The sequence below is a fragment of the Enterobacter sp. WI-ESBL-E8 genome (assembly GCF_053364895.1).
Genome location: NZ_JBRWXJ010000001.1, coordinates 2,793,189 through 3,023,874, shown reverse-complemented (window position 1 = coordinate 3,023,874; position 230,686 = coordinate 2,793,189). Strand labels below are relative to the sequence as shown.

Below are 230,686 nucleotides of genomic sequence, written 5' to 3'. Positions count from 1 at the left end.
CCTGAAATCGACCCAATGGCAGATCCTTGCCGGACCGATTCTGATCCTGCTAATTCTGTCGATGATGGTACTGCCGCTTCCGGCGTTCATCCTCGATCTGCTTTTCACTTTCAATATTGCGCTGTCCATTATGGTGCTGCTGGTGGCGATGTTCACCCAGCGTACCCTGGAGTTCGCCGCGTTCCCGACCATTCTGCTGTTCACCACCTTGCTCAGACTGGCGCTGAACGTGGCGTCCACGCGTATCATCCTGATGGAAGGCCACACTGGTGCGGCAGCGGCGGGTAAAGTGGTGGAGGCGTTCGGTCACTTCCTGGTGGGCGGCAATTTCGCTATCGGTATCGTGGTGTTCGTTATCCTCGTTATCATCAACTTTATGGTTATCACCAAAGGTGCAGGGCGTATCGCGGAAGTGGGCGCGCGTTTTGTGCTGGACGGGATGCCGGGCAAGCAGATGGCGATCGACGCCGACCTGAACGCCGGCCTTATCGCCGAAGATGAAGCCAAAAAACGCCGTTCGGAAGTGACGCAGGAGGCGGACTTCTACGGCTCCATGGACGGTGCGAGTAAGTTTGTGCGCGGCGACGCCATCGCGGGCATTCTGATCATGGTGATTAACGTGGTCGGCGGCCTGCTGGTGGGGGTACTGCAGCACGGAATGGACATGGGCCACGCGGCGGAAAGCTATACGCTGCTGACCATTGGTGACGGTCTGGTCGCTCAGATCCCGGCGCTGGTTATCTCCACGGCGGCGGGTGTGATTGTCACCCGCGTCAGCACCGACCAGGACGTTGGCGAGCAGATGGTGGGCCAGCTGTTCAGTAACCCGCGCGTTATGCTGCTGGCCGCTGCGGTTCTCGGCTTGCTCGGCCTGGTGCCGGGGATGCCAAACCTCGTCTTCCTGCTGTTCACTGCGGCTCTGCTGGGGCTTGCCTGGTGGATGCGCGGCCGTGAAATCAAACCGGCGGCGGAGCCTGTTCCGGTCAAAATGCCGGAGAACAACCAGGCCGTAGAAGCCACCTGGAACGACGTTCAGCTGGAAGATTCCCTGGGAATGGAGGTCGGGTATCGCCTGATCCCGATGGTCGATTTCCAGCAGGACGGCGAGCTGCTTGGCCGTATCCGCAGTATTCGTAAAAAATTCGCGCAGGATATGGGCTTTCTGCCGCCGGTTGTGCACATCCGGGACAATATGGACCTGCCGCCCGCGCGCTATCGCATCCTGATGAAAGGTGTCGAAATTGGCAGCGGTGATGCCTATCCGGGCCGCTGGCTGGCGATCAACCCGGGCACCGCCGCAGGCACGCTGCCGGGCGAACAAACCATCGACCCTGCCTTTGGCCTGGCCGCCATCTGGATTGAAAGCGCGCTGAAAGAGCAGGCGCAGATCCAGGGGTACACGGTTGTCGAAGCCAGTACCGTGGTGGCGACCCACCTTAACCACCTGATTGGGCAATTCTCGGCGGAGCTGTTTGGCCGTCAGGAGGCGCAGCAGCTGCTCGACCGCGTCACGCAGGAGATGCCGAAGCTGACCGAAGATCTGGTTCCGGGCGTGCTGACCTTGACCACGCTGCACAAGGTGCTGCAAAACCTGCTCGAAGAAAAGGTGCCGATCCGCGATATGCGCACCATTCTGGAAACGCTGGCAGAGCATGCGCCAATCCAGAGCGATCCGCACGAGCTGACGGCGGTGGTGCGCGTGGCGCTGGGACGCGCGATCACCCAGCAGTGGTTCCCGGGAACCGGGGAAGTGCAGGTCATTGGCCTCGATACGCCGCTTGAGCGTCTGCTGCTTCAGGCCCTGCAGGGCGGTGGCGGGCTGGAGCCGGGTCTGGCGGACCGCCTGCTGGCGCAAACGCAGGAGGCGCTTGCGCGTCAGGAGATGCTGGGCGCACCGCCGGTGCTGCTGGTGAACCACGCGCTGCGTCCGCTGCTGTCGCGCTTCCTGCGCCGCAGCCTGAACCAGCTGGTCGTGCTGTCGAATCTGGAGCTGTCGGATAACCGCCATATCCGCATGACGGCGACGATTGGAGGAAAATAATGCGTAAATGGCTATGGATTTTGCTCTTCCCGCTGGCGGCGCAGGCTGCCGGAGAAGGCACCTGGCAGGCAAGCAGCATGGGCGTGACGCTCAGCAACCGGGGCGTGGCGATGTCCTCTAACCCGCTGGCGTCTTCTGACGCGGTATCCGGCCTGATGGGCCTTGTGGTCTGGAACTACCGGCTGATTGGCCCAACGCCTGCCGGGCTGCGGGTGCGCCTCTGTTCTCAGACGCGCTGCACGGAAATCGACGGAGAAAGCGGTACGACGCAGGCCTTCAACGGCGTGCCGGCAATCGAACCTTTGCGTTTTATCTGGGAAGTGCCGGGTGGGGGACGTTTGATCCCGGCGCTGAAGGTGCAGAGTAATTCCGTCATCGTGAACTATCGCTAAATCCCGCCTGACCTGCAGCCATCAGCATTTCTGATGGCTGCCTCGCAAAAATAGACCTCTCATTTTGAACTAAAAGAAACGCTGTTTTATAAAACGGTGACACGCGTAATGATACTCTTTGCATTTTTGCCAGCCAGACCCTATTGGTGGCAGAAATAGAAAGGTATCACCAGGACGATACTTCTACTGTAGCCGTGTAAAAACTCCCGGAACAGGTTTGCTGACAGGGAGTCTCCCAAACGTGACCAGGGGTGACGGTAATGAAAACACGCAAAATTGGATTGGCAAACTACCTTGCTTATGGGGCAGGCGATTTTCTTGGGGCGGGAACCACCGCCCTGACGGCGGCCTGGCTTTTATATTTTTATACGACGTTCTGCGGGCTCACGCCGATAGAAGCAACGTTCATCTTCGCCGCCGCCAGGGTGCTGGATGCCGTTGTCAGCCCGCTGATGGGCTTTCTGACGGATAACTTCGGTACGACGTGGCTCGGTAGGCGCTTTGGCCGCCGTAAGTTTTTCATTCTGCTCGGCATTCCCTGCGTATTCAGCTATTCCCTGATGTGGGTCGGGGACATGAGTTTTTGGTATTACCTGCTTACGTATCTGATATTCGATATCGTCTATACCATGATCCTGGTTCCCTATGAAACGCTGGTTCCGGAGATGACGGACGACTTCAAACAGAAAACCAAATTTTCGGGCGCGCGTATCTCAATGGCGCAGATGTCCGCCATTCTGGCCTCATTCCTGCCGGGGATCCTCCTCACGCAGTTCGGTAAAGACAACGCGATTTCCTTCTTTTACGCAAGTCTGGTCTTTTCTGTCCTGTGCGCGCTGATGCTGACCTTTGTCTGGTTCTTCACCTGGGAGCGGCCGCGCGAAGAGTGGTCCGAAGCGGCCCTGCGCGCGGAAGAAGAGAAGAAAACACTCACGCTCGGGCAGAGCCTGAACCGTCTGTTCGTGGAGCTAAGCTCGACGCTGCGAGTAAGGATTTTCCGTCAGCATCTGGGCATGTACCTGGGCGGCTATATCGCCCAGGACGTCTTTAATGCCGTGTTTACCTACTACGTGGTCTTTGTACTGATGCAGGAAGCGTCAATGGCTTCAAACCTGCTGGGCACAATGGCCATCTTCCAGTTCCTCGCCGTGATCGGCATGATCCCGCTGTGCATACGCTTTGGACCTGCGCCGTCTTACCGCATGGTGGTGGTGCTGTTCGGCCTGGCTTCTCTCTGTTACGCCATGCTCTATTACGCGGGACTGAGTGACGTCTACGCTCTGCTGCTGCTTGTCTCAGCGGTGGCCGGCCTTGGTCGGGGCGGTATCAACTATGTGCCGTGGAACACCTATACCTACATTGCTGATGTGGACGAAGCGATCACCGGGCAGCGTCGCGAGGGCATCTTCGCCGGCATCATGACCCTCACCCGTAAAGCGTCTCAGGCCGGTGCGGTGATGCTGGTGGGCATCGTGATGCAGATGTCCGGCTTTGTCAGCGGTCAGAAAGTGCAGCCTGCGGAAGTGAGCCACACCATTCTGATGATCCTGAGCATCGGAACCCTTCTGGTGCTGTTCTGCGGCTTCCTTGTCTCCCTGCGCTTCAGGCTCAATCTGCAAACCCACAGCACGCTGCGCGAAGAGACCGCGAAAATGCGCGAGTCCGGCTGTGCGATGCCTGAAGCGGCAACCCCGCAAGCCCGTGCCACCGTGGAAATGCTGGCCGGTATGCCGTTCGAATCCCTTTGGGGCAACAACAACATCGGTTACCTGAACCGCAATAAGCCAGCGGCCCTTTCGCTGAAGGATCGCGCAGTACTGAATTCGTCATATCACGGAGGTTAAGATCATGAAAGTTTGGCCTGTCAAACATAGCCCGCTACTGCGCCAGCCAGAGCGCTTTATTGCCAGGGATGAGCTGAAATCGCTGATTCAAAAAGTGACGCACGGTCTGGTCAATATCCACGACAAAACGGGGGAGTTTTTGCTGCGGCTGGACGACGGACGCGCGATCGATACCAAAGGCTGGGCCGGCTGGGAATGGACGCACGGCGTCGGTTTGTACGGTATTTTGCAGTATTACAGCCAGACCGGCGACGAGGGGATGCGCGATATTATCGACCGCTGGTTTGCTGACCGTTTTGCGGAAGGGGCAACCACCAAAAACGTGAATACCATGTCACCGTTCCTGACCCTCGCGTATCGCTACGAAGAAACCCGAAACCCGGCCTGGCTCCCATGGCTGGAAAGCTGGGCGGAGTGGGCGATGAACGACATGCCGCGCACTGAACACGGCGGCATGCAGCATATCACTCTGGCGGAAGAGAACCATCAGCAGATGTGGGATGACACGCTGATGATGACGGTGCTGCCGCTGGCGAAAATCGGTAAGCTGCTCAACAAACCTGACTACGTAGAAGAAGCCGTTTATCAGTTCCTGCTGCATGTGCAAAACCTGATGGATCGTGAAACCGGCTTGTGGTTCCACGGCTGGAATTATGAAGGCAACCATAATTTTGCTCGTGCCCGCTGGGCCCGCGGCAACAGCTGGCTCACCATCGTGATCCCGGACTTCCTCGAACAGGTGGATCTGCCGGAAAACAATGCCGTACGTCGCTATCTGGTGCAGGTGCTGAATGCCCAGATTGCCGCGCTGGCGAAATGTCAGGACGACAGCGGCCTGTGGCATACGCTGCTCGACGATCCTCACTCCTATCTGGAGGCCTCAGCCACGGCAGGTTTTGCCTACGGGATCCTGAAAGCGGTGCGTAAGCGTTACGTTGGTGCAGAATATGCTGACGTTGCAGATAAAGCGATTCGCGGTATCGTGAAAAATATCTCACCGGATGGAGAGCTGCTGCAAACGTCGTTCGGTACGGGGATGGGAAGCAATCTTGAGTTTTATCGCCAGATCCCGCTGACGTCGATGCCGTATGGACAGGCAATGGCGATTCTGTGCCTAACGGAATATTTACGGAAATATTTTTGATGATAAAAAACCCGGCGAGTGCCGGGTTTCTTTTTTTACATACGCTCTACGGTTTCGATACCCAGGGTATCCAGACCCAGCTTCAGGGTCTTCGCCGTGAGCTGCGCCAGCTTCAGGCGGCTGTTGCGGACCGATTCATTTTCCGCAGACAGAATAGGGCAGTGCTCGTAGAAGCCGGAGAACAGACCCGCCAGATCGTACAGATAAGCACACATCACGTGCGGAGTGCCGTCACGGGCGACAACCGTCAGCGTCTCTTCGAACTGCAGCAGGCGCGCCGCCAGCTGCGCTTCACGATCTTCCGTGATGGTCACGGCAGCATTCGCCAGCGCGCTTTCGTCGATATTGGCTTTACGGAATACCGAGAGCACGCGGGTATAGGCGTACTGCATATACGGCGCGGTGTTGCCTTCGAACGCCAGCATGTTATCCCAGTCGAAGATATAGTCGGTGGTCCGGTTCTTGGAGAGATCCGCGTATTTCACCGCACCGATACCCACGGCGTTGGCCAGTTTTTCCAGCTCATCGGCAGGCATATCCGGGTTCTTCTCTGCCACCAGGCGACGGGCGCGTTCCAGCGCTTCGTCCAGCAGGTCGGAAAGCTTCACGGTACCGCCCGCGCGGGTTTTGAACGGCTTGCCGTCTTTACCCAGCATCATGCCGAACATGTGGTGCTCCAGCGGAACGCAGTCTGGCACGTAGCCGGCTTTACGCACGATCGTCCACGCCTGCATCAGGTGCTGGTGCTGACGGGAGTCGATGTAGTAAAGCACGCGGTCGGCATGCAGCGTTTCGTAACGGTATTTCGCGCAGGCGATATCGGTGGTGGTGTAGAGGTAGCCGCCATCCTTTTTCTGGATGATCACGCCCATCGGTTCGCCTTCCTTGTTTTTGTACTCATCAAGGAACACTACCGTTGCGCCTTCGCTCTCAACCGCCAGGTTTTTCGCTTTAAGGTCGGCCACAATGCCCGGCAGCATTGGGTTGTACAGGCTTTCACCCATCACGTCGTCACGGGTCAAGGTGACGTTCAGACGGTTATAGGTGAGCTGGTTCTGAGACATGGTAATGTCGACCAGCTTGCGCCACATCTCGAGGAAGTATTGATCGCCGCCCTGCAGTTTTACCACGTAGCTGCGCGCGCGCTCGGCAAAGGCTTCGTCTTCATCGTAGTGTTTTTTGGCTTCGCGGTAGAACCCTTCCAGGTCCGCCAGCGCCATTTCACCCGCGTTTTCCTGCTGCTGTTTTTCCAGGTAGGCAATCAGCATGCCGAACTGCGTACCCCAGTCGCCCACGTGGTTCGCGCGGATCACCTTGTGACCGAGGAACTCGAGGGTGCGCACTGCGGCATCACCGATGATGGTGGAGCGCAGGTGACCAACGTGCATCTCTTTCGCCACGTTCGGGGCAGAGTAGTCGATCACGACGGTCTGCGCCTCCGGCCGGGAAACGCCCAGACGGTCAGATTTCAGCGCCGCGTCAACGTGGCTGGCCAGGAACGCCGGTTCCAGGAAGATATTGATAAAGCCCGGGCCGGCAATTTCGGTTTTGCTGGCAATGCCGGTGAGGTCCAGATGCGTCAGTACCTGCTCAGCGAGCTGTCGCGGCGGCATGCCCAGTTTTTTAGCCACTGCCATCACGCCATTAGCCTGATAGTCGCCAAACTGTACTTTTGCTGACTGACGAACCTGCGGTTCGCAATCCGCAGGTGCGCCTGCGGCAATCAGTGCCTGACTGACTTTTTCGGAGAGAAGAGCCTGAATATTCACCTGGATACCTTACGTTTTTGATGCGGGCCTACAACCGCCCGCGCCAGTTAAAGAATTTAGGGCGGGAGTATACTGCAAATGCCTTCTGACGTCAGCATCGCGGGGGCCGAAGAGTGTTCAGAATCCAGGCTAAGAAGGAGTGCATAATCATGCAGTCATAAAAAGCCGTATTCTGCGGTTGGTCAAAACAGGGCAACAGAGTAAATTAGCGCCTTTGCGACACGAAAAGAGACTGATTTATGGCGAACTGGCAATCCATTGATGAACTGCATGATATTTCCGCAGATTTACCGCGCTTCACCCAGGCGTTCACAGAACTTGCCACCCGTCTCGGTCTGGATATCGCGCCGCTTGAGGCCGATCACATCTCTTTGCGCTGTCATCAGAACGCGACCGCCGAGCGCTGGCGCCGCGGGTTCGAACAGTGTGGCGAGCTGCTGTCCGAGAACATTATTAACGGTCGCCCCATTTGCCTGTTCAAACTGCACCAGCCGGTCTGCGTAGCGCACTGGCAATTCACCGTGGTTGAGCTGCCGTGGCCGGGCGAAAAACGCTATCCGCACGAAGGCTGGGAACATATCGAAATTGTCCTGCCGGGTGAGCCGGAAACGCTGAGCGCCCGCGCGCTGGCTCTGTTATCTGATGAAGGCTTAAGCAAGCCGGGGATCGTTGTGAAGACAAGCTCACCCAAAGGCGAGCGCGAGCGTTTACCTAACCCGACGCTGGCCGTCACGGACGGACAGGTCACGGTGAAGTTTCATCCGTGGACCATTGAGCAGATCGTTGCCAGCGAAGCCTGAGAGTTGTGATTCCACGCTGAGACCGAAAGCGAGCAGCGTGTCATGATGGTGTGTTACGTGGATTTTAAGGAGGATTGGATGGCGCTGCTGGAGATTTGCTGTTACAGCGTGGAGTGTGCCGTGACTGCACAACGGCAGGGTGCTGACCGCATTGAACTGTGCGCGGCCCCGAAAGAAGGCGGGTTAACGCCCTCGTACGGCGTGTTGAAGTCTGCCCGCGAGGCTGTCACCGTTCCGGTACACCCGATTATTCGTCCTCGCGGCGGTGATTTTTGTTACACGCCGGGCGAGTTCGGTGCCATGCTTGAAGATATCGCCCTCGTGCGCGATCTGGGATTCCCCGGGCTGGTGATCGGTCTTCTTGATGAAGACGGTCAGGTCTGCCTGCCGCGTATGCGTCAGGTTATGGACGCCGCAAAAGGGATGGCCGTCACTTTTCATCGCGCGTTTGATATGTGCAAAGATCCCCTGCAAGCGTTTGATACGCTTGCCGAACTGGGTGTGGCGCGCATCCTGACATCCGGGCAGCAGGCCTCTGCTGAAAAAGGACTGCAATTAATTACGGAACTAAAAGCACATTCCGGTGTTCCAATAATAATGGCGGGTGCGGGAGTCCGTGCCAGCAATCTGGAACTGTTTTTAAACGCCGGGGTAGAAGAGCTTCACAGCTCGGCAGGCAAATGGATGCCGTCGCCCATGCGTTATCGCAATACAGGGTTGTCAATGTCGACGGATGCTGAAGCGGATGAGTATTCACGCTACGGTGTAGATGGAGAGTCGGTTGCGGAAATGAAGTCGCTGATTGAGCGCCATCACGTGTAGCAACGTACCGATTTTTACCGCGCATCATGTCGCCCAATATGATGCTTGCTTGTACCAGGCCCCTGCAATTTCAACAGGGGCCTTTTTTTCTCCTGTGCCCGGTGGCGCTGCGCTTACCGGGCCTACGAAAGCGAGGTAGGCCGGGTAAGGCGTAGCCGCCACCCGGCTAAAGGGCTACAGCTTCGTCGCAATCAACACCGCACGCATCGGGGCAGGATAGCCTTCAATGGTTTTGCTGTGGTCGGCCGGGTCGAGGAACTGCTCCAGCGATTCGGTGATCATCCAGTCGGTGCGGCGCTGTTCTTCGATAGACGTCACGCTGACGTCGGCAATCCGGACATCCACAAACCCGCACTTCTCCAGCCAGTTTTTCAGCGCCAGCGCGGAAGGGATGAAGTAAACGTTACGCATCTGCGCGTAGCGATCGCCCGGTACCAGAACGGCGTGTTCGTCACCTTCAATCACCAGCGTTTCCAGCACCAGCTCGCCGCCGCTGACCAACTGGTCTTTCAGTTGCCACAGGTGCTCAAGCGGAGAACGGCGGTGATACAGCACGCCCATGGAGAAGACGGTATCAAACGCCTTCAGGGCGGGGAGCTGCTCAATACCCAGCGGCAGCAGGTGCGCGCGCTGGTCGTTACCCAGCAGCTTACGCACCGCTTCAAACTGGCACAGGAAGAGCTGCATCGGGTCAATACCGACAGCCAGATGCGCCCCCGCGCCAATCATGCGCCACATGTGGTAACCGCTGCCGCAGCCGACGTCCAGAATGGTGCGCCCGGTCAGGTCGGAAAGATGCGGCAGAACGCGATCCCATTTCCAGTCAGAGCGCCACTCGGTATTGATGTTCACGCCGTAAAGGGAAAACGGCCCTTTGCGCCACGGCATCAGGTTACGCATCAGCGTTTCGATGCGGTTGACCTGACCTGCCGGAAGCGGCTCTTCACTCTCAGCGGTCACGCTGTGCAAGAGATCCAGACGATGCGGGGTCAGCTCGGGCAGAAACTCCACCGCGTTTGACCACTGCTTTAGCAGGCCGTGCTGCTGATCCCGCTGCCAGGCGGCAATCTGCGCAGGCAGCGTCTCCAGCCAGTGGGAGAGCTGGTTTTTGGCAATCAGCTGATAGAAGTTGCTGAACTCGATCATGCGGGTTCCCCCGCTTTCAGCGCCACCAGAGAGCCAAAGTTAAAGCACTGGAACCACAGTTCGCTATGCTCAAATCCGGCCTGACGCAGGCGCGCCTTGTGGGTTTCCACGGAGTCCGTCAGCATCACGTTTTCGAGCATGCTGCGCTTCTGGCTGATCTCCAGCTCGCTGTAGCCGTTCGCACGCTTGAAATCGTGGTGCATATTGAACAGCAGCTCGCCAACCTCGGCATCTTCAAAGCTGAATTTCTCTGAGAGCACCAGCGCGCCGCCAGGGTTCAGCCCTTTATAAATTTTGTTCAGCAGCAGCTGGCGGTCTTCAGGCACCAGGAACTGAAGGGTGAAATTCAGCACCACCATCGACGCGTTTTCGATCTCGATCTCGCGGATATCGCCTTCCACCACGTCCACCGGGGTAGGGGCTTTATAAGCATTAATATGGCGACGGCAGCGTTCAACCATGGCCGGGGAGTTATCGACGGCAATGATCCGGCAGCCTTCGTTGTGAACATTACGACGAACCGACAGCGTTGCCGCGCCGAGCGAGCAGCCCAGGTCATAGACCTGCGTGCCGGGTTGAACGAAGCGCTCAGCCAGCATGCCGATCATAGAGATAATATTGGAATAACCGGGAACAGAGCGCTGGATCATATCCGGGAAGACTTCGGCTACCCGTTCATCGAAGGTCCAGTCGCCCAGGCTGGCGATAGGCGCGGAAAAAAGCGTGTCGCGATCTGACATAACGTAAAAATCCGGGAAAAATAAAGTGGCGTATTGTGCGCTAATGGAGGGAGAAAACCAACTCCCACGGCATATACCACAGGTTTGCCAGCACCATCAGCACAAGTGAACACCAGGTTGCACTCATGCCGGAACGACGCCAGCGGAATAAGCGGTGGTGAAAGCCGTAATAATGCATCAGCCGGCCAGCAATCAGAAGCAGGCCGCAGATGTGCACCATCCAGGTTTCTGCGCCATTCATCTCCATAAAAAGCAGCAGGATTAATCCCGCGGGGATGTATTCGACCGCATTGCCGTGAATGCGAACAGCGCTCTGTAGCTCGGAAAACCCGCCGTCACCGTAAGAGACGCGGTACTGCATTCTGAGGCGCACAACATCAAATGAAAACTTAATCAGCAGTAATGCACCTAACACCGCATACAGCGCGCTGACCATACAAACTCCCTGTTTTTGGCAGATGGCACATCACTATGATAGGGGGTGATATCAGAAAAGAGAAGATTGTTGTGGGATGGAAGGGGCGCTGCCCACGGACGGCACCGCAGCCTGCAAGGCCTGCCAAAGAGCATCGACCAGTTCGGGCGCCTGGGCGATATCCGGCGTGTGCAAAAAGAGATACGGCGTGGTGGTATGTTCCCACTTCGCTAACGTTTGCAGCCAGACGGCGAACATCGCCTGGTTTTGCTGCATGTTATCGCTGCCGATAAACCGGACCATGGGGTGATGAGCGGTTACCAGGGCATGGACAGGCACTTTGGGCTTTTTGCGCTGCGCATCGATGATCGCCTCGCTGTGCGGTATTGCGCTGTGCACCGGACGGCTGTCGAGGATCACCCGGTTAACGGAACGCTCAAGCAGGCCGCGATTAAGCGCCTTTTCGGCTTCACCTTTTGCAAAAAACTCAGGATGCCTGACTTCCACGCCGTAGGTAAACGTCCGGGGCAGCGCATCAAGAAACTGCCAGAGTGCGGGCAGATCGCGTGGGCCAAAGACGGCCGGAAGCTGTAGCCAGTACTGACCGATGCGGTTCGCCAGCGGCGACATGCGCGTAAAAAATTCTTCAGTCAAATCCCCGCAGTTGCGCAGCGCGGCGTGGTGCGAAATGGTGGCCGGGAACTTGAAGCAGAAGCGGAAGTCGTCGGTGGTTTGTTCCCGCCAGCGCGCCACAATCTCTGCTTTGGGAAGCGCATACAGGGTGGTGTTACCCTCGACGCAGTTGAAGTGTCGGGCATATTCCTCAAGGCTGGTGATGCCAAGGCGCACCCATTTCGGGTGCGACCACTGGGGCAAACCGACATACATCATAGCGCGCTGATAATCTCATCCGTGCTGCGTACTCGGCCGATGCGCGGGAAGATATGGGTCATACTGCCCTGATGCTGTTCCGCGGAGGCCGCGCTGCAGGCATCTTCCGCAATCACCAGATTAAAGCCCAGCTCCCAGGCGTTACGGGCGGTAGACTCCACGCCGATATTGGTGGAAATGCCGCACAGAATGATGGTGTCGATGCCGCGACGGCGCAGCTGCAGCTCGAGATCGGTACCGTAGAATGCGCCCCACTGGCGTTTAGTCACTTCGATATCGCTGTCGCGTTTGCCGAGTGAGACCGGGTACGTCCACCAGTTTTCCGGCAGGGCATGTGCCGCAGCCTGCGCGTCGACGGGCTGTTTTAAGGCTTCGGCAAAATCAGCGGACCAGCCGACGCGCACCATGACAACAGGGGCACCGCTGGCGCGGCATTTTTCCGCCAGGCGGGCGGCGCGGCTGACGACATCGTCCGCAGCGTGCGGGCCGCCGGCAAAGGGCAGAATGCCTTCCTGTAAATCAATCACAACAAGCGCGGTTTTGCTGGCATCAAATGTTAACATCGTTACTCCCGTTAAATTAATCGCTTCCTGACACCATACGACGTGATGGCCTGTTATCGGTCGGATAATTTTGTTAATTTTTGTGAGAATACGCAATAAGAGTGCAGCAAACGAGCGTCTGGCCGTGGTTCGCTCTTATCGTCCGGCGGAATTTCCAGTATAATAGCCGCCTTTTTTCATCCAGTTGTGACATACAGAAAGCTGCGACATAGTAGCCTGCATACCAGGCGACATTTAGCCTGCGGCTAATTAAGGGATATCTCATGCGTACAGAATATTGCGGGCAGCTGCGTCAGTCCCACGTCGGACAGCAGGTCACCCTGTGTGGTTGGGTCAATCGTCGTCGTGATCTTGGTAGCCTTATCTTCATCGATATGCGCGACCGCGAAGGTATCGTTCAGGTGTTCTTCGATCCCGATCGCGCAGATGCGTTGAAGCTGGCTTCTGAGCTGCGTAATGAGTTCTGCATTCAGGTCACCGGTACCGTGCGTGCGCGTGACGAGAAAAACGTTAACGCGGACATGGCGACAGGCGCCATTGAAGTGCTGGCGTCCGATCTGACCATCATCAACCGTGCTGAAGCGCTGCCGCTGGACTCTAACCACGTCAACACTGAAGAAGCGCGTCTGAAATACCGCTACCTGGATCTGCGTCGCCCGGAAATGGCTCAGCGCCTGAAGACCCGTGCGAAAATCACCAGCCTGGTGCGTCGCTTTATGGATGACCACGGTTTCCTCGATATTGAAACCCCGATGCTGACCAAAGCCACGCCGGAAGGCGCGCGCGATTACCTGGTCCCATCCCGCGTTCATAAAGGCAAATTCTACGCGCTGCCGCAGTCTCCGCAGCTGTTCAAACAGCTGCTGATGATGTCCGGCTTCGATCGCTACTATCAAATTGTAAAATGCTTCCGCGACGAAGACCTGCGCGCTGACCGCCAGCCAGAATTTACCCAGATCGATGTGGAAACCTCCTTCATGACCGCCGAGCAGGTACGTGAAGTAATGGAAGCCCTGGTGCGTAGCCTGTGGAATGACGTGAAGGGCGTAGAGCTGGGCGATTTCCCAATCATGACCTTCGCCGAAGCCGAGCGTCGCTACGGTTCTGATAAGCCAGACCTGCGTAACCCGATGGAGCTGGTGGACGTGGCTGACCTGGTGAAATCCGTTGAATTCGCCGTGTTTGCGGGCCCGGCTAACGACGCCAAAGGCCGCGTAGCAGCGCTGCGTGTACCTGGCGGTGCGGCCCTGAGCCGTAAGCAGATCGACGACTACGGCAACTTCATCAAGATCTACGGCGCGAAAGGTCTGGCCTATATTAAAGTGACCGAGCGTGCGAAAGGGCTGGAAGGTATCACCAGCCCGGTCGCGAAATTCCTGAACGCGGAAATCGTAGAAGCAATCCTTGAGCGCACCGGCGCGCAGGACGGCGATATGATCTTCTTCGGTGCAGACAACAAGAAAGTTGTTGCGGATGCGATGGGCGCGCTGCGTCTGAAGCTCGGCAAAGACCTGAACCTGACCGACGAGAACAAATGGGCGCCGCTGTGGGTTATCGACTTCCCGATGTTTGAAGACGACGGTGAAGGCGGCCTGACCGCAATGCACCACCCGTTCACGTCGCCAAAAGACATGACGGCAGCAGAGCTGAAAGCGGCGCCGGAGGACGCGGTCGCTAACGCTTATGACATGGTTATCAACGGCTACGAAGTGGGCGGCGGTTCCGTGCGTATTCACAGCGGTGAAATGCAGCAGACCGTGTTCGGCATCCTGGGCATCAACGAGCAGGAACAGCGCGAGAAATTCGGCTTCCTGCTGGACGCGCTGAAATACGGTACGCCTCCGCACGCGGGTCTGGCCTTCGGTCTTGACCGTCTGACCATGCTGTTGACCGGCACCGACAACATCCGTGATGTTATCGCCTTCCCGAAAACCACCGCAGCGGCGTGTCTGATGACCGAAGCGCCAAGCTTTGCTAACCCGGCCTCTCTGGCCGAGCTGGGCATTGAAGTGGTGAAGAAGGAAGAGAAAAACTGATATGGCATATAAGCTTCCCGTTTCGGTCCTGGTGGTCATCTATGCAGAAGACACGAAGCGGGTGCTGATGTTGCAGCGGCGCGATGATCCTGATTTCTGGCAGTCGGTTACCGGCAGTCTGGAAGAGGGGGAAACCGCGTCGCAGGCCGCCGCGCGCGAAGTAAAGGAAGAGGTCGCCATTGATGTTGCCCGCGAGCAACTGACCCTGAAGGACTGTCAGCGCACGGTGGAGTTTGAAATTTTTAGCCATTTACGTCATCGCTACGCGCCGGGTACCGAGCGCAATACGGAATCGTGGTTCTGTCTCGCACTCCCCCACGAACGGGAGATCGTGTTTACCGAACACCTGACCTACCGCTGGGTGAATGCGGCGGATGCCGCCGCGCTGACCAAGTCGTGGAGCAACCGGCAGGCGATTGAAGAATTTGTAATTAACGCAGCCTGAAAAGGCGCGATTTTTGGAGAACTTTTTATGGCAGGTCATAGTAAGTGGGCCAACACCAAACACCGCAAAGCGGCACAGGATGCCAAGCGCGGTAAGATCTTTACCAAAATCATTCGCGAGCTGGTAACCGCAGCGCGTCTGGGCGGCGGCGACCCGGCTTCTAACCCGCGTCTGCGCGCGGCGGTAGATAAAGCGCTGTCTAACAACATGACGCGTGACACCCTGAACCGTGCTATCGCACGCGGCGTGGGCGGCGATGAAGACGCGAACATGGAAACCATCATTTATGAAGGTTACGGTCCTGGCGGTACGGCGGTAATGGTTGAGTGTCTGTCAGACAACCGTAACCGTACCGTAGCGGAAGTGCGCCATGCGTTCACCAAAACCGGCGGCAACCTGGGCACTGACGGTTCCGTTGCGTACCTGTTCAGCAAAAAAGGCGTTATCTCCTTCGAGAAAGGCGACGAAGATGTCATCATGGAAGCGGCGCTGGAAGCCGGTGCGGAAGACGTCGTGACTTTCGACGACGGTGCTATTGACGTTTACACCGCGTGGGAAGAGATGGGCGCCGTGCGCGATGCGCTGGAAGCGGCTGGTCTGAAAGCGGACAACGCTGAAGTCTCCATGATCCCGTCTACCAAAGCGGACATGGATGCGGAAACGGCACCAAAACTGCTGCGTCTGATCGACATGCTCGAAGACTGCGACGACGTGCAGGAAGTGTATCACAACGGTGAAATCTCTGATGAGGTTGCAGCGACTCTCTAATGAGAGCGTGTAAATCCGTTACAGGAGACGCGTGATGTCGATTATTCTTGGGATTGACCCCGGCTCGCGCGTCACCGGTTATGGCGTTATCCGTCAGGTGGGACGCCAGCTAACCTACCTCGGCAGCGGGTGTATTCGCACCAAAGTGGACGACCTTCCTTCGCGCCTCAAGCTCATTTATGCGGGCGTGTCGGAGATCATCACCCAGTTTCAGCCTGACTATTTCGCCATCGAGCAGGTCTTTATGGCGAAAAACGCCGATTCGGCGCTAAAGTTGGGTCAGGCGCGCGGTGTTGCCATCGTGGCTGCAGTGAACCAGGATTTGCCGGTGTTCGAATACGCGGCAAGGCAGGTTAAGCAGACGGTGGTGGGCATTGGAAGCGCGGAGAAAAGCCAGGTGCAGCACATGGTGCGAACCTTGCTCAAGCTCCCGGCGAACCCGCAGGCGGACGCCGCGGATGCGCTGGCAATCGCGATCACCCACTGTCACGTCAGCCAGAACGCGATGCAAATGAGCGAGTCGCGGCTCAATCTGGCGCGAGGCAGGTTACGATAATCAGAAATCAGGCTGGATGTTTATCCAGCCTTTTTTTATTATATCGCCAGTCCAACATTTTCCAGAACGCAGGAGCGTCACGTGATAGGCAGACTCAGAGGCATCATCATTGAAAAACAACCCCCGTTAGTGCTGCTGGAAGTGGGGGGCGTGGGCTATGAAGTCCATATGCCGATGACCTGCTTCTATGAGCTGCCGGACGCGGGCAAAGAGGCGATTGTCTTTACTCAGTTTGTGGTGCGTGAAGATGCTCAGCTGCTGTACGGCTTCAATAACAAACAGGAACGTACCCTGTTCCGCGAGCTGATTAAAACCAACGGAGTGGGGCCGAAGCTGGCGCTGGCGATTTTATCCGGCATGTCAGCCCCGCAGTTTGTGAATGCCGTTGAGCGCGAAGATCCTGCGGCGCTGATTAAGCTTCCTGGCATCGGCAAAAAAACCGCCGAGCGCCTGATTGTCGAAATGAAAGACCGCTTCAAAGGGCTGCATGGCGATCTCTTCACCCCGGCGGCCGATCTGGTGCTCACGTCACCTGGCGGCCCTGCGACGGATGACGATGCCGAGCAGGAAGCGGTTGCTGCGCTGGTGGCGCTGGGCTATAAACCTCAGGAGGCCAGCCGTATGGTGAGCAAAATTGCCAAACCGGATGCCAGCAGTGAAACCCTGATTCGTGAAGCGCTGCGCGCTGCATTGTGAGGTAAAGGATGATTGAAGCAGATCGCCTGGTGTCGGCAGGCACCCTTCAGGCAGAAGACGTGGTGGATCGCGCGATCCGCCCGAAACTGCTTGATGAGTATATCGGTCAGCCGCAGGTACGTTCCCAGATGGAGATTTTCATCCAGGCGGCAAAACTGCGCGGCGATGCGCTCGATCACCTGCTGATTTTTGGCCCTCCGGGGTTGGGGAAAACCACGCTGGCGAATATCGTCGCCAATGAGATGGGCGTTAACCTGCGCACCACCTCTGGCCCGGTGCTGGAGAAGGCGGGGGATCTGGCGGCGATGCTGACCAACCTCGAACCCCATGACGTGCTGTTTATCGATGAAATCCACCGTCTGTCGCCGGTGGTGGAGGAAGTGCTCTATCCGGCTATGGAAGACTACCAGCTGGATATCATGATCGGTGAAGGCCCGGCTGCGCGCTCCATCAAAATCGATCTCCCGCCGTTTACCCTGATTGGCGCAACGACTCGGGCGGGATCGCTGACCTCACCGCTGCGCGACCGTTTCGGCATCGTGCAGCGTCTGGAGTTTTATCAGGTGCCGGATCTTCAGCACATCGTGGGGCGCAGCGCCCGCTACATGGGGCTGGAGATGAGCGAAGAGGGGGCGTTTGAAGTGGCGAAGCGTTCCCGCGGCACGCCGCGTATTGCCAACCGCCTGCTGCGACGCGTGCGCGACTTTGCCGAAGTAAAGCATGATGGCTCGATTTCGGCCGAGATTGCCGCGCAGGCGCTGGACATGCTGAACGTCGATGCTGAAGGTTTTGACTATATGGACCGCAAGCTGCTGCTGGCGGTGCTGGACAAGTTCTTTGGTGGTCCAGTCGGGCTGGATAACCTGGCGGCGGCTATCGGTGAAGAGCGCGAAACCATTGAGGACGTGCTTGAGCCGTATCTGATCCAGCAGGGTTTCCTGCAGCGCACCCCGCGCGGACGCATGGCAACGGTGCGGGCGTGGAATCATTTCGGCATTACGCCACCGGCAATGCCGTAAATAATGCCGGGTGGCGGCTACGCCTTACCCGGCCTACAATTTGGCCTTTGTAGCCCCGGTAAGCGAAGCGCCACCGGGGACATACCCGCTACTGAGCGGTCTTCTTCATCATACTGAAGATAAACAGCGCCGCCGCACACAGCACCACTGACGGCCCCGCTGGCGTGTCATAAAACGCCGAGAAGGTTAGCCCACCCGTTACCGCAATCATCCCGATAATGACGGCCACACCGGCCATCTGCTCAGGCGTACGGGCGAAACGACGCGCGGTTGCCGCAGGGATGATCAGCAGTGATGTGATAATCAGCGCACCGACGAACTTCATCGCTACACCGATCGTTAACGCCGTCACCAGCATCAGCAGCAGCTTCACGCGCTGCAGCTTCACGCCGTCGACAAACGCCAGATCCGGGCTAACGGTCATCGCCAGCAAATTACGCCACTGCCAGAGCAAAATCCCCAGGACTACAACTACGCCGATAGCGATGGCGATCAGATCGTCCGGCGTCACGGCCAGCAGGTCACCAAACAGGTAGGCCATCAGGTCGACGCGGATATTTGACATCAGGCTGACGACCACCAGACCTAGCGAGAGGGCGCTGTGCGCCATAATGCCGAGCAAAGTATCAATGGCGAGGTGAGGGCGTTTTTCCAGCCAGACCAGACCGGCAGCCAGCAGCAGCGTGACCACAATTACCGCGTAGAAAGGATTCACATCCAGCAGCAGACCAAAGGCAACGCCCAGCAGAGACGCATGCGCCAGGGTGTCACCGAAATAGGACATTCTGCGCCACACCACAAACGAGCCCAGCGGCCCCGCGGCGCAGGCAAGCATAATCCCGGCAAGCCAGCCGGGCAGTAACAGTTCAATCATGAGTGTCCATTTCCCCGGCGCAGGACAATTCGTCCCTGTAAATCATGGCGATGATTATGATGATGGCGATAAATGCCTAATTGTTCAGCGCCGCGAGGGCCGAACATGGAGATAAATTCAGGGTGCATTGACACCACTTCAGGCGTACCGGAGCAGCAGATATGATGGTTGAGACACAGCACTTCGTCGGTTTTCGCCATCACCAGATGCAGATCGTGAGACACCATCAGCACCGCGCAGTTCAGCTCCCGGCGCAGCTGGTCGATGAGGTCGTAAAGCGCGACCTGGCCGTTGACGTCGACGCCCTGGGTTGGCTCATCCAGTACCAGCAGCTGCGGGCTGCTCAGCAGCGCGCGGGCCAGTAAAACGCGCTGCGTTTCACCGCCGGACAGTTTTTGCAGTGGCGCATCGATAAGATGGCCCGCCTGCACGCGTTTCAGCGCCGGAAGAATATCGGCTTTCCGCGTGCCGGGGCGCAGACGCAGGAAACGGCTGACCGTCAGCGGCAGCGTGGCGTCGAGGTGAAGCTTTTGCGGCACATAGCCGATACGCAATTTTTCCTCACGCTTGATCACACCTTCGTCGGGCGCGACCAGACCCAGCACCACGCGCACCAGGGTGGATTTACCTGCGCCATTGGGACCGAGCAGCGTCAGAATTTTACCGGGCTTCAGATCAAGCGACACGTCAGAGAGGACGCGGCGCTGACCGAATGAGACCGAAATATTTTCAAGAGAAACCAATGTCGTCATGTCATTTTAAGCTTGAAGAAGTCAACGAATGTTATAATATCACATTTCACGCATTCACTACGATGATTAGTCGCATTATGTTACATAAAAATACGCTTCTTTTCGCAGCATTATCCGCTGCCCTTTGGGGAACAACCGCACAAGATGTTAACGCTGCTGTTGTCGCTTCGCTTAAACCGCTCGGTTTCATCGCGTCGGCCATTGCAGATGGGGTCACAGAAACCCAGGTTCTGCTTCCCGACGGGGCATCTGAGCATGACTATTCTCTGCGTCCTTCGGATGTAAAGCGCTTACAAAACGCGGACTTAGTGGTATGGATTGGTCCTGAGATGGAAGCGTTTATGCAAAAGTCAGCAAAACAGGTTGCTGGCGAAAAACAGGTCGCGATTGCCGCGCTCCCAGGCGTGAAACCGTTGCTCATGAAAGGGGCCGACGACGACGGTGACGAACATCACCATCACCCTGCAGATGCAGAAAAAGGTGACGGAGATCACCATCACGGCGAGTACAACATGCATCTTTGGTTATCCCCAGAGATAGCGCGCCTTTCGGCGGTTGCAATCCATGACAAATTAGTGGAACTTATGCCGCAAAGTCGAGCCAAACTTGACGCCAACCTGAAGGATTTTGAGGCACAATTAGCCGCAACCGATAAGCAGGTAGGTAATGAGCTCGCACCGTTGAAAGGAAAAGGGTATTTCGTTTTTCATGACGCCTACGGCTATTACGAAAAACACTACGGCCTGACCCCGCTGGGTCACTTCACCGTCAACCCTGAAATTCAGCCTGGTGCGCAGCGTTTACATGAAATCAGAACACAGCTGGTTGAGCAAAAAGCGACATGTGTTTTTGCTGAGCCACAGTTCAGGCCAGCGGTCGTAGAAGCCGTGGCCAGGGGGACATCCGTGCGCATGGGAACCCTTGACCCGCTAGGTACGAATATCCAGTTGAGCAAAGCGAGCTATTCGCAGTTCCTCAGCCAACTGGCGAACCAGTATGCGAGCTGCCTGAAAGGAGATTAACGAGGAAGTGAATACGTGCAACAGATAGCCCGCTCTGTCGCCCTGGCATTTAACAATCTGCCTCGACCCCATCGCGTTATGCTGGGGTCGCTTACAGTACTCACCTTAGCGGTCGCCGTCTGGCGGCCCTATGTTTACCACCCGAGTTCTGCCCCAATCATCAAAACCATTGAGCTTGAAAAGAGCGAAATCCGCTCTTTGCTGCCTGAAGCCAGCGAGCCTATCGACCAGGCGGCTCAGGAAGATGAAGCTATTCCGCAGGATGAACTGGACGATAAAACCGAGAACGAAACGGGTATCCACGAATATGTTGTGTCTACCGGGGACACGCTGAGCAGCGTGCTGAACCAGTACGGCATCGACATGGGTAATATCAGCCAGCTGGCGGCTGCGGATAAAGATCTTCGCAACCTGAAAATCGGTCAACAGCTCTCCTGGACATTAACGGCCGATGGGGACCTGCAGCGTCTGACCTGGGAAATGTCCCGCCGCGAAACCCGTACCTACGATCGCACTGCAAACGGTTTCAAAATGACCAGCGAAATGCAGAAGGGCGACTGGGTGAACAGCGTTCTGAAAGGCACCGTGGGCGCGAGCTTTGTCTCCAGCGCGCGAGATGCAGGATTGACCAGCGCTGAAATCAGCTCGGTGATCAAAGCCATGCAGTGGCAGATGGATTTCCGCAAGCTCAAGAAGGGGGATGAATTTTCCGTTCTGATGTCCCGCGAAATGCTGGACGGCAAGCGCGAGCAGAGCCAGCTCCTGGGCGTTCGTCTGCGCTCCGAGGGCAAAGATTACTACGCGATCCGTGCCGAAGACGGTAAGTTCTATGACCGCAGCGGTACGGGCCTTGCGAAAGGCTTCCTGCGCTTCCCGACGGCTAAACAGTTCCGTATCTCCTCTAACTTTAACCCGCGTCGTCTGAACCCGGTGACCGGGCGCGTCGCACCGCACCGCGGCGTCGATTTTGCTATGCCGCAGGGCACGCCGGTACTGGCGGTAGGGGATGGTGAAGTGGTGGTCGCCAAACGTAGCGGTGCAGCCGGATATTATGTCGCGGTGCGTCATGGCCGTACGTATACGACCCGCTACATGCACCTGCGTAAGCTGCTGGTTAAACCGGGCCAGAAAGTGAAGCGTGGCGACCGAATCGCGATCTCCGGAAACACCGGGCGTTCTACCGGCCCGCACCTGCACTATGAAGTGTGGATCAACCAACAGGCAGTGAACCCGCTGACGGCGAAACTGCCGCGCACCGAAGGCCTGACGGGTAAAGATCGTACTGATTACCTGGCGCAGGTGAAAGAGGTGCTGCCGCAGCTGAGCTTAAACTAAGCCCTCTGTTTTTGTTAAAAAAGCCGGCGTCAGAATGCGCCGGCTTTTTCTTTTGTGCGCGGACGGCTGTCTCGCTACACTATCTGAATATTTTTTTGCGTCATCAGACCCTGGATCCAGCATGGAAACCCAAAAAAACAATATTGAATACATTCCTGAGTTTGAGAAATCCTTCCGCCATCCGCGCAACTGGGGCGCCTGGCTTGGCGTTTACGCCTTTGCAGGGATGGCGATGTTGCCTCCCTCCGTTCGCGATCCTGTGCTGGGTAAAATAGGCCGTCTGGCAGGACGCTTAGGCAAAAGTGCCCGTCGTCGCGCGCAAATTAACCTCTATTACTGCTTCCCGGAAAAGAGCGACGCGGAGCGAGAGGCCATTATTGATGCCATGTATACCACTGCGCCTCAGGCAATGGCGATGATGGCGGAGCTGGCGCTGAAAGGGCCGGAAAAAGTCATGGAACGCGTTGACTGGAAAGGGCTGGAAATCATCGACGAGATGCGTCGCAACGATGAGAAGGTCATTTTTCTCGTTCCGCACGGCTGGGGCGTGGATATTCCAGCCATGCTGATGGCATCACAGGGCCAGAAGATGGCGGCAATGTTCCATAACCAGGGCAACAAGATCTTCGATTACGTCTGGAATACCGTGCGTCGTCGTTTTGGCGGCCGTCTTCATGCGCGAAATGATGGCATCAAGCCGTTTATTCAGTCCGTGCGTCAGGGATACTGGGGATACTATTTGCCGGATCAGGACCACGGCCCGGAGCACAGCGAGTTTGTTGATTTCTTCGGGACCTACAAGGCGACTCTGCCCGCGATTGGCCGTTTGATGAAGGTATGCCGTGCCCGGGTCATCCCGCTTTTCCCGGTCTACGATGGCAACACCCATCGCCTGAGCATTGAGGTTCGCCCACCGATGGACGATCTTCTCACCGCGGACGATCGCACTATTGCGCGTCGAATGAACGAAGAGGTTGAGATCCTGGTGGGACCGCATGCCGAGCAGTACACGTGGATACTGAAGCTGCTCAAAACGCGCCAGCCGGGTGAGATTGAGCCTTATAAGCGCAAAGAGCTTTATCCGACGAAATAAAAAAAGCCCTCTCCATCCGGAGAGGGCTTTTTAACAGAGACGTTATTACTCGACGGTCATAACGCGCGTGGTGTTGGTTGAACCGATGGTGCTCATCACATCGCCCTGGGTCACAATGACGATATCCCCGGAGACCAGATAACCTTTGTCGCGCAGCAGGTTTACGGCATCGTGCGCCGCAGCCACGCCGTCATTGGTGCTGTCGAAGTGAACCGGCGTCACGCCGCGGTACAGCGCCGTCAGGTTCAGCGTACGTTCGTGGCGAGACATGGCGAAGATCGGCAGGCCGGAGCTGATACGGGAGGTCATCAGCGCGGTGCGGCCGGATTCGGTCATGGTGATGATCGCCGTTACGCCCTTAAGGTGGTTAGCGGCGTACATGGCAGACATCGCAATCGCTTCTTCCACGTTGTCGAACTGCACGTCCAGACGGTGTTTAGAGACGTTAATGCTCGGGATCTTTTCCGCGCCCAGGCAGACGCGCGCCATGGCGGCCACGGTTTCTGCCGGATACTGGCCCGCCGCGGTTTCCGCAGAGAGCATCACCGCATCGGTACCGTCCAGCACGGCGTTAGCCACGTCCATAACTTCCGCACGGGTCGGCATTGGGTTAGTAATCATGGATTCCATCATCTGAGTGGCGGTGATCACCGCGCGGTTCAGCTGACGGGCGCGACGAATCAGCGCTTTCTGGATACCCACCAGCTCAGGGTCGCCGATTTCAACGCCCAGATCACCGCGCGCAACCATCACCACGTCAGACGCGAGGATCACGTCGTCCATGGCGTCCTGATCGCAAACCGCTTCCGCACGTTCAACCTTGGCGACAATTTTGGCATCACAGCCTGCATCACGTGCCAGACGACGCGCATAGTTCAGATCTTCGCCGCAGCGCGGGAAGGAGACGGCCAGGTAGTCAACGCCAATCAGCGCCGCAGTCACGATGTCCGCTTTGTCTTTATCGGTAAGCGCCTCTGCAGAGAGGCCGCCGCCCAGCTTGTTGATGCCTTTATTGTTGGAGAGCGGGCCGCCGACGGTGACTTCGGTGAACACTTTCATGCCCTGAACTTCCAGCACTTTCAGCTGTACGCGCCCGTCGTCGAGCAGCAGGATATCGCCTGGCACCACGTCAGCCGGCAGGCCTTTATAGTCGATACCGACTTTCTCTTTATCGCCTTCGCCTTTGCCCAGGTTGGCATCAAGCAGGAATTTGTCGCCGATGTTGAGGAAAACTTTACCTTCTTTAAAGGTCGAAACACGAATTTTAGGGCCCTGTAAATCGCCAAGGATAGCAACGTGGCGGCCCAGTTTTGCTGCGATTTCACGCACTTTATCGGCACGTAATTTATGGTCTTCTGGCGTACCGTGAGAGAAGTTCATACGCACCACGTTGGCGCCAGCGGCGATAATTTTTTCAAGATTATTATCGCGGTCGGTGGCCGGGCCTAAGGTGGTTACGATCTTGGTTCTGCGAAGCCTTCTGGACATGTAATACTCCGTTGACTGAAACAACTTTGGTGTTGCGTGAACATTGAATCGGCCTTCATCTGCCGCAAGGCAGCAAAGAGGGGACCGAATGCCGTAAGTCGTACATCTTAGTTATTAGGGAACATCGCTCTTTATAAGCAATTCTTTATCAAAACGCGATTCCTTCAGCGCTTCCTTGACCCGCTTCAAGTTATCCCGGAATTTTGCGCCCCGACGCAAGGTAAAACCGGTCGCCAGCACGTCAATCACCGTAAGCTGCGACAGACGGGAGACCATCGGCATATAGATGTCGGTGTCTTCCGGCACGTCGAGAGTAATTGCCAGCGTCGCTTCACGCGCCAGCGGCGTGCCCGCCGTTGTAAGGGCGATCACCATGGCATCGTTTTCACGGGCCAGCTGCGCCAGCTCGACCTGACTCTTGGTGCGGCCGGTATGCGAAATCAGCACCACAACATCATCTTCACTGCAATTCATACAGCTCATGCGTTGCAGCACAATGTCATCGGAGTAAATCACCGGGACGTTAAAGCGGAAAAATTTGTTCATGGCGTCATGCGCCACGGCCGCCGACGACCCGAGACCAAAGAACGAAATTCGCTTGGCCTGGGTGAGCAAATCCACCGCGCGATTCACGGAGCTCATATCCAGAGACTGACGAACGTGGTCAAGGGAGGCCATGGCCGATTCAAATATTTTCGCGGTGTAGGCATCAACGCTGTCGTCTTCATCCACATTACGATTAACATAAGGGGTGCCGTTAGCCAGACTTTGTGCCAGATGCAGTTTAAAATCAGGAAAGCCGCGCGTTTCCATGCTGCGGCAAAAGCGATTGACCGTCGGTTCGCTAACACCCGCTTCCTGTGCCAGAGCGGCGATGCTTGAATGGATCGCCTGAGCGGGAGAGGCCAGAATGACCTCGGCCACTTTTCGCTCGGATTTGCTAAGGTGTTCCAGTTGAAACTGGATTTTTTCCAGCATGTTCATGTTAACAGGACGCTCATGGGTGTAAACGATTTCATAAATTGATGAAATCGTGATTCGATTTAGCCGATATTACCCTTGCGGCTTCCATAAAGGGTAACAATCGACAAGATAATGTTGTTGTTTTTTTTCATTACTTGATCGGTGTCGGGTTTTGCTGTGACCCTGTTGCGCAAAGAATCGACGCTTGTTGCGTCATTACGCCACCGTAACCCGCTGACGGGTGAAAAATCGCGGTATCGCACGCGACGTTAAGCGCTAATGGTTTCGGGAATGACGTAAAAGCAGTACAGTGCATTGTAATAAAATTACAACGATACCTGGCAGAAGTACCAGGTGATCCAACTGAGGAGAATGACATGGCGGTAACGCAAACAGCCCAGGCATGTGACCTGGTCATTTTCGGCGCGAAAGGCGATCTTGCACGCCGAAAATTGCTGCCTTCCCTGTATCAACTGGAGAAAGCGGGCCAAATTCACCCGGATACCCGTATCCTGGGTGTCGGGCGCGCCGACTGGGACAAGGACGCTTATACCAAAGTCGTCCGCGAGGCGCTCGAAACTTTCATGAAAGAAAAAATTGATGAAAGTTTGTGGGATACCCTGAGTGGACGCCTCGATTTCTGCAATCTGGACGTGAATGACGTCAGCGCGTTTACCCGCTTAGGCGCGATGCTGGATCAGAAAAACCGTGTCACCATTAACTATTTCGCCATGCCGCCAAGCACCTTCGGCGCCATCTGCAAAGGGCTGGGTGAAGCCAAACTGAACGCCAAACCGGCTCGCGTCGTGATGGAAAAACCGCTGGGTACCTCACTGGCCACCTCGCGTGAAATCAACGACCAGGTGGGCGAGTTCTTTGAAGAGTGCCAGGTTTACCGTATTGACCATTACCTCGGTAAAGAGACGGTACTGAACCTGCTGGCGCTGCGCTTTGCCAACTCCCTGTTTGTGAATAACTGGGACAACCGCACCATCGACCACGTGGAAATCACCGTGGCGGAAGAGGTTGGCATTGAAGGTCGCTGGGGTTACTTTGACCAGGCCGGCCAGATGCGTGACATGATCCAGAACCACCTGCTGCAAATTCTGTGCATGATTGCCATGTCCCCACCGTCTGACCTGACGGCTGACAGCATCCGCGATGCAAAAGTGAAAGTGCTGAAATCGCTGCGCCGCATCGACCGCTCCAACGTGCGTGAGAAGACCGTTCGCGGTCAGTACACCGCCGGGTTTGCACAGGGCAAAAAAGTGCCAGGCTACCTGGAAGAAGAGGGCGCGAACAAGGCCAGCAACACCGAGACGTTTGTTGCGATCCGCGTGGATATCGACGACTGGCGCTGGGCGGGTGTTCCATTCTACCTGCGCACCGGTAAACGTCTGCCGGCCAAGTGCTCCGAAGTGGTGGTTTACTTCAAAAACCCGGAACTGAACCTGTTCAAAGAGTCATGGCAGGAGCTGCCGCAGAACAAACTGACCATTCGTCTGCAGCCGGACGAAGGGGTGGATATCCAGATCCTGAACAAAGTGCCGGGCCTGGATCATAAGCACAACCTGCAGACCACCAAGCTGGACCTGAGCTACTCCGAAACCTTCAACCAGACGCACCTGGCCGATGCTTACGAGCGTCTGCTGCTGGAAACCATGCGCGGCATTCAGGCGCTGTTCGTGCGTCGCGATGAAGTGGAAGAGGCGTGGAAATGGGTCGACTCCATTACCGAAGCCTGGGCGGCCGATCAGGATGCGCCAAAACCGTATCAGGCGGGCACCTGGGGACCTGTGGCGTCGGTGGCGATGATCACCCGCGATGGCCGCTCCTGGAACGAGTTTGAGTAAGATAATCCTCTAGCTCGAAAGTGTTATTTTACCGGTAACATGATCTAACACAGCTAGTGGCACAATTTTCAACTTTTAAGCTCCGCGTGGATTCACCCGCGGAGCTTTTTTTATTACACTGCCGGAAGTGATTTTGCCCCTGAGCTCCGGACAGCAAGCGTTTCAGCGTTGTTAACAACTGCCAGCGACTTTGTAAACTCCCGAGCCCGGACAGATAAATGAGAGGAGCTTTTATGAATCCGACATTGTTACGCGTAACACAGCGCATTATCGAACGCTCGAAAGAGACCCGTTCGGCCTACCTCGCCCGGATTGAACAGGCAAAGAGCAACACCGTACATCGCTCGCAGCTGGCCTGCGGTAACCTGGCGCACGGTTTCGCCGCCTGCCAGCCTGATGATAAAGCCTCATTAAAGAGCATGTTGCGTAACAATATCGCCATCATTACCTCCTACAACGATATGCTTTCCGCGCACCAGCCTTATGAGGTTTATCCCGATATTATCCGTAAAGCGCTGCACAGCGTGAATGCCGTGGGCCAGGTGGCGGGCGGTGTACCCGCTATGTGCGACGGCGTGACGCAGGGTCAGGACGGTATGGAGCTGTCTCTGCTGAGCCGCGAAGTGATTGCCATGTCCGCGGCGGTGGGGCTGTCACACAACATGTTTGATGGCGCGCTGTATCTCGGCGTGTGCGACAAGATTGTCCCGGGCCTGGTGATGGCTGCGCTGTCGTTTGGCCATCTGCCTGCGATCTTTGTGCCGTCCGGCCCGATGGCAAGCGGCCTGCCGAACAAAGAAAAAGTCCGTATTCGTCAGCTGTATGCGGAAGGGAAAGCAGACCGCCAGGCGCTGCTGGAGGCGGAAGCCGCGTCCTACCATGCGCCGGGGACCTGTACGTTCTACGGTACGGCCAACACTAACCAGATGGTCGTGGAATTTATGGGGATGCAGCTTCCAGGTTCGTCCTTTATCCAGCCGGATGCACCGCTGCGCAAGGCGCTGACCGAGGCCGCGGCCCGTCAGGTCACGCGACTGACCGGCAACGGCAACGAATGGATGCCGATGGGCAAAATGGTCGACGAAAAGGTCATCGTCAACGGGATTGTTGCGCTGCTGGCAACCGGTGGTTCAACTAACCACACCATGCACCTGGTGGCCATGGCGCGTGCGGCGGGCATCCTGATTAACTGGGATGATTTCTCTGAGATCTCTTCCGTGGTGCCTCTGATGGCACGCCTCTATCCGAACGGCCCGGCGGATATTAACCACTTCCAGGCCGCAGGCGGCGTACCGCTGCTGATGCGCGAGCTGCTGAAGGGGGGTCTGCTGCATGAAGATGTAAACACCGTGGCGGGCTTTGGCCTGCAGCGCTACACCCAGGAGCCGTGGCTGAACAACGGCGAGCTGGACTGGCGTGATGGGGCGAGCGCCTCTCTTGATGCGCAGGTGATTGCCACCATCGATAAACCTTTCTCTCCTCACGGTGGCACCAAAGTCCTGAGCGGTAACCTCGGTCGTGCGGTGATGAAAACCTCAGCCGTACCGGAAGAGAACCAGATTATCGAAGCGCCGGCGGTGGTGTTTGAAAGCCAGCACGACGTATTACCCGCCTTTGATGCCGGTCTTCTCGACAAAGACTGCGTGGTGGTGGTGCGTCATCAGGGGCCAAAAGCCAACGGGATGCCAGAATTACATAAACTTATGCCACCACTTGGTGTATTATTGGACCGCCGTTTCAAAATTGCACTGGTGACCGATGGGCGCCTCTCTGGCGCATCCGGTAAAGTGCCTTCAGCCATCCACGTGACGCCGGAAGCATACGACGGCGGCCTGCTGGCGAAAGTGCGTGACGGCGACATGATTCGCGTTAATGGCCAGACGGGCGAGTTAACCCTGCTGGTTGATGACGCAGAGCTGGCGGCACGTCAGCCCCATATTCCTGACCTGAGCGCCTCGCGCGTGGGGACTGGACGCGAAATGTTTGGTGCGCTGCGTGAGAAACTCTCCGGTGCGGAGCAGGGCGCAACCTGTATTACGTTTTAAGACGACTTGATTTTAACGATCTGGCGAGAGAAGACTCTGATGAAAAACTGGAAAACAAGTGCAGAAGCAATCCTGACCACTGGCCCTGTCGTGCCGGTTATCGTGGTAAACAAGCTGGAGCACGCTGTACCGATGGCGAAAGCGCTGGTTGCGGGCGGCGTTCGCGTTCTGGAAGTGACCCTGCGTACCGCCTGCGCGATGGACGCTATTCGCGCTATCGCCAAAGAAGTGCCGGACGCCATCATCGGTGCGGGTACCGTTCTTAATGCACAGCAGCTGGCCGACGTGACCGAAGCGGGCGCACAGTTTGCCATCAGCCCGGGCCTGACCGAGCCGCTGCTGAAAGCCGCCACCGAAGGCACTATTCCGCTGATCCCGGGTATCAGCACCGTTTCTGAACTGATGCTGGGGATGGACTACGGTCTGAAAGAATTCAAATTCTTCCCGGCGGAAGCGAACGGCGGCACCAAAGCGCTGCAGGCGATTGCGGGTCCATTCTCTCAGGTGCGTTTCTGCCCGACCGGCGGTATCTCTCCTGCTAACTACCGTGACTACCTGGCGCTGAAGAGCGTGCTGTGCATCGGTGGCTCATGGCTGGTTCCGGCGGATGCACTGGAAGCAGGCGACTGGGATCGTATCACCAAACTGGCTCGTGAAGCGGTTGAAGGCGCGAAGCAGTAAGTCATTCGCCGCATGAGAAACGGGCCTTACGGCCCGTTTTTTTTATCCTGCTACCTTAACGTTTGCTGCGGCCGCTTTCGCTCTCGCCACGGCGGCGTCCACGTTATCCCCGGTGGCTAGCGCCACGCCCAGACGACGCGTACCGTCGATCTCCGGTTTACCGAACAGCCGCACCTGCAGACCTGCGCCCACCGCACCCTCCACGTTATCAAAGGTCACGTTCTGGCTGGTTAATCGCGGCAGGATGACCGCCGACGCGGCCGGGCCGTACTGACGAATGCCGCCCACAGGCAGGCCGAGGAAGGCCCGCACGTGAAGGGCAAACTCGGAGAGATCCTGCGAAATGAGCGTGACCATGCCGGTGTCATGCGGGCGAGGGGAAACTTCGCTGAAAATCACGTCATCACCGCAAACAAACAGCTCCACGCCGAACAGGCCGTATCCGCCCAGCGCCAGGACGGTCTTGCGGGCAATCTCCTGCGCACGTTCCAGCGCAAGGGCGCTCATCTGCTGCGGTTGCCAGGATTCGCGGTAATCGCCATCTTCCTGGCGGTGGCCAATCGGATCGCAGAAATGGACGCCGTCAACGGCGCTGACGGTTAGCAGGGTGATCTCGAAATCAAACTTCACCACGCCTTCGACAATCACGCGTCCAGCTCCGGCGCGGCCACCCTGCTGGGCATAATCCCACGCCTTGTCCAGCGTGCTGCTGTCGCGAATGAAGCTCTGACCTTTACCGGAGGAGCTCATCACCGGCTTAATGATGCACGGGTAGCCAATCTCCCCGACGGCCTGCAGGAACGCGGCCTTATCGCCAGCAAAACGGTAGCTTGAGGTGGGCAATCCCAGCTCTTCCGCCGCCAGGCGACGGATACCTTCGCGGTTCATGGTCAGCTTTGCGGCTTTCGCACAGGGCACCACGCGCTGGCCTTCCTGTTCAAGGGCGATCAGCGTATCGGTAGCGATGGCTTCAATTTCCGGCACAACGAAATCCGGTTTCTCGCGCGTAATCAGCTCGCGAAGGGCATCGCCATCCAGCATGTTAATCACATAAGAACGATGGGCGACGTGCATGGCGGGTGCGTCGGCGTAACGGTCTACGGCAATGACTTCCACGCCTAAGCGCTGACACTCAATGGCGACCTCTTTACCCAGCTCGCCCGACCCTAACAGCATCACTCGCGTCGCCGCAGGTCGCAGCGCGGTTCCTAAACGAATCATAACAATCCCCCTGAAAAAGTTGCGCGTAGTATAAACGAAAACGTTTGCGTCTGTCTTGTGCAGGGCTCAAGGCGCGGGCAGAAATTTGCGCTTCTTTAGTCCGTCCAGACATTTCCTGACGCCTGCTCGCTTACGCTGTGGAGCATGTTCACCGTTAAGTGAGGGAAACCATGTCTGGCTGGTTAAATCAATTGCAATCCCTGTTAGGGCAGAAAACATCCACCTCTGGCGAACAGGGGCTAAGTAAACTGCTGGTCCCCGGGGCGCTCGGCGGGCTGGCAGGCCTGCTGGTCGCGAATAAATCCTCGCGAAAATTACTGGCAAAATACGGCACAGGCGCGCTGCTGGCCGGCGGCGGCGCCATCGCCGGCACCGTACTGTGGAATAAATACAAGGACAGGGTACGGACCGCGCACGGCGATGAGCCGCATTACGGCGAGCACACCTCGCCGCTGGATCTGCGGACCGAACGGCTGATCCGTGCGCTGGTCTTTGCCGCGAAAAGCGACGGGCATATCGACGATAAGGAGCGATCGGCGATTGAGCAGCAGCTGCGCGAAGCCGGTGTTGAAGAGAAGGGAAGAGCGCTGGTGGCACAGGCGATTGAACAGCCGCTCGATCCGCAGCGTCTTGCGCAAAGTGTGAAAAATGAGGAAGAGGCGCTTGAGCTTTATTTCCTCAGCTGCGCCGCCATCGATATCGATCACTTTATGGAGCGGAGCTACCTTAACGCACTCGGCGACGCGCTTAAGATACCGCAGGATGTGCGCGAGGGGATTGAGCAGGATATCAAGGAGCAAAAACAGGCGTTGCAGGGATAGCCGTCGCTGTTCCGGCCATGTTTCGCTTGCATCATGCGCGGGTTTTGCCAACCTTATAGGGTGTAAAACTTAAAAGAATGATGCTATGCCACCGAAAGCCCGACGTACTCCTTATGCGATCGTCACGCATGGCGATACGCGCATAGACAACTATTACTGGCTGCGGGATGATTCGCGATCCCGGCCAGAGGTGCTCGACTACCTGCACGCGGAAAACGACTATGGCCGCAAGATCATGTCCAGCCAGCAGACGCTTCAGGACCAGCTGCTGAATGAAATGGTGCAGCGCATTCCCCAGCGCGACATCTCCGCACCCTGGACCAAAAACGGCTATCGCTACCGCCATATTTACGAGCCCGGCAATGAGTATCCCATATACCAGCGGCAGTCGGTGTTAAGCGCCGAATGGGACGAGTGGGATATTCTGCTGGATGCCAACCAGCGCGCCGCCCACAGCGAGTTTTATACCCTGGGCGGCATGTCCATTTCCCCGGATAACGCGGTGATGGCGCTGGCGGAGGATTACCTCTCCCGTCGCCAGTACGGCCTGCGTTTTCGCAATCTCGAAACGGGCAACTGGTATCCGGAAATGCTGGAAAACGTCTCTCCGGATTTTGTCTGGGCGAATGATTCAGAGACGGTTTACTACGTTAAAAAGCACGCCTCCACGCTGCTGCCTTACCAGGTATGGCGACACACCGTGGGAACGGACTCCGCAGACGACGAGCTGGTCTATGAAGAGAAAGACGAAACGTTCTATGTCAGCCTGCATAAAACCTCTTCACGCCACTATGTGATTATCTTCCTTGCCAGCGCGACGACGTCTGAAGTCCTGCTGCTGGACGCCGAACTGCCCGATGCCCAGCCGCTCTGTTTCCTGCCGCGTCGCAAGGATCACGAGTACAGCCTGGATCACTTCCAGCACAGCTTTTATTTGCGCTCGAATCGCGAGGGCAAAAACTTTGGTCTTTATAAAACCAAGGTGCGCGATGAGCGCAAGTGGGAGGTGCTTATTCCCGCGCGGGATCAGGTGATGCTGGAAGGGTTCACCCTGTTTACCGACTGGCTGGTGGTGGAAGAGCGCCAGCGGGGGCTGACCAGTATCCGGCAAATCAACCGCAAAACCCGGGAAGTGGTGGGGATTGCGTTCGACGACCCGGCGTATGTGACGTGGATTGGCTTCAACCCTGAGCCCGAATCGTCGCGGTTGCGCTACGGCTACTCGTCCATGACCACGCCAGATACCCTGTTTGAGCTGGATATGGCAACCGGGCAGCGTCAGGTGATTAAACAGACCGAGGTAAAAGGATTTGAGTCCGAAAACTACCGAAGCGAGCACGTGTGGGTTATCGCCCGCGATGGGGTGGAAGTGCCCGTCTCGCTCGTCTATCACAAAGCACATTTCCAGAAAGGCAAAAATCCGATCCTCGTCTACGGCTACGGCTCTTATGGTTCCAGCATGGATGCCGATTTCAGCAGCAGCAGATTAAGCCTGCTCGATCGCGGCTTTGTGTTTGCCATCGCCCATATTCGCGGCGGCGGTGAGCTGGGGCAGCACTGGTATGAAGACGGGAAATTCCTGAAAAAGAAAAACACGTTTAATGACTACCTCGACGTCTGCGATGCGCTGATTGAGCAGGGCTATGGCGATCCGCAGCTCTGCTTTGGTATGGGAGGCAGCGCGGGCGGCATGCTGATGGGAGCGGTTATCAACCAGCGTCCCGACCGCTTTAAGGGGGTTGTCGCACAGGTTCCGTTTGTTGATGTGGTTACGACCATGCTCGATGAATCCATCCCACTTACAACCGGGGAGTTTGAAGAGTGGGGGAATCCGCAGGATGAGATTTACTACCGCTATATGAAAGAGTACAGCCCGTACGATAACGTAGAGGCGAAAGCCTATCCCCATATGCTGGTAACCACCGGTTTGCATGATTCTCAGGTGCAGTACTGGGAGCCGGCAAAATGGGTGGCGAAACTGCGCGAGCTGAAAACCGATGACAATCTGCTGCTGCTGTGCACGGACATGGACTCCGGACACGGCGGGAAATCGGGACGGTTTAAATCGTACGAAGGGGTGGCCCTGGAGTATGCCTTTTTGATAGGCCTGGCGCAGGACACGCTGCCAGGCCGTGCGGAGCGTTAAGCCTCACCCAAATAATGTTTCAGGGTTAAGCGCAGCTCCGGGCTCATTTTGTCGAGGTTGTTATACAGCCAGCGCAAATAGCCCGGGTCTTTATCCGCAATATCCGACACCGCTTTGCCCCGGTATTTACCAAAGGTGAACGTGGTCAGCAGCGCAGGACGACCGGTAATCGTCGCCATATCATCCGGCGTCCAGCCAGAGATATTCATAATATCAATGAGCAACGCGGCGGTGATATAGCAGTCATACAGCGCGCGGTGATGGTGAAGCCCCTCAGGGGTACGAACGCTGAGCTTGCGGGACTTGTACAGCGCCATGTTACTGTATTTGATCCCCGGCCAGAGGCGGCGCGCCAGCTTCATGGTACAAATCCATTCGCCTGGCATTTCAGGCAACACCCGGCGGTCAAAGCTGGCGTTATGCGCGACGTACCACGGGCTACCGTAATAGTGGGGAATGATCTCTTCTATCCACGGCTTATCCGCCACCATCGATTCGGTAATGCGATGGATAGCCATAGCCTGCGGGCTGATGGGGCGATCGGGACGCACCAGATGGCTCATTGGGTTGACGATTTTACCGTCAACCACATCGACAGAGGCCACTTCCACAATTCCGCCCTGAAGATCGCAAGTTTCGGTATCGATGACGCGCAGCATTGAAAACTCCTGAGCTCAAAACGCTTAGCCTAAAGGAATGATATCGCCTTGCCAACCCCGTCTGCTGAGCGTACCGGTCAACAGCAGCTCGCCTTTATCCGCCCGGACGATCAGCTGGCCTCTTTCATCCCATAGCGCGCTGCCGCCGCAGGCATTCGCCATTAACACCGCAATGGCATATTTATGCGCGAAGCGCTGCAGGGAGCTGATGGACTGCCGCCAGCGGTGATCCCCCACAGACTGACAGCTGGTAACAAGCGTAGCCCTGGGATCGAGAAGGGGAGAATCGGCGTGTGCATCAATGATAGTAAGCTGTTTATCTCCCGGCATCAGGCTTGCACCGCTACCCTGCGGGTAGCGCAAAATGCTCTGGCGAGAGGGTGAAAACAGGGCGAGGCCTTTCTGGCGCTGGCCATTCCGCTCAAGGGGGAGCCCGGCAATAACCGTAATCCGGTAAAAATGGGCCGCGTCAAGCAGAGGTTCCAGCTGCGCGTCGCCGGGTGGGGGAGGTAACGTCAGCGTACCTGACCCCGTTAACGAGAGTTCAGGGAAGACCAGCAAATCGCACCGCTGCCGTGCTGCTTCAGCAATGAAGCGGAGGTGGTGCTTAACGTGTTCATCAACACTCTGGTGCTGCCCGCCATACTGGGCTGCCGCTATATTCCAATGTGACATCGTGACTTCCTTATACACTGAGTCGCAGAGATTTAAGAATACACCTAATTTTATCAGGGCTTTCTTATCCTGGCAGATTCCGCGTAAGGAAGTGTAACGACTCGTTAAGCTTATTTAACTTTAGGCTCGTACGGCAAACGAGAGAGGTTGACCGAGGCGAGACGGTGGGCGATTAACCTTTCGCGAAACCAGTCGCGCAGATGGGCGGGTTGTTCACGTTCTACCACTTCAGCCACGATGGGCATGTTGTAACGCTCTTTAAAAGCGACGCCAGCGGCAGCGAGATCGACATTCACTTTATCCATCTCGTCCTGAGGAAGGGCGGCCAGATTGATCTTCATTACCTTCTCCTTATTATGCGGCGGCAACGTTACCGCGATTGCACGACGATGACAAGCGGAGGTGGGATGATCCTCGACTCGTTTATTATACAGCGTTATTCTTTAGCATACAGACATAACAAAAAGGAATGATTGCGATGTGTTTCTCCGCTTCCCGCGCGGTATGCGCACTGGTTTTTCTGTCCTCTACTCTCGTTACGCCCTCCGCGCTGGCGCATGCGCACCTTAAGCAGCAGATCCCGGCAGCTGACAGCCTGGTAGCCGCACCGCAGGCGCTAACGCTGAATTTTTCTGAAGGTATCGAACCTGGGTTCAGCGGCGTGGTGGTAACGGATGCGCAAAAGCAGGTCATCAGGACGGGTACCGCTACGCGAGATGAAAAGAACAAGGCTCAGCTCACCGTGCCGCTGGAGCAAACGCTGACGTCCGGGACCTACCAGGTCGACTGGCATGTGGTCTCCGTAGACGGCCATAAAACCACAGGCAGCTATCACTTTAGCGTGAAATAGCATGCTGGCGCTGTTTTATATCGGGTTGCGCTTTATCCATTTCACGGCGCTGATGCTGGTTTTTGGCAATGCGCTTTACAGCGTCTGGTTTGCGCCTTCCTCTCTCCACCGCCTGATGTCCCGGCGTTTCCAGCGGCAGCAGAAAGTGGCGTCCTTACTCTGCCTGGCGTCTGCACTCCTGATGTTTATGCTGCAGGGCGGATTGATGGGGAGCGGATGGGGCGATGTGTTTGCCCCGGCGGTCTGGCGCAGCGTGATGCCCACACAGTTTGGCGGCGTCTGGCTGTGGCAAATTATACTTGCGGCGATTACGGTCAGCGCGGCATGGCTCGCACCGCTGAAAGGCTCACGGTTGCTATTGCTCGCAATGGGCCAGCTTATCCTGCTCGCTGGGGTAGGGCACGCGGCGATGAACGAAGGCCCGTTAGGGGCTTTGCAGCGTGTTAATCACGCTATTCATCTGCTGTGTGCCGCAATCTGGCTTGGTGGCTTACTGCCGCTGCTGTTCTGCATGCGGCTGGCGAAAGGTGACTGGCAGAATGCTGCCATCTATACCATGATGCGCTTCTCGCGCGTGGGCCATTACGCCGTCGCAGGCGTGCTGCTCACCGGCGTTGTTAATTCGCTATTGATACTGGGCGTTCATATTCCCTGGCAGGCTGGCTACGTGCAGTTTTTGTTGTTCAAATGTGCGCTGGTGGCGTTGATGGTGGTAATTGCGCTGGCAAATCGGTATTTTCTGGTGCCACGGTTTCGTCCGGAGACCGGGCGAGCACAACAGATTTTTATCAGGATGACACAGGCAGAAGTGGTTCTGGGGGCACTGGTGCTGGCAGCGGTCAGCCTGTTCGCCACCTGGGAACCCTTCTGACAAGGTTAAATATCATATGAAAAAGACAGTACTTTCTCTCGTATTGCTGGCCTGCACGGGTAGCGCTATTGCCGCACCGCAGGTTATCACCGTCAGCCGTTTTGAAGTGGGTAAGGACAAATGGGCGTTCAATCGCGAAGAGGTGATGCTGACCTGCCGTCCGGGCCATGCGCTGTACGCGATCAACCCGAGCACGCTGGTGCAATACCCGTTAAATGATATTGCTGAGCAGCAGGTAGCCAGCGGCAAGAGCAGCGGCCAGCCGATTAGCATGATTCAGATCGATGACCCGGTTCATCCGGGGCAGAAAATGAGTCTGGCGCCGTTTATCGAGCGTGCCGACAAGCTCTGCTAACATTCAGGTTTCCAATAAAAAACCGCAGATGCTTGCGAAAGCACTGCGGTTTTTTACATTTAATGATGCTCTGGCGCTTTTTTTCCGACCGCTTTAACTGTGGACTGGAAAACCTGGCGTCGTCATCTATTCTTAAAAGGCAAGGCGACTTAGCCTGCATTAATGCCAACTTTTAGCGCACGGCTCTCTCCCAAGAGCCATTTCCCTGGACCGAATACAGGAATCGTATTCGGTCTCTTTTTATCTGTATGAAAGTAAACGCGAAATCCCAACGCTATCTTTCCCATACAGCGCGCACATCCTGTACGTCTTGCTAAAACATAACACAACACAGCATGCGTAAGTCCAGCCCTTTTTGCCTGTTTTGTTAAATTTTTGTGTGCAGTTAGCAAAAGCAGGCGCCGCGCTTAAAAGCGGGATTTCACGGACGCCTCAATTTCATCAAGCAGTTCAAAGCGACGGCGGTATTCGGCACGCTTTTTACTGGCAATGTCTTCAAGGGATTTGCGTTCCATCTGCAAGGGGAGTCGCCAGCTGAAGGTTGAGTGTTTTTGACCGTCGATAGAGGCCCAAAATTCGTCGTAGCTTGCATGAAAATGACGGCCTTTACTCAGACGATAACGCAGCGCACGGAAAATGTGGCCTTCATCGCTGACCGCATAAATAGCTTTGATGCCGGAAAGCGTAGCCAACTGGAAAAGCACTTCCATCAGCACGCGCTTCGGGAAAAGGCCATGGCAGGCGCGGGTTGCCTGTTTGATCACATCACGGGATACGCTGCGGCGTGGACCCTGAAGACCGCCAATCACCAGCACATATTCTCCGTTTTCACGGGCAACGCAAAAGGTCACGCTCGCAAGCAGAGTATTTTCGTTATCACGCAACCAGAGCGTACACTCCCCCTCACGCTCTGCTTTGCTGGCGTTCATGGCATTGACGTTATAGCTCACGCCATCTTTGGCATGAAACTCAACAATGGATTGCTCTTGCGGTCCGGTTAAAGCGGCGATTAGCCCGGCATCTTTCAGGGAGTCAATCCATTGATAATGGCTGATGATGGCATCGGCCCGTGCGTTGGCGTTCATACCCCGCATCAGATACTGGCGATGTGTTTTGCTCGGCAGGGTGATTTGCGAGGCCAGCAACTGGTCGAAATCGTTACGGCGAGCCAGTGCATCGAGCATGCGATGCGTTGAAGACCAGAACAGCAGTGAGCGTAACAGAAATTTGAGACGGTATTCGCGTTTTTGCCAGATAGGGCCTGGAACGAGTTTACCTTTCACCAGTTCGGAAATGATATGGGTACGATGCGAATGTGGGGCATCGTCTTGCAGGCGCGTATTTGACACGGGAAAACCTCAAAGTTTATGCAATGCATAGTTTAGGGGGCATGCAAAAGTGGATTAATACTGGTGAAATATTTATTTATCCTTAGTTTACTGTTTGTTTAGCTTTGTGAAAAGCGCTCCTGTGGAGCGTATCTAAGCGTATGCCATCTGCAACTATACTCCCTGAGGGAGGTTCTATGTATCAGCGAATCGAATGTGGGAAGTGGCGTCACGTCTGGGTTGTCAGCGATATACATGGCTGTTATCAGTGGCTTATGGATGAGCTTAAACGCCGTCACTTTAACCCGTATGAGGACTTACTCATTTCTGTAGGCGATATGATCGATCGTGGCCCTGACAGCGTGAAATGCCTGCAGTTAATGAATGAAAAATGGTTTCGCGCCGTACGCGGTAACCACGAGCAAATGGCTCTCGACAGTCTGGATAATAACGATTTTGCGCTCTGGACGATGAATGGTGGAATGTGGTTTGCACAACTTGAACGCGACCAAAAACAGCTCGCGCTGGGGTTGCTAAATGCCTGCCGCAGTTTACCGCATATTATAGAGATAACCTGTGCTAACGGTCTGAATGTAATAGCCCATGCCGATTATCCGGCAGCCGAATATTGCTGGCAAAAACCGGTCAGCGCCCATCGCGTTTTATGGGACCGCGAAAGGTTAATGGGGTTTATGGTAGGTAAAGGGCAGGGCATCAGCGGCGCGGATCATTTCTGGTTTGGTCATACGCCCGTCGACAGACGGTATGATTTTGATAATCTCCACTACATTGATACGGGGGCTGTTTTCGACGGCTACTTTACGCTGGCGCAGCTTCAGTAATAAATAACCCGCCTTCGGGCGGGTTCTTTTTAGGTCAGGCAAGGCGCATGACCCAGGCATCGGTTTTGCTATCGTAATGCTCACGGTAAAGGACAGAATGTTCGCCATCAAGTATTGCCGGGACGCTGGTATCCGCATCCCATGCATCGAGCTGCATGCACAAATCCGGGTCGGATTTGCAGGGAATACTTAACGTTCGATCGCCTTGTGCTTCGCCGCGCAATTCTGCGTCGTCGATCTCAAAAGCGCCAATACGCACGCTGGTTTTCGTCATAGTGCTCTCCGGGTCGGTTGTCAAAATCTGGTATGACCAGTGCGATCACCCATTTTTGATCGTAGACAAGGAGAGCAAAATCGCCAGTAAAAAAATGCGCTTTTTTTCAGGCCGTGCGATCGTTACCGGTAAACAGCCGGCCATCCCGAACCAGCTCGCGCGGATAGCTGTTTTTGAGGCGGGAGCCGACTTTTTTTGCCAGTCCCAGCGGATATCCCTGATACGTCACCACCACTTCATCGCCTGACGGCGTGCTTTCAGGATAGACATCGCGACCGCGATACCACTCTTCTGCTTCCTGATGCGTCAGGACAAAGGTATTCTCGTGCCCGGCAAGCGCGATGACGGCCTCGTGCTGCCAGCGATAGCCTTTATTATGGACCTCCGCAAGGCGGATCCCGATGCGGGAGAAGCGAACTTTGCCAATAAGCGGCTCAATATTTGCCGGGAACAGCCAAATCTCCTTATCTCGCTGCCAGAGATGGAGCGTTTCATCCCAGCTAAGTCCGGCTTTACCCGCGGCAAGAGTGACCTGCCCGGCGTCACGGCCTTTTAGCGGCGCGAACGGGAAATTGCCGACCTTGAATTTAGGGGCTGGCAGGGGAGCAACCGACTGCGTTTTGCGCAGACGCGCCACAAAGAACCCTTCGCAGTCGTAAATTTGCGGGAACACATGGAGGAAACCTTCTGGTGTGACGGCTTCACGCGCTGAGGCAAACAGATCGTTAAGCGGCAGGAACTCGACTGCATCCGGATACTGCGCTTTCAGCCACAGACAGACGTCTTCGTTTTCATCGCGGTTGAGGGTGCACGTTGAATAAACCAGCGTGCCACTGGGGCGCAGGGCATGAAAGGCACTCTCGATCAGCTCTCGCTGCGTGGCGGCGATCTCAAGATTGCTTTCCACAGACCAGTTTTTCAACGCATCGGGATCTTTACGCACCACCCCTTCGCCGGAGCAGGGGGCGTCCAGCAAAATGGCATCAAAGGCTTCCGGTAAGGCAGCGCCAAACACGCGTCCATCGAAGTGCGTCAGGGCGACGTTATGAATGCCGCAGCGGCTGATGTTGGCATGCAGCACTTTCACGCGGCTGGCGGAAAACTCGTTGGCGAGGATCGCCCCGCGGTTACCCATCCGGGCGGCAATTTGCGTGGTTTTCGAGCCGGGCGCCGCCGCGACGTCCATCACCCGTTCGGGCGCATTACCCTCCGCGAACAGAGCGGCAACCGGGAGCATTGAGCTGGCTTCCTGAATATAGAACAGACCGCTCAGATGTTCAGCGGTACTGCCCAGCGGCACGGCGTCTTCATCATCGCGTTCGATCCAGAACCCCTCAGCACACCACGGGACTGGCGTCAGCTGCCAGCCGTATGGCGCGACAAGCGTCAGAAAATCTTCGACGCTGATTTTCAGCGTGTTGACGCGAATACTCCGGCGCAGCGGGCGCTGGCAGGCGGCAATAAAATCGTCTAACGACAGGTGAGAGGGAAGCGCCTCGCGCATCTGCGCCAGGAATTGTTCAGGAAGAAATACGGAGTTTTGAGCCACGGGCACACCACAGGGAAAAGTTCAGGTGCGCAGTGTAACATAAAGGCTCCGGCGCGTTGACACCGGAGCCTTTCAGATTAACGCGGCAGGGCCGTTCCCCATTCACGCCACTCTTTCGGTTCACTTTCGAGCAGCAGGAAGTGTTTACCCGACTGCGCTTTCGGCGCCAGCGGCGTTCCCGGCGGTGTGGCAAACGCGATACCGCCGCGAATGAACTGGTTGAAGGTGCCGGTTTTCACCACGCCTCCCGTCAGGCCGAAGTCCAGCGAATAGCCGGATGCCAGCCAGAATACCGAGTTATTACGGACCAGGTGCTGGTACCGTTCACTGATACGCAGTGCCACCATCACGCGGTCAGAGAGCGTACCGAGCGTCAGGCCCGTGACCGTACCCACCTCAATGCCGCGGAACAGTACCGGCGTGCCGATGTTCAGCGAGCCCGCTTCCGGCACTTCCACGACGATGCTCAGGCCGCCAAGGTAGCGCGAGTCGGTGATCGTCGCTTCCTGCAGCTCAAAATCACGGCGGGCATTGCCCTGGCCGGGCTCAACGTTGATGTACGGCTGCAGGATGGTGTCGAGATGCTCAACGCCCGCGGCCGAAATCTGCGGCGTGACCACCGAGAAGCGCGAACCCGAACGGGCGAAGGTCTGCACATATTCCGGGTAAAGCACCGCGGTGGCCTGGACCTCGTTACGCGCCGTGATCAGCGTCAGCTTCTGGATCTGGCCGATATCAATGCCCAGATAACGGATTGGCATGCCCTCCGCCAGCTTGCCGGCATCAAACGCGTGCAGGGTAATTTGCCCGCCAACCGCACGCGCGGCGGTTTCGGAAGGGAAGAGAATGCGTTTATCGCCTTTGCGCAGATTCGCCCCCGCACCGCTGAGGTTATCGAAGCTAATCGCCCCGCGCAGCGCGCGTGAGAGCGGGGAGGCCTGCACGGTCAGCCCGTTGCCGTTAAGCTGAACTTTCGCGCCGCCCTCGGCCCAGAAGACGCTGTTTGGCGTCAGCAGCTTGCGGTACTCCGGCTTGATATGCAGTTCAATATCAAACGCGTCCGCACGGGGGCGCACGGTGATGACTTCCCCGACTTCAAACTTGCGATACAGCACCACGGAGCCTGCCTGCACGTCCGGCAGCGTCTCGGCGCTTAACGTCAGCGTGGTAGTAGGGAGATCGCTCAGGCTGTTTTCAATCGCTTTCTCCAGGTTGGCATACAGCGGGTAGCTTTCGCGCACGGGGCCTTTATTGCCCGGCAAAATACGGATACCGCCGTTAACCCATTCGCTGGCGCTGGCCCCGAGGAACTCCACGCCGTCCAGACCTACCTTCACGTCGACGCGGCTGTTCACCACGAATTTACTGTCTCCGTGCACCAGGTCGCTGTATTGCGGATCGATGGCGACAGAGAAGCTCACTCCGTTCGCGGAGAGCGTACGCTCCAGCACCTGTCCGACCTGCACGCCGTGTAAAATCACCGGCTGGCCGGCTTCGATACCGTAGCTTTCTGGTGCATTCAGCGTGACGGTTACCACACCCGGCTTTTGCAGCAGGGCTTTATCCGCCGGGGCAATCACGAAGCTATTGCTGGGTTGACCATCGCCGGGGATCAGCTCAAACGTATTGCCGGTCAGCAGGGTGCTGAGGCTGGCATCGTTCAGGGAGAGCTTTGGACTGCGCATTTCGATGCGCGTCTTTTCGCGCAGGAGATCGACCACGCTTGGATCGACCGTCATCTCGCCGGTGACCGAGCCGCCCGGGTTGAGCGTCATTTTGGTGAGCTGGCCAACCTGCAACCCCTGGTACATCAGCGGCGTTGAACCTGCTTTTAGTCCCTTAGCATCGGGCAGGGCGAGTTTGACGATCACGCCGCGCTGGCTGTGCGCCAGGTCAGCGTACAGTCCGAACGTGTCATCGGCCGTGGCAGGGCTTGAGTTTTCCGGGGAATCAAAGGCAATGGCGCCATTCACCAGTGCGGCAAGGCTCTCCAGCTTCACCTTCGCTCCGCTCAGGCTGAGGTCTGCGTCCACGCCGGACACGTTCCAGAAGCGGCTGCCTTTTTTCACCAGGTTAGTGAAGCGACGCTCGATCAGAACATCAATGGTGACGCCCTGTTTATTCGGGTTGATCGCGTAGTCGTACACGCGGCCAACCGGGATTTTACGGAAATAGACCAGAGAGCCACTGTTCAGAGAACCGAGATCCGGCGCCTGGAGATGGATCATCAAATCGCCGTTATTGAGACGGTATTTGGGCTGTGTATCCAGCGCCACAAAGTGATCCTGAGGCTCACCTTTACCCGGCATCATGCCGATATAGTTACCGCCCACGAGCGCATCCAGCCCGGACACGCCGGCCAGAGAAGCCTTCGGCGTCACCAGCCAGAACTGCGTTTCGCTGCGCAGGGCATCCTGCATGTCAGATTTAATACTGACCCGCACCTGTATCTTGTTCAGCCCTTTTCCAAGGGAGATGTCCTGAACCGTACCGACCTCAACCCCCTGGAAGCGAACGGGGGTTCGCCCGGCAACAATGCCGTCAGCGGTCTGAAAATCAATCGTGACCGTACTTCCGCGATCTTCATAGCTCGTCCAGATAAGCCAGCCTGCAATCATCAGCGCGATGACGGGCAGCAACCAGAATGGCGAAATGCGGCGTTTTGTTTTAATTCTCGCTTCAGTCGGCGAAGCGGGGGTTTCCTGACTCATGTGCATCCCAAAGTAAGCGGCTATCCAGCCATTCCACAGCAAGAATAGTCAATATCACCGCAGAGCCGAAATAAAAAGCCGCGGGTCCCATTGTAAAAGCAAGTAACTGGTCGCGATTGATTAGCGACATCATCAGCGAAATCACAAACAGATCTAACATTGACCAGCGGCCAATCCAGGTGACGAATCGCAGAAGCAGAATACGGGTACGTAAGCCTTGTTCACACTTAAAGTGAATGCTGATAAGCAGGGTAATCATCACCACGACTTTGGTAAAGGGAACCAGGATACTGGCAATAAAGACTATCGCAGCCACCCCAACATTGCTGTGCGCAAGGGAGATAATGCCCGAAAGGATAGTATCCTCCTGACGCCCGCCATTCACGTAAATAATGGAAATAGGCAGCATGTTGGCCGGGATCAGAAACACCAGGGAGGCGATCAGCGCGGCCCAGCATTTTTGCAGGCTGTTGTTGCGCCGCAGCCTTAATGGAATGTGGCACCGCGGGCAGCGTCCACGCGCGTCGGGCAACCCGGTATAATGGCATCCCAGACAAACGCGGAGATTTTCATCAGGACGCGTGGCGGGGCGCTGAGGATAAAATCGCTCCCAGAGCTGCTCAACGTTCAGATGTATCAGCGTCAGGATGCTCAGCAATACCAGACAGATGAAGGCAAAGAGCCCGATGCCGGGCTGCAAGAATGCATAGTCCTGCACCTTTATCGACGCAACGCCCACGCCCACCAGATAAATATCCAGCATCACCCACTCTTTGAGTTTATCCAGCATCAGCAGCACCGGGCGAAGATTCATGCCAAGAATATTGCCAAACCAAAGATAGGCAATGGCGGCGACCAGTACCAGCGGCGCGCCGACGGTGCAGAACAGCACCATGGCAGCGGTGATGGGATCGCCCTGACGGGTCATCTGCCAGATACCCTGCAGCACGTTGGCGTCAATACGTACGCCAAGCAGGTAGAGCTTCAGCAGCGGCTCGCTCCAGGCGAAGGGCATCAGCAGCAGCATGGTGACGGCCATCGCGGCAAGGCGAGTTAACGACCAGTCGCGGCCGTCACGAATTTTGGCGTCGCAGCGGGGACAAAAGGCACTTTGGTGCGATTTCATCTTCGGCAACATAAAAAGCGTATCGCACTGGGGGCAACGCTGATAATGTGCACGGGGCAAAGCTTCGCTTACCGTATGGACAGTTATCTTTCTTGTCGGCGTAATTTTGGTTGTTTTTAAGGCCATCAGCTGCGCACAAATAAGTATTGTTGAAAGTTATAATAACTCATGAATGGATTCATCTTGAGCATGAGCGCATTTAATGCTTATTTTAATAGGCTATGCGGTAATTTTGTAAGACAACTAAGTGATTGAATAATGAACAAAACAGAATTCTACGCGGATTTGAACCGCGATTTTAAGGCATTGATGGCGGGCGAGACCAGCTTCTTAGCCACTCTGGCAAATACTAGCGCATTGCTGTTTGAACGTCTCTCTGACGTGAACTGGGCCGGCTTTTACCTCCTCGAAGGTGAAACGCTGGTACTGGGGCCGTTCCAGGGCAAGCTGGCCTGCGTGCGCATTCCGGTAGGACGTGGCGTCTGCGGCACGGCTGTGGCCGAAAATCAGGTACAGCGTGTGGAAGACGTTCATGCGTTTGACGGGCACATTGCCTGTGATGCCGCCAGTAATTCTGAAATCGTTCTGCCGCTGGTGGTAAAAAATCAGATTATTGGCGTTCTGGATATCGACAGTACGGTCTTCAGTCGCTTTACAACCGAGGACGAACAGGGGCTGCGCGAGCTGGTAGCGAATCTCGAAAACGTACTCTCTGCAACCGATTATCAAAAATTCTTTGCGAGCGTCGCAGGATAATCAACGGATAACGTAGCATTTACTGATAGCGTCATTATAATGACGCCTGTTCATGCCTGCGCTTGTTGGCAACGTCCGTTGTAATCAGGAAATTTCATGGAAAATCAACCTAAGTTGAATAGCAGTAAAGAAGTTATCGCATTTCTGGCCGAGCGTTTCCCGCAGTGCTTCAGCGCGGAAGGTGAAGCTCGTCCCCTGAAAGTCGGTATTTTTCAGGATCTGGTGGCGCGCGTTGAGGGGGAAATGAACCTCAGCAAAACTCAGCTGCGTTCCGCCTTACGTCTTTATACTTCGAGCTGGCGTTACCTGTACGGTATCAAAGCGGGCGCGACGCGTGTGGATCTCGACGGCAACCCTTGTGGTGAGCTGGACGAGCAGCACGTTGAGCACGCGCGTAAACAGCTGGAAGAAGCCAAAGCACGCGTTCAGGCACAACGTGCAGAGCAGCAAGCGAAAAAACGCGAAGCCGCAGCGGCAAACGGCCAGGAAGAAGCGCCTCGTCGCGAGCGTAAGCCACGTCCTGCGCCGCGTCGTCACGAGAATAACGATCGCAAACCGCGTGCTGACAAACCAGCAGCTAAAGCCCCGCGCGCCCCTCGTGAAGAGCCGCGCCATACTCCGGTTTCAGACATTAACGCCCTGAGCGTTGGTCAGGCGCTGAAGGTAAAAGCGGGTAACAATGCTATGGACGCCACCGTACTGGAAATCACCAAAGATGGCGTTCGTGTACAGCTGACTTCTGGTATGTCAATGATTGTACGCGCAGAACACTTGTTGTTCTGAAACGGAGGCCAAGCCTGGCATGAACACTTTTTTTAAGCTCACCGCGCTGGCGGGCCTGTTTGCCATAACAGGTCATGCTTTTGCAGTGGACGATATCACCCGTGTTGATCAAATTCCTGTACTCAAGGAAGAGACGCAACACGCGACGGTGAGCGAGCGCGTGACCTCACGTTTCACCCGTTCGCACTATCGTCAGTTCGATCTCGATCAGGCCTTTTCGGCCAAAATCTTTGACCGCTATCTGAACTTGCTGGATTACAGCCATAACGTTTTGCTCGCCAGCGATGTCGAGCAGTTCGCTAAGCGCAAATCCGAGGTGGGTGACGAGTTGCGTTCAGGCAAGCTGGATCTGTTTTACGATCTCTACAACCTTTCGCAAAAGCGCCGCTTTGAACGCTATCAGTATGCGCTGAAAGTGCTGGAACGTCCGATGGACTTTACCGGTACCGACACCTTTAATCTGGACCGCAGTAAAGCACCCTGGCCGAAAGATGAAGCCGAGTTGAATGCGCTGTGGGACAGCAAAGTTAAATACGACGAACTGAGCCTTAAGCTGACCGGCAAAGATGAAAAAGAGATCCGTGACACGCTGACGCGTCGTTACAAATTTGCCATTCGTCGTCTGGCGCAGACAAACAGTGAGGATGTCTTCTCGCTGGCCATGACTGCCTTTGCTCACGAAATCGATCCGCATACCAACTATCTCTCTCCGCGCAACACCGAACAGTTTAATACCGAAATGAGCCTGTCTCTGGAAGGTATCGGCGCGGTGCTGCAGATGGACGATGATTACACGGTGATCAATTCAATGGTCGCGGGTGGCCCGGCATCCAAAAGCAAAGCGATTAGCGTAGGCGATCGTATTGTGGGTGTAGGACAAACCGGCCAGAACATGGTCGACGTGATTGGCTGGCGTCTTGATGACGTGGTTGCGCTGATCAAAGGCCCGAAAGGCAGCAAGGTTCGCCTCGAAGTTCTGCCTGCTGGCAAAGGTACCAAAACTCGTATCGTTACCCTGACCCGCGAGCGTATCCGTCTGGAAGACCGCGCGGTGAAAATGTCGGTGAAAACCGTGGGTAAAGAGAAGGTGGGCGTCCTGGACATTCCTGGCTTCTACGTCGGCCTGACAGACGATGTGAAAGTACAGTTGCAGAAGCTTGAAAAGCAGAACGTCAGCAGCGTTATCATCGACCTGCGCAGTAACGGTGGCGGTGCGCTGACGGAAGCGGTTTCACTCTCTGGCCTGTTTATTCCATCTGGACCGGTGGTTCAGGTGCGCGATAACAACGGTAAAGTACGTGAAGATGCCGACAACGACGGTGTGGTCTACTATAAAGGCCCGCTGGTGGTCCTGGTTGACCGCTTCAGCGCCTCCGCGTCTGAAATCTTTGCCGCTGCCATGCAGGACTATGGTCGTGCGCTGATCGTCGGTGAGCCAACCTTCGGCAAAGGTACTGTTCAGCAGTATCGCTCTCTGAACCGTATTTACGACCAGATGCTGCGTCCGGAATGGCCTGCACTGGGCTCGGTTCAGTACACCATACAGAAATTCTACCGCGTGAACGGCGGCAGTACGCAGCGTAAGGGCGTCACGCCGGATATCATGATGCCGACAGGCACGGAAGAGACTGAAACCGGCGAGAAGTTTGAAGATAACGCGTTACCGTGGGACAGCATCAATGCCGCGACGTACGTGAAGGCGGGCGACATGACGCAGTTTGGTCCTGAACTGCTGAAGTCACATAACGACCGCATCGCGAAAGATCCGGAATTCCAGTACATCATGAAGGACATTGCTCGCTTCAATGCCCTGAAAGATAAGCGGAATATTGTTTCTCTGAACTACGCTCAGCGAGAGAAAGAGAACAACGAAGACGATGCAACGCGTCTGGCGCGTATCAACGATCGCTTTAAGCGTGAAGGGAAGCCTCTGCTCAAGAAACTGGACGATCTGCCTAAAGATTACCAGGAGCCCGATCCGTATCTGGACGAGACGGTGCATATCGCCCTCGACCTGGCGAATCTGGAAAAAGATAAGCCTGCCGTACAGCCCGCTCCGGCAAAATAACCTCCCAACAGGCACAAGAAATTGTGCCTGTTTCTTTTTGTTCTGCATCCTTCCGTCAGCCTGATTTCCAATTGTGTAAAGTTGTGTCTTTCTGGTGACTTACGCCCGCCGGATGCTTGAAAATAGTCGCAATACCCATACGATGTGGGTAATCGCATAGTGCGTTTTGTTAAACTGAGGTAAAAAGAAAATTATGATGCGAATCGCGCTCTTCCTGCTCACCAACCTGGCGGTAATGGTGGTTTTCGGGCTCGTGCTAAGCCTGACAGGAATTCAGTCGAGCAGCGTTCAGGGTCTGTTGATTATGGCGCTGCTGTTTGGTTTTGGTGGCTCTTTCATTTCCCTGCTGATGTCGAAGTGGATGGCTCTGAAATCGGTAGGCGGTGAGGTTATCGAACAACCGCGTAACGATATGGAACAGTGGCTGATGAATACGGTGGCCCAGCAATCCCGTCAGGCTGGGATCGCCATGCCGCAGGTAGCCATTTACCACGCTCCGGATATCAACGCCTTCGCCACCGGTGCCCGTCGTGATGCGTCACTGGTTGCCGTCAGCACCGGGCTGCTGCAGAACATGAGCCGTGACGAAGCCGAAGCGGTTATTGCCCACGAAATCAGCCATATCGCTAACGGTGACATGGTAACCATGACCCTGATTCAGGGCGTCGTGAACACCTTCGTTATCTTTATCTCCCGTATTCTGGCGCAGATTGCGGCAGGCTTTATGGGTGGTAACCGCGACGAAGGCGAAGAGAGCAACGGTAACCCGCTGATCTATTTCGCTGTCTCCATGGTTCTGGAACTGGTATTCGGTATCTTGGCCAGCATCATCACCATGTGGTTCTCCCGTCATCGTGAATTCCACGCGGATGCCGGCTCTGCGAAGCTGGTTGGTCGTGAGAAGATGATTGCGGCGCTGCAGCGTCTGAAAACCAGCTACGAGCCGCAGGAAGCGAACAGCATGATGGCTTTTTGCATCAACGGTAAATCGAAATCGCTGAGCGAGCTGTTTATGTCTCATCCGCCGCTGGATAAGCGTATTGAAGCGCTGCGCAGTGGGGAATACCTGAAGTAACGCGAAGAACCGCAATAAGCCGGGCAGGAGAACACTCCGCCCGGCTTTTTTTATGCCTGTACTGTGGGCTGGGTCACCCGCAGTCCGCTGACGACAGCCGCGAGGGTGGCAAGGACACCTGCGGTGAGTAGCGCAACGTGGTTACCGTTTTGTCCGGCGAGGTTAAACATCAGGGCTACCAGTGCCGCACCGGTGCTTTGCCCCAGCAGGCGCGCGGTACCCAACATGCCGCTGGCTCCTCCGCTGCGATGGCGCGGTGCGGAGGTGATAATGGTGTGGTTGTTCGGCGACTGGAACAGGCCAAAACCGGCACCACAGAGGATCATGCGCCAGATAATATCCAGATCCGTAGGTTGCGAGGGAAGCAGCGCCAGCGCAAACAGACCCGTCGCCATGACTGCCAGCCCCAGCGCGCCCAGTAATCCGGCATGCACGCGCTCTATTAAATAACCTGCCAGCGGTGCCATCACCATCGTGGCCAGCGGCCACGGGGTTAACAGCAGGCCGGTCTCCACTTCTGAACGTCCAACCACGCTCTGCAAAAAGAAGGGCAGAGAAACCAGAGCCAGCATCTGGGCGCAGAATGAGCAGACAGAGGTGCAAATGGAGAGCGAAAAGAGGGGGATGCGCAGCAGGTCAACAGGCAGTAAAGGCACCGGGAGAGTGAGCTGGCGGCGAACAAAGAAGAAACCTGTGACCAGCAGCGCGAGCAGTTCCACTCCGGTAAGCACCAGCGATTGCCCCTGCGCAAAGCCGCTCAGGGCTGTAATCAGCAGGCCAAAGGTAAGGGCATTCATCACCGCGCTCGCGACGTCGAACCGCGGCATGGTGCTTTTGGGGCCGTTAGCGGGCAGGAAGCGCAGGGCAAAGAAGATGGCCACGATACCCAGCGGCACGTTAATGGCGAAGAGCCATTGCCAGGATGCAACGGAAAGAATAGCCGCCGCAATGGTTGGCCCGGCGGCGGAAGAGACGGCGACAATAAACGAGTTTATTCCCATGCCGCGCCCCAAATGACGCTGCGGATAAATTAAGCGAATCAACGCCGTGTTTACGCTCATGAGCGCCGCGCCACCAAAACCTTGCGCAATGCGTGCAAGCGTCAGGGTATGCAGTGAATCAGAAAGGGCACACAACAGCGAGGTAATGGTGAAAACCACCAGACCACACTGATACACCCGACGGTAGCCGAACATATCGCCCAGGAAGGAGAACGAGAGCAGGGAAACCACAATCGCAATCTGGTAGGCGTTAACAATCCAGATTGAACTGGCGGGAGAAGCATGCAGGTCGCTGGCGATGGTTGGCAGGGCAACGTTGGCAATTGCGCCGTCAAGGACGGCCATTGAGATACCGATAATGATGGTCGCTATCGCGCCATACCGCTGGGGTAACGGCAAGCCATCGGAAAGATTCTTTTCCATTAGGGTTAAAAAAGCTCAGCGTGAAATTATTCTCAGGGTAACTATTTTAGCATTGTTACAGCCGCGATATGTCGCAGATTTGTAACGAAGTAAACGCGGATTGATTGCAGGTGACATGACGGGAACTTATAATAAAAACCGGTTCTGATTTTTATAAAACACTCTCTATGAGGTGGTAAATGGCTATTGCGGATTTGGATAAACAGCCAGATTCTGTTTCTTCCGTGCTGAAGGTGTTTGGCATCTTACAGGCGCTCGGGGAAGAGCGTGAAATTGGTATTACGGAGTTGTCGCAGCGCGTGATGATGTCGAAAAGCACCGTTTATCGCTTTTTGCAAACCATGAAGTCACTGGGCTATGTTGCACAGGAAGGCGAGTCAGAAAAATACTCTCTGACCCTGAAACTGTTCGAACTCGGTGCCCGCGCGCTGCAAAATGTTGATCTGATCCGCAGCGCTGATATTCAGATGCGTGAAATCTCGCGCCTGACCAAAGAGACCATCCATCTCGGTGCGCTGGATGAAGACAGCATTGTTTACATCCATAAAATCGACTCCATGTACAATCTGCGCATGTATTCGCGCATTGGTCGTCGCAACCCGCTCTACAGTACCGCCATTGGTAAGGTTCTGCTGGCATGGCGCGATCGCGAGGAAGTGAAGCAGATCCTCGATGGCGTGGAATACAAGCGCAGTACGGCGCGAACCATTACCAGCACGGACGAACTGTTAACGGTGCTCGATCGCGTGCGTGAGCAGGGGTATGGCGAAGATAATGAAGAACAGGAAGAAGGGCTGCGCTGCATCGGCGTTCCGGTGTTTGACCGCTTTGGCGTGGTGATCGCGGGCTTAAGTATCTCTTTCCCAACCCTTCGCTTCTCTGAAGAGCGTCTGCACGAATATGTCGCTATCCTGCACACTGCCGCACGTAAGATTTCTGAACAGATGGGCTATCACGACTATCCGTTTTAATCTCTGTTCGCATAAAAAACGCCGCAGAAGTTGCGGCGTTTTTGTCAGTGATTAAACCAGTTGATTAGCCCTTATCGATGACGACGGACGTTTTACGCAGTACAGGACAGTTCGTTAAGCCAATGATCCCGCTGTCAGAATGCAGATACTGTGCAGTGCTCAGTCCTTGTGCCGTTAAATACTTACACTGAATGCCTAAGCCGGCTGCGTTTTCGGTGCTTCCCACGAGCACACCATAACCCGTTAACAGAAGGCCAATCCAGACGATGGCCAGTGCAATAATTGTTCGAATGATTAAGCGCATCATTACCTCTTTTATCGTTGTTATCATACAGCTAGCGTAAACGGTTTACGCTATGAAACAAGTGCACGATTCTGAAAAAAGCGCGATGGCGGTACAGTTAGTCCTTGTTTAAGATAACCGTGATAACCTGGTTACATCAGGTCTTTAGACGGAGTGTGGAGTGAAAAAAATACGCTGGGTGATTCTGATTATCGTGCTGATAGCGTGCGTGGTGTTATGGACGCAGACTATCAATGTCATGTGCGATCAGGATGTACAGTTTTTTAGCGGCGTCTGCGCAATCAATAAGTTTATTCCGTGGTAACACGCATTTTTTCTCAAGGTGATTTCCTTCCTTCGCGCCAGTGGTAAAATAGACGTTTTTATTGAGGTGGTGAAATGGGTGAGTTACTGAATTCAGGGCTGCTGAATATGGCATCCCTGATGATTTCTTTGGTTGTTCTGCTTGTGGGGCTGGTCATCTGGTTTTTCGTAAACCGGGCCAGTTCGCGTACGAACGAGCAGATCGAACTGCTGGAAGCGCTGCTCGATCAGCAAAAACGTCAGAATGCGCTGCTGCGCCGTCTGTGTGAAGCTAACGAGCCGGAAGAGAAAGACGCGCCGAAAGACGCGGTCGCTGAAGATAACAAAGACGAAGACGACTTTATCCGCCTGGTGGCTGAGCGTTAATCTTTTCGTGCTGGGAGGTGGCTGTGGTCTGGAAAAATCCCTGGTATGACCCCTCCCTGAAACATCACACCCCAAACGGCTTTCGTAATACCCACCCTGCAGAGCATCAAACCGGCGACCTGGACCGCTGGCGTAAGGCGCGTAAAGAAGCCGGTTTGCCGAAACCACCCGCGCTGGGTTATGAAGATTTTATCCGTCAGTGGTGGCAACCCGCCGAGCTAACGCAGCCTCAGGAAGATGGGGTGTGGTGGCTGGGACATGCGAGTGTGTTACTCCAGCTAGACGGCAATTTCATCCTTACCGACCCAGTTTTTTCACAGCGCGCCTCTCCGCTCCCTTTCCTGGGACCACAGCGTAAGACGCCTCCTGCACTGTCTGTCGAAAAACTGCATCAGCTTGATGCGGTCGTCATTTCCCATAATCATTACGATCATCTTGATGATGCGACCATTCGCCGTATTCTCAAACGCTTTCCCGACGTGAGTTTCTTTGTCCCGTTAGGACTGGCCGCCTGGTTTCGACGCCGGGGAGCAAGGCGCGTGGTGGAGCTCGACTGGTGGCAGAGTTTCACCTGGCAGGGGATGACGCTGACCGCCGTACCTGCGCAGCACTGGAGTATGCGCACGCCGTGGAACCGCAATCGCTCCTTATGGTGCGGCTGGGTCATGGAAGGGCGGCATCATCGTTTCTGGTTTAGCGGTGATACAGGGTACTCGCCTGAACTACTGTTGATACCTGAACGTCTGGGGCCTGTTGATGCTGCCGCGTTACCGGTGGGGGCCTATGCCCCGCGATGGTTCATGGCTGTACACCATATGGATCCGCAATCTGCGGTGGCATTGTGGCAGCAGCTGGGTTGCCCTCTGGCGTTTCCCATTCACTGGGGGGTGTTTGAACTGGCAGATGAAGCGTTGGATGAGCCGGTGCAGGAGTTAACTGACGCGCTAGATAATTTAGCACCAGTTAACCATTCTTTCAGGATACTGAAAATTGGCGAATATTTATCCTTATAAACGACGCGATAAATTGTTGCATATATTCTGTAAGTAAACGCGCTTAAGAATGTTTTATTTTTATCGAAACGTTTTGCTTGCCTTGTTTTGATGCAGAGTCATAAAAATTTCATTATTTTGGTGCATAACACTGTTTATTACCTGATGCATTTTAATACAGTCGGGCGCGCGTTATTAACGCTGTTTTTTCTCTGAAACAATTTGGCCGCGTTACAATGATTTAAGCATAAGTTTTCACAAATTGTTCTAACTCAATCAATGCGTAAAATTTCTTTTCCCGGTTGCTGGACGCTTTGTAATGATTGAGCTATGTTAAAAATGTCTTAGATTACAGCGGCCGTGCAAACAGCGTTGGATCTTTGTTGCGAAGCAGGGCTGTCTGTATGTGATGCGCATAATTGTGCAAAACCTGACGGGCACTGTTCGAATTTGTGCGGCGGATCGAGACATGTTTAAAAATGGCTTGCCATATTAAACATTGTGTGTGATAACACGTTTTGGGTCAAACGAGGTACAGTTCTGTTTATGTGTGGCATTTTCAGTAAAGAAGTCCTGAGTAAACACGTTGTCGTTGAATACCGCTTCTCTGCCGAACCTTATATTAGTGCCTCATGCAGTAATGTCTCAGTTTTATCTCAGTTAATGCCTGCGGGCTAAGAAAACACTCTAAGGAATTTTGCAAATGGCAAAGATTAAAGGTCAAGTTAAGTGGTTCAACGAGTCTAAAGGTTTTGGTTTCATTACTCCTGCTGACGGCAGCAAAGACGTGTTCGTACACTTCTCTGCAATCCAGGGTAACGGCTTCAAAACTCTGGCTGAAGGCCAGAACGTTGAGTTCGAAATTCAGGATGGCCAGAAAGGCCCTGCTGCAGTTAACGTAACTGCTATCTGATCGAACCACTGCTGACTGAAACGCGCCGCGTTTCAATCTCAGACATAAAGCCTCGCATAACGCGGGGCTTTTTTATGCCCCTTATCTTTCAAAATATTACGATCCGCGGCCTTGTTAGTACCTTGTTGCAAAGCTGCGAGGTTAGTAGCACTGTTTCGCCACCTTCCTCCCGGCTTTTCCCGTTAAATCAGGGCGTTGTTTAACAGCCCTGGGGTTCAGGTGAAGAAGAAATTGATAACGGCCACTGGCAATTTCACGCCAGCGCGTTTTGCTCTGCTCTGTTTAGCTATTTTTTGTAGTCTGGCTTTTTTGCTGGGCCGCGTTGCCTGGCTGCAAATTATCAAGCCTGACAATCTGGTGAAGCAGGAAGATATGCGATCCCTCCGCCAGCTGGCGATTGACGCGCCGCGCGGCATGATAATGGATCGTGAAGGCCGACCGCTGGCGGTGAGCGTGCCTGTCCGGGCCGTATGGGCCGATCCCAAAACGGTGCTGGCAAAAGGGGGCGTCGGCGCTGATGAACGCTGGCAGGCGTTGGCAAATGCGCTGCATCTCTCCCTGGATACGCTTTCGGCTCGCATCAACGCCAGTCCACAGGGGCGTTTCATTTACCTTGCCCGTCAGGTCGATCCTACGCAGGCAAAGTGGATCGATAAACTGAATCTGCCCGGCATCAATTTACGCGATGAGTCCCGCCGTTTTTATCCTGCCGGTCATGTGGCCGCGAACCTGATTGGTTTCACCAATATCGACGGACAGGGCATTGAAGGCGTGGAAAAAAGCTTCAATACGCAATTGACGGGCAAGGCCGGGGTGCGGCAGGTAAGGGAAGACCGCTATGGACGCGTGGTTGAAAACCTGACCGAAGTTGCGCCCGCGCCCGCGCACAACATTCAGTTGAGTATTGACGAGCGGCTGCAAACCATTACCGAAGATGCGCTCGATAACGCCGTGGCCTGGAACAAGGCTGAGTCAGGCGCATCGGTGTTAATTAATATCCCAACCGGGGAAATACTCGCCATGGCGAGCTATCCGGACTTCAACCCCAACAATCGGGAAGGCGCGACGATAAACGATTTCCGCAATCGCGCCATCAGCGATACGTTCGAACCCGGTTCGACCGTCAAGCCGCTGGTGCTGATGACGGCCCTGCAGCAGGGGCTGGTCCAGCCGGACAGCGTGATTGACACTCACCCGTATATCCTTGACGGGCATCGTATCCGCGATGTGGGTTACTATCCTGAACTGACGATGACTGGGATCCTGCAAAAATCGAGCGACACCGGCGTATCCCGGCTCTCGCTGGCGATGCCCGTTCAGCATCTTATTGATACCTACCGAAACTTTGGCTTTGGCACCAATACGGGGCTTGGCCTAACGGGTGAGAGTGCGGGACTGTTGCCACATCGTAAATACTGGAGCCAGCTCGACAGAGCGACCTTTGCCTTCGGCTACGGGCTGATGGTAACCCCGCTCCAGCTGGCGCACGTCTACGCCACCATTGGCGGCTTCGGGCTTGAGCGTCCCCTCTCCATTACCCGTATCGATCCCCCCGTCATTGGCCACCGCGTCATGCCGGAAGAGATTGCGCATGAAGTGGAACACATGATGGAGAGCGTGGCGCTTCCCGGCGGCGGCGGGGTTAAGGCCGCCGTTCGTGATTACAGGGTGGCGGTTAAAACCGGTACGGCGAAGAAAATTGACGATAGCGGAAAATATGTTGATAAATACGTGGCTTACACCGCGGGCGTTGCGCCTGCCAGCGATCCGCGCTTTGCCCTGGTGGTGGTAATTAACGATCCCCAAAACGGGGCCTACTACGGTGGTGCCGTTTCCGCCCCTGTCTTTAGTGAGATTATGGGTAACGTGCTGCGTCTGGAGAACGTGAAGCCTGACGGGCTACCGGCGGGTTCCGATCACCTCATCGTTATGCGTTAACCGGGCGTTTATAACCAGGGCGAATAGCGGTACACTTCGCCCTTTGATTATGTTCCGGAGTTACCATGTCCTTCAGTTGTCCCCTTTGCCACGCGGTCCTGACGCGCTCAGTTAAAAGTTATAGCTGTCCGCAGGGGCATCAGTTTGATATGGCGAAAGAAGGCTACGTGAATCTTCTGCCGGTACAGCATAAGCGCTCCCGCGACCCCGGTGACAGCGCAGAGATGATGCAGGCACGCCGCGCGTTTCTGGACGCCGGACACTATCTGCCGCTGCGGGAGACTGTCGCGCAAATACTGAACGATATTTTGCCTGGTTCATCAACCGCCATGCTCGATATCGGGTGCGGGGAAGGGTACTACACCGCGCGGTTTGCGGAGGTTGCACGCGAGAAGGGCGCGCTGACGTTTGGTCTGGACGTGTCGAAAGTGGCGATTCGCGCGGCGGCAAAACGTTACGCTGACGTGACGTTCTGCGTGGCGTCCAGCCACCGGCTGCCGTTTGACGATGCCAGCATGGACGCTGTGATCCGCATTTACGCGCCCTGTAAGGCCGAAGAGCTGGCACGCGTGGTGAAACCGGGCGGATGGGTGGTCACCGTTACGCCGGGCCCGCGTCATCTGATGGAGCTGAAAGGGCTTATCTACGACGAGGTGCGTCTGCATGCCCCTCATTCTGAACAGCTGGCCGGTTTTACCCTGAAGCAAACGCAAAGCGTGGCGTATGACATGACGCTCAAAGGGGAAGAGGCTACCGCGCTGCTGCAGATGACGCCGTTCGCGTGGCGGGCAAAACCGGAAGTGTGGGCAGCGTTAGCTGCACTCTCAGCATTTTGCTGCCAGACGGATTTCAGTATTCACGTCTGGCAGCGCGAAGATTAACCCGCGAAGTGTGCCCAGAGGATCTGGGCACCAATCCCAATTAATACAATCCCGCCCAGGATCTCGGCGCGTTTACCCAGCAGTGGGCCGATAAACCGTCCGACCATCATTCCCAGCGTGGACATAATCAGCGTTGCGCAGCCAATGGCCAGCGCGGTGGCGATAATATTAACCTGCAGGAAAGCCAGACCGACGCCGACGGCCATCGCATCCAGACTGGTGGCGATGGCCGTGGTGACCAGCAGCCAGAATCCGTGACGGTGCAGTGGCTCCTCAGCTTCATCATCAGTACCGCGAAAACCTTCGATCACCATTCGACCGCCGAGAAACACCAGCAGGACGAACGCAATCCAGTGGTTCCACTCCAGTACAAACTGGCTGGCAAGCATGCCAAGGCCCCAGCCGATAAGGGGGGTCAGCGTTTCGATAGCGCCAAAAATCAGGCCTGTGCGCAGGGCTTCTGAGAATTTAGGTTTGTGGAGCGTGGCACCTTTCCCGATGGAAGCAGCAAAGGCGTCCATGGACATGCCAAAAGCGAGGAGGATCGTAGCGGAGATATTCATAACAGCGTCCAGACCGGGGATATCCATATGACACATCACTGCCCCCAGTAAACAGCAGTTGATGTATCTATGGTCTCGCCTGATCGCTTTGCACATAAAATGTGCTGAAAACGATCCGTACGCGCCACGTTTTTCAACGAGTATGTTGACACGTACATTTCCTGTGAACAGGAAATCGGCTACTCCCCAACGACGGGCGCAACCTTAACATATTTTGAGAATATAAAACAACAATGAAAATGCATTATTTAAAACGCTTATTGATAACGATTTTCATTTGTCTTTAAGCGTGAAAATAGCGTTAAAAAATAGAGATAAAATTAACGTTCTGGATATAGCTTCGGCTATATTTCGTGCGCAAAATAGACACAGAATATAGCCATTGCTATATATCTAACTTATTGAGTTTTAAGGATTAGGTTGTATATTCTTTCCAGATCGTCAATATTCTTCACCCGGATAAGCAGGCGACGCTGTTCTAATTGCATAACCAGCACACCGTCTTCGGATAAATTCATCTCTTTAATACGGTTATATTCTATCCATACGTTGGCGAAGAAAAATCCACGGGATTTAAAAATGATTTTCGGCGTGCGGATCCAGAACAGATAAATCGCCATTAATGCCAGCGCACATAATAACCATGTGGTTAATATTGCACCATGGCTGGTGACGTTATTGTAAATAAGGATGACGATGAGACCGGCGAAGATAAACGCATCCACGCGCCCGCGTCGCAGAAGGGGAAGGGAGAGCAGCGTCTCGCCGTGACGGCGGGGCATGATGAACTCGTCATAGATCGCGTAAGCCAGAAGGGCTGCAATAAATAAAACCAGTACGATGTCCGTGACAGTCATTCATCCTCCAGAAAACAGATAAAAAAACCGGGGGCAAGCCCCCGGCGTCTAACGTTATTGCTTTACAGGCCCAGCAGACCTACAGCGTAGCCCGCGATACCGATGACGAAGAAGCCAACGATAATCCACAGCGGGTTCACTTTCTTACGCAGCAGCCACATACAGGCGAAGGTCAACAGCAGAGGGACCAGACCAGGCATAAGCTGGTCCAGGATAGTCTGCACGGTGGTGACGCGGGTCTGGCCATCCTGCCCGGTGATGGTTGAAACCACCAGCGGGATGTTGACGTGCGTCCACTTGTTAACCAGCGCCCCCATGACAAACAGGCCGAGGATTGATGCCCCCTCAGTCAGTTTCTGCAGGAAGCCGCCGCCCATGTCCTTAACGATGTCCACCCCTTTACGGTAGCCGTAGGCCACGCCGTAGTAACGGGTCAGCAGGCGCACGGCGTTGAACAGGATGAAGAACAGCAGTGGGCCCAGCAGGCTGCCGCTCATCGCGATACCGGCACCCAGTGCCGCAAAGACCGGACGCACGGTACCCCAGAAGATTGGGTCGCCAACGCCGGCCAGCGGGCCCATCAGACCGACTTTGATACCGTTGATGGCACCATCGTCAATCTCTGCGCCGTTCGCTCGCTGCTCTTCCATCGCCAGCGTAACGCCCAGAACCGGAGCTGCTACATAAGGATGGGTGTTAAAGAATTCCAGGTGACGCTTGATCGCCTGACGGCGCGCTTCGTTGTTTTCCGGGTACAGGCGTTTGATCGCCGGTACCATGGAGAAGCAGAAACCCAGCGCCTGCATACGTTCGAAGTTCCATGAACCCTGAAACAGGTTAGAACGGATGAACACGCCACGAATATCACCCGGAGTGAGTTTTTTCTCGGTGGTAGTTTTTGTCATATCAACCATTTCGCTCACCTGTTAGTCCAGTTCGTTATCGAGATCGTTGTTACCAGCAGCCTGCGCTGGGGCACCCGCGACGCGGTTATATTTCGGGCTGAGCTGGATGTAGAGAATCGCCATCACCGCACCAATCACACCCAGCGCAACCAGGTTGAAGTTGGTGAATGCAGCGGTCACGAAGCCGAGGTAGAAGAACGGCATCAGGTAGCCTGCGCGCATCATGTTGATGACCATCGCATAACCGACGACCACGATCATACCGCCCGCGATGTTCAGACCGCCGGTGACCACTTCAGGAATGGCGTTCAGCATGCTCTGGACTTCACTGGTACCGACAGAGATCGCAACGATGACGGCTGGGATCGCAATACGCATCGCCTGCAGGAACAGGGACGAAACGTGGATCCACGACAGTGCCGTGAGGTTACCGTTGTCAGCCGCCTTATCCGCCGCGTGCTGGAAGGCCACGGTGATAGTACGAACGATGATGGTCAGAACCTGGCCTGCGGCTGCCAGCGGGATCGCCAGGGCGATACCTGCACCAATACTCTGGTGACCGGCAATAACCAGAACGGTAGAAATGATAGAGGCCAGCGCGGCATCGGGCGCAACCGCCGCACCGATGTTCATCCAGCCCAGGGCGATCATTTCCAGGGTACCACCGATGATGATACCGGTTTTCATGTCACCCAGAACGGCCCCAATCAGCGTACAGGCCACCAGAGGGCGGTGGAACTGAAATTCATCAAGTACGGATTCCATACCCGCAATACATGCGACGACGAACACCAGCACAATCTGAAGAGTGGTAATCTCCATTGCACTTCTCCTATTACATAAACTTTATGTGAGAACCGGCGCGGGCTTATTTCCCAACTTTGCCGATCAAATCCATCATTTTCAGTTTTTGATCCGTGGAAACCTTACGGGCTTCCAGCTCAATACCGCGCGCATTCAGCTTGTTGAATGCTTCGATATCTTTCGCATCGACTGAAATGGCGTTGTTGACCTGCGTTTTGCCCTGACGGAATGCCATACCACCAATGTTCACGGAGGTGATTTTCACGCCGCCTTCAACAATGCGCTCAACGTCTGTCGGGTTAGTGAACAGGAGCATGACGCGTTCACCCGCATATTTCGGGTTGTTGTACACGCGGATCATCTTGGCGACATCCACGACGTGCGCGGTAACGCCAGGAGGAGCAACCTGAGTCAGAAGGGTTTTACGAACGGTGTCGGCGGCTACTTCGTCGCTGACCACGATAATGCGTCGAACGTTGGTCTCTTTGGTCCAGCGCGTGGCAACCTGGCCGTGGATTAAGCGGTCATCAATACGGGCAAGACCGATAACCATGTAATCATTCGGGCCCATCGGTTTTGCCGGCGCTGCCGCTTTCGGTGCCGCTGCAGGCGCAGGGGCTGGTTTTTCTACCGGCTGCGCTTTCAGGGCTTTTACCCCTTCGCGACCGGTTTCAACGGCCAGGGCCACCAGTTCGTCGAAAGACGGATTGTCGTCGCGCGCCATGAAGGTTTCCACCAGCATGGGGATATTTACCCCGGCGACAACTTCATAGTGCTCTTTATCGACGACAATGCGGCTGGCAGCATTGAACGGGCTGCCGCCCCATGTATCAACGAGAAACAGCACGCCCTTGCTGGTATCCAGCTTCGCGAGTTGAGCGTTGTACTTCTCAATCAGCGTCTCGGCGTTTTCACCGGGAACGAAATCGATCCAGCCGACGTTTTCCTGCTCGCCCAACAGCATCTCTGCCGTTTTGAGTAGCTGCTCAGCAGCCCAACCATGTGTGCCTATGACAATAGCAATGGTCACTTGCTACCTCCTTTTATTATCATTAATACGCCTGCCGGGCAGTCGTACTGAGAATCGTATTGGCGAACCGAATCGATTCAGATAAGGGTTAGAGTTCAAAAAACTAAGACTTCCGCGAATTATTTTAGATAGTGAAAAAATAATTTATGTGATGAAGATCCGTAATTTAGCCACACGTGACAGATTTATCTTAAGGTTACAGCCCCAGTGTTACAGATCTTTGCAAAGGAACGTAAATCTTTGCTAAAAATGCATTGTGTCTGATATGTTTAGCCTCCGTTTAATTGTTCAGGAGTATAGGGCTACAGCCCACTATATGGACCGTCACCGACGTCAGTCATCTTCCAGGCCATTTCGCGCCTTTTTCACCGGCGATCCTCGCCACGTATCGACTCTGTCTTCCTCTGTTTTGCCCACGTTGAGTGGGGCACCGTTTCGTCATTCCTTTAGCAGGAGCTTGTCATGGAATTCTTAATGGACCCATCAATCTGGGTAGGATTGCTCACGCTGGTGGTGCTGGAGATTGTTCTCGGCATCGATAACCTGGTGTTTATTGCCATCCTCGCGGACAAACTGCCGCCAAAACAGCGTGATAAAGCGCGTCTGATTGGTCTTTCGCTGGCGCTGGTCATGCGACTGGGCCTGCTGTCCGTCATCTCCTGGATGGTCACGCTGACCAAACCGCTGTTCTCCGTCATGGATTACACCTTCTCCGGCCGTGATTTGATCATGCTGATCGGGGGGATATTCTTGCTCTTCAAAGCGACGACTGAGCTCCATGAGCGGCTGGAAAACCGGCAGCATGACGATGGGCACGGCAAAGGCTATGCCAGCTTCTGGGTGGTGGTGCTGCAGATCGTGGTGCTTGATGCGGTCTTCTCGCTGGATGCGGTGATCACGGCGGTCGGCATGGTGAACCATCTGCCGGTAATGATGGCTGCGGTCGTTATTGCAATGGCGGTCATGCTTCTGGCCTCGAAACCGCTGACGCGTTTCGTGAACCAGCATCCCACGGTGGTGGTCCTGTGTCTGAGCTTCCTGCTGATGATCGGTTTGAGCTTGGTGGCCGAAGGCTTTGGCTTCCATATTCCGAAAGGCTACCTGTACGCCGCGATTGGCTTCTCGATCCTGATCGAGCTGTTCAACCAGATTGCGCGCCGTAACTTCATTAAGCAGCAGTCTAATCAGCCGCTGCGCGCCCGTACCGCAGATGCCATTCTGCGCCTGATGGGCGGTCGTCGTCAGGTGAACGTTCAGTCTGATTCCGAAAACCACAACCCGGTTCCGGTTCCGGAAGGGGCGTTTGTGGAACAGGAGCGCTACATGATTAACGGCGTGCTCTCTCTGGCCTCTCGTTCACTGCGCGGGATCATGACCCCGCGCGGGGAAATCAGCTGGGTTGATGCGAACCTGAGCGTGGATGAAATTCGTCAGCAGCTGCTCTCTTCACCGCACAGCCTGTTCCCGGTTTGTCGCGGTGAGCTCGATGAGATCATCGGCGTCGTGCGGGCAAAAGAGATGCTGGTCGCCCTGGAAGAGGGCGTCAATGTCGAAGCCGTTGCTGCCGCATCGCCTGCGATTGTCGTGCCGGAAACGCTGGATCCGATCAACCTGCTGGGGGTGCTTCGCCGCGCGCGCGGTAGCTTTGTTATCGTTACCAACGAGTTTGGTGTGGTGCAGGGGCTGGTAACGCCGCTGGACGTGCTTGAAGCGATTGCCGGTGAATTCCCGGATGCCGACGAAACGCCGGAGATCGTCGCCGACGGCGAAGGCTGGCTGGTTAAAGGAACGACCGACCTGCACGCGCTCTCGCACACGCTGGGGCTGGAAAACGTCGTTAACGATGAAGAAGATATCGCGACCGTTGCCGGTCTGGTTATCGCCGTTAACGGGCAAATCCCGCGCGTAGGCGATGTGATTGAGCTGCCGCCGCTGCACATTACGATCGTCGAAGCCAACGACTATCGCGTTGATATGGTCCGCATTGTTAAAGAACAATCTGCCCACGACGAAGATGAGTAAGTCTGCTTAACGCAGCGGCATTAAGGGCACGATGTGCCCGTTATGACGCGCTGGCGGGGGAGTACGTCCCGCCAGCCAGTCTGGAAAGTCCCGTAGCGGCATCGGCCGCGCATAGAAAAACCCCTGCAGGACAGGTACGCCATGGCGGCGTAAATATCGCGCCTGCTCCTCCGTCTCGACCCCTTCAGCCACCAGTTCGATATTCAGCCGCTGACCCAGAGCAATAATGATATCCGTCACCGTTGAATTCACGGCATCTGTGCCAATGGCCGTGGTAAACGACTGGTCGATTTTCAGCACGTCCGGGTGCAGCTTTTCAAGCCAGGAGAAGGAGCTGTTTCCGGTGCCAAAATCGTCGATGGCGAGCTTCACCCCTTTACGATGCAGTTCGCGCACGATGCGATAGTCCGCATCCAGCAGCGCATCCCGCTCCGTTAATTCAATCACCAGCTGCTGGCGCGGATGGGCGCTGAACCAGAGGCGGTTCAGGTCCTGCAACAGCACCGCGCGACGGAAATGGCTGGCGGCGACGTTAATACCGATGTGAAAACCGGCGCTGGAGGGGAAGTAGCCTATCTGGCGCACCGTTTCGGCGATCACATAACGGGTGAGGGGGACAATTTGGTTGTGTTCTTCGGCCAGAGGAATAAACACCTCCGGTGAGATCCACCCCTGACGGGGGTTATTCCAGCGCAGCAGGATCTCAACGCCGGTGCATTTCTGGGTACGGGCATTCACCAGCGGCTGGCAGAAAAGTTCAAATTCCCGCGATGCGATCCCCATGTCGATCTCCCACGTGAAGCTCATCCGGTTTGCCGTGGCCAGCCAGGCGAGATAGCCCAGCAGCAGGCTGAGCATGAGCCCCAGCGGCAGCTGGGCTGGCAGGCTTTTTAAGGCAAGCTGTCCAGGGCCTGGCCCGCTGACCGTAATGGTGAAAGGATTTCGGGATGATGACTGCTGGAAAATGGAGCCATCCTCATCAAACGTCAGGCTGTCGGTGACGCGTTGACCATAGCGCAAAAAGCGATCGCCCACGCTTAGCGCCACGTCATTGATGAGCGGACGCTGCGGCTCCAGAATCATTTTGGTGATCAGATCGATATTGATGATTTCGATGATGCCATCTTCACCGCTCCCGGAGACGGGATACCACTGGATCACTATCGGGCTGCCCTTCAGCAGCCACTGGTCAGTCGATAAAATCAGTTTTGCGGTGCTGGCGGGTAATTCCGTCAAAAAGTCGCGAACGGGCACATCGCGGCTTCCGAAAATACTCGAGCAATACAGGATACCGTCTTTAATCAGGGCGATGGAGCGCACCGTCTGCAAAATGGCGGCCTGCTTTCTCAGGGCCAGGTGCGCCTGCGGGCACGGCTGACCGACCAGCGGCTGTAGCACGCTGCGGCGGTTTTCTAAAGAAAGTAGTACGTTATCGAGGGCGCGAACGGAATGGCTAGTAAAATCGAGGATCCGCTGCTGGTTAACGTTGCGCTGTGAAATAAAGCGAATGCCTAACGTCAGGATGAGCGTAAGGAGCGCAACCGCCACACAGACGATAACGCGTTTTCGGCGATAGTTTTTAATGATCGTTTGTGCAGTTTGCATGAACGGTCGCCTGATAAGCCACCAGCCACAAAAGCCGGACGCAACAGTGAAAGTGTAGTGGGGAAAGCAGAAGGAGACGAGGAAGAAGAGGGAAATTCGCCCATCCGTTGCAGATGGGCGAAAGGCAGTATTAGTCGCACTGCACCTTAATGGCCAGGCCACCACGGGACGTTTCGCGATACTTCGCGTTCATGTCTTTGCCCGTTTCGTACATGGTTTCAATCACCTTATCCAGCGATACGCGAGGTTCGCTGGTACGGCGCATCGCCATACGTGAGGCGTTGATGGCCTTCACCGATGCAATCGCGTTACGCTCGATGCACGGCACCTGCACCTGGCCTGCGACCGGGTCACAGGTCAGACCGAGGTTATGCTCCATACCGATTTCTGCCGCTACACAGACCTGCTCAGGGCTTGCGCCCAGCAGCTCTGCAAGGCCGGCCGCCGCCATAGAACAGGCCACGCCCACTTCACCCTGGCAGCCGACTTCAGCGCCGGAGATGGAGGCATTCATCTTGTACAGCGCACCGATGGCACCTGCCGCCAGGAAATAGCGGATGTAGATATCCGGTGTAACGGGCTCAATAAAGTGGTCGTAATAGGCCAGCACCGCGGGAACAATACCGCACGCGCCGTTGGTTGGCGCAGTCACGACGCGGCCACCGGCGGCGTTCTCTTCATTAACCGCCAGGGCAAACATGTTCACCCAGTCGACCACGTTCATCGGGTCATTGGAGAATTTGTCTGTGGTCACCAGCATGCGGCGCAGGGCAGAGGCACGACGCGGCACGCGCAGCGGACCCGGCAGGACACCTTCGGTGTTCATCCCGCGATCGATACAGGCGCGCATGGTTTGCCAGACGTTCGCAAAATAGTCTTCAATCTCTTTTTTGCTGTGCAGCGCCAGTTCGTTCTGCATCACCATGCCGGACAGTGAAAGACCGGTCTGTTTGCAGTAACCCAGCATCTCGGTAGCCGACTTAAACGGATACGGAACGCTGACGTCGCCAACGCTGTCTTTGCCAAAATGCTCTTCATCCACGATGAAGCCACCGCCGATGGAGTAGTACGTCTTGCTGTAAATCTCTTTTTCACCGCTAAAAGCGTGGATGGTCATGCCGTTCTCATGCAGCGGCAGGTTGTCGCTGCGAAAACGCATGCCGTCATCCTGCGGGAAATCGACTTCCTGCTGACCGTTTGCCAGCAGCAGGCGGCCGCGTGTTTCCACGTCGCGGATGAATGCCGGAATGGCATCAATATCTACGGTATCCGGCATATTGCCCGCCAGACCCATAATAATGGCGATATCGGTGTGGTGGCCTTTACCCGTCAATGACAGCGAGCCGTAAACATCCACGGCGACACGGGTAACGCTTTCCAGTAATCCTTTTTCGACCAGATCATCGACGAACTGTTTACCGGCCTTCATCGGGCCAACAGTATGGGAAGACGAAGGGCCAATTCCCACTTTGAACATGTCGAATATACTAATCACTTTCACACTCCTGACAGGGTTACCGGGGTTCCAGTAACGATGTTATAACTGCGCATAGTGTAAGAGGGAACACCGACCTCGGCTTAACTATTCACATGAATTAAACTAATGGTTGGCGATGGGTTTTGCTAATAGCGCGACGCGGATCGCAAACCTGGCAGAAGGGGGTGGAATGTAAAGTATAGTCAAGGCTTCAGGCCGATTTGCAACGCCAGCTCACGAATAATGCCCGCCGTCATGCCCCAGACAAAATAATGCTGATACCAGGATAACCACACCCGATGGTCATGCCCCCGGCGTTGGATATCCAGCGGGTGATAACGACTCAGTCTAAGGGCCTCTTCCAGCGGCATTTCAAACACCGCTGAGACTTCATCGACGCTGGCGTGATACTGCAGGTCCGGCGGGATAATACCGACCACCGGCGTAACCTGAAAGCCGGTGACGCTGTTGACGGGCGGCAGCACGCCGATGACCTCAACCGCTTCCGGCGGAATGGCGACCTCTTCCTGCGCCTCGCGCAGCGCGGCGGCAATCAGCGAGGCGTCGGTGCTATCGACTGCGCCACCCGGAAAGGCGACCTGACCGGCGTGCTTGCGTAAATGGGGGGAACGCTGGGTGAGCAGCAGGCCCGGCTGCGCGCGACGCACGACCGGGATCAGCACGGCCGCCTGGCGTTGATTCAGCGCTTCGCGGTTGACCTGCGGTCGTAATAGCTGAAAGCGAGATAAAAAGTCATCCAGCGTCAGGTTCTCTTTTTCCACCCGTGATTACTCCAGTTGTTTCAGGATACGGTTAACTTTATCAAAGGTTTCCTGATATTCCGCATCGACCTGGCTGTCGGCGACAATGCCGCCCCCGGCCGAACAGTATACATTTCCGCCGCAGGCGGTCAGCGTGCGTATGGTAATGCTGGTATCCAGCGTGCCGCACAGGCTGATGTAGCCGATACTGCCGCACCAGGCGTTGCGGCGCTGCGGCTCCAGCTCATCAATGATTTCCATCGCCCGCACCTTTGGTGCACCGGTGATAGAGCCGCCCGGAAACGCGGCGCGCAGCAGATCGCAGGCCGTGCGTGAATCCGGCAGCCGTGCGGTAATCGTACTGACCAGATGATGCACGGCCGGAAACGGCTCGACGACAAACAGTTCCGGCACGCGCACGCTGCCCGGAACGGCCACGCGTCCGATATCGTTGCGCATCAGATCGACAATCATCAGGTTTTCGGCGCGGTCTTTCGGCGAGGCGGCCAGTTTTTCCGCCTGCTGGCGATCGGCATCAGGATCCGCAAGGCGCGGCAGGGTGCCTTTGATCGGGCGGGTCTGAATAGTGCCCTCCGCCAGATGGATAAAACGCTCGGGCGACAGGCTCAGGATAGCTCCCTGTTCCAGACGTACGAACGCGCTGAACGGCGCCCTGTTGCTGGCATTCAGACGGGTAAACGCCTGCCACTCATCTCCCTGATAGGTCGCCTGGAAACGCTGCGCAAGGTTGACCTGATAACAGTCGCCGCTTTGCAGATACGCCTGAACGCGCGAGAATTTTTCTGCATATTCCGCTGCGCTCATATTCGAGCGCCATTTTGAGGTCAGCGTGAACGGCTGTGCCGGAGCAGCCTGCTGCGCCTCAAGCCAGGCCAGACGCGCCTGCACGTCACGATGGCTTAGCAGTGAAACCGTTTTTTTCTGGTGATCAACAATTAACGCCCAGTCATACAGCCCGACGGCCATGTCTGGCAGGGAAATATCCGCCTGCGCGTGCTCGGGTAGCGTTTCGAAACGACGGCCTAAATCGTAGCCAAACAGGCCCAGCGCGCCTCCCTGAAAGGGAAGGTCCGGGTTCGGGGTGGCAGCCAGGCCCAGCGCGTTAATTTCCTGCTGAAGCAGCATCAGCGGATCGACCGTTAACGACATGTCATGGGTCGTCAGCGTCTTTAGCGGATCGGCTACCAGGATATCAAAGCGGCTGTAAGGGTGGTCCGCGTGGCCGGAATGCAGCAGCATCGCAAAAGGAAGGTGGCTCAGGCGGTCAAACCAGAATTCCGCAGCGTCTGTGCGCCAGGGCAAGGTAATAACAGTGGGGAAGCGCATGTTCATGTGTGGCATACTACCGGGCAGCGTGAAATAATTAGCGCGAATAATTTAGCAGGAGTTGACGATGTTTGCAGGTTTACCTTCTCTCAGTCATGACCAACAGCAGAAAGCGGTTGAACGCATTCAGGAACTGATGACCCAGGGTATGAGCAGCGGAGAGGCGATTACCGTTGTCGCTCAGGAGATTCGCGCCAGTCATACCGGCGAGCGGATTGTGGCGCGATTCGAAGATGAAGATGAAGAAGAGTAACCGGGCTTAAACCGCCGCGATAATCTTGATCTCAACCTTATACTCCGGTTTCATCAGCGTGGCCTGTACGGTGCAACGTACAGGCGCGTGACCCGCCACGACCCATGCATCCCAGGCTTTGTTCATTGCCGCAAAATCGTCTTTGTTTGCCAGGAAGATCGTCGCATCCAGAATGCGGGATTTGTCGCTACCTTGCTTAGCAAGTACCGCATCAATTTGCGCCAGGGTGTTAGCCGTTTGCTCGAAGGCATCCGCGTCCAGGTTAGCCGGTACGCCGGTGTAGTACAGCGTCTGGTTATGGATCACCACATCAGACCAGCGGGCTTCGGCATCAATGCGCACAATCGTCATAAACGTTTCCTCGTTATTTTTCGTCATCAGGCGGCAAGACTGCCATATTGTTCCGTCGTCGTCACTATTTGGGGTGGCACTGGAGAGGATGGGCTGACATAATCCCTGTGCAAAAATACAGTGAGAGAGCACCCGTGGCAGACGATTTTTCCCCTGAAGGTCAATTAGCACAGGCCATTCCCGGCTTCAAACCGCGTGAACCTCAGCGGCAGATGGCGCACGCCGTTGCGCATGCCATTGATAAGGCGCAGCCGCTGGTGGTAGAGGCCGGAACCGGCACGGGGAAAACCTACGCCTATCTCGCTCCGGCGCTGCGGGCCAAAAAAAAGGTCATTATCTCGACGGGGTCGAAAGCGCTGCAGGATCAGCTTTACAGCCGGGATTTGCCCACCGTCGCAAAGGCGCTGAAATACAAAGGCCGACTGGCGCTGCTGAAAGGGCGATCCAACTATCTCTGCCTGGAACGTCTTGAGCAGCAGGCGCTGGCCGGCGGCGATCTGCCGGTCCAAACCCTGAGCGACGTTATTATCCTTCGCGCCTGGGCGAACCAGACGGAAGAGGGGGATATCAGCACCTGCGCGAGCGTGCCGGAAGACTCGCCTGCCTGGCCGCTGGTGACCAGCACCAACGACAACTGCCTCGGCAGCGACTGTCCGCTGTATAAAGACTGCTTTGTGGTAAAAGCGCGCAAAACGGCGATGGATGCCGATGTGGTCGTGGTCAACCACCATCTGTTCCTCGCGGATATGGTGGTCAAGGACAGCGGCTTTGGTGAGTTGATCCCCGAGGCGGACGTCATGATCTTCGATGAAGCCCACCAGCTCCCGGATATCGCCAGCCAGTATTTCGGCCAGTCGCTCTCCAGTCGCCAGCTGCAGGACCTGGCGAAAGATTTCACCATTGCTTACCGCACCGAACTGAAAGATACCCAGCAGCTGCAGAAATGTGCCGACCGCCTGGCGCAAAGCGCGCAGGATTTCCGGTTACAGCTCGGCGAGCCGGGCTATCGCGGTAACCTGCGGGAACTGCTGGCGGATAAAAATATCCAGCGTGCGCTGCTGCTGCTCGATGATGCCCTGGAACTCTGCTACGACGTGGCGAAACTGTCGCTCGGCCGTTCCGCGCTGCTGGATGCCGCCTTCGAGCGTGCCACCCTCTACCGCGGGCGGCTCAAGCGGCTGAAAGAGATTAACCAGCCGGGGTTCAGCTACTGGTACGAGTGCACCTCACGCCATTTCACGCTGGCGCTCACGCCGCTGACGGTGGCGGATAAATTTAAAGAAGTGATGGCGCAAAAGCCGGGAAGCTGGATCTTCACGTCGGCAACCCTGTCGGTGAATGACGATCTGCACCACTTTACCGGGCGTCTGGGCATTGAGCAGGCGGAGTCGCTGCTGCTGCCTAGCCCGTTCGATTACGAAAAGCAGGCGCTGCTCTGCGTCCCGCGCAATCTTCCGCTGCCTAACCAGCCGGGCGCGGCGCGCCACCTGGCGGCGATGCTAAAACCGATGATCGAGGCCAACAACGGCCGCTGTTTTATGCTCTGCACCTCTCACGCCATGATGCGCGACCTCGCGGAGCAGTTCCGCGCCACCATGACCCTGCCGGTGCTGCTGCAGGGTGAAACCAGTAAAGGGCAGCTGCTGCAGCAGTTCGTCAGCGCCGGTAATGCCCTGCTGGTGGCCACCAGCAGCTTCTGGGAAGGGGTCGACGTGCGGGGAGACACCCTTTCGCTGGTGATCATCGATAAGCTGCCGTTTACCTCCCCGGACGATCCGCTGCTGAAGGCGCGGATGGAAGACTGCCGCCTGCGCGGTGGCGATCCGTTCGACGAGGTACAGCTGCCGGACGCGGTGATCACCCTCAAGCAGGGGGTAGGGCGTCTGATCCGCGACGTCACCGATCGCGGCGTGCTGGTCATTTGCGATAACCGGCTGGTCATGCGCCCTTACGGCGCCACCTTCCTTGCAAGCCTGCCGCCCGCGCCGCGGACGCGGGACATAAAACGCGCGGTGCGTTTCCTGGCAAACCCAACGGCGGAGTAATTTACCCCGGAGTGTGCTAAGATGCGCGCCATTTTGTGACTGACCCTTGCGAGAGCGCGACGACCCATGCGAATTCTGGCTATTGATACCGCAACAGAGGCTTGCTCTGTTGCTCTTTTGAACAACGACGCTGTTTCTGCTCATTTCGAAGAGTGCCCGCGGGAACACACCCAGCGCATTCTGCCCCTGGTAAAAGAGATCTTAACCCGGAGCAATACCTCCTTAACCGACCTCGACGCGCTGGCCTTTGGCCGCGGCCCCGGCAGCTTTACGGGCGTACGCATCGGGATTGGCATTGCGCAGGGGCTGGCGCTGGGCGCCGAACTGCCGATGATTGGCGTCTCTACTCTCGCCACTATGGCGCAGGGCGCATGGCGCATGACCGGAGCAACCCGCGTTCTGGCCGCGATTGACGCCCGCATGGGCGAAGTCTACTGGGCCGAATACACTCGCGACGAGCAGGGCGTGTGGCACGGTGAAGAGACGGAAGCCGTTCTTAAGCCGGAAGCGGTCACTGAAAGGCTGAAACAATTGTCCGGTGAGTGGGCGACCGTCGGCACGGGCTGGCCGGCGTGGCCTGAGATGGCGAACGACACCGGGGTGACGCTGGTGGACGGCAACATGCTTCTGCCGGCCGCTGAGGATATGCTTCCCATTGCCTGTCAGCTGCTTGCAGCAGGAAAAACCGTTGCCGTTGAACACGCGGAGCCGGTTTATTTGCGAAACACCGTCGCGTGGAAGAAACTTCCGGGCCGCGAGTGAATCTCAGTAACAGGAACTGAGAAAAAGGAGTCGCATCATGGCGGTTCAGACTAAAGCAGTACGCCTTATTATGGCAGGCGCGGTAGCCATAGCACTGAGCGGATGCGTTTCCGTTCCTGATGCGATCAAGGGCAGCAGCCCGACGCCCCAGCAGGATCTGGTTCGGGTGATGAATGCGCCTGAGCTGTACGTCGGCCAGGAAGCGCGCTTCGGCGGTAAGGTGATCGACGTGCAAAACCAGCAGGGGAAAACCCGCCTGGAGATCGCGACCGTTCCGCTGGACAGCGGCGCGCGTCCCGTACTGGGCGAAGCCTCCCGGGGACGCATCTATGCGGACGTCGGTGGTTTCCTCGACCCGGTTGATTTTCGCGGACAGCTGGTGACCGTCGTCGGGCCGATTACCGGCGCCGTGCAGGGCAAAATCGGCAGCACGCCGTATAAATTTATGACCATGCAGGTCAACGGTTATAAACGCTGGCGGCTGGCGCAGCAGGTGATCATGCCGCCTCAGCCGATCGATCCGTGGATGTGGGGACCACACCCTTATCGTTACGGCTACCCGGGCTGGGGCTGGTATAACCCGGGACCTGCACAGGTACAAACGATCGTTACTGAGTAACTTACTGTTATTATTAATAAAGAGACAGCGGCTCAGCCGCTGTCTCTGTTTTTTTACGGCTACAACGAAAAAAAAGAGTGACGCGCTTCGCAACCTTAAATCTGGGCAATTAATAAACTGGTACGCTGAGTTAATATAATGTTAACAAACTGTTTATTATCGGGGTTGTGATGACGACGAACACTCAGTTCAGAGGTGATGCATTGAAAAAGGTTTGGCTTAACCGTTATCCCGCAGATGTGCCTGCGGAGATCAATCCTGACCGTTATCAATCCCTGGTGGAATTATTTGAGCACTCGGTAAGGCGCTACGCGGACCAGCCCGCATTTGTGAATATGGGCGAGGTGATGACGTTCCGTAAGCTTGAGGAGCGTAGCCGCGCGTTTGCGGCCTATCTTCAGGAAGGGCTGGGGCTGCAAAAGGGGGACCGCGTCGCGCTGATGATGCCAAACCTGCTGCAATACCCGGTGGCGCTGTTTGGTATCCTGCGTGCCGGGATGATCGTCGTCAACGTTAACCCGCTGTATACCCCGCGCGAGCTGGAGCATCAGCTGAACGACAGCGGCGCGGCCGCGATTGTCATTGTATCCAACTTCGCCCATACGCTGGAAAAAGTGGTCGACAAAACCCAGGTGAAACACGTCATCCTGACGCGCATGGGGGATCAACTCTCCACAGCCAAAGGCACGCTGGTTAACTTTGTCGTCAAGTACGTCAAGCGTCTGGTGCCAAAATACCACCTGCCGGATGCTATCTCCTTCCGCCGTGCGCTGCACGCGGGCTATCGTATGCAGTACGTTAAGCCGGAAGTGGTTTGCGAAGACCTGGCCTTCCTGCAATACACCGGCGGCACCACCGGCGTGGCGAAAGGCGCGATGCTGACCCACCGCAACATGCTGGCGAACCTTGAGCAGGTCAATGCGACCTACGGGCCGCTGCTGCATCCGGGTAAAGAGCTGGTGATCACCGCGCTGCCGCTGTATCACATTTTCGCGCTGACCATGAACTGCCTGCTGTTTATTGAGCTGGGCGGTCAGAACGTCCTGATTACGAACCCGCGCGATATCCCTGGGCTGGTGAAAGAACTGGCGAAATATCCGTTTACCGCCATGACCGGGGTGAACACCCTGTTTAACGCGCTGCTTAATAACAAAGAGTTCCAGCAGCTGGATTTCTCCACGCTGCATCTCTCTGCGGGCGGCGGCATGCCGGTTCAGCAGGCGGTGGCCGAGCGCTGGGTGAAGCTCACCGGCCAGTATTTGCTGGAGGGCTATGGCCTGACGGAATGCGCGCCGCTGGTCAGCGTTAACCCGCATGATATCGACTATCACAGTGGAAGCATTGGTCTGCCTGTCCCTTCCACCGAAGCCAAACTGGTCGACGATAACGATAACGAAGTCGCGCCGGGCGAGCCGGGCGAACTGTGCGTCAAAGGCCCTCAGGTAATGCTGGGCTACTGGCAGCGCCCCGATGCGACCGACGAAATCATCAAAGACGGCTGGCTGCACACCGGCGATATCGCGGTGATGGACGATGAAGGTTTCTTGCGCATTGTCGATCGCAAGAAAGACATGATCCTCGTCTCCGGCTTCAACGTTTATCCGAATGAGATCGAAGACGTGGTTATGCAGCACAGCGGCGTGCTCGAAGTGGCGGCTGTAGGCGTCCCTTCCGGCAGCAGCGGCGAGGCGGTCAAGATATTTGTGGTCAAGAAAGACGCTTCACTGACGGAAGAGGAGCTGATAACGTTCTGTCGTCGTCAGCTGACGGGCTATAAGGTGCCGAAACTGGTTGAATTCCGCGATGAGCTGCCGAAATCCAACGTCGGAAAGATATTACGACGAGAATTACGTGACGAAGCCCGTGGCAAAGTAGACAATAAGGCCTGAGCTTCACGCTAATCGCCCAGACGCCGGTTAAGCCGGCGTTTTTTATGGGCGCAAACAAAAGAGAACCCGTTTTGAATTACCAGATGATCACGACCAATGACGAGCTGGCTTCACTGTGCGAAGTGACGCGCGACTTTCCTGCCATTGCCCTGGATACCGAATTTGTCCGTACCCGGACGTACTATCCGCAGCTGGGTTTGATTCAGATGTTCGACGGTAAGCACGTGTCGCTGATTGACCCTCTCGGGATTACCGACTGGTCGCCGATGCGCGATCTGCTGCTCGATACCGCCGTGACGAAATACCTGCACGCAGGCAGTGAAGATCTGGAAGTCTTTCTGAATACCTTTGGCATCATGCCTCAGCCGCTGATTGATACGCAGATCCTCGCAGCATTCAGCAATCGTCCTCTCTCATGGGGCTTTGCAGCCATGGTAGAGGAGTACACGGGCCTGGCGCTGGATAAAAGCGAATCCCGCACCGACTGGCTGGCGCGTCCGCTTACCGAGCGTCAGCTGGAGTATGCGGCAGCTGACGTGTTTTACCTGCTGCCAATTGCCGGACAGCTGATGAAAGAGGCAGAAGCCTCTGGGTGGCTCTCCGCGGCGCTGGACGAGTGTCGTATGACCCAGCAGCGTCGCCAGGAAGTGGTTGACCCGAAAGAGGCCTGGCGCGATATCAGCAACGCCTGGCAGCTGCGTACGCGCCAGCTGGCGTGCCTGCAGCTGTTAGTGGACTGGCGTCTGCGGAAAGCGCGCGAGCGCGATCTGGCCGTTAACTTTGTGGTTCGCGAAGAGCATCTCTGGGCGGTCGCGCGCTATATGCCGGGCAGCCTCGGCGAGCTGGACAGCATTGGGCTTTCGGGCAGTGAGATCCGTTTCCACGGCAAAACCCTGCTGGCGCTGGTCGCAAAGGCGCAGGAATTACCCGAGGACGTGCTGCCTGAACCGCTGCTGAATCTGATGGATATGCCGGGCTATCGCAAGGCTTTCAAGGACATTAAAGCGCTGGTGCAGGAAGTCGCAACGGAAAGCAAACTGAGCGCTGAACTGCTCGCATCACGCCGTCAGATTAATCAGCTGCTGAACTGGCACTGGAAGCTGAAGCCGCAGAATGGTATGCCGGAGATGATGGCGGGATGGCGCGGCGAATTGATGGCCGATCGCCTGAATACGCTGCTGGAAGGTTATCCGAGATAAAAAATATGCCGGGCATAGGCCCGGCATATCCCCCGGTGGCGCTGCGCTTACCGGGGCTACAAAATCACAAATCTACGGACGCGACTCTTCTGCTTCCGGGAGCGTAACGTTCAGCTCCAGAATCGAAATATCCCCGTCTTTTTGTTCCAGCTGTACCGTGACCATCTCCGGGTCAATCTGCACGTACTTACAGATCACTTCCAGGATGTCCTTGCGCAGCTGCGGCAGGTAGTGAGGCTCGGCGTCGCTACGACGACGCTCCGCAACGATAATTTGCAGACGTTCTTTTGCGATGTTGGCGGTGTTCTTTTTCCGCGAGAGAAAAAAGTCCAGTAATGCCATAACTTATCCTCCGAACAGGCGTTTGAGGAAACCTTTCTTCTCTTCTTCAATGAAGCGGAAAGGACGTTCTTCTCCCAGCAGACGGTCAACGGTATCGGCGTAAGCTTTACCTGCATCTGCCATTGTATCAAGGATCACTGGCTCGCCCTGGTTAGAGGCGCGTAACACGGACTGATCTTCCGGGATGACGCCCACCAGTTTAATGCGCAGGATCTCAAGCACGTCTTCCATGCTCAGCATGTCACCTTTGTTCACGCGGCCCGGATTGTAGCGGGTCAGCAGCAGGTGCTCTTTAATCGGGTCTTCGCCATTTTCCGCACGACGGGATTTAGAGGCGAGGATCCCCAGAATACGGTCTGAGTCACGCACGGATGAAACTTCAGGGTTAGTGGTGATGATCGCTTCATCTGCGAAGTAGAGCGCCATCAGGGCACCGGTTTCGATGCCGGCAGGGGAGTCGCAAACAATGAAGTCGAACTCCATCTTTTTCAGCTCGTCGAGCACCTTTTCCACCCCTTCACGGGTCAGGGCGTCTTTGTCACGCGTCTGAGAAGCCGGAAGAATGTAGAGGTTGTCGGTGCGCTTGTCTTTAATCATCGCCTGGTTCAGCGTGGCATCGCCCTGAATGACGTTCACGAAGTCATACACGACGCGACGCTCACATCCCATGATGAGGTCGAGGTTACGCAGACCGATATCGAAGTCGATAACGATGGTTTTCTTTCCCTTCTGGGCCAAACCAGTAGCGATGGCCGCGCTGGAGGTGGTCTTGCCAACGCCTCCTTTACCCGAAGTAACAACAATAATGCGTGCCATAGAAATTCCTTGTTAAAAAGGGATCAATTCAACGGTTGAACGGTCAACGCGTCGTCTGCCAGAAGCAGGCGAGCCGCTTTGCCATAAAATTCGGCTGGGATCTTGTCGCTCAGCCAATATTCACCTGCGATGGACACCAGTTCCGCCGTCAGGTGAGTACAAAATATTTGCGCATCACGATCGCCACTTGCACCCGCGAGCGCACGTCCACGCATCATACCGTATACGTGAATATTGCCATCTGCAATCAGCTCAGCGCCAGCACTGACGTGGCTTGTAACAATTAGATCACAGTTTGGTGCATAAATGCGCTGACCGGAACGAACCGGTACATCAATCATTCGCGTTTTTGTGACGGTAGTAACGTTTTGTACCGATGGAGGGGGCGTTTGCACGGCAACGGGTGCCGCACGTGGGGCTTTTTCTTTGCCCTCGTTCAGAAGGGGCAGCCCCGCACGGTCAATTTCCGCTTTCAGCTCAGTATCTTTACAGCCGCTGATGCCCACAATACGTAGCCCGGTAGAGGAGACGGCCTGCTGGAGAAGTTTCCAGTTAACCGGAGCCTCAAGACCGCTGACGTTAATAACTACAGGGGCGTGTTTCAGAAAGGCGGGAGCCTGGGCGATTTTGTCTTCTAACGCCTGACGAATAACCTCGGGTTTTGCATCATGCAAATGTACCACTGATAAGGTGAAGCTACTGCCTTTAAGCTCGATGGGCGTGTTTGACATCCTGGCCTTACTCAATTTGCTATTAACCGCAACCACTCGCTGCGATATTCCGAAGAGTATCAGGCATGTTATAGTCAGGAGTATATTGAGGCAAGCAACCACCCATTAATTCAGAGTAAAAACATGTTTTGTGTGATCTACAGAAGTACAAGCCGTGACCAGACCTATCTTTATGTCGAAAAGAAAGACGATTTTTCACGCGTGCCTGAAGAATTAATGAAGAGCTTTGGCCGACCACAGCTGGCGATGCTGCTGCCGCTCGATGGTCGCAAGAAGCTGATAAATGCCGATCTGGATAAAGTGAAAACGGCATTAGCCGAACAAGGCTATTATTTACAGCTTCCACCGCCACCCGAGAATTTATTAAAACAGCATCTTGAGGCGAACGGTAAAAAATAGTCTCAACTGTTTTCGGTCACAACACATCAACCGTTTAGGGGTCGAGCATGTATCAACATCATAACTGGCAAGGTGCATTACTGGATTATCCCGTCAGCAAAGTGGTTTGCGTGGGCAGCAACTATGCGAAACACATTCAGGAGATGGGCAGTGCGACGCCAGAAGAGCCGGTCCTGTTCATTAAGCCAGAAACGGCGCTTTGCGATATCCGCCAGCCGTTGGCGCTGCCGCAGGGGCTGGGTTCGGTGCATCACGAGGTTGAACTCGCGGTGCTGATCGGCGCGACGCTGCGTCAGGCCTCGGAAGAGCATGTTCAGAAAGCGATTGCCGGATACGGCGTGGCGCTTGATCTGACCCTGCGCGATGTGCAGGGCAAAATGAAGAAAGCAGGGCAGCCGTGGGAAAAGTCCAAAGGCTTTGATAACTCCTGTCCCATCTCGGCGTTTGTTCCGGTGAGCGAATTCAGCAACGACCCGCAGGACACGCCGCTCAGCCTGAAGGTTAACGGCGAGATCCGCCAGCAGGGCACCACGGCAGATATGATCCATAAGATTGTGCCGCTGATTGCCTACATGAGCCGCTTCTTTACCCTGAAACCGGGTGATGTGATCCTGACCGGTACGCCTGAAGGCGTTGGCCCGCTGCACAGCGGCGATGAACTTGAAGTCGGCTTTAACGGCCTGTCGCTGAAAACCCGCGTGCTGTAACCCCATCTTGCCGCCTGAAGAGGGCGGCAAAACTTGCAACAACGTGCCAGACTCGTTATAAGGTGCGCTTTCTTTTGACGTGTGGACATCCTGATGAACGACATCCCTTTCTGGCAAAGCAAAACTCTCGACGACATGACTGACGCAGAATGGGAATCATTGTGCGACGGCTGCGGCCAGTGCTGCCTGCACAAGCTGATGGATGAAGATACGGACGAGATCTACTTCACCAACGTTGCCTGCAAGCAGTTAAACATCAAAACATGCCAGTGCCGCAACTATGAGCGTCGGTTTGAATTCGAGCCGGACTGCATCAAGTTAACCCGGGATAATTTGCCCACCTTTGAATGGCTACCGCATACCTGCGCGTATCGCCTGCTGGCGGAGGGGAAAGGCCTGCCTGACTGGCACCCGCTGCTGACCGGCTCAAAAGCGGCGATGCACGGCGAGCGTATCTCCGTGCGCCACATTGCGGTGAAAGAGTCCGAGGTGCGTGACTGGGAAGACCACATCATGAACCACCCGACCCGTTGAGAATAAAAAACCCGCCGAAGCGGGTTTTTTATTGTGTTTGTGCGGCCTGATGCCCTCACCCCAACCCTCTCCCACGGGAGAGGGCGCAAACACTAAAAACGGCAACCGAGGTTGCCGTTTTGCTTTTACCTTCCGAACAGATCGCGTTTCTTCGGCTTAAACGGCTGAGCAATCAGCACCAGCAGCGCCACGACGAGGTAGGCAGCAAAAATACCCACCAGCCACTGCGGCATCTCCAGGGTCAGGAATTCCCACTGACGAACGGAGCAGTCACCGGATGCAACAAACACCTGCGGCAGCCATTTATCCAGCGGCAGCCAGCTCGGGAAGCGGGCGGCAAAATCACAGGTCATAAACGGTGACGGATGCAGCTGCATCATGGTGTGCTGCCAGGAGAGTTCAAGCCCTTTCCAGGCGCTGTAGATCCAGATAGCGATACCGGCATAGCGAAGCGGTGATTTTGGCGCAATGGCGCCGACCAGGCCTGCACCCATAATGCCGAACAGCGCGCAGCGTTCGTAAATGCACAGCACGCAAGGCTTAAGTCCCATTACGTGCTGGAACCACAGCGCGACCATTTCCAGCGCAAAGGCGGTCAGGGCCATTAGCAACCACGCTCCGCGACCGCGGGAGCACTGGTTTAAAAATCTCAACATAATCATTTCCCTGGAACATGCTTAGAAAGCGCAGTGTAAACGAATTCGTTTTTTGCGCCACCTGTACCTGGCGAAATAAAACGTAATTGGATGTTTATCGTGCGAAAAGGCAAACGGGCAGCGAACTGCCCAAGATGCATTGTTTACTGCGCCGCAAGTATACCCGCTTGTATCAGCCATTGCGTACAGGGAATGAGGGTAATTTTGACGCAAAGCAATCCCACGATCGTGAGCACTATCGTATACGGCAGCGCCATCCATACCATCCTGCCATAGGAAAGACGTATGAGCGGCGCAAGGGCGGAAGTCAGCAGGAACAGGAAGGCGGCCTGTCCGTTGGGCGTCGCCACCGACGGCAGGTTGGTGCCGGTATTGATTGCCACGGCCAGTAGCTCGAACTGTCCGGCGCTGATGACGCCTTGCTCCATTGCAGCCTTAGCCTCGTTTATATAGACCGTCCCGACAAAGACGTTATCGGAGATTGACGAGAGCAGACCGTTGAACAGATAAAACAGCGTCAGCTGAGCGTCCGGCGCGGCCTGTAAGACAAAGGCAATAATCGGCGCGAACAGGTGCTGGTCGATAATCACGGCAACGACCGCAAAGAACACCGCCAGCAGGGCGGTAAACGGCAGGGCTTCGGTAAAGGCTTTGCCGATGGCGTGTTCATCCGTCACGCCGGTAAAGGTGGTGGCGAGAATAATGACCGACAGGCCAATCAGCCCCACTTCGGCAAGATGGAGCGCCAGCGCCGCGATAAGCCAGACGCCGATAATCCCCTGGGCAATCAGGCGCAGCGTCTCCTGGCGCGTGCGCTGGCTTCGGCTCTGCAGATCGAATTTATGCAGCTCCTGACGCACCGGGTCCGGGAGCTGCGCGCCGTAGCCAAAGAGACGAAACTTCTCCACCAGCAAACAGGTCGCCAGACCGCAGATAAGCACCGGTACGCTCACCGGCGCCATTCTCAGGAAGAAATCACCGAAGTGCCAGCCAGCCGCTTTGGCAATGATCAGGTTTTGCGGCTCGCCCACCATCGTCATCACGCCGCCCAGCGCGGTACCGACGCCGGCATGCATCATCAGGCTGCGCAGGAAGGCGCGAAACTGCTCCAGTACGTCACGGTTATGCGCCTCGACGTGGCTGTCATCCTGCAGATCTTCGCCCGGGCGAGAGGAGGCGACACGGTGGTAAATACCGTAGAACCCAACCGCTACGCTTATCACCACCGCGACAACCGTCAGCGCATCCAGGAAGGCCGACAGAAATGCCGCCGCCAGGCAAAACGCCAGCGAGAGGAACATTTTCGACGGAATGCTGAGCAGCAGACGGGTGAAGATAAACAGCAGCAGCTGCTTCATAAAGTAGATGCCCGCCACCATAAACATCAGCAGCAGAAGCACTTCAAGATTAGACGCCAGTTCGGCTTTGACGTGTTCAGCGCTGGTCATACCGATGACCACAGCTTCAAACGCCAGCAACCCGCCCGGCAACAGGGGATAACATTTCAGCGCCATGGCGAGGGTGAAGATAAACTCCGCCACCAGCAGCCACCCGGCTATGAACGGGCTCACGCTAAAGATAAGAGGGTTAACGACCAGGAATACCAGAAGTATCAGTTTGTACCAGTCAGGAGACTGGCCTAAAAAGTTGCGCCACAGCGCGCGCCCAAAAGAAATTTCCACGACAGACGTCCTTCCCCGTCAAGTAAGACAAAACACCAGTATACGCAAAAATCGCGGCCTGGAGGCGGATAAGGCCGGATTGTAAATTTCATAAAAATGAAACGGCGATCCCTCTTTTCTCTCTTTGCCGCGCTACCTGCCACTGCACGCCTCTGGTATGATGAGTCCAATTTGCTAAAGCTGTGTAATGGAAATCTCACTATGGTCATTAAGGCGCAGAGCCCGGCGGGTTTCGCGGAAGAGTACATCATTGAAAGCATCTGGAATAATCGTTTCCCCGCAGGGTCCATTCTTCCAGCTGAACGCGAACTCTCTGAACTGATTGGCGTCACTCGCACCACGCTGCGCGAAGTGCTCCAGCGGCTGGCGCGTGATGGATGGTTGACGATCCAGCACGGCAAGCCGACGAAAGTAAACAACTTCTGGGAAACCTCGGGGCTGAACATTCTTGAAACGCTGGCGCGTCTCGATCATGAAAGCGTGCCGCAGTTGATTGATAACCTTCTCTCCGTTCGCACCAACATCGCGACGATCTTTATTCGTACCGCGTTCCGTCAGCATCCGGAAGACGCCCTTGCGGTGCTGGCCACCGCAAACGAGGTGGAAGATCACGCCGACGCGTTTGCTACCCTCGATTACAACGTGTTTCGCGGCCTGGCGTTTGCCTCCGGCAACCCGGTATACGGACTTATCCTCAACGGCATGAAAGGGCTCTATACCCGCATCGGCCGCCACTACTTTGCTAATCCGGAAGCGCGTAGCCTGGCGCTGGGCTTCTACCACAGGCTGAGCAAGCTCTGTACCGAAGGCCTGCACGATCAGGTTTATGAAACGGTGCGCCGCTACGGTCACGATTCCGGTGAAATCTGGCACCGTATGCAGAAAACGCTGCCGGGTGATTTGGCGATTCAGAGTCGATGAAATAAAAAACCTCTCGTATGAGAGGTTTTTTTTCGCCCGGTGGCGCTTCGCTTACCGGGCCTACAAAACCCGTAGGCCGGGTAAGGCGTAGCCGCCACCCGGCAAAAAACTACAGCGTATTCAACCGCGCCGGGCAGCGTTCCAGCAGCTCGACGCTCCCGTCTTCGTTCTGCTGCTCCAGCTGCACGTCAAAGCCCCACAGCCGATGCACATGCTTCAGCACCTCTTTACGCCCTTTATCCAGCGGCGCGCGGTTATGCGGGATATAGCGCAGCGTCAGGGAGCGGTCACCGCGCAAATCCACGTTCCACACCTGAATATTAGGCTCAAGGTTGCTCAGGTTGTACTGGGAAGAGAGGCGAGAGCGGATCTCACGGTATCCCTCCTCGTTGTGGATCGCAGAAATCTCCAGGTAGTTGTTTCGGTCATCGTCCAGCACGGTGAAGAAGCGGAAATCACGCATGATTTTCGGCGACATAAACTGGCTGATAAAGCTCTCATCCTTGAAGTCACGCATCGCAAAATGCAGCGTTTCCAGCCAGTCAGAGCCAGCGATATCCGGGAACCAGTACCTGTCTTCTTCCGTCGGCGACTGGCAGATACGTTTGATGTCCTGGAACATGGCAAAGCCAAGCGCGTACGGGTTAATCCCGCTGTACCACGGGCTGTTGTAGGGCGGCTGGAACACCACGTTGGTATGGCTGTGGAGGAATTCCATCATGAACCGCTCGGTGACTTTCCCTTCGTCATACAGATGGTTGAGGATGGTGTAGTGCCAGAACGTCGCCCAGCCTTCGTTCATCACCTGCGTCTGCTTTTGCGGGTAGAAATACTGGCTCACCTTGCGCACGATGCGCAGGATCTCACGCTGCCACGGCTCCAGCAGCGGGGCGTTCTTCTCCATAAAATAGAGCAGGTTTTCCTGCGGCTCGGACGGATAACGACGCGCTTCGGCGATCGTTTTTTCCTCCTCACGCTTAGGCAGGGTACGCCACAGCATGTTCACCTGGCTTTGCAGATACTCTTCGCGGCTTTTCTGCCGGGCCTTCTCCTCCTGCAGGGAGATCTTCTGCGGGCGTTTGTAACGGTCAACGCCGTAGTTCATCAGCGCGTGGCAGGAGTCGAGCAGCTTTTCCACTTCGTCCACGCCGTAGCGCTCTTCGCAGTCGGTAATGTACTTACGGGCGAAGATGAGGTAATCGACGATGGAGCTGGCGTCGGTCCAGCTGCGGAACAGGTAGTTATTCTTGAAAAAGGAGTTGTGCCCGTAGCAGGCGTGCGCCATCACCAGCGCCTGCATGGTAATGGTGTTCTCTTCCATTAAATAGGCGATGCACGGGTTGGAGTTAATGACAATCTCGTACGCCAGCCCCTGCTGGCCGTGCTTGTACAGCCGCTCGGTTTCAATAAATTTTTTACCAAACGACCAGTGCGGATAGTTAATCGGCATCCCGACGCTGGAGTAGGCGTCCATCATCTGTTCGGACGTGATGACTTCAATCTGATGGGGATAGGTATCCAGACGATAGAGTTTTGCGACCCGGTCGATTTCGGCGAGGTAAACATCCAGCAGCTCGAAGGTCCAGTCGGGTCCATCGCTCAGACGTGTGTTGTCCTTGTTCAGGGAATCAATAGTAGCCATTAGCGCGCCCTCGTTGTGGGTGCTCTCTCTGTCTGGAGAGCCTCCTTTCAAGCATAGATCAACGTGTTAAAAAGCGTGCTGGGGCAGAAATTTTTTCTTTGCGATTTCGCGTTTTTGATACGGCAAAAAAACGGTGTCCCTCAGCATATTATGCTGGTTAAAAATAACGCGCAGCAGGAGATCCCAAATTAGCGCTATCCCCTGATGCTGGGGGATGTGTGAGGTAAGTCACCATAAAAAAGTCGTATGTTGAATAATATTTTCAACTAGGTTATCAATCTGTAATTAGAAGATTGTTCTTTTGCACATAATGGAGTGGCTATGCGTGTTGTCATACTGGGAAGTGGTGTCGTTGGCGTAACCAGCGCCTGGTATTTAAGTCAGGCGGGACATGACGTAACCGTTATCGATCGTGAGCCGGGCCCCGCGCTGGAAACCAGCGCGGCGAACGCCGGGCAAATCTCTCCGGGCTACGCGGCACCGTGGGCTGCGCCGGGTGTTCCGCTGAAAGCGATTAAGTGGATGTTCCAGCGCCACGCGCCGCTGGCCATCAGCCTTGACGGCACGCAGTTCCAGCTGAAGTGGATGTGGCAGATGCTGCGCAACTGCGACACCCGCCACTACATGGAAAACAAAGGGCGCATGGTGCGCCTGGCGGAATACAGCCGCGACTGCCTGAAAGCGCTGCGCGCGTCGACCGGAATTGAGTACGAAGGCCGTCAGGGCGGGACGTTACAGCTGTTCCGCACCGAGCAGCAGTACGAAAATGCCACCCGCGATATCGCCGTGCTGGAAGATGCCGGCGTGCCGTACCAGCTGCTGGAAGCCAGCCAGCTTGGCCAGGTTGAACCGGCGCTGGCGGAAGTGGCGCATAAGCTGACGGGCGGCCTGCGCCTGCCGAATGATGAAACCGGCGACTGCCAGCTCTTCACTCAGCGTCTGGCGCAAATGTGCGAGCAGGCGGGGGTGAAATTCCGCTTTAACACCTCCGTCGACAAGCTGCTGTCGGAAGGGGAGAAAATTTACGGCGTGAAGTGTGGCGAAGAGGTGATCAAAGCGGATGCCTACGTCATGGCGTTTGGTTCGTACTCCACCGCGATGCTGAAAGGCATTCTCGATATTCCTGTTTACCCGCTGAAGGGCTACTCGCTGACCATTCCGGTGAAAGAGGAGAGCGGCGCGCCCGTGTCGACCATTCTGGATGAGACCTACAAAATCGCCATTACCCGCTTCGATAACCGCATCCGCGTAGGCGGCATGGCGGAGATTGTCGGCTTCAACACCGAGCTGCTGCAGCCGCGTCGTGAAACGCTGGAGATGGTGGTGGGGGATCTCTTCCCGCGCGGCGGTTTTGTTGATCAGGCGACCTTCTGGACCGGTCTGCGCCCAATGACGCCAGACGGCACGCCAATTGTCGGACGCACGCCGTACAAAAATCTGTGGACCAATACCGGACACGGCACGCTTGGCTGGACGATGGCCTGCGGGTCCGGCCAGCTGCTGAGCGATCTGATTTCCGGGCGCACCCCGGCAATTCCGTTTGACGATCTCAGTGCCGCGCGCTATCAATCGGGGTTTACGCCTTCGCGTCCACAGCACCTGCACGGCGCGCATAACTGAGGAGTTGTCATGTCCCGTCCTGTTCTGGCCCAGCTGAACCTGCAGGCCCTGAAGGATAACCTGCAAATTGTTCGCCGGGCAGCACCTGGTGCTCGCGTGTGGTCGGTGGTGAAAGCGAACGCCTACGGCCACGGTATTGACCGGATCTGGAGCGCGCTGAGCGCGACCGATGGCTTTGCGTTACTGAATCTGGAAGAGGCCATTCTGCTGCGCGAGCGCGGCTGGAAAGGGCCCATACTGCTGCTGGAGGGGTTCTTCCACGCCGACGATCTGCCGCTGCTGGACAAGTACCGGCTGACCACCAGCGTTCACAGCAACTGGCAGATTAAGGCGATTCAGGATGCGAAGCTTCATGCTCCGCTGGATATCTATCTCAAGGTCAACAGCGGCATGAACCGCCTGGGCTTCCAGCCCGAGCGGGTGCATACGGTCTGGCAACAGCTGCGCGCCCTGAAAAACGTCGGTGAAATGACGCTGATGGCGCACTTTGCCGACGCGGAAAAACCGGACGGTATTGCCGATGCCATGGTGCGCATTGAGCAGGCGGCAGAAGGGCTGGATTGCCCGCGCTCGCTGTCAAACTCGGCGGCCACGCTGTGGCATCCTGAGGCGCACTATAACTGGGTGCGTCCGGGGATCGTCCTGTACGGCGCGTCGCCCTCAGGCCAGTGGCAGGATATCGCCAACAGCGGCCTGAAGCCGGTCATGACCCTGCGCAGCGAAATTATTGGCGTACAGACCCTGAAGGCCGGTGACGCAGTGGGCTACGGCAGCCGCTACCGGGCAACGGGCGAGCAGCGCATTGGTATCGTGGCGGGCGGCTATGCTGACGGCTACCCGCGCATCGCGCCGACCGGTACGCCGGTCCTGGTAGATGGCGTCCGCACGGGGACGGTGGGCACTGTATCAATGGATATGCTGGCCGTTGACCTGACGCCATGCCCTCAGGCGGGCATTGGTTCACCGGTCGAGCTGTGGGGTAACGAAATCAAAATTGATGATGTGGCGGCCGCGGCGGGAACGGTAGGGTATGAACTGATGTGCGCGCTGGCACCGAGAGTGCCGGTTGTGACGGTGTAACTTTTTGTGTGCCGGGTGGCGGCTTCGCCTTACCCGGCCTACAAGGTACGCAAGCGTAGGCCGGGTAAGCGTTAGCGCCACCCGGCAAAAAACCGCTACTCCACGTCCTCTTCCCTCGGCCTCAACCCCACCTTCCGTACCGCGTTATCTTCTTTTTCGGCAACCGTCCAGATCATTCCGGCAAACTCCACCTGGTCTCCCACGACCGGGGCAGCGCCGAGACGCTGCTGGATGATTTCGCCCAGCGTTTGCTGGTTATCACCGTCTTCAGCGCCCTCATCCAGACCGTAAATCAGCGCCACATCCGCAAACCTGGCGCTGGCTTCCAGAATAAAATCGCCGAAGAAACGCTGGTCCAGCGCCACCGGAGGCGACTGACTGAACAGCTTGCCCAGCGCGGGAAGGTCGCGCTCGCGGCCAATCACGCACAGAATATCCCCTTCGCGCAGGCGGGTGCTGCCGGTAGGGTGCAGCAGGACATTGTCGCGGAACAGGGCGGCAATGCGCGTTTCGGCCGGCATATGCAAATCGCGCAGCGAGGCCCCCACGCACCATTTGTCGGCGCTCAGCTGATAGACAAGCTGTTCCCACGGGTTTTCAGGGTGAATATCGAGCCCGACGCGGGATACCGGCCAGCCCACGGGAGGGACCACCACTTTGGCTTTTTTCGCCGCCCACCCGAGCGACGTTCCCTGGAAGAGCAGCGAAATCAGCACCACGAAGAACGCCACGTTAAAGAACAGCCGCGCGTTATCCAGTCCGGCCATCATCGGGAAGACCGCAAGAATAATCGGTACCGCGCCGCGCAGGCCCACCCAACTGATAAATATGCGCTCGCGCAGGTTGAAGCCGCGAAACGGCAGCAGGCCCGCAAACACCGACAGCGGACGGGCGAAGAAAATCATCCACGCAGACAACAGCAGCGCCGGAATGGCGATCGGCAACAGGTCCGATGGCGTAACCAGAAGCCCCAGCACCAGGAACATGCCGATTTGCGCCAGCCAGGCCAGGCCGTCGAAGTTTTGCAAGATGGCATGGCGGTTGCGAATAGGGCGGTTGCCCATCAGGAACCCGCAGAGATAAACGGCGAGGATACCGCTGCCGTCCAGCGCCGTGGTAACGGCAAAAATAAGAATGCCGCCGCTCAGCGCCAGCAGCGGGTAAAGCCCCAAAGGCAGCGATATGCGGTTGATTGTCTGCTGTAACAGATACCCTCCCGCCAGGCCGATGAGGATCCCCAGGCCGAACTGCTGCAGGATATGCCAGGCAAACATCCAGCTCAGCCCGGTTTCGTGCTGCTGAATCATCTCGATCAGCGTGATGGTGAGAAACACCGCCATTGGATCGTTACTGCCGGATTCAATCTCAAGTGTAGAGCCTACGCGTTCGTTAAGCCCTTTACCGCCGAGCAGGGAAAACACGGCTGCCGCATCGGTTGAGCCCACGATGGCGCCAATCAGCAAGCCTTCCATGATATTAAGATGGAAGAGCCACGCGGCCATCATCCCGGTGAGGCCAGAGGTAATCAACACGCCGACCGTGGCGAGCGACAGCGCGGGCCCCAGAGCAACGCGAAAGGAGCTCGCCTGGGTGCGCATCCCGCCATCAAGCAGGATCACGGCCAGCGCAAGGTTACTCACCATGTACGCGAAGGGGTAGTTGTCGAAGGGGATACCGCCGATGCCATCAATGCCGGCCAGCATGCCGATGGCAAGAAAAATAACAAGAATTGGTATGCCAAGACGCGATGAAAATGAACTTAATAAAATACTGCTGGTTACAAGGACCGAACCCAGAATGAAAAGGCTGATTATCGCTGCGGCATCCAATGTTCTCTTACTCCCACCTCAATGTTAACGCTGTTACTAAAACCCTAACATATTAACGACGGCAACAGCGTTTTATTAAGCGGGTATAACGGCTTTTTTATGCCTTTATGACAGGATGGCCGCTGATGGTCAGCCGGCTGCCCGAATCATTATGAATCAGGGAGGCGTGCGCGCCCACTGCGAGGGTGACGGTTTGCTGCTCATGACCGAAATCCAGGCCGGTGATGACCGGAATATCCAGCCGCGAGCGAACGAAGTCGACCATGGTTTCAAGGGTGTAACCCGCGTCATAATCATTCGGCGCAGAGCCGCTAAAGCTGCCCAGCACAATCGCGGACTGGCGCTCAAGAATACCGGCATGATAAAGCTGCAATAGCATGCGCTCGACGCGGAACGGATGTTCGTTAATATCTTCCAGCACCAGAATGCCGTCCTCGATATGCGGCATCCACGGCGTTCCGATAAGCGAGACCAGCATCGCCAGGTTGCCGCCCCAGAGCTGGCCTTCGCACTCCCAGTGAGGTCCATTCCCCTGCCACTCAACGCTGTAGGTTGAATTGCGCAGCGCGCGCCAGAAGTGTTCCACGGTAAACGTATCCAGCTCCGGCGCGCCGAAGTTGCCGGCCAGCATCGGGCCGCTGAAGGTGATGACGTCATGCAGGGCCAGCAGCCCAAGCTGGATGACGGTGAAATCGCTGTGGCCGCAAATTAGCAGCGGATCCTGCTGCTGGCGCTGCGCCAGGCCCTGCCAGTCAATGCTCTCCAGCAGACGGCTCGCGCCATATCCGCCGCGCACCGCCAGAACGATTTGGTTTTCACCCTTCAGGTTCACCAGACTATTGATATCATTCAGTCTCTGCGCTTCAGTGCCGGCAAAGCGCTGCTGGCGGCGGGGGATAATTGTCTGATTTTCTACCTGATGGCCGGATTCCAGCAAACGCTGAACGCCCCGCTGCGCCGCGTCCTGGTTAATGCAATAGCCCGACGGCGCGATGAGATGAAACTGAGACATGGCAATTCCTTGCTGAATGAGAAACTAATTGTCTATATCATGCCGCTTAAACGCTGCCTGCTTCAAGGGGCGGCGCACTGCGATGACCGGCTATAAGGATAGATGACGTGAAATTGAGATGGTTTGCTTTTTTGATTGTGTTGCTCGCTGGCTGTAGTTCAAAGCATGATTATCAAAATCCGCCCTGGAACCCTGAAGTGCCGGTAAAGCGGGCCATGCAGTGGATGCCGATCAGTGAACAGGCCGGAAAGGCCTGGGGCGTCAGTCCGCGTCTAATCACGGCGATTATTGCGGTCGAGTCCGGCGGTAATCCTACGCTTGTCAGCAAGTCCAACGCGGTGGGGCTGATGCAGCTTAAAGCGTCAACGGCGGGGAGAGAGGTTTACCGCTACATGGGCTGGAGCGGCCAGCCGTCGACCAGCGAGCTGAAGAACCCGGAGCGCAACATTTCAATGGGTACAGCCTATCTGAGTATTATGGAGCATGGCGTGCTGAAGGGGATTGAGGACCCGGAGGTGATGCAGTACGCGCTGGTGGTCTCTTACGTTAACGGTGCCGGTGCGTTGCTCAGAACCTTCTCCTCTGACCGCAAAGAGGCGATAGAAGAGATTAACGGCATGGACAAAGACGAGTTCTTTGAGCATGTCGCGAAAAATCACCCGGCACCACAGGCGCCTCGTTATATCTGGAAAGTTCAGAAAGCGATGGATGCCATGTAATGCCGCAGACGGGCGGCGGTCACGCTGCCCGATTTTCCCTACAGAACTTTATTTGCGCGTTCGCGCGCCTCTCGCTCCAGCGAATAGATAATGCGCTGAAGTTCACGCTCTGCACCGGGTCCGACATTCAGGAAACGGAAACTCAGGCGCGGCGTGGTGATGGTTTCATTTTTGCTGTCCACGACGGTGCGATCGCTGATGGCAATCAGCTGTGCATCAAAATAAAAACGCCCCCAGCCGCCCATATCCAGCTCGATTTGCGTAAACCGCATGCCTTCTACCAGTCCGTCAGGTTTCGGCGTATCCATCAGCGCGCCCATACCGCCCAGCGACAGATCGAAGAGGCGAAAGCGGATCTCCTTTTTGTCCGGCATTTTGGCCTTGCAAAAATAGGCGGGGTGAAGCGGGGCGCTGATGCGGAAGTATTCACGGCGCTGGACAAACCAGAGATTGGTGGGAAGCGGGGTAGCAAAAGCAGGGAGTCCCTGGTATTCGCTCAGTTCCAGCCGTGACAGGACAAACTCCACTTTGGCCCCCTGCGTTTCGGCCATCACCGCGACATTCTCCGCTTTCAGCGCCGCACGGTTTTCATGCTCCTGGCTGCCTAAATCAATCACCAGCCGCTCCTGCGAGGCGTCAAGGATCTTGCTGATGAACTGATTATTCGACCAGCTGATGCGCAGCGGCACTTCGCCTTTTTGCAGGTCGCGTAATACCCCTAATACAGCCAGCGGATTTTGCTTGAGGAACTGCTCACTGTAATGACTCACGCCGGATGGCTCCTTGATTGATGACAGACTGTCTTAGCGTTATCGGCAATCGGCAATGAAACTTAATACAAACCGGTGAGTTTTTTTTGCCTGTTCAGGCAAAGATAAGTCGGTGAGATGAAAATGATTTTCCGGCGATGACCTATACTTACGTTAGCTGCGCAGAAGGTTTTCTGCACATGCGTTAAACCTGCAAGAGGGCATCGCTATGGGTATCATCGCCTGGATTATCTTTGGTCTTATCGCTGGCGCTATCGCTAAATTGATCATGCCGGGAAACGATGGCGGCGGCTTTATTTTGACCTGTGTACTCGGGGTCGTTGGTGCGGTTGTGGGCGGCTGGCTGGCGACGATGTTTGGCTTTGGAGGCAACATAAGTGGTTTTGACCTGCACAGTTTCCTGGTCGCTGTCGTGGGTGCCATTGTTGTGTTGGGCATATTCAGGTTACTGCGACGAGCATAAAATGACATAAACGGCTCTCTGCGGAGGGCCGTTTTTTTTACCTGAATATTGATTTGCTAATCGAAATGATAATAATTGTCGTTCCGTATTGCATCTAACAACAAGACGACATTATGAATACCTCACGTTTCACGCTTTGCGCCCTGGCAGGCGCCGTCACGCTGGCATTGCAGGTCCAGGCGTTTGCCGAAGAATCCACCATCGTCGTCACGGGCTCAGAGCAGGGCAGCGCGCTGCCGGCCTGGACAAACAGCGCCACGAAATCCGCCGTGGCCGAAAGTAAAACGCCGCAGGTCATCACGACCCTCTCTGCGCAGGAAATTGAAAAGCGTCACGCGAATTCCGTGAACGAAATCCTGCGCTATGCCCCGGGTGTCTCTACGGAGGTGAGGGGGAATACGTCGTACATGAGCGAATATAAAATTCGCGGCTTTACCGTCGACCAGGAGTTCTACAACGGGCTGCAGCTGCCCTATAACGTCACCGGCAATACCAAAGCCCGCATCGATCCGCTGTTGATTGACAGCGTGGATATCCTGAAGGGCCCTTCATCGGTCCTTTACGGCGGCGGCTCGCCGGGCGGGCTGGTAAACATCCAGAGTAAAAAGCCGAAGCGGGAAGCCCGAACCGAGATTGGCGTTAATACCGGGACCCGAAACCTGAAAGAGGGCTATCTCGACTCAACCGGGCAGATTGCCGACAGCGACTGGAACTATCGCCTGCTGGGCAAAGCCACGGAAAATGACGATCAGCCGCACACCACCCGGTATGAAAACTACCTGGTTGCCCCGTCCGTCACCTGGCAACCCGACAGCAAAACTCGCCTCACCCTCGATGCGCTGGCGCAAAATACCCCAAGCCTGACGCCGTCGAACCCGCTGCCGCTCGCCTACCTGCGATCGAAATACGCGGGCAAGCGCGATTACGCCGGCGATGAGTGGAGCGGGTTTAAGCAGCGGCAGTGGATGCTGGGCTACAGCTTTGAACACGAGTTTGACAGCGGCTGGGGCTTTAACCAGAAGGCGCGCTATTTCGACGTCGACACGCATCAGCGCAGCGTTTATGCAACGGGCGCGGGGAGCGAGGTTTATCAACTCAACCGCTTTGCCTACACCACGGATGAAGATCTGAAGAGCTTCAACATCGACAACCAGGTGACCAAAACCGTTGCGCTGGGCGAGTGGAAACACCACCTGCTGGCCGGGTTTGACTATCAGAAGCTGAACTCCCACTTCCACTATCGTTACGCATCTGGCACGCCGGGCATTGATATGCGCAATCCGGACTATTCGCAGATCGACGATAGCGCGCTGGGGCTCTATACCGCCCAGAAAAACCGTCTGAGCTACCAGCAGAACGGCTATTACCTGCAGGATCAGGTTGAATTTGGCGGCTTAAATCTGCTGGGTAGCCTGCGCTACGACGATTACCGCTCCGTCACCACCAATTATCTGCAAAACGGCGATAAGGCCTGGGTATCGCAGGATCGCGTCACCAAACGCCTGGGCGCGCTGTACGCCTTCGATAACGGGATTTCGCCGTTTATTAGCTATTCCGAAGGGTTTGCCCCGGTGTCGCCGCAGGGCACGCTCGTAGCGAAAGACGTCAAGCCCACCACCAGCAAGCAGGTGGAAGGTGGGGTGAAATACCTGCTGGCGGATTACGCCACCACCTTTACCGCCTCAGTGTTTAACATCCGCCAGAAAAATGTCGTCACCTCCGATCCGGGCTTCCTGAACTATCGTCAGACCGGGGAAGTGGAATCCAAAGGGGCGGAACTGTCTGCCATCAGCCGTCCGACGGACAACCTGACGCTGATTGCCAACTATGCGTACACCCACGCGATCAATACGGAAGATGATAAGTACAAAGGTAAACGCCCAACGCAGGTGCCGGAGAACGCCTTCAACCTCTGGGGGGACTACACCTTTGAGAACACCGCGCTGAAAGGGCTGATGCTGGGCGCAGGTGCACGCTACACCGGGCCAATGGAAATCTCTCCGGCTAACGATGCGGGTAAGCTGGGCGGCACCACGCAGTACGATCTGTCGGCATCCTACCGAATGGGCGAAATACTGCCTTCGCTGGCAGGGCTAACGCTTAAGGCCAGCGCGCAGAACATCACCAACAAAGAGACGCTGACCTGTTACGACGCGACAAACTGCTGGATTGGGCGTGACAGAACGTATCAGCTCGGGGCGAGTTACAGCTTCTGATCAAAGCCCTGTGAGTTCAAAATGTAGGCCGGGTAAGGCGTAGCCGCCACCCGGCAATACACTTACTGCGCCGCAGCTTTCACCGGCGCAGCCTCGTCATTCGCCGCAGGCTGTTTCTCCGGCACGCTGTCGCACGGTTTCTCTTTCGGGCAGACCAGGTCCAGCATCTTCAGCGTCACGCCGTTGCTCCAGCCGAACCCATCCTGCAGCGGATACTCTCCACCGCCGCCACCGGTACCGGTTGTCGACACGTCATACTTCTCGACCAGTTTCTTTTCGCGATCGTAGGTATGCTGTACGTTCTTCAGGAAGCGCCAGGTCACATCCATCGCGACCTTATCTTGCCCGTAATTCTGCAACCCTTCGGTCGCCACCCACTGCAGGGGAGCCCAGCCGTTAGGCGCATCCCACTGCTGGCCGCTGTTGACGGTGGTGGTTGCGATCCCGCCCGGCTGCAGCAGGCGTGATGAGGTCGCCGCGGCGACTTTATCGGCACGATCCTGTGTCGCGGCCTTCACGTAAAGCGGGAACAGGGCCGCCGCTGTGAGCTGATTGCGGACCTTCTTGCTCTTCAGATCGTAATCGGCGTACCAGCCCTCTTTATCATTCCACAGGTGGCTTTCGATAGCTTTCTGGCGCGCGGTAGCCAGCGCCTCGTATTTGCTGGTGCTGGCAGCATCGCCGCTCTCCTGGCTTGCCCGCGCCAGCAGTTTTTCCATCTTGAACATCAGGGCGTTCAGATCCACGGGGACAATGCTGGTGGTCCGGATGGTGCCGAGTTTTTGCGGGTCATCCATCCAGCGTGAGCTAAAGTCCCAGCCCGAAGCTGCCGCCGAACGCAAATCACGGTAGATCTCGGTCGCCGATCGGTTAGGGTTACTTTTGGCGGTATTCACATCATCAAGCTAGGATTCCGGACGCGGGGTATCGCGATCGTCCCAGTAGCGATTGAGGACGGCGCCGTCATCCAGCTTCACCACGCGTTTGTTGGCCTGCCCCGGTTGAAGGGCGTCAACGCCGTCCATCCAGTAGGCATACTCTTTCTCCATCTGCGGACGGTATTTCTTCAGCGCATCGCTGTCGTGGGTCGCCAGCAGTTCAACCATCAGCGAGAAGAACGGCGGCTGAGATCGGCTCAGGTAATAGCTGCGATTGCCGTTAGGAATATGCCCGAAAGTGTCGATTTCATAGGCAAAGTTATCCACCATGTCGCTGATTTTGTCCCAGTGACCGCTTTCCGCCAGGCCCAGCATGGTGAAATAGCTGTCCCAGTAGTAAACCTCCCGGAAACGACCGCCGGGCACAACGTAAGGCTTCGGTAACGGCAGGAGAGAATCCCATTTATTGCTGGCTTTATCGGTGGTGCGCGTCAGCACGGGCCAGAGATCGTCAATGTGTTCACGCAGGCTTTGTCCGGCAGGCGGGACGTATTTTTCACCTTCACCCGGCAGCGTAAAGTTCACCTCGACAAAATGGCGTAAATCAAACCCGGACTGACGACGCTGCATGCGGTAGTCGGCAAGGATCGTCAGGGGATCGCTGTTAGGCACCGCATCGGCAAAGGTTTTTTGATCCGGGAAGAGTTTGGCACTCTGAACGTCGCTGAAGAGGGGCCCGAGCAAAATATCCGGTGAATTCGTCTGGCCAGCGTTCATCTCTTCCGCGGCGCCAGAAGCGGCAACCGCGAGCAGCGCACTGCCCAGAACCAGAGGTAAGAGGCGAGGGCGCAGCTTTTGAGGGGTTATCATGGGTGCTTCTCCTTATTCACTGAGCAGCAGTTACGCTGTCTTAATCACCAGAAAACCTTAGTCGAATATGCCGCGCTTCGCGTGTCGAACATCGCATTTTGCACAAATCCAGACTATTTACCGTTGCGCTTAATGCCGCACGTGATGCGGTGAAATATTGATATTGTGAATATTTAAAAGGTACGGGAAATAAATTGCGATCCGTTGCACATAATGTGCCCGGTGAATTGTTTCTTTTAATTATCACGATCACATAAAGCAAAAAACATAAGTTCCTGGTGAAAAAACATAATGGATCGCGGCGTCACTCTCAGGCGAAATTGTCGCAACAAAAGAAACCGGTTTCATAAATGAGGAGTTACGCTATGTCAGTTGCAGAAAAAATTCCGGTCAAAGAAAAAATAGGCTATAGCCTGGGAGATGCAGCGAGTCACATTGTATTTGACTCATCGGTGGCCATTCTGGCGTATTACTATACGGATATATATGGATTACCGCCTGCCGTAATGGGAACCATGTTTCTTCTGGTGCGTTTATTAGATGCCATTACCGATCCCGTTATGGGGGCAATTGCCGATGCGACGACAACGCGCTGGGGGCGTTTTCGTCCCTGGCTGCTGGCGATATGCGTACCTTTTGCGGTGAGCTGCGTACTGGTTTATTCCATTCCGGACTTTACCGAAACCGGAAAAATTTATTATGCCGTCGGGGCGTATATATTTATGACCCTGATGTATACCGCCATTAATATCCCGTATTGCTCCCTGGGGGCGGCGCTCACCTCCGATCCGCGTGAAAATCTCTCGTTGCAGTCCTGGCGATTTGCCATCACCCCCATTGGCGGCGCACTTGGCACAGCCCTCATTCTGCCGCTGGCGGACTACCTCTACCCGGGCGACAGAGCGACCGGTATTCAGGTGGCGATGGCGCTTTTTGGCGCGATCGGCTGTCTGATGTTTATCGTCTGTTTTGCGACCACAAAAGAGCGGGTGCAGCCCATCAAAGAGGAGAATCTGAATATCGCCCGCGACGTTAAAATTCTTTTCCGTAACGATCAGTGGCGCATTCTCTCCATCTATAACTTTATGATGCTGGTGGCGGTGGTGATTCGCGGCGGCGCGGTGGTCTATTACGTCAACACCGTGCTGAACAAAGGGGCGGACATCATCTCGTTCTTTATGCTGGGCGGGATGCTGGCCTCGATGTTTGGCTCCGTGCTGGCTCAGCCGTTTGGCACCCGTTTGTGCAAGGTCAAACTCTCGTTCTGGATCAATATTCTGAATGCGGCATTAGGCGTCGCCTGCTTCTGGCTGCCGCTGGAGTTCTGGGTTATTCCCCTGATCGCCCACGTGCTTATTCAGATTGTCCAGGGCGGTAACGGTGCGCTGCAGTGGTCTATGATCACCGATGCGAATAATTACGGTGAATGGAAAACCCAGCGTCGTATTACAGGCATGAACGTTGCGGCCAATATATTCGTGATTAAATTAGGCGTTGCCGTCGGCGGCGCCATTCTCGGCTGGGTGCTGGCCTGGTATAATTATGAGTCCAACAGCACTGTACAATCGGAATCCGCTGTTCAGGGCGTCATTCTGCTGTTTACGCTGATCCCATCACTCTTTTATTTACTCACCGCCTTCTCAATTAAGTTTTATAAATTAACGGAAAACGTCATGAATGGCGTGGTGAGCGATTTAAATAAAGGCGAGTTCGCTAACTCTTAATGGTTGAAGCGGTAAGCCGATAATTCATGAGAATTATCGGTGAGGTTCTCTGTGTCCGTCAGGAAATAATGATTAACTCACGAGGATGGAATCGATGAAAGTGAAAACCCTTGCACTTATTGTCAGTGCGTTTTGTACTACCGGAGCAATGGCAGCAAAAGATACTCAGCGTCTGGAGGATAAGCTGGCGCAGCTGGAGGCGCGTCTCGAAAAGGCCGAAACCCGGGCGTCAAAGGCGGAAGCACAAATTCAGGTTCTGGAAAAACAACAGCAGACCGCAGTGGCCGCCAGCCCGGTTGTCGTTGAATCCACGGAGCCTGCGACAGCGCAAACGGCACCGAAGCTGACGTTATCCGGCTACGGCGATATTAAGTTTTATGGCGACGTTGAATTTAATATGGACGCGGCCAGCAAGACCGGCAGCTTAACGTCCATGAAAACAACGGCCAATAAAGACTGGGCGCCCGGCAGCCACGAGCGCTGGGATATCAACGGTCGTCTGCTGCTGGGCTTTGACGGATATAAGCGCATGGAAAACGGCAATTTCGCCGGCTTCTCCGTGCAGCCGCTGGCTGACCTGACGGGCAAAATGAACCTTGATGATGCCGTTTTCTTCTTTGGCACGGAAAACGACTGGAAGGTGAAAGTCGGGCGCTTTGAAGCCTATGACATGTTCCCGCTGAATCAGGACACCTTCGTTGAATATTCTGGCAACACGGCCAACGATCTCTACAGCGATGGTTACGGCTACATCTACATGATGAAAGAGGGACGCGGGCGTAGCGACAGCGGCGGTAACTTCCTGCTGAGCAAAACCCTGGGAAACTGGTATTTCGAGGTTAACACCCTGCTGGAAGACGGCAGTTCGCTGTTTGTTGACCAGCAGTATCACGGCGTGGACCTGGATAATGAAAAAAACGTCGCCTACGTCCGACCGGTCATTGCCTGGCAGGAAGGCAACTTCTCGACGGCTGTCGCGATGGAGAGCAACCTCGTCAACAACGCCTATGGCTACCGCGATGCATCGGGGAAGTGGGTAGACCAGTCTGACCGCACCGGCTACGGCTTCACCATGACCTGGAACGGGCAAAAAACCGATCCGGATAACGGTATCGTGGCGAACCTGAATACCGCGTATATGGATGCCACGGACGAGAAGGATTTCACCGCAGGCGTGAACGCCTTATGGCGTAATTTTGAGCTGGGCTATATCTACGCGCATAACCAGATCGATAACTTCAACACCGCGAACTTCGACGCTGACTGCGACGGCGACTGCTGGGTGACCGATCCCGGGGATTATGATATTCACACCATTCATGCTTCATACCTGATCCCGAACGTGATGAAGATGAAGAATTTCAATATTTATCTTGGGGCGTATGCGTCCTGGGTGGAAGCCCATCCGAAAGACGGCGATGACCGAAATGACGATCGCTACGGCGGACGCGTGCGCTTTAAATACTATTTCTGATGCCTCACGCCAGTCAGACCTCTTCCGGGGTCTGGCTGGCTTCCCGCAGCGTGCCGGGCGCATGCCCGATAATCCGCTTAAACGCCCGGCTAAACGCCGCCAGCGATCCGTACCCCAGCCGCAGCGCGACCGCTTCAATGGGCTGATTTTCATGGCGAATGTACTGAATGGCCAGCCGCATCCTCAGCTCGCTGAGATATTTGGCCGGGGTGGTTCCCGTCGCGGCCAGAAACCGTTCGGCAAACACGGAGCGGGAGGTACCCGCCTCTTTTGCCAGGTCCGCCACGCTCCAGTTCAGGCCGGGCTGCTGGTGCATAGCGTAGATGGCCCGGCTCAGGCGAGGATCGCGCAAGACCTGCACCCAGCCCGTCGCTTTTCCACAACCCGCCTCGACCCAGCCGCGCACGATCAGCGCCGCCACCACGTCGGCCAGCCGGGCGAGGATCCCGGCGAACCCGACCTGTCGCGTCATTGATTCGCGCTCCATCGCCGCGAGCAGCGGATGAATTTCCGGCCAGGTGGACATCAGGCGGCTGACCATCATCACTTCCGGCATCGCCTTGATCAGCGGCTGCATCCCGCCCAGCTCGAAATCCATGCACCCGCTAAAGATGATGGTGTTCTCGCTCTCCGGGCAGGGCTCACAGGTAATGGCGCAGACCGAGCTGCAGATAGGTTCACTGGGAAAGTCGCTGACCGGGGTAATGGTGGCCTGCTCGTCGGAGAGCAGGGCATGAGAATTACCGCCCGGAATAAACAGGGCGTCCCCGCTGCTCAGTTCGAACGTCGCACCGCTCTCCATTCGCAGCAGGGCGCTGCCGTGGCTAACGAAATGAAACTGCGCTTTACCGGGCGCCTGCTGGAACGCAACGCCAAACGGCGAGCTGGCTTCAATCCGCCGGTATTTCACCCCTGACAGGCGCATGCCGCGTAAAAGTTCGCTGATCAAATCGGGTGACTGTACGGTCATGGCGCAACTCCGGACGAATAATCAATAAGTGGAGATTATATGTCATAGATCGTCCAGGGTGAACCTTCTATGCTTTTGCGACAGTTGTCACATTTCTATAACGGGAGAAAAACAGATGAATTCATGTGTCGCGGCGAGCGAGGCGGTAACGCCTGCAAAACCCGCCTGGCGGGCCGTCTATTCACTGGGGCTGGGGGTGTTTGGCTTGATTACGGCAGAATTTCTGCCCGCCAGTTTGTTAACGCCCATGGCCGCGAGCCTGGGCGTGAGCGAGGGAATGGCCGGACAGGCCGTGACCGCCACCGCACTCGTGGCGCTGGTGACCGGGCTGCTGATTACCCCGGCAACCAAAAGTATCGATCGCCGCTGGGTGCTGATGTTTTTCTCGGTGCTGCAAATCATCTCCAGCCTGCTGGTGGCCTTTGCGCCCAACCTGCACGTCCTGCTGATGGGGCGCCTGCTGCTGGGGGTTGCCATTGGGGGATTCTGGGCAATGTCGACGGCCACGACGATGCGTCTGGTGCCGGCGGATAAAGTGCCGAAAGCGCTGGCGGTGATCTTCTCCAGCGTATCGATTGCCACGGTGGTTGCGGCGCCGCTGGGGAGCTATCTTGGCAGCCTGATTGGCTGGCGTAACGTGTTTATCCTCTGCATTCTGCCAAGCATGCTGGCGCTGCTGTGGCAACTCTGGGTCCTGCCGTCCATGAAGCCGGAGAGCAGCGGGAGCCTGAGCACGCTGTTCCGCGTGCTGCGTCGTCCGGGGATGATCGGCGGCATGCTGGCAACCATTCTGATCTTCAGCGGCCATTTTGCTTTCTTCACCTACCTGCGTCCGTTCCTGGAAACGGTAGGGCAGGCGAGCGTAGAGACCATTTCACTGATCCTGCTGGGCTTTGGACTGGCCAATTTTGTGGGCACCTCCGTTGCCGGACATCTTCTGGCGCGTAATCTGCGCCTGACGCTGGCGCTGGTGCCGTTCGCCATGGGCGTTCTCGCCCTCACGATGGTGGCGTTTGGCCATCTGGCCATGCTGGACGGTTTCCTGGTTGCGCTGTGGGGCTTTGCATTTGGTCTGGTTCCGGTGGGCTGGTCAACCTGGCTTGCCACTACCGTTCCGGATGAAGCCGAAAGCGCAGGGGGGCTGCTGGTAGCCTCAATTCAGCTGGCGATAAGCGCCGGTGCGGCCGGGGGCGGGGCGGTCTTTGATCTCAACGGTGCCAGCGGCGTATTCGCCGGCAGCGGCCTTCTGCTGGTAACGGCAATGGTGATTGTGTTTATGGGCGTGAAGGTTAAGGCGGAGTGATCTTTTCCCTCTCCTGCGGGAGAGGGAATTTATAGATATCTATTATTCTAGGCAGTCGCTCTTTCATTCCAGGTGTCTTTAAACATTATATTTCCGTCACAATATTTCCATTCGATTGATTCATATCGCAGTTCGACTTCTTCCATATGAGCACTCGCGATACCTAGCGGGTGCAATAAAGGGGAGATCCTTGTTATCTTGACGTTTTCCAGGATGATGTTGAAGTATTCACGCTCGATCCCGGCGTCATTGATTTTATACATTTTGATTAATGCCGTTTTGAATGTTTTTCCTGTACAGACGGCACGAAACAGATAGGGTGTGATGCGATCGATTTCTTTTTCAAAGGTGATGGGGACATGAAGTCGTGTTCCTGTTAATTTACCCGTGTTGGAACAGGTCGGTATCCAGACCGAGTGGTTAAATGATTTTAGTTCGGTAGAGCCCAGCCTTGTGGGCATTAAACATTCACCTGTAACAGGGGCGTTATTCTCGTCTGTAAACCATATATGTGCTGGTGTAGACATTTATTCATCCTTTAGGTTCGTAGAAATAGGCTATATAAAAAACGATTACTACTATAGCCCCAACAATAAGCATTGCTGTTTGATCGTCTTCAATAAAGGTTACTGGTATCATTGATAGAATCACAATAACAAAAATCGTGGCATATGCTTTTAAATCATTCTTCAAGTCTTCCAGAATAAGTTTAAAAATACTCTTTATGAACCCCCTCATTATTGAGCCATCTTTATAAAAGCATTAGTAATATCATGATCTGATGCTGTGTAAATATTCAGATAACCGGCTTTCATTATTACTGGTTCGATGAGGAAGTACATCATTTCAATTTTCTCTATATATAATGCATGATAAAATAACGGAAGGAATTTTTTGAGATTATTGGCGCTGTCCGCCGCGCGCTGAACCATTGCGTAAGCGTTAAGCGCTAAAAATGCACTTCCCGTTCTTCCGGCAACTTTTTTCATCAATGCGCTTTGCACTGCAGCATTCATTTGATTGCTATAGCATATATACTTTGCAACAGCATAAATTAGGCCGAATTTCGAAACTTGCTTAACTGAATAATTTGTTGTGATGGGTATAACTTTTTCTAGTATACTTTTCTTCGCAACTTCATTCTTGTTTTTAAGCATTGTTTCTATAAATATTGTAACCATACGGAATATTAAATCTCTATGTTTAACGAGTTCTACAACACCAAACATAAACCTCTTATCTTCAGAAGCCAACTGTTTGCATACATCAAAGTAATTATCCGTGAAGCAAGATGTATAATAGAGCAAGCGTGTTGTAGCATCGCCAAGATTATTTAAATACTCAACAGCACCATCCCTCACACCAGCCACGGCACGATCAAGCCTGACAGCGAGATCTTTATCGGACCCTATTTTTTCGATAATCGATTTACTGTAATACATAGCCTGTCCCTGTTGTGTACAGAGTTCATCATGGGCTACGTTGTCACCTGTGGACAGCGATCGCACTCGCATTTTTAAAAGTAAAATAAAGAATATCCACTAACCTATCTTCTAAGTTAATGGGGGCTTTTTTATAATTGATGTGATGAATTAGCAGCCGTTGAATAGACTTAGGATTATCTTAATTTATTAATTCTGCGAGGGGGGAGAGATATTTTGAATAATGATATAATGTGTAGGCCGGGTAAGCGCAAGCGCCACCCGGTATTAAAGTAAGACTTACAGCCCTTTCTTATCCATAAATACCGCCAAATCCACCAGGCGGTTTGAGAATCCCCACTCGTTGTCATACCACGCCAGGATCTTCACCATGTTCCCGCCAATCACCAGCGTGGAAAGCCCGTCAATAATTGAGGAGCGCGGGTCGCCCTGGTAATCGCTGGAGACCAGCGGCTCATCGCTATACCCCAGAATGCCTTTCAGTGGCCCGCTGGCGGCAGCGTGACGGAACGCGTCGTTTACCTCTTCGGCGGTCACGTTACGGCTCAGCGTCACCGTTAAATCCACAACCGACACCACCGGAACCGGCACGCGCAGGGAGTACCCGGTCAGTTTGCCGTCCAGGGAGGGGATCACTTTCCCCAGCGCTTTCGCCGCGCCGCTGGAGTAAGGCACAATCGACAGCGCCGCCGCGCGCGCGCCGCGCAGATCTTTCTCCGGCTGGTCGTGCAGCGCCTGGCTGTTGGTGTAGGCGTGGGTCGTGTTCATCAGACCATGCTCAATCCCGAACTGCTGATGCAGCACCTGCGCAGCCGGTGCCAGACCGTTCGTGGTGCAGCTCCCGTTACTGACCACCGCGTGGCGGGCGGGATCGTACTGCTCGTGATTGACGCCCATCACAATCGTCAGGTCGTCGTTCTTCCCGGGAGCGGAAATGATGACGCGCTTAGCGCCGCCGTGGGTAATATGCATTGCCGCTTTTTCCCGTTCGGTAAAGAAGCCGGTGGCTTCAATCACTACGTCAACGCCGACATCGCGCCACGGAATATTCGCCGGATCGCGTTCGCTAAAGACGGCGATACGCTGCCCGTCTACCTGCAGCGCGCCGTCGGCCGCTTCAACGGGCGCGGGCAGTTTGCCCAGCAGGGAGTCATGCTTCAGCAGATGGGCGAGAGTTTTACTGTCCGTCAGATCGTTAATGGCCACAATCTGCAGATCCGGGTTACCCAGCGCCGCGCGCAGGAAATTACGTCCGATACGGCCGAAACCGTTAATACCGACCTTAACCATGGTGCACTCCTTATCTTTCGTTGTCTGGAGTCACTGTAGGCGTCAGGTGCCGTGGCGTAAACGACAAAAAAGGATCATATTACGCCATTTTTCGGCAGTGAAAGCGCTGGCGATATTCGCCCGGGGTGAGGTGGAGCTGTTTCTCGAACACGCGCCGCAGGTTAATACTGGTGCCAAACCCGCTTTGCCCGGCAATGCGCTCAAGGGAATCGCTGGTCTGCTCAAGCAGCTGGCGGGCAGCGGCCAGACGCGCTTCGGTCACGTAGCGGGCAGGAGAGACGCCGGTTTCACGGGTAAACACGCGGGTGAAATTACGCGGGCTCATCGCCGCCCTTTCGGCCAGATTTTCCACGCACAGGTCGGCGGTGAGGTTCTGCAGCATCCAGGACTGCAGCTCGCTTATCGGGCCCGACGTGCCGGGCTGCTGCAGGCTGTAGCGGCTAAACTGCAGTTGTCCCCCGGGGCGGCGCAGATACATCACCATATCCTGCGCCACGTCGCGGGCGAGGGTAAATCCGTAGTCGTCCTCCACCAGCGCCAGGGTCAGATCAAACCCGGAACTCACGCCGCCGGAGGTCCAGACGGGGCCGTCCTGAATATACAGCGGGCCGCCTTCGACCCTGATCGACGGATACTGAGCCTGCATTGTCTCCAGCAGCCGCCAGTGGGTGGTCGCGCGACGACCGTCAAGCAAACCGCTCTGGGCCAGCAGCATCGCGCCGCCGCATATAGAGGCGACCCGCCGGGCGTGCGGCGCAGCAAGGTGCAGCCAATCGACCACCGCCGTGCTCTCCTGCTCGTTCATGCCGCGTCCGGTGATGATAATGGTATCCAGCGGTTCGCGCGGATCCAGCTCCGGCAGGCGGTAATCCGCCAGCAGATTCAGGCCGGACTGACCGTGGATCACCTGGTGAGGCTGGGTTGTGGCGATGATAATCCGGTAGCGGGGTTGGGCAAGCCCTTCCGGGTGCAGCCGGTTGGCCTGCATCAGAATGTCGGCGATACCGGCGGCTTCAAACAGCATGCCGCCGTCAGGAACGATAATCAGGATCTTTTTCATGTCCTGAAAAGTACCTTTATTACAGAATAAGTCAAGCGGCGGGAGAGCCCTACGTTTCTGGCAAAGCAAAGCGATTTAAGTTGTTTGTTATTTCAGACGTAATCCCCGATCGTCAGGGCTCTGTCTCTGGCGAAACGGCGTCTGAAGGAATGGGTAAACGAAACTCCCTCTATTTGCATCCGCAACAACGCAATCAAATCCACCATCTTGCATCGGGATTCCTGTGGCGAAGCGAACTGCCCACCTGGCTGTTAATTATGACCATTTATGCTGGCTGGTTTGGTACGCTGGCGTTCTGGCAAACGCTCGGCCTGCTGCCCGCCACGCTGCTGCTTATCGGGTTTACCGCCTGGTATATGTCCCTGCAGCATGAGCTTATCCACGGACACCCGACGCGTTTTGCGTGGCTTAACCAGCTGTTTGGCACGCTCCCGCTGGCGGTCTGGTATCCGTATGGCCTGTACCGGGATTCCCATCTGGCCCATCATCGGTACGATAGCCTGACTCATCCGGTGGATGACCCTGAGTCGTACTATTTTACCGATGAGAGCTGGGCGCGCTTTACCCCGTGGCAGAAGCGCGCGATCCGCGCCCGGAACACCTTCGCCGGTCGTTTGATGCTGGCGCCGCTGCTCGATATTCTTCAGACGCTGGGCAGCGCCGCGGCGGCGTTTCGCCATCTTCATCTGCGGGCAATGGCGATGTGGCTGGTGCACGGTGTGCTGCTGGCGGCACTCTTCGCCTGGATGACGCGCGTCGGTTTTTCACCCGTATGGTTTGTGCTGGCGATAAGCTATCCGGCGCTGGCGCTCACTAAAGTCCGATCGTTTTTTGAACATCGCGCGGCGGACGACCCGCTCGCGCGCTCCGTCATCAACGAGGCGGGGCTCTTCTGGCGGGTGCTGTTTTTGAATCTCAACTACCATTCAGTACATCATGATTTGCCGGGCGTTCCCTGGTACGGGCTGCGGGCGATCTACCTGCAAAACCAGGAGGCGTACCGGGAGCGAAACCACGGTTTTCTCGTCAGGGGCTACGGTGAATGGCTGCGCCAGTTCTGGATCAGGCCCGTCGATGTCACCGTTCATCCCGGAGTGCAACAAGGGGAAGGGTATGAGTAACCTGCTGGCGTTTCCCATGTACGCCGTGGATCGCGCCGACACCCGCGCGCTCTGGCTGGCGGTAAAGGGTTTACTGGTTGCGCGCGGTGTGCCCGTCGATCGCGATCCCGGCTGGCCGGAGTCTGACCTGCTGACCCACTGGCAACAGCCTGAGCTTATCCTCAGCCAGGCCTGCGGCTATCCGCTGGTCACGCAGCTCCCGGACGTGCAGGTGGTCGGCTGCTTTCACTACACGGCACCGGGCTGCGAAGGGATCCATTACCGCAGCGTTCTGGCGGTGCGCGAGGAGGATAGGCATCTCACGCTGGCTGATTTTCGCGGACGCCGGGCGGTCTGTAATTCCCCGGACTCGCAGTCCGGCCACCGTGCGCTGCGAAAAAAAGTGGCTCCCCTGACCGCTGACGGTCCGTTTTTCGCACAAACGTCCTTTAGCGGCAGCCATCGGCAGTCGCTGATTGATATCAAACGCGAGGCAGGGGATATTGCGGCCATCGACTGTGTTACCTGGGCGCTGCTGCAGCGTCACGAGCCGGAGCGGCTTGCCGGGCTGGCGGTCATCGACCACACCCCCCTGACGCCAGGGCTGCCGCTCATCACCTCGCACAATACCTCGGCTGAAACGCTGAGCGCCATTCGCGATGCGCTACGCGCGCTTGTGGACGCGCCAGAACACCGGGACGTTTGCGACGCGGTGCTCATCGGCAGTTTTAGCGCGGTGACGCGTCAGGCTTATGCCTCATTGCGCGAATGAAAAACCTCCTGCGCGTCGGTAAAACAGCGCAGCGCCAGCGAGGAGACGGGCTTCTGCCTGCGCATAATCAGGCCGACGGGGGCCTCAATATTCGCGTCGGCGATGGGGACTATCCGAAAATGACCGTTCAGATCTTCCAGCCCGTTGTTCAGCGGCATCACGGCGCAGCACACGCCGCACTGAACCGCCTGAATGATCTGGAACGTGGAGTCGCTTTCAAAAACGGACGTCGGTTCGATACCGGCCGCGTTAAAGCTGGCCTCCATATGCGCCCGGTAGTGCATCCCTTTGGTCAGGAACCCCAGCGGAATTTCCATCAGATCGTGCCAGGTCAAACTCTCCTGGCGTAGCTGGAAGTGGCGGATGTCGTGCAGCAGCCCCATCTTCGTTTTGGGCAACTGGATAACGTCGAACAGACTGGTATCGATACTGTTAAGGTAGCAAATCCCCAGTTCGAGCTGGTTACGGCTGACGCCGTCGGCAATCTGCGCTGAGGACATGGAATAGAGGCTGTAGGTCAGCTCCGGGTATTTTTGCGTCAGCAGACGAATAAAGATCATCGGGTCCACGCTCGCTAGCGGCACCATCCCCAGCCGTAATTCACCCACCACCTGGCCTTTGCACAGCGCGGCTTCCGCCTGTAACCCGTCGTGCGCGGCCAGCAGGGTGCGAGCCCATGCGAGGATGCGTTCTCCCTCCGGCGTAAACCCTTCAAAGCGCTGCCCGCGCACTATCAGCACCAGCCCCAGCTCCTCTTCCAGGCTGCGGATGCGCATGGAGAGGGTCGGCTGGGTAATGTTGCACTGCGAGGCCGCTTTACCAAAGTGCCGGGTCTGGTCGAGCGCGATTAAGTATTTTAACTGTTTAATATCCATCGTTTTCTCCGCGCGAACGGCCTTACAGCATGCGGATCTCTTTTGAGCGCAGGGTGATGCGAACCGGAACGGATTTATAGGACGGCGTTCCGCTGTCATTATCCAGATAGTCGAGCGGTACCAGCACGTTGGCTTCCGGGTAGTAGGCGCCGACAGAGCCCGGGGCGATGCTGTAGGCCACCACGGTGATGTCTTCCAGCCGCTGCGCGCTGCCGGGCAGAGCGGTTTCAATATCCACGCGGTCGCCGTGCTCCAGTCCTGCCTGCGCCATGTCGTCTTCGTTCATAAACAGCACGTCGCGGCGGCCAAACACGCCACGGTAGCGGTCGTCCAGGGCGTAAATGGTGGTGTTGTACTGGTCGTGGCTGCGCAGCGTGATCAGGCGCAGAACGTGCTCGCCTTCACCGCTGGCGTTCTCGTGAACGCCATCGAATACCGAGAACATCGCTTTTCCCGTCGCCGTTGGCCAGATACGCTGCGTTGGCGGCAGCGGCATCCGGAAGCCGCCGGGAACGCGGATCCGCGCATTGTAGTTCTCAAAGCCCGGAATGGTCTGCTCGATCTGATCGCGGATGCGGTCGTAATCCTCAACCAGCGTTAACCAGTCCACGCGGGTGGCGGGCAGGGTGGCGCTCGCCATGCCGGCGACGATAGCGGGCTCTGAACGGAGCAGCGGTGAGGCCGGCTTCAGCTTGCCGGAAGAGGCATGCACCATCGACATGGAATCTTCGACGGTGATGGACTGACGACCGGTTGCCTGAACGTCCAGCTCGGTGCGGCCCAGGCACGGCAGAATAAACGTCTCTTTGCCCACCAGCAGATGCGTACGGTTCAGCTTGGTGCCAACGTGGACGCTGAGCTCGAGGGACCCCATTGCCGGGAAACCGCGTTCATGATCGGGCATCGCCACCGCAAAATTGCCGCCGAGGGCGATGAGCGCTTTTGCTCGGCCGTCGATCATCGCCTGCGTCGCCTGCACCGCGTCGTGTCCGTGGTGAGACGGCGGTTCAAAGCCGAACACCTCCTTCAGACGGTTCAGGAAGGCCGGCGTGGGTTTCTCGCTAATCCCGACGGTGCGGTTTCCCTGCACGTTTGAGTGGCCGCGCAGCGGGCAAATTCCCGCGCCGGGCTTGCCGATATTCCCGCGCAGCAGCAGCACGTCAGCGATCAGCCGCACGTTTGCCGTGCCTTTATTGTGCTGGGTAATCCCCATCCCGTAGGTAATGATGGTGGCCTTCGATTTCGCATAGGCCTCGGCGACCTTTTTGAGCGCCGCCTGGCTCAGGCCCGACTCGCGCTCGATATCGTCCCAGCGGGTTTGCGCGATATCGGCGGCAAAGTCCGCAAAGCCCTGGGTGTGCGCCGCAATAAACGCGTGGTCGAGTACGTCACCGCCTTCGGCCTCCATCTCCAGGAGATGTTTGGCAAGGCCTTTCAGCGCGGCGGCGTCGCCCCCGGCCTTCACCTGGTAGTAGGTCGAAGCGATATCCGTGGAGCCGTAGGTGGCCATTTCAATCACGCTTTGCGGATCGGCGAAGCGTTCCAGGGCGCGCTCGCGCAGCGGGTTAAAGACGATGATCGGCACATTGCGACGCGCCAGCTCGTGCAGGGTACCCATCATTCGCGGATGGTTGGTGCCGGGGTTGTGACCGATGGAGATCACAAGCTCGGTTTTGTCGAAGTCGTCCAGCGAGACGGTGCCTTTCCCGATGCCAATCGAACGCGGCAAACCGACGCTGGTGGCTTCATGACACATATTCGAGCAGTCGGGGAAGTTATTGGTGCCGTATTCGCGGGCGAACAGCTGGAACAAATACGCCGCTTCGTTAGAGGCTCGCCCGGAGGTATAGAACTCGACCTGGTCCGGTTCGAGCCCGCGCAACACCTCTCCGATGCGCTGAAACGCCTCGTCCCATTCGACGGGCCTGAAGGTATCGCTGTCGCGGTCATAGCGCAGGGGATGCGTCAGCCGACCGTAACCTTCCAGTTCAAAGTCCGATTTTGCCAGCAGCGAGGAGACGCTGTTTTCCGCCAGAAACGCGGGTGTCACGCGCTTGCTGGTGGCTTCCCACGTCACCGCTTTGGCGCCGTTTTCGCAGAACTGGAACGTGGATTTGTGTTCTTTATCTGGCCACGCGCAGCCCGGGCAGTCAAAACCGTCAGGTTGATTGGTGCGCAGCAGCGTCGCGGGGGCATCAAAGGTATCCATCTGGGTACGTACCGCAATGGCCGTGGCTTTTAACGCGCCCCAGCCGCCTGCAGGACCATCATAGTGTCTGATACCGGGCACTGAGCGTCTTTTACTGTTCATTCCAACTCCTGATTTGTTCGGTCTCACGGCGACTAAGCCAATAAATCACTGAAGAAGACGATAAGCGACAGCAATGGCGGCCGGATGTCTGTGCGCATCCGATACGGCAAAGTGCCTTATCTTAAATTCTTTTTATTACAATTAGTTATCAGTTATGTCGCATAAATATTTAAAGAAATTATAACGAAATTTTATCATTTTAATAATAAATATTATCTATCACCCGTTAGGTGGGATAGATGGTGGCGAGCGCAGGAGGATGTAGTACCCGTTAAACTTCGAATGAAGTTTTCGCACGGTGAAAAAGACAATATCCGCGCCTGGCAGGCGATCTGGCGCATCGGGTAACGCGAGGGCGGCAGGAATGTTTACTCAGGCTTAATGATTAATGGATATAATTTATGCCCTCGAGGGTAATTATCACATCGTGAAATATAAAGTTATTTTGAGGCGTGAAATTAACGTCAGTCTGCATAAGTGAAATAATCCCATTTTGATCATTAATTACGACGAATATTAAAGATACCCTGTTAGTGCAACAAATAATTCATCGTCAGTATATTGTTCTGACATCAGCAATACGCGAATTCTACTAATTATGGTAGTGGCGATAATAGCGACATTGCGTTAATGAAAGTGATTCTCTTTTGTGTTTTTTATTTATAAAACATAAAGTTATGTCGTTGTGGGGTGAGCGAATAAGAGGGCTTAGGCCACGTCGGGTTTTTTTCTCAGATTAATCCTATAATCTTCCGACTGCTTCATTTACCATCAGTTACGCAGCGGTAAATATTGAATTGATACGAAGCTCATGTAAACTTGTTTACCGTTTGTCAAAATATGTCAGGAAGACGCTGGGCCTTATTCCGGAGGGCTCGTGCGGTAGCTATGCCCTTAAAATAGTAACGCCCTGAAAATATCCTGGCTATTTTAACAATAGCACTTAAGTCAAACTTCATCCCCTTATCTCCATCATCGAAATATCGCTACGGAAAAGCATATGAAAATGCGCGTACTGTTTTCACTTCTGTTTGTAATGGCGGTGGCGGGCTGTAAAGCGCCGCAGAAACCTGTGATCAACGACGATACGATCGAGACCAGCCAGGTCAACGGCGTAACCTTAACCCACCGTCACGCCGTTACGCCGCCGGCAGAGTTCACGCCGGTCAACGAGCCGTATCGTGCCATGTATCCGGCCTCCCTGATGAGCCGTCCTGACTTTGGCGGCAAGGTTATCCGCAACCTCGAGACCGGTAAAACGTATGTGGTGCTGGGGCAGGTTGAACACTACTGGATGGCGCTTGCCGATGAAGGTAACGAGCAGCTGATTGGTTACGTCCCGATGCGCGCCGTTATCAAGGCCGATCAGTACGAAGCCACCGTGCGTAAGCAGGCCATTCGTCCTAAGGCGCGTAAAAAAGCGACCTGCGTTGATGTCGACGGCAACAGCAAAGCCTGCAAAGACAGCGCTAACGGTACCTGGATCCTGAACTAAACGGCTTTCATGAGCGCATTTTTATGAATAATAAAAATTTTCATAAGCTGTGGTTATTCTTTTACGCGGTGATTTTCGCCCTTGTCGGTGGTTGTACGTCGTCTTCACACAGCGACCCCTCCCGCTACAATCTGCAGTTTCAGGCTCATCCACAAATCAATGAATCTGCGCCGCTTAAGGTCCGGGTGCTGTTGCTGAAATCCGATGCGGATTTTATGTCCAGCGACTTCTACTCCCTGCAGAACAACGCGTCCGCCACGCTTGGCGCGAATCTGCTGAACAGCGATGTGTTCTTCCTGATGCCGGGACAGCTGTCGAAAACCCTCAGCGGGCAAAGCTCTCCGGAGGCCCGCTACATCGGCGTGATGGCGGAATATCAGATGCTGGATGGCAAAAAATGGCGCGTTTCACTCCCTCTGCCCGTGCCTGGCGAAAATCACATCTATCAGTTCTGGAAATGGTCCGCAGATGAACTTCAGGCCAACGTCTTCCTCGACGTGAACGGCATTCGGGTCATCAGCCAGTAACGCGCTCTAAAACAGGAAACACATCATCATGACCAAAGCAGAAAAGGTCGTCTGGACCGAAGGCATGTTCCTGCGTCCACACCATTTTCAGCGGACTGAAAGTTATCTGCTCAACCATGTTCGTGAATGGGGTGCGCTGCAGCGCTCTTACCTCTGGGGCTTTCTGGACGTTGAACTGGATGAAGCGATGCTTCGCCAGGGATGCATTGCCCTGAGCTACTGCAGCGGGTTGCTGCCGGACGGCACCTTTTTCCAGGTCCGTAACGGGCGCAACGGTCCTGTGCCGCTGAAAATTCCTGACAACCTCACCAATGAAAAGGTGGTGCTCGCGCTGCCGGTTCGCCGCGGCGAGAGAGAAGAGGTGATTTTCAGCGAAGAGCCGGCCTCGCTGGCGCGCTTTATCGCGTTTGAGCAAGAGGTGGAAGACGATAACGCCATGTCGGTGGGGGACGCCACCGTCCAGTTTGGCCGCCTGCGTCTGACCCTGATGCTGGAAAAAGACCTCACGGCCGAATGGACCGCCATCGGCGTGGCGTTTGTAGCTGAGAAACGCAACGACAACCACGTGCGCCTCGATAACAGCTACATCCCGCCGATGCTAAACGCCAATAACAGCCCGCAGATCTACAGCATGATCAACGATCTGCACGGCTTACTGGTGCAGCGCAGCCAGCAGATTGGCGGCCGTCTGCGCCAGCCTGGCCGCTTTAACACCTCTGAAATGATCGAGTTTACGCTGCTGTCGCTGGTTAACCGTCATCTGGGCGAGGTGTCGCATTTAAAAACCCTGCCGCTGCTGCATCCGGAAACACTCTGGCGCAGCTGGCTGCCGTTTGCCACAGAGCTTTCTACCTGGACGGCGCAACGCACCGCTGAAAGCGTGCTGCCGATTTACGATCATGACGACCTGGCAAACTGCTTTAGCAAGCTGATGCTGATGCTGCGTCAGGGACTGTCGCTGGTGATGGAAGACCACGCGATTCAGCTGCCGCTTAACGAACGCTCTCACGGTCTGAACATCGCCACGGTGCCGGAAACCAGCATGGTGCGCGAGTTTGGCTTCGTGCTGGCGGTCAAAGCCAATGTGCCGGGCGAACACCTGCAAACCCATTTCCCGGCGCAGATGAAGGTCGCGCCGGTGTCGAAAATTCGCGATCTGGTCCAGCTGCAGCTGCCGGGCATTATGCTGCGCGCCATGCCGGTCGCGCCGCCGCAGATCCCGTGGCACGCCGGCTACAGCTACTTCGAGCTCGAGAAGGGCAGCGAGCTGTGGCACGAGATGGATAAATCCGGCGCATTCGCCCTGCATCTTGCAGGGGAGTTCCCGGGGCTGGATATGGAGTTTTGGGCCATCCGTAGCCCGACAGAATAATAAAGCGAGCGCTTAATATGCAGGAACGACAGGACACCGGCAGCGATGCCGGGTTTACCGGAGCCAGTAACAACAATCAGCTAGTGGCCGCCGCCAATCCGCTGCTCAATGCGATCCCGCAGATCCGTCATTCGGTTTCGCATGACGATCAGGTGGCGCTGCGCCAGCGTCTGATCGATGAGATTCGCCGTTTCGAAGTCCGCTGCCAGCAGGCCGGGCTGCCTTATGAAGTGATCGTCGGGGCGCGTTACTGCCTGTGTACGGCGCTTGATGAAGCCGCCGCGCTCACCCCCTGGGGCAGCAGCGGCGTCTGGTCAAGCAATGGCCTGCTGGTGACGTTCCACAACGAAACCTGGGGCGGCGAGAAGTTTTTCCAGCTGCTGGCGCGCCTGTCGCAGAACCCGCGCGAACATATCCTGCTGCTGGAGATGATCAACTACTGCCTGCTGCTTGGATTCGAAGGGCGCTATCGGGTGCTGGACAATGGCCGCACCCAGCTTGAGACCATCAAACAGCGTCTGTGGCAGATGATCCGCGGCGTGCGCGGCAGCTACCCGCCGCCGCTCTCACCCCATCCGGAAGATCGTCCGGTGCTGCGCAAGCTCTGGCGGCCGATGGTTCCCCTGTGGGCCTGCGTGGCGCTCGCCGGCTTTATCGCCTGCCTGTTTTATATCGTGCTTAACTGGCGTCTTGGCGATAACACTAACCCGGTGCTGGCGAAGATTTACCAGTCCCAGTTGCCGGAAACCACTATTCAGCAGCCGGCTCGTCAGCTGCCGGCGGTGCTGAACCTGCGCGGCTTCCTGAAGCCGGAAATCGAGGCGGGCCTCGTCGCGGTGAAAGACGAAGCGGATCGCAGCGTCGTTATCCTGAAGGGTGACGGGCTGTTTGCCTCAGCTTCTACCGTGGTGCGCGACCGCTATGAGCCGGTGATCAACCGCATTGCGCAGGCGATGAATAACGTCAGCGGCAAAATTCTGGTGGTGGGCTACAGCGACAACGTGCCGATCCGCAGCGCGCGCTTTGCCTCTAACTATGAGCTCTCTCTGGAACGTGCCCGCTCCGTACAGAAAATGCTGCAGGGAAGCCTCTCTCAGCCTGGCCGCGTGAAGGCGGAAGGGCGGGGCGAGATTAACCCAGTGGCGCCGAACACGACGCCGGAAAACCGCGCCCGTAACCGCCGTGTGGAAATTACTCTGCTGGTGTCGCCTGAAAATACGCAGGCCGAGCTGAACGGATTGCCGCAAGGAAACTAAGGATGCTGACTACACTTCTTTCCATTTTGACCAACCGCATTCTGTGGAGCTTCCTCGGCGTAACGGCGCTGGCGGCGGTGATCTGGATGATTGGTCCCCTGTTGTCCATCGTGGACACCCGGCCGCTTGAGTCCGAACAGAACCGCATAATCAGCATCGCCGTGGTCTACCTGCTCTGGGCGCAGGGCCACATTCTGCCGCGGCTGTACAATGCCTGGCTGAACCGCAAGCTGATGGACAAGCTCAAAGAGAACACCGCCAGCCCGGAAGCGGCGGATCCGCAGAAGCGGCTGAACAGCGAGGAGCAGATCCTCGCCAGCCGCTTTGATGAAGCCGCGCAAATGCTTAAAAAAGCGCACTTCAGCAAAGCGGGTCAGGGCGCCCAGTGGACCCAGCGCTTCAGCACGCAATATCTCTATCAGCTGCCGTGGTACGTCATTATCGGCGCGCCGGGTTCGGGTAAAACCACGGCGCTGGTCAACTCCGGGCTGCAGTTCCCGCTGGCGGATCGTTTCGGTAAGACCGCGCTGCGGGGCATCGGCGGCACGCGCAACTGCGACTGGTGGTTTACCAACGAGGCGGTGCTGCTGGACACGGCAGGGCGCTACACCACGCAGGAGAGCGAGCAGGTGCAGGACGCCGGCGAGTGGCTGGAGTTTATCAACCTGCTGCGCAAGTATCGCCGCCGCCAGCCGATCAACGGCGTCATCATCACCATCAGCATTTCTGACCTGCTTACCCAGTCAGCCGAGGCGTCCCGCCAGCAGGCGGTGAATCTGCGTCAGCGTCTGTCCGAGCTGCATGAACAGCTGGGCATCCGCTTCCCGGTGTACGTGATGGTGACCAAGGCCGACCTGCTTAAAGGCTTCCGCGCCTGGTTTGCCGACTACGACAAAGCGCAGCGCGACCAGATCTGGGGCTTTACGCTGCCGTGGGAGCAAACCAAACACGCCGACTACGACCTGATGGGCAACTTCCAGCAGGAGTTTTCGCTTTTACAGCAGCGCCTCGATGCCGGGCTGCCGGAAACGATGCTGAAAGAGCACGACGCGAAAGCCCGTGCCGAAGCGTATCTCTTCCCACAGGAGTTCGCCGCGCTGCGTCCGCTGCTGGCAGATTACCTGAGCACGGTCTTCGCCCGCTCCAACTTCGAAACCGAATTCTCCCCGCGCGGGATCTACTTCGCCAGCGGCACGCAGGAAGGCATGCCGTTCGACCGCGTGATGGGCGAACTGAACCGTGCGCTGTCGCTGCCGGAAGGGGCGGAGGCGGATCGCTGGGACTCGGTCAGCAAAGAGGCCCCTATCCCGGGGGCGAAAGGCCAGAGCTTCTTCATTAAGAACCTGCTGCAAAACGTCATTTTCCAGGAAGCCGGGATCGCCGGAGAAAACCGCTGGTGGGAACTGCGCAACCGGGCCGTGATCTGGTCCGGCTACGCGGCGCTGCTGGCCCTGCTGGTGATTCTGGGCGGGCTGTGGCTGACCAGCTATGCCAAAAACAAGGCCTATCTGGAAGAGGTGGATGCGAAGGTGCCGCTGCTGGACCAGCAGAGCAAGGCGCTGCAGAACCAGACCCAGCGCGATCTGTTCGATCTGCTGCCGCTGCTGAACGGTCTGGTTGATCTGCCGAAAAGCGACGCGTTTGACGTAAACGACCCGCCCGTTTCCCGCCGTATGGGGCTTTATCGCGGGGATGACGTCAGCGATGCTTCCCAGTCTCTGTACCAGAAAGCGCTGGATCAGATGCTGCTGCCGGCCGTCGCCATGCACATTACCACCTGGCTTCGCAACGACAACGGCAGCGATGTGGAATACAGCTACGAAGCGCTGAAAGCCTATCAGATGCTGTATCAGCCGAAGCACTATGACGGCAAATTCCTGCACTCGTGGGTGATGCTCAACCTGCAGCGTAACCTGCCGCAGAACGTCACAAAGGCGCAGCTGCAAGAGCTTGAATGGCACCTGACCCAGCTGCTGGAGCCAAAGATTCAGGCCTCCCCGTACGCGCAGGATGAATCTCTGGTTGCGCGCGAAAGGGCGATGATCAACCAGCAGCCGCTCTCCACGCGGGTGTACGGCCGTCTCAAGCGCCTGCTGGAGCATGATGAAAACCTGAAGCCGGTCTCCCTTTCCGATCTGGGCGGACCGCAGAGCGAGCTGGTGTTTTCACGCAAAAGCGGCAAGCCGGTGAGCGAAGGCGTGCCGGGGCTCTATACGCCGGACGGCTACTGGAAAAGCTTTAACGGCCAGATTGACAGCGTCACCACCGCCCTGCACGAGGACGACGCCTGGGTGCTGGGGGCCGCCACGGCGCAAGAGGATAAACAGCAGATCGATAACGCCGTGCGCCAGCTCTACATGCGCGACTTTATCGCTAACTGGGATCGCTTTCTCGCCGACATTCAGCTGAACAACAGCGCCGACCTTTCCCAGCGCATCAACACCGCGCGCCTGCTCTCGGGCGCAAACTCGCCTCTGCGCCGTCTGGTGCAGAACCTGAGCCTGGTGCTGACGCTGTCGCGCAATGCGCCCGCGCCAGAAGATGCGGGTAAAGCGCAGGAACAGAGCAACCGCGCCACCCGTACGCTGGAAGCGCTGTTCAGCAATAATGACAATGCCCCGACGCAGGCTGCCGTGGTCACGCAGGCGCCGGAGCAGCTGGTGACCGACCACTATGCGCCGATGATCGAGCTGGCGCAGCCGCTGGAGAAGGGCGGGAAGACCATCGTATTTGACGATTTTCTCAAGCAGGTGGACGAGCTTTACCGTTATCTGACCGCCGTACAGGACGCCGCCAACAGCGGCATGCCGGCACCGGGCGGCGAGGCGATCAGCCGTCTGCAGGCCAGCGCCGGTCGTCTGCCGGGCGGGCTGCAAACCATGTTCAGTAATATGGCGGTAGGCGCCAGCAGCGATACCCAGCGCCGCGACCTGGAAAACGTGCGTAAGCGCATCAACGTTGAGGTGGGCGGGTTCTGTCGCCAGGCGATTGCCGGCCGCTACCCGCTGGTGCGCAGCGCCAGCACCGAGGTCACCCCTGACGATCTCGCGCGCATGTTTGCCCCCGGCACCGGGCTGATGGACGCCTTCTTCCGCGACAACCTGACCAATAAAGTGGATACCACGCAGGCAAACTGGCGCTTTATGCCGGGCATCGACGGTAAAACGCTGCCGGGAAGCGAAGGGCTGCTGAGACCGTTCCAGCAGGCCCAGTCCATTCGCGACGCCTTTTTTGCTAATGGCGCAACTACGCCGTCTTTCAAGGTGACGGTACGCACCGTGCGAATGGATAACACCATTCTGAACCTGACGCTGGACGTCGACGGCCAGCTGCTGCGCTACAGCCATGGCCCGCAGGCCGTGCAGATCATGAACTGGCCGGGGCCGGGCGGCACCAACCAGGTCCGCATGCAGCTGGGGCTGGCGAACGGCAGCACGGCGACGCTGGTGACGAACGGTGCCTGGGCGCTGAACCGCTTCTTCGATAAAGCGAGCACCAGCCCGGGCGCGGGGAGCCTGAGCCGTCAGGCCACCTTCAACGTTGACGGACATCAGGTCACGCTGGAGTTTGCGCCAAACAGCATTCGCAACCCGTTCCAGCTTCCTCGTTTCTCATGCCCATAACCGCAAGGACAGCCGTATGACGAATACCCCTGCGATGAACCGCTACAGCTGGTATGGCAAATTACCCAGCGCCGGAGATTTTTTGCAGCGCCGCTTTCCTGACACCTTACAGCGCCAGTGGTCCCACTGGTTCCAGGTTGGTCTGCTGGCCTGGCAGCAGGAAGAGCTGCGCAGCGGCGAGCGACAGTTCCACAAAGCGCCGGTCTGGAATTTTGTTGTACCGCCTATGCTGGGCAGCCAGATGATCCAGATGGGCTGCCTGCTGCCCGGCCGCGACAGCGTTGGCCGACAGTACCCGGTTTGCCTGCAGCTGAGCTTCGCCCCGTCAGAGTGGTCGACTAATCTGCTCAGTCAGGCCGAGAGCTGGTATCAGCAGCTTGGACGCCTGGGGCTGCACGCGGTGCGCAACAGTTTTTCCGCCTCGCAGCTGGACGAGATGTTGATGTCCATTCCGGCACCGCAGCCCGTCGAGCCGCAAAAGCGTTCCGATATCCTTGATGTGATTGGCTATGACGAGGACGGCCAAAGCACGCTGGGCTGGCCTCAGGCGGCAGAGTGTTTTGACCCGCTTCGTCAGACCAGCTACTGGTGGACCAACCGCTGCGACGGCTACCCGCTGTACACCCACGTTCACAGCGGTAACTTTACCGGACAGCTTTTCACCCTGCTGTTCGATCCGGCAGGAGGCGCCCGCCCGGGCCGTCACGGTCTTTATCCGCCTATGTTTGAATAAGCAGGGATCTTATGAATATCGAAGAATTTCTCGCGCCAATAAGCCCCGACAGGCCCTGCGGCGAAAACCTGGAGTACGACGCTGACTTCCAGCTCATGAATCAGGCAGGGCAGGGAAAAGCGGAACAGCAGTTTGGCGACACCATCATCCCGGCGGAGCCGGCTGACTGGAACACGGTTGAAAAATACGCCACCAGCCTGCTGACCCGCACCAAAGATCTTCGCGTGCTGCTGGCGTTAACCCATGCCTGGACGCGCCGCCGCGGGCTTGCGGGCTACGCAGACGGATTGCTGCTGGTGCAGGAGGCGCTCGCACGCTACTGGGAGCCGCTTTACCCGCTTCTGGAAGAGTTTGGCGAAACCGATCCGTTCTACCGCATTAACGCCCTGGCAGGGCTGAGCGATAAGTCTGACCTCACCGTCGCCGTGCGTAATGCCTCGCTTCTGCGTTCAAACGGCGATGAAATTTCGCTCCGGGATGCCCAGGCGCTGCTGGACGGCAGTAAGACGGAATGCCCGGACTATCCCGGCGGCCGTCCACGGCTGATTGACGAGCTGGCCCGCGGCGACCAGCCGGGAACCGCAGCGGTTATCGTGATTAACGAACGCCTGCTGGCGATTCGCGATCTGCTCACCGGCTATCTCGGCGAAAGCGGGGTACCGGAGATGGAGCAGCTCCTGAAAACCGTTGGACTGGTTGCCAGCGCCTGTCAGGTGACCGACATCAGCAAGCTGCTGCCGAACCGGGAGGCGCAGGCTGAACAGCACGCCGAGCCGCAGCCTGCGGCAGCGCAACCCGTTCAGCAGGTTACCGACTGGCGCAGCGTGCAGGTCACCAGCCGCGCCGACGCGCAGCTGATGCTGGAAAAAGCGAAGCAGTATTTTGCACAGTACGAACCGAGCCACCCCGCACCGCTGATGATTGAACGGGTGCAGCGGCTGTCAGAACTTAACTTTATGGACATTATTCGCGACCTGGCGCCAGACGGCGTTAACCAACTGGAAAACATCTTTGGACGCCGCGAATAACGCGTCCAGGCATTATGACGACAGGCATGGAGCCTGCCGTTTCACCTTCACCGCGCATCTTTGATGGAGAACATCATGGCAATGAGTAACAGTGGGCAGAAATTCATCGCACGTAACCGTGCCCCCCGCGTGCAGATCGAGTACGACGTAGAGATCTACGGTGCAGAACGTAAAATTCAGCTGCCGTTCGTGATGGGCGTCATGGCCGATCTGGTCGGCAAACCGGTGGAAAACCTGCCGGCCGTGGATGAGCGTAAGTTCCTCGAAATCGACATCGACAACTTTGACGAACGCATGAAGGCGCTGAAGCCGCGCGTGGCGTTCCAGGTGGATAACACCCTGACCGGCGAAGGCAAGCTCAACGTCGATCTGACCTTCGACAGCATGGACGACTTCCTGCCGGATGCGGTGGCCCGCAAGGTTGAGCCGCTGAACAAGCTGCTGGAAGCGCGTACTCAGCTCTCCAACCTGCTGACCTACATGGACGGCAAAAACGGTGCGGAAGAGCTGATCGCTAAAATTCTGCAGGATCCGACGCTGCTCAAATCCCTGAGCCAGTTGCCGAAAAATGACGAAAGCGCGAAAGGTAGCGAGGAATAATCAATGAGCAACCAGACTCAACAACACGAGCAGCAGGCGGGTCAGGCGTTCAGCCAGGATGAATTCAGCGCGCTGCTGAACAAAGAGTTCCGCCCGAAAACCGACCAGGCGCGCTCCGCCGTAGAAAGCGCGGTTAAAACCCTGGCGCAGCAGGCGCTGGAAAATACCGTCACCTTCTCAAACGATACCTACCGCACCATTCAGAACCTGATTGCAGGTATCGATGAGCAGCTGTCGCAGCAGGTCAACCAGATTATTCACCACGACGAGTTTCAAAAGCTGGAGAGCGCCTGGCGCGGTCTGAGCTACCTGGTGAACAACACTGAAACCGACGAGATGCTGAAGATCCGCTTTATGAGCATCTCCAAGCAGGAGCTGGGCCGTACCCTGAAGCGCTACAAGGGCGTGGGCTGGGATCAGAGCCCGATCTTCAAGAAAATCTACGAGCAGGAGTACGGTCAGTTCGGTGGCGAGCCGTTTGGCTGCATCGTCGGCGACTACTACTTCGACCACAGCCCGCAGGACGTTGAGCTGCTGGGTGAAATGGCGCGCATCGGTTCTGCGGCACACTGTCCGTTTATCACCGGTACCGCACCGGGCGTGATGCAGATGGAGTCCTGGCAGGAGCTGGCTAACCCGCGCGACCTGACCAAAATCTTCCAGAACACCGAATACGCCGCCTGGCGTTCACTACGTGAATCTGAAGATGCCCGCTATCTCGGTCTGGTGATGCCGCGCTTCCTGTCGCGCCTGCCGTACGGCATTCGCACCAACCCGGTCGACAGCTTTGACTTTGAAGAGCAGACCGACGGCGCGAACCACAACAGCTACTCCTGGGCGAACGCCGCCTATGCGATGGCCGCCAACATCAACCGCTCCTTTAAAGAGTACGGCTGGTGCACCTCGATTCGCGGCGTGGAGTCCGGCGGGGCGGTAGAAAACCTGCCGTGCCACACCTTCCCGAGCGACGACGGCGGCGTGGACATGAAGTGCCCGACCGAGATCGCCATCAGCGATCGTCGTGAAGCCGAGCTGGCGAAAAACGGCTTTATGCCGCTGGTTCACCGCAAAAACTCCGACTTTGCCGCCTTCATCGGCGCGCAGTCACTGCAAAAACCGGCGGAGTACCACGACCCGGATGCCACCGCTAACGCGCGCCTGGCGTCTCGTCTGCCGTACCTGTTTGCCTGCTGCCGCTTTGCCCACTACCTGAAGTGCATCGTGCGCGACAAAATCGGCTCCTTCCGCGAGCGCGAAGAGATGGAGCGCTGGCTGAACGACTGGGTGATGAACTACGTGGACGGTGACCCGGCTAACTCCTCTCAGGAGACCAAGTCCCGCAAACCGCTGGCGGCTGCGGAAGTGCAGGTGCAGGAAATTGAAGACAACCCGGGCTACTACGCCGCGAAGTTCTTCCTGCGTCCACACTACCAGCTGGAAGGTCTGACCGTTTCCCTGCGTCTGGTTTCTAAACTGCCGTCGCTGAAGACGAAAGACGCGTGATAAATGTAGCCGGCCCATTGGGCCGGCAACTTTTCGGTGAATACGAGATAGCTAATGAATTTGACTGTGAAAGCGTTAGTACGGAAATTCATCAGCTATTTAACCATTTATATGTTGCTAATAATTTCATTCATGCTGTTTGTGACGGTATCCGGCTACTATTTTTTTATCTTTAGCTGGCCGGAAGATGTTCCGCGAATTGCAATGCATGGGTTCTTATGTGCTGGACTTAATTCATTAGCGATAGGCATATACGTTGTCGCAGAGAAATGGAAAGACAAAATCTAATATTTTACGTGGGCTGAGGCGCTGCGGGTCCTGGGGCAAAGGATATAAGGTGAAACATTTCTGTTTTTTCCTCGCATTTATGACTTTTTATGTGTGTGCCGGAAATAACTATCCTGATTTTTATCATCAGCAAACATACCGGCAGGTTTTAAAAGATTTAGTTATGGCGCGCTGTCTTGCGCAGGTGGCAGATAAAGGCAGCCAGTTTTCTGCTGATGCGGCCCGCAGTGCGAGTGCATTTATTGAGTGGATACCTTTTGATGCCGAAAATGGTACTGATAAAGTGAATGCCCTCATTGGAAAATATAAAAATCAAATTAACGGTTTTCATTCAGAGAGAAAACCCGATGTCAAAGGCGTAACATTAAACTGTTTACGTCTTTATCATAGCGACGAACTGAACAAACTGGTTCCGCAGGTCATCATTGGCGATCCTGATCGTACCTGGATTCAGGATAACCCGCAGTAGTAAAAGACTTCACATTCTTTCCGTTCATTCAGGGGGAATGTAAGACTGTCAAATGACACGGGTCATTTGATGTGAGGCAGAGGTAAAATATGGACGGTTTTATTCAGCCCCATGCTTTCCTGTTTGCCATATAAGTGCTTTTTCGAAAGCAATATTGTTCATCCACGAAGAGTAGATATTATGGCTATTGATATGTTTCTGAAGGTCGAGGGTGTTACTGGCGAATCTAAAGATTCTAACCACACCGGCTGGACTGATATTACCTCCTTCTCCTGGGGCGCTTCCCAGCCAGGTAATATGAGCGTTGGCGGTGGCGGTGGTGCCGGTAAAGTTAACTTTAACGATCTGCACGTAAACGCCCTGATCGACAAATCCACTACAGCAATCCTGAAACACTGCGCCAGCGGTAAACACCTGACCAAAGTTGAGCTGTCCGTCTGTAAAGCCGGCGGCCAGCAGGTGGAATATACCCGCATCACGCTGGAAGATGTGCTGGTCACTTCTGTTCAGTACACCGGTGCAGACAACGGCGATACCGTTGGTGTGACCTATGCATTCCAGGCTGCGAAAGTGAAACAGCAGTACTGGGAGCAGACCACTGCCGGTGGTAAAGGTGCTGAAAGCAGCGCTGGCTGGAACATCAAAGAGAACAAAGAAGCGTAATTGTTCATCCTTGACCGGGGTTTTGCCCCGGTCATGATGATTGGTTCACTATCCGGTGTGTGCAATGGAAAGAACGTTAACGGTTATACCCATTGTATTATCATGTAGCACCTGCATATCCCATCCTGCACAGTTTCAGAGTTTAACTGTTAAAGTAGAAAAAATACTCCCTGTTTTGGAGTTCCGAATAACACTAGGATCAGTGAGTCTGTGTTAGTTTATGAGCCTTCAATATCCCGACGTGTAGGTAACGAATGGGAAACAATTTTCTCTCCAGGGGGCATTTCCTCCCAGCCACATTTTAAAATCTGAAGAGTCTCTGCTCTGGGATAAAGTGGACTGGCAGTCAGTAGAGTATGATGTAGTATTAAAGTCGAGAACTTATAATACGGATCTTCGATGTGCTGCTCGTTTTATTACCAGTGTAAATGCTAAAGGCGAGTTATCGCTAGCTAAAACAGAATAGGTGAGTTTTCAAACGTTGCCGATTTTTAAGAAAGTGTCAACGTTTGGATACTAGTTCAACTCCATTTTATTTGAATGTGAGTGCTTATATGTGAAAAGCAAAGGGAATGAATATGGCTAGTCAATCATTAGTTAATCCGGGATATTGTATTGTTCAGCAACCCGGAACCCTGGATTTCCAGGCAAGACTTTTATTCAACAATCCAAATAGCGATGCTGCTCGTTATTTCATGCAAGTTAATAGCGATGCGCAGTGGTCAAAACCTGGACAGATGTTGATTCTTGATGCACCGGGAAGTAATAATTCTGTGCAACTTAAGCAATTACAAATTGCAAAAAAGAAAGTTAATGGTGCTCTGGCCGATCTTAACTCTGGAGAGGCGAATTTCTTTAATCAACATTTTAGCACAATAGCCGCAGTTACTAATTTTATGGATAAGTCCCTTGGTGTCGTTGCTGATGCAGGCGAAAAATATTTCAGCGACATAGAAAGGAAACTTAAATCCATTGAGTTGGCTTACCAGAATCAGTACAGGACACAAGGAACATTAATAAGCCAGCAATTTTTTGTTGAGCGTCAGCGCCTCTTTTCTGAGTTAGATGGCTTATTAAATAAATTGTCCAGGTTGACATTGAAGATGAAACCTTATGACGAATTGAAGCATGCATTAGGGCTGTCAAGCAGATCAATTGTACATGAATGGAGCACGGCTGGAGTCGCTTCTATTCGTGGTTATTCAACTTATATCGATAATGCCTCTAAGGCCGCTCGTTTTCTTAAAGCTGGCGGCTGGCTTGCAATAGGTTTTGCAGGTGCAAATACCACTAATGAAGTTTACAATGCATGCACCGTAGGACGTGAGCAGAGTTGCGCTAAAGTCGCTGTGAAAAAATACAGCAGCTTTGGTGCAAGCTTGGCAGGGGGTATTTACGGTGGTAAATACGGAGCCATGGCAGGTGCTGGTGTATGCGTTGCGCTTGGTGTTGCGACGGGGGGCGTCGGATTGCTCGCCTGCTCCATTGTCGGTGCGGCGGCAGGTGGATACGTTGGTGGTGAGATAGCGGGCGGAGCGACTGAGTATATGATGGATAAAATATGGTGAATATTGAGAATTTACTATTAATCCTTATCGTGGCTTTATTCCTGATTGTGGTAGTTATGGATCTGTTCAGTTCTCGTTACTTTAAAAAACACGAAGCTGATTATAATCAATTACTTTCAGACTACCGGCACAAAGGATATGACCTGGATCTTGTGACAAATTACGCTTCTTTTTTTGGTTCACTGGCTAATTACCAAAAAATAATCTGGTTTGTACGCCTTTATAAAGGCGTCAAAATGAAGTTTACTCATGAAAGGCCGGTGCAGGAAGAAGCTTATAAATACGTGCAGTCATTACCGGATGAAAGAATTGGCTGGATACTAAAGTTACATCGTCGTTATAAATTACAGGCGTTAATATTCACTCTATGGCTCATTGTTGGATTATATTTTATAACCTTCATTAAATAGTTTTAATATTCACTTTCTCAAACGCCGCCGTTCTCGCCCCGAGAGCGGCAGCGTTTGAGCGCTAATCATACCAGCAGGAATACGCCATGCGATTCACGATTATTTCTACGAAACCCGGTCATCAGCCGCCGCAGAGCAGCTGTGATTTTTACGCCCCGGGCGGCACCATTGGGCGCGGTACGGATAACAATCTGGTATTGCCGGACAATGACCGCACCATCTCGCGTCTGCAGGCCATTGTTCACGTTGACGCGCAGGGCGAATGCCGCGTCACCAACCGTGGCAGCGTCACCCGCGTGGTATTAAATGACATTCCGCTGGAGCGGGGGCGTCAGGTTGAGCTGCAGGATGGCGACATTCTCGGTATTGATGAATACCGCATCGAAGTGACCGAGCTTATCCACGATACGCAGCCGGTGAGCCGCATGGCGGCCAGCATGCAGCAGCAGGCTCGTCCAGCCGCGCCAGCGCCCGCTCAGCAGCCGAAACCGGCGAGCGCCGCCCCGCGCGGGAAGACCGAGCCGACAGCCGTGCCAACGGAAATCTGGGATAGTCTGATGCAGGAATTCTCTATCTCCGACAGCATCTCCAGCAACCGCACAAAGCCGCAGCCCGCTGCATCGCACGATCCCTTCACCCAGCCCGCGGCGCCCGAGCGTAACGCCGAAGATCCGCTGGCGATGTTTAACGACAGCGATCCGAAGCTTGAGCGTAAGAATGTCGACCCGGACACGCTGTTCAGCGATGAGGCGCTGTTCAAGAAAGAGAGTATTTTTGACGACGTCACCCCGTCAACGCTGGTGCCGCCGAGCGAGACAACTCCCGTGCAGCCTGAAGAAGAGGCGACGGATGAGCTCGACCCGCTGGCCCTGTTTGGTGGTAAGGCCAGCGCACCCGCCGCGCGTAATGACGACCCGCTCGGGCTGATGGGCGGCGCGCCGTTGACCCATCCGGACGACATTGCCGACGAAAAGCCGGAGCCGAAAACGGAGCCTGCGCCAGCGCAGGAGGAGGACGTGCTTGCCGCTTCCCCGCTGTTCGCCCCTGAGCCGCAGGAGGCCCCGCGCGCTGAAGAAGAACCCGCGCGTCCGGATTACGCAGGTTTCACCATGCCTACGCCGCAGGCCGTTGCGCGCAGTAGCGCTCAGACACCTAAGGGCCGTCTGCGCATTGACCCGGTCAATAACGCCGCCTCCCCAACCGCCACGGCGAACAGCGGTGAGAAAGGCGAGGTGCTGCAGGGCGAGCTGCTTGAGGCGCTGCTGGAAGGCATGGGCCTGAGCGAAATGCAGCCGGTGCCGCAGTTTGACCGTGAAAATATGCGTCAGCTGGGCCAGATCCTGGGCATGTTCTCCCAGGGGACCGTGGCACTGCTTTCCTCGCGCTCCATCCTCAAGCGCGGCGTAAAAGCCGATATGACCATGGTGCTGGACGATGCCAACAACCCGTTCAAGCTGTTGCCTACCGGGAAAACCGTCCTGATCCAGATGTTCGGCACGCCGATGCCGGGCTTTATGCCGCCGACCAAATCCGTGCGCGACGCGCTGATCGATCTGCAGGCGCACCAGCTGGGTATGATCTCCGGTATCCGCGCCATTATTGCCGCGATGCTGCAGTCCTTTAACCCGGAACAGCTCGAAGAGCAGGCGAAGCAGAACGGGATGACCTCTCGTCTGGCGCTGCCGGGAAGCCGCAAAGCCGCCCTGTGGGACTATTTTGTTCGCAGCTACGGTGAGACGGCCGGCGAGATTGAAGATGACTTCCACACCCTGTTTGGCGAAGCCTTCCTTCATGCATATGACATGGAGGTGAATCAGTACAAAGACTCACAGAGCGGATCGGAAGACAAATGAATATCGCAACGGCTTCTCTCTCCCGACAGGGGACGCGCGCCAGCAACCAGGATCAGACGGGAGAAACCATCGGGGAACGTTCAGCCTGCTTTGTCGTCTGCGACGGCATTGCCGGCCTGCCGGGCGGTGAGGTCGCCGCTGAACTGGCCCGCAACAGCATTATCTCCCGCTTCGATGGCGACAAACATCTTAATGCGCAGCATATTCGCGACTACGTGCAGACCGCGAATCGCACCATTCTGAGTGAACAGCAGGCCGTTCAGGACTATCGCCGGATGGGCACGACGCTGGTCAGCCTGTTCATTGACCGGGATTACGGCCTGGCCTACTGGGCGCACGCGGGCGACAGCCGCCTGTACCTGTTCCGCCGGGGATGGCTGTGGCACGTCACCACCGACCACAGCCTGGTGCAGCAGATGAAGGATGCCGGGCACCAGACCGAGAACCTGAACAGCAACCTGCTGTATCTGGCGCTGGGGATTGAAAACGGTGGGCCGGAAGCCAGCTACAGCGACGTGGTGCAGGTCGAAGACGGCGATGCGTTCTTACTCTGCACCGACGGCTTCTGGCACGGCGTCAGCGAAGAGCAAATGAAGCAGTCGCTGCATATGGTCAATACGCCGCAGGAGTGGCTGACCTTAATGAACCAAATCATTCAAAAGAATGGCGAACAGGAGGGGAATGCTCAGGATAACTATACTGCCCTGGCGGTATGGATGGGCAACCCTCAGGACACCACTTTGCTGCACACCCTCTCTGATGCAGCACAATTTCTTCCCTGCGGAACTGATTAGACACACAAGGAACGATATGAAACTTTGGCTATCGGGTTTGGCAATTCTGGCGGTGACCTCCACCGCACAGGCTGAAAATTTCCGCATCGTGCAGTCTCCTGCGCAGAAGCTGGATATCTGGATCGACAACATCAAAGACAACACCCCACAAAGCTGGTGTAAGCCAGAGGTGGCGCTGCGTATTGTGGCGAACGGCAAGAAAGACGTCTCCGTGCTGGAAAACTTTGTGCCGCGTCTTGGCTCACTGCTGGAACACCAGTGCAGCAAAGTGAATAAGCTCAGTTGGACGCTCAACGACCCGGCGGGGACGACGCTGGCGCAGGGCACGGCAGGCAAAGCGCAGGAGTGGGCGCTGGTGGTGAAACAGGCGCAGGCCGAGCCCGCCGCGACCCCGACCGCAACCGCAACTGCGGCCAGCGGCGCGTTGCTGCCGCCAGACCAGAACGTGGCAGCCAATACCGTCGCCGCCGACCGCACGCCGTGGCAGGAGTTTACCCTTCAGGACGGCTGCCACCTGCGCACCTTCTGGGAAGGCGGCGCTTCCGCACCGGCGCTCTTCATTCCTGATTCTGACACCACCCGCTGCGGTAACGGCAGCTGGCTGAGCGGACACACCGTTATTTCTCAGTCCCGCAACGGTGGGCAGAAAGAGATGGCGGTGACCTACATTCATGGCTTCCCGGTGGCGGGGCTGAACCAAAGCGCTGACCCGGAAAACGCGCTGATCACCTCCGTTAACAAAGAGCGCATGGTATTCAGCACCCCGAACAGCGACCAGAGCTGGATGATCCTGCCTTACGATCCCACCCTCAACAGCTGGAAGAGCAACGGCACGGTGGCGGTAGAAATTTCGCGTGAAACCGCCAGCGACGATGCCAAACTGCAGGCGCGTATCGCCGCGGTGAAAAAAACGTGGGGCGCCTGGGTTGCACCCGGCACCCCGCTGAATATCGTTCTGATTGACACCCTGCGCCCGCAGCTGCGCGATCCGGCAATCGGCGCATGGCGCGCGGCGAATTAAGGAGTGGCTATGAATACGCTCTATCAACACCTGGCGGGTGAGACGCTCGGCGACGCGCTGGCGCGTCTTGAAGCCGAAATTAAAGCCCGTCCGGCGGATGCCGATCTCCGCGCCGCGTTCGTGCAGTTTTTAACCCTCAGCGGCAACTGGACGCGCGCGCTGACCCAGCTGAAAAGCTGGCTGGCGCTGAAGCCTCAGGCGAAGCCCACCGTCACGCTGCTGGAGCAGTCCATTCAGGGCGAGCTGCAGCGCGCGCAGGTGATGGCCGGCGCGCAGCGTCCTGCCATGCCTGAAACCCAGTGGCCGTGGCTGACCACCCTTGCCGCGGCGCTGGGCGAGGAGCGCGAGCGCGCGCAGGCGCTGCGTCTTGAAGCCCTTGACCAGGCTCAGGCAAACCCGGGCCGCATCGTCCTCGAAAACGAGGAGACGCAGGCTTTTGACTGGCTGATGGACGGCGATGCCCGTCTCGGCCCGGTGTGCGAAACAATTGTTAACGGCCGCTATTTCTGGCTGCCGTTTAGCGCGATTGCGGAGATCCGTTTCCAGGCTCCGGCCAGCGTCACCGACCTGGTCTGGCGCCATGCGCTGGTGCGTCTCACCGACGGCACGGAGCAGGTGTGCCAGATCCCGGCGCGCTATCCTTTTGCGGACGATGCTTCCGATGCGGTCAGGCTGGCGCGCACCACCGAGTGGCGTGCGCTCGACGAGGACGGCACCCTTTACGAAGGGATGGGGCAGAAAGCCTGGCTGAGCGAGCAAAGCGAAAGCCCGCTGCTGACGCTAAGCCTCGTGACGTTTGCGACGGATGGAGCCGATGAGTAATCCCGCTGGCGAAGGCGATCTGCTGCGCAGCGGCTGGCAAGCCCGCAGCAAGCAGGAGAAGGTGGGGGCGCGCGACAAAATGCAGCCCTCGCTGCTGGATCGTCTCACCGATAACGACCCGGAAAAAAAGCGCGAGTCGGCCAACAGCAATCTGATCACCCACGCCGCGCTGCGCCGCAACGTTCTGCGGGATCTGCAGTGGCTGTTTAACACCATCAACCATGATGCCTCCGGTGATTTGAGCGCCTTGCCGCACGTGAACCGCTCGGTGGTTAACTTCGGCGTCGCCCCGCTGGCCGGGAAGCGAATGTCGGATATCGAATGGCACGATATTCAGCGCAAGCTCACCGAGGCCATCATCAATTTTGAACCGCGCATTTTGCCGCAGGGGCTGCAGGTTCGCTGCGTGTCGGATACCTCCTCGCTGGATTTGCACAATGTGCTGTCCATCGAGATAAAAGGGCGCTTATGGTGCGTGCCGTACCCGCTGGAGTTCCTGTTTCGCACCGATGTCGATCTGGAAAACGGCCATTTTGAACTGAAAGATGCGGGGTAATCATGGAAAGTAAACTGCTCGAGTATTACAACCGCGAGCTGGCCTACCTGCGCGAAATGGGGGCCGAGTTTGCCGAACGCTATCCGAAAGTTGCCGGACGGCTGGGCATGCGCGGTATCGAAGTGGCGGACCCGTACACTGAACGGCTGATGGAGGGCTTCGCCTTTCTCACCTCCCGCGTGCAGATGAAAATGGATGCGGAGTTTCCGCGCTTCTCCCAGCGCCTGCTGGAGATGATTGCGCCGAACTACCTCGCGCCCACGCCCTCGATGGCGATTGCCCAAATTGAGCCCGACAGCAGCCGGGGCGACCTGAGTAAAGGCTTTATCGTGCCGCGCGGCACCATGATGGACAGCCTGGCGCTGAAGAAAACGGGCGTCACCTGCAGCTATACGACGGCGCACGACGTCAACCTGCTGCCGCTGAAAATCGACAAGGTTGAGCTGGGCGGCGTCCCCGCAGACCTGCCGCTGACGCAGCTGGGCCTGAGCCAGCGGGGGATCAACAGCGCCTTGCGGATCCGCATCGCCTGCGACGGTCCGCAAAACCTCGGGCATCTGGATTTTGACCGGCTCGAGTTTTTCCTCAGCGGCCCGGACATTGAAGCGCTGAAGCTGCTGGAGCTGGTGATGGAGCACCATGCCGGGATCGTCTGTCAGACGGTCAGCCAGCATCCGCAGCGACAGCTGCTGGCGTCGGACGCGCTGCACCAGGAGGGCTTTGGGCCTGACCAGGCGCTGCTCCCGGACGACCTGCGCAACTTTGACGGCTACCGTCTGCTGCAGGAGTATTTTGCCTTCCCGGCCCGTTTCCGCTTTATCAGCCTGAGCGGTCTGAGCAAGCTGATTCAGCGTTGCGAAAACGAAAAAGCCTTTGATATTTTCATCCTGCTGGATAAGTCGGATGAACAGCTGGAGCGCGTGGTCGACGCCAGCCATCTGGCGCTGCACTGCACGCCGGTGATCAACCTCTTCCCCAAGGTGGCCGCCCGGCAGAAGCTGAACGAAGGCCAGCACGAATACCATCTGGTGGTCGATAACATCCGGCCGCTGGACTACGAAATTTACGCCGTGAATAAAATTTTCGGCAGCGCCGACGGGCAGCGCGACGACCAGACGTTTCGTCCTTTCTGGAGCACCTGGAGCGGTGACGCGGGCAACTACGGGGCCTATTTTTCCCTGCGCCGGGAGCAGCGCGTGCTCTCTGAGCATGCCCTGCGCTACGGCACCCGTACCGGCTATATCGGCTCGGAGGTGTTTGTCTCGCTGGTGGATGAACAGCACGCGCCGTGGCAGGAAAACCTGCGCTACATCTCTGCCGAGGTACTCTGCACCAGCCGCGACCTGCCGCTGATGCTCCAGCAGGAGCTCGGGCAGTTCATCATGGCCGACTCCATGCCGGTGAAGTCCCTGACCCTGCGTAAAGGGCCGACGCCGCCGCGTCCGGCGCTGGCCGAAGGGTTCAGCACCTGGCGGCTCATCAGCCAGCTGCAGATGAACTACCTCAGCCTGATGGACAGCGAAAATGAAGACGGCGCCGCCGCGCTGCGCCAGCTGTTAGGCCTGTACGCCAACCTGGCCGAAACGCCGGTTGCGCGTCAGGTAGAGGGCGTTCGCCACTGCGTGCTGGAGCCGGTTCACCGCCGCGTGCCGGAACCCGGTCCGGTCGTTTTCGCCCGCGGAATTGGCATTACCCTGACGGTGGACGAGCGGGCGTTTTCCGGTGCCAGCCCCTGGCTTTTCGGCAGCGTGCTGGAGCGCCTGTTTGCCCGGCTGGTGTCGATTAACAGCTTCACGGAATTCACCCTGAAAAGTCAGCAGCGCGGCGAAATTGGCTACTGGGCGCCGCGGATGGGTAAAAGGGCGCTGCTATGAGTGACGTTGCTGCCACACCGCTGCGCGTTCACCGCCTCACGCCGCTGCCGGACAGTTTCTGGCGCGGGGTGCGCGAGACGCCGTGGCGCTATGACCTGTTCCAGCTGCTAAGGCGCATTGACGCCCAGGGCGGAGAGCGCTATCCGCTGGGACGCGCGCCGCTGCCGAAATTTGAGCCGTTACGCATCGGCCAGCAGCCGTCGATGAGCTTTGCGCCTTCCACGCTGGCGCAGGTACGACAGCGGGAAGATAGCGGGCTGCACGAGGTCTCTATCCTCAGCTTCGGCCTGTTTGGTCCTAACGGTCCGCTGCCGGTGCACATGACAGAATACGCCCGCGAGCGTATTCATCATCATCAGGACAGCAGCCTGAGCGCGTTTGCCGATCTGTTCCACCATCGCCTGACGCTGCTGTTTTACCGCGCCTGGGCGGACGCGCAGCCCGCCGTCTCCCTTGACCGCGCCGACAACATGCGCTTTGAGGGATACCTGGCCTCGCTGATTGGGATGGGGCAGCCGGGCCAGATGAGCAAAGGCAGCCTTAGCGCCCATGCCCGCTTTACCCATGTCGGGCACCTGACCCGTAACGGGCGGGATCCGGAGGGGCTGGAAAAGATCCTGCGCAACTATTTTAAGGCTCCGGTCAGGCTGGTAAGCAACGTGCCGCAGTGGATGCCGCTCTCCGCGCGCGAGCAGGCGCAGCTGGGAGCAGGGCGCCGCATGCCGCGCATGGGCGAATCCGCCTTTCTGGGCGTTGCGGTGCGGGACGTGCAGCATAAGTTTCGCATCGAGATTGGCCCGCTGAGCGCGGAGGAGTACAACCGCTTCCTGCCGGGCGAGGCGTGGGTCACCGAACTGCGCGACTGGGTGCGCCAGTATGCCGGGCTGGAATTTGAGTGGGAAACGCGGGTGATCCTGCGCGAAGACGCGGTGCAGGGCACCACGCTCGGCGGTGCCGGGCGATTAGGCTACAGCACCTGGCTGGGCCACCAGCCCCAGCCTGTCCCGCGTGGCGATCTGGTGTATCGCGCAGAGCGGTAATCCTTCCGTATACCGAATTATTGTTAATGGAAACTAACATGTCAGAAATTAGCCGTGCCGTGCTTTTCGGCAAACTGGATACGCTGTTATTTACCTCTCTGGAAAGCGCCACCGCGTTTTGCAAGCTGCGCGGCAACCCGTACGTGGAGCTGGTGCACTGGCTGCATCAGCTGATGCAGCAGCAGGAGGGCGATCTGCAGCAGGTCATCCGCCACTTTGCCCTCGACGAACAGCAGCTGACGCGCGATATCGTCGCTGCGCTGGACGCCCTGCCGCGCGGGGCGAGTTCCGTTTCCGATCTTTCCGAACATATCGACAGCGCCGTGGAGCGCGCCTGGGTTTATGGCTCGCTGAAGTTTGGCGTCAGCCGTATTCGCGGCGGTCACCTGCTGATCGGCCTGCTCAAAACCTGGAACCTGGCCAATGTGCTGAAAGGCATCTCGGCGCAGTTCACCCGTCTTAACGTCGAGGTGCTGATTGAGCAGTTCGATGCCATTTGCGCCAACAGCAAAGAGACGCAGCAGGCCGCAGCCGCGGTTGATGCACCGGCGGGTGCGGTACCGGCTGCGCAGGGGACGCTGGCCCAGTACGGCCAGGACCTGACCGCCCGCGCTCGCGAAGGGAAAATTGACCCGGTTGTCGGGCGTGATGAAGAGATCCGCCAGATGGTCGATATCCTGATGCGCCGCCGTCAGAACAACCCGCTGCTGACCGGGGAAGCCGGGGTCGGCAAAACGGCTGTGGTGGAAGGGCTGGCGCTGCGTATCGCCGACGGCGACGTGCCGGAGCCGCTGCAAAATATTCAGCTGTGGCTGCTGGACATCGGCATGCTGCAGGCAGGCGCCGGCATGAAAGGCGAGTTCGAGGCCCGACTGCAGGCGTTAATCAATGAAGTGCAGTCCAGCGCCACGCCGATCATTCTGTTTATCGATGAGATCCACACCCTGATTGGCGCAGGCGGCCAGCAGGGTACCGGCGATGCCGCCAACCTGCTGAAGCCAGCCCTGGCGCGCGGACAATTGCGCACCATTGGGGCAACCACCTGGGCGGAATACAAAAAATACATCGAGAAAGATCCGGCGCTGACCCGTCGTTTCCAGACGGTGCAGGTTCACGAGCCGGACGAAGCGAAAGCCGTTCTGATGCTGCGCAGCACCGTGTCGCCGCTGGAGACGCACCACCAGGTCCTGCTTCTCGACGAAGCGGTCAGCGCGGCAGTGAAGCTGTCGCATCGCTATATTCCGGCGCGTCAACTGCCGGACAAAGCCGTTGCCCTGCTCGACACCGCCTGCGCCCGCGTCGCGGTCAGCCAGAGCGCGCCGCCGGCGCAGCTGGAAGACTGCCTGCGCCATCTCGCCGCGCTGGACGTGGAAATCGATATAGCCGAACGCGAAGCGCGCGTCGGTGCCGGTGACGCCGGGCGCGTCACGGCATTACGCGCCGAGCGCGACGCGTATGAAACCAAACGTGAAGCCCTGGCCCAGCGCTGGGAAGAAGAGCGCAGCCTGGTGCAGGAGATTATCCGCCTGCGCGCGGCGCTGTTCGCGGCGGGCGATGAAGATACCGCCGAACTGCGCAGCCAGCTGGCGGAGCAGCAGCAGGCGCTGAACGCCTTACAGGGCGATGAACCGCTGCTGTTTGCCGCGGTGGATGAAAACGTGGTGGCCGCGGTGGTCTCTGACTGGACCGGGATCCCGCTGGGCCGGATGGTGAAAAACGAGATCGACGCGGTGCTGAACCTCGCCGACACGCTGAACCAGCGCGTTATTGGACAGCGTCACGGACTGGATCTGATTGCCCGCCGCGTCAAAACCTCGCGGGCGAAGCTCGACGACCCGAACAAACCGGTGGGCGTCTTTATGCTGTGCGGCCCGTCCGGCGTCGGTAAAACGGAAACCGCGCTGGCGCTCGCGGAGTCGCTGTACGGCGGCGAGCAGAACGTCATCACCATCAACATGAGTGAGTTCCAGGAAGCGCACACCGTTTCCACCTTAAAAGGTGCACCTCCGGGGTACGTAGGGTATGGTGAAGGCGGGGTATTAACCGAGGCCGTTCGCCGTCGCCCGTACAGCGTAGTGCTGCTGGACGAAATTGAAAAAGCGCACCCGGACGTCCACGAGATCTTCTTCCAGGTCTTTGATAAAGGCTGGATGGAGGACGGCGAGGGGCGCCACATTGATTTCCGCAATACCATTATTATTCTGACGTCGAACGTGGGCACCGACCTGATTAGCGCCATGTGTGCCGATCCGGAGCTGATGCCGGAGCCGGATGCCCTGAGCGGCGCGCTGCGCCAGCCGCTGCTGGAGGTGTTCCCGCCCGCGCTGCTGGGCCGTCTGCTGGTGGTGCCGTACTACCCGCTCAGCGACGATATGCTGGGGCAGATTGTTCGCCTGCAGCTCAAGCGCATCCAGCGTCGTCTGGAAGAGAATCACAACATCATTTCTGAGTTTGACGACAGCGTGGTGGAACAAATTGTTCAGCGCTGCACCGAGGTGGAGTCCGGCGGCCGCATGGTAGATGCGATCCTCACCAACACCTTGCTGCCTCAGATGAGCCAGATATTACTTACCGCCAGCCGTAGCGACGAGCAGTACCGACGTCTGCACGTCACCTGCGAGCAGGGCGAGTTTCACTGTCAGTTTGCCGCGTAATAATCATCAAGAGAACTGTAAAAGATGACGGATAATGATAACAATCGGACTGTCCCAAACGCGCTCCCGGTCGGGTACCGCTTCAACGAGTTTGAAATCAAAGAGGTGATCGGCGGCGGCGGTTTTGGCATCGTTTATCGCGCGTGGGATCACCAGCTCGAACGCACTATCGCTATCAAAGAATTTATGCCTTCCTCGCTCGCCGTGCGCGGCGACGACATGACCCTGGTGCTGCGCAGCGAGCGCTTTGGCAAAGCCTTTTCCGCCGGGCTGAACAGCTTTATTCAGGAGGCGCGCCTGCTGGCGCGCTTTAACCACCCGAACCTGCTGCACGTCCTGCGTTTCTGGGTGCAGAACGACACGGCCTACATGGGGACGCTGTTTTACAGCGGCACCACGCTTTCGCGCCTGCGCGAACAAAAGCCGGAGCTGATTAACGAAGCCTGGATCCGCCGCACGCTGCCGATGCTGTTTGGCGCGATCAAGACCATCCACGACGAAGGCTATCTGCACCGCGACATCTCTCTGGATAACATCCAGATCCAGGATAACGGCCTGCCGGTACTGCTCGATTTCGGCTCCGCGCGCCGCACGATCGGTAACCTCTCTGATGAAACGGAAACCATGCTGCGCCCGGGCTTTGCGCCGATTGAGCAGTACACCGACGATAACGAAAGCGAGCAGGGCCCGTGGACGGACATTTACGCCCTCGGCGCCGTGCTGCGTACCCTGATTGTGGGGTCGCCGCCGCCGGTCAGCGTGGTGCGCTCCATTCAGGACACCTGTAAACCGCTGGTCGAGCTGATGCCGCAGGGCTATTCCATTCCGCTGCTGCAGGCCATCGACCGCGCGCTGGCGCTGCACATGGAGGACCGTCCTCAGTCTATCGACGAGTTCGCCGCGCTGATTGAGATGCCGGTTGCCGGTATTAACGACGTGCTGACGGCGAAAAAGCCCGGCACGATGCTGGTGCCGGTGGAAGACGAAAAACCGGCTTCGGCACTCGACTGGCGTCGCTACAAGATCCCGGGCATGGTTGCCGCGGGCGTGCTGGTGGGCGTCGTTGCCGGCGCGATGCTGTTCAGCGGCGGTGGCCATGACGCGCCTGAGCAGGCTGCACAGGCACCGTCCGAGACGCGTCCGGCTGAAACCGCCGCAAACGCGCCGGACGTGAAGCCAGAAACGGCAGCGGTGAACGAGCAGGCGCCTGCGCCAGCAGCGGCGCAGCAGACGCCACCGCCTGTCGAGGCCAGCCCGGTTGCGTTGGTTTATATCCGTATTCTCGACGGCGAAACGCTGAAAGTGAACGGCGAGCCAAAAGCGCTGCGTCCGGCGAATAACGGCTACGCGTCGCTCAAGCTGCCAGCCGGCGAGGTGAAGATTGAACTGCAGGGCAACGGCAGAACGCGCAGCCAGACGCTGGATATCGCCAAGCCGGGCACCTGGCTGGTGAATCCGTAAGTCAGGCAGGGACAGGGAACAGGACGGAGCGAATGTATAACATTAAGTTTGTCTATCTTTTCAGCGAGAACGTCTCGCCAGCGCTTTTTGCGAAAATTATCCGCCCGTCCGTCGCCGGGCAGTGGATTATGTCGGTGCCCGACAATTCGCTGCGCTCGCTGTTCACGCGCTACGATTTGCTGCGAACCATCACCGGTGCGAATCCCTATCAGTCCGGGCGCGATACGCGCAAGCTGATAGCGCAGGATCTCGATATGGGCAGAATCGTTGCAATTGACGAAAGTTTTCGCAGCTGGTCATCGGTAACGGAAATCTTTTACATCAATGCCAAAGGGCGGCTGCAGGCCGCCTCGCTCACCGGGCTGGGCTGGTACCCGGTAAGCACTATCGTCGATCGTTACGAAACGATGGTGCGCACCTATGGTTCTCGCCCTGCGCCGACGGAGCTCCCGACGCAGGTGGTGAAATCCAAAGCGGCGCAGGTGCCTGACCAGCCGACGCCGGGCAAAGACGGTAAAACCTATGCGGCACAGCTGCAAAATATGACCAAAGCCGAACGCTGGCAGGCCCGTAAGGACCTGATTGCGAAAGGCAGCAACAGCCTCTACCCGGATGCGCAGATCGCGGCTAAACGGCTAGCGGCGAATAACATTGCCGTGGAGAAAGCGAAGCTTGCGGAAAATGTTTATAAGACCGTAAACCCGCTGGAAACGACGCCGGGCGTGCCGGAGGGGTGGACGGATATTAGTAATGACGCAGCGGCGCTGAAGAAGCTTGGGCTGAACAGCAAATCACTTTTCGACAATACAGCCTCTCCTGATTTTCTGGCCCGCGTATATCAACCCGACCCAGAGGTGTTTGGTCGTGATATGAACCCAACGTTGGTTTTCCGAGGGTCACGACAACCCGAATTTTTCCCCATGAAGAACATGGCTGACTGGAAAAATAACGGTGCGCAAGGGCTCGGAATGGCGTCAGATTATTATAAAAGAGCAGTGGGTCTTGGCGAACAACTCTCTAAATCCGGTCAACAAGTGGACATTGCAGGCCACTCTTTAGGGGGCGGATTAGCGTCTGCTACCGCGATGGCCAGCGGTATGCCGGGATGGACCTTCAACGCGGCCGGTCTGCATCCGGGTACCGTAGAGAAATACGGCGGAAGTTTATTGGGCAGCACGGAAAATATTCAGGCTTACCGGGTTGAAGGTGAACTGCTGACAAAAATTCAGGAAGTTAACCTTTGGGAAGATTTCAAAACGGTTAAAGGACACGTGCCGGCGCTGATAGCCAAAGAAGAGCTTTCTGCCGTGATGCCTAACGCTGCCGGAATTGCACACGACCTTCCGGGGGGAACGGGAGGTGCTCTCGATCGCCATGGCATCGATCAGGCGATTAACTGTATTGAGCAACAGAAAGATGAAGACATCGCAATTATCGGGAGTCGCGCGTGAAATCATTGATTACTGGCTGGATAGCGCTTTGTTTAATGTTTATGGTTCAGGGGTGCAAGCAAAATATGGATTTAAAACCAGACAATTACTTCAGTGATCAGCAGCTCGCAGTCGCGCGTGCAATTGAAGCCGGTGAGATGAATGAGGTTATTAAATTAGCGTCGCAAGTAGACCTTAATAAACCCGGTAAAGAGGACATGACGCTGTTATTTTGGGCGGTGATGAACGCAATTAACGATAAAAAAACACCGGAACAGCTAAAAATTATTACCGCTCTGATTAAATCGGGGGCAGATCCGCTCCAGCCAAGGCCTAAAGGAGAGAGCAGTCCGGCTGAATATGTGCTGAAAGCGGACAGTGGGGTCTGGATAAAGGCAATGCTGGAGGGCGGATTATCGCCGGATGCGAAGGATAAAACGTTTGGGGAACCGATTATCTTCGAGACCCTCGAAGCAAAAAACACCGATACGCTGCAGGCGATGCTTGACGGTGGAGCGGACATCAATATTACCAATTCACTGGGTAATACGTTGCTGATCGCCGCGCTGGACTTTCACTCTTACGACCATGTCCTGCTTTTGCTGGAGCGCGGCGCAAACGCTGAGATCAAGGCGGATAATGGCTGGACAATGGCCAACCAACTGCAGCGTTATCTGAACCGGGCGAAAGAGGGGAGTGACGAATATCAAAAGCTGACTGAAATCAAAGACACGCTTATTCAGCATGGCGGTAAATGGCCTCCTGCACCGGTGAGTCAGTGATGTTGTTAAACAGTTCGCTTCCTTGAGCAATGATGAGTGTTAAAAAGCAGGTATTCATTTTCTGGGGAACGATGGATGCGCTGGCTGTTGCGGTCTACTGCGCGCAGTCCGTGCGCCATGACAGAGTCCCCTTTGTATCCGATATATCCTCTTTCAGTGCGACAGGAAACTGGCTTTCTGGTGGTGGATCCGGCGTTCTGCTGCTTTTCTTTATTCTCGATTTCCTGTTGCTGTTGTCGCTCTTTGCCTCGGCATGGTGCTTTCTGACCGGGAAGCCTTTCGCGAGCAGACTGGCGCTCTGCCAGGAAGTTTTTCGTCTGATCTCCTTCCGGTACTCGGTGACCCTTTTCCCGCTGTTGTTGAATCTCGCGGGCGCCTCAAGCGTCTGGCTGTACAGTGTTATGTTTATATTTTCAGAGTTCCTTAAGATCTACTCTCTGTGGATACATCAATACGGAAGGACGCGTAATGCTCGATCTTCACAGTGACGATGCTGTGGTTATCCACAAGAGGCGTTGTTCAAGTTTCATCGGTTTCCTTTGTGTGCAAGGGTTATGATCGTTAACGCTGGTGAGTACAAGCATAAGGCCCGTCACCAGATTCGCTCCAGCGGTTATGTTATCGATACGCTTGAGGCCGCAATGTGGGCGGTATGGCATACGGATAATTTCCGTGATGCGATCCTTCTTGCCGCCAATCTGGCGGATGATGCCGACAGCGTTGCGGCAACGGCAGGTCAACTGGCCGGTGCGTTATATGGCTATTCAGGTATTCCGCAGAAGTGGAAAGATAAACTGGTCCAACACGAACGTCTCGTCAGCATGGCAGGGGAGCTATTTCACAGTGCACCTGAGGATAACTTTCTTTAACGTTTCTGACGCATAAGAGCACCGGCGCATATCCAAAACCACTTTGTCAAAATTAGCTTTACGTTCAAACACGTTTTCAGCATAAACCATTACGGAATACAGATTATGCTCAACCGAATTACCGTTCAGCTCCCGGTCGAGGGGCTGCTCTTCTGGAAACTCTCCGGCCGCGAGGCGATGTCCGAGTCGTTCGCCCTGACGCTGACCCTGCTCGGCACGGATGCGCGCATTGACCGCAGCAAATTGCTCGGTCAGCCGGTCACGGTGACCATCCCGACGCAGAACCTGCTCAGCTCCCGCTATATCAACGGCAAAGTCACGCGCGTGGCGGTGAGCGCCGTTGAGCTGACGGGCACCCGCTACGCGGTGTACCAGCTGACGGTGGAGCCGGACCTGTGGCCAATGAAGCGCGACCGCAACCTGCGTATCTTCCAGGGTCAGACGGTGCCGCAGATAGTGAAGACCCTGCTGGGAGAGCATCAGGTCAACGTGGAGGACAAACTCACCGGCAGCTACCGGGTGTGGGACTACTGCGTGCAGTATCAGGAGTCGAGCCTGGACTTCATCAGCCGGCTGATGGAGCTGGAAGGGATAGCATATTACTTCAGCCACGAGGCCGACAAACATACCCTGGTGCTCACCGACGCCGCCACCCAGCACCAGCCGTTCAGCGGCTACGAGGTCATCCCTTACCACCAGACGCCGTCCGGCGGCAGCACGGACGAAGAGGGCATCGGCCAGTGGGCGCTGGAAGACAGCGTGACGCCGGGCATTTACAGCCTCGACGACTACGACTTCCGCAAGCCGAACGCGTGGCTGTTCCAGGCCCAGCAGAACCCGGCGTCGCCGAAGCCGGGCAGCATCGACGTCTACGACTGGCCGGGACGCTTTGTGGAGACCGGGCATGCGGAGTTCTACGCCCGCATTCGCCAGGAGCGCTGGCAGGTGGAGCACCAGCAGATTCAGGCCACGGCCACGGCGGCAGGCATTGCGCCGGGCCACATCTTCACCCTGACCAACGCGCCGTTCTTCAGCGACAACGGTGAGTATCTGGTGACGGCGGCGGGGTATCACTTCGAGGAAAACCGCTACGCCAGCGGTGAGGGTGAAACCATTCACCGCACTGATTTCACGGTCATCCCGGCGTCGGTCTCTTATCGCCCGGCGCAGAGCACGGCGTGGCCGCGCACCTACGGCCCGCAGACGGCGAAGGTCGTGGGGCCGCAGGGGGAGAGCATCTGGACGGACAAATACGGTCGGGTGAAGGTGAAGTTCCACTGGGACCGTCTGGCGAAGGGCGACGACACCAGCTCCTGCTGGGTGCGCGTGTCGAGCGCGTGGGCGGGCCAGGGCTACGGCGGAGTGCAGATCCCGCGCGTCGGCGATGAGGTGGTGGTGGACTTTATCAACGGCGACCCGGACCGTCCGATTATTACCGGGCGCGTGTACAACGACGCGAGCATGCCGCCGTGGGCGCTGCCGGCGGCGGCAACGCAGATGGGCTTTATGAGCCGGACGAAAGACGGCTCGGTCGACAACGCCAACGCCCTGCGCTTTGAAGATAAGGCGGGGGGCGAACAGGTATGGCTCCAGGCCGAGCGCAACCTGGATATCAACGTCAAAAATGATGAATCCCATTCGACTGAAAAGAATCGAACCCAATTTGTGGGAGAGGATGAAACATTACGGGTTGTCAAAAATCAGAATGCGGGCGTAAAAGGGAACGTCATCTGCCTGACGGGTAACTCTCGCAGTGACAAAGTGGTTAACGACTATATTCTTGCAGCGGGTAATACGCTGAGGCTGGAGTGCGGCGAAAGCGCCATTGAATTATCGAAAGATGGCAGCGTTAATATCATTGGCAATAACTTTAACTTTACCGCTAAGCAGAATGCGCAAATCAACACGCTTGGCGGTGAACTGCATTTGAATCCTGCCGGTGGAAGCAATGCAATCAATCCTCCTGGGGCATCCCACCAGACGGCAATCCAGCAGGAAGTGGATGGCTTTTTTGTTTTCAACGCCAATAAGTAAACGTATTCAGGCTGGTACATAACCGACAACCCCGTCACCTTAAGGCGCCGGGGTTGTCGATGGGATAAATTGTAATGCACTGGTTTTCCTTCCTTTTCTTTTTGATCCTGGCGCTGGCGGTTATCTGGAATGAAAAGAACGCCTTTAATAAAAAACAGTGGATAATAACGGGCCTGACGTTGGTGCTTGTTCTGCTTTCTACGGTTGTAATTGGTTTCTTTTTGAAATGGCTGGCGCAGTCATTTTTATTATTTCCTGTCGCGGTGGCAAAAAAATACTCCATCATCATTTCTATGTCTCTCCTGTGCGTCTGGGGTATGAAATTCGCCGTCGCTTTGCTGTGTACTCTATTTTCAGGCGTTATGGTCGCGCATAAAAAAATGAATTTTCGCAATTATGAAAAGATCTCCCTGATGTCACGCACCGTAGCGCCGCCCTTATTTGTCTTCGCTAAACTCCTTCTCTCGTTAGGGTGTGTCCTTATGTTTTCAGGCCTGTGGCTTAAGTAAGCGTTGCGATTGACGCTGCTTCGTGGCCGCTGAAACAACGATGTTGCATTTACGGAATACAGATTATGCTCAACCGAATTACCGTTCAGCTCCCGGTCGAGGGGCTGCTCTTCTGGAAACTTTCCGGCCGCGAGGCGATGTCCGAGTCGTTCGCCCTGACGCTGACCCTGCTCGGCACGGATGCGCGCATTGACCGCAGCAAATTGCTCGGGCAGCCGGTCACGGTGACCATCCCGACGCAGAACCTGCTCAGCTCCCGCTATATCAACGGCAAAGTCACGCGCGTGGCGGTGAGCGCCGTTGAGCTGACGGGTACCCGCTACGCGGTGTACCAGCTGACGGTGGAGCCGGACCTGTGGCCAATGAAGCGCGACCGCAACCTGCGTATCTTCCAGGGGCAGACGGTGCCGCAGATAGTGAAGACCCTGCTGGGAGAGCATCAGGTCAACGTGGAGGACAAGCTCACCGGCAGCTACCGGGTGTGGGACTACTGCGTGCAGTATCAGGAGTCGAGCCTGGACTTCATCAGCCGCCTGATGGAGCTGGAGGGGATAGCGTATTACTTCAGCCACGAGGCCGACAAACACACCCTGGTGCTCACCGACGCCGCCACCCAGCATCAGCCGTTCAGCGGCTACGAGGTGATTCCTTACCACCAGACGCCGTCCGGCGGCAGCACGGACGAAGAGGGTATCGGCCAGTGGGCGCTGGAGGACAGCGTCACACCGGGCATTTACAGCCTCGATGATTACGACTTCCGCAAGCCGAACGCGTGGCTGTTCCAGGCGCAGCAGAACCCGGCGTCGCCGAAGCCGGGCAGCATCGACGTTTACGACTGGCCGGGACGCTTTGTGGAGACCGGGCATGCGGAGTTCTACGCCCGCATTCGCCAGGAGCGCTGGCAGGTGGAGCACCAGCAGATTCAGGCCACCGCCACGGCGGCGGGCATTGCGCCGGGCCACATCTTCACCCTGACCAACGCGCCGTTCTTCAGCGACAACGGCGAGTATCTGGTGACGGCGGCGGGGTATCACTTCGAAGAGAACCGCTACGCCAGCGGCGAGGGTGAAACCATTCACCGCACCGATTTCACGGTCATCCCGGCGTCGGTCTCTTATCGCCCGGCGCAGAGCACGGCGTGGCCGCGCACCTACGGCCCGCAGACGGCGAAAGTCGTGGGGCCGCAGGGGGAGAGCATCTGGACGGACAAATACGGTCGCGTGAAGGTGAAGTTCCACTGGGACCGACTGGCGAAGGGCGACGACACCAGCTCCTGCTGGGTGCGCGTGTCGAGCGCCTGGGCGGGCCAGGGCTACGGCGGGGTGCAGATCCCGCGCGTCGGCGATGAGGTGGTGGTGGACTTTATCAACGGCGACCCGGACCGGCCGATAATCACCGGTCGCGTGTACAACGACGCGAGCATGCCGCCGTGGGCGCTGCCGGCGGCGGCAACGCAGATGGGTTTTATGAGCCGGACGAAAGACGGCTCGGTCGACAACGCCAACGCCCTGCGCTTCGAGGACAAGGCGGGCGCGGAGCAGGTGTGGATCCAGGCCGAGCGGAATATGGACACCAGCGTTAAAAATGATGAAACGCACAGCGTCGGCGGTGAGCGCAGCCACTACGTGAAGAAAAACGAGCTGCATCGCGTGGAGGCGAATCAGATCCAGGCGGTGAAAGGCGGAACCGAGATCCTGACGGGGAAAGGCAAGCTGGATGCGGCGGTGGAACAGTACGTTATCGCTTCCGGAACAAAGCTGAGGCTGGTCTCCGGCGAGAGTGCCATTGAGCTTAACGCGAACGGCAAAATTAGTCTGATCGGCAAAGAGTTTAACTTCTTTGTTGAAGGGGATGGCCATATCACGACGGGCGGTAAGCTGCACCTGAATACCTCTGGCACGAAACCGGGCACCACGGCGCCGGGCGCGGGGCACAAAGGAGATATTGATGCGGCAGTTCAGGCGAAATTCACGCCGCCGAAAGAATAACCGCTTACTGTCTGCCGCCATGTTGTCCATAACGGCCCTTAAAATCCTTCAGCAATCTTAGACGCGGATTCCCCAATGAAATATACCCTCCAGGAAGGCTCTTTTTCCCTTTTCCCTGCGGCCTGGCAGGATAACAGCATGAACATTATTCGCGATGACGAAAGCGGGCTGTCCGTGGTGGTCAGCCGCGGCGTTATCCCGGATGGCAGCGATTATGAGAAAGAGTTCCATCGCCAGTGGGACGTGATGCGCCCTCAGATGGGCGAGGTCGTTCAGAGCGAGTTCCAGCGTGTGAAAGCCGGGCCTGACGGCACCATCAGCGGTCTGGAAGTTGAAACCAACTTTGACCATAACGGCCAGCGCCTGTGGCAAAAACAGCTGGCAGTCCAGACGCCGGGCAAACCGGTGTTGATGATTTTTACCCTCTCAGCGCTCCGAGCATTCACTGAAGAGGATGAGGTGCGCTGGAGCGCGCTTAAGCAGAGTCTGACGCTGAACGACAACCGGAATGTGTAAGGCATGAGCGATAACAACGCGGCCCGTAAGGGCGACGAGATTATTCACTCCAGCATTTTTGCGGACATCACCAGCATTGTGGCGGAAGGCGCCGCTTATGCGGTGATCGGCGCGGCGGTGGGGGCAGCAGCTACCGTGGCGGCGCCATTGCTGGGGGCAGGGGCGGCAGCCGCAGGCGTGGCGGCGATTGGCTCCAGCTGTCTGTTAAGCGGCATCATTGGCGGCGTGCTGGCAAACGTGGCGGGGATCACAGACGATATCAGCAGCGCTGCCGAAGGGTTAGGCAACGCGCTTTTCCCGCCGTCGCCTGCGGGTAAAATCACTACCGGTTCGAATAACGTTCTGACGAATGCGATCCCCGCCGCGCGCGCGGCGGGAACGCTGACGCCAGCAGATACCCCCTCACCTGATCCGCAGTCTCCGGGCAGCTTTGCCGATTACGCGGGCATGCTGCTTTCCGCTGCCGGACAGTTTGGCAGCGAGATGTGGCAGCCGAGCGTGGCGTCTGCCGCCGCGGGGACCTCACCGCTGGAAGAAGATAAGGTGGCGTGTGAAAAGCACTCCGGACCGCAGTATCTGGCGGAAGGCTCGAAAAGCGTCTTCATCAACGGCCAGCCTGCGGTGCGTGCGAAAGATCGCACCACCTGCGAAGGGACCGTTTCCGACGACGTCTCTCCGAACGTGATCATCGGCGGCGACACGCTTACGGTTCGCGATATCAAAAGCGGCAAAACGCCGGGGCTGGCGCTGGGGATGATTGCGCTCTCTCTGCTGCGCGGCCGTCCGGGCAAGATTTTGAAAAACATGCCCTGCGCGCTGGCGGCGGCCGGCGGCGGGATGCTGGCCGATATGGCCGTCAATGCCGTGTTTGGCTCCTCGCACCCGGTGCATGCCGCCACTGGCGTGAAGGTGCTGAATGACGATGATGAACTCGATTTCTCGCTGCCGGGCCGCTTCCCGCTTCGCTGGCAGCGCAGCTACAACAGCCTGACCACCCGCGAAGGGCTGTTTGGCCTGGGCTGGGCTACCGCCTTTGACAGCTATCTGACGCTGGAAGAAAACAACGCCACCTGGTACGACGAAACCGGGCGCGAGCTGAGCTTTGAACTGCCGCCTGTTGACCGCGCGTTTTACAGCATCAGCGAAGGCATTATCATCCGCCGCAATGAGAGCGGCGACGTGGTGATTGCGGACGATGACGGCGCGGTGTGGCGTTTGTATAAACCGACACGCGCGAACCCCTTAATCCTGCGTCTGGCCTCCCTTAGCGATGAATACGGCAACGCGCTGCTGACGGAGTGGGACGAGCACGGCAGGCTGGTTGGTCTTCACGATGAGCCGCGAGCGATAGACGTCACCCTGCGCTATGATGACGAGCGGTTCCCGCAGCGCGTGACCGCCGCCAGCCATTTCGACGGCAGCCGTACCTGGCCGCTGATGCAGTGGGGCTACGATGCGCGCGGCCAGCTGGCGAGCGCGACGGATGCCTCTGGCGTCGTCACCCGCGAATACCGCTATAACGACCACGGCCTGATGGTCTGGCACCGCCTGCCTGGCGGGCTGGAGAGCGAGTACCGCTGGAAAAAATTTGACCACTGGCGCGTGGTGGAAAACCGCACCAGCACCGGCGACGGCTGCCGCTTTACCTATGATTTAGCCGTCGGACTAACGACCGTCGAGCACTATGATGGTCAGACGCGTCGCCACTACTGGAACGCGCAAAATCTGATCGTCCGCTACGTTGACGAGCGCGGTGAAAACTGGCGCTACGAGTGGGATGACAATGAACTTCTGACACGCCGCATCGATCCGCTCGGTAACACCGTCACCTTCGTCTACGACGAAATGGGGAACCGGGTTCAGGAGACCGATGCCGACGGCAATACGCGCACAACCACCTGGCTTGAGCACCGCGAGCTGCCGTCTGCGATTATCGAAGCGGACGGCAGCGCCACCCGGTTCTGGTACGACGAACATCACGGCCTGAAGCGCGTGGTTGACCCGATGGGGCAGACGACGCTGCTGCGCCGGGACGAGTTTGGTCAGGTCGTTGAGGAGGTCGATGCCGCCGGCAACAGCCGCTACCAGGAGTACAACGAGGCGGGACAGCTGGTGTGCGCGACGGACTGCTCTGGCCGCACGACCCGGTATCACTATCATCCGCTGGGCTGGCTGGTGACCGAGACTGGGGCCGACGGTGAAGAGACGCGCTATCGCTACGACGCCGCAGGTCGCCCGGTGCAGCTCGATCGCCCGGAAGGCTGGACGGAGTCGCTCAAATGGAACGAACGCGGCCTGCCGGTGAAGCATGCTGGCGCGGATGGTAAAGAAAGTGAGTTCAGATACGATGAGGCAGGACGCTTAACCGCCACGCGTAATACTCAGGGTGAGGAGGTTCGCCGCCGCTGGGACAGCCGGGGGCGTCTGGTTGCTCTTGAAAACGAAAACGGCGAAGCGTATCAGTTCCGCTGGGGGGCTGACTCGCTGCTGCTGGAAGAGACGGGGCTCGATGGCGTGGCCTCGCAGTATCGCTACGACGCCTGCGGGCGTACGATAGCGCGTACCTTTGCCGCCGGTCATCCCGAAGCCATTACCCACGCCTTTGCATGGAGCGCGAGCGGCCAGCTGGTCGCGCGCACCACGCCGGAAGGACAGACCCGCTACCACTACACGCCGTCAGGGCTGTTAAGCCGGATTGGGCTGCACCCTGCGCTTTCAGCGGACGCGTGGAGCACCGAGGCAGAGCAGGAGCTTGCCTTTGAATATGACGCGCTCGGTCGCGTGACGCGCGAAGCGGGCGAGCATGGGGAGCTGGCGTGGCTGTACGACGCCCTGGGCAACCGCACCTCCGTTACGCTGCCGGATGGCCGCGAGCTAAAACAGTTCTACTACGGCAGCGGGCATCTGCTCAGCATTGCTCTCGATAAGCTGTCGGTCTCCGATTTTACCCGTGACGAACTCCATCGTGAGACCAGCCGTACCCAGGGGCTGCTGACCACCCGCAGCGAGTACGACCGTCTCGGCCGCCTGCATCGCCGTGACGTCTTTACCGGCAATGCCCAGCGCCCGTCTCCGCGCCGCTGGTCCCGACGCTGGGATTACGATTACCGCAATAACCTGGTGCGGGAAGAGCGGGACGATAACCCGTTCAGCTGGTACCGCTGGCAGTACGACAGCGCCGGGCGTCTGCTCGTTCAGGACGGTACGCTGCCCGGCCAGGAGCAGTGGCGCTGGGATGCGGCCGGTAACCCGCTCGAAGGCTCTGCTGAGAAGGTCACGCACAACCGCCTGACGCAAATGAACGGTATCCGCTGGCGTTATGACATCCACGGCCGCACCGTGGAGAAAGTTAACGGTCAGACTCGCTGGTACTACCGCTATGACGGCGAACATCGCCTGACGGAGGTTATCAGCCAGCCGCGGGATCGCAACAGGCCGCAGACGCAGGTCAGCTTCCGCTACGATCCGCTTGGACGCCGCATCAGCAAAACGCGCCAGCAGATGTTGGGCGGTCAGCCAGTCGGCAAGCCGGTTATCACCCGGTTTGTCTGGGAAGGGTTCCGCCTGCTGCAGGAGCTGCACGGGGATGTGCCGCTCACCTACGTTTACAGCGACCAGGACAGCTATGACCCGCTGGCGCGTATTGACGGCGTTGATGCCCCGGAGATCTTCTGGTTCCACTGCCAGCCCAACGGCACGCCGGAGCGGATGACGGATATCGAAGGGCAGGTACGCTGGGAAGGGGTTAATAGCGCCTGGGGCAAGCTGCTGCGGGAAAGCGAAACGCAGCTATCAGGATATTCCCAGAACCTGCGCATGCAGGGGCAATACCTGGACCGTGAGACAGGGCTGCACTACAATTTGTTCCGGTATTATGACCCGGACTGCGGACGGTTTACGCAGCAGGACCCGATAGGGCTGGCGGGGGGGATAAACCTTTACCAGTATGCGCCTAATGCGTTGGGGTGGGTGGATCCGTGGGGGTTGAGCCGCGAGTGTAGCGGTAAAACGAAACCTGATTTCTATGTCGGTCCAGCGGGGCCAAGCGCTACAATGCCTTCTACAGCCTATCGCTATATGAGGTATCTTGAGGATGACGGTACTATTAACGCATGGGTGCCTAAAACATTTGAATCCAAATCCGCACCAGTCACTTATTTTGGTTTTGATAAATTAGACTCCGGTCGCACAGTAAGAGATGCATTCCAGATCAAAGGAGCAGATAAATTGAATCCACTTGATCCTTTGGATAAATCATGGAGTGATGGACGTCTTAGAGCTGAGTTTGATACGCTTCAATTATATGAAAATGGTGTTCCGCAAGTGCGAACCCCGAGAATGTTCGGCGATAGACCAGGAGCGCCACTTGAACCGTTTACTAAGGCATACCCTGAATACGGCCAAGGTAATGTTCAACAGCTGCATGCTGAAAATAGAGTTATTAATTTCGACAAGATTGATATTCTGCCAGAGGAACCATGATAAATTTACAATCTTATAATGAAGTGTTAGATTTCCTGGATCTGTTTTTTCAAAAATATATCCTTGATTCTAATTGTCTGCAGGATATGCAATCTATTTTAGATGATTGTCGAAAAGAAAAAATGGTGGCTATTCGAGCTATAGATTCATGTTTTATGGAATATAGGCGAAAGACTCAAGATTATAGAATCCCTACTCATGAGGAACAGGAGATATGGAGACAGCTATTCAATATATGGCAGTAAAACATTAAATAAACAAATGGCAAAATGGTTCTTTTCTTAATATTTAGTATTATTTTACTAAGGTTATACTATTACCATCGGTATCAGGAGGTGATCTCTTTTTTTTGAATGTGTTAGTATAATTCAGGAGTAAAAGCGATGACAGAAGAAGAGTTACGAAAGAATCTTGTTTTTTTAATAAAAAAATATGTTCAGGAAAGTCAACAGGAAGCATTTTATGATGACATATCAAAGCCTGATGTGCCCGTAAAAGGTATTTTAGCTGACTTTAATAAAGTCAAAACAAGAACTGTTGATGAAGCGGATGGAGATTTGATACGTGATATTTACTTTTATTTTTGCTAACAAATAGTTTTGCGGGGAATTAATTTTTCAGGTTGTTTGTTATACTTTTTTTTATGAAGGGTGAACAGGTTGATGCATGGGGAAGGGTAAATGACTCTTGACTCGTCCCAATCCTTATCCTCCTCTCTGAGAGTTAATGGGATTATACCAATTACGGCTTTTGTTTTATATATCATGCACTACGCTGATTTCCTTCTTTTAACTTTATTCAAAACCTGTTCGCCGCTGATGATAATCTGTTCGAAGAACGATTGAGAAAATTACCCATAACCGCCTGCTGCAGGAGGTGCACGGGGACGTGCCGATGACCTAAGTATACTGCGACCAGACAGTGATGACCCGCTGGCACATACTGACGACGTTAATGCCCCAGAGATCTTCTGGTTCCACTGCCAGCCCAACGGCACGCCAGAGCGGATAGTGGATATCGAAGGGCAGATGCGCTGGGAAGGGGCGAACGGAGCCTGCGTAAGCTACTGCTGGAAAGCGAGACGCAGATATCCGGGTATCTCCAGAATTGGATGTGCCAAACAAACCAGTGTATGAAATCAGGAATGCCTATCATGAATTACGATTCATATAATGAAGTACTCGATTATCTCAGGTTTTTTTTCAACGTAAGAGTGGACTCATCAATTTATTTAGAAAAACTAATGACTTTGATTGAAGGATCTCGCACTGAAAAAACGGTGATAATAAGAGCAATTTATGAAACGTACATGCAGTATGTAAAACAAAATAGAGATGGCATAAAGATTAACGCTGAGGAAAAAGAAATGTGGATTGACTTATTGCACCATTGGCAATAAGACTTTATTGTTGTGCGGGCGTCATTGTAAATGGTTATAACAAATATAATTTGTACACGGAAAATGTTCCTCATATGGATGTTCTCATGTTGAGTCAATTATATCATTAAGATCTTGTCACACGATCAAAAGTAAAGCAGGGCAACATGATTGAATTAAAATTTAAACCGATTACAGGTGAACTAAATCTTGATGATCTGCCTTTGGAAATTGATACTGAAGAAGGTTTTTGTAAGTGTGATTTATACCGCGAATTAGTAAAGCACAAAGCTGTTAAGAAAACCATGCCAAATCACTTCCTTGTTGACTCAGCAATGTTTTCCGATAAAGAATTTCAAGTTACTATACGCCCAGTGTGCTATGGTTTTCCTTTTATGCTTCATCTTGTTGATAAAAACAGTCAATACTATAAAGCATTAAATGATTGGAATGCTCGAACTAATATTCACATGCTAAATGAATCAGTAAAAAGCTTGTCTGATTGGCTGAAAGAATCACTTAACCTGGACACGCCTGATACCACGGAAACAGACATCATTAGGTGGAACTTTGCGTGGGGGCGGGTTTCAGTCTCATATGAGACAAAGTCGTTTAATCATGGGATATATATAGTTTGGAATATAACGTAGTTACTTCCAGACAAGGTTGTTTAGATATGTTAGAAATGAAACTTGATGTTCATACTGGATTTGTAGCAATTAACAACTACCCAATCGAATTAAAAGATGTTGATACTTTTAAAAATTCCTCATTTTACAAGTTCTTCTCGCCATTGACTAAAATAGGTTCTTTTTATTTCGCTATTGATAATATCAAATGGAAAGATCAAATTTTTATTTTGGAACTGAGGCCTTCAGCATTTTCTTTTACTCCATCATTATTCCTTACTAGTAAGGATGGAAATTTTTATAAAACGCTAGAGGATTGGAATAAAAGGGCTAGTCTGAGTAATTTATCGGATGAGCAGCAGCGTTTGACAGCATGGGTTGAGAGTGAAATAACCTCAAAGCCTAAGCTTAAAATTACAACCCCCCCATATGGAATTCAATGGGAGCATGAATGGGGAAGTATTGTTGTACAGTCTAATGAAAAAAGCTTCGATTGTGGTATTTATATCGAATGGAATGTTTGACTAAACAATGTTATTAATTAATAAAACCCCTCATTTTCTTCTCGCCTTACTTTTTTATTAATAAAGTTAAAATCTAAAAAAATGAAAATAACTAATCGACTGAAAAAGAAGATATTAGTCCTGGATGGCATTGATAATGACTTTATAGATTATGGCGCAAAAATAGCATGCCCTGAATGCGAGGGTGTAATAGTCTATTCCATCGTAAACTCATATGAGTTTGACTCGCTCTCTGAAGAGGTAAAATATTTTTTGGTTAAGAAAATGAGAGGAGTGAAGCTTGTTAGCGAACATAATGAATTTAGCTATGATGAAAGCCAATTACATGTTTCGAAAAAAGCATGTTCAAGTTGTTTAAAAGAATTTTCTATTGTATTAACGTATAAAGAGGTACAGCCAGCCCGATACCGGGTATATCTTATGGGACTTTTTGAAGGTGACTTGAAACAGATCAAACTTTAAAAATTGAGGTTTACCAATGATTACAAATCTCATTTGCATTAAAGAAAATGACCTGGTTCAATGGGCGTGTGGTGAAAGTAACATAATGGTTAGTATGCCATTTTTAGACTATGCAATGGTCGACTCAACACGCCAGTTAGTCTTTGCGTTAAGCAAGCCAAGGCCACTACCAACCGTTTTGACCATCTTCAATGCGCAGGGAGAAAAACTATTTTGGTCTGCACCTCCTGAAGGCGCATTTTTCTATTACTTAACTTTCAACCTGTCAAAGGAAGTGGTTGTAGTCTGTAGCTATGCGGAAAAGCAAAACGGCTGGCATGATTGGTTTTATTCCTGGGATATGAAGCGTAATGCTTTGTCTCAATTGGGCCCTGCGTATTAACATCAAAAGCGCCAAAAAACGATAACAATAAACGGTGGCAAAAGAGGGACTGTATCAGCAGTTCCAACAAGCGGTTTAAAAGCAGAGCTAGGAGGCAAAGGATGAGCACGGTTTACATTGTCATTTTAACCTATATCAAACCCCTTGAAGAGGTTGACACAGCGATACCAGCTCATGTGGCGTGGCTAAAAAAGGGTTATGCAGAGGGGATATTTCTGGCTTCCGGAAGACGGATCCCAAGAACCGGTGGAGTCATTCTCGCCAAATCTGAGAGTCTTGCCGCTCTTGAAGAGCGCTTGCGCGAGGATCCTTTTCAGGCGTTAAAGCTTGCGACTGCCGAAATCATTCCCTTTGAACCCAGTTTGAAGGCAGAACTTTTAGACAACGTGTTTTGACGCCGCAATAAAAAAATCCACGCCAGGGCGTGGATTTTTTTGACTCAAGACGAATCAGACGTTAAACAGGAAGTTCATTACGTCGCCATCTTTAACGATATAATCTTTCCCTTCCGCACGCATCTTGCCTGCTTCTTTCGCGCCTTGCTCACCCTTGTAGGTGATGAAGTCTTCAAACGCGATGGTCTGCGCACGAATAAAGCCTTTCTCGAAGTCGGTGTGGATTTTACCCGCCGCCTGAGGTGCAGTTGCACCCACAGGGATGGTCCACGCACGCACTTCCTTCACGCCAGCGGTGAAGTAGGTCTGCAGGTTCAGCAGCTCATAGCCTGCGCGGATCACGCGGTTCAGACCCGGCTCTTCCAGACCCAGCTCGGCCATGAACTCTTCACGGTCGGCATCGTCCAGCTCGGCGATATCGGATTCAACGGCAGCGCACACGGCAACAACCACAGAACCTTCAGCCGCCGCAATTTCACGCACTTTGTCGAGGTACGGGTTGTTCTCGAAACCGTCTTCGTTAACGTTGGCGATGTACATGGTTGGCTTCAGGGTCAGGAAGCTCAGGTATTTGATTGCCGCTTTGTCTTCTTCAGTCAGGTTTTTCAGCGCGCGCAGCATGCCGGCGTTTTCCAGCTGTGGCAGACATTTTTCCAGCGCAGCCAGTTCCGCTTTCGCGTCCTTGTCGCCGCCTTTGGCTTTCTTCTGCACGCGGTGAATCGCGCGTTCGCAGGTGTCGAGGTCAGAGAGCGCCAGCTCGGTGTTGATGACGTCGATGTCGTCGGCCGGATCCACTTTGTTGTTGACGTGGATAATGTTGTCGTTCTCGAAGCAGCGCACAACGTGGCCGATCGCTTCGGTTTCACGAATGTTGGTCAGGAACTGGTTGCCCAGGCCTTCACCTTTGGATGCGCCTTTTACCAGGCCCGCGATGTCCACGAATTCCATGGTGGTTGGCAGAATGCGCTGTGGCTTAACGATTTCCGCGAGCTGATCCAGACGCGGGTCAGGCATTGGCACAACGCCGGTGTTAGGTTCGATGGTACAGAACGGGAAGTTCGCCGCTTCGATACCCGCTTTGGTAAGCGCGTTAAACAGGGTGGATTTGCCCACGTTTGGCAGACCGACAATACCGCATTTGAATCCCATTTCTAAATCACCTTAATATCTTGATAATCAATCCGTTAACGATAACCGACTGATGAAAAGTAAATAACTACGCCTATTATACACGTAACCCGCATGACGCGCGGTAAAAATGCCGTACCGGGTGGATTATTGCGCTTTGAAAGCGTGTAAGCGGTTTGTCGCTTTGGTTAGCCCGTCTTTCAGCCAGATTTCGGTGCAGCGCGCCGCTTCGTCTACCGCTTCGTCAATTAGTTTCTGCTCTGAAACCGGGGGTTTACCCAGAACAAAACCGACAACTTTGTTTTTATCGCCCGGATGGCCGATTCCCACGCGCAAACGGTGAAAATTCGGGTTATTGCCCAGCTTGCTGATGATGTCTTTTAGACCGTTGTGGCCGCCGTGCCCGCCACCCAGCTTGAATTTTGCCACGCCAGGCGGGAGATCCAGCTCATCGTGAGCCACCAGAATTTCATCCGGATTGATGCGATAAAAGGTTGCCATTGCCGCCACGGCTTTACCGCTCAGGTTCATAAAGGTGGTGGGCACCAGTAAGCGAACATCCGCGCCTGCAAGGTTGATACGTGAGGTATACCCGAAGAATTTAGGTTCTTCACGCAGGGGAGCACGTAACCGCTCGGCCAGCAGATCGACGTACCATGCCCCGGCATTGTGGCGGGTGGCCGCATACTCTGCGCCCGGGTTGGCGAGGCCGACAATCAGTTTAATCGTCACGATTCAATTCCTAATGGGTTCCAGATCTGGCGCGTAGTTTACTGTCTGGCGCGCCGCTTGACAAAATTCTGCGATCTTCACAGTGAGATACGAATAATTACTTATTTGAACAATTAGAATTTCAAGCTGTTCAAAGTCTTATTTGTAAACTTTTGTTTGGGAGTTATCTGTAATTGTGATCATTCACGCAACTCATAAAAGGGGCGTTGTCTATACTTTACACACAAGGATTAGGGGCTTTTCCCCTGACGACCCAAAGTTCCGGAGGTGACACATGAAACGCAAAAACGCTTCGTTACTCGGTAACGTGCTGATGGGATTGGGGCTGTTCGTGATGGTAGCCGGCGTGGGTTATTCAATTTTAAACCAGTTGCCGCAGTTTGACCTACCGCAATACTTTGCGCATGGCGCAATATTAAGCATCTTTGTTGGCGCAGTATTGTGGCTGGCAGGGGCTCGCGTGAGCGGCCATGAGGAAGTGTGTGACAAATACTGGTGGGTGCGCCACTACGACAAACGCTGTCGTCGCGACCAGCATAAGCACAGCTAGTGCTGCGATATCGAACACCGAAACGGCTCCCGAGGGAGTCGTTTTTTTTTGCATCAAGGGTTGACCCTCACGTAACGTAAGGCTCCAGAGTGGCGGCACTGGCAAAGAAAAGGAGCAGTTATGTTGATTCAGGTGGGTGAGCTGGCAAAACGGGCCGGCATCACCGTGCGAACATTGCATCACTATGAGCAAACAGGGTTGTTGCTGCCTTCTGCCAGAAGCGCGGCAGGCTACCGGCTTTACAACCTGGCGGATGTTCAGCGTCTGCACATGATCCAGGCGCTGGCAAAAGCGGGGCTGGAACTTGCTGACATCAGGGATTTTCTGGAACAGGAGTCGCTATCGTTAACGGAGCTCCTCGATGCGCAAATCAGCCTGCTGGATAAGCAGCTGCGCAGCATAAATACGCTGCGCGACCGGCTGATGGATTTACGCACCGGGCTTCTCGACGATGCGACCCCGGATCTGGAATCCTGGCTACAGACTCTGGAGTTAATGAATATGTACGATCGCTGGTTTAGCAAAGAAGAGTTACAGCAGCTGCCGTTTGCGGTGCAGAAGGATGCGCTGGCGGCTATCTGGACGGGGCTGGTTGCGGAGGCCAGCGCGCTGCTGGAACAACGTGTACCCGTGACTGACGCGCGGGCGATGGACCTGGCTACGCGCTGGATGGCTCGCCTGGAGCAGGACACGGCGGGCAGGCCGGAGTTTCTCACCCGGCTGAACGACATGCACAGCGTTGAGCCACAGATGCAGGCGCAGACCGGCATTACGCCGGAGATGACCGATTACATTACGCGGGCGTTTGCCGAATCGAAGCTTATTATCTGGGAGAAATATCTCTCTGCCGAAGAGATGGCATTTACCCGTAAGCACTACTTTGACCGCATGATGGAGTGGCCGCCGCTGGTGGCGAAGCTGCACCAGGCGCAGCGGGAACATCTCGACCCTGCCTCTGACGGTGCGCAAAAGCTTGCCGAAAACTGGCTGGCGCTGTTCCAGTCTTACGCGGGCACGAACCCGGAGACCCAGCAAAAGTTTCGCGTGGCCATGCAGCAGGAGCCGCATCTGATGAAGGGAACATGGATGACGCCTGCCGTGCTTGGGTGGCTGCAGCAGGCTATCGGGGTGATGATGCAGAGACGTTTCTCTGCATCAGGTGGCTCACAGATCCGCTAACGCGGCTTCACGGTTTGGGTAGAAGGAGAGTCGGCCAGGGATAGGCTGCACGCCCGCGCGCGCCATGGTGCGCAGGGGCTGGAACTCCAGGTTACTCACCCGCAGCTCGCAGCCTTCCGGCAGACGTTTCACAAAGCGCTGGAAGGCATCCAGCCCGCCGGCATCCAGCACCGGTACGGCATCCCACTTCAGCACCACAATCCGCTTGCCCGCGATGCGGGACTCCAGATCGCTGAACAATCCTTCCGCCGCGGCGAAAAACAGCGGGCCAATCACGCGCAGCACCAGCACGTCATCAGGCACCTCCACGTTAACCGGGGAGAGGCGCGTCATCTGCGCAATGCGGCGCATAAACAGCAGGGAAGCGAGCACGATCCCTACGCTGATGGCGATGACCATATCGAACAGCACGGTCAGCGACATGCAGATTAGCATCACGATGATGTCGTCCTTCGGCGCGCGACGCAGCAGGTTCACCACCTTATGCGCCTCACTCATGTTCCACGCCACCATCAGCAGCAGCGCCGCCATTGCAGAGAGCGGGAGCCAGGAGAGCCACGGAGCTAGAATGAGTAGGGCGAGGATCACCAGCACGGAGTGGATAACCGCAGAAACCGGTGAGGTTGCCCCGGCGCGCACGTTTGCCGCAGAACGGGCGATAGCCGCCGTGGCCGTAATACCGCCGAAGAACGGCGCGATGAGGTTGCCTAATCCCTGGCCGACCAGCTCGCCGTTCGCTTTGTGCTTTGTGCCGGTCATGCCGTCGAGCACCACGGCGCAGAGCAGGGACTCAATCGCCCCCAGCATCGCCATAGAGAACGCCGCAGGAAGCAGGGCGCGAAGGGAGTCCCAGCTTAGGGTAAAGCTGGAGCCGGGCATGTCCCACGGCAACACCAGCTGCGGTAACAGCTGCGGAATGCCGCTGCCCTGTGAACCGTCCGCCAGAACATAGTGGAACTGCGAGCCGATGGTGGCAACGTGTCCGCCGAGCATATTCACGACGGCCATCACCGCACAGCCCAGCAGCAGCGCGGGAAGATGGCCCGGTAGACGAATTCCCAGACGAGGCCAGACGATCAGCGTACCCAGCGTCACAATCCCGATGGCGGCGTCGCCCAGGTTCGCAGTCGGCAGCGCCATAAACAGCGCGCCCACTTTTTGCAGGTAGTGTTCAGGAACGTGAGCCATTTGCAGGCCCAGGAAATCCTTGATTTGCATCGTCCCGATGGTGATACCGATCCCGGAGGTGAACCCCAACGTCACGGAAAGGGGGATGTACTCGATCAGGCGCCCAAAGCGGGCCAGGCCAAACAGAATTAAAAAGACCCCGGACATCAGGGTGGCGACCAGCAGGCCTGCCAGACCAAACTGCTGCGAAACGGGGTAGAGGATCACCACAAAAGCGGCGGTCGGGCCGGAGACGCTAAAGCGTGAACCGCCGGTCAGGGCGATGACGATCCCGGCAACGGCCGAGGTGTACAGGCCGTACTGCGGTGCAACGCCGCTGCCAATCGCCAGCGCCATCGCCAGCGGGATGGCGATAATGCCGACGGTGATCCCGGCAATCAGGTCACGTACAAAGCGTGACGAGGTGTACTTCTCTTTCCAGCAGGCGTCGATGAGGGCGCGAAAGGGCAGAACATGTGAGGAGGTTACGTTTTTCACAATTATCTATCATCCGTATGCGCATCATCTGTCATATGAATGGCAGGTGAAGGAGGCATTAATCATACAAATAAAACCCAGAGACAAAAAAACCCGCCGCAGCGGGTTTTTGGGCCGTGTCCGATTAGTGTTCGAACATTGCAGAGATGGATTCTTCGTTGCTGATACGACGAATCGCTTCGGCCAGCATCCCGGACAGGGTCAGGGTACGCACGTTTGGCAGTGCCTTGATCTCGTCGCTCAGTGGGATGGTATCGCATACTACAACTTCGTCAATAACGGAGTTGCGCAGGTTGTTTACCGCATTGCCGGAGAAGATCGGGTGGGTCGCGTAAGCGAACACGCGCTTGGCACCACGCTCTTTCAGCGCTTCAGCGGCTTTACACAGCGTACCGCCGGTATCGATCATGTCGTCAACCAGCACGCAGTCACGGCCAGCCACGTCACCGATGATGTGCATCACCTGAGAAACGTTAGCGCGCGGACGGCGTTTGTCGATGATTGCCATGTCGGTATCGTTCAGCAGCTTAGCGATAGCGCGAGCACGTACCACGCCGCCGATGTCCGGAGAAACCACGATTGGGTTGTCCAGGTTCAGCTGCAGCATGTCTTCCAGCAGGATTGGGCTGCCGAATACGTTATCAACCGGGACGTCGAAGAAGCCCTGGATCTGCTCTGCGTGCAGGTCAACGGTCAGTACGCGGTCAACGCCGACGCTGGACAGGAAGTCAGCGACAACTTTAGCGGTGATTGGCACACGCGCGGAACGAACGCGACGGTCCTGACGGGCATAGCCGAAGTAAGGAATAACAGCAGTGATACGGCCTGCTGAAGCACGACGCAGGGCGTCGACCATAACAACCAGTTCCATCAGGTTGTCGTTTGTTGGAGCACAGGTGGACTGGATGATGAAAATATCACCACCGCGTACATTTTCGTTGATTTGTACGCTGACTTCGCCGTCGCTAAAGCGACCTACGGCGGCGTCGCCGAGGGAAGTGTACAGGCGGTTGGCAATACGTTGTGCTAGTTCCGGGGTGGCGTTACCAGCAAAAAGCTTCATATCAGGCACGAGAAGAACCTCAGGCATGCGTCCAGTGGTGGATAGCGTTCGCCGCAAACTGTGCGGGCCAGGCGAAGGCTATCCAGGCGGTGTATTAAAGAGCGCGATGCAACGTCTGGCACAGGGTGACGTTGTCACCGAAACTCAGTCTGCGCCAGAATGGCGTGCTGCAGGGGGGACGTGTTCATCCCGCGCGCTACAAAACCATGCAGCCAAACCGGCGCTTGCTCAAGCACCTGACGAGCGGCGGATTCGGTGTCAAATTCAGCAAAGACACAGGCCCCTGTACCAGTCAGGCGCGACGGCGCGTATTCTAACAGCCAGGAAAGCACCGCATCAACCTCGCGAAAACGTTTTCTTGCGATATCCTCGCAATCGTTGCTGAATTCACAATTTAATAACGTTTCTATTGACCGAACCGGGGTATCTCTTTTCAGGTCTGGATCTTTAAAGATGACCGGGGTCGGAATGCTTACGCGAGGGTGGGCCACCAGATACCATTTTTCCGGCGGTTCAGCCGGGGAGAGGATCTCACCCACGCCCTCGGCAAAGGCCGCGTGACCGCGCACAAATACCGGGACATCCGCGCCCAGCGTCAGGCCTAAAGCGGCCAGCTCGTCCTGCGACAGCCCGCAACCCCAGAGGTGGTTCAGGGCAACCAGCACCGTGGCGGCGTTAGATGAGCCACCGCCCAGCCCGCCGCCCATCGGCAGACGTTTCTCGATGCGGATGTTCGCACCGCTTCCTGCCGGCAATCGTCCGGCGTCTGCCGCGGCTTTCATCAGCAGGCGCGCAGCGCGAACGATCAGGTTGTCCTCATGCGCCACGCCTTCGACCGGCGTCAGGAGGCAAATCTGCCCGTCCTGGCGCAGCTCGATAGAGATCGTATCGCCGTAGTCAATAAACTGAAACAGCGTCTGCAGGGTGTGGTACCCGTCAGCACGCTGGCCGGTAATGTATAAAAACAGGTTCAGTTTTGCCGGAGAGGGCCAGTGGGTCATCATTTAACGATCCAGTTGTCCATTTTCAGCTTGATGCGCTGGCTGCCCTGGGTCAGTTCCATATTCGATGGCAGCGACGGTTTACTCTTGCCGTCATAGTCGTTGTACACCACTTTCCAGGTTTTGCCGTTCTGCGTGTAGCTCATCTGGCTCAGGCGGTATTGATCGTCAAGCGTGTAGTCGGTTGCCTCACCCGGCAGGCCAAGGATCCACTGGCGCAGGCTGTTGAGCGGGATAGGCATTCCGGTCAGCTTGCGGATCATCTCTTCGGCATCGGCCGCGGTGTAGTGCTGGCCTTTATTATCGGTGATCTGCGCTTCGCCCGGCTTAGCGATAAGCTCCAGCTCGGTGCTGCCCAGCGGGTTCAGCAGCAGCAGGCGATAGTTGTCCTGACCCGTTTGCTGCCAAAAGAAACGTGCATAAACCTTTTGCTCGTCAGAGAGATAGGCGAAGGCGCCGCGGGTCTGGTACTGGCTCAAATTACGGACGTCCTGCTGGTGCTGACGCCACTGCGGTGAATCAGGGCTTTTGCCCGGGCCTTTTGGTTGGGTGACGGTACATGCGGTCAGAACCAGTGCCGCCAGCGGCAGCAGGCGAATCAGTCGGGTCATAATGAGGACAAATCCTTGAGATACGTTGCAGTTATGACTGTTAATGCTAGCGTCGAAGGGGGCTACCGTCTACGTTCAAATTATCTCAAAGCGTGGCGTAAGCTATTACTCCGAAAGGGGGCAGTCCCTTTTATTGATCTCGCGCATCCTGTATGATGCGTTCTGCTAACCTTATTAACGCTGGTACTACTCCCGCTCAACATGACCCTATTAGCACTCGGCATCAACCACAAAACGGCCCCGGTTTCGCTGCGAGAACGCGTTACGTTTTCGCCGGATACGCTTGACCTGGCGCTGGACAGCCTGCTTGCACAGCCGATGGTGCAGGGTGGCGTGGTGCTCTCGACGTGCAACCGTACCGAACTGTATTTAAGCGTGGAAGAGCAGGATAACCTGCATGAAGCGCTGATCCGCTGGCTATGCGACTACCACAACCTTAATGAAGACGAGCTGCGCAACAGCCTGTACTGGCATCAGGACAACGATGCCGTCAGCCATCTGATGCGCGTCGCCAGCGGGCTGGATTCGCTGGTGCTGGGCGAGCCGCAAATTCTGGGGCAGGTGAAAAAAGCGTTTGCGGATTCGCAAAAAGGGCACCTGAAGGCCAGCGAGCTGGAGCGCATGTTCCAGAAATCGTTCTCCGTGGCGAAGCGTGTGCGAACCGAAACCGACATTGGTGCCAGTGCGGTTTCTGTTGCTTTCGCGGCCTGCACCCTTGCGCGCCAAATCTTTGAATCCCTCTCAACCGTCACCGTAATGCTGGTGGGAGCGGGCGAAACCATCGAACTTGTGGCGCGCCATCTGCGCGAGCATAAAGTGAAGAAGATGATTATCGCCAACCGCACCCGCGAACGCGCGCAGGTGCTGGCGGATGAAGTGGGGGCAGAGGTGGTTGCCCTGAGCGACATCGATGAACGTCTGAAAGAGGCGGACATTATTATCAGCTCTACCGCCAGTCCGCTGCCGATCATCGGTAAAGGGATGGTGGAGCGCGCGCTGAAGTCCCGTCGTAATCAGCCTATGCTGCTGGTGGATATCGCCGTTCCGCGCGATGTGGAGCCGGAAGTCGGCAAGCTGGCTAACGCCTACCTCTACAGCGTGGATGACCTGCAAAGCATCATTTCGCACAACCTCGCTCAGCGTAAAGCGGCGGCTGTTCAGGCGGAAACCATTGTCGAGCAGGAAACCAGTGAGTTTATGGCCTGGCTGCGCGCGCAAAGCGTCAGCGAGACCATCCGCGAGTACCGCGGGCAGGCGGAGCAGGTGCGTGACGACCTGACTGCCAAAGCGTTAGCGGCCCTTGAACAGGGTGGCGACGCACACGCAATAATGCAGGATCTGGCGTGGAAACTGACCAACCGCCTGATCCATGCGCCAACCAAATCTCTTCAGCAGGCAGCCCGTGACGGGGATGATGAACGCCTGACTATTCTGCGCAACAGCCTCGGGCTGGAATAGCGCCCTATACCCATTTTCTAAGACAAGGTGCACTTACGCCTATGAAGCCTTCTATCGTCGCTAAACTGGAAGCTCTGCACGAGCGCCATGAAGAAGTACAGGCGCTGCTCGGCGATGCCGGGACCATTGCGGACCAGGAACGTTTTCGCGCGCTTTCACGTGAGTACGCGCAGTTAAGTGATGTTTCTAAATGCTTTACCGACTGGCGACAGGTTCAGGAAGATATCGAAACCGCGCAGATGATGCTCGACGATCCTGAAATGCGCGAGATGGCGCAGGAAGAGTTACAGGATGCGAAAGCGCGTTCTGAAGAGATGGAGCAGCAGCTTCAGGTTCTTCTGCTGCCGAAAGATCCGGACGATGAGCGTAACGCGTTTGTGGAAGTTCGCGCCGGTACCGGCGGTGACGAAGCGGCCCTGTTTGCCGGGGATCTGTTCCGCATGTACAGCCGCTACGCCGAATCGCGTCGCTGGCGCGTGGAGATCATGAGCGCCAACGAAGGCGAGCATGGCGGCTACAAAGAGGTTATCGCCAAGATCAGCGGCGACGGCGTGTACGGCCGTCTTAAGTTTGAATCCGGCGGCCATCGCGTGCAGCGCGTGCCGGCCACTGAATCCCAGGGTCGCATTCACACCTCAGCCTGTACGGTGGCGGTGATGCCGGAGCTGCCGGAAGCGGAACTGCCGGACATCAACCCGGCCGATCTGCGCATCGACACCTTCCGTTCCTCCGGGGCGGGCGGTCAGCACGTTAACACCACCGACTCCGCCATCCGAATTACCCACCTGCCGACCGGCATCGTCGTCGAATGTCAGGACGAGCGTTCGCAGCACAAAAACAAAGCCAAAGCGCTGTCCGTGCTGGGCGCGCGTATTCACGCGGCGGAAATGGCGAAACGCCAGCAGGCGGAAGCGTCTACGCGTCGTAACCTGTTAGGCAGCGGCGATCGCAGCGACCGTAACCGCACCTACAACTTCCCGCAGGGCCGCGTGACCGACCACCGTATCAACCTGACGCTCTACCGTCTGGACGAGGTAATGGAAGGTAAGCTGGATATGCTGATTGAGCCTATCGTGCAGGAATACCAGGCCGACCAGCTGGCGGCGCTGTCCGAGCAGGAATAATGGATTTCCAGCGCTGGTTACGCCAGGCCACCGGTGAGCTTTCAGAAAGCGAAAGCCCTAAGCGCGACGCCGAAATTTTGCTTGAGTACGTGACGGGCAAAGCCCGCACGTATCTGCTGGCCTTCGGTGAAACCGAACTCACCGCAGAGCAGGAGGCGCAGCTGGCCGCGCTGCTCGCCCGCCGTAAAACCGGCGAGCCGGTGGCGCATCTGGTCGGGGAACGCGAGTTCTGGTCTTTACCCCTGTTCGTCTCAGCGGCGACGCTGATCCCGCGCCCCGACACCGAGTGTCTGGTGGAGCAGGCGCTGGCGCGTTTACCCGCAGAGGCCTGCCGCATTCTCGACCTCGGTACCGGCACCGGTGCTATCGCGTTGGCGCTCGCCACCGAGCGGCCCGATTGCGCGGTAACGGCGGTCGATGTGATGCCCGACGCGGTGGCGCTGGCGCAGCGTAACGTGGAGCGACTGGGCGTGGCTAACGTGACCGTGCTGCAGAGCAGCTGGTTTAGCGCGCTGGAGAAGCAGACCTTCGGGATGATTGTCAGTAACCCGCCCTATATCGACGAGCAGGACCCGCACCTGGCTCAGGGGGATGTCCGCTTCGAACCGCTGACGGCGCTGGTCGCCGCCAACGACGGGTTAGCCGATCTTGACCATATTGTGACAACGTCACGACAGCATTTACTTCCCGGCGGCTGGCTGCTGGTGGAGCATGGCTGGACGCAGGGTGAAGCCGTGCGTGCGCTCTTTACGCAGGCGGGTTACGCCGCCGTCGAGACCTGCCGCGACTATGGCGGTAACGAACGCCTGACGCTGGGGCAGTGGCCGTGAGCCTGTTTACCGTACTTATTACCGTCCACCTGATTTCCGTTGCGCTGACCATCGGCTTTTTCATCGTGCGTTACTGGTGGCGCTACAGCAATAATCCGCTGATGGATGCCCGCTGGGTGCGTGTCGCGCCGCACTGTGTCGACACGGTGTTGTTCCTTTCCGGTGCCGGGCTCATGTGGAAGACCGGCTATCTGCCATTTACTGATAAAGGCGCATGGCTGACTGAAAAGCTGTTTGGCGTTATCATCTACATCGTTTTGGGTTTTATCGCGCTTGGGCGTCGTCGTCCGCGCAGCCAGCAGGTTGGGTTTATCGCCTTTCTGCTGGGTCTGGTGGTGCTGTACATCATCATTAAACTCGCCACCACAAGAATACCGTTACTGGGGTAAGTCATGAGGTCCTTAGCCGATTTCGAATTTAATAAAGTGCCGCTCTGCGATGGCATGATCCTGATTTCGGAGATGATCCGCGACGATTTTACGTCGCAGTATGTCTACGATGAGCTGGAGAGTCTGGTTAGCCTGGCGCGCGAAGAGATCAATCAGGCGCGTCCGCAGGACTGGCAGCTGGAGAAGCTCCTTGAGCTTTTCTACGGCGAATGGGGTTTCTGCGACACGCGTGGCGTGTACCGCCTGTCTGACGCATTATGGCTGGACCAGGTCTTAAAAAATCGTCAGGGTAGCGCGGTTGCGCTGGGCTCTATTTTGCTGTGGGTCGCGCACCGTCTGGATATTCCGCTGGTGCCGGTCATTTTTCCAACGCAGATGATCCTGCGTGCAGAGTGGCTGGACGGTGAGATGTGGCTCATTAATCCGTTTAACGGCGACACGCTGGATGAGCATACGCTGGATGTCTGGCTGAAAGGCAATATCAGCCCGGTGGCCGAGCTCTTTAATGAAGATCTCGATGAAGCCGACAACGCTGAAGTCATCCGCAAGCTGCTGGATACGCTGAAGTCCGCCCTGATGGAAGAGCGTCAGATGGAGCTGGCCCTGCGCGCCAGCGAAGTGTTGCTGCAGTTTAATCCGGAAGATCCGTACGAAATTCGCGACCGCGGGCTGATTTATGCCCAGCTCGATTGCGAACACGTGGCGCTGAACGACCTGAACTATTTCGTCGAGCAGTGCCCGGAAGATCCGATCAGCGAAATGATCCGCGCGCAGATCAACGCGATCTCGCACAAGCAAATTACACTGCATTAATCTTAATTCCGATTCACACCTGAATAAGGCGATCCTATGAAACAAAAAGTGGTTAGCATTGGTGATATCAACGTGGCAAACGACCTGCCGTTCGTGCTGTTTGGCGGTATGAACGTGCTGGAATCCCGCGATCTCGCTATGCGCATCTGCGAACACTACGTGACCGTGACCCAGAAGCTGGGCATCCCGTACGTGTTTAAAGCCTCTTTTGACAAAGCCAACCGCTCCTCCATTCACTCTTACCGTGGCCCGGGCCTGGAAGAGGGGATGAAAATCTTCCAGGAGCTGAAACAGACCTTTGGCGTGAAAGTGATCACCGACGTGCACGAAGCCTCTCAGGCGCAGCCTGTGGCTGACGTGGTGGACGTGATTCAGCTCCCGGCGTTCCTGGCTCGCCAGACTGACCTGGTCGAAGCGATGGCGAAAACGGGCGCGGTGATCAACGTGAAAAAACCGCAGTTCGTGAGCCCTGGCCAGATGGGCAACATCGTCGATAAGTTTATCGAAGGCGGCAACGACAAAGTTATCCTGTGCGACCGTGGCGCTAACTTCGGTTACGACAACCTGGTTGTGGATATGCTGGGCTTCAGCGTAATGAAGAACGTCTCTAACCAGTCTCCGGTTATTTTCGACGTGACCCACGCGCTGCAGTGCCGCGACCCGTTTGGCGCTGCGTCTGGCGGCCGTCGTGCGCAGGTAACCGAACTGGCGCGCGCCGGTATGGCGACCGGCCTGGCAGGTCTGTTCATTGAAGCGCACCCGGATCCGGATAACGCGAAATGCGACGGCCCGTCCGCGCTGCCGCTGGCTAAGCTGGAGCCGTTCCTGAAACAGATCAAAGCGATTGACGATCTGGTGAAAAGCTTCGACGAGCTGGATACCAGCAAATAATAAAAAACCCGCTTCGGCGGGTTTTTTTATGGGGCATATTGCCGGGTGGCGCTGCGCTTACCCGGCCTACAGAACCCGTAGGCCCTGCAAGCGAAGCGCCGCTGGGCAAAAAGGCTACGCAAATATCGTCATCAGATACGCAATAAACAAGGCCATATGCGCCGCCCCGTTCAGCACGTTGGTGCGCCCGGTAGAGAACGAAATCTGACACAGCAGTAACGATGCCACCATCACAATCATCTCTGGTGCGCCCAGCGCAAACTGCAGTTCGTTGCCGGTCATAAAGGCAATCAGCGTCACCACCGGTACGGTGAGTGAAATGGTCGCCAGTACCGAGCCGAAAAAGAGATTCATTGCGCGCTGAACCTGATTGTTCAATACGGCCTTCAGCGCGCCCAGCCCTTCAGGGGACAGAATCAGCAGCGCCACCAGGAAGCCGGTAAACGCCACCGGCGCGTTCAGCTCGGTTAACAGTGTCTCGAGCGGGTTGGCGTTCATCTTGGTCACGGCAATCACCGCAATCAGATGTACGATCAGCCAAACCGTATGCCACGCGCTGCTGTGGGCCGACGGCTTACCGTGGTGCGGGTCATCGTCGTCGCCGTCGTCTTCATGCTCGTACACAAACAGGCTCTGGTGCGTTTTCGTCTGTATCAGCAGGAATACGCCGTACATGGCGGCGGAAATGAGCGCGACCAGCAGCGCCTGGCCGGTAGAAAAGTTTGCGCCCGGCAGCGCCATCGGGAAGACCAGCACAATAATCGCCAGCGGGAAGAGGGCAATCAGATACTGTTTAATGCCGAACAGGTTCATGTACTGGGTTGCGAATTTGCGTCCGCCCAGTAACAGAGAGAAGCCCACCAGGCCGCCCGTCACAATCATAATGATTGAGTAGAGCGTGTCGCGCATCAGCGTCGGTGCGGCGTCACCGGTCGCCATAAGCGCGGAAATCAGGCTGACTTCGAGAATAACAACGGAAAGGCTGAGAATTAACGATCCGTACGGTTCGCCCAGACGGTGGGCCAGTACGTCCGCATGGCGAACAACGCTAAATGCGCTGGTTAAAATACCGACCAGAGCCAGAATATTGATACCAACCACCACTGGCAGTGACTGACTGCTTCCCCAGAAGAGCAGCACAGCCAGTGCCAGAACCGGGAAAATGAGTGACGACTCCTTGTGGCGGGTCTTTACCGCCTCGTGTGTTGCTGTCATGTGCTTCTCCATCAATGCAGGTGCTTGTAATTATAGATACATTTTTGAGGTCATTAAATTAACAGATCTCTGTTAAATACCCTTTATTTTTTACTTAATTTTACCCTTTGTCATAATTTCACTGCTTGATGTCTATAATGCGTAATTTGCATTTAATACTCTTTAAATAACAGCAAATTATAATTCATAGTTATCCATAAATTTCTGTCGGGTGGCACCCTGACGTATCGTCGTCCACACTTATCTCTTTAGCCAAAAGAGAGGTTAGTGATGCCCTATAAAACGAAACGCGAATTACCGGATAACGTACAAAACGTGCTTCCCGCTCACGCGCAGGATATCTACAAAGAGGCGTTTAACAGCGCCTGGGATCAGTACAAAGATAAGGACGATCGCCGGGATGATGCCAGCCGTGAAGAGACGGCGCACAAAGTCGCCTGGGCCGCAGTAAAACATGAATATGAGAAAGGGGACGATGATAAATGGCATAAAAAGAAATAGCCGTGAAATTATTCGCTGCCTTCATTTTGACTTTTCAGGCGGTTGAACTTTCGTTGTATTGCAACTGGTCCGCTAATTGCTTATCGTTATTTAACTGCTGGCAAAATGACCAGCACCTAAGGCCGGGAAGGCGAATTACAGATGTCGCAAGGAAGCATGCAGTGGCGGAGGTGGAAAGTGTTAACGCGTGATTTCTTAATGAAGGCAGATTGTAAGACGGCATTTGGTGCTATTGAGGAATCGCTTCTCTGGTCAGCTGAACAACGTGCGGCGTCGCTCGCTGCTACGCTTGCCTGCCGCCCGGATGATGGCCCGGTATGGATTTTTGGCTACGGTTCGCTGATGTGGAACCCGGCTCTGGAATTTGTCGAATCGGCAACGGGTACGCTCCCTGGCTGGCATCGGGCATTTTGCCTGCGCCTGACGGCCGGACGCGGCAGCGCGTGCCAGCCGGGACGCATGCTTGCACTGAAAGAGGGCGGACGCACCACGGGCGTAGCGTATCGCCTTCCGGATGCCACGCTGGAAGAGGAGCTCACGCTGCTCTGGAAGCGTGAAATGATCACCGGCTGCTATATGCCAAGCTGGTGCAAGCTGGAACTGGATGACGGACGCACCGTCAATGCGCTGGTCTTTATTATGGACCCGCGCCACCCGCTGTATGAAGCGGACACCCGCACGCAGGTGATTGCCCCGCTAATTGCCGCCGCCAGCGGGCCGCTGGGCACCAACGCGCAGTATCTCTTCTCCCTCGATCAGGAGCTGACCCGCCTCGGCATGAAGGACGATTGTCTGAATGAGCTGGTGGTGAAGGTGAAGGCGCTGCTGGAAGGGAACCCGCTCAACGGTACGCTGCGACCGGGTTTTGCCTGATAATACGCCCGGCTCGCCGGGCGTTTGATTTTATGCGGCCACGTAGCTGACGGAATGCTCCAGCGACTGACTGTGGCTGTCGATCAGCACATCCCACGTGCCGGTATACGGCACGGTAAGCCAGGCCTTATCGTCCTGTACGGTCAGAATATCCGCCTGGGACTGTTTTTGCGCTTTCGAACTCATCAGATGAATACGACAGCGTTCTGAGCAACGCACCACTACCGTATCCCCGCCAAACAGTTTCAAACTTGTTTTTACCAGTGCCATTTTTTACCCCGTAGTCTTAAACAACGCTCTCCCTGCTGCCATATCCGAGCGTGATGTTGTTCACAATTCACTCATGGCATAACACCAAAGGGGGAGGGTCGGGATGCTGATTTTGATCAAAAAATGGCATAACGATTAAACAAAAATGACAAAATTCCTCAAAATTTCCGCTGGCGCGCGTTTTACCCGCTAAACGCGCGCCGGAAGAACATTAAATGCGGAAATGGCCGGCGGTTTCAGCAAGGTCGCCCGCCTGGCTCTGCAGGGCACCCGCGGCGGCGGCGGACTCCACCACCAACTCGGCGTTCTGCTGCACCATGCGGTCGAGATGGGTCACCGCGTGGTTGATCTCGTGAATGCCTTTCATCTGCTCGCTGGTGGCGATGGAGATTTCGCGCATGATGCCGGAGACGCTGCCGATGCTGGAGCGGATCTCATCCATGCTTTCGCCTGCCAGATGCACGTAGCGGGAGCCGGTAGCCACGCTGTCGGTGGTGGAATCAATCAGCGATTTGATCTCTTTCGCCGCCTGGGCGCTGCGGCTCGCCAGGTTACGCACTTCGCCTGCCACCACGGCAAACCCGCGACCCTGCTCCCCGGCACGGGCCGCTTCTACAGACGCGTTCAGCGCCAGGATGTTGGTCTGGAAAGCAATACCGTCAATCACGCTGGTGATATCGCCAATTTTTGCCGACGCGACTTCAATGGACTGCATGGTGCTGATCGCCTGCGATACCACCTCACCGCCGCGCGCCGCGGCCGCGGAGGCCTTGCTTGCCTGGTCGTTCGCTTCGGCTGCCGATTCATTGGACTGCGTCACCGAGGCGGTGATCTGCTCCACGGCGCTCGCCGTCTCGCGCAGGCTGGACGCCGCCTGCTCGGTACGCCCGGAGAGATCCTGGTTACCTGCGGCAATCTCCTGCGCGGCATTTTTCACCGATTCACTGGCATCGCGAAGCTGTACCATCACCACCGAGAGCTTATCGCTGAAGGCGTTAAAGGCCTGAGCAATCTGCGCGACTTCGTCCTCGCCGCTGTCCGGAAGTCGCTGCGACAGATCGTTGGTCCCGTTGGCAATGTTGTGCATCGCGTCGCGAATATCAGACAGACGCTTCAGCAGGCGGGCAATCAGGAAATGGACGATGACCGCGCTCAGCAGCGCCAGGATCACCAGCGAAATCGCCGACGCTTTAAGCAGGGAATGCATGCCGGAGGTGGCGTCGCCGCTGTCGAGGGCGACGACCAGCAGCCAGTTCGTGCCCGGCACGGCTGTCGCCACGAAGGTTTTCTCGACGTCGTTCAGCGTTCCGTCGACCGGATTACCGCCTTTTAGCGCAGCAAAATCGATGCCCTTGATCGTCTCAGCAAACGGTTTAAGCGTCAGGGCCGGATCGTTAGCCGCAATAACGCTGCCATCGCTGTTCAGAAGTAACCCGCTGCTGGCCGGGGTAGGATGGATCCCGCGTACGTTAGCCACCACGCTGTCCATGGCCACATCGCCCGCCACAACCGCTTTCAGGGTGCCGTTTTCTTTCACCGGCACGGCGAAGGTCACCACCAGTTTGCCGGTACCGGCGTCAACGTAGGGCGCCGTGACGACCGGGCCGTCCGTGCTGACCACCTGCTGATACCAGGGGCGAATGGTCGGGTCATAATCCGCCGGGACGCCCGCAGGCTCGGAGAATTTCGCCGTTTTGCTGGCGTAGCCGACATAGACGTTGGTGAATCCACCCGCCTGCGCGAGCTGTTTAAACGCCGGAACCGGGTCGTCACTCAGCGCAATGCTCTGCGCGGAGGCAATGACCGTCATCTTGCTTTTTACCCAGTCGGCAATCGCCGTGCTATGGCTGGCGCTGGTGCTGGTCAGGATATCGCGCTGGGACTGCTGGTTATCCTGGCGCGTGACCTGGAAGTTGATAACGGTATTCAGGAGAAGGGCGACGACCAGACAGCCTGCCGTCGCGACGATGATGCGTGCACGAATGGATCTGAACATAAGTGAAATACCTGCTGTGTTGTTTCCATGCCTATCGGCAACCCCGCAGGTAAACTTGATGCTGAAACCGCGTCCATAAGAAAATAATATTTTTACGGGTTTATTATTAAAAAGTTAATACTTTATCGGCGGACAGCGTCCACTCGGCCAGCTCAACCAGCGTACCGATTTCGACACCCTCAATCAGCGGCAGGCCGGTAACGCCGCGGCCGTCGGCGCAGGTCTTGCACAGCTTCACCGGCACGTTTTGCGCGGTCAGGATCTCCAGCATCTGCTGGATGTTATAGCCCTCTGCCGGCTTCTGGCCCTTCAGCCCGGCGGTCACCGCGTCCGACATCAAAAAGAGCCGTAACGCCAGGTCGCTCTCTTTTTCACGCAGCGCAATGGCCAGACGCAGGCTGTTAAAAAGGGATTCGCTGCCGTAGGCCGCACCGCTGGCGACGATCACAATCTTTTGCATGTTGACTCCTGTTCTTATAAAGGCACGAATATTGCTTAACTTTCCCGAGTTTCGCTGTTCTGGAGAGTAAGCATGACATTAATGGCTGGCATTTTGCCAGGGGCCGCCGAATGGCTCCAGCGCGCAAAGGTGATGCGCCGGGAGCAGTTCAGCAAGCTGGCACAGTTGGGCGTGCTTGTGCATGGCATTAGCCAGCTGGCGCACATGTTACAGTGCGAGCGCGGGGCGTCCAACGTCTGGCTCTGCTCACAGGGTAAGCTTTATGCCCCTGAATGCAAGGCCAGCCGGGCGCTGGTGGATGAAAACCTCGCTGCACTTTACGGCACGCTTGAAGCACAGTCTCCGATCCCGGGAAGTTCCGTCTGCGAACGCATCGGCGGCGCGCTGCTAAGCCTGGAGATGCTCCCCGCGCTGCGTGACGGTGTGATTAAGCGAACGGTAACCGCACCGCAGGCGATGGAGCACTACTCCCGCATGCTTCGCCATCTGCTTAGTATCGTGCCGCAGCTCAATGACAGCATTGACGATCCGCAAATCGCCGGGCGTTTTGTTGCCCTTTATAGCCTGATGCAGGGAAAAGAGCTGGCGGGACAGGAGCGGGCGCTGGGGGCGATTGGCTTCACGCAGGGCTTTTTCGATGATGTGACCCGCCAGCGGCTGGTTGACCGCATCGACGGACAGCAGGCCTGTTTTGAGATCTTTCTCTCGCACAGCGCCGCCGACGTCCAGACCACCTTTTCCCTGAACTGCCAGCCCGATCGTGAAACGGAGCAGCTGCGGCGCGTGGCCTGCACCCGCCAGCCTGCCGCAGACGATGGCCATACCGCGCTGGCCTGGTTTGCCCTGCAAACCGCGCGCCTTGAGCATCTGCGCGCGCTGGAGGAGACGATCATCGCCGATCTGATAGTCGCGGTGGACGAGCGTATTTACCGTGACGAGGCGTACGCGCCTCCTGCCGATGAGCAGGACGAGCCGCCCGTCCGCTATCCGGAAAAACCCTTACTCACCCTGGTGCGCCAGCAGGCGCGTGAGATAGAGCAGCTTTCGCGTCAGCTTGCGTCCCTGCGCGATACGCTTGAAGAGCGCAAAACCATTGATAAAGCGAAAAGCGTGCTGATGACTCATCAGAATATGAGTGAGGAACAGGCGTGGACGGCGCTGCGCAAAATGGCGATGGACAAGAACCAGCGGATGGTGGATATCGCCCGCGCGCTGCTGATGGTGAAGACTCTTTGGCAGGTAACCCCAAAGGAGTAGCTGCACGGTTAGCGGGCATTTTGTGCCTGATTGAGGTGCGAGAAGGCGGGAAAATGGCCGTTAGCGCCGCGAAAACAGCGTGTTAAAACCTGGCATTCACTTTGCATTATCTGATTAACCATTTTTGACGATGCGCCAACGGCGGTGCATTCGTCTTCGGGATAAAGGCGTCCAGCGGTGCTTCGGCACCGTCGGGCGCTTTTTTTTGGCTTTTTTTCGGGAGTGGTCATGGCGGATTTGTCGAGACGGCGGTTTTTGCAGGCCAGCATGCTGGCGAGTGGCGCAATGCTGTTACCGGGTATCATGCAGGCCGCGTGGGCGGCAGGCTCGGATAAACCGGAGCAGGAAACGGTACGCATCGGGTTTATCCCGCTGACCGACTGCGCGCCGGTGGTTATCGCGGCGCTGAAAGGGTTTGATAAAAAATACGGCATTACCATCGTGCCCACCAAAGAGGCGAGCTGGGCGGCGGTGCGCGACAAGCTGGTGGCGGGCGAGCTGGATGCCGCGCACATTCTCTACGGTCTGCTGTACGGGCTGGAGCTGGGTATTGCCGGTAAGCCGCAGCAGATGGCGAACCTGATGACCCTTAACCAGAACGGCCAGGCGATTACCCTCTCAGGCGATCTGGCGGAGAAGGGCGTTCGCGACCTCGACGGCCTGAAAAAACTGATTGGACAGCAGGCGCCCGGCACCTACACCTTCGCGCACACCTTCCCGACGGGGACACACGCCATGTGGCTTTACTACTGGCTGGCCAGTGCGGGCATTAACCCGTTTGACGATGTTCGCACCGTGGTGGTACCGCCGCCGCAGATGGTGATGAACATGCGCATCGGTAACATGGTCGGCTTTTGCGTCGGCGAGCCGTGGAACGCACGCGCCATCAACGACCGCATCGGCTATACCGCCGCCACGTCGCAGTCCATCTGGGCCGACCATCCGGAAAAAATCCTCGGCACGCGTCGCGAGTGGGTGGAGAAAAACCCGCATACCGCGCGGGCGCTGGTCAGCGCGGTGCTGGAGGCGGCGCGCTGGATTGATGCTTCCCCGGAAAACAAACGCGAGACCGCGCAGATCCTCTCCCGCCGGGCGTGGCTGAACACCAAAGAACAGTACCTCACCGGGCGGATGCTGGGTGAGTACGACAACGGCCTGGGCACGCGCTGGCAGGACGCCCACCCGATCCGCTTCTTTAACGAGGGGGCCGTCAGCTATCCGTATCCTTCCGACGGCATGTGGTTCTTAACCCAGTTCCGCCGCTGGGGCTTGCTTAAATCCGCGCCGGACTACGCGGGCATTGCACAGCGCATTAACCAGACCGCGGTCTGGCAGGATGCCGCCGCGGCGGTGGGAGGCATTACCGCACCGGCGTCACCGCTGCGCAGCAGCACACTGATGGACGGCACCGTCTGGAACGGTACCGACCCGGAAGGATACGCCAACCGTTTCGCCATTCATCGTAAAGGGGCCTGATTATGCAGCAACTGCAAAAGACGACATCACACGAGACGCCGGAGAGTGGGGAGGTGATTATTCTGCCTCAGGTGCAGATTCGCCGCCGTACGCCGACGTTCGCGCGCCGGATTAACGGCATCCTTCAGCGCATCATCCCGGCGTTTCTGGGGCTGGGGCTGCTGGTCGTGCTCTGGCAGCTGGCCGCGATCAACAGCAAAGGATTCCCGACGCCGCTCAGCACCCTGGATTCGGCACTCACGCTGTTCGCCGATCCGTTTTACCGTGACGGACCCAACGACATGGGCATCGGCTGGAACGTGCTCGCCTCGCTGCAGCGCGTGGCGGTGGGCTTTGGCCTGGCCGCGCTCGCCGGGATCCCGCTCGGCTTCCTGATTGGTCGCTTCACCTTTTTCTCACGCATGTTCAGCCCGCTCATCGCGCTGTTGCGCCCGGTCAGCCCGCTGGCCTGGCTGCCTATCGGCCTGCTGCTGTTCCAGAAAGCGGAACCGGCCTCCAGCTGGACTATTTTTATCTGCTCAATCTGGCCGATGGTGATCAATACCGCCGAAGGGGTGCGCCGCATCCCGCAGGACTACCTCAACGTCGCCCGCGTGCTGCAGCTCTCCGAGTGGACCATCATGCGCCGCATTCTTTTTCCCGCGGTACTGCCGGCGGTGCTGACCGGGGTGCGCCTGTCGATCGGCATTGCCTGGCTGGTGATTGTCGCCGCCGAGATGCTGACCGGAGGTTTAGGGATTGGCTTCTGGATCTGGAACGAGTGGAACAACCTCAACGTCGAAAACATTCTCATCGCCATCGTCATCATTGGCGTGGTCGGTTTACTGCTGGAGCAGGGGCTGATGCTGATCGCCCGCCGCTTTAGCTGGCAGGAAAAATAAGGAGCGAAGATGAAACCGATAATTCAGGTCCAGGCCGTGAGCCAGCGTTTTTCCACCGCCAGCGGCGAGTTTCTGGCGCTGCAGAACGTCTCTTTTGATATTCACGAAGGCGAAACCGTGAGCCTGATTGGCCACTCCGGCTGCGGCAAATCGACGCTGCTGAACCTTATCGCCGGCATTACCCTGCCGACGGAAGGCGGGCTAATTTGCGACAACCGCGAAATTGCCGGGCCAGGGCCGGAGCGTGCCGTGGTCTTCCAGAACCATTCGCTGCTGCCGTGGCTCACCTGCTTCGACAACGTTGCCCTGGCGGTGAATCACGTGTTTCGCCACACCATGAGCAAGGCGGAGCGCCGGGAGTGGATTGAACACAATCTCGATCGCGTGCAGATGGGGCACGCCATGCATAAGCGTCCGGGGGAGATCTCCGGCGGCATGAAGCAGCGCGTCGGGATTGCCCGCGCGCTGGCGATGAAGCCGAAAGTGCTGCTGATGGACGAACCCTTCGGCGCGCTGGATGCGCTGACCCGCGCCCATCTGCAGGACTCGGTGATGCAGATCCAGCAGGCGCTTAACACCACCATTGTGCTTATCACCCACGACGTGGACGAGGCGGTGCTGCTCTCCGATCGCGTGCTGATGATGACCAACGGCCCGGCGGCGACCGTCGGGGAGATCCTGAACGTTGACCTGCCGCGCCCGCGTAACCGGGTGCAGCTGGCGGACGACAGCCGGTATCACCATCTGCGCCAGCAGATCCTGCATTTCCTCTATGAAAAACAGCCCAAAGCGGCGTAACGGGGCAGCCATGACGCGACTGATCGTTATCGGCAATGGGATGGCAGCAGCGCGGCTGATTGCCTCGCTGACGGAGCGTGCTCCCGGTCGCTTCGCGATTACCGTGCTGGGCGACGAGCCTGAACACGCGTACAACCGCATCTTGCTCTCTCCGGTGCTGGCCGGGGAAAAACAGGCGGAGCAGATCCGCCTGCAGGATGACGCCTGGTATGAGGCCCGGGGGGTGACGGTGCGAAGGGGAGAAAAGGTGCTCGCGGTAGATGTGGCGAATCGGCTGGTCCGTACTGCACAAACCACGCTGGCCTGGGATGAGCTGGTGTTTGCCACCGGTTCCACGCCGTTTGTGCCCCCCATCCCCGGCGGCGACGCGTCTCATGTGTTTACCTTTCGTCGGCTGGCGGATATCGACGCGATTCAGACCCTCTCCGGCCCGGCGGTGGTGCTGGGCGGCGGCGTGCTCGGCGTTGAGGCCGCGGCGGCGCTCGCAAACAGTTGTGACAACGTCACGCTGGTGCATCGCGGGGTGTGGCCGATGGAACAACAGCTGGATCGGAAGGCTGGCTTCCTGCTCGAGGAGGCGCTGGCGGAGCGCGGGGTGCGCTGCGCGCTGTCGTCCGGGATTGCGTCCATCGCGGCGGATTCGGTGACGTTATCTGACGGTAAGCGAATGAGCGCCGCACGGGTGGTGTTGACAACGGGGGTACTGCCCAACATCTCACTGGCAAAAGCCAGCGGCGTCCGCTGCGCCCGCGGCATTGTGGTTAACGCGCAGATGCAGACCTCCGCGGCGAACGTCAGCGCTATTGGTGAATGCTGCGAGATCGACGGCCAGACCTTTGGCCTGGTTGCGCCCTGTCTGGCGCAGGCGGATATCCTCGCCGCCCGGCTGGCCGGTGAAGGTGGAGCGTCTTTTGCCCCAGCGGACAGCGGGATGCGGCTCAAGGTGACGGGAATCGAACTGTTCACCGCCGGTCGCGTCGCGGAGCAGGCGGACGACGTGGTCTGGAGCGCATGGGATCCGCTGACCCGCCACTACCGACGTTTATTGATTCATCGCGGCGCGCTGGCTGGCGTGCTGCTGATGGGCGACTGCCGCAGCGCGGCGACATTTACCGATTTACTGGCAACGGCTGCGCCCGCCCACGCGGACTGGCTGTTCGATCGTTTCACTACGCAACCGCAGGTTGCAGGACAGAACGCTATGACAAAACCTACTCTGGTGGTGGTTGGGCACGGTATGGTCGGCCATCATTTCCTCGAAGATTGCGTCAGCCGCAATTTGCATCAGCAGTATCAGATAGTCGTCTTTGGCGAGGAGCGCTATGCCGCCTACGACCGCGTGCATCTCTCCGAGTATTTTGGCGGCCGCAGCGCGGAGTCGCTCTCGCTGGTGGAGGGCGATTTCTTTGCCGACAACGGCATTGAGCTGCGCCTGTCGCAGCAGATCGTCGCTATCGATCGCGACGCGCGTGTGGTGCGCAGCGCCAGCGGGCATGAAACCCACTGGGACAAACTGGTGCTGGCGACCGGCTCATACCCGTTCGTCCCGCCCGTACCGGGCAACGATCTGCCGGGCTGCTTTGTCTACCGCACTCTTGACGATCTGGACGCGATTGCGGCCCATGCGGCAGGCTCCCGCCGCGGCGTGGTGATTGGCGGTGGGTTGCTCGGGCTGGAAGCGGCTAACGCCCTGAAACAGCTGGGCCTGGAAACCCACGTGGTGGAGTTTGCCCCCAATCTGATGGCGGTTCAGCTCGACGGCGACGGCGCGGCGATGCTGCGCAAAAAAATCGAGGCGCTGGGCGTCGGCGTTCACACCCGTAAAGCGACGACGGAGATCGTCCCCGCGGACGGCGGGCTGGTGCTGCGCTTCGCCGACGGCGAACAGCTGGAAACGGACATGGTGGTCTTTTCTGCGGGCATTCGTCCGCAGGACGCGCTGGCGCGCAGCTGCGGGCTGGCTATCGGCGAGCGCGGCGGGGTCTGCATTGACGACGGCTGCCTGACCTCCGATCCGAACGTGCTTGCCATCGGCGAATGCGCGCTGTGGGAGGGGAAAATCTTCGGACTGGTCGCGCCCGGATATCAGATGGCGCGGGTGGCCGCCGCCGCGCTGGCGGGGGAGGATAAAACCTTTACCGGCGCGGATATGAGCACCAAACTCAAGCTGCTGGGCGTGGACGTGGCCTCGTTCGGCGACGCGCACGGGCGCACGCCGGGCGCGCTGAGCTATCAGTGGACGCACGGCCCGCAGCAAATCTACAAGAAAATGGTGGTGAGCCACGACGGAAAAACGCTCCTTGGCGGCGTGCTGGTAGGCGATGCCAGCGAATACGCCACCCTGGTGCAGATGATGCTCAACGGGATAGCTCTGCCAAAAGAGCCGGAGACGCTGATTTTACCCGCGTCGTCCGGCAGCGCCCCGAAAGCGCTCGGCGTGGCGGCGCTGCCGGAAAGCGCGCAGATCTGCTCCTGTCATAACGTCAGCAAAGGCGATATCTGCCGGGCGGTGAGCGGCGGTGCGACGGAGATGGGGGCCATTAAACAGTGTACGAAAGCAGCCACCGGCTGCGGGGGCTGTAGCGCGCTGGTGAAGCAGGTGATGGAGTTCCAGCTTGCCGCGCAGGGCGTGGAGGTGAAAAAGGATATCTGTGAGCACTTCCCGTACTCGCGCCAGGAGATTTACCACCTGGTGCGCGTTAACCATATCCGCACCTTCGACCAGCTGATTAGCCGCTACGGGCAGGGGCACGGATGTGAGATCTGCAAGCCGCTGGTGGGCTCGGTGCTGGCCTCGTGCTGGAATGAATATCTGCTGAAACCGTCACACCTGCCGCTGCAGGATACCAACGACCGCTACTTCGCCAACATCCAGAAGGACGGCACCTACTCCATCGTGCCGCGCATGCCCGCAGGGGAAGTGACCGCCGACGGGCTGATTGCCATCGGCCAGATTGCGAAACGCTACAGCCTTTACAGCAAAATCACCGGCGGCCAGCGTATCGACCTCTTCGGTGCCACCCTTGAGCAATTGCCGGAGATCTGGCAGGCGCTGGTGGAGGCCGGGTTTGAAACCGGGCATGCCTACGGGAAATCCCTGCGCACGGTGAAATCCTGCGTAGGGTCGACGTGGTGTCGCTACGGGGTGCAGGACTCCACCGGCCTCGCGGTCAGGCTGGAGCACCGCTACAAGGGCCTGCGCGCCCCGCACAAAATCAAAATGGCCGTCTCGGGCTGTACCCGCGAATGCGCCGAGGCGCAGAGTAAAGACGTTGGGGTCATCGCCACGGACAAAGGCTGGAACCTCTATCTGTGCGGCAACGGCGGCATGAAGCCGCGCCATGCGGATCTCTTCGCCAGCGATCTGGACGACGAAACGCTGATCCGCACCGTAGACCGTTTCCTGATGTTCTACATCCGCACGGCAGATCGCCTGCAGCGCACCAGTACCTGGATGGATAATCTGGAAGGCGGTCTCGACTATCTGCGGGAGGTGATCCTTAACGACAGCCTGGGCATCGCCCACGAGCTGGAGCAGGAGATGGCCCGGGTGGTGGAAACCTACCAGTGCGAATGGCAGACCACGCTTAACGATCCGAACCGTCTGGCGTTGTTCCGCACCGCTGTGAATGACGCCGCAGTGGATCGCAACGCGCGCTGGCAGGAAATTTGCGGCGTCGACGACATTCCGGAGCAGGCGGGCATTGGCGCGCGGCTTGGGCGTAAGCCGATTGCGCTGTTCCGCTTTGGCGAGTTCGTTTACGCCCTCGACGATCGGGAGCCGGGCAGCAACGCGAACGTGCTTTCCCGCGGCATTCTTGGCGATGCGGCGGGGGAGCCGGTGGTGATCTCCCCGCTGTATAAGCAGCGCATTCGCCTGCGCGACGGCTGTCAGGTGGAGAGCGGCGAACCCGCGGTGCGCACCTGGCCGGTCAAAATTGAAGACGGCAAAGTGTGGGTCGGAAACGACGCCCTGGTGATGCGTGCGGAGGCCTCATGACGGAAACCCGGACAACGTGCCCCTACTGCGGGGTGGGCTGCGGCGTGGTCGCCCGCGTGGAAGGCGAAACGGTCACCGTTCGGGGGGATGAAGCCCATCCCGCGAATGCGGGACGGCTGTGCGTGAAAGGGGCAGCCCTGGGGGAAACGACGGGCCTGCAGGGACGATTGCTGCACCCGGTGGTTGACGGCGTTGAGGTGGGCTGGTCGCAGGCGCTGGGGGCGGCAGGCGAACGGCTGCGGGACATCATCGACGCTTATGGGCCGCAGGCGGTGGCGTTTTACGCGTCCGGGCAGTTGCTTACCGAGGACTACTACGCCGCCAATAAGCTGATGAAAGGGTTTATCGGCGCGGCGAACATTGATACTAACTCCCGGCTGTGCATGTCGTCGGCGGTCGTCGGCTATAAACGCGCCTTCGGTGAAGACGTCGTGCCGTGCAGCTATGAGGATGTGGAAAGCAGTGATCTGGTGGTGCTGGCTGGCTCAAACGCGGCCTGGACGCATCCGGTGCTGTATCAGCGGCTGGTGCAGGCAAAGCACAACAACCCGGAGATGAAGGTGGTGGTCATCGACCCGCGCAGAACCGCCACGTGTGATATTGCCGACCTTCATCTGGCGCTCGCGCCCGGCAGCGACGCCGGGCTGTTTGTCGGTCTGCTTAACGTGATTCAGGGAACGGACGCGTGGCCGATATCCCGCGTGGCGGCGTTTTGCGGCCTCTCGCCGCAGGATATTGGCACGTTTTACGACTGGTTTATGACGGCGCCCCGGGCAGTTACGCTCTACACCATGGGGATTAACCAGTCCTCCAGCGGCAGCGACAAATGCAGCGCCATCATTAACGTTCACCTTGCCAGCGGGAAATTTAACCGTCCGGGCTGCGGCCCGTTTTCGCTGACCGGACAGCCTAACGCGATGGGCGGAAGGGAAGTGGGCGGGCTGGCAAATCAGCTGGCGGCGCACATGAGCTTTGAGCCTGAGGATCTCTCGCGGGTGGCGCGTTTCTGGGGAACGGAACGGCTTGCGCAAACCCCTGGACTGATGGCGGTGGAGCTGTTTGACGCCATTGCCCGCGGCGAGGTGAAGGCGGTGTGGATCATGGGCACCAACCCTGCCGTCTCGCTGCCGGACAGCCACGCGGTGTGTCAGGCGCTGGCAGGCTGCCCGCTGGTGATTGTCTCTGAGGTGATGAACGATACCGACACCGGTCGGTTTGCCCATATTCGCCTTCCGGCGCTGGGCTGGGGAGAAAAGGACGGCACGGTCACTAACTCGGAACGGCGCATTTCGCGCCAGCGCGCGTTTCTGCCCGCGCCGGGCGAGGCAAAGCCAGACTGGTGGATCGTCGCGCAGGTGGCAAAGCAGCTGGGCTACGGCGACGCGTTTGCCTGGCAACATCCGCACGAAATTTTTTGCGAGCATGCGGCGCTGACGGCCTTTGAAAATGACGGCGCGCGGGCGCTAAATCTTCATGACCTGGATGCTCTGACCCGTGAGGAGTGGCAGCGGCTTGAGCCTTATCAGTGGCCGACGGGGGAGTTTCCGCGCCGAAACATCGTCCCCGTTAACCCTCTGCCGCACGGTGCGACGGTCAGCGCATTATATCCGCTGATCCTCAACTCCGGGCGCATCCGCGATCAGTGGCACACCATGACCCGAACGGGATACGTGGCCAGACTGATGCAGCATATCGCCGAACCGTTTGTCGAGGTTTGCCCCGCCGACGCCGTTCGGTTTTCCCTGTGCGACGGCCAGCTGGCGCGCATCAGCTCGCCGCGCGGCGTCATGGTGGCCAAAGTCCGCGTCAGCGGCGGACAGCGCGAAGGGGAGGTCTATGCCCCGATGCACTGGAACGCCGGGTTTGCCCGCCAGGGAAAGGTGAATGCGCTCGTGGAAGGGCGCTGCGATCCGGTTTCGGGCCAGCCGGAGAGTAAACAAACCGCCGTCAGAATCATGCCCTGGCGGCCCGCCTGGCAGGGAGAACTCTACGCCCGCGAACGGCTGGAAATGCCCGCTTCGGTTTACTGGTGGCGCAAAGCGTCACGCCTGACGGTGGCGGGCGATAAACCGCTGCTGTCGTGGATAATGGATTACGCCAGCGGCCGGGGCTGGCAGCTGCAGATTGCTCAGACCGGTGAGCGCAGCAGCGTGCTGGCCTGGCATGAAGGCCAACTGATGCTGGGTTTCTGGGAGGGCACCGCGCTACCGGCGCTGGCGCATGCGGTAATAGAAGCCGCTTTTCAGTCGCCACCCTCAACGCCTGCTGCGCGCCATGCGCTGCTGAACGGCCAGGGCACCGGCATGGCGGCGGACCCGGGGCGCATTGTCTGTAGCTGTTTCAGCGTCGGGGAAAACGCGATACGAGAGGCGATTGCCGGAGGGTGTGATTCCGTCACCGCGCTGGGGGCGACGCTGCGCTGTGGTACAAACTGTGGCTCCTGCGTGCCGGAGCTGAAAGGGCTGTTTGGATAGCGGTGTAAGGGTGTCAGGTGGCGGCTGTGCCTTAACTGACCTACAAATTCGTGTCGCCCCGTAGGTCGGGTAAGGCGCAGCCGCCGCCCGACAATAATGTTCAGGATAATCCTGGATTTTCCGTTAAGCCTGCATTTCACTGCTTATCGCGTTAACATAAAAAGAATTGCCTTATGAACATAGGTTCTTATTTACGACGTTGATGGCTGTATCGTCCCGCACTCATTTGCTGTTTATACTCTCCCTTTTTACGGCCGGAGGAGCCGTTCACGGTGCGCCAAATTCCTTTATGCATCAGGCGCAGAATCCCTTTGATAATAATGGGGATAGTTTGCCCGACCTCGGCATGGCGGCGCCAACGGGCGAGGGGGAGAAGCACCTGGCTGAAATGGCCAAAGCGTTTGGTGAAGCCAGCATGACCGACAACGGCCTCACCACCGGCGAGCAGGCGAGGCAGTTCGCGTTTGGTCAGGTACGAGACGCGGTGAGCGGCGAAGTGAACCAGCAGATAGAGTCCTGGCTTTCGCCCTGGGGGAACGCCAGCGTCAATTTACTGGTGGATAACGACGGTAAATTTAACGGCAGCAGCGGGAGCTGGTTTATCCCCTGGAATGATACTAACCGCTATCTGAGCTGGAGCCAGCTTGGCCTGACGCAGCAGACGGATGGCCTGGTCAGCAATGCCGGAATAGGGCAGCGCTGGGTCGCCGGGAAATGGCTGCTGGGCTACAACACCTTTTACGATAACCTGCTGGACGAAAACCTGCAGCGTGCCGGGCTGGGCGCTGAGGCGTGGGGGGAAAATCTGCGCCTGTCAGCGAACTATTATCAGCCCTTTGCCGGCTGGCGCGAGCGCTCCGACGTTCAGGAGCAGCGCATGGCGCGCGGGTACGACGTGACGGCCAACGCCTGGCTGCCGTGGTTCCATCACCTGAACACCAGCGTCAGCTTCGAGCAATACTTTGGCGATAATGTCGACCTGTTCAACAGCGGAACCGGCTATCACAACCCGGTGGCCGTCAACCTGGGGCTCAACTATACCCCCGTTCCGCTGGTCACGCTGACCGCCGCGCACAAGCAGGGCGAGAGCGGCGAGAGCCAGAATAACCTCGGGCTGAAGCTCAACTACCGCTTTGGCGTGCCGCTGTCCAAGCAACTTTCGGCCAGTGAAGTCGCCGCCACGCGTTCCCTGCGCGGCAGCCGCTATGATTCGCCGGAGCGCAGTAGCCTGCCGGTGATGGAGTTCCGTCAGCGCAAAACGCTGTCCGTCTGGCTGGCAACGCCGCCGTGGGATCTGAAAGGGGGTGAGACCGTCATGCTGAAGCTGCAGGTTCGCAGCACCCACGGCATTCGCCAGATCCACTGGCAGGGAGATACCCAGGCGTTGAGCCTGACATCGCCGGCCAAAAGCAGCAGCAGCGACGGCTGGAGCGTGATAATGCCTGCCTGGGATGGTAGCGAAGGGGCGACAAACCGCTGGCACCTGTCGGCGGTAGTGGAAGATGAGAAAGGCCAGCGCGTCTCGTCCAATGAGATCGTGCTGACCGTAGTGCAGCCGCTGGTCGCATTACCTGACAACGACCCGCGCTGGAAGCTGCTGCCGGAGGAGTAGTCCCTAGAAAATGCGTTCCTGATGGACCCACACGGCGGCCTCAACGCGGGATTTTAATTTCATTTTCTTCAGCATATGTTTCACATGTACTTTGACCGTGCTTTCGGTGATATCCAGGCGGCGGGCGATCATTTTGTTCGGCAGCCCCTGGGCAATGAGCTTGAGAATGTCGCGCTCGCGCGGCGTTAGCTGGCTGACGTCACGGTCGGAGGTGGCGCGGTTTGCCCGCAGGCTGGCGGCCAGGACCGGCGTTAAGGCCTCGCTGAGCACCATCTCGCCCGCCGCAGCCTGCTGCAGCGCCTTAAGCAGATCTTCCGGCTCCATATCCTTCAGCAGATATCCATCCGCCCCGCGCTTCAGCGCCGTGACCACATCCTCTTCATGGTTCGACACGCTAAAGACGACGATGCGGCCGGAAAGCGATTTCTCCCGCAGCTTGTCGAGGGTTTCCAGACCGTTCATGCCCGGCATGTTCAGATCGAGCAGGATCAGATCGGGATCGAGGGATTCGGCAAGCTCAATGCCCTGTTCGCCGTTGCTGGCTTCGCCCACCACGGTGATATCGGGCGCCATGCTGACCAGCTGTTTTACGCCAGTACGCAGCATCGGATGGTCGTCGATCAACAGGATGGATGCCGGTTCCTGATTAGTCATGGGTTTCTCCTTGAGCAGTTATGAGCGGTTTCTCGGGAATAAAGGTGACGACAACTTCCGTGCCACCCGTCTCTCTCCGGCGAACCTGGCAATCACCGCGCAGGCTTTGGGCGCGGTCTCGCATAATAATTAAACCGTAGTGGTTCGTTCGTTCGGCATTTTCCGGCACGCCGCGGCCGTTGTCGTGAACCGTCAGCTTCACCTGATTGTTGTGCTGGCTGACGGTGACCGTTACCGCCGTCGCGTCGGCATGCTTGAGCACGTTGCTCAGCGCTTCACGGGCGATCTGCAGTAAATGTATGGCCTGATGGGAGGGGACAAACCGCGGCGGCAGCTGGTAGTCCAGCTTCACCGGGAACCCCAGCCGGGCGCTAAATTCGTGACAGCTGGACTCCAGCGCCGGGCGCAGGCCCGGCTCGGTTAGCTGCAGACGGAAGGTGGTCAGCAGCTCGCGAAGCTGTATCCAGGAGGTGTTCAGCTCGTTGCGGATCTGGCTGAGCAGCTGCTTATTGCTTTCCGGCATCTCCGCATCCTGCATCTGAAGGCAGCTCACCTGCATTTTCATACAGGAGAGCGACTGGGCGATAGAGTCGTGGAGCTCGCGGGCGATGGTCGCGCGCTCTTCCATGACGATCAGCTGCTGCTGCTTTTCCTGATGTCTGTCGAGCGCCAGCGTGGCCGTTAGCTGTTCGACCAGCGTATCGACCAGCTGCTGCTGGTCGTGGCTCAGGTGACGCCCCGCCGGCAGGGTTGCCAGCAGAATACCGTACTGGGTGTGGCTGTCCGTCAGCCGCCACTTCAGGGTGGTGCCGCTGGAGGTCAGCGGCGGCAGGCCGCGAGGGCAAAGATGGCAGCCTTTGTCATCGCAGGACATATCGGACTGACAGGTAAATTCCTGATGGTTATCTTCGTCTTCGACATCGTAGACCCGCAGCTCAAGGTCGTGAAGCAGGGTCAGATTTTGCAGGCCGTTCAGCACCGGCGAGAGGCGTTCGCATAGCGGCACCTGCATGTGCAGACGACGGTTGGCCTGCCACAGGAAGGAAAGGATCTCGTTTTTCTGCTCAAGCCCCGCCGTTTTTTCCTGAACGCGCTGCTCCAGCACCGCGTAGCTCTCAGAGAGCTCAGCCGACATGGTATTCAGCGCCTGGCCGAGCATGGCCATCTCGTTGCGCCCGCTGATATGCGTGCGCTGCGTAAAATCGCGTGCGGTGACCGCGCGGGCCATCGCCAGCAGCTGTTTCCAGGGATTCAGGAGCCGCGCGCGGAGCCAGACGATGGTGAAGATCAGCAGTAGACCCATAAACAGCGCCATCGCGCGGTGTACCATCACCACCCGGTCGATGCGGAGTTCGGTAGTTTGGTCAAAAGCGGAGACCAGCGCATCAATGCGCGAGACGAACCCCGCCACGTCCTGCGCAACGGCCGCGGTACTGCGCGCCTGTCTCAGGCCCGGCTGCAGCTGGGTGTGCCAGTACCCCTGAAGGGCTTTGAGCTGAGATTGTTGACTGGCGCGAATGGCGGCATTTTCCAGCTCGGGGCTGAACGCCGTGCGCTCCATTTCATCAAGCAGGGGCCTGTCGTCCTGCGTCAGGGGAACTGATGCCAGCAGACGATAACTCTGCATGCGTAGCGAGCCTGCCTCATTAATGGCATGCGCATTACCCTGTACCCCCTGTACCAGCCAGCCGGAGATCGCCATGCCGGTCACGCCGATGGCGGTGGACAGCAAAACGATCAGAGCGACCTGATTCACGAGCGTCAGCGGTGATAAACATCTTTTTAACATAGCGTGGGCGTGCTCCTGACGTGGCCTGCTTGCAGGAATGGCGCTATTCTGGTGCATACCCTGGAGTATACCCATACCAATAAAGGATTACCCCTAAATTGCCAATGGAGTAGGGGGAAGGTGGTGGGGGTAGCAAGGAGCCGTCAGTACCGTGAAAAACCACGTCTTTTTTAGCGAATTAACCTACTCACTAAGGATAACACCTTTTTTTGCGCCGCAAATCCTCCCACTTTTCCTTTGATTTATATCAACTTACCGCCGCCCTAAAACCCTAATGTTTGCAGCATCATTCGAGAATCAGAGGTGTCTATGAGTCACTCATCCGCTCCCGAAAGGGAAAATGGTGCCGTTATTACAGACTGGCGTCCAGAGGATCCGGCGTTCTGGCAACAGCGCGGCCATCGTGTAGCAAGCCGGAATCTTTGGATTTCCGTTCCGTGTTTGTTATTAGCGTTTTGCGTATGGATGTTGTTTAGTGCGGTGGCAGTTAACCTGCCAAAAGTTGGGTTTACGTTTACGACCGACCAGCTGTTTATGCTGACCGCGCTACCGTCGCTGTCTGGCGCGCTGCTGCGTGTACCTTACGCGTTTATGGTGCCGGTCTTTGGCGGCCGTCGCTGGACGGCGTTCAGTACGGGCATCATGATCGTCCCGTGCGTGTGGCTCGGCTTCGCGGTGCAGGATACCTCTACACCGTTCAGCGTGTTCGTGATTATCTCCCTGCTGTGCGGTTTTGCGGGCGCAAACTTCGCCTCCAGCATGGCGAACATCAGCTTCTTCTTCCCGAAAGCGAAGCAGGGCGGCGCGCTGGGCATTAACGGCGGTCTGGGGAATATGGGCGTCAGCGTAATGCAGCTCATTGCCCCGCTGGCGATCTCGGTCTCCATTTTTGCGGCCTTTGGCGGCGGTGGCGTTGAGCAGGCGAATGGTTCGTACCTGTACCTGCAAAACGCAGCGTGGATTTGGGTGCCGTTCCTCGTGATCTTTACCCTCGCTTCCTGGTTCTTTATGAATGACCTGTCCGCGTCGAAGGCGTCGCTGAGCGAACAGCTGCCGGTGCTGAAGCGTGGACACCTGTGGGTGATGGCGCTGCTGTATCTGGCAACCTTCGGTTCGTTTATCGGCTTCTCTGCGGGCTTTGCGATGCTGTCGAAAACCCAGTTCCCGGAAGTTCAGATCCTGCAGTTTGCCTTCTTCGGACCGTTTATTGGCGCCCTGGCGCGTTCGCTGGGCGGTATGGTGTCTGACCGCCTGGGCGGTACCCGCGTGACGCTGGTTAACTTCGTTCTGATGGCGGTCTTCTGTGCGCTGCTGTTCCTGACGCTGCCCGTCGACGGACAGGGCGGTAACTTCATCGCCTTCTTCGGCGTGTTTATGGTGCTGTTCCTGACGGCCGGGCTGGGAAGTGCGTCTACCTTCCAGATGATCTCCGTGATCTTCCGCAAGCTGACCATGGACCGCGTGAAGGCGCAGGGTGGAAGCGAAGAGCAGGCAATGCGTGAAGCGGCGACCGATACGGCTGCGGCGCTGGGCTTTATCTCTGCCATCGGCGCGATTGGCGGCTTCTTTATCCCGAAAGCGTTCGGTATCTCTCTGGACCTGACCGGCTCTCCGGCGGGTGCAATGAAAGTTTTCCTCGTCTTCTATATCGCTTGCGTCGTGATCACGTGGCTGGTATATGGCCGGAATAACAAGAAAAATAAGTAAGTATGATTATCCGTTTACGCGGCCTTCGGGCCGCGTTTTTTTGGGATAACAATAGTTACAACATACTGACAGGCCTGCAGCGAAAGCCTGCGGGTAACACCGTGATGGCCATCGCTTTACGGGGCGCTCTACCCCTTAATACCTAAGATGTTAAATTTCACCCTGCCTTTTGTACGATAAAATAAAAATAACGATATATTTCATATTGATACGAAATTTATAATGATACCGCTTTGGTGGTATGTGGTATAACCCCTCGCCAGAAAGTCCCTCATCGTCTTGATCGTTATCAATTCTCCCTCTCTTTCAGGGCGTTACCTTCGCTGCAAATCAGCAATGTCGATTTAGAGAGCCACAGGCTCCACACAGGAGATACCCGATGAGCAAATTTTTGGACCGGTTTCGCTACTTCAAACAGAAGGGTGAAACTTTTGCCGATGGGCACGGCCAGGTTCTGGATACCAACCGGGACTGGGAAGACGGTTACCGCCAGCGCTGGCAGCATGACAAAGTCGTCCGTTCAACCCACGGCGTGAACTGCACTGGCTCATGTAGCTGGAAGATTTTCGTTAAAAACGGTCTGGTGACCTGGGAAATGCAGCAGACCGACTATCCCCGCACCCGCCCGGATATGCCAAACCACGAACCGCGCGGCTGCCCGCGTGGCGCCAGCTACTCCTGGTATCTCTACAGCGCTAACCGTCTCAAATACCCTCTGATGCGCAAGCGCCTGATGAAAATGTGGCGTGAAGCGAAGGTGCAGCACAGCGATCCGGTTGATGCCTGGGCGTCTATTATCGAAGACGCGGACAAAGCGAAAAGCTTCAAGCAAGCTCGCGGCCGCGGTGGCTTTGTGCGTTCTTCCTGGAAAGAGGTGAACGAGCTGATTGCCGCTTCCAACGTCTACACCGTCAAAACCTACGGTCCTGACCGCGTGGCGGGCTTCTCGCCCATCCCGGCGATGTCAATGGTCTCTTACGCCTCCGGCGCGCGCTACCTGTCGCTTATCGGCGGTACCTGCCTGAGCTTCTACGACTGGTACTGCGACCTGCCGCCGGCGTCTCCGCAGACCTGGGGCGAGCAGACCGACGTGCCGGAATCCGCCGACTGGTACAACTCCAGCTACATCATCGCCTGGGGCTCTAACGTGCCTCAGACCCGTACGCCGGACGCGCACTTCTTTACCGAAGTGCGTTACAAAGGCACCAAAACCGTGGCGGTCACCCCGGACTACGCCGAAATCGCCAAGCTGTGCGATCTGTGGCTGGCACCGAAACAGGGGACCGATGCCGCGATGGCGATGGCGATGGGCCACGTCATGCTGCGTGAGTTCCACCTTGATAAGCCAAGCCAGTACTTCACCGACTACGTCCGCCGCTACACCGACATGCCGATGCTGGTCATGCTCGAAGAGCGTGACGGTTACTATGCCGCTGGCCGCACGCTGCGCGCTGCCGATCTGGTGGATGCCCTGGGTCAGGAAAATAATCCTGAGTGGAAAACCGTCGCGTATAACAACAACGGCGAGCTGGTGGCGCCAAACGGCTCTATCGGCTTCCGCTGGGGCGAGAAGGGCAAGTGGAACCTTGAGCAGCGTAACGGCACGACCGGCGAAGAGACTGAACTGCGCCTGAGCATGCTGGGTAGCCAGGACGAAATCGCCGAGGTGGGCTTCCCGTACTTCGGCGGCGAAGGTTCCGAGCACTTCAACAAGGTTGAGCTGCAGAACGTTCTGATGCATAAGCTGCCGGTCAAACGCCTGCAGCTGGCCGACGGGTCGACCGCGCTGGTTACCACCGTCTACGATCTGACCATGGCGAACTATGGCCTGGAACGCGGTCTGGGCGATGAAAACTGCGCAACCAGCTATGACGATGTGAAGGCCTATACTCCGGCCTGGGCAGAACAGATCACCGGCGTTCCTCGCGGGCATATTACCCGCATTGCACGTGAATTTGCAGAAAACGCCGATAAGACCCACGGCCGTTCGATGATCATCGTCGGTGCGGGTCTGAACCACTGGTATCACCTCGATATGAACTACCGTGGTCTGATCAACATGCTGATCTTCTGCGGCTGCGTTGGTCAGAGCGGCGGCGGCTGGGCGCACTACGTAGGCCAGGAAAAACTGCGTCCGCAGACCGGCTGGCAGCCGCTGGCGTTCGCCCTCGACTGGCAGCGCCCTGCGCGCCACATGAACAGCACCTCCTACTTCTATAACCACTCCAGCCAGTGGCGCTATGAAACGGTCACCGCGCAGGAGCTGCTGTCGCCGATGGCGGATAAATCCCGCTACAGCGGCCACCTGATTGACTTCAACGTGCGCGCAGAGCGCATGGGCTGGCTGCCGTCTGCGCCTCAGCTGGGTACCAACCCGCTGCGCGTCGCGGAAGAGGCGAAGAAGGCGGGCATGTCGCCGGTGGATTACACCGTTAAATCCCTCAAGGACGGCTCAATCCGTTTCGCGGCTGAACAGCCGGAAAACGGTAAAAACCATCCGCGTAACCTGTTTATCTGGCGCTCCAACCTGCTGGGCTCGTCCGGTAAAGGCCACGAGTACATGCTGAAATACCTGCTCGGTACCGAAAACGGTATCCAGGGTAAAGATCTCGGCAAGCAGGGCGGCGTGAAGCCGGAAGAGGTGGAGTGGAAAGACAACGGCCTCGACGGCAAGCTGGATCTGGTGGTGACGCTCGACTTCCGTCTGTCCAGCACCTGCCTGTACTCCGACATTGTGCTGCCAACCGCGACCTGGTACGAAAAAGACGACATGAATACCTCGGATATGCATCCGTTTATTCATCCGCTGTCTGCGGCCGTTGACCCGGCGTGGGAGTCGAAAAGCGACTGGGATATCTACAAGGACATCGCGAAGAAATTCTCTGAAGTCTGCGTGGGACACCTCGGCAAAGAGACCGACGTGGTGACGCTGCCAATCCAACACGACTCCGCTGCCGAACTGGCGCAGCCGCTGGACGTGAAGGACTGGAAAAAAGGCGAATGTGACCTGATTCCGGGCGTGACCGCGCCGCACATTATTCCGGTTGAACGTGATTACCCGGCAACGTACGAACGCTTTACCTCTATCGGCCCGCTGATGGAGAAAATCGGTAACGGCGGGAAGGGGATTGCCTGGAACACCCAGAGCGAAATGGATCTGCTGCGCAAGCTCAACTACACCAAAGCGGAAGGCCCGGCGAAAGGCCAGCCAATGCTGAACACGGCGATTGATGCGGCAGAGATGATCCTGACCCTGGCGCCGGAAACCAACGGCCACGTCGCGGTGAAAGCCTGGGCGGCGCTGAGCGAGTTTACCGGCCGCGACCATACGCACCTGGCGAAGAATAAAGAGGAAGAGAAAATCCGCTTCCGCGATATTCAGGCGCAGCCGCGCAAGATTATCTCCAGCCCGACCTGGTCTGGCCTCGAAGATGAACATGTCTCTTATAACGCTGGCTACACCAACGTTCACGAGCTGATCCCATGGCGCACCCTGTCCGGTCGTCAGTCGCTGTATCAGGATCACCAGTGGATGCGCGACTTCGGTGAAAGCCTGCTGGTGTACCGTCCGCCAATCGACACCCGCTCCGTGAAAGCCGTGATGGGGGCGAAATCGAACGGTAACCCTGAGAAGGCGCTCAACTTCCTGACGCCGCACCAGAAGTGGGGTATTCACTCCACCTACAGCGACAACCTGCTGATGCTGACCCTGTCGCGCGGTGGTCCGATTGTCTGGATGAGCGAAACGGATGCCAAAGATCTGGGTATTGAAGATAACGACTGGATCGAAGTGTTCAACAGCAACGGTGCCCTGACGGCGCGTGCGGTGGTGAGCCAGCGCGTACCGGCCGGGATGACCATGATGTACCACGCGCAGGAACGTATCGTTAACCTGCCGGGTTCAGAGATCACCGAGCAGCGCGGCGGGATCCACAACTCCGTGACCCGTATTACGCCGAAGCCGACCCATATGATCGGTGGCTATGCGCAGCTGGCCTACGGCTTTAACTACTACGGCACCGTAGGATCGAACCGCGATGAGTTCGTGGTGGTACGTAAGATGAAGAATATTAACTGGTTAGACGGCGAAGGTAATGACCAGGTACAGGAGAGCGTAAAATGAAAATTCGTTCACAAGTCGGCATGGTGCTGAATCTGGATAAATGCATCGGCTGTCATACCTGCTCGGTCACCTGTAAAAACGTCTGGACCAGCCGTGAAGGTATGGAGTACGCCTGGTTCAACAACGTGGAGAGCAAGCCGGGCACCGGCTTCCCGACCGACTGGGAAAACCAGGAGAAGTGGAAGGGCGGCTGGATCCGTAAAATCAACGGCAAGCTGCAGCCGCGCATGGGTAACCGTGCGATGCTGCTGGGTAAAATCTTCGCTAACCCGCATCTGCCGGGCATCGACGATTACTACGAGCCGTTTGACTACGACTACCAGAACCTGCACAACGCGCCGGAAAGCAAACACCAGCCGATCGCCCGTCCGCGCTCGCTGATCACCGGTCAGCGCATGGACAAAATTACCAGCGGTCCAAACTGGGAAGAGATTCTGGGGGGCGAGTTCGAAAAACGCGCCAAAGACCAGAACTTCAAGAACATGCAGAAGGCGATGTACGGCCAGTTCGAAAACACCTTCATGATGTATCTGCCGCGCCTGTGCGAGCACTGCCTCAACCCGGCGTGTGTGGCGACCTGCCCGAGCGGCGCCATCTACAAGCGTGAAGAAGACGGCATCGTCCTGATTGACCAGGACAAGTGCCGCGGCTGGCGTATGTGCATCACCGGCTGCCCGTACAAAAAAATCTACTTCAACTGGAAGAGCGGCAAGTCTGAGAAGTGCATCTTCTGCTACCCGCGCATTGAAGCCGGTATGCCGACCGTCTGCTCCGAGAGCTGCGTAGGCCGTATCCGCTACCTCGGCGTGCTGCTGTACGACGCGGACGCGATTGAAAATGCCGCGAGCACCGAGCACGAGAAAGATCTGTATCAGCGTCAGCTGGACGTGTTCCTCGATCCGAACGATCCGAAAGTGATTGAGCAGGCGCTGAAGGACGGCATTCCGCAGAGCGTCATTGACGCCGCGCAGCAGTCTCCGGTGTACAAAATGGCGATGGACTGGAAGCTGGCCCTGCCGCTGCACCCGGAATACCGCACGCTGCCGATGGTTTGGTACGTGCCGCCTCTGTCACCGATTCAGTCAGCCGCGGATGCGGGCGAGCTGGGCAGCAACGGCATTCTGCCGGACGTGGAAAGCCTGCGTATCCCGGTTCAGTACCTGGCAAACCTGCTGACCGCAGGCGATACCCAGCCGGTACTGCTGGCGCTGAAGCGTATGCTGGCGATGCGCCACTTCAAGCGTGCCGAAACCGTGGACGGCGTGACCGATACCCGCGCGCTGGAAGAGGTCGGTCTGACCGAAGCGCAGGCGCAGGAGATGTACCGTTACCTGGCGATTGCTAACTACGAAGACCGCTTCGTGGTGCCGAGCAGCCACCGTGAGCTGGCCCGCGAAGCCTTCCCGGAGAAAAACGGCTGTGGCTTTACCTTTGGCGACGGCTGCCACGGGTCAGACAGCAAATTCAACCTGTTCAACAGCCGCCGCATCGACGCCATGGATGTGACCAGTAAAACGGAGCCGCACTCATGATTGAACTCGTCATTGTTTCGCGTCTGCTCGAGTACCCGGATGCTGCGCTTGCGCAGCATCAGCAGGAGCTCTTTGATGCACTTGCGGCATCTGAAAACCTGGATAAAGAGGATGCCCAGCGGCTTGGCGTTTTCCTCCGCGACCTGTTAGCGCGCGATCTTCTCGATGCGCAGGCGGACTACAGCCAGCTGTTTGACCGCGGTCGTGCAACCTCATTGCTGCTGTTTGAACACGTTCACGGCGAGTCCCGTGACCGCGGTCAGGCGATGGTTGACCTGATGGCGCAGTACGAGCAGCACGGCCTGCAGCTTGACAGCCGCGAGCTGCCGGACCATCTGCCGCTCTATCTGGAATATCTGGCGCAGCTGCCGAAAGAGGAGGCGCTGGGTGGTCTGCAGGACATCGCGCCGATTCTGGCGCTGCTCGGCGCGCGTCTTCAGCAGCGCGAGAGCCGCTACGCGGTATTGTTCGATCTGCTGGTGAAGCTGGCCAACGCGTCGGTCGACAGCGAAAAAGTCGCGGAGAAGATCGCCGATGAGGCCCGCGACGATACTCCGCAAGCGCTGGATGCCGTCTGGGAAGAAGAGCAGGTGAAATTCTTTGCTGACCAGAGCTGCGGCGAGTCTGAAATCTCTGCTCACCAGCGTCGTTTTGCCGGAGCCGTTGCCCCGCAATATTTGAATATCTCTAACGGAGGACAGCAATAATGCACTTCCTGAATATGTTCTTCTTTGACATCTACCCGTATATCGCGGGCACCGTGTTCCTGGTGGGAAGCTGGCTGCGTTATGACTACGGCCAGTATACCTGGCGCGCTGCCTCCAGCCAGATGCTGGATCGTAAAGGGATGCACGTGGGCTCTAACCTGTTCCACATCGGTATTCTGGGGATTTTTGCCGGCCACTTCCTCGGGATGCTGACGCCGCACTGGATGTACGAAGCGTGGCTGCCGATTGAGGTGAAGCAGAAGATGGCGATGATCGCCGGTGGCGCCTGCGGCGTGATGACCCTGGTCGGGGGGCTACTGCTGCTGAAACGTCGTCTGTTCAGCCCGCGGGTGCGTGCAACCACAACCGGAGCGGACATCCTGATCCTCTCCCTGCTGATGGTGCAGTGCGCGCTGGGCCTGCTGACCATTCCGTTCTCGGCGCAGCATATGGACGGCAGCGAAATGATGAAGCTGGTCGGCTGGGCACAGTCCGTGGTGACCTTCCACGGCGGAGCATCTTCACACCTGGACGGCGTGGCGTTTATCTTCCGCGTTCACCTGGTGCTGGGGATGACGCTGTTCGTGCTGTTCCCGTTCTCTCGTCTGGTGCATATCTGGAGCGCGCCGGTGGAGTACCTGACGCGCAAGTACCAGATTGTACGCGCCCGTCGCTAATTTGCCGTTTTGATACCAACCCCGCACTCGCGGGGTTTTTTTTCGCCCCAGCCCAGGTTGTTGCCCGCTGCTGCAAACAGGATCAGCGCACCGCCCGCCAGCTGCGTCAGGTTCAGCGAGTGTCCGAATACCAGATTATCGACAATAATCGCCACCACCGGATAGATAAACGACAGCGAGCCGGTAATAGGCGTAGGCAGCTTTTGAATGGCGCTATAGAGCAGCTGATACATAATGCCGGTATGGACGATGCCCAGCGTCAGCAATATTGGCCAGGGAAAATCGCCGGAAAATGAGGGCATGCGGGCAAACGGCAGAAGCATCACTACGCCGGTCAGCACCTGAATAAAGGCAATATGCTGTGGCGCAATTGACTTGAGTTTGCGGGCGATGATGGCCGTCACCGCATAGAAGAAGGCTGCGGCCATTGCCAGACCGATTCCGGCGAGCCAGTCAGCGCCGTGTGCTCCGGTTAGCTCGCTGGAGAGCAAAATAACCACGCCGCCAAAGGCGAGGAACAGCCAGCCCCATTTTACCAGGCTGACGCGCTCGCCTAAAAACATCCCCATCAGTACCAGCATAAACGGCTGGGTGTTATATACCACGGTCGACAGACCAATCGAGATCCGTTCATAGGCAGCGAAGAGCAGCAGCCAGTTCACCACTAATGCCACACCGCCAAGAATAGCCAGCAGCAGCGTTGCTCGGGTGAGGGGGCTAAAAGGCTTTGGGCTTATCCGGATAAAAATAAAAAGCGCCATTGCCCCGATAAGGCAGCGCCAGAACACCACTTCCGTCACTGGCAGACCGGAAAGTAATACAAATGCGCCAATAGAGCCGGAAATTAACATCGCCAGGCTCATCTGCCAGACGCCTTTATGGAAATCACGCATCATCCACCTCCTGATTAATGACGCTATTGTCGAAAATTGCTGACGGGTTTTACAGGGGTGATATAAGGTTGAATACGTAAATGGCTTTTTAAAATTAGGTGAAAACGATGGAATACCTTCTTGATGATATCGACCGACAAATTTTGGCCTGTCTGGTCGAGGATGCGCGCATGTCCCTGAAGGTGCTCAGCGGGCGTATCGGTCTGACGTCACCCAGCACGGCAGAGCGCCTGAAAAGGCTGGAAGAGCGCGGCGTGATTCAGGGGTATGGCGCACGGGTGAATCTGGCGGCGTTAGGGTACACCCTTCAGGCGCTGGTGCGCGTACGGCCGCTGCCGGGGCTGTTGCATAAGGTTGATAAGTATATTCAGGCGATGCCGGAGTGTATTGAGAGCGACAAGGTGACCGGTGAAGATTGTTTTGTTATCCGGCTGGTGGTGCGGTCAATTGAGCAACTGGATGTGCTGCTGGACGGACTGGCGGAACATGCCCAGTGCAATACGTCGATTGTGAAGAGTTCACCCGTGACGCGACGCTTGCCGCCGATGTAGCAGTCTGTTGCCGGGTGACGGCTGCGCCTTACCCGGCCTACGAAGGTGGACTCGGTTCGATTTTGTTATGATTTTTAAAAGTGATGGTGGTGGGGGAAGGATTCGAACCTTCGAAGTCGATGACGGCAGATTTACAGTCTGCTCCCTTTGGCCGCTCGGGAACCCCACCAGGGGTAATTCAGATTTTGAGGTAATGCTGAGAGATGGTGGTGGGGGAAGGATTCGAACCTTCGAAGTCGATGACGGCAGATTTACAGTCTGCTCCCTTTGGCCGCTCGGGAACCCCACCACGGGGTAATGCTATTTACTGGCCTGCTTCCTGCTGGAAGCGGGGCGCATCATATCAAATGAGACGCCCCTGTAAAGCATTCCTTTAGCGAAATGAAGCTGTTTGCCTGCTTTTTATCCGTAAAGGTGCAAAGCTAATCAATTCATTTCTCTGGGATTAAAGAATAATGGTTCTGTTGCCGTAAACGAATACCCGCTGCGCCAGCACCTGATAGAGCGCGCGGCTGAGTACGTTCTTCTCGACGTCACGTCCGGCGCGCATCATATCTTCAGCGGTGTAGGTGTGATCAACATGAATGACGTCCTGCATGATGATAGGGCCTTCGTCCAGGTTGTCATTCACGTAGTGCGCGGTAGCACCGATGATCTTCACGCCGCGCTCGTATGCCTGATGGTATGGGCGAGCACCAATAAAGGCCGGCAGGAACGAGTGGTGAATGTTGATGATCTTGTTCGGGAAGCGGGCAACGAAGGATGGCGTCAGCACGCGCATATATTTCGCCAGAACAACGTAGTCCGGGTTATGCGCTTCAATAGCCTGCGCCATCAGATCGTCGTGTTCCTCACGGGTATGGCCTTCGTGGCTGACCAGCTCGAACGGAATATCAAAACGCTCGACCAGCGTGCGCAGCGTCTCGTGGTTGCCGATAACGGCAGCAATTTCGACGTCCAGACCACCGTAGTTTGCTTTCATCAGCAGGTCGCCAAGACAGTGTGCTTCTTTGGTCACCAGAATCACGACGCGGCGTCGGCCGGCGGGAGTCAGTTCGCGCACGGAACCTTCCGGCAGCGCGCTGTCCAGATCGGCAAGCAGGGTGTTGTCGTTGAAAATACCTTCCAGTTCGGTACGCATGAAGAAACGACCGGTACGGTGGTCAACGAACTCGTTGTTCTGCACGATATTCAGTTCATGTTTGTAGCAAATGTTGGTAATTCGTGCGATCAGTCCTTTTTGATCGGGACAGATGGTGCGCAGAACTTTACGTTGTAATGATTGCATCGCCGGGAAATCCTGTTTGTATTTGCGAAGTCTGGGTTGTCAGGCGTTACTGCCCGCAACACTTTTTAAATTTTTTACCTGAACCACAAGGGCAGGGATCGTTACGACCAAACTGTGGGCGCGTTCCGTCAATATAATACCATTGCCCGCTTTCCCTTAAGAACCGGGAACGTTCAATAATGGCTCCGGGCTTATTATTCTCGCTAAAGCGGGCAACAAAGCTAACATAGCCTTCATCTGCATGACTCCCGGTTGAGGATTCATAGACGGTAAGGCCAAGCCACTGCGTGTTCGCGAACCCGGCTTCGATGTCCCGTCTGAATTCGGCCATGTGGCAGGACGGGTGCCAGGTTTTGATCAGGTAGTCTGCGTCTTTGATCACAAAAGCAGTGTACCGTGAACGCATGAGGTGTGACGGGTCTGGTGCAACCTGATCGCCAGAAAGATATCGCTGGCAACATAGGCTATACTCCAGAGCGCTACCACAAGGGCAGAGTTGAGACACGATTCTCTTCCTGGAACAAAAAAATAAGGGCGTAAAACGCTTCGGGTAGCACTATGTTAACTGAGGCGTTGCGTTGACGCTATGTCAGGAATCCAGGGGACGTAAAACAGGGCTAATGAGAAAGGTTAAAATTGGACTGGCGCTGGGCTCAGGTGCAGCCCGGGGATGGTCACACATCGGCGTGATTAATGCTTTAAATCAGATGGGTGTTGACGTCGATATCGTTGCAGGGTGTTCAATAGGATCGCTTGTCGGCTCCGCTTACGCGTGCGGGAAGCTGCCGGACCTCGAAACCTGGGTGCGCTCCTTCAGTTACTGGGACGTGCTTCGTCTGATGGACCTCTCATGGCAGCGCGGCGGGCTGTTGCGCGGCGAGCGCGTCTTTAACCAGTTCCGCCAGGTTATGCCTCTTGAAGACTTCACGGATTGTCACATGCCTTTCGGCGCCGTTGCGACGAACCTCAGCACGGGGCGCGAACTTTGGCTAACCGAAGGGGATATCCATCTTGCCGTGCGTGCCTCCTGCAGTATGCCGGGGTTAATGGCGCCTGTCCCACACAACGGTTACTGGCTGGTTGATGGTGGCGTCGTGAACCCGGTGCCCATCTCGCTCACGCGTGCAATGGGGGCTGACATCGTCATTGCCGTGGACCTGCAGCACGACGCTCACCTGATGCAACAGGACCTCATGCCGGTCAACCTCCAGAGCGAAGACGCAGAGGGGGAGAAACTGGCCTGGCATGAGCGCCTGCGCGGAAGAATCGGGCGTATGGCCGCGCGACGCTCGGTTGCTGCCCCGACGGCGATAGAAATCATGACCACGTCAATCCAGGTCCTTGAGAATCGCCTCAAGCGCAATCGTATGGCAGGCGATCCGCCAGATATTCTTATTCAACCGTACTGTCCGCAAATCTCTACCCTTGATTTCCATCGGGCTGAGGCCGCCATCGCAGCGGGCTCGCTAGCCGTCGAAAAGAAAATGGACGAATTGTTGCCTTTTGTGCGAACAGCACGCTAAGCACTTTTTTTGATTACTTCAGCAAAATCTGACAGGCGATAGTGCCGATCGCATGCCACTATTTAGTTACTGTCAGCCAGGGGAGGAAACATGACGCAGCCATTGGCCGGAAAACACATTTTGATTGTAGAAGACGAGCCCGTTTTCCGATCGCTACTGGATTCGTGGTTATCCTCACTGGGGGCAATCACTTCACTGGCTGAAGATGGCATCGACGCGCTGGAAAAAATGATCAGCATTACGCCCGATTTGATGATATGCGACATTGCGATGCCGCGTATGAACGGGCTGAAGCTGGTTGAACATCTGCGTAACGAAGGCAACCAGACGCCGATTCTGGTGATATCTGCTACAGAGAATATGGCTGATATCGCTAAAGCGTTACGTCTCGGGGTGCAGGATATTCTGCTTAAACCGGTCAAAGATCTGAACCGGTTGCGGGAAACGGTGTTAGCGTGCCTGTATCCGAATATGTTTAATTCCCGGGTAGAGGAAGAAGAGCGCCTTTTCCAGGACTGGGATGCTCTGGTAAGCGATCCGCCTGCCGCGGCGAAACTTTTGCAAGAGCTTCAGCCGCCCGTTCAGCAAACCATTTCGCATTGCCGAATAAATTATCGCCAGCTGGTGGCCGCAGACCAACCTGGACTGGTGCTGGATATTGCACCCCTCTCTGATTCCGATCTTGCATTTTATTCCCTCGATGTCACCCGCGCGGGGGATAATGGTGTATTAGCGGCGTTACTCCTTCGTGCGCTATTTAATGGTTTATTGCAGGAACAGTTATCGCATCAGGGGCAACGGCTGCCAGAGTTAGGCAGTTTGCTCAAACAGGTAAACCAGCTTTTTCGTCAGGCGAATTTACCCGGACAGTTCCCGCTGCTTGTCGGTTATTACCACAGCGGTTTAAAGAATCTTATCCTCGTTTCTGCCGGCCTCAACGCTTCCCTGAATACCGGTGAACATCATATTGAGGTAAGTAACGGTGTGCCGCTTGGAACATTGGGGACGGCGTATCTTAATCAAATTAGCCATCGCTGTTCCTCCTGGCAGTGCCAAATTTGGGGTGCCGGGGGACGACTGCGCTTAATGTTGTCCACGGAATAAGCAAATGGATCGTAATTTTAAGATTGCTTTACCTGTGTTTTACGGGGAGTGCTACTATCGCTGCCCAGATTCATGCGTATTTATCCTAATTGATCGGCAACGCGTTCTTTTCAGACCCGGACTGTGGGGCGAGGCTGATATACTTAACGCGTTATTTATTGCATAAAAGTTCAAAACTTGAACAGCTCAGGAGAATTTGAATGGCTGCCCTAAATTCGAAAGTCAGAAAGGCCGTCATCCCGGTAGCGGGATTGGGGACCAGGATGTTACCAGCAACTAAGGCGATTCCGAAAGAAATGCTGCCTCTGGTTGATAAGCCATTAATCCAGTATGTCGTTAATGAATGTATCGCTGCCGGCATCACGGAAATTGTGCTGGTTACACATTCATCAAAAAACTCTATCGAAAACCATTTCGATACAAGCTTTGAACTTGAAGCCATGCTGGAAAAACGCGTTAAGCGTCAGCTGTTAGAAGAAGTTCAGTCTATTTGCCCTCCGCACGTCACCATTATGCAGGTTCGTCAGGGGCTGGCTAAAGGTCTGGGCCACGCTGTGCTTTGTGCACATCCTGTTGTGGGTGATGAGCCTGTGGCGGTAATTCTGCCTGACGTTATTCTGGACGAATACGAATCCGATCTTTCTCAGGATAATCTGGCTGAGATGATCAAACGTTTTGACGAAACAGGCAGCAGCCAGATCATGGTTGAGCCTGTAGAAGACGTGACGGCTTACGGTGTGGTTGACTGCAAAGGCGTTAACCTTAACCCGGGTGAAAGTGTCCCGATGATTGGCGTGGTAGAGAAGCCTAAAGCCGACGTAGCGCCTTCAAACCTGGCCGTAGTAGGTCGCTATGTCCTGAGCGCTGAAATCTGGCCTCTGCTGGCGAAAACGCCTCCAGGAGCAGGTGACGAGATCCAACTGACTGATGCCATCGATATGCTGATCGAGAAAGAGACCGTTGAGGCTTACCATATGAAAGGTAAGAGCCATGACTGCGGTAATAAGCTCGGTTATATGCAGGCATTTGTTGAATATGGCATTCGCCACAATACCCTTGGCGAAGAATTTAAAGCCTGGCTCAAAGAGAGCGCAGGTATTAAGAAATAAGCCACGACAGCAGATGTTAGAAACCGGTGAGGCGTTGCCCACCGGTTTTTTTATGCCCATAACACACCGGAAGCCTGCCTGAAAGTAAGCGCCCTGAAATAGCTGAATAACGCTTTATGACAGAGTGTAAGGGGATGTTTGCGATAAATTTTGGTTAAAAAAAATCCCGCATTATGCGGGATTTTTCTGAATGCGGCTTGATTAATCCTTGATCAGGAAGTCATCCAGCTGTTTACCTTGCTCATCCATGGCTTTCTTGATAACAGCAGGAGTACGACCCTGGCCAGTCCAGGTTTTAGTTTCGCCGTTCTCGTCAACGTAGCTATATTTAGCAGGACGGGCAGCACGCTTAGCTTTAGTACCAGTTTTAGCTGCAGCCATGCTGTTCAGCAATTCATTTGGATCGATACCATCAGCAATCAGCATTTCACGATATTGCTGCAGTTTACGAGTACGCTCTTCGATTTCAGCAGCAGCAGCGCTTTCTTCTTCGCGACGTTCATTAACTACAACTTCTAATTTTTCCAGCATTTCTTCAAGCGTTTCGAGGGTGCATTCTCTTGCCTGCGCACGAAGAGTACGGATGTTGTTCAGAATTTTAAGTGCTTCGCTCATTGTAGTAATCTCAAACTTATAATGGGGGGTGGTTTGTTGACCTAATAATAGAGCCATAAATTCAGTTGTGCAATAGCCAGGAATGTAAGGAATTCAAAAAATACTAAATAATGCCGCTATTATTAATTACGCTAACTTAAATTTCATCACCCGACAGTCTCGCTTGTTATCACGTAAACCTGCTTAACCCGGTCGCTTGCATCTTTTTTTTGTGACATTTACCGCAGGAATTATAGTTGCGGTGGAGAAATATCAGCCTTTCGTATTAGTTCCCATCAGTGATGTTAAGACAGAAATAGTTAATAAATAGTGAATTTTAATGAACGGTGATTCCACTATAAAAAGAAGTGTTATGTTTGGTGGAACTTATAACATATTGGCCTGGCAAAATGAGTTTACTTCCTGTTTTAACGGATTATTTTTGAAAACAGAAGGCCCGGATTTCAGCTGCGAACCGCATCGTGTGTGCGCTGTATCGCTGATGACCCGACAAAATATGGTACAATCAATCATTGGGAATATTACACATTGATTAGGGTTTTACGGCCAATGGCACAACTTTATTTCTACTATTCGGCAATGAATGCCGGGAAATCCACCGCATTGCTGCAGTCCTCGTACAATTACCAGGAACGAGGGATGCGTACCGTTGTTTATACGGCTGAGATAGATGATCGCTTTGGTGCAGGGAAGGTGAGTTCCAGAATAGGCCTCTCGTCGCCGGCCAGGCTGTTTAACCCGAAAACTGACCTGTATGAGGACATTCGTACAGCGCATGCCGCTCAGCCCATACACTGTGTGCTGGTGGATGAGAGCCAGTTCCTGACGCGTGAACAGGTGCATGCGCTGTCAGAAGTGGTCGATGAACTCGATATCCCCGTTCTTTGTTACGGGCTGCGCACGGATTTTCGCGGTGAGCTCTTTGCCGGCAGTCAGTATTTGCTCGCCTGGTCAGATAAGCTTGTTGAACTGAAAACGATCTGTTTTTGCGGCCGCAAAGCCAGTATGGTGCTTCGTCTCGACCAGGCCGGAAAACCTTATGCAGATGGCGAGCAGGTGGTGATAGGCGGGAATGAACGCTATGTTTCGGTCTGTCGTAAGCATTATAAAGAAGCGTTGTCTGTTGGCTCGCTGACGGCGATTCAGCACGACAACAGAAAGTAACGTCAGCTTTATTATTCGGATTATTCAGACATAAAAAAACCCGCCATACAGGCGGGTTTTTATTATTAGACTGTCAGTTAAGCGCTTTTCTTCGCTTTCTTGTCAGCTTTAATAACTGGAGCTTCTGTTTTCACAGCGGCAACGTCGTTTTCTTTGAACTCACGGCCGTAGAAGGTATCCAGCAGAATCTGTTTCAGCTCGGAGATCAGCGGGTAGCGCGGGTTAGCACCAGTACACTGGTCATCGAACGCATCTTCAGACAGCTTATCTACGTGAGCGAGGAAGTCAGCTTCCTGAACGCCTGCTTCGCGGATAGATTTAGGAATACCCAGCTCGGCTTTGAGGCTTTCCAGCCATGCCAGCAGTTTCTCAATCTTCGCAGCAGTACGGTCGCCCGGTGCGCTCAGACCAAGATGGTCAGCGATCTCAGCATAACGACGACGTGCTTGCGGACGGTCGTACTGGCTGAAAGCAGTCTGCTTGGTTGGGTTGTCGTTCGCGTTATAACGGATAACGTTACTGATCAACAGGGCGTTCGCCAGACCGTGAGGAATGTGGAACTGTGAGCCCAGCTTGTGCGCCATTGAGTGGCAAACACCCAGGAAGGCGTTAGCAAACGCGATACCGGCGATAGTTGCTGCACTGTGAACGCGTTCACGAGCAACCGGGTTTTTAGAACCTTCGTTGTAAGATGCTGGCAGGTTTTCTTTCAGCAGCTTAAGCGCCTGCAGAGCCTGACCGTCAGAGAACTCAGACGCCAGGACAGAAACATATGCTTCCAGGGCGTGAGTCACGGCATCCAGACCACCGAAGGCACATAGTGACTTAGGCATCTCCATGACCAGGTTCGCATCAACGATAGCCATATCTGGCGTCAGTGCATAGTCAGCCAGTGGATATTTCTGACCCGTTGCATCATCCGTTACAACCGCAAACGGTGTAACTTCTGAACCGGTACCGGAAGTGGTCGTTACCGCGATCATCTTCGCTTTCACGCCCATTTTCGGGAACTTGTAGATACGTTTACGGATGTCCATAAAGCGCAGCGCCAGCTCTTCGAAGTGGGTTTCCGGATGTTCGTACATAACCCACATGATTTTCGCGGCATCCATTGGGGAACCACCACCCAGGGCGATAATCACATCAGGCTTGAAGGAGTTAGCCAGCTCAGCACCTTTACGCACAACGCTCAGGGTAGGGTCAGCTTCAACTTCAAAGAACACTTCAGTTTCAACGCCAGCCGCTTTCAGCACAGAGGTGATCTGGTCAGCGTAGCCGTTGTTGAACAGGAAACGGTCAGTCACGATGAGCGCACGTTTGTGGCCATCAGTAATCACTTCATCCAGCGCGATTGGCAGAGAGCCACGGCGGAAGTAGATAGATTTCGGAAGTTTGTGCCACAACATGTTTTCAGCTCGCTTAGCAACGGTTTTCTTGTTGATCAGGTGTTTTGGACCAACGTTTTCAGAGATGGAGTTACCACCCCAGGAACCACAACCCAGAGTCAGGGAAGGTGCGAGTTTGAAGTTGTAAAGGTCACCGATACCACCCTGGGAAGCAGGGGTGTTGATCAGGATACGCGCAGTTTTCATCATCTGACCGAAGTGAGCGACGCGTTCTGGCTGGTTATCCTGGTCGGTGTACAGGCAAGACGTGTGACCGATACCGCCCATGGCAACCAGTTTCTCGGCTTTTTCTACCGCGTCTTCGAAATCTTTCGCACGGTACATTGCCAGCGTAGGAGACAGTTTTTCGTGTGCAAACGGCTCGCTTTCGTCGACAACTTTCACTTCACCGATCAGGATTTTGGTTGTTGCCGGAACGGTAAAGCCTGCAAGTTCTGCAATTTTGTATGCTGGCTGACCTACGATAGCGGCGTTCAGCGCGCCATTTTTCAGGATGATGTCCTGAACCGCTTTCAGCTCTTTGCCCTGCAGCAGGTAGCCGCCGTGGCTGGCGAAACGTTCACGAACGGCGTCGTAAACGGAGTCTACGACAACAACAGACTGTTCGGATGCACAGATAACGCCGTTATCGAAGGTTTTAGACATCAGTACGGAAGCAACAGCGCGTTTGATGTCAGCAGTTTCGTCGATCACAACAGGTGTGTTACCTGCACCCACACCGATAGCAGGTTTACCGGAGCTGTATGCTGCCTTAACCATGCCAGGACCACCGGTCGCCAGGATCAGGTTAATGTCCGGGTGATGCATCAGCGCGTTGGACAGCTCTACAGAAGGTTGGTCGATCCAGCCAATCAGGTCTTTTGGTGCGCCGGCAGCGATAGCGGCCTGCAGGACGATATCCGCAGCTTTGTTGGTCGCGTCTTTCGCACGTGGGTGTGGAGAGAAGATGATTGCGTTACGGGTCTTCAGGCTAATCAGCGATTTGAAGATAGCAGTAGAGGTTGGGTTAGTTGTCGGAACAATACCGCAGATAATGCCGATAGGTTCAGCGATGGTGATAGTACCGAAGGTGTCGTCTTCAGACAGCACGCCACAGGTTTTCTCATCTTTATAGGCGTTGTAGATATACTCTGAAGCAAAGTGGTTTTTGATCACTTTATCTTCAACGATACCCATGCCGGATTCGGCAACGGCCATTTTAGCGAGAGGGATTCGAGCATCTGCAGCAGCCAGTGCGGCCGCGCGGAAGATTTTATCAACCTGTTCTTGGGTGAAATTGGCATATTCACGCTGGGCTTTTTTAACGCGCTCAACGAGGGCGTTCAGTTCAGCGATATTAGTAACAGCCATAATGCTCTCCTGATAATGTTTAAACTCTTTTAGTAAACCAGCGCTCGATACGTCACTCAGTATAGTCAGAGCCGATACCACTTGCGTAACACAAAGTAAAACAAAGAGTTACTTTCTGCTTAAGCACACTAATTTACTAAAAGAGCCTTACCTTAGCATCATCCATTTTTGTCAGGCGATCTCCCTGGGGGCGTAACCAAGATTACTCACTTCTGAGTACCGAAATCATGATCTGCGTCAATTTTTCACCAAGCTGATACCTTTCAGCAGGGTTATTTTGTTGTGATTTTTCCAGTGTTAAATAATTACGTAAGTATTGGAAGTGGCGCTATCATTGATTATACATATGTTTAACATCCTGAAATGATAACGTTTTGGCACAGATTTCAAGTGAAGTATGCTGATAAAAAGGGTATCTTCAGCGCGATTTCTCATGACACATTCTCAGTCCCGGGCATATGTATAAGCGGAGCAAAACGTGATCCAAACGCTCTTTGATTTTCCAACGTATTTTAAATTTTTTATTGGTTTGTTTGCCCTGGTCAACCCGGTGGGGATCATTCCTGTCTTCATTAGTATGACGAGTTACCAGACGGCAGCGGCCAGGAATAAGACCAATCTCACCGCTAACCTGTCTGTGGCTATCATATTGCTGACCTCCCTTTTTCTGGGGGATGCCATTCTTCAGCTCTTCGGGATTTCGATCGATTCTTTCCGCATCGCGGGTGGGATCCTGGTGGTGACTATCGCCATGTCCATGATCAGCGGGAAGCTGGGTGAGGATAAACAGAACAAGCAGGAGAAATCAGAAACCGCCATCCGGGAAAGCATCGGCGTGGTGCCGCTGGCATTACCGCTCATGGCCGGTCCTGGCGCTATCAGTTCAACCATTGTCTGGGGCACGCGTTACCATAGCCTGATGCATCTGATTGGTTTTTCAGTCGCCATCGCTCTTTTCGCGCTCTGTTGTTGGGGCGTATTCCGTATGGCGCCGTGGCTGGTGCGCTTGCTGGGGCAGACGGGCATTAACGTCATTACGCGTATCATGGGCCTGCTGTTGATGGCGTTAGGGATAGAATTTATTGTCACGGGGATTAAAAGCATTTTCCCCGGCTTGTTACACTAATATTTCATATGAAAGAACGGAGCGTCGGCTCCGTTTTTTTTTACGTGATTATCAGCAAATCATATAACTAAAGTTGAAATGCTCACATATCATAATAAATTCTACTAATAATGTTCATCTCTTGTATTTCAACAAGTTATTAATTCCGCCTCAACCCGCCTGCACATAAAACCTTCGATCGCTCTGTTATTTTACTCACATGATACTCTGGGGCTTGCTGAGAGATAACCGAAATGATATTAGTAATTTCAACATTCCCTTAGATGAATGTGCTAAATAATAACCAGTTGTTAAATTTTTGTACAAAATCACCCGATGATGGCGCAGCGACGCGCTTATAGAGAAAATTCTCTCTATCACATTGAATATCATATGTTTTTTATGGTGTTTGATGTCTGGCAGGGCTGCCCCCAAAGATACGGTGTTCACCGTAAAAGAGAATTGCTTAACAAATTTGCAAAATGTATTGGCGCGCGTTTACGCCATTTGATACTTTCCGGCCTAATATTTTGCAGCATAAAACAATCAGATGAGAATTATTTTCATATAGTTCTCTTCTCAGATATCCAGCACGGGTCTCAGACAGGGGAGGCCGGTGAAGAATCGACGCAAGACGGCCATACGAGCGGTCAGTAATAAAAAAAGTCGGTGATAGCAAGCAGTAAAAGAAGAACCTGACAGCAGCAAAAAAAACTCCTGCGCTGTACAGGCCCCAACAGGGGATTACACAGCTGGCGAAGGCCAGTAATTATAATGAGTGGAGTACCAACACAATGTCCATCATCACAAAAAAAAATCTGGTAGCGGCGGGGATTTTAACTGCGCTAATCGCGGGCAACGCTGCAATGGCTGCGGACGTGCCTGCAGGAGTTCAACTGGCCGAGAAGCAGACGCTGGTTCGTAATAACGGTGCGGAAGTTCAGTCTCTTGATCCGCACAAAATTGAAGGTGTTCCTGAGTCTAACGTTAACCGCGACCTGTTCGAAGGCCTACTGGTGACGGACGTAGACGGCCACCCGGCACCGGGTGTGGCAGAGAAATGGGAAAACAAAGATTTCAAAGTCTGGACCTTCCATCTGCGTAAAGATGTGAAATGGTCCGACGGTACCCCGGTTACGGCCGAAGATTTCGTTTATAGCTGGCAGCGCCTGGCGAACCCAAACACCGCCTCCCCGTATGCGAGCTACCTGCAATATGGCCACATCGCCAATATTGATGACATCATCGCGGGCAAAAAGCCGGTTACCGACCTGGGCGTCAAAGCGATTGATGCGAACACCTTTGAAGTGACGTTGAGCGAACCTGTTCCGTACTTCTATAAGCTGCTGGTTCACCCGTCCGTCTCTCCGGTACCAAAATCCGCCGTGGAGAAATTTGGTGAAAAATGGACGCAGCCTGCCAACATCGTGACCAACGGCGCCTATAAGCTGAAAGACTGGGTGGTCAACGAACGCATGGTTCTCGATCGTAACCCGCAGTATTGGGACAACGCGAAAACCGTGATTAACCAGGTGACCTACCTGCCAATTTCTTCCGAAGTGACTGACGTTAACCGCTACCGCAGCGGTGAAATCGACATGACCTATAACAACATGCCGATTGAACTGTTCCAGAAACTGAAAAAAGAGATCCCGAAAGAAGTTCACGTCGATCCGTACCTGTGCACCTATTACTATGAAATCAACAACCAGAAAGCACCGTTCACCGACGTGCGTGTACGTACTGCGCTGAAGCTGGCACTGGATCGCGATATTATCGTGAACAAAGTGAAAAACCAGGGCGATCTGCCGGCGTACAGCTATACCCCTCCATACACCCATGGTGCAAAACTGACTGCGCCAGAGTGGTTCAAAGAAACGCAGGAACAGCGTAACGCAGAAGCGAAGAAACTGCTGGCCGAAGCGGGCTACACCGCTGACAAGCCGCTGACCTTCAGCCTGCTGTACAACACCTCCGATCTGCACAAAAAACTGGCTATCGCCGTTGCCTCAATCTGGAAAAAGAACCTGGGCGCAAACGTGAAGCTGGAAAACCAGGAGTGGAAGACCTTCCTCGACAGCCGTCATCAGGGCACCTTTGATGTGGCGCGTGCAGGCTGGTGTGCGGACTATAACGAACCGACCTCCTTCCTGAACACCATGCTGAGCGACAGCTCAAACAACACCGCGCACTATAAGAGCCCGGCGTTTGACAAGCTGATTGCTGACACGCTGAAAACCACTGACGAAGCACAGCGTACCGAACTGTACTCTAAAGCTGAGCAGCAGCTGGATAAAGATTCCGCGATCGTTCCGGTTTACTACTACGTTAACGCCCGTCTGGTGAAACCGTGGGTAGGTGGGTATACCGGTAAAGACCCGATGGATAATATCTACGTTAAAAACTTGTATATTATCAAGCATTAATGGCAATGAGTGGGGCGAGCATGCTCGCCCCACGGTGTCTAACCAACGTCACATTATATAGGCACACGCCAGAAGGTACGGGCAATGTTGAAATTTATCCTGCGTCGCTGTCTTGAAGCGATTCCAACGCTTTTTATTCTAATTACGATTTCCTTCTTCATGATGCGTCTTGCACCGGGAAGTCCATTTACCGGTGAGCGTACGCTGCCGCCAGAAGTTATGGCGAATATCGAAGCGAAATACCATTTAAACGATCCTATCTCCACCCAGTACTTCAATTATCTGAAGCAGTTGGCCCACGGTGATTTTGGACCGTCATTTAAATATAAAGACTATTCCGTTAATGACCTGGTGGCGTCCAGCTTCCCGGTTTCGGCGAAATTGGGTGCTGCGGCATTCATTCTGGCCGTCGTTTTCGGGGTCGCCGCTGGCGTTATCGCCGCGCTCAGACAAAATACCAAATGGGATTATGCCGTAATGGGGGTGGCGATGACCGGGGTAGTTATACCCAGCTTCGTTGTCGCGCCATTACTGGTAATGATATTTGCCATCACGCTGAAGTGGCTGCCTGGCGGCGGCTGGAACGGCGGGGCATTAAAGTTCATGATTTTACCGATGGTGGCATTATCCCTGGCGTACATCGCCAGTATCGCGCGTATCACCCGTGGTTCAATGATTGAGGTGCTGCACTCGAACTTCATTCGTACCGCGCGCGCAAAAGGGCTGCCGATGCGCCGGATTATTTTCCGCCACGCGCTCAAGCCGGCGCTGTTGCCCGTGCTCTCCTACATGGGGCCTGCCTTCGTCGGGATCATCACCGGTTCAATGGTTATCGAAACGATCTACGGTCTGCCGGGCATTGGCCAGCTGTTCGTTAACGGCGCGCTCAACCGCGACTATTCGCTGGTGCTGAGTCTGACCATCCTCGTCGGTGCGCTGACCATTCTCTTTAACGCGATCGTCGATGTGCTGTATGCCGTCATCGATCCGAAAATCCGTTACTAACGCTGGAGCACGCCATGATGTTGAGTAAGAAAAACAGCGAGGCGCTGGAAAACTTCAGTGAAAAACTGGAAGTAGAAGGCCGTAGCCTCTGGCAGGACGCGCGCCGTCGCTTTATGCACAACCGTGCAGCGGTCGCCAGTCTGGTTGTTCTGGTAATTATCGCGCTGTTTGTGACCCTGGCGCCGATGCTGTCGCAATTTACCTATTTCGACACCGACTGGGGCATGATGTCCAGCGCGCCGGATATGGAATCCGGCCACTATTTTGGCACGGACTCTTCCGGGCGCGATCTGCTGGTGCGCGTCGCTATCGGTGGCCGTATCTCGCTGATGGTGGGTATCGCAGCCGCGCTGGTGGCGGTGATCCTGGGCACGCTTTACGGCTCACTTTCCGGCTATCTTGGCGGCAAAGTGGACTCGGTAATGATGCGTCTGCTGGAAATCCTGAACTCCTTCCCGTTTATGTTCTTCGTCATCCTGCTGGTGACCTTCTTCGGCCAGAACATCCTGCTGATCTTCGTGGCCATCGGGATGGTTTCCTGGCTGGACATGGCGCGTATTGTTCGCGGCCAGACGCTGAGCCTTAAACGTAAAGAGTTTATCGAGGCCGCGCAGGTAGGGGGCGTCTCTACCGGAAATATCGTGGTTCGTCATATCGTTCCCAACGTGCTGGGCGTGGTGGTGGTGTACGCCTCACTGCTGGTACCAAGCATGATTCTGTTTGAATCCTTCCTGAGCTTCCTTGGGCTGGGTACGCAAGAACCACTGAGCAGCTGGGGCGCGCTGCTGAGCGATGGCGCAAACTCAATGGAAGTCTCACCGTGGCTGCTGCTTTACCCGGCGGGTTTCCTGGTCGTCACCCTGTTTTGTTTTAACTTTATCGGCGATGGCCTGCGTGATGCCCTCGACCCGAAAGACCGTTAAGGAGCGCCGTCATGACAATTATTGAAACGGCCACTGCGCCACAGGCGCAACAGCAGAGCAATCTTCTGCTGGATGTGAAAGACCTCCGCGTGACCTTTAAAACGCCGGACGGGGATGTTACCGCCGTCAACGATCTCAACTTCAACCTGCGAGCGGGCGAAACGCTGGGGATCGTGGGTGAATCCGGCTCGGGTAAATCCCAGACCGCCTTTGCGTTGATGGGGCTGCTGGCATCGAACGGTGTGATTGGCGGTTCCGCAAAATTCAACGGCCGTGAAATCCTCAACCTGCCGGAGCACGCGCTGAACAAGCTGCGCGCCGAACAGATCTCGATGATTTTCCAGGATCCGATGACCTCGCTTAACCCGTATATGCGCGTTGGCGAGCAGCTGATGGAAGTGCTGATGCTGCATAAAGGCCTGGGCAAAGCAGAAGCCTTTGAAGAGTCCGTTAAAATGCTGGATGCGGTGAAAATGCCGGAAGCGCGTAAGCGTATGCGCATGTTCCCGCACGAGTTCTCCGGCGGTATGCGTCAGCGCGTGATGATTGCGATGGCGCTGCTGTGCCGGCCAAAACTGCTGATTGCCGATGAGCCCACCACCGCGCTGGACGTCACCGTTCAGGCGCAAATCATGACCCTGTTGAACGAGCTTAAGCGTGAGTTCAACACGGCGATTATCATGATCACCCACGATCTGGGCGTGGTTGCGGGCATTTGTGACAAAGTGCTGGTGATGTATGCCGGTCGAACCATGGAATACGGAAATGCGCGCGATGTGTTCTATCAGCCTGCGCACCCGTATTCAATCGGCCTGCTGAATGCGGTCCCGCGTCTCGATGCGGAAGGGGAAGCGCTGCTCACTATTCCGGGCAACCCGCCAAACCTGCTGCGCCTGCCGAAAGGCTGCCCGTTCCAGCCGCGCTGTCCGCACGCGATGGAAATCTGCAACAGCGCGCCGCCGTTGGAAGAGTTTGCACCAGGCCGTCTGCGCGCCTGCTTTAAGCCGCAGGAGGAGCTGGTATGAACGCATTAGATGAAAAACGCAACGTGCTACTCGAAATCGCAGACCTTAAAGTGCATTTCGACATCAAAGACGGCAAACAGTGGTTCTGGCAACCGCCAAAGACGCTGAAAGCTGTGGATGGCGTGACGCTGCGCCTGTACGAAGGGGAAACCCTGGGCGTGGTGGGCGAATCCGGCTGCGGTAAATCGACCTTTGCGCGAGCGATTATCGGTCTGGTAAAAGCCACCGGCGGCAAGGTGGCCTGGCTGGGTAAAGATCTGCTGGGCATGAAGCCGGACGAGTGGCGCGATGTGCGCAGCGATATCCAGATGATTTTCCAGGATCCGCTGGCGTCACTGAACCCGCGTATGACCATCGGTGAGATTATCGCCGAGCCGCTGCGTACCTATCATCCGAAGATGCCGCGTCAGGAAGTTCGCGATCGTGTTAAGGCGATGATGATGAAAGTGGGCCTGCTGCCTAACCTCATCAACCGCTATCCGCACGAATTCTCCGGTGGCCAGTGCCAGCGTATTGGTATTGCGCGCGCGCTGATCCTGGAGCCGAAGCTGATCATCTGTGATGAGCCAGTTTCCGCCCTGGACGTGTCCATTCAGGCTCAGGTCGTAAACCTGCTGCAAAAGCTGCAGCGTGAAATGGGGCTGTCGCTGATCTTCATTGCGCATGACCTGGCCGTGGTGAAACACATCTCCGACCGCGTGCTGGTGATGTACCTGGGCCATGCCGTGGAGCTGGGCACCTACGATGAGGTGTACCACAACCCGCTGCACCCTTACACCAAAGCGCTGATGTCTGCGGTGCCGATTCCCGACCCCGATCTGGAAAAGAATAAAACGATTCAGCTTCTGGAAGGGGAATTGCCCTCACCGATTAACCCGCCGTCGGGCTGCGTCTTCCGTACGCGATGCCCTATGGCCGGGCCGGAGTGTGCGAAAACGCGACCGGTTCTGGAAGGCAGTTTCCGACATGCGGTTTCCTGCCTGAAAGTAGACCCGTTATAATCGCAAGGGCTGACATGATGTCAGCCCTTATTTTTTGCGAGGTTACTGTGTCGCGTTTATTCACGTCAGCCCGTCGGCGGCTTTATCATTTATTATTCGATCCTGAAACGGTATCCGGACGACGCTTCGAAGGTCTTTGTGGTTTATTTGCGCTCCTCAGCGTGGTTGCCATCTTTATTGAATCGGGTGCCGGGACGCAATATCACCTGACGTTTGACGAATGGCATATCTTTGTCTGGCTTGAGCTGGCGATAACCCTGGTCTTTACCGCTGAATACATCCTCAGAGTGGTTACCTGGCCTAACGCGGCCCGATATGTTTTCAGCTTTTGGGGGATTATTGATTTAGCCACCATCCTGCCGCTCTATGTGATGTGGCTGTGGCCGGAAATCAGCCTGAGCTATGTCTTTGCCTGGCGCGCGATGCGCGTTATTCGGGTATTACGTATTCTGAAATTACTGCGGTTTATGCCGTCATTGCGCATATTCTGGAGTGCGATCGTTAGCGCGCGACATCAGCTTATTCTGTTCTATTCTTTTATTGCCATCGTCATGATTGTTTTCGGCGCGCTGATGTATTTAATAGAAGGGCCGAAATATGGCTTTACGACGCTCAATGCGTCGGTGTACTGGGCGATTGTGACCGTCACGACCGTGGGCTACGGCGATATCACGCCCCATACGCCACTGGGCCGCATTGTGGCGTCAGTGCTGATCTTGATTGGATATTCGGTGATTGCGATCCCGACGGGACTCATTACTACGCACATGAGCAACGCATTTCAGAGTCGCAAGCAGCAGCGTAAATGCCCGAGCTGCCATCAGGGCGAACATGAACACAGCGCGCGGTTTTGTAACCGTTGCGGAAGTGAATTGCCGGAGTAAATAAAAAAGGCTGCAATCGCAGCCTTTTTTATTATTCGCGCCAGAGAATATGGCACAGCTTGTGGTCTTTCTCGCGACACAGCAGGACGCGGGCGAAGATGTCGTTAATTTCACCGCCATCTTCATCGGCCAGCCCAATCACCACTTCGGCAAAGAAGTCAGGATTAAGGTCAAAATCCACGTGCTCAGCCCAGTCTTCTGACGGGTCGAACAGTTCAGCGCCGCCGCGCTCTTCGAACTGCAAATTAAAGAGGATCACGTCTGCGGGATCGAGGTTATCAACCGCCAGTTCGAGAAAAATGTCATAGGCCTGCTCGAGCGTTTCGTCTTCGGTCAGGCGATTGTTCAGATCCATTTCCATGATGACTACCTGTTTAACATCGTTGGGCACGTTTTACAGCAACGGACTAAAGAAGTAAAACAGTCGTTCGGCAATTCTCTGCCACAGCGGACGTTTTACCCACAGTCTGGCATCCAGCAGCCGCGAGCGGGAGATATAATCATCCTGCACCGCCGCGAGATCGCCGCCAAAGCCGGCATCATCAATGACCAGCGTGATTTCAAAGTTTAGCCACAGGCTGCGCATATCCAGGTTGACCGTCCCCACCAGGCTCAGCTCACCGTCGACGAGAACGCTCTTGGTGTGGAGCAAGCCGCCCTCAAACTGGTAAATCTTCACCCCCGCGGCCAGCAGTTCGCTAAAGAATGCGCGGCTGGCCCAGCCCACCAGAAGGGAGTCATTTTTGCGTGGCAAAATGATGCTTACATCGACGCCGCGCTGCGCGGCGGTGCAGATTGCGTGCAGAAGATCGTCGCTCGGGACAAAGTAGGGCGTCGTCATGATCAGATATTCACGCGCCGAGTACGTTGCCGTCAGCAGTGCCTGATGGATCAAATCCTCCGGGAAGCCCGGCCCGGAGGCAATGGTATGAATAGTGTGACCGCTGGCCTCCTCAAACGGCATAATATTGCCGTCCGGCGGCGGCGGCAGAATACGCTTGCCGGTCTCTATCTCCCAATCGCAGGAGTAGACGATGCCCATGGAGGTGGCAATCGGCCCCTCCATGCGCGCCATCAAATCCACCCACTGGCCAACGCCCGAGTCCTGCTTGAAGAAGCGCGGGTCAACCATGTTCATGCTGCCGGTGTAGGCAATATAGTTATCGATCATGACCATCTTACGATGCTGGCGGAGATCCATCCTGCGCAGAAATACGCGCAGGAGATTCACCTTCAGCGCCTCTACCACTTCGATACCGGCATTGCGCATCATGCCCGCCCACGGGCTGCGGAAGAACGCCACGCTGCCCGCGGAGTCAAGCATCAGGCGGCAATGAATGCCGCGCCGCGCGGCCGCCATCAGCGACTCAGCGACCTGGTCGGCCATGCCGCCGGGCTGCCAGATGTAGAAGACCATCTCGATATTATGGCGAGCCAGCTGGATATCACGGATTAACGCCTGCATAACGTCGTCGGACGAGGTCAGGAGCTGGAGCTGATTGCCTTTTACGCCGCCAATCCCCTGGCGCAGCTCGCAGAGCTTAAACAATGAGGAGGCGACGCTGCTGTTCTCCTCAGCAAAGATATGTTTGCAGGCTTTAAGATCGTGGAGCCACTTCGCGGTCGAGGGCCACATGGCGCGGGCCCGCTCGGCGCGGCGTTTACCCAGATGAAGCTCACCGAAAGAGAGATAGGCAATAATTCCCACCAGCGGCAGGATATAGATTATCAGAAGCCAGGCCATGGCAGAGGGTACGGCTCTGCGCTTCATCAGGATGCGTAACGTCACACCCGCGATTAACAGCCAGTATCCCAAAATGACCAGCCAACTCACCACGGTGTAGAAGGTTGTCATAGGTAAAAAAATCCTTTTGAAAGCGTATTGTTAAGAGTGTACGCATCAGGATTCATCTGGCAAATAAAAACGCCAGGTAAAAGCGCTGGTTTGCTGCCGGGTTGGGTTTATAATGGCCTTTCTTTAAGAGAAAAAGTGTTAGAGAAAGAGTTGTAAACATGAAGCGCAGTAGAACAGAAGTAGGGCGCTGGCGCATGTTGCGACAGGTGAGTCGTCGCAAGGCTCGTTGGCTGGAGGCACAATCCCGCCGCAATATGCGTATTCACGCCATCAGAAAATGTGGAATCACCAGACACCGTAACGCGTTGCTGTTCGCAGTCCAGGATATCTGAGAACCATGAGGGCACCGTAATGGTGCCCACTGTTTTTATAGCATCTGATTTTTGGGAATAGCGTATTTGCAGCGATATTCCCGTTGTGTTTAGCAAAAGGAGGGAGAAGTGTTTGCGGAGTTTGGTGTACTGAATTTCTGGACGTACGTCGTCGGCGCATTTTTTATCGTGCTGGTGCCGGGGCCAAATACCCTGTTTGTGCTGAAAACCGGGATCGGTCACGGCGTTAAAAAAGGCTATCTCGCCGCGACAGGGGTATTTATCGGCGATGCGGTACTGATGTTTCTGGCCTGGGCAGGCGTGGCTGCGTTAATCCAGACCACCCCGGTGCTGTTTAATATCGTGCGCTATCTCGGCGCTTTCTATCTGCTTTGGCTGGGCGGTAAAATGCTCTGGTCGGTCATCACCCGGCAGAATCATGCTCACGAGAGCGGAACCGAGCCTGCCAGCGCGATCATGAAACGCTCGCTGGTATTAAGCCTGACGAATCCAAAAGCGATTCTGTTCTACGTATCGTTCTTCGTTCAGTTTATTGACGTGAATGCTGAGAACACAGGTACCTCTTTCCTGATCCTCGCCACCACGCTTGAATTGATTAGCTTTATGTATATGAGCTTCCTGATCTTCTCCGGCGCGTTTGTGACGCGTTATCTGAAAACCAAAAAGAAACTGGCAAAGCTGGGGAACGGGCTGATAGGGTTGCTGTTTGTCGGATTTGCGGCGAGGCTAGCGTCGCTACATTGAATGAATGAAAGGCTCCTGCGGGAGCCTTTTTAATTCTGTTTGACAGCCCCTCACTATTTAGTTGTATAGTACAACTAAATAGTGAGGGCATAACATGCACACCGAAAACCCCGTAGTCAGCGTTATCCGTAGTTCCTCGCGTCTGATGGTGCGAGAGTTAGGCTTTATGGCTTCCACTCTGGCCTCAACCCATTACTCACCCTCGGCCGTGCACACCCTCGTCGAAATCGCGTTGCGCAAGGATATGACGGCGGGTCAACTGGTGCAGCTGCTGGGTCTGGAAAAGTCCAGCGTCAGCCGAATGCTGGCTCGCCTGATTGCCGCGGGTGAACTGGAAGAGGTGGTCTCCACTGACGATGCCAGAGCAAAATGTCTCAGGTTGACTGCGAAAGGCCATGAGACGGTCAAAAAAATTAATACCTACAGCAACGAGCGAGTTGTCTCAGCGATAAAGTCCCTGGAGCCCGCTCAGCAGCAAACCATCTCTCAGGGATTATCCCTTTACGCCAACGCGCTGCTGGCGTGTCGTGAGACGACTGTCGATACCCGCCCCGACGAGCTTAAGATTGTGCAGGGCTATCTACCCGGCATGATTGGCCGCATTGCCGAAATGCACGGGTGCTATTACGCCCGAGAGCATAATTTTGGTCGCTTCTTTGAGGCCAAAGTGGCCGCAGGTCTGGCTGAGTTTAGTGGTCGGCTGGACAAACCCTGTAACCAGGTCTGGCTGGCGGTGATGAACGACAGGATCGTGGGGTCGGTGGCAATCGATGGCGAGGACTTAGAACAGGGCGAAGCCCACCTGCGCTGGTTTATTATCGACGACGGCTGTCGGGGCCATGGCGCGGGAAGAAAATTACTTACCGAAGCCATGCGTTTTTGCGACAGCATCGGGTTTTCAGCCGTGCATCTCTGGACGTTTAACAAGCTGACCACCGCCCGGCGGCTGTACGAATCGTTTGGGTTTACGCTGGTGAAAGAGTGGGAAGGCGACCAGTGGGGAAGCCTTATGACGGAGCAGCAGTTTACCCGGCACAGAGACGCGTAGCCGCCGCCATAAAAAAGGCTCCTTTCGGAGCCGCTTGGTATCAGAACGCTTTCTTATACGGTCGAACCGTCACCTTCGCATACACGCCCGCAGCAACGTAAGGGTCAGCGTCAGCCCAGGCCTGAGCGGCTTCCTGGGATTCAAACTCGGCAATGACCGTGGAGCCCGAAAAACCAGCGGCACCCGGATCATTGCTGTCAACCGCAGGCATTGGGCCAGCGGTCAGTAACCGGCCTTCATCCTGGAGCAACTGCAAACGCGCGAGGTGGGCAGGGCGAACAGACTGGCGTTTTGCGAGTGAATCAGCAACATCTTCAGAGTAAATCACGTAAAACACGGCGAAGCTCCTTAACCGATAAAAGTGTCAGTTACGTTATGTGAAAGGGCAAACGACTGCAATGTAAAATAAAAACAATGTTAATGTCCTGATCTGAATGCGCCTTTTTTGGCCTCTTATGCGCTAAAGTTGCGCCAGAGCAAAGTGTCTTATTGAATATGATTGCTATTTGCATTTAAAATCAGTATTCGGTTTTTTAACGTTGATGATTATGACTTCGATGACCCTTGATTTACCTCGCCGCTTTCCCTGGCCGACGCTGCTTTCCGTCGTGATTCACGGTGCCGTTGTGGCGGGTTTGCTGTATACCTCGGTTCATCAGGTTATTGAAATGCCAGCACCCGCGCAGCCGATTTCGGTGACGATGGTATCGCCAGCGGATCTCGAACCGCCGCAGGTTGCACCTCCGCCGCCACAGCCGGTTGCTGAGCCGGAGCCAGAACCCGAACCCGTTCCGGAGCCGCCGAAGGAAGCCCCGGTGGTTATCCATAAACCTGAACCGAAGCCAAAACCTAAACCGAAGCCAAAGCCGGTGAAGAAGGTCGAAGAGCGTCCGAAACGCGAGGAGCGTCCGGTTGAACCGCGCGCGACCCAGCCGGTTGAAAATGCAGCGCCTTCACGTCCGGTGATGAACAATACGGCAACGACCGCAAAGCCGACGGTAAGCGCGCCAGCGGGTCCGCGTGCCCTGAGCCGCAATCAGCCTCAGTATCCGCCTCGCGCTCAGATGTTGCGCATTGAAGGCCGCGTGCGGGTGAAATTTGACGTCACGGCGGAGGGGCGCGTTGATAACGTGGAAATCTTGTCGGCTCAACCGTCTAATATGTTTGAGCGAGAAGTGAAATCGGCAATGCGCAGATGGCGTTATGAGCCCGGCAAGCCTGGTAATGGGCTGATAGTGAACATTGTTTTCCGCCTGAACGGCGGGGCGCAGATGGAATGAAAAAAGCCTCCTGATGGAGGCTTTTTTTTTTGCCTGTCGATTAGGCCTGCGGAAGCTGACGAGGTTTACCCTCGCTGTCCACTGCGACATAAATAAACAGCGCTTCGGTGGCCTTGTAGCGCTGTCCAATCGGCTCAGAAGAGACTTTTTTAACCCATACTTCAATGTTGATTGAAATAGAGGTGTTGCCGCGCTTGACGCAGCGCGCGTAGCAGCAAACCACATCACCCACCGCAACCGGGCGCAGGAAGGTCATGCCATCCACCCTCACGGTGACCACACGCCCATGGGCGATCTCTTTTGCCAGAATTGCGCCGCCCATATCCATCTGCGACATCAGCCAGCCGCCAAAAATATCGCCATTGGCATTGGTGTCAGCGGGCATTGCCAGTGTGCGTAAAACCAGTTCGCCCTGAGGGGCGTTAGTTGTTGTCATTGTTTTAACTCGTAACGGAAGACTTCAGGCGGGATGCTACTATGATTTCGAGGCGGAGAGAATAGACCAGAACGCCTGTCGTTAACGTCCTGGTCAGTCATTAATCAGTGCTTGTCGTCCTGCGGCATGTGGCGATATATATAGACGCCGCTTAACAGCGTGAAGATAAGCGTCAGCGCGGTCAGGCCGAAGACCTTAAAGTTGACCCAGATATTCTGCGGCAGCCAGAAGGCGATATAGATGTTGGCGAGGCCGCAGAGAATAAAGAAGACCGCCCAGGCGATATTCAGACGCGACCAGACTTCCTGAGGCAGGGCCAGCTCTTTGCCCAGCATGCGCTGGATCAGCGGCTTTTTCATTACCCACTGGCTGATTAGCAATGCACCCGCAAACAGCGCGTAAATCACGGTCACTTTCCACTTAATAAATTCATCGTTGTGGAAGAACAGAGTAAGCCCGCCGAACACGGCGACCAGGACGAACGTGATCAGCGCCATTTTTTCGACTTTACGATAGCGAACCCAGCTGTAGATCAGTACAACAGCGGTCGCAACGATCAGCGCAGTGGTCGCGGCATAAATGTCATACAGCTTATAAAAAGCAAAAAAGACCACGAGCGGTAAAAAATCAAGAAACTGCTTCATTCTGTGATTCCATCTTCTGAGCGGGGCGGGAGACAGCGATGTCCCCGCCTCTGGATTACTGACGAATTAACATATACAGGCGGAACAGGTAGACCAGCAGTACCGCTGAAATCAGATTGCTCAGCGTATTCGCTACCACTGCACCAACGTTTGGCGTTAATACTGCAAAATTCGGTGCAAACAGTAAGAGGAGCGTTTTGGCGAGCAGCCAGCCGATCACGGCGGGAGCCACCAGACGCATATTAGCCCATGCCAGTCTGATGCTGCTGCGCATCGCGGTAAAAATACCCATTTTGTCCTGCACAACCATGACCGGGGCAAAGGAGAGCACGATAGCCAGTAACACACCCGGCACCACGACCAGCATAATCCCCATTTGCACCAGCAGGGTGGTTAAAAAGATCAGGATAAACAGCTTAGGCAAGACCGGCGCGCTGGCACCAATCGCCCGTAAGGCGCTGATCCGGTGACCCGCCGATACCAGCTGAATCATCAGTAAAACGCCGCCCGCCAGAACCGCATTACCAATAAGGCCTGAGAAGGTGGATGCGGCAGAGGCCCGCAGCAGAATTTGCTGCTGCTCCGGCGTCATGTTTTGCACCAGCTCAAACAACCCCACGCTTCCCGCAAGATGGTCGCCCTGGCTCAGGCTGGCAATCTGTTCTTCACTCGGTGAGAACGCATGACCCAGCACCACCGTGATAAAGGCGCAAAGCAACGCGATCAGTAAAAAGGTTATGAACTGATTGCGGAAAAAGTTTCCCGTGTCACGGTAGACAGACTTCGCCGTGATAGACATGCACTCTCCTTGAGTATTGCAGGTGTTAATTAGCCGGCAATTGTACACCGGATGCGCCTGCTGTGGCAGCATCAAGGCTTGTATGGAAAAGCATATCTTTGTAAAGCGGCGGTAATCCAACGCGCGCCCGGGCGCGATTGCAGGATTTATTGACCTGCCCATCTTCTCCCGACATGGCAAATTCCCGGCACGGGCTGGGACGATCCTCATAGATAGAACACCGGGTAGAAACCCCGGGCTCACCCTGTAGCGCCGCACAGCGGACCTGTTTTTGGTTCGTGCCGCTCATGCAGCGCAGAAAAGGCGTTAGCGGCTCTGTGAGATGAACCGGAACGGTACCGCCGCCATCGCTGGCTTCGGCCCAGTAGAAAGAGACTCGAAAATACGCACAACAGGCTCCGCACGTCATGCACGGGTTTTTATCACTCATGGCACACCTGCAAATGAAGAACGCATCAAATCAACTTGTGAGAGCGCTAAATTATCCAGCCGCCAGAGGAAGAGCAAGAGGGGGAAATGAGAAAATTATGTAACTGTGAAATGCCAAAAATTGACATGGAAACAACTTATTGCTTTTTGATGTGCCACAAAAAATTAACCCAGATCAATGAATGTTAAATTACTGGTTTTAATGTGATCTGCGGCAGATCACTTAATACTCTTTTGTGAGTATATTCTCACCCGCGATTAAAACCACAACGATGGAGCGGATATGAAAAAATTAGCGGTGGCAGCCCTTGTATTAAGCAGTCTCTCTGGCGGCGCGTATGCGCATGAAGCAGGCGAATTCTTTATTCGTGCCGGTTCGGCTACGGTTCGTCCAACTGAAGGTTCTGATAACGTGCTGGGGATGGGCGGTTTTAACGTCAGTAATAACACCCAGCTAGGGTTAACCTTTACCTATATGGCGACGGATAACATTGGTGTTGAGCTTCTGGCCGCAACGCCTTTCCGTCATCGCGTAGGTCTTGGACCAACCGGTGATATCGCCACGGTGCATCATCTGCCGCCAACGCTGATGGCGCAGTGGTACTTTGGTGATTCAAGCAGCAAGGTGCGTCCTTATATTGGCGCGGGCGTGAACTACACCACCTTCTTTGATGAGAAGTTTAACGATACCGGGAAAGAGGCCGGTCTGACCGATCTCAGCCTGAAAGATTCGTGGGGGATGGCAGGGCAGGTCGGGCTGGATTATCTGATTAACCGCGACTGGTTAATCAACGCCTCCGTCTGGTATATGGATATTGATACCGACGTACGCTTCAAAGCGGGCGGTCAGCAGCAAAGCATCAGCACTCGCCTCGACCCGTGGGTATTTATGTTCTCTGCGGGTTATCGTTTCTGATCTCCCGTCAAACTGGCCACGCGGTGGCCAGTTTGTTTTGCACGCTTCAAAACGACGGATACACCGGTCGCTCATCAAGTTTTACGCAATGCCTCAGGACCTTTTCCCCATCATATAAATAGCTGAAAGCGTCGCTGGACGTGGAATGGAAAAGAATATCGCCATTCGCAAACGGGATAATTTCGGTATCTCCCGCGCGCTTGTGTCCCGCACCGGTTTCGAAATGACCGCGCCACCTTTCCTGCGTATGGTCGTAAACGTGCAGAATAATCTCGACGAGCCCTCTTTCCGGACAATTAAGGCGCAGGAAGGTAGATGAGAAATTCAGGGAGAGTGCGTGAAAGGGAATCAATAGGGTGAAAACCAGTAAAGCTCGTAAATACATCAAACCGCTAAAACCTCCTTTAAAAGGGATATAAGATTTTACTTAAGTCGAAGGTTTGGGTTTTGCCGTGGATCAACACGCCTTACAATTCAAAGCGATAAAGGCCCCTTACGAGGCCTTCAGCGATCATTTTTGAATCAAATAGCGAATGGTCGGGCCATCCTGCTGGATGTCCAGCACGGTGTAGCCGTGATTTTTGGCATCCAGCGGAATGTTGTTAATGGACTGCGGGCAGTCGCTCACCACTTCCAGAATTTCACCTTTTTTAAGCTGCGGGAGCGCTTCAAGCGTCGCGACGGCCGGGTAAGGGCAAGGTTCACCGACCATATCCAGGCGGTAGTCAGGCACGATATCTTTCATGCAGCATTCTCCTGCGTTTCAGTTTTGACGGTGGCACGACGAAAGAACCGTTTCTCCTGCGCGACGACCAGTAAAAAAGCGACAAGCAGCAGGCCATAGGTGACCAGCAGGCCGCCGAGCGGACCGAAAGCGCTCAGCAGGTTGACCTTATCCCAGCTCGTGGCTAGCGCCGGGGAGAGATCGTCCCAGAAGTACGCCAGGATTGTTGAGCCAATAACATTCCCCAGGCCTACCCACCAGTAATGCACCTGACCTTCAACGGCGCGGTACATCCAGCCGGTTTCACATCCGCCGGCCAGCACAATTCCGAAGCCAAACAGCAGACCGCCAATAACCGCGTTAGGACCGGCCCACATGATTTTCGGTTCGACGCCTAGCTGAACATAGCTGAAGATCCCGATGGCGCTGACCGCCATCCCGGCGATAATCGCCTTCGCCATCATCGTGCGGCCGGTGATCCACATATCGCGAAACGCTGAGGTGAAGCAGATCTGCGCGCGTTCAATGAGCAGGCCAAAACCCACGCCGAACAGCATTGCCAGGCCGAGTTTGTGCTGGTTCATGGCCGTACACAGCGCCCATGCCACCATAGCGAAAAAGACCAACATACCGAGGCGGAAACGGCGACGCGCCTGAGAGGGCTTTTGCGTCAGCGGCGACGCGGCGCTCACTTTGACCATTTTGACGGGAATACGAAACAGCGGCAGAAGGGTAAATTTAGCGCCAAAGTAAGAGCCGATGGCCGTAGCGACAGCAAAGAACCAGGCATGCAGCGAAAACTGAGGGATCCCGGTAAAGAAGGCGGCAAGGTTACACCCCATCGCCAGGCGCGCGCCGAATCCGGCAATGATACCGCCGGCAACCGCCTGCAAAATGCGGATCCGGCTTTTGGGCATCCTGAGCTTGACGTTATTTGCCCACAGCGCAGCAGCAAAACAGCCGCCGAACATGCCGATGATCATCATGCCGTCGATGCGGGTTAGCGGCGTGCCGTCCAGATGAATGAGTTTAAAGTATCCCCACTCTTCGGTATGCACGCCAGCCAGTTGCAGCAGTTGCCCACCCCAGCGGGTGAACTCGCCGGTAACTGCCCAGAAGGTGCCTGTAATGCCGAAGTAGTAAGTAGAGAGAATGCCCGCCGCAATGACGGCCGGGACAGGTGACCAGAACTTAACCAGGTAAGTCTGTTTGAAGTATTGCCATGACATGAATAAGCCTCTGAACTCAGAAGGTTAATACTTAAAAGAGACCAGATAATACGCTTATGGCAAGGGTTGAAAAGCCATTCACACCGAAAATATCGACAGGATCAATTTTGACCTAATCCTTTGGTGACGATGGGCACGGAAGGGGAACCGTCTGGCTGGAATGCCAGACGGTAGAAGGGTTATGCTTTGCGCGTCGCGGCTTTCATGCCGCTTACGAACGCTTTCAGCTCGGCCAGCATCTGCTCTGGCTTGTCCACGTTCTTCTCAATGATTTTGACGATAGCAGAGCCGGAGATCGCACCTGCCGCTTTCGCCTCAATCGCCGCGGTGACCTGATCGGGAGATGAAATACCGAAGCCCTGCAGCGGAGGTGCAGCGTGGTATTCAGCCAGCTTTTCCACCAGATGATGCAGCGGCAGCGCCGCCTTGTTCTCAGCACCGGTCACGCCCGCGCGGGAGAGCAAGTAGGTATACCCGCGTCCGTAAGAGGCAATCTGGCGCAGCAGCTCGTCATCAGCGTTAGGTGGGCAGATGAAAATCGGGGCGACGTTATGGCGCATCGCCGCCTGGCGGAACGGCGCAGATTCTTCAACCGGCACGTCGGCTACCAGCACCGAGTCAACGCCCACCCGCGCGCACTCGGCATAAAATTCGTCGATGCCGCGGTTAAACACCAGGTTAGCGTACATCAGCAGACCAATAGGAATGGTCGGGTGCTTCTGGCGGATCGCGGCCAGCATCTCGAAACACTGGGTTGGCGTCACGCCCGAAGCAAATGCGCGCAGCGTCGCGTTCTGAATGGTTGGGCCATCCGCCAGCGGGTCAGAGAACGGAATGCCCAGCTCGAGTGCATCAGCGCCGGCTTCAATCAGGGTGTCAATAATCTTCAGCGACTGTTCCGGGCCCGGATCGCCCAGAGTGACGAAGGGAACGAACGCGCCTTCCTGGCGGGATTTCAGCTCTGCAAATACGTTATCGTAGCGTTCCATCAGATTTCCCCTCGTGCTTTCAGAATATCGTGAACGGTGAAGATATCTTTGTCACCGCGACCGGAAAGGTTCACCACCAGCAGCTGTTCTTTTTCCGGGTTTTCTTTAATCATTTTCAGCGCATGTGCCAGCGCGTGCGAAGACTCCAGCGCCGGGATGATCCCTTCGCTGCGACACAGCGTTTTGAATGCTTCCAGGGCTTCGTCATCGGTAATGGAAACATAATCCGCACGACCGGTGCTGTTCAGGAAGGCATGCTGTGGCCCAACAGAGGGGAAATCGAGACCGGCAGAAATAGAGTAAGACTCTTCAATTTGGCCTTCATCGGTCTGCATCATTGGCGCTTTCATACCGAAGTAGATCCCCACGCGGCCATGCTTCAGCGGCGCGCCGTGTTCGCCCGTTTCAATTCCGTGGCCGGCGGGTTCAACGCCGATCAGGCCCACGCTGGTGTCGTCAATGAAATCGGCAAACATGCCGATGGCGTTAGACCCGCCGCCAACGCAGGCGATAACGGCATCCGGCAGGCGACCCTCTTTTTCGAGGATCTGTGCTTTGGTTTCTTCACCGATCATGCGCTGGAATTCGCGCACGATGGTCGGGAACGGATGCGGACCCGCAGCGGTACCCAGCATATAGTGCGCGGTCTCATAGCTGCCAGACCAGTCGCGCAGCGCTTCGTTACAGGCATCCTTCAGCGTGGCGGAGCCGCTGTGCACCGGGATCACTTCGGCGCCCATCAGACGCATGCGGAACACGTTTGGCGACTGACGCTCAACGTCTTTCGCGCCCATGTAGATGCGACACTTCAGGCCGAGCAGGGCGCTGGCGAGCGCGGAGGCGACACCGTGCTGGCCCGCGCCGGTTTCAGCGATGATTTCGGTTTTGCCCATACGCTTTGCGAGCAGCGCCTGGCCAAGAACCTGGTTGGTTTTATGGGCACCGCCGTGCAGCAGATCTTCACGCTTCAGATACAGCGTGGTTTTCGTGCCTTCCGTCAGGTTACGGCATTTTGTCAGCGCCGTTGGGCGGCCTGCGTAATTTTTCAGCAGGTCGGTAAATTCAGCCTGAAACGCCGGATCTTTCTGCGCGCTGACAAAGGCTTCTTCCAGCTGGCGCAGCGCGGGCATCAGGATTTGCGGGACGTACATCCCACCAAACTCACCAAAGTACGGGTTAAGTAATGTCGTCATCTTCTCTTCCTTAATATGCACGCAGAGTTTTAAACACTGAGGCCAGTTTGCTGGCATCTTTTATGCCGGGTTGGGTCTCTACGCCTGAATTGAAATCAAGGCCTGCGCAGCCGGTTTTGGCGGCTTCAACACAGTTATCCGGGCTTAATCCACCCGCCAGCAGGACGTTGTCCAGCTTTTCGCCGTTCAGCAGCGACCAGTCAAATCGCTGGCCCGTGCCGCCCTGGCCGTTATCGAGGACGTATTTGTCCACATGGCTCAGGTTTCGCGCGGGCAAGGTATCGCCGACGCTTTGTGCTTTCCAGATCTGCACCTGAGGCGCGAGAGCGGTTCGCAGGGCATCGATATACGCCTGATCTTCGCCACCGTGGAGCTGCACCGCGCTCAGAGATAACGACTCGGCTTTTGCCACGACATCTGCGATATCCGCATTGCGGAACACGCCGACATAGCTGAGAGGGGCCGCGGCGATCACCTTACGCGCCTGCTCTTCGCTCACCGCCCGAGGGGAGGTATCCACGAAAATCAGTCCGCCGTAAATGGCACCTGCTTCATACGCGGCCTGGGCATCCTGTTCGCGGGTCAAGCCGCAGACTTTGTTTTCACCCAGCAGCACGCGTCGCACGGCAGCATTGAGATCGTCATGCTCCATCATGGCGGAGCCAATCAGGAAACCGTTAGCAAAGTGGCTCAGCTCGCGCACATGGGCGTAGCTGTTAATCCCGGACTCGCTGATAACGGTTACGCCCGGGCCCAGGCGCGGCGCCAGCTGGCGCGTGCGGTTGAGGTCAATCGACAGATCCCGCAGATCGCGGTTGTTGATCCCGACCACTTTGGCCCCAAGTTCGATGGCGCGTTCCAGCTCCTCTTCGTTGCTAACTTCGGTCAGCACGCCCATATTCAGGCTGTGCGCGACGGCAGCGAGCTGGCGATACTGTTCGTCATCAAGCACCGAAAGCATCAGCAGGCAGGCATCAGCCTGGTAGAAACGCGCCAGCCAGATCTGATACGGGTCAATTATAAAGTCTTTGCACAGGATCGGCTGCGGCGCGATGCCGCTGACGATCGGCAGAAAATCGAAGCTGCCCTGAAAATATTTTTCGTCCGTCAGCACCGAGATAGCTGACGCATGATGCTTATAAATGCCGGCAATACGCGCCGGGTCGAAATCGTCACGA

General features: G+C 56.1%; 210 protein-coding genes, 2 tRNA genes, 3 pseudogenes and 1 riboswitch (2 of these 216 only partly in view). Of the genes and pseudogenes, 136 read left to right on the top strand and 79 right to left on the bottom strand.

Annotated features, from left to right (window positions below; genetic code table 11):
• The 4 genes from flhA to bglB form a co-directional block, all read left to right on the top strand.
• Positions 1–2,041 carry the 3' portion of a flagellar biosynthesis protein FlhA gene (gene flhA / locus ACWHWP_RS14390; protein ID WP_047345946.1) on the top strand. It extends 38 nt beyond the left edge of the window, so the window shows 2,041 of its 2,079 coding nt (coding positions 39–2,079); its start codon lies off the left edge, out of view; its stop codon occupies positions 2,039–2,041.
• Positions 2,041–2,433, top strand: coding sequence for a flagellar protein FlhE (flhE, locus tag ACWHWP_RS14385; RefSeq protein WP_447855880.1), 393 nt, complete (start codon positions 2,041–2,043; stop codon positions 2,431–2,433). Before flhA ends, flhE begins: the two co-directional genes overlap by 1 nt.
• Before the next feature lie 260 nt (positions 2,434–2,693).
• A complete protein-coding gene (locus ACWHWP_RS14380) occupies positions 2,694–4,277 on the top strand; it encodes an MFS transporter (protein WP_063957574.1) in 1,584 nt (527 codons plus the stop codon).
• A 4-nt stretch (positions 4,278–4,281) separates the two neighbouring features.
• Positions 4,282–5,421 carry a beta-galactosidase BglB gene (gene bglB / locus ACWHWP_RS14375; protein ID WP_447855879.1) on the top strand — a complete coding sequence of 380 codons (1,140 nt, stop codon included), beginning with the start codon at positions 4,282–4,284 and terminating at the stop codon, positions 5,419–5,421.
• 35 nt (positions 5,422–5,456) lie between these two features.
• Here bglB and argS read toward each other — a convergent pair whose 3' ends face one another.
• Positions 5,457–7,190 (bottom strand): arginine--tRNA ligase, encoded by a 1,734-nt coding sequence (gene argS, locus ACWHWP_RS14370; protein WP_047345943.1) that lies wholly within the window; start codon positions 7,188–7,190, stop codon positions 5,457–5,459.
• Between the two features lie 239 nt (positions 7,191–7,429).
• Between argS and ACWHWP_RS14365 the strand changes: the two genes are divergently transcribed.
• Both ACWHWP_RS14365 and cutC read left to right on the top strand, forming a co-directional pair.
• Positions 7,430–7,990 carry a VOC family protein gene (locus ACWHWP_RS14365; RefSeq protein ID WP_447855878.1) on the top strand — a complete coding sequence of 187 codons (561 nt, stop codon included), beginning with the start codon at positions 7,430–7,432 and terminating at the stop codon, positions 7,988–7,990.
• A 78-nt stretch (positions 7,991–8,068) separates the two neighbouring features.
• The gene (gene cutC / locus ACWHWP_RS14360; protein ID WP_059312736.1) at positions 8,069–8,812 is read left to right on the top strand and encodes a copper homeostasis protein CutC; all 744 of its coding nucleotides are present in this window, start codon (positions 8,069–8,071) and stop codon (positions 8,810–8,812) included.
• Positions 8,813–8,986: 174 nt separating this feature from the next.
• On the opposite strand, the gene cmoB is transcribed toward cutC, so the two are convergent.
• Genes cmoB through ACWHWP_RS14335 form a run of 5 tightly spaced genes read right to left on the bottom strand, consistent with a single transcriptional unit; the run spans position 8,987 to position 12,567 of the window.
• A complete protein-coding gene (gene cmoB / locus ACWHWP_RS14355) occupies positions 8,987–9,958 on the bottom strand; it encodes a tRNA 5-methoxyuridine(34)/uridine 5-oxyacetic acid(34) synthase CmoB (RefSeq protein WP_059312737.1) in 972 nt (323 codons plus the stop codon).
• Positions 9,955–10,698, bottom strand: coding sequence for a carboxy-S-adenosyl-L-methionine synthase CmoA (gene cmoA, locus ACWHWP_RS14350; protein ID WP_447855877.1), 744 nt, complete (start codon positions 10,696–10,698; stop codon positions 9,955–9,957). Before cmoA ends, cmoB begins: the two co-directional genes overlap by 4 nt.
• A gap of 40 nt (positions 10,699–10,738) precedes the next feature.
• Positions 10,739–11,134 carry an MAPEG family protein gene (locus ACWHWP_RS14345; protein WP_447855876.1) on the bottom strand — a complete coding sequence of 132 codons (396 nt, stop codon included), beginning with the start codon at positions 11,132–11,134 and terminating at the stop codon, positions 10,739–10,741.
• A 51-nt stretch (positions 11,135–11,185) separates the two neighbouring features.
• On the bottom strand, positions 11,186–12,004 hold the full coding sequence (locus ACWHWP_RS14340) for a DUF72 domain-containing protein (protein WP_447855875.1): 819 nt from the start codon (positions 12,002–12,004) through the stop codon (positions 11,186–11,188).
• Positions 12,001–12,567 (bottom strand): hydrolase, encoded by a 567-nt coding sequence (locus ACWHWP_RS14335; RefSeq protein ID WP_047345936.1) that lies wholly within the window; start codon positions 12,565–12,567, stop codon positions 12,001–12,003. The genes ACWHWP_RS14340 and ACWHWP_RS14335 overlap by 4 nt, the downstream gene beginning before the upstream one ends.
• A gap of 263 nt (positions 12,568–12,830) precedes the next feature.
• Between ACWHWP_RS14335 and aspS the strand changes: the two genes are divergently transcribed.
• From aspS to ruvB, 6 genes are all read left to right on the top strand, one after another.
• Positions 12,831–14,603 carry an aspartate--tRNA ligase gene (aspS, locus tag ACWHWP_RS14330; RefSeq protein WP_047345935.1) on the top strand — a complete coding sequence of 591 codons (1,773 nt, stop codon included), beginning with the start codon at positions 12,831–12,833 and terminating at the stop codon, positions 14,601–14,603.
• Between the two features lies 1 nt (position 14,604).
• On the top strand, positions 14,605–15,048 hold the full coding sequence (nudB, locus tag ACWHWP_RS14325) for a dihydroneopterin triphosphate diphosphatase (RefSeq protein ID WP_047345934.1): 444 nt from the start codon (positions 14,605–14,607) through the stop codon (positions 15,046–15,048).
• Between the two features lie 27 nt (positions 15,049–15,075).
• Positions 15,076–15,816 carry a YebC/PmpR family DNA-binding transcriptional regulator gene (locus tag ACWHWP_RS14320; protein ID WP_047345933.1) on the top strand — a complete coding sequence of 247 codons (741 nt, stop codon included), beginning with the start codon at positions 15,076–15,078 and terminating at the stop codon, positions 15,814–15,816.
• A gap of 34 nt (positions 15,817–15,850) precedes the next feature.
• Positions 15,851–16,372 (top strand): crossover junction endodeoxyribonuclease RuvC, encoded by a 522-nt coding sequence (gene ruvC, locus ACWHWP_RS14315; protein WP_003859749.1) that lies wholly within the window; start codon positions 15,851–15,853, stop codon positions 16,370–16,372.
• An 81-nt stretch (positions 16,373–16,453) separates the two neighbouring features.
• Positions 16,454–17,068, top strand: coding sequence for a Holliday junction branch migration protein RuvA (ruvA, locus tag ACWHWP_RS14310; protein WP_023312236.1), 615 nt, complete (start codon positions 16,454–16,456; stop codon positions 17,066–17,068).
• Between the two features lie 8 nt (positions 17,069–17,076).
• The gene (ruvB, locus tag ACWHWP_RS14305) at positions 17,077–18,087 is read left to right on the top strand and encodes a Holliday junction branch migration DNA helicase RuvB (RefSeq protein ID WP_047345932.1); all 1,011 of its coding nucleotides are present in this window, start codon (positions 17,077–17,079) and stop codon (positions 18,085–18,087) included.
• 88 nt (positions 18,088–18,175) lie between these two features.
• On the opposite strand, the gene znuB is transcribed toward ruvB, so the two are convergent.
• On the bottom strand, positions 18,176–18,961 hold the full coding sequence (gene znuB / locus ACWHWP_RS14300) for a zinc ABC transporter permease subunit ZnuB (RefSeq protein WP_447855874.1): 786 nt from the start codon (positions 18,959–18,961) through the stop codon (positions 18,176–18,178).
• Positions 18,958–19,713, bottom strand: coding sequence for a zinc ABC transporter ATP-binding protein ZnuC (gene znuC / locus ACWHWP_RS14295; protein ID WP_047345930.1), 756 nt, complete (start codon positions 19,711–19,713; stop codon positions 18,958–18,960). The genes znuB and znuC overlap by 4 nt, the downstream gene beginning before the upstream one ends.
• A gap of 77 nt (positions 19,714–19,790) precedes the next feature.
• Between znuC and znuA the strand changes: the two genes are divergently transcribed.
• The 3 genes from znuA (at position 19,791) to lpxM (ending at position 23,163) form a co-directional block, all read left to right on the top strand.
• On the top strand, positions 19,791–20,735 hold the full coding sequence (znuA, locus tag ACWHWP_RS14290) for a zinc ABC transporter substrate-binding protein ZnuA (protein ID WP_063430708.1): 945 nt from the start codon (positions 19,791–19,793) through the stop codon (positions 20,733–20,735).
• A gap of 15 nt (positions 20,736–20,750) precedes the next feature.
• Positions 20,751–22,070 (top strand): murein DD-endopeptidase MepM, encoded by a 1,320-nt coding sequence (gene mepM / locus ACWHWP_RS14285; RefSeq protein WP_447855873.1) that lies wholly within the window; start codon positions 20,751–20,753, stop codon positions 22,068–22,070.
• A 121-nt stretch (positions 22,071–22,191) separates the two neighbouring features.
• Positions 22,192–23,163: a lauroyl-Kdo(2)-lipid IV(A) myristoyltransferase gene (gene lpxM / locus ACWHWP_RS14280; protein WP_063430701.1), complete on the top strand. Its 972-nt coding sequence runs from the start codon at positions 22,192–22,194 to the stop codon at positions 23,161–23,163.
• Between the two features lie 45 nt (positions 23,164–23,208).
• Here the strand turns inward: lpxM and pyk are convergent, their stop codons facing one another.
• The gene (pyk, locus tag ACWHWP_RS14275) at positions 23,209–24,651 is read right to left on the bottom strand and encodes a pyruvate kinase (RefSeq protein WP_008500455.1); all 1,443 of its coding nucleotides are present in this window, start codon (positions 24,649–24,651) and stop codon (positions 23,209–23,211) included.
• A 114-nt stretch (positions 24,652–24,765) separates the two neighbouring features.
• Positions 24,766–25,635 (bottom strand): MurR/RpiR family transcriptional regulator, encoded by an 870-nt coding sequence (locus ACWHWP_RS14270; protein WP_059312745.1) that lies wholly within the window; start codon positions 25,633–25,635, stop codon positions 24,766–24,768.
• Between the two features lie 356 nt (positions 25,636–25,991).
• Between ACWHWP_RS14270 and zwf the strand changes: the two genes are divergently transcribed.
• From zwf to kdgA, 3 genes are all read left to right on the top strand, one after another.
• A complete protein-coding gene (gene zwf, locus ACWHWP_RS14265; protein ID WP_047345927.1) occupies positions 25,992–27,467 on the top strand; it encodes a glucose-6-phosphate dehydrogenase in 1,476 nt (491 codons plus the stop codon).
• 233 nt (positions 27,468–27,700) lie between these two features.
• Positions 27,701–29,512, top strand: coding sequence for a phosphogluconate dehydratase (gene edd / locus ACWHWP_RS14260; protein ID WP_063430697.1), 1,812 nt, complete (start codon positions 27,701–27,703; stop codon positions 29,510–29,512).
• A 39-nt stretch (positions 29,513–29,551) separates the two neighbouring features.
• On the top strand, positions 29,552–30,193 hold the full coding sequence (gene kdgA, locus ACWHWP_RS14255) for a bifunctional 4-hydroxy-2-oxoglutarate aldolase/2-dehydro-3-deoxy-phosphogluconate aldolase (RefSeq protein ID WP_006176036.1): 642 nt from the start codon (positions 29,552–29,554) through the stop codon (positions 30,191–30,193).
• Positions 30,194–30,235: 42 nt separating this feature from the next.
• Here the strand turns inward: kdgA and purT are convergent, their stop codons facing one another.
• Positions 30,236–31,414 (bottom strand): formate-dependent phosphoribosylglycinamide formyltransferase, encoded by a 1,179-nt coding sequence (purT, locus tag ACWHWP_RS14250; RefSeq protein WP_447855872.1) that lies wholly within the window; start codon positions 31,412–31,414, stop codon positions 30,236–30,238.
• Positions 31,415–31,584: 170 nt separating this feature from the next.
• Here purT and ACWHWP_RS14245 point away from each other — a divergent pair, with 170 nt between their 5' ends.
• Together ACWHWP_RS14245 and ptrB are read left to right on the top strand one after the other, a co-directional pair.
• Entirely contained in the window at positions 31,585–32,235 is a 651-nt protein-coding gene (locus tag ACWHWP_RS14245; RefSeq protein WP_059312749.1) for a tellurite resistance TerB family protein, read from the top strand.
• Positions 32,236–32,320: 85 nt separating this feature from the next.
• Complete coding sequence (gene ptrB / locus ACWHWP_RS14240) at positions 32,321–34,381, top strand: oligopeptidase B (RefSeq protein WP_447855870.1); 2,061 nt, start codon at positions 32,321–32,323, stop codon at positions 34,379–34,381.
• Here ptrB and exoX read toward each other — a convergent pair.
• The 3 genes from exoX to ACWHWP_RS14225 all read right to left on the bottom strand — a co-directional run bounded on the left by exoX (position 34,378) and on the right by ACWHWP_RS14225 (position 36,056).
• Positions 34,378–35,040, bottom strand: coding sequence for an exodeoxyribonuclease X (gene exoX / locus ACWHWP_RS14235; protein WP_047345922.1), 663 nt, complete (start codon positions 35,038–35,040; stop codon positions 34,378–34,380). The two genes, ptrB and exoX, sit on opposite strands and share 4 nt — an antisense overlap.
• A gap of 24 nt (positions 35,041–35,064) precedes the next feature.
• Positions 35,065–35,715 carry a carbon-nitrogen hydrolase family protein gene (locus tag ACWHWP_RS14230; protein WP_059312752.1) on the bottom strand — a complete coding sequence of 217 codons (651 nt, stop codon included), beginning with the start codon at positions 35,713–35,715 and terminating at the stop codon, positions 35,065–35,067.
• 110 nt (positions 35,716–35,825) lie between these two features.
• Complete coding sequence (locus tag ACWHWP_RS14225) at positions 35,826–36,056, bottom strand: DNA polymerase III subunit theta (protein ID WP_013096102.1); 231 nt, start codon at positions 36,054–36,056, stop codon at positions 35,826–35,828.
• A gap of 137 nt (positions 36,057–36,193) precedes the next feature.
• Between ACWHWP_RS14225 and yobA the strand changes: the two genes are divergently transcribed.
• Genes yobA through ACWHWP_RS14210 form a run of 3 tightly spaced genes read left to right on the top strand, consistent with a single transcriptional unit; the run spans position 36,194 to position 37,791 of the window.
• Positions 36,194–36,565 carry a CopC domain-containing protein YobA gene (gene yobA, locus ACWHWP_RS14220; RefSeq protein WP_447855869.1) on the top strand — a complete coding sequence of 124 codons (372 nt, stop codon included), beginning with the start codon at positions 36,194–36,196 and terminating at the stop codon, positions 36,563–36,565.
• Between the two features lies 1 nt (position 36,566).
• Complete coding sequence (gene copD / locus ACWHWP_RS14215) at positions 36,567–37,436, top strand: copper homeostasis membrane protein CopD (RefSeq protein ID WP_447855868.1); 870 nt, start codon at positions 36,567–36,569, stop codon at positions 37,434–37,436.
• 16 nt (positions 37,437–37,452) lie between these two features.
• Positions 37,453–37,791, top strand: coding sequence for a YebY family protein (locus ACWHWP_RS14210; protein ID WP_447855867.1), 339 nt, complete (start codon positions 37,453–37,455; stop codon positions 37,789–37,791).
• Between the two features lie 407 nt (positions 37,792–38,198).
• Here ACWHWP_RS14210 and ACWHWP_RS14205 read toward each other — a convergent pair whose 3' ends face one another.
• Positions 38,199–39,140 (bottom strand): VirK/YbjX family protein, encoded by a 942-nt coding sequence (locus ACWHWP_RS14205; protein WP_063430677.1) that lies wholly within the window; start codon positions 39,138–39,140, stop codon positions 38,199–38,201.
• Positions 39,141–39,316: 176 nt separating this feature from the next.
• On the opposite strand from ACWHWP_RS14205, the gene pphA reads away from it, so the two are divergent.
• Positions 39,317–39,961: a protein-serine/threonine phosphatase gene (gene pphA / locus ACWHWP_RS14200; RefSeq protein ID WP_063957562.1), complete on the top strand. Its 645-nt coding sequence runs from the start codon at positions 39,317–39,319 to the stop codon at positions 39,959–39,961.
• Positions 39,962–39,995: 34 nt separating this feature from the next.
• Here pphA and ACWHWP_RS14195 read toward each other — a convergent pair whose 3' ends face one another.
• The 4 genes from ACWHWP_RS14195 to yebS all read right to left on the bottom strand — a co-directional run bounded on the left by ACWHWP_RS14195 (position 39,996) and on the right by yebS (position 45,747).
• Positions 39,996–40,235: a YebV family protein gene (locus tag ACWHWP_RS14195; protein ID WP_008500472.1), complete on the bottom strand. Its 240-nt coding sequence runs from the start codon at positions 40,233–40,235 to the stop codon at positions 39,996–39,998.
• A 106-nt stretch (positions 40,236–40,341) separates the two neighbouring features.
• Positions 40,342–41,784 carry a 16S rRNA (cytosine(1407)-C(5))-methyltransferase RsmF gene (rsmF, locus tag ACWHWP_RS14190; RefSeq protein ID WP_447855865.1) on the bottom strand — a complete coding sequence of 481 codons (1,443 nt, stop codon included), beginning with the start codon at positions 41,782–41,784 and terminating at the stop codon, positions 40,342–40,344.
• 77 nt (positions 41,785–41,861) lie between these two features.
• Entirely contained in the window at positions 41,862–44,495 is a 2,634-nt protein-coding gene (locus ACWHWP_RS14185) for a PqiB family protein (protein ID WP_063430671.1), read from the bottom strand.
• On the bottom strand, positions 44,464–45,747 hold the full coding sequence (yebS, locus tag ACWHWP_RS14180) for a membrane integrity lipid transport subunit YebS (RefSeq protein ID WP_059312759.1): 1,284 nt from the start codon (positions 45,745–45,747) through the stop codon (positions 44,464–44,466). Before yebS ends, ACWHWP_RS14185 begins: the two co-directional genes overlap by 32 nt.
• Before the next feature lie 132 nt (positions 45,748–45,879).
• Between yebS and ACWHWP_RS14175 the strand changes: the two genes are divergently transcribed.
• From ACWHWP_RS14175 to htpX, 4 genes are all read left to right on the top strand, one after another.
• Positions 45,880–46,377 (top strand): GAF domain-containing protein, encoded by a 498-nt coding sequence (locus ACWHWP_RS14175; RefSeq protein ID WP_047345851.1) that lies wholly within the window; start codon positions 45,880–45,882, stop codon positions 46,375–46,377.
• A 96-nt stretch (positions 46,378–46,473) separates the two neighbouring features.
• Positions 46,474–47,160, top strand: coding sequence for an RNA chaperone ProQ (proQ, locus tag ACWHWP_RS14170; RefSeq protein WP_047345850.1), 687 nt, complete (start codon positions 46,474–46,476; stop codon positions 47,158–47,160).
• 19 nt (positions 47,161–47,179) lie between these two features.
• A complete protein-coding gene (gene prc / locus ACWHWP_RS14165) occupies positions 47,180–49,228 on the top strand; it encodes a carboxy terminal-processing peptidase (RefSeq protein WP_059312760.1) in 2,049 nt (682 codons plus the stop codon).
• A 193-nt stretch (positions 49,229–49,421) separates the two neighbouring features.
• Positions 49,422–50,303: a protease HtpX gene (gene htpX, locus ACWHWP_RS14160; RefSeq protein WP_014884290.1), complete on the top strand. Its 882-nt coding sequence runs from the start codon at positions 49,422–49,424 to the stop codon at positions 50,301–50,303.
• 50 nt (positions 50,304–50,353) lie between these two features.
• On the opposite strand, the gene ACWHWP_RS14155 is transcribed toward htpX, so the two are convergent.
• On the bottom strand, positions 50,354–51,727 hold the full coding sequence (locus ACWHWP_RS14155) for an MFS transporter (protein WP_447855864.1): 1,374 nt from the start codon (positions 51,725–51,727) through the stop codon (positions 50,354–50,356).
• Positions 51,728–51,906: 179 nt separating this feature from the next.
• On the opposite strand from ACWHWP_RS14155, the gene kdgR reads away from it, so the two are divergent.
• Positions 51,907–52,698 (top strand): DNA-binding transcriptional regulator KdgR, encoded by a 792-nt coding sequence (kdgR, locus tag ACWHWP_RS14150; RefSeq protein ID WP_059312762.1) that lies wholly within the window; start codon positions 51,907–51,909, stop codon positions 52,696–52,698.
• Between the two features lie 64 nt (positions 52,699–52,762).
• Here kdgR and ACWHWP_RS14145 read toward each other — a convergent pair whose 3' ends face one another.
• Positions 52,763–53,002, bottom strand: coding sequence for a YobH family protein (locus ACWHWP_RS14145; protein ID WP_447856687.1), 240 nt, complete (start codon positions 53,000–53,002; stop codon positions 52,763–52,765).
• 160 nt (positions 53,003–53,162) lie between these two features.
• Here ACWHWP_RS14145 and mgrB point away from each other — a divergent pair, with 160 nt between their 5' ends.
• From mgrB to rlmA, 7 genes and pseudogenes are all read left to right on the top strand, one after another.
• Positions 53,163–53,306, top strand: a complete 144-nt coding sequence (gene mgrB / locus ACWHWP_RS14140; protein WP_006175995.1) for a PhoP/PhoQ regulator MgrB — start codon at positions 53,163–53,165, stop codon at positions 53,304–53,306.
• Positions 53,307–53,380: 74 nt separating this feature from the next.
• Entirely contained in the window at positions 53,381–53,671 is a 291-nt protein-coding gene (locus tag ACWHWP_RS14135; RefSeq protein ID WP_008500484.1) for a YebO family protein, read from the top strand.
• A gap of 23 nt (positions 53,672–53,694) precedes the next feature.
• Positions 53,695–54,684 (top strand): MBL fold metallo-hydrolase, encoded by a 990-nt coding sequence (locus ACWHWP_RS14130; protein WP_447855863.1) that lies wholly within the window; start codon positions 53,695–53,697, stop codon positions 54,682–54,684.
• A gap of 525 nt (positions 54,685–55,209) precedes the next feature.
• Positions 55,210–55,354: pseudogene (locus ACWHWP_RS14125) on the top strand (DUF2627 domain-containing protein).
• A 12-nt stretch (positions 55,355–55,366) separates the two neighbouring features.
• On the top strand, positions 55,367–55,576 hold the full coding sequence (cspE, locus tag ACWHWP_RS14120; RefSeq protein WP_001062678.1) for a transcription antiterminator/RNA stability regulator CspE: 210 nt from the start codon (positions 55,367–55,369) through the stop codon (positions 55,574–55,576).
• 219 nt (positions 55,577–55,795) lie between these two features.
• On the top strand, positions 55,796–57,514 hold the full coding sequence (gene ftsI / locus ACWHWP_RS14115; protein WP_447855862.1) for a peptidoglycan glycosyltransferase FtsI: 1,719 nt from the start codon (positions 55,796–55,798) through the stop codon (positions 57,512–57,514).
• Positions 57,515–57,579: 65 nt separating this feature from the next.
• Positions 57,580–58,395: a 23S rRNA (guanine(745)-N(1))-methyltransferase gene (gene rlmA / locus ACWHWP_RS14110; RefSeq protein ID WP_447855860.1), complete on the top strand. Its 816-nt coding sequence runs from the start codon at positions 57,580–57,582 to the stop codon at positions 58,393–58,395.
• Here the strand turns inward: rlmA and mntP are convergent.
• From mntP to manX, 5 genes are all read right to left on the bottom strand, one after another.
• The gene (gene mntP / locus ACWHWP_RS14105; protein ID WP_047346086.1) at positions 58,392–58,958 is read right to left on the bottom strand and encodes a manganese efflux pump MntP; all 567 of its coding nucleotides are present in this window, start codon (positions 58,956–58,958) and stop codon (positions 58,392–58,394) included. The genes rlmA and mntP overlap by 4 nt on opposite strands.
• 10 nt (positions 58,959–58,968) lie before the next feature.
• Positions 58,969–59,158, bottom strand: a riboswitch (yybP-ykoY riboswitch).
• 198 nt (positions 59,159–59,356) lie between these two features.
• The gene (locus tag ACWHWP_RS14100) at positions 59,357–59,815 is read right to left on the bottom strand and encodes a DUF986 family protein (protein ID WP_447855859.1); all 459 of its coding nucleotides are present in this window, start codon (positions 59,813–59,815) and stop codon (positions 59,357–59,359) included.
• A gap of 62 nt (positions 59,816–59,877) precedes the next feature.
• Positions 59,878–60,729: a PTS mannose transporter subunit IID gene (locus ACWHWP_RS14095; protein WP_006810994.1), complete on the bottom strand. Its 852-nt coding sequence runs from the start codon at positions 60,727–60,729 to the stop codon at positions 59,878–59,880.
• Positions 60,730–60,741: 12 nt separating this feature from the next.
• Entirely contained in the window at positions 60,742–61,542 is an 801-nt protein-coding gene (manY, locus tag ACWHWP_RS14090; RefSeq protein WP_024909729.1) for a PTS mannose transporter subunit IIC, read from the bottom strand.
• A gap of 46 nt (positions 61,543–61,588) precedes the next feature.
• A complete protein-coding gene (gene manX, locus ACWHWP_RS14085) occupies positions 61,589–62,554 on the bottom strand; it encodes a PTS mannose transporter subunit IIAB (RefSeq protein ID WP_032641236.1) in 966 nt (321 codons plus the stop codon).
• A gap of 265 nt (positions 62,555–62,819) precedes the next feature.
• Between manX and ACWHWP_RS14080 the strand changes: the two genes are divergently transcribed.
• Together ACWHWP_RS14080 and yoaE are read left to right on the top strand one after the other, a co-directional pair.
• Entirely contained in the window at positions 62,820–63,029 is a 210-nt protein-coding gene (locus ACWHWP_RS14080) for a protein YoaL (protein ID WP_072250748.1), read from the top strand.
• Positions 63,017–64,576, top strand: a complete 1,560-nt coding sequence (gene yoaE / locus ACWHWP_RS14075; RefSeq protein WP_047345840.1) for a CNNM family cation transport protein YoaE — start codon at positions 63,017–63,019, stop codon at positions 64,574–64,576. Before ACWHWP_RS14080 ends, yoaE begins: the two co-directional genes overlap by 13 nt.
• 6 nt (positions 64,577–64,582) lie before the next feature.
• On the opposite strand, the gene ACWHWP_RS14070 is transcribed toward yoaE, so the two are convergent.
• The 4 genes from ACWHWP_RS14070 to pabB form a co-directional block, all read right to left on the bottom strand.
• Positions 64,583–66,181, bottom strand: a complete 1,599-nt coding sequence (locus ACWHWP_RS14070) for an EAL domain-containing protein (protein ID WP_059312766.1) — start codon at positions 66,179–66,181, stop codon at positions 64,583–64,585.
• A 130-nt stretch (positions 66,182–66,311) separates the two neighbouring features.
• Complete coding sequence (gene sdaA / locus ACWHWP_RS14065) at positions 66,312–67,676, bottom strand: L-serine ammonia-lyase (RefSeq protein ID WP_025756887.1); 1,365 nt, start codon at positions 67,674–67,676, stop codon at positions 66,312–66,314.
• A 185-nt stretch (positions 67,677–67,861) separates the two neighbouring features.
• Positions 67,862–68,440, bottom strand: a complete 579-nt coding sequence (locus ACWHWP_RS14060) for a CoA pyrophosphatase (protein ID WP_047345838.1) — start codon at positions 68,438–68,440, stop codon at positions 67,862–67,864.
• A 6-nt stretch (positions 68,441–68,446) separates the two neighbouring features.
• On the bottom strand, positions 68,447–69,772 hold the full coding sequence (pabB, locus tag ACWHWP_RS14055) for an aminodeoxychorismate synthase component 1 (protein ID WP_447855857.1): 1,326 nt from the start codon (positions 69,770–69,772) through the stop codon (positions 68,447–68,449).
• Between the two features lie 61 nt (positions 69,773–69,833).
• On the opposite strand from pabB, the gene ACWHWP_RS14050 reads away from it, so the two are divergent.
• Positions 69,834–70,019 carry a YoaH family protein gene (locus ACWHWP_RS14050; RefSeq protein ID WP_047345836.1) on the top strand — a complete coding sequence of 62 codons (186 nt, stop codon included), beginning with the start codon at positions 69,834–69,836 and terminating at the stop codon, positions 70,017–70,019.
• 6 nt (positions 70,020–70,025) lie between these two features.
• On the opposite strand, the gene ACWHWP_RS14045 is transcribed toward ACWHWP_RS14050, so the two are convergent.
• Complete coding sequence (locus tag ACWHWP_RS14045; RefSeq protein WP_047346085.1) at positions 70,026–70,370, bottom strand: RidA family protein; 345 nt, start codon at positions 70,368–70,370, stop codon at positions 70,026–70,028.
• Between the two features lie 134 nt (positions 70,371–70,504).
• Between ACWHWP_RS14045 and ACWHWP_RS14040 the strand changes: the two genes are divergently transcribed.
• From ACWHWP_RS14040 to rnd, 5 genes are all read left to right on the top strand, one after another.
• Positions 70,505–72,415: an ATP-dependent DNA helicase gene (locus tag ACWHWP_RS14040; RefSeq protein ID WP_429052159.1), complete on the top strand. Its 1,911-nt coding sequence runs from the start codon at positions 70,505–70,507 to the stop codon at positions 72,413–72,415.
• 66 nt (positions 72,416–72,481) lie between these two features.
• A complete protein-coding gene (gene tsaB / locus ACWHWP_RS14035) occupies positions 72,482–73,177 on the top strand; it encodes a tRNA (adenosine(37)-N6)-threonylcarbamoyltransferase complex dimerization subunit type 1 TsaB (protein ID WP_063430655.1) in 696 nt (231 codons plus the stop codon).
• A gap of 37 nt (positions 73,178–73,214) precedes the next feature.
• Positions 73,215–73,796, top strand: a complete 582-nt coding sequence (locus ACWHWP_RS14030; protein WP_047345833.1) for a Slp family lipoprotein — start codon at positions 73,215–73,217, stop codon at positions 73,794–73,796.
• Between the two features lie 203 nt (positions 73,797–73,999).
• Positions 74,000–75,685, top strand: a complete 1,686-nt coding sequence (gene fadD, locus ACWHWP_RS14025) for a long-chain-fatty-acid--CoA ligase FadD (RefSeq protein ID WP_074164683.1) — start codon at positions 74,000–74,002, stop codon at positions 75,683–75,685.
• A 71-nt stretch (positions 75,686–75,756) separates the two neighbouring features.
• Positions 75,757–76,884 carry a ribonuclease D gene (gene rnd / locus ACWHWP_RS14020; protein WP_447855856.1) on the top strand — a complete coding sequence of 376 codons (1,128 nt, stop codon included), beginning with the start codon at positions 75,757–75,759 and terminating at the stop codon, positions 76,882–76,884.
• Positions 76,885–76,956: 72 nt separating this feature from the next.
• Here rnd and minE read toward each other — a convergent pair whose 3' ends face one another.
• From minE to minC, 3 genes are read right to left on the bottom strand one after another with little or no spacing between them, the layout of a single operon-like run.
• Positions 76,957–77,226 carry a cell division topological specificity factor MinE gene (minE, locus tag ACWHWP_RS14015; protein WP_008500504.1) on the bottom strand — a complete coding sequence of 90 codons (270 nt, stop codon included), beginning with the start codon at positions 77,224–77,226 and terminating at the stop codon, positions 76,957–76,959.
• A gap of 3 nt (positions 77,227–77,229) precedes the next feature.
• On the bottom strand, positions 77,230–78,042 hold the full coding sequence (minD, locus tag ACWHWP_RS14010) for a septum site-determining protein MinD (protein ID WP_047345831.1): 813 nt from the start codon (positions 78,040–78,042) through the stop codon (positions 77,230–77,232).
• Positions 78,043–78,065: 23 nt separating this feature from the next.
• Positions 78,066–78,773 carry a septum site-determining protein MinC gene (gene minC / locus ACWHWP_RS14005; RefSeq protein ID WP_447855854.1) on the bottom strand — a complete coding sequence of 236 codons (708 nt, stop codon included), beginning with the start codon at positions 78,771–78,773 and terminating at the stop codon, positions 78,066–78,068.
• A 123-nt stretch (positions 78,774–78,896) separates the two neighbouring features.
• Here minC and ACWHWP_RS14000 point away from each other — a divergent pair, with 123 nt between their 5' ends.
• The 3 genes from ACWHWP_RS14000 to ACWHWP_RS13990 all read left to right on the top strand — a co-directional run bounded on the left by ACWHWP_RS14000 (position 78,897) and on the right by ACWHWP_RS13990 (position 80,413).
• A complete protein-coding gene (locus ACWHWP_RS14000; protein ID WP_032641206.1) occupies positions 78,897–79,172 on the top strand; it encodes a YcgL domain-containing protein in 276 nt (91 codons plus the stop codon).
• 47 nt (positions 79,173–79,219) lie between these two features.
• Complete coding sequence (locus ACWHWP_RS13995) at positions 79,220–79,879, top strand: fumarylacetoacetate hydrolase family protein (protein ID WP_447855853.1); 660 nt, start codon at positions 79,220–79,222, stop codon at positions 79,877–79,879.
• A gap of 93 nt (positions 79,880–79,972) precedes the next feature.
• Positions 79,973–80,413 (top strand): YcgN family cysteine cluster protein, encoded by a 441-nt coding sequence (locus ACWHWP_RS13990; protein WP_024909872.1) that lies wholly within the window; start codon positions 79,973–79,975, stop codon positions 80,411–80,413.
• A 125-nt stretch (positions 80,414–80,538) separates the two neighbouring features.
• Here ACWHWP_RS13990 and dsbB read toward each other — a convergent pair whose 3' ends face one another.
• Both dsbB and nhaB read right to left on the bottom strand, forming a co-directional pair.
• Complete coding sequence (gene dsbB, locus ACWHWP_RS13985; RefSeq protein ID WP_047345828.1) at positions 80,539–81,069, bottom strand: disulfide bond formation protein DsbB; 531 nt, start codon at positions 81,067–81,069, stop codon at positions 80,539–80,541.
• A gap of 143 nt (positions 81,070–81,212) precedes the next feature.
• Positions 81,213–82,751: a Na(+)/H(+) antiporter NhaB gene (gene nhaB, locus ACWHWP_RS13980; RefSeq protein WP_059312774.1), complete on the bottom strand. Its 1,539-nt coding sequence runs from the start codon at positions 82,749–82,751 to the stop codon at positions 81,213–81,215.
• 201 nt (positions 82,752–82,952) lie between these two features.
• Between nhaB and fadR the strand changes: the two genes are divergently transcribed.
• On the top strand, positions 82,953–83,672 hold the full coding sequence (gene fadR / locus ACWHWP_RS13975) for a fatty acid metabolism transcriptional regulator FadR (RefSeq protein WP_059312775.1): 720 nt from the start codon (positions 82,953–82,955) through the stop codon (positions 83,670–83,672).
• Positions 83,673–83,781: 109 nt separating this feature from the next.
• Here the strand turns inward: fadR and ACWHWP_RS13970 are convergent, their stop codons facing one another.
• A complete protein-coding gene (locus tag ACWHWP_RS13970) occupies positions 83,782–85,314 on the bottom strand; it encodes a SpoVR family protein (RefSeq protein WP_032658465.1) in 1,533 nt (510 codons plus the stop codon).
• A gap of 321 nt (positions 85,315–85,635) precedes the next feature.
• Here ACWHWP_RS13970 and ACWHWP_RS13965 point away from each other — a divergent pair, with 321 nt between their 5' ends.
• Positions 85,636–86,934 (top strand): D-amino acid dehydrogenase, encoded by a 1,299-nt coding sequence (locus ACWHWP_RS13965; RefSeq protein WP_447855852.1) that lies wholly within the window; start codon positions 85,636–85,638, stop codon positions 86,932–86,934.
• Between the two features lie 9 nt (positions 86,935–86,943).
• Entirely contained in the window at positions 86,944–88,014 is a 1,071-nt protein-coding gene (gene dadX, locus ACWHWP_RS13960) for a catabolic alanine racemase DadX (RefSeq protein ID WP_059312777.1), read from the top strand.
• Between the two features lie 95 nt (positions 88,015–88,109).
• On the opposite strand, the gene ACWHWP_RS13955 is transcribed toward dadX, so the two are convergent.
• Together ACWHWP_RS13955 and ldcA are read right to left on the bottom strand one after the other, a co-directional pair.
• Positions 88,110–89,843 (bottom strand): potassium/proton antiporter, encoded by a 1,734-nt coding sequence (locus tag ACWHWP_RS13955; protein ID WP_429052178.1) that lies wholly within the window; start codon positions 89,841–89,843, stop codon positions 88,110–88,112.
• 97 nt (positions 89,844–89,940) lie between these two features.
• Positions 89,941–90,855, bottom strand: a complete 915-nt coding sequence (gene ldcA / locus ACWHWP_RS13950) for a muramoyltetrapeptide carboxypeptidase (protein WP_447855850.1) — start codon at positions 90,853–90,855, stop codon at positions 89,941–89,943.
• Positions 90,856–90,962: 107 nt separating this feature from the next.
• Between ldcA and emtA the strand changes: the two genes are divergently transcribed.
• Positions 90,963–91,574: a membrane-bound lytic murein transglycosylase EmtA gene (gene emtA / locus ACWHWP_RS13945; protein WP_047345820.1), complete on the top strand. Its 612-nt coding sequence runs from the start codon at positions 90,963–90,965 to the stop codon at positions 91,572–91,574.
• A 38-nt stretch (positions 91,575–91,612) separates the two neighbouring features.
• Here emtA and ycgR read toward each other — a convergent pair whose 3' ends face one another.
• Positions 91,613–92,344: a flagellar brake protein YcgR gene (ycgR, locus tag ACWHWP_RS13940; protein ID WP_047345819.1), complete on the bottom strand. Its 732-nt coding sequence runs from the start codon at positions 92,342–92,344 to the stop codon at positions 91,613–91,615.
• Positions 92,345–92,552: 208 nt separating this feature from the next.
• Between ycgR and ACWHWP_RS13935 the strand changes: the two genes are divergently transcribed.
• Together ACWHWP_RS13935 and ACWHWP_RS13930 are read left to right on the top strand one after the other, a co-directional pair.
• Positions 92,553–92,807: a GlsB/YeaQ/YmgE family stress response membrane protein gene (locus ACWHWP_RS13935; protein WP_008502662.1), complete on the top strand. Its 255-nt coding sequence runs from the start codon at positions 92,553–92,555 to the stop codon at positions 92,805–92,807.
• Positions 92,808–92,920: 113 nt separating this feature from the next.
• Positions 92,921–95,023, top strand: a complete 2,103-nt coding sequence (locus ACWHWP_RS13930; RefSeq protein ID WP_447855849.1) for a TonB-dependent siderophore receptor — start codon at positions 92,921–92,923, stop codon at positions 95,021–95,023.
• A gap of 62 nt (positions 95,024–95,085) precedes the next feature.
• Here the strand turns inward: ACWHWP_RS13930 and ACWHWP_RS13925 are convergent.
• Positions 95,086–96,771 (bottom strand): annotated as a pseudogene (locus tag ACWHWP_RS13925) (alpha,alpha-trehalase).
• A gap of 365 nt (positions 96,772–97,136) precedes the next feature.
• Here ACWHWP_RS13925 and ACWHWP_RS13920 point away from each other — a divergent pair.
• Both ACWHWP_RS13920 and ACWHWP_RS13915 read left to right on the top strand, forming a co-directional pair.
• On the top strand, positions 97,137–98,495 hold the full coding sequence (locus ACWHWP_RS13920) for a glycoside-pentoside-hexuronide (GPH):cation symporter (protein WP_447855848.1): 1,359 nt from the start codon (positions 97,137–97,139) through the stop codon (positions 98,493–98,495).
• A 94-nt stretch (positions 98,496–98,589) separates the two neighbouring features.
• Entirely contained in the window at positions 98,590–99,969 is a 1,380-nt protein-coding gene (locus tag ACWHWP_RS13915; protein WP_059312783.1) for a carbohydrate porin, read from the top strand.
• Positions 99,970–99,982: 13 nt separating this feature from the next.
• On the opposite strand, the gene ACWHWP_RS13910 is transcribed toward ACWHWP_RS13915, so the two are convergent.
• Positions 99,983–100,939, bottom strand: coding sequence for a cupin domain-containing protein (locus ACWHWP_RS13910; protein ID WP_447855847.1), 957 nt, complete (start codon positions 100,937–100,939; stop codon positions 99,983–99,985).
• A gap of 115 nt (positions 100,940–101,054) precedes the next feature.
• On the opposite strand from ACWHWP_RS13910, the gene ACWHWP_RS13905 reads away from it, so the two are divergent.
• Positions 101,055–102,242 (top strand): MFS transporter, encoded by a 1,188-nt coding sequence (locus ACWHWP_RS13905; protein ID WP_059312785.1) that lies wholly within the window; start codon positions 101,055–101,057, stop codon positions 102,240–102,242.
• A 47-nt stretch (positions 102,243–102,289) separates the two neighbouring features.
• Here the strand turns inward: ACWHWP_RS13905 and ACWHWP_RS13900 are convergent, their stop codons facing one another.
• The 4 genes from ACWHWP_RS13900 to ACWHWP_RS13885 form a co-directional block, all read right to left on the bottom strand.
• Complete coding sequence (locus ACWHWP_RS13900) at positions 102,290–102,769, bottom strand: Hcp family type VI secretion system effector (protein ID WP_047345812.1); 480 nt, start codon at positions 102,767–102,769, stop codon at positions 102,290–102,292.
• 210 nt (positions 102,770–102,979) lie between these two features.
• Positions 102,980–103,684, bottom strand: coding sequence for a hypothetical protein (locus ACWHWP_RS13895; RefSeq protein ID WP_059312787.1), 705 nt, complete (start codon positions 103,682–103,684; stop codon positions 102,980–102,982).
• A gap of 279 nt (positions 103,685–103,963) precedes the next feature.
• Complete coding sequence (gap, locus tag ACWHWP_RS13890) at positions 103,964–104,974, bottom strand: type I glyceraldehyde-3-phosphate dehydrogenase (RefSeq protein ID WP_447855846.1); 1,011 nt, start codon at positions 104,972–104,974, stop codon at positions 103,964–103,966.
• Between the two features lie 79 nt (positions 104,975–105,053).
• Positions 105,054–106,034, bottom strand: a complete 981-nt coding sequence (locus tag ACWHWP_RS13885) for a GlxA family transcriptional regulator (RefSeq protein WP_447855845.1) — start codon at positions 106,032–106,034, stop codon at positions 105,054–105,056.
• Between the two features lie 149 nt (positions 106,035–106,183).
• Between ACWHWP_RS13885 and ACWHWP_RS13880 the strand changes: the two genes are divergently transcribed.
• Complete coding sequence (locus ACWHWP_RS13880) at positions 106,184–107,155, top strand: fatty acid desaturase (RefSeq protein WP_447855843.1); 972 nt, start codon at positions 106,184–106,186, stop codon at positions 107,153–107,155.
• Entirely contained in the window at positions 107,148–107,906 is a 759-nt protein-coding gene (locus tag ACWHWP_RS13875) for a phosphate/phosphite/phosphonate ABC transporter substrate-binding protein (RefSeq protein WP_447855842.1), read from the top strand. Before ACWHWP_RS13880 ends, ACWHWP_RS13875 begins: the two co-directional genes overlap by 8 nt.
• Here the strand turns inward: ACWHWP_RS13875 and ACWHWP_RS13870 are convergent.
• Positions 107,885–108,781 (bottom strand): LysR family transcriptional regulator, encoded by an 897-nt coding sequence (locus tag ACWHWP_RS13870; RefSeq protein ID WP_447855841.1) that lies wholly within the window; start codon positions 108,779–108,781, stop codon positions 107,885–107,887. The genes ACWHWP_RS13875 and ACWHWP_RS13870 overlap by 22 nt on opposite strands.
• 22 nt (positions 108,782–108,803) lie before the next feature.
• A complete protein-coding gene (locus tag ACWHWP_RS13865; RefSeq protein WP_447855839.1) occupies positions 108,804–111,092 on the bottom strand; it encodes an FdhF/YdeP family oxidoreductase in 2,289 nt (762 codons plus the stop codon).
• Between the two features lie 1,000 nt (positions 111,093–112,092).
• On the opposite strand from ACWHWP_RS13865, the gene ACWHWP_RS13860 reads away from it, so the two are divergent.
• From ACWHWP_RS13860 to ACWHWP_RS13675, 38 genes and pseudogenes are all read left to right on the top strand, one after another.
• The gene (locus tag ACWHWP_RS13860) at positions 112,093–112,587 is read left to right on the top strand and encodes a hypothetical protein (protein ID WP_059312794.1); all 495 of its coding nucleotides are present in this window, start codon (positions 112,093–112,095) and stop codon (positions 112,585–112,587) included.
• Positions 112,588–112,610: 23 nt separating this feature from the next.
• On the top strand, positions 112,611–113,114 hold the full coding sequence (gene tssJ / locus ACWHWP_RS13855; protein WP_047345803.1) for a type VI secretion system lipoprotein TssJ: 504 nt from the start codon (positions 112,611–112,613) through the stop codon (positions 113,112–113,114).
• A gap of 28 nt (positions 113,115–113,142) precedes the next feature.
• A complete protein-coding gene (gene tssK, locus ACWHWP_RS13850; RefSeq protein ID WP_063430624.1) occupies positions 113,143–114,486 on the top strand; it encodes a type VI secretion system baseplate subunit TssK in 1,344 nt (447 codons plus the stop codon).
• Positions 114,487–114,503: 17 nt separating this feature from the next.
• On the top strand, positions 114,504–115,742 hold the full coding sequence (locus ACWHWP_RS13845; RefSeq protein WP_447855838.1) for a DotU family type VI secretion system protein: 1,239 nt from the start codon (positions 114,504–114,506) through the stop codon (positions 115,740–115,742).
• 2 nt (positions 115,743–115,744) lie between these two features.
• Positions 115,745–119,365, top strand: coding sequence for a type VI secretion system membrane subunit TssM (tssM, locus tag ACWHWP_RS13840; RefSeq protein WP_447855837.1), 3,621 nt, complete (start codon positions 115,745–115,747; stop codon positions 119,363–119,365).
• Positions 119,366–119,381: 16 nt separating this feature from the next.
• On the top strand, positions 119,382–120,098 hold the full coding sequence (gene tagF / locus ACWHWP_RS13835) for a type VI secretion system-associated protein TagF (RefSeq protein WP_047345800.1): 717 nt from the start codon (positions 119,382–119,384) through the stop codon (positions 120,096–120,098).
• Positions 120,099–120,109: 11 nt separating this feature from the next.
• Positions 120,110–121,126, top strand: a complete 1,017-nt coding sequence (gene tssA, locus ACWHWP_RS13830) for a type VI secretion system protein TssA (protein WP_447855836.1) — start codon at positions 120,110–120,112, stop codon at positions 121,124–121,126.
• A gap of 75 nt (positions 121,127–121,201) precedes the next feature.
• Entirely contained in the window at positions 121,202–121,726 is a 525-nt protein-coding gene (gene tssB, locus ACWHWP_RS13825; protein WP_008502644.1) for a type VI secretion system contractile sheath small subunit, read from the top strand.
• Between the two features lie 3 nt (positions 121,727–121,729).
• A complete protein-coding gene (gene tssC, locus ACWHWP_RS13820) occupies positions 121,730–123,229 on the top strand; it encodes a type VI secretion system contractile sheath large subunit (protein WP_028018712.1) in 1,500 nt (499 codons plus the stop codon).
• Between the two features lie 367 nt (positions 123,230–123,596).
• Complete coding sequence (locus ACWHWP_RS13815; RefSeq protein ID WP_447856685.1) at positions 123,597–123,986, top strand: T6SS amidase immunity protein Tai4 family protein; 390 nt, start codon at positions 123,597–123,599, stop codon at positions 123,984–123,986.
• Positions 123,987–124,166: 180 nt separating this feature from the next.
• Positions 124,167–124,649, top strand: a complete 483-nt coding sequence (locus ACWHWP_RS13810; RefSeq protein WP_014884229.1) for an Hcp family type VI secretion system effector — start codon at positions 124,167–124,169, stop codon at positions 124,647–124,649.
• 578 nt (positions 124,650–125,227) lie between these two features.
• Positions 125,228–126,217 (top strand): hypothetical protein, encoded by a 990-nt coding sequence (locus tag ACWHWP_RS13805; protein WP_447855834.1) that lies wholly within the window; start codon positions 125,228–125,230, stop codon positions 126,215–126,217.
• The gene (locus ACWHWP_RS13800) at positions 126,211–126,627 is read left to right on the top strand and encodes a hypothetical protein (RefSeq protein ID WP_447855833.1); all 417 of its coding nucleotides are present in this window, start codon (positions 126,211–126,213) and stop codon (positions 126,625–126,627) included. Before ACWHWP_RS13805 ends, ACWHWP_RS13800 begins: the two co-directional genes overlap by 7 nt.
• Before the next feature lie 86 nt (positions 126,628–126,713).
• Positions 126,714–128,480 (top strand): type VI secretion system-associated FHA domain protein TagH, encoded by a 1,767-nt coding sequence (gene tagH, locus ACWHWP_RS13795; protein ID WP_059312805.1) that lies wholly within the window; start codon positions 126,714–126,716, stop codon positions 128,478–128,480.
• Positions 128,477–129,274 (top strand): PP2C family protein-serine/threonine phosphatase, encoded by a 798-nt coding sequence (locus tag ACWHWP_RS13790; protein WP_059312806.1) that lies wholly within the window; start codon positions 128,477–128,479, stop codon positions 129,272–129,274. Before tagH ends, ACWHWP_RS13790 begins: the two co-directional genes overlap by 4 nt.
• A gap of 16 nt (positions 129,275–129,290) precedes the next feature.
• The gene (locus tag ACWHWP_RS13785) at positions 129,291–130,295 is read left to right on the top strand and encodes a hypothetical protein (RefSeq protein WP_059312807.1); all 1,005 of its coding nucleotides are present in this window, start codon (positions 129,291–129,293) and stop codon (positions 130,293–130,295) included.
• Between the two features lie 9 nt (positions 130,296–130,304).
• Positions 130,305–131,117, top strand: coding sequence for a type VI secretion system accessory protein TagJ (locus ACWHWP_RS13780; RefSeq protein ID WP_059312808.1), 813 nt, complete (start codon positions 130,305–130,307; stop codon positions 131,115–131,117).
• Positions 131,110–131,673 carry a type VI secretion system baseplate subunit TssE gene (gene tssE / locus ACWHWP_RS13775; RefSeq protein WP_010432861.1) on the top strand — a complete coding sequence of 188 codons (564 nt, stop codon included), beginning with the start codon at positions 131,110–131,112 and terminating at the stop codon, positions 131,671–131,673. Before ACWHWP_RS13780 ends, tssE begins: the two co-directional genes overlap by 8 nt.
• Before the next feature lie 2 nt (positions 131,674–131,675).
• Positions 131,676–133,547 (top strand): type VI secretion system baseplate subunit TssF, encoded by a 1,872-nt coding sequence (tssF, locus tag ACWHWP_RS13770; protein WP_447855832.1) that lies wholly within the window; start codon positions 131,676–131,678, stop codon positions 133,545–133,547.
• A complete protein-coding gene (gene tssG / locus ACWHWP_RS13765) occupies positions 133,544–134,587 on the top strand; it encodes a type VI secretion system baseplate subunit TssG (RefSeq protein ID WP_447855831.1) in 1,044 nt (347 codons plus the stop codon). The genes tssF and tssG overlap by 4 nt, the downstream gene beginning before the upstream one ends.
• Positions 134,588–134,625: 38 nt before the next feature.
• Positions 134,626–137,241 carry a type VI secretion system ATPase TssH gene (gene tssH / locus ACWHWP_RS13760; RefSeq protein WP_447855830.1) on the top strand — a complete coding sequence of 872 codons (2,616 nt, stop codon included), beginning with the start codon at positions 134,626–134,628 and terminating at the stop codon, positions 137,239–137,241.
• A gap of 24 nt (positions 137,242–137,265) precedes the next feature.
• Positions 137,266–138,702, top strand: coding sequence for a serine/threonine protein kinase (locus ACWHWP_RS13755; RefSeq protein ID WP_447855829.1), 1,437 nt, complete (start codon positions 137,266–137,268; stop codon positions 138,700–138,702).
• Positions 138,703–138,734: 32 nt separating this feature from the next.
• Positions 138,735–140,153, top strand: coding sequence for a phospholipase (locus tag ACWHWP_RS13750; protein WP_447855828.1), 1,419 nt, complete (start codon positions 138,735–138,737; stop codon positions 140,151–140,153).
• Positions 140,154–140,188: 35 nt separating this feature from the next.
• Positions 140,189–140,914 carry an ankyrin repeat domain-containing protein gene (locus tag ACWHWP_RS13745; protein ID WP_447856683.1) on the top strand — a complete coding sequence of 242 codons (726 nt, stop codon included), beginning with the start codon at positions 140,189–140,191 and terminating at the stop codon, positions 140,912–140,914.
• A gap of 32 nt (positions 140,915–140,946) precedes the next feature.
• On the top strand, positions 140,947–141,402 hold the full coding sequence (locus ACWHWP_RS13740; protein WP_063430599.1) for a hypothetical protein: 456 nt from the start codon (positions 140,947–140,949) through the stop codon (positions 141,400–141,402).
• A gap of 39 nt (positions 141,403–141,441) precedes the next feature.
• A pseudogene (locus ACWHWP_RS13735) lies at positions 141,442–141,783 on the top strand (ADP-ribosylglycohydrolase family protein); the annotation flags it as partial.
• Positions 141,784–141,888: 105 nt separating this feature from the next.
• Positions 141,889–143,817: a type VI secretion system Vgr family protein gene (locus ACWHWP_RS13730; RefSeq protein ID WP_447855827.1), complete on the top strand. Its 1,929-nt coding sequence runs from the start codon at positions 141,889–141,891 to the stop codon at positions 143,815–143,817.
• A gap of 74 nt (positions 143,818–143,891) precedes the next feature.
• Positions 143,892–144,326, top strand: coding sequence for a hypothetical protein (locus tag ACWHWP_RS13725; protein WP_447855826.1), 435 nt, complete (start codon positions 143,892–143,894; stop codon positions 144,324–144,326).
• A gap of 65 nt (positions 144,327–144,391) precedes the next feature.
• Positions 144,392–146,314 (top strand): type VI secretion system Vgr family protein, encoded by a 1,923-nt coding sequence (locus ACWHWP_RS13720; RefSeq protein WP_447855825.1) that lies wholly within the window; start codon positions 144,392–144,394, stop codon positions 146,312–146,314.
• Positions 146,315–146,389: 75 nt separating this feature from the next.
• Positions 146,390–146,830: a DcrB-related protein gene (locus ACWHWP_RS13715; protein WP_059311640.1), complete on the top strand. Its 441-nt coding sequence runs from the start codon at positions 146,390–146,392 to the stop codon at positions 146,828–146,830.
• A gap of 3 nt (positions 146,831–146,833) precedes the next feature.
• On the top strand, positions 146,834–151,312 hold the full coding sequence (locus ACWHWP_RS13710) for an RHS repeat-associated core domain-containing protein (protein WP_447855824.1): 4,479 nt from the start codon (positions 146,834–146,836) through the stop codon (positions 151,310–151,312).
• A gap of 383 nt (positions 151,313–151,695) precedes the next feature.
• Positions 151,696–151,902 carry a hypothetical protein gene (locus tag ACWHWP_RS13705; RefSeq protein WP_447855823.1) on the top strand — a complete coding sequence of 69 codons (207 nt, stop codon included), beginning with the start codon at positions 151,696–151,698 and terminating at the stop codon, positions 151,900–151,902.
• Positions 151,903–152,465: 563 nt separating this feature from the next.
• On the top strand, positions 152,466–152,711 hold the full coding sequence (locus ACWHWP_RS13700; RefSeq protein WP_447855822.1) for a hypothetical protein: 246 nt from the start codon (positions 152,466–152,468) through the stop codon (positions 152,709–152,711).
• A gap of 146 nt (positions 152,712–152,857) precedes the next feature.
• Positions 152,858–153,340, top strand: coding sequence for a hypothetical protein (locus ACWHWP_RS13695; RefSeq protein WP_032674990.1), 483 nt, complete (start codon positions 152,858–152,860; stop codon positions 153,338–153,340).
• Between the two features lie 26 nt (positions 153,341–153,366).
• Positions 153,367–153,843 (top strand): hypothetical protein, encoded by a 477-nt coding sequence (locus tag ACWHWP_RS13690; RefSeq protein ID WP_447855821.1) that lies wholly within the window; start codon positions 153,367–153,369, stop codon positions 153,841–153,843.
• Between the two features lie 81 nt (positions 153,844–153,924).
• A complete protein-coding gene (locus ACWHWP_RS13685; protein WP_447855820.1) occupies positions 153,925–154,305 on the top strand; it encodes a hypothetical protein in 381 nt (126 codons plus the stop codon).
• A gap of 16 nt (positions 154,306–154,321) precedes the next feature.
• Positions 154,322–154,687 carry a hypothetical protein gene (locus tag ACWHWP_RS13680; protein ID WP_447855819.1) on the top strand — a complete coding sequence of 122 codons (366 nt, stop codon included), beginning with the start codon at positions 154,322–154,324 and terminating at the stop codon, positions 154,685–154,687.
• A gap of 101 nt (positions 154,688–154,788) precedes the next feature.
• Positions 154,789–155,082 carry a YciI family protein gene (locus ACWHWP_RS13675; protein ID WP_447855818.1) on the top strand — a complete coding sequence of 98 codons (294 nt, stop codon included), beginning with the start codon at positions 154,789–154,791 and terminating at the stop codon, positions 155,080–155,082.
• A 54-nt stretch (positions 155,083–155,136) separates the two neighbouring features.
• On the opposite strand, the gene ychF is transcribed toward ACWHWP_RS13675, so the two are convergent.
• Both ychF and pth read right to left on the bottom strand, forming a co-directional pair.
• Positions 155,137–156,231 (bottom strand): redox-regulated ATPase YchF, encoded by a 1,095-nt coding sequence (ychF, locus tag ACWHWP_RS13670; protein WP_010432886.1) that lies wholly within the window; start codon positions 156,229–156,231, stop codon positions 155,137–155,139.
• A gap of 126 nt (positions 156,232–156,357) precedes the next feature.
• Positions 156,358–156,942 carry an aminoacyl-tRNA hydrolase gene (pth, locus tag ACWHWP_RS13665; RefSeq protein WP_023336005.1) on the bottom strand — a complete coding sequence of 195 codons (585 nt, stop codon included), beginning with the start codon at positions 156,940–156,942 and terminating at the stop codon, positions 156,358–156,360.
• Positions 156,943–157,216: 274 nt separating this feature from the next.
• Here pth and ychH point away from each other — a divergent pair, with 274 nt between their 5' ends.
• The gene (gene ychH, locus ACWHWP_RS13660; protein WP_047348210.1) at positions 157,217–157,492 is read left to right on the top strand and encodes a stress-induced protein YchH; all 276 of its coding nucleotides are present in this window, start codon (positions 157,217–157,219) and stop codon (positions 157,490–157,492) included.
• Between the two features lie 120 nt (positions 157,493–157,612).
• Positions 157,613–158,671, top strand: a complete 1,059-nt coding sequence (locus ACWHWP_RS13655) for a MerR family transcriptional regulator (protein ID WP_447855817.1) — start codon at positions 157,613–157,615, stop codon at positions 158,669–158,671.
• Here ACWHWP_RS13655 and dauA read toward each other — a convergent pair.
• The 4 genes from dauA to lolB all read right to left on the bottom strand — a co-directional run bounded on the left by dauA (position 158,657) and on the right by lolB (position 163,011).
• A complete protein-coding gene (gene dauA / locus ACWHWP_RS13650) occupies positions 158,657–160,336 on the bottom strand; it encodes a C4-dicarboxylic acid transporter DauA (protein WP_063956674.1) in 1,680 nt (559 codons plus the stop codon). The two genes, ACWHWP_RS13655 and dauA, sit on opposite strands and share 15 nt — an antisense overlap.
• A gap of 124 nt (positions 160,337–160,460) precedes the next feature.
• Complete coding sequence (gene prs, locus ACWHWP_RS13645) at positions 160,461–161,408, bottom strand: ribose-phosphate diphosphokinase (RefSeq protein ID WP_003856663.1); 948 nt, start codon at positions 161,406–161,408, stop codon at positions 160,461–160,463.
• Positions 161,409–161,533: 125 nt separating this feature from the next.
• A complete protein-coding gene (ispE, locus tag ACWHWP_RS13640; RefSeq protein ID WP_447855816.1) occupies positions 161,534–162,403 on the bottom strand; it encodes a 4-(cytidine 5'-diphospho)-2-C-methyl-D-erythritol kinase in 870 nt (289 codons plus the stop codon).
• A complete protein-coding gene (gene lolB / locus ACWHWP_RS13635; RefSeq protein ID WP_447855815.1) occupies positions 162,400–163,011 on the bottom strand; it encodes a lipoprotein insertase outer membrane protein LolB in 612 nt (203 codons plus the stop codon). The genes ispE and lolB overlap by 4 nt, the downstream gene beginning before the upstream one ends.
• Positions 163,012–163,212: 201 nt before the next feature.
• Here lolB and hemA point away from each other — a divergent pair, with 201 nt between their 5' ends.
• From hemA to kdsA, 6 genes are read left to right on the top strand one after another with little or no spacing between them, the layout of a single operon-like run.
• On the top strand, positions 163,213–164,469 hold the full coding sequence (hemA, locus tag ACWHWP_RS13630; protein WP_028018745.1) for a glutamyl-tRNA reductase: 1,257 nt from the start codon (positions 163,213–163,215) through the stop codon (positions 164,467–164,469).
• 41 nt (positions 164,470–164,510) lie between these two features.
• Positions 164,511–165,593 carry a peptide chain release factor 1 gene (prfA, locus tag ACWHWP_RS13625; protein ID WP_021240360.1) on the top strand — a complete coding sequence of 361 codons (1,083 nt, stop codon included), beginning with the start codon at positions 164,511–164,513 and terminating at the stop codon, positions 165,591–165,593.
• Positions 165,593–166,423, top strand: coding sequence for a peptide chain release factor N(5)-glutamine methyltransferase (gene prmC / locus ACWHWP_RS13620; protein WP_447855814.1), 831 nt, complete (start codon positions 165,593–165,595; stop codon positions 166,421–166,423). The genes prfA and prmC overlap by 1 nt, the downstream gene beginning before the upstream one ends.
• A 2-nt stretch (positions 166,424–166,425) precedes the next feature.
• Positions 166,426–166,812 (top strand): invasion regulator SirB2, encoded by a 387-nt coding sequence (gene sirB2 / locus ACWHWP_RS13615; protein WP_447856681.1) that lies wholly within the window; start codon positions 166,426–166,428, stop codon positions 166,810–166,812.
• A 3-nt stretch (positions 166,813–166,815) separates the two neighbouring features.
• Positions 166,816–167,625, top strand: a complete 810-nt coding sequence (gene sirB1 / locus ACWHWP_RS13610) for an invasion regulator SirB1 (RefSeq protein ID WP_047348217.1) — start codon at positions 166,816–166,818, stop codon at positions 167,623–167,625.
• Positions 167,626–167,661: 36 nt separating this feature from the next.
• Entirely contained in the window at positions 167,662–168,516 is an 855-nt protein-coding gene (gene kdsA / locus ACWHWP_RS13605; protein WP_047348218.1) for a 3-deoxy-8-phosphooctulonate synthase, read from the top strand.
• Positions 168,517–168,630: 114 nt separating this feature from the next.
• Here the strand turns inward: kdsA and chaA are convergent, their stop codons facing one another.
• The gene (gene chaA / locus ACWHWP_RS13600; protein WP_047348219.1) at positions 168,631–169,731 is read right to left on the bottom strand and encodes a sodium-potassium/proton antiporter ChaA; all 1,101 of its coding nucleotides are present in this window, start codon (positions 169,729–169,731) and stop codon (positions 168,631–168,633) included.
• A gap of 270 nt (positions 169,732–170,001) precedes the next feature.
• Between chaA and chaB the strand changes: the two genes are divergently transcribed.
• Positions 170,002–170,232 carry a putative cation transport regulator ChaB gene (gene chaB, locus ACWHWP_RS13595; protein WP_008499518.1) on the top strand — a complete coding sequence of 77 codons (231 nt, stop codon included), beginning with the start codon at positions 170,002–170,004 and terminating at the stop codon, positions 170,230–170,232.
• 177 nt (positions 170,233–170,409) lie between these two features.
• Positions 170,410–171,105 (top strand): gamma-glutamylcyclotransferase, encoded by a 696-nt coding sequence (locus ACWHWP_RS13590; protein ID WP_023344362.1) that lies wholly within the window; start codon positions 170,410–170,412, stop codon positions 171,103–171,105.
• A gap of 30 nt (positions 171,106–171,135) precedes the next feature.
• Here ACWHWP_RS13590 and ACWHWP_RS13585 read toward each other — a convergent pair whose 3' ends face one another.
• From ACWHWP_RS13585 to ACWHWP_RS13575, 3 genes are all read right to left on the bottom strand, one after another.
• The gene (locus tag ACWHWP_RS13585) at positions 171,136–171,375 is read right to left on the bottom strand and encodes a DUF1883 domain-containing protein (RefSeq protein ID WP_010432930.1); all 240 of its coding nucleotides are present in this window, start codon (positions 171,373–171,375) and stop codon (positions 171,136–171,138) included.
• Positions 171,376–171,586: 211 nt separating this feature from the next.
• Positions 171,587–173,371 (bottom strand): methyl-accepting chemotaxis protein, encoded by a 1,785-nt coding sequence (locus tag ACWHWP_RS13580; RefSeq protein WP_447855813.1) that lies wholly within the window; start codon positions 173,369–173,371, stop codon positions 171,587–171,589.
• 106 nt (positions 173,372–173,477) lie between these two features.
• Positions 173,478–173,831, bottom strand: a complete 354-nt coding sequence (locus ACWHWP_RS13575; RefSeq protein WP_447855812.1) for a DsrE/DsrF/TusD sulfur relay family protein — start codon at positions 173,829–173,831, stop codon at positions 173,478–173,480.
• Positions 173,832–173,903: 72 nt separating this feature from the next.
• Here ACWHWP_RS13575 and nasR point away from each other — a divergent pair, with 72 nt between their 5' ends.
• The 7 genes from nasR (at position 173,904) to ACWHWP_RS13540 (ending at position 186,329) form a co-directional block, all read left to right on the top strand.
• Positions 173,904–175,088 carry a nitrate regulatory protein NasR gene (gene nasR, locus ACWHWP_RS13570; protein ID WP_447855811.1) on the top strand — a complete coding sequence of 395 codons (1,185 nt, stop codon included), beginning with the start codon at positions 173,904–173,906 and terminating at the stop codon, positions 175,086–175,088.
• A 228-nt stretch (positions 175,089–175,316) separates the two neighbouring features.
• Positions 175,317–176,564, top strand: coding sequence for a CmpA/NrtA family ABC transporter substrate-binding protein (locus ACWHWP_RS13565; RefSeq protein WP_447855810.1), 1,248 nt, complete (start codon positions 175,317–175,319; stop codon positions 176,562–176,564).
• 2 nt (positions 176,565–176,566) lie between these two features.
• On the top strand, positions 176,567–177,445 hold the full coding sequence (ntrB, locus tag ACWHWP_RS13560; RefSeq protein ID WP_447855808.1) for a nitrate ABC transporter permease: 879 nt from the start codon (positions 176,567–176,569) through the stop codon (positions 177,443–177,445).
• Positions 177,446–177,454: 9 nt separating this feature from the next.
• On the top strand, positions 177,455–178,243 hold the full coding sequence (locus ACWHWP_RS13555) for an ABC transporter ATP-binding protein (RefSeq protein WP_047348225.1): 789 nt from the start codon (positions 177,455–177,457) through the stop codon (positions 178,241–178,243).
• A 10-nt stretch (positions 178,244–178,253) separates the two neighbouring features.
• Positions 178,254–182,243, top strand: coding sequence for a nitrite reductase large subunit NirB (gene nirB / locus ACWHWP_RS13550; RefSeq protein ID WP_447855807.1), 3,990 nt, complete (start codon positions 178,254–178,256; stop codon positions 182,241–182,243).
• Entirely contained in the window at positions 182,240–184,717 is a 2,478-nt protein-coding gene (locus tag ACWHWP_RS13545; protein WP_447855806.1) for a nitrate reductase, read from the top strand. Before nirB ends, ACWHWP_RS13545 begins: the two co-directional genes overlap by 4 nt.
• Before the next feature lie 202 nt (positions 184,718–184,919).
• Positions 184,920–186,329 (top strand): YchO/YchP family invasin, encoded by a 1,410-nt coding sequence (locus tag ACWHWP_RS13540; protein ID WP_447855804.1) that lies wholly within the window; start codon positions 184,920–184,922, stop codon positions 186,327–186,329.
• A 3-nt stretch (positions 186,330–186,332) separates the two neighbouring features.
• On the opposite strand, the gene narL is transcribed toward ACWHWP_RS13540, so the two are convergent.
• Positions 186,333–186,983, bottom strand: a complete 651-nt coding sequence (gene narL, locus ACWHWP_RS13535) for a two-component system response regulator NarL (RefSeq protein WP_008499531.1) — start codon at positions 186,981–186,983, stop codon at positions 186,333–186,335.
• Positions 186,976–188,772 (bottom strand): nitrate/nitrite two-component system sensor histidine kinase NarX, encoded by a 1,797-nt coding sequence (gene narX, locus ACWHWP_RS13530; RefSeq protein WP_447855803.1) that lies wholly within the window; start codon positions 188,770–188,772, stop codon positions 186,976–186,978. Before narX ends, narL begins: the two co-directional genes overlap by 8 nt.
• Positions 188,773–189,081: 309 nt before the next feature.
• On the opposite strand from narX, the gene ACWHWP_RS13525 reads away from it, so the two are divergent.
• The 5 genes from ACWHWP_RS13525 (at position 189,082) to narI (ending at position 197,518) form a co-directional block, all read left to right on the top strand.
• Positions 189,082–190,479 (top strand): NarK family nitrate/nitrite MFS transporter, encoded by a 1,398-nt coding sequence (locus ACWHWP_RS13525; RefSeq protein WP_047348229.1) that lies wholly within the window; start codon positions 189,082–189,084, stop codon positions 190,477–190,479.
• 379 nt (positions 190,480–190,858) lie between these two features.
• On the top strand, positions 190,859–194,602 hold the full coding sequence (locus tag ACWHWP_RS13520) for a nitrate reductase subunit alpha (protein WP_447855802.1): 3,744 nt from the start codon (positions 190,859–190,861) through the stop codon (positions 194,600–194,602).
• The gene (gene narH / locus ACWHWP_RS13515) at positions 194,599–196,134 is read left to right on the top strand and encodes a nitrate reductase subunit beta (RefSeq protein ID WP_447855801.1); all 1,536 of its coding nucleotides are present in this window, start codon (positions 194,599–194,601) and stop codon (positions 196,132–196,134) included. The genes ACWHWP_RS13520 and narH overlap by 4 nt, the downstream gene beginning before the upstream one ends.
• Positions 196,131–196,841 carry a nitrate reductase molybdenum cofactor assembly chaperone gene (narJ, locus tag ACWHWP_RS13510; protein ID WP_063429613.1) on the top strand — a complete coding sequence of 237 codons (711 nt, stop codon included), beginning with the start codon at positions 196,131–196,133 and terminating at the stop codon, positions 196,839–196,841. Before narH ends, narJ begins: the two co-directional genes overlap by 4 nt.
• Positions 196,841–197,518 (top strand): respiratory nitrate reductase subunit gamma, encoded by a 678-nt coding sequence (narI, locus tag ACWHWP_RS13505; RefSeq protein WP_047348232.1) that lies wholly within the window; start codon positions 196,841–196,843, stop codon positions 197,516–197,518. The genes narJ and narI overlap by 1 nt, the downstream gene beginning before the upstream one ends.
• Here the strand turns inward: narI and ACWHWP_RS13500 are convergent.
• The gene (locus ACWHWP_RS13500) at positions 197,515–198,411 is read right to left on the bottom strand and encodes a DMT family transporter (RefSeq protein ID WP_447856680.1); all 897 of its coding nucleotides are present in this window, start codon (positions 198,409–198,411) and stop codon (positions 197,515–197,517) included. The two genes, narI and ACWHWP_RS13500, sit on opposite strands and share 4 nt — an antisense overlap.
• A 107-nt stretch (positions 198,412–198,518) precedes the next feature.
• Here ACWHWP_RS13500 and ACWHWP_RS13495 point away from each other — a divergent pair, with 107 nt between their 5' ends.
• Positions 198,519–198,962: an Lrp/AsnC family transcriptional regulator gene (locus ACWHWP_RS13495; RefSeq protein ID WP_063429616.1), complete on the top strand. Its 444-nt coding sequence runs from the start codon at positions 198,519–198,521 to the stop codon at positions 198,960–198,962.
• 84 nt (positions 198,963–199,046) lie between these two features.
• On the opposite strand, the gene ACWHWP_RS13490 is transcribed toward ACWHWP_RS13495, so the two are convergent.
• From ACWHWP_RS13490 to ACWHWP_RS13475, 4 genes are all read right to left on the bottom strand, one after another.
• Positions 199,047–199,131, bottom strand: a tRNA-Tyr gene (locus ACWHWP_RS13490).
• 35 nt (positions 199,132–199,166) lie between these two features.
• Positions 199,167–199,251, bottom strand: a tRNA-Tyr gene (locus ACWHWP_RS13485).
• 156 nt (positions 199,252–199,407) lie between these two features.
• Positions 199,408–200,250, bottom strand: a complete 843-nt coding sequence (purU, locus tag ACWHWP_RS13480; protein ID WP_059311611.1) for a formyltetrahydrofolate deformylase — start codon at positions 200,248–200,250, stop codon at positions 199,408–199,410.
• A 46-nt stretch (positions 200,251–200,296) separates the two neighbouring features.
• Positions 200,297–200,755 carry a YchJ family protein gene (locus tag ACWHWP_RS13475; protein WP_059311610.1) on the bottom strand — a complete coding sequence of 153 codons (459 nt, stop codon included), beginning with the start codon at positions 200,753–200,755 and terminating at the stop codon, positions 200,297–200,299.
• A gap of 115 nt (positions 200,756–200,870) precedes the next feature.
• On the opposite strand from ACWHWP_RS13475, the gene rssA reads away from it, so the two are divergent.
• The 3 genes from rssA (at position 200,871) to galU (ending at position 203,986) form a co-directional block, all read left to right on the top strand.
• A complete protein-coding gene (gene rssA / locus ACWHWP_RS13470) occupies positions 200,871–201,773 on the top strand; it encodes a patatin-like phospholipase RssA (protein WP_047348237.1) in 903 nt (300 codons plus the stop codon).
• A 90-nt stretch (positions 201,774–201,863) separates the two neighbouring features.
• On the top strand, positions 201,864–202,877 hold the full coding sequence (gene rssB / locus ACWHWP_RS13465; RefSeq protein WP_047348238.1) for a two-component system response regulator RssB: 1,014 nt from the start codon (positions 201,864–201,866) through the stop codon (positions 202,875–202,877).
• Positions 202,878–203,077: 200 nt separating this feature from the next.
• Entirely contained in the window at positions 203,078–203,986 is a 909-nt protein-coding gene (galU, locus tag ACWHWP_RS13460) for a UTP--glucose-1-phosphate uridylyltransferase GalU (protein ID WP_047348239.1), read from the top strand.
• Between the two features lie 201 nt (positions 203,987–204,187).
• Here galU and hns read toward each other — a convergent pair whose 3' ends face one another.
• On the bottom strand, positions 204,188–204,601 hold the full coding sequence (gene hns, locus ACWHWP_RS13455; RefSeq protein WP_008502781.1) for a histone-like nucleoid-structuring protein H-NS: 414 nt from the start codon (positions 204,599–204,601) through the stop codon (positions 204,188–204,190).
• 549 nt (positions 204,602–205,150) lie between these two features.
• Between hns and tdk the strand changes: the two genes are divergently transcribed.
• Positions 205,151–205,765: a thymidine kinase gene (gene tdk, locus ACWHWP_RS13450; RefSeq protein WP_059311608.1), complete on the top strand. Its 615-nt coding sequence runs from the start codon at positions 205,151–205,153 to the stop codon at positions 205,763–205,765.
• A 77-nt stretch (positions 205,766–205,842) separates the two neighbouring features.
• Here the strand turns inward: tdk and adhE are convergent, their stop codons facing one another.
• Positions 205,843–208,521, bottom strand: a complete 2,679-nt coding sequence (gene adhE, locus ACWHWP_RS13445; protein WP_047348241.1) for a bifunctional acetaldehyde-CoA/alcohol dehydrogenase — start codon at positions 208,519–208,521, stop codon at positions 205,843–205,845.
• 478 nt (positions 208,522–208,999) lie between these two features.
• On the opposite strand from adhE, the gene ACWHWP_RS13440 reads away from it, so the two are divergent.
• From ACWHWP_RS13440 to ACWHWP_RS13410, 7 genes are all read left to right on the top strand, one after another.
• Positions 209,000–209,647: a YchE family NAAT transporter gene (locus ACWHWP_RS13440; protein ID WP_023312098.1), complete on the top strand. Its 648-nt coding sequence runs from the start codon at positions 209,000–209,002 to the stop codon at positions 209,645–209,647.
• A 773-nt stretch (positions 209,648–210,420) separates the two neighbouring features.
• Positions 210,421–212,052, top strand: coding sequence for an oligopeptide ABC transporter substrate-binding protein OppA (gene oppA / locus ACWHWP_RS13435; protein ID WP_447855800.1), 1,632 nt, complete (start codon positions 210,421–210,423; stop codon positions 212,050–212,052).
• 84 nt (positions 212,053–212,136) lie between these two features.
• The gene (gene oppB, locus ACWHWP_RS13430) at positions 212,137–213,057 is read left to right on the top strand and encodes an oligopeptide ABC transporter permease OppB (protein WP_047348244.1); all 921 of its coding nucleotides are present in this window, start codon (positions 212,137–212,139) and stop codon (positions 213,055–213,057) included.
• A 14-nt stretch (positions 213,058–213,071) separates the two neighbouring features.
• Positions 213,072–213,980, top strand: a complete 909-nt coding sequence (oppC, locus tag ACWHWP_RS13425) for an oligopeptide ABC transporter permease OppC (protein WP_047348245.1) — start codon at positions 213,072–213,074, stop codon at positions 213,978–213,980.
• Positions 213,981–213,991: 11 nt separating this feature from the next.
• Complete coding sequence (gene oppD, locus ACWHWP_RS13420; protein WP_047348246.1) at positions 213,992–215,005, top strand: ABC transporter ATP-binding protein; 1,014 nt, start codon at positions 213,992–213,994, stop codon at positions 215,003–215,005.
• Positions 215,002–216,006, top strand: a complete 1,005-nt coding sequence (gene oppF, locus ACWHWP_RS13415) for a murein tripeptide/oligopeptide ABC transporter ATP-binding protein OppF (protein WP_025756558.1) — start codon at positions 215,002–215,004, stop codon at positions 216,004–216,006. Before oppD ends, oppF begins: the two co-directional genes overlap by 4 nt.
• 14 nt (positions 216,007–216,020) lie before the next feature.
• The gene (locus tag ACWHWP_RS13410) at positions 216,021–216,890 is read left to right on the top strand and encodes an ion transporter (protein WP_447855799.1); all 870 of its coding nucleotides are present in this window, start codon (positions 216,021–216,023) and stop codon (positions 216,888–216,890) included.
• Positions 216,891–216,921: 31 nt separating this feature from the next.
• Here the strand turns inward: ACWHWP_RS13410 and ACWHWP_RS13405 are convergent, their stop codons facing one another.
• Together ACWHWP_RS13405 and cls are read right to left on the bottom strand one after the other, a co-directional pair.
• A complete protein-coding gene (locus ACWHWP_RS13405; RefSeq protein WP_006810881.1) occupies positions 216,922–217,251 on the bottom strand; it encodes an HI1450 family dsDNA-mimic protein in 330 nt (109 codons plus the stop codon).
• A gap of 33 nt (positions 217,252–217,284) precedes the next feature.
• The gene (cls, locus tag ACWHWP_RS13400; RefSeq protein WP_047348247.1) at positions 217,285–218,745 is read right to left on the bottom strand and encodes a cardiolipin synthase; all 1,461 of its coding nucleotides are present in this window, start codon (positions 218,743–218,745) and stop codon (positions 217,285–217,287) included.
• A gap of 158 nt (positions 218,746–218,903) precedes the next feature.
• Here cls and ACWHWP_RS13395 point away from each other — a divergent pair, with 158 nt between their 5' ends.
• The 3 genes from ACWHWP_RS13395 (at position 218,904) to ACWHWP_RS13385 (ending at position 220,869) form a co-directional block, all read left to right on the top strand.
• The gene (locus ACWHWP_RS13395; protein WP_447855798.1) at positions 218,904–219,077 is read left to right on the top strand and encodes a YciY family protein; all 174 of its coding nucleotides are present in this window, start codon (positions 218,904–218,906) and stop codon (positions 219,075–219,077) included.
• Positions 219,078–219,185: 108 nt separating this feature from the next.
• Positions 219,186–219,821, top strand: coding sequence for a leucine efflux protein LeuE (gene leuE / locus ACWHWP_RS13390; RefSeq protein WP_047348248.1), 636 nt, complete (start codon positions 219,186–219,188; stop codon positions 219,819–219,821).
• Between the two features lie 94 nt (positions 219,822–219,915).
• Entirely contained in the window at positions 219,916–220,869 is a 954-nt protein-coding gene (locus ACWHWP_RS13385; RefSeq protein ID WP_447855797.1) for a bifunctional helix-turn-helix transcriptional regulator/GNAT family N-acetyltransferase, read from the top strand.
• A gap of 40 nt (positions 220,870–220,909) precedes the next feature.
• On the opposite strand, the gene ACWHWP_RS13380 is transcribed toward ACWHWP_RS13385, so the two are convergent.
• Complete coding sequence (locus tag ACWHWP_RS13380) at positions 220,910–221,206, bottom strand: YciI family protein (protein ID WP_063429624.1); 297 nt, start codon at positions 221,204–221,206, stop codon at positions 220,910–220,912.
• A gap of 220 nt (positions 221,207–221,426) precedes the next feature.
• Here ACWHWP_RS13380 and tonB point away from each other — a divergent pair, with 220 nt between their 5' ends.
• Positions 221,427–222,149, top strand: a complete 723-nt coding sequence (gene tonB, locus ACWHWP_RS13375; protein ID WP_447856678.1) for a TonB system transport protein TonB — start codon at positions 221,427–221,429, stop codon at positions 222,147–222,149.
• Positions 222,150–222,189: 40 nt separating this feature from the next.
• Here the strand turns inward: tonB and yciA are convergent, their stop codons facing one another.
• The 4 genes from yciA to ACWHWP_RS13355 all read right to left on the bottom strand — a co-directional run bounded on the left by yciA (position 222,190) and on the right by ACWHWP_RS13355 (position 224,458).
• A complete protein-coding gene (yciA, locus tag ACWHWP_RS13370; protein ID WP_008502796.1) occupies positions 222,190–222,585 on the bottom strand; it encodes an acyl-CoA thioester hydrolase YciA in 396 nt (131 codons plus the stop codon).
• Positions 222,586–222,689: 104 nt separating this feature from the next.
• Positions 222,690–223,229 (bottom strand): septation protein A, encoded by a 540-nt coding sequence (locus tag ACWHWP_RS13365; protein WP_447855795.1) that lies wholly within the window; start codon positions 223,227–223,229, stop codon positions 222,690–222,692.
• Between the two features lie 55 nt (positions 223,230–223,284).
• Positions 223,285–224,028, bottom strand: coding sequence for a YciC family protein (locus tag ACWHWP_RS13360; RefSeq protein WP_447855794.1), 744 nt, complete (start codon positions 224,026–224,028; stop codon positions 223,285–223,287).
• A gap of 25 nt (positions 224,029–224,053) precedes the next feature.
• Entirely contained in the window at positions 224,054–224,458 is a 405-nt protein-coding gene (locus ACWHWP_RS13355) for a YkgJ family cysteine cluster protein (RefSeq protein ID WP_447855793.1), read from the bottom strand.
• Between the two features lie 282 nt (positions 224,459–224,740).
• Here ACWHWP_RS13355 and ompW point away from each other — a divergent pair, with 282 nt between their 5' ends.
• Together ompW and ACWHWP_RS13345 are read left to right on the top strand one after the other, a co-directional pair.
• Positions 224,741–225,373 carry an outer membrane protein OmpW gene (gene ompW / locus ACWHWP_RS13350; protein ID WP_059309855.1) on the top strand — a complete coding sequence of 211 codons (633 nt, stop codon included), beginning with the start codon at positions 224,741–224,743 and terminating at the stop codon, positions 225,371–225,373.
• A 145-nt stretch (positions 225,374–225,518) separates the two neighbouring features.
• Entirely contained in the window at positions 225,519–225,692 is a 174-nt protein-coding gene (locus tag ACWHWP_RS13345; protein ID WP_165587294.1) for a hypothetical protein, read from the top strand.
• A 192-nt stretch (positions 225,693–225,884) separates the two neighbouring features.
• Here ACWHWP_RS13345 and yedF read toward each other — a convergent pair whose 3' ends face one another.
• The 5 genes from yedF to trpCF form a co-directional block, all read right to left on the bottom strand.
• On the bottom strand, positions 225,885–226,118 hold the full coding sequence (gene yedF / locus ACWHWP_RS13340) for a sulfurtransferase-like selenium metabolism protein YedF (protein ID WP_006175744.1): 234 nt from the start codon (positions 226,116–226,118) through the stop codon (positions 225,885–225,887).
• On the bottom strand, positions 226,115–227,326 hold the full coding sequence (yedE, locus tag ACWHWP_RS13335) for a selenium metabolism membrane protein YedE/FdhT (protein WP_447855792.1): 1,212 nt from the start codon (positions 227,324–227,326) through the stop codon (positions 226,115–226,117). The genes yedF and yedE overlap by 4 nt, the downstream gene beginning before the upstream one ends.
• 179 nt (positions 227,327–227,505) lie before the next feature.
• Positions 227,506–228,315 carry a tryptophan synthase subunit alpha gene (gene trpA, locus ACWHWP_RS13330; protein ID WP_059309857.1) on the bottom strand — a complete coding sequence of 270 codons (810 nt, stop codon included), beginning with the start codon at positions 228,313–228,315 and terminating at the stop codon, positions 227,506–227,508.
• The gene (trpB, locus tag ACWHWP_RS13325) at positions 228,315–229,508 is read right to left on the bottom strand and encodes a tryptophan synthase subunit beta (RefSeq protein ID WP_047348255.1); all 1,194 of its coding nucleotides are present in this window, start codon (positions 229,506–229,508) and stop codon (positions 228,315–228,317) included. Before trpB ends, trpA begins: the two co-directional genes overlap by 1 nt.
• Before the next feature lie 10 nt (positions 229,509–229,518).
• Positions 229,519–230,686 carry the 3' portion of a bifunctional indole-3-glycerol-phosphate synthase TrpC/phosphoribosylanthranilate isomerase TrpF gene (gene trpCF / locus ACWHWP_RS13320; protein ID WP_063956632.1) on the bottom strand. 191 nt of this gene lie beyond the right edge of the window, so the window shows 1,168 of its 1,359 coding nt (coding positions 192–1,359); the start codon falls outside the window, past its right edge; the stop codon is at positions 229,519–229,521.

Excerpts from the sequence above, each read along its gene's own strand:
- pabB (WP_447855857.1), bottom strand. The coding sequence starts at position 69,772 with ATGAACATGCGCTTCCCCACTGTTATTACCTTGCCCTGGCGCACAGAC.
- ACWHWP_RS13885 (WP_447855845.1), bottom strand. The coding sequence starts at position 106,034 with ATGAAAAAGATCCTGATTATCGTTCCTGACGGCGGCATGCTGTTTGAA.
- nasR (WP_447855811.1), top strand. The coding sequence starts at position 173,904 with ATGACATTAATGGCTGGCATTTTGCCAGGGGCCGCCGAATGGCTCCAG.
- ACWHWP_RS13715 (WP_059311640.1), top strand. The coding sequence starts at position 146,390 with ATGAAATATACCCTCCAGGAAGGCTCTTTTTCCCTTTTCCCTGCGGCC.
- oppB (WP_047348244.1), top strand. The coding sequence starts at position 212,137 with ATGTTGAAATTTATCCTGCGTCGCTGTCTTGAAGCGATTCCAACGCTT.
- ACWHWP_RS13785 (WP_059312807.1), top strand. The coding sequence starts at position 129,291 with ATGAAACTTTGGCTATCGGGTTTGGCAATTCTGGCGGTGACCTCCACC.
- tonB (WP_447856678.1), top strand. The coding sequence starts at position 221,427 with ATGACCCTTGATTTACCTCGCCGCTTTCCCTGGCCGACGCTGCTTTCC.
- ACWHWP_RS13360 (WP_447855794.1), bottom strand. The coding sequence starts at position 224,028 with ATGTCTATCACGGCGAAGTCTGTCTACCGTGACACGGGAAACTTTTTC.
- ACWHWP_RS13705 (WP_447855823.1), top strand. The coding sequence starts at position 151,696 with ATGACAGAAGAAGAGTTACGAAAGAATCTTGTTTTTTTAATAAAAAAA.
- ACWHWP_RS13685 (WP_447855820.1), top strand. The coding sequence starts at position 153,925 with ATGAAAATAACTAATCGACTGAAAAAGAAGATATTAGTCCTGGATGGC.
- ACWHWP_RS13405 (WP_006810881.1), bottom strand. The coding sequence starts at position 217,251 with ATGGAAATGGATCTGAACAATCGCCTGACCGAAGACGAAACGCTCGAG.
- lpxM (WP_063430701.1), top strand. The coding sequence starts at position 22,192 with ATGGAAACCCAAAAAAACAATATTGAATACATTCCTGAGTTTGAGAAA.
- lolB (WP_447855815.1), bottom strand. The coding sequence starts at position 163,011 with ATGACCCGACTGATTCGCCTGCTGCCGCTGGCGGCACTGGTTCTGACC.
- manY (WP_024909729.1), bottom strand. The coding sequence starts at position 61,542 with ATGGAGATTACCACTCTTCAGATTGTGCTGGTGTTCGTCGTCGCATGT.
- tssC (WP_028018712.1), top strand. The coding sequence starts at position 121,730 with ATGAGCAACCAGACTCAACAACACGAGCAGCAGGCGGGTCAGGCGTTC.
- kdgA (WP_006176036.1), top strand. The coding sequence starts at position 29,552 with ATGAAAAACTGGAAAACAAGTGCAGAAGCAATCCTGACCACTGGCCCT.
- ACWHWP_RS13385 (WP_447855797.1), top strand. The coding sequence starts at position 219,916 with ATGCACACCGAAAACCCCGTAGTCAGCGTTATCCGTAGTTCCTCGCGT.
- ACWHWP_RS14050 (WP_047345836.1), top strand. The coding sequence starts at position 69,834 with ATGTTTGCAGGTTTACCTTCTCTCAGTCATGACCAACAGCAGAAAGCG.
- prc (WP_059312760.1), top strand. The coding sequence starts at position 47,180 with ATGAACACTTTTTTTAAGCTCACCGCGCTGGCGGGCCTGTTTGCCATA.
- mntP (WP_047346086.1), bottom strand. The coding sequence starts at position 58,958 with ATGAATATCTCCGCTACGATCCTCCTCGCTTTTGGCATGTCCATGGAC.
- ACWHWP_RS14145 (WP_447856687.1), bottom strand. The coding sequence starts at position 53,002 with ATGCGCTTAATCATTCGAACAATTATTGCACTGGCCATCGTCTGGATT.
- proQ (WP_047345850.1), top strand. The coding sequence starts at position 46,474 with ATGGAAAATCAACCTAAGTTGAATAGCAGTAAAGAAGTTATCGCATTT.
- ACWHWP_RS13655 (WP_447855817.1), top strand. The coding sequence starts at position 157,613 with ATGTTGATTCAGGTGGGTGAGCTGGCAAAACGGGCCGGCATCACCGTG.
- yoaE (WP_047345840.1), top strand. The coding sequence starts at position 63,017 with ATGGAATTCTTAATGGACCCATCAATCTGGGTAGGATTGCTCACGCTG.
- edd (WP_063430697.1), top strand. The coding sequence starts at position 27,701 with ATGAATCCGACATTGTTACGCGTAACACAGCGCATTATCGAACGCTCG.
- tdk (WP_059311608.1), top strand. The coding sequence starts at position 205,151 with ATGGCACAACTTTATTTCTACTATTCGGCAATGAATGCCGGGAAATCC.
- ACWHWP_RS13725 (WP_447855826.1), top strand. The coding sequence starts at position 143,892 with ATGCACTGGTTTTCCTTCCTTTTCTTTTTGATCCTGGCGCTGGCGGTT.
- ACWHWP_RS13365 (WP_447855795.1), bottom strand. The coding sequence starts at position 223,229 with ATGAAGCAGTTTCTTGATTTTTTACCGCTCGTGGTCTTTTTTGCTTTT.
- rssA (WP_047348237.1), top strand. The coding sequence starts at position 200,871 with ATGAGAAAGGTTAAAATTGGACTGGCGCTGGGCTCAGGTGCAGCCCGG.
- ACWHWP_RS13745 (WP_447856683.1), top strand. The coding sequence starts at position 140,189 with ATGTTTATGGTTCAGGGGTGCAAGCAAAATATGGATTTAAAACCAGAC.
- ACWHWP_RS14320 (WP_047345933.1), top strand. The coding sequence starts at position 15,076 with ATGGCAGGTCATAGTAAGTGGGCCAACACCAAACACCGCAAAGCGGCA.
- ACWHWP_RS13990 (WP_024909872.1), top strand. The coding sequence starts at position 79,973 with ATGAACGACATCCCTTTCTGGCAAAGCAAAACTCTCGACGACATGACT.
- ACWHWP_RS14340 (WP_447855875.1), bottom strand. The coding sequence starts at position 12,004 with ATGATGTATGTCGGTTTGCCCCAGTGGTCGCACCCGAAATGGGTGCGC.
- galU (WP_047348239.1), top strand. The coding sequence starts at position 203,078 with ATGGCTGCCCTAAATTCGAAAGTCAGAAAGGCCGTCATCCCGGTAGCG.
- ACWHWP_RS14225 (WP_013096102.1), bottom strand. The coding sequence starts at position 36,056 with ATGAAGATCAATCTGGCCGCCCTTCCTCAGGACGAGATGGATAAAGTG.
- ACWHWP_RS13875 (WP_447855842.1), top strand. The coding sequence starts at position 107,148 with ATGAGTAACCTGCTGGCGTTTCCCATGTACGCCGTGGATCGCGCCGAC.
- narH (WP_447855801.1), top strand. The coding sequence starts at position 194,599 with ATGAAAATTCGTTCACAAGTCGGCATGGTGCTGAATCTGGATAAATGC.
- cspE (WP_001062678.1), top strand. The coding sequence starts at position 55,367 with ATGGCAAAGATTAAAGGTCAAGTTAAGTGGTTCAACGAGTCTAAAGGT.
- chaA (WP_047348219.1), bottom strand. The coding sequence starts at position 169,731 with ATGACAGCAACACACGAGGCGGTAAAGACCCGCCACAAGGAGTCGTCA.
- ACWHWP_RS13915 (WP_059312783.1), top strand. The coding sequence starts at position 98,590 with ATGAAAGTGAAAACCCTTGCACTTATTGTCAGTGCGTTTTGTACTACC.
- tssH (WP_447855830.1), top strand. The coding sequence starts at position 134,626 with ATGTCAGAAATTAGCCGTGCCGTGCTTTTCGGCAAACTGGATACGCTG.
- ACWHWP_RS13810 (WP_014884229.1), top strand. The coding sequence starts at position 124,167 with ATGGCTATTGATATGTTTCTGAAGGTCGAGGGTGTTACTGGCGAATCT.
- ACWHWP_RS13540 (WP_447855804.1), top strand. The coding sequence starts at position 184,920 with ATGGCTGTATCGTCCCGCACTCATTTGCTGTTTATACTCTCCCTTTTT.
- ACWHWP_RS14210 (WP_447855867.1), top strand. The coding sequence starts at position 37,453 with ATGAAAAAGACAGTACTTTCTCTCGTATTGCTGGCCTGCACGGGTAGC.
- ACWHWP_RS13730 (WP_447855827.1), top strand. The coding sequence starts at position 141,889 with ATGCTCAACCGAATTACCGTTCAGCTCCCGGTCGAGGGGCTGCTCTTC.
- ACWHWP_RS13910 (WP_447855847.1), bottom strand. The coding sequence starts at position 100,939 with ATGACCGTACAGTCACCCGATTTGATCAGCGAACTTTTACGCGGCATG.
- yedF (WP_006175744.1), bottom strand. The coding sequence starts at position 226,118 with ATGAAAGATATCGTGCCTGACTACCGCCTGGATATGGTCGGTGAACCT.
- ACWHWP_RS13345 (WP_165587294.1), top strand. The coding sequence starts at position 225,519 with ATGGAAAAGAATATCGCCATTCGCAAACGGGATAATTTCGGTATCTCC.
- ACWHWP_RS13500 (WP_447856680.1), bottom strand. The coding sequence starts at position 198,411 with ATGCGTGATTTCCATAAAGGCGTCTGGCAGATGAGCCTGGCGATGTTA.
- tagH (WP_059312805.1), top strand. The coding sequence starts at position 126,714 with ATGCGATTCACGATTATTTCTACGAAACCCGGTCATCAGCCGCCGCAG.
- ACWHWP_RS13410 (WP_447855799.1), top strand. The coding sequence starts at position 216,021 with ATGATGTCAGCCCTTATTTTTTGCGAGGTTACTGTGTCGCGTTTATTC.
- ACWHWP_RS14045 (WP_047346085.1), bottom strand. The coding sequence starts at position 70,370 with ATGACGATTGTGCGCATTGATGCCGAAGCCCGCTGGTCTGATGTGGTG.
- ACWHWP_RS13525 (WP_047348229.1), top strand. The coding sequence starts at position 189,082 with ATGAGTCACTCATCCGCTCCCGAAAGGGAAAATGGTGCCGTTATTACA.
- narJ (WP_063429613.1), top strand. The coding sequence starts at position 196,131 with ATGATTGAACTCGTCATTGTTTCGCGTCTGCTCGAGTACCCGGATGCT.
- ruvC (WP_003859749.1), top strand. The coding sequence starts at position 15,851 with ATGTCGATTATTCTTGGGATTGACCCCGGCTCGCGCGTCACCGGTTAT.
- yedE (WP_447855792.1), bottom strand. The coding sequence starts at position 227,326 with ATGTCATGGCAATACTTCAAACAGACTTACCTGGTTAAGTTCTGGTCA.
- trpA (WP_059309857.1), bottom strand. The coding sequence starts at position 228,315 with ATGGAACGCTACGATAACGTATTTGCAGAGCTGAAATCCCGCCAGGAA.
- cmoA (WP_447855877.1), bottom strand. The coding sequence starts at position 10,698 with ATGTCAGATCGCGACACGCTTTTTTCCGCGCCTATCGCCAGCCTGGGC.
- znuC (WP_047345930.1), bottom strand. The coding sequence starts at position 19,713 with ATGACGACATTGGTTTCTCTTGAAAATATTTCGGTCTCATTCGGTCAG.
- ACWHWP_RS14030 (WP_047345833.1), top strand. The coding sequence starts at position 73,215 with ATGGCGGTTCAGACTAAAGCAGTACGCCTTATTATGGCAGGCGCGGTA.
- ACWHWP_RS14100 (WP_447855859.1), bottom strand. The coding sequence starts at position 59,815 with ATGACTGTCACGGACATCGTACTGGTTTTATTTATTGCAGCCCTTCTG.
- tssM (WP_447855837.1), top strand. The coding sequence starts at position 115,745 with ATGCTGACTACACTTCTTTCCATTTTGACCAACCGCATTCTGTGGAGC.
- purU (WP_059311611.1), bottom strand. The coding sequence starts at position 200,250 with ATGCAATCATTACAACGTAAAGTTCTGCGCACCATCTGTCCCGATCAA.
- hemA (WP_028018745.1), top strand. The coding sequence starts at position 163,213 with ATGACCCTATTAGCACTCGGCATCAACCACAAAACGGCCCCGGTTTCG.
- tssF (WP_447855832.1), top strand. The coding sequence starts at position 131,676 with ATGGAAAGTAAACTGCTCGAGTATTACAACCGCGAGCTGGCCTACCTG.
- zwf (WP_047345927.1), top strand. The coding sequence starts at position 25,992 with ATGGCGGTAACGCAAACAGCCCAGGCATGTGACCTGGTCATTTTCGGC.
- prfA (WP_021240360.1), top strand. The coding sequence starts at position 164,511 with ATGAAGCCTTCTATCGTCGCTAAACTGGAAGCTCTGCACGAGCGCCAT.
- ACWHWP_RS14345 (WP_447855876.1), bottom strand. The coding sequence starts at position 11,134 with ATGGTCAGCGCGCTGTATGCGGTGTTAGGTGCATTACTGCTGATTAAG.
- aspS (WP_047345935.1), top strand. The coding sequence starts at position 12,831 with ATGCGTACAGAATATTGCGGGCAGCTGCGTCAGTCCCACGTCGGACAG.
- ACWHWP_RS13970 (WP_032658465.1), bottom strand. The coding sequence starts at position 85,314 with ATGGCTACTATTGATTCCCTGAACAAGGACAACACACGTCTGAGCGAT.
- ACWHWP_RS13675 (WP_447855818.1), top strand. The coding sequence starts at position 154,789 with ATGAGCACGGTTTACATTGTCATTTTAACCTATATCAAACCCCTTGAA.
- minD (WP_047345831.1), bottom strand. The coding sequence starts at position 78,042 with ATGGCACGCATTATTGTTGTTACTTCGGGTAAAGGAGGCGTTGGCAAG.
- yciA (WP_008502796.1), bottom strand. The coding sequence starts at position 222,585 with ATGACAACAACTAACGCCCCTCAGGGCGAACTGGTTTTACGCACACTG.
- ACWHWP_RS13905 (WP_059312785.1), top strand. The coding sequence starts at position 101,055 with ATGAATTCATGTGTCGCGGCGAGCGAGGCGGTAACGCCTGCAAAACCC.
- ACWHWP_RS13740 (WP_063430599.1), top strand. The coding sequence starts at position 140,947 with ATGAGTGTTAAAAAGCAGGTATTCATTTTCTGGGGAACGATGGATGCG.
- ACWHWP_RS13865 (WP_447855839.1), bottom strand. The coding sequence starts at position 111,092 with ATGAACAGTAAAAGACGCTCAGTGCCCGGTATCAGACACTATGATGGT.
- ACWHWP_RS13805 (WP_447855834.1), top strand. The coding sequence starts at position 125,228 with ATGGCTAGTCAATCATTAGTTAATCCGGGATATTGTATTGTTCAGCAA.
- ACWHWP_RS13935 (WP_008502662.1), top strand. The coding sequence starts at position 92,553 with ATGGGTATCATCGCCTGGATTATCTTTGGTCTTATCGCTGGCGCTATC.
- ACWHWP_RS13565 (WP_447855810.1), top strand. The coding sequence starts at position 175,317 with ATGGCGGATTTGTCGAGACGGCGGTTTTTGCAGGCCAGCATGCTGGCG.
- tssA (WP_447855836.1), top strand. The coding sequence starts at position 120,110 with ATGAATATCGAAGAATTTCTCGCGCCAATAAGCCCCGACAGGCCCTGC.
- ACWHWP_RS14185 (WP_063430671.1), bottom strand. The coding sequence starts at position 44,495 with ATGAGTCAGGAAACCCCCGCTTCGCCGACTGAAGCGAGAATTAAAACA.
- yobA (WP_447855869.1), top strand. The coding sequence starts at position 36,194 with ATGTGTTTCTCCGCTTCCCGCGCGGTATGCGCACTGGTTTTTCTGTCC.
- ACWHWP_RS13880 (WP_447855843.1), top strand. The coding sequence starts at position 106,184 with ATGGGTAAACGAAACTCCCTCTATTTGCATCCGCAACAACGCAATCAA.
- minC (WP_447855854.1), bottom strand. The coding sequence starts at position 78,773 with ATGTCAAACACGCCCATCGAGCTTAAAGGCAGTAGCTTCACCTTATCA.
- ACWHWP_RS14365 (WP_447855878.1), top strand. The coding sequence starts at position 7,430 with ATGGCGAACTGGCAATCCATTGATGAACTGCATGATATTTCCGCAGAT.
- dadX (WP_059312777.1), top strand. The coding sequence starts at position 86,944 with ATGTCCCGTCCTGTTCTGGCCCAGCTGAACCTGCAGGCCCTGAAGGAT.
- ACWHWP_RS14380 (WP_063957574.1), top strand. The coding sequence starts at position 2,694 with ATGAAAACACGCAAAATTGGATTGGCAAACTACCTTGCTTATGGGGCA.
- cmoB (WP_059312737.1), bottom strand. The coding sequence starts at position 9,958 with ATGATCGAGTTCAGCAACTTCTATCAGCTGATTGCCAAAAACCAGCTC.
- ACWHWP_RS13395 (WP_447855798.1), top strand. The coding sequence starts at position 218,904 with ATGAAGCGCAGTAGAACAGAAGTAGGGCGCTGGCGCATGTTGCGACAG.
- cls (WP_047348247.1), bottom strand. The coding sequence starts at position 218,745 with ATGACAACCTTCTACACCGTGGTGAGTTGGCTGGTCATTTTGGGATAC.
- oppA (WP_447855800.1), top strand. The coding sequence starts at position 210,421 with ATGTCCATCATCACAAAAAAAAATCTGGTAGCGGCGGGGATTTTAACT.
- trpB (WP_047348255.1), bottom strand. The coding sequence starts at position 229,508 with ATGACGACATTACTTAACCCGTACTTTGGTGAGTTTGGTGGGATGTAC.
- ACWHWP_RS13755 (WP_447855829.1), top strand. The coding sequence starts at position 137,266 with ATGACGGATAATGATAACAATCGGACTGTCCCAAACGCGCTCCCGGTC.
- ACWHWP_RS14155 (WP_447855864.1), bottom strand. The coding sequence starts at position 51,727 with ATGGAAAAGAATCTTTCCGATGGCTTGCCGTTACCCCAGCGGTATGGC.
- ACWHWP_RS13720 (WP_447855825.1), top strand. The coding sequence starts at position 144,392 with ATGCTCAACCGAATTACCGTTCAGCTCCCGGTCGAGGGGCTGCTCTTC.
- ACWHWP_RS13815 (WP_447856685.1), top strand. The coding sequence starts at position 123,597 with ATGACTTTTTATGTGTGTGCCGGAAATAACTATCCTGATTTTTATCAT.
- sirB1 (WP_047348217.1), top strand. The coding sequence starts at position 166,816 with ATGAGGTCCTTAGCCGATTTCGAATTTAATAAAGTGCCGCTCTGCGAT.
- ACWHWP_RS13700 (WP_447855822.1), top strand. The coding sequence starts at position 152,466 with ATGAATTACGATTCATATAATGAAGTACTCGATTATCTCAGGTTTTTT.
- nirB (WP_447855807.1), top strand. The coding sequence starts at position 178,254 with ATGACGCGACTGATCGTTATCGGCAATGGGATGGCAGCAGCGCGGCTG.
- gap (WP_447855846.1), bottom strand. The coding sequence starts at position 104,974 with ATGGTTAAGGTCGGTATTAACGGTTTCGGCCGTATCGGACGTAATTTC.
- purT (WP_447855872.1), bottom strand. The coding sequence starts at position 31,414 with ATGATTCGTTTAGGAACCGCGCTGCGACCTGCGGCGACGCGAGTGATG.
- tssK (WP_063430624.1), top strand. The coding sequence starts at position 113,143 with ATGACCAAAGCAGAAAAGGTCGTCTGGACCGAAGGCATGTTCCTGCGT.
- ACWHWP_RS13695 (WP_032674990.1), top strand. The coding sequence starts at position 152,858 with ATGATTGAATTAAAATTTAAACCGATTACAGGTGAACTAAATCTTGAT.
- fadR (WP_059312775.1), top strand. The coding sequence starts at position 82,953 with ATGGTCATTAAGGCGCAGAGCCCGGCGGGTTTCGCGGAAGAGTACATC.
- ACWHWP_RS13800 (WP_447855833.1), top strand. The coding sequence starts at position 126,211 with ATGGTGAATATTGAGAATTTACTATTAATCCTTATCGTGGCTTTATTC.
- ACWHWP_RS13585 (WP_010432930.1), bottom strand. The coding sequence starts at position 171,375 with ATGGCACTGGTAAAAACAAGTTTGAAACTGTTTGGCGGGGATACGGTA.
- znuA (WP_063430708.1), top strand. The coding sequence starts at position 19,791 with ATGTTACATAAAAATACGCTTCTTTTCGCAGCATTATCCGCTGCCCTT.
- oppF (WP_025756558.1), top strand. The coding sequence starts at position 215,002 with ATGAACGCATTAGATGAAAAACGCAACGTGCTACTCGAAATCGCAGAC.
- ACWHWP_RS13545 (WP_447855806.1), top strand. The coding sequence starts at position 182,240 with ATGACGGAAACCCGGACAACGTGCCCCTACTGCGGGGTGGGCTGCGGC.
- ACWHWP_RS14070 (WP_059312766.1), bottom strand. The coding sequence starts at position 66,181 with ATGCAAACTGCACAAACGATCATTAAAAACTATCGCCGAAAACGCGTT.
- tagF (WP_047345800.1), top strand. The coding sequence starts at position 119,382 with ATGACGAATACCCCTGCGATGAACCGCTACAGCTGGTATGGCAAATTA.
- ACWHWP_RS13355 (WP_447855793.1), bottom strand. The coding sequence starts at position 224,458 with ATGAGTGATAAAAACCCGTGCATGACGTGCGGAGCCTGTTGTGCGTAT.
- exoX (WP_047345922.1), bottom strand. The coding sequence starts at position 35,040 with ATGCTGCGCGTCATCGATACCGAAACTTGCGATCTTCAGGGCGGAATT.
- ACWHWP_RS13520 (WP_447855802.1), top strand. The coding sequence starts at position 190,859 with ATGAGCAAATTTTTGGACCGGTTTCGCTACTTCAAACAGAAGGGTGAA.
- rlmA (WP_447855860.1), top strand. The coding sequence starts at position 57,580 with ATGTCCTTCAGTTGTCCCCTTTGCCACGCGGTCCTGACGCGCTCAGTT.
- minE (WP_008500504.1), bottom strand. The coding sequence starts at position 77,226 with ATGGCATTACTGGACTTTTTTCTCTCGCGGAAAAAGAACACCGCCAAC.
- narI (WP_047348232.1), top strand. The coding sequence starts at position 196,841 with ATGCACTTCCTGAATATGTTCTTCTTTGACATCTACCCGTATATCGCG.
- ACWHWP_RS13575 (WP_447855812.1), bottom strand. The coding sequence starts at position 173,831 with ATGCAAAAGATTGTGATCGTCGCCAGCGGTGCGGCCTACGGCAGCGAA.
- ychF (WP_010432886.1), bottom strand. The coding sequence starts at position 156,231 with ATGGGATTCAAATGCGGTATTGTCGGTCTGCCAAACGTGGGCAAATCC.
- chaB (WP_008499518.1), top strand. The coding sequence starts at position 170,002 with ATGCCCTATAAAACGAAACGCGAATTACCGGATAACGTACAAAACGTG.
- ACWHWP_RS13495 (WP_063429616.1), top strand. The coding sequence starts at position 198,519 with ATGGAATACCTTCTTGATGATATCGACCGACAAATTTTGGCCTGTCTG.
- ACWHWP_RS14080 (WP_072250748.1), top strand. The coding sequence starts at position 62,820 with ATGTTTAGCCTCCGTTTAATTGTTCAGGAGTATAGGGCTACAGCCCAC.
- ACWHWP_RS13690 (WP_447855821.1), top strand. The coding sequence starts at position 153,367 with ATGTTAGAAATGAAACTTGATGTTCATACTGGATTTGTAGCAATTAAC.
- ntrB (WP_447855808.1), top strand. The coding sequence starts at position 176,567 with ATGCAGCAACTGCAAAAGACGACATCACACGAGACGCCGGAGAGTGGG.
- prmC (WP_447855814.1), top strand. The coding sequence starts at position 165,593 with ATGGATTTCCAGCGCTGGTTACGCCAGGCCACCGGTGAGCTTTCAGAA.
- ACWHWP_RS14230 (WP_059312752.1), bottom strand. The coding sequence starts at position 35,715 with ATGTCACATTGGAATATAGCGGCAGCCCAGTATGGCGGGCAGCACCAG.
- copD (WP_447855868.1), top strand. The coding sequence starts at position 36,567 with ATGCTGGCGCTGTTTTATATCGGGTTGCGCTTTATCCATTTCACGGCG.
- nudB (WP_047345934.1), top strand. The coding sequence starts at position 14,605 with ATGGCATATAAGCTTCCCGTTTCGGTCCTGGTGGTCATCTATGCAGAA.
- ACWHWP_RS14135 (WP_008500484.1), top strand. The coding sequence starts at position 53,381 with ATGGGTGAGTTACTGAATTCAGGGCTGCTGAATATGGCATCCCTGATG.
- ACWHWP_RS13680 (WP_447855819.1), top strand. The coding sequence starts at position 154,322 with ATGATTACAAATCTCATTTGCATTAAAGAAAATGACCTGGTTCAATGG.
- ACWHWP_RS13895 (WP_059312787.1), bottom strand. The coding sequence starts at position 103,684 with ATGTATTACAGTAAATCGATTATCGAAAAAATAGGGTCCGATAAAGAT.
- dsbB (WP_047345828.1), bottom strand. The coding sequence starts at position 81,069 with ATGTTGAGATTTTTAAACCAGTGCTCCCGCGGTCGCGGAGCGTGGTTG.
- ACWHWP_RS13555 (WP_047348225.1), top strand. The coding sequence starts at position 177,455 with ATGAAACCGATAATTCAGGTCCAGGCCGTGAGCCAGCGTTTTTCCACC.
- ACWHWP_RS13995 (WP_447855853.1), top strand. The coding sequence starts at position 79,220 with ATGTATCAACATCATAACTGGCAAGGTGCATTACTGGATTATCCCGTC.
- ACWHWP_RS13710 (WP_447855824.1), top strand. The coding sequence starts at position 146,834 with ATGAGCGATAACAACGCGGCCCGTAAGGGCGACGAGATTATTCACTCC.
- tsaB (WP_063430655.1), top strand. The coding sequence starts at position 72,482 with ATGCGAATTCTGGCTATTGATACCGCAACAGAGGCTTGCTCTGTTGCT.
- ptrB (WP_447855870.1), top strand. The coding sequence starts at position 32,321 with ATGCCACCGAAAGCCCGACGTACTCCTTATGCGATCGTCACGCATGGC.
- ACWHWP_RS14245 (WP_059312749.1), top strand. The coding sequence starts at position 31,585 with ATGTCTGGCTGGTTAAATCAATTGCAATCCCTGTTAGGGCAGAAAACA.
- ACWHWP_RS13580 (WP_447855813.1), bottom strand. The coding sequence starts at position 173,371 with ATGTTCAGATCCATTCGTGCACGCATCATCGTCGCGACGGCAGGCTGT.
- ACWHWP_RS14195 (WP_008500472.1), bottom strand. The coding sequence starts at position 40,235 with ATGACGAAAACCAGCGTGCGTATTGGCGCTTTTGAGATCGACGACGCA.
- ACWHWP_RS13965 (WP_447855852.1), top strand. The coding sequence starts at position 85,636 with ATGCGTGTTGTCATACTGGGAAGTGGTGTCGTTGGCGTAACCAGCGCC.
- tssB (WP_008502644.1), top strand. The coding sequence starts at position 121,202 with ATGGCAATGAGTAACAGTGGGCAGAAATTCATCGCACGTAACCGTGCC.
- ACWHWP_RS14335 (WP_047345936.1), bottom strand. The coding sequence starts at position 12,567 with ATGTTAACATTTGATGCCAGCAAAACCGCGCTTGTTGTGATTGATTTA.
- ispE (WP_447855816.1), bottom strand. The coding sequence starts at position 162,403 with ATGATGACCCACTGGCCCTCTCCGGCAAAACTGAACCTGTTTTTATAC.
- ACWHWP_RS13790 (WP_059312806.1), top strand. The coding sequence starts at position 128,477 with ATGAATATCGCAACGGCTTCTCTCTCCCGACAGGGGACGCGCGCCAGC.
- ACWHWP_RS13870 (WP_447855841.1), bottom strand. The coding sequence starts at position 108,781 with ATGGATATTAAACAGTTAAAATACTTAATCGCGCTCGACCAGACCCGG.
- ACWHWP_RS14000 (WP_032641206.1), top strand. The coding sequence starts at position 78,897 with ATGTTTTGTGTGATCTACAGAAGTACAAGCCGTGACCAGACCTATCTT.
- oppC (WP_047348245.1), top strand. The coding sequence starts at position 213,072 with ATGATGTTGAGTAAGAAAAACAGCGAGGCGCTGGAAAACTTCAGTGAA.
- tssJ (WP_047345803.1), top strand. The coding sequence starts at position 112,611 with ATGAATAATAAAAATTTTCATAAGCTGTGGTTATTCTTTTACGCGGTG.
- ACWHWP_RS13860 (WP_059312794.1), top strand. The coding sequence starts at position 112,093 with ATGAAAATGCGCGTACTGTTTTCACTTCTGTTTGTAATGGCGGTGGCG.
- kdsA (WP_047348218.1), top strand. The coding sequence starts at position 167,662 with ATGAAACAAAAAGTGGTTAGCATTGGTGATATCAACGTGGCAAACGAC.
- tssE (WP_010432861.1), top strand. The coding sequence starts at position 131,110 with ATGAGTAATCCCGCTGGCGAAGGCGATCTGCTGCGCAGCGGCTGGCAA.
- ychH (WP_047348210.1), top strand. The coding sequence starts at position 157,217 with ATGAAACGCAAAAACGCTTCGTTACTCGGTAACGTGCTGATGGGATTG.
- ruvB (WP_047345932.1), top strand. The coding sequence starts at position 17,077 with ATGATTGAAGCAGATCGCCTGGTGTCGGCAGGCACCCTTCAGGCAGAA.
- ACWHWP_RS13920 (WP_447855848.1), top strand. The coding sequence starts at position 97,137 with ATGTCAGTTGCAGAAAAAATTCCGGTCAAAGAAAAAATAGGCTATAGC.
- hns (WP_008502781.1), bottom strand. The coding sequence starts at position 204,601 with ATGAGCGAAGCACTTAAAATTCTGAACAACATCCGTACTCTTCGTGCG.
- adhE (WP_047348241.1), bottom strand. The coding sequence starts at position 208,521 with ATGGCTGTTACTAATATCGCTGAACTGAACGCCCTCGTTGAGCGCGTT.
- ACWHWP_RS13930 (WP_447855849.1), top strand. The coding sequence starts at position 92,921 with ATGAATACCTCACGTTTCACGCTTTGCGCCCTGGCAGGCGCCGTCACG.
- ACWHWP_RS13845 (WP_447855838.1), top strand. The coding sequence starts at position 114,504 with ATGCAGGAACGACAGGACACCGGCAGCGATGCCGGGTTTACCGGAGCC.
- rssB (WP_047348238.1), top strand. The coding sequence starts at position 201,864 with ATGACGCAGCCATTGGCCGGAAAACACATTTTGATTGTAGAAGACGAG.
- tssG (WP_447855831.1), top strand. The coding sequence starts at position 133,544 with ATGAGTGACGTTGCTGCCACACCGCTGCGCGTTCACCGCCTCACGCCG.
- ACWHWP_RS14270 (WP_059312745.1), bottom strand. The coding sequence starts at position 25,635 with ATGAACATGCTGGAAAAAATCCAGTTTCAACTGGAACACCTTAGCAAA.
- pyk (WP_008500455.1), bottom strand. The coding sequence starts at position 24,651 with ATGTCCAGAAGGCTTCGCAGAACCAAGATCGTAACCACCTTAGGCCCG.
- ACWHWP_RS13900 (WP_047345812.1), bottom strand. The coding sequence starts at position 102,769 with ATGTCTACACCAGCACATATATGGTTTACAGACGAGAATAACGCCCCT.
- ldcA (WP_447855850.1), bottom strand. The coding sequence starts at position 90,855 with ATGTCTCAGTTTCATCTCATCGCGCCGTCGGGCTATTGCATTAACCAG.
- ACWHWP_RS13780 (WP_059312808.1), top strand. The coding sequence starts at position 130,305 with ATGAATACGCTCTATCAACACCTGGCGGGTGAGACGCTCGGCGACGCG.
- ACWHWP_RS14095 (WP_006810994.1), bottom strand. The coding sequence starts at position 60,729 with ATGGTTGATATGACAAAAACTACCACCGAGAAAAAACTCACTCCGGGT.
- narL (WP_008499531.1), bottom strand. The coding sequence starts at position 186,983 with ATGACTAATCAGGAACCGGCATCCATCCTGTTGATCGACGACCATCCG.
- htpX (WP_014884290.1), top strand. The coding sequence starts at position 49,422 with ATGATGCGAATCGCGCTCTTCCTGCTCACCAACCTGGCGGTAATGGTG.
- ompW (WP_059309855.1), top strand. The coding sequence starts at position 224,741 with ATGAAAAAATTAGCGGTGGCAGCCCTTGTATTAAGCAGTCTCTCTGGC.
- ACWHWP_RS14175 (WP_047345851.1), top strand. The coding sequence starts at position 45,880 with ATGAACAAAACAGAATTCTACGCGGATTTGAACCGCGATTTTAAGGCA.
- pphA (WP_063957562.1), top strand. The coding sequence starts at position 39,317 with ATGTATCAGCGAATCGAATGTGGGAAGTGGCGTCACGTCTGGGTTGTC.
- yebS (WP_059312759.1), bottom strand. The coding sequence starts at position 45,747 with ATGGCCTTAAAAACAACCAAAATTACGCCGACAAGAAAGATAACTGTC.
- kdgR (WP_059312762.1), top strand. The coding sequence starts at position 51,907 with ATGGCTATTGCGGATTTGGATAAACAGCCAGATTCTGTTTCTTCCGTG.
- ACWHWP_RS13750 (WP_447855828.1), top strand. The coding sequence starts at position 138,735 with ATGTATAACATTAAGTTTGTCTATCTTTTCAGCGAGAACGTCTCGCCA.
- oppD (WP_047348246.1), top strand. The coding sequence starts at position 213,992 with ATGACAATTATTGAAACGGCCACTGCGCCACAGGCGCAACAGCAGAGC.
- flhE (WP_447855880.1), top strand. The coding sequence starts at position 2,041 with ATGCGTAAATGGCTATGGATTTTGCTCTTCCCGCTGGCGGCGCAGGCT.
- narX (WP_447855803.1), bottom strand. The coding sequence starts at position 188,772 with ATGTTAAAAAGATGTTTATCACCGCTGACGCTCGTGAATCAGGTCGCT.
- znuB (WP_447855874.1), bottom strand. The coding sequence starts at position 18,961 with ATGATTGAACTGTTACTGCCCGGCTGGCTTGCCGGGATTATGCTTGCC.
- bglB (WP_447855879.1), top strand. The coding sequence starts at position 4,282 with ATGAAAGTTTGGCCTGTCAAACATAGCCCGCTACTGCGCCAGCCAGAG.
- cutC (WP_059312736.1), top strand. The coding sequence starts at position 8,069 with ATGGCGCTGCTGGAGATTTGCTGTTACAGCGTGGAGTGTGCCGTGACT.